We start from the raw sequence: 230,686 nt of genomic DNA, 5'->3' as shown, positions 1-230,686 counted from the left end.
AAATCCATTGATTCTAAAACCAAACTGACAATTCCCGACAAAAACCTGGAACAAGCCTTTCGGTGGACCAAGTACAACACCGACTGGCTCATCCGCGATGTGCCTGAAATTGGCCGCGGATTGTCTGCCGGCGCTCCGGATTATCCCTGGTGGTTTGGTGCGGACAGCGAGTATGCGCTCAAAGGGCTCATTGCCACAGGTCAGCCTGAGTTGGTGAAAAATGCAGTTGAAGTGGTTCACAAACTCTCGGAAAAAGTGAATGGAAATGGCCGCATTATGCATGAAACCTCCACGAACGGCGCTGTTTACAATCCTGGCAACATTAACGAAACGCCGCAATTCACCTCGCTGGTGGCGCAGGTTTATCGCTGGACCGGTGACAAGGAATTTCTTAAAAAATATTTCCCTACCCTTAAAAAAGGATTGAACTGGCTGCTCAAAGAGAATGACAAAGATGGCAACCTGCTGCCTGACGGATTTGGCATGATGGAAATCCACGGCATGAACAGCGAAATGACCGACGTCGCTGCGTACACCCAAAAAGCCTTCGCCGACGCCGCTGAACTTGCCACGGAAATGGGGGACAAAAAGTTGGCTCAACATTATTCCAGCATTGCGGACAAGCTTCGCATCAAGATCAATCGGGAGTTCTGGGTTCCTGAAAGCAACTCCTATGCGGATTTTATCGGCACACCAAGGCAGGCGATCAGCCTCATTGATGATGCCATCATCCGTGCCGACACATTGAAAAAGCCCTGGGCAGTGGAAGAGCTTAAAGCAGCGAAGGCCAAAATAACGAGCTCGAAATCAAACAATAAGCGCGGATTTGTGGTGCACCACAATTGGGTTGTGAACACGCCCATGGAAACCGGCATTGCTGATACTGCAAAAGCGCTGTCCGCGTTGCAGACAGCCTCCCAGTTTGTAAACCCCTTCGGCGCCTTTGTGACAGGCATCGACCGGGATGAGTCGGCCGGGAAAGATGAGCGTTCTGTTGCTGGCAACAACAAAGTTTTTACTTACACAGGTGCAGTAATGACACTTCCAACGGGCGTACTGGCCATTTCCGAAAATAATTATGGACGTCCGGATGCCGCATTGGGTTATTTGAAAAGAATGACAAAATCATTCAGCTTCGCGCTTCCTGGTTCTATCTATGAGGTTTCACCGGATTACGGCATGATGGCGCAGGCCTGGAATGTATACAGTTACGCTTACCCGATCGTTCAGCAATTCTTTGGCATACAACCATTTGCATCTAAAAAATTGATTCGCATTCAACCGCAGATGCCATCGTCCTGGAATGATGCAAGTCTGGAAAACGTGATCATAGGCGACAATGCGCTGGATTATACATTTAAAAGGAATGGAAAAAGCATCCGCCTGAACCTTTCACAGTCGCAGGAAAGCTGGAAGCTGGAAATCGCGCTGCCGACTGCGAAATTCAAAAATTATCAGGTCAATGGGAAAGCAGTGGCTACGAAGTCCAATGGCACATTTGACACAATAGAAGTAAATGGTAAAATCAATGTGGTCAGCGCTGAATTGAAATAGCAATCAGGCGCTGATCTGGCTTTTGTTGTATTTGTTTCTGTATTCAACCGGGGATAAGCCTGTGATTTTCCTGAATGTACTGCGGAAGGCTTTGGTGTCGGTATAACCCACTTCGTACATCAGTTCGGTCACATTTTTCCGGCTCACTTCAAAGCTTTTCTTGGCCGCCTCGATCTTCACACGCTGAATGTATTCCACAATCGAATTGGAAGTGGCTTTCTTAAATCTGCGTTCAAAACTGCGGCGGCCGATTGCGAACATTTCGGAAAGCTGATCCACTGTAATTTTATCCTGAAAACTCCTTTCTATAAATTCCTGCGCCTTCCTGACTTCGACATCTTCGTGCTCTTTCTGGCCCGTGAACATAATGAAAGGCGACTGCGTATTGCGGTCAATTTCGATCATGAAAAATTTGGTCGTGTAAATCGCCATCTGCCGGTCCACGTATTTTTCGACGAGATAAACGAGCAGATTCCAGAACGTATTTGCGCCGCCGCTGGTATACACGCCGTTTTCGTCGGTGATAATGCGGTTGTCCATCAGGTTCACCTCGGGAAACATATTTTTGAAATCCGAAGCTGACATCCAGTGCGTTGTGCAGCTTTTACCGTTCAACATGCCGGTGGCCGCGAGCAGAAACGCGCCTACACAAAGGCTGGCCACTTCCGCACCGTTCTCATGCTGCTCAATGATCCACGGAAAAAAAACCTTATTCATCTCAATCACACTTTCACGATCACCATTAACAGCAGGAATGATGACCAGATCAGTTTTTTTCAGATCATGAATCGTCACATCCGGAACCACTGTAAAAACGCCGCTATACTTCTGAGGATCAGCGGTCATGCCCACCAGCTGGACATTAAAGGCCGGCTCGCGGCCCATAGCAGCCAGGAAGTCGTTTACGAAATTAAAAAACTTGAAAGGCCCCTCAATGGTCCCGAGCGCAGCATCGCCCTGTGGAACAAGAACTGATATATGCTTCATATTTTCAAAAATAACAAAATACGCTGTCGCATTCAATAGGTATGCGGCTTCCAGTCAGTAGTCTAAGGATGAAAGCAACTTATGGTGATAACTTAACCATTCAATCCAATCTTCATGCCGACTATTATTTACGACGAAAAACAAAAAAAAGCGATCAACCTCGATAATGTTGACACCTTCAAGCTAGACCGCAGCGGCGCCGAGTTCCACATCGTATTCCAAAAACAAATCACCGTAAAAGACAGCTACATGTCCACCACCCTCGACAGATGGGTCTACACGAGCGAACACGAGCGGAATAGCGTATTCAGGACGATCGTGGATAGCTACGGGTTTCGGGTTTGAGGAAGCCATTCAATCGGATTCCTTCATTAGCAAAATGAAATCGTGGTTGTTGATGGAGGAAGCCCTTTTGAAATCAACTCGTCCTTAAAGTCCAAAAGTGCTTCTTTGAGCGTTTCCCGCTTCGAGTAAGTTTCCGGAACGAACATTGTAATGCACATGATGTCGCTGCCGTCCGGAGAAGGAATTGTCAGTCTGAATTTTCCGACAAAGTTGTGGTCCTCACAAAAGTCTTTATACCAGGTATCGAATATGATCTTTCTGTTTCTTTTCCTATTATCCGTATTTTGGTACATCACCAAAACAACTCTTTCCGGATAATTTTCAAGCGATTGCCTTAGAATGGAGAGTACTGTAAGTTTTGTCTTAGGGTCGTGCTTATGAAAATACCCTTTGGGTGTGTAAGGCTTGCAACCGAAGCCAAATGTTACTATGCTATCCCTGATCTGCGGGTAGTCTTTAAAATGCCCTGAGCCGTCAACGAACCAGCAATTATAGGTTAGCCCCGAATCTGTCTTAAATTCATACTGAAAGGAACCATTGATCTCAACCTCTTGATAATTATAAGGCCCTAACGAATTTGATTCCCCTGTCATGCAATTCTTTCTCAGAAACTTCGCCGTTAAAATACCTTCCAATTACTTCCTTTTCCTCCATCAAATCATTGATGAAGTCAAATATCGTCTTTTGTTTCACCTCGTCAACATCGTGAGGGGGCGTCTTGGCTGTTTTGATCATTTTAATGAAGATTAGCCAGTATCTGGCACTTAATACTTAACCTGCGTTCTTACCAAATCTCTCCTTACGACATATTTAAGGTTATTTACAAAGATATAAATTTCTACGTTAATCTTTGTCGCGTTCGGCCCCTGCATTTGACATATTCACCCCCCGGGGGATTGGGAAAAGACTTGTAGGTTTGTTACATCTTATTGCTGACCTGAACTTTAACCTATTACCCGATGAAAATTATCCTAACAATTCTTGCAGTGGTCGTTGGCCTCGTTGTCCTGCTGCTGGTGGTGGCGTTATTTGTTAAAAATGAATACGAGGTGCGGCGGGAGATATCGATTAACAGACCGAAGGGCCGGGTTTATGATTATATCAAATTCTTGAAAAACCAGGACAATTACAGCAAGTGGGTGATGGCGGATCCGGGTATGAAGAAGACTTACGCCGGCGTCGACGGGACGGTTGGCTTTAAATATGCCTGGGATAGTAAGGATAAGAATGTCGGTGCCGGTGAACAGGAAATTATGAAGCTTGCGGAAGGCGAGCTTGTGAATATTGAAGTCCGTTTTGTACGGCCATTTGAAGGAGTCGGGCTGGCGACGATGACGACCACGCCGGTTGCTGATGATCAAACCCGAGTAAGCTGGGGCATGACCGGGAAAAGTAAATATCCCATGAACATTACCAACCTTTTTATCGATGGAATCCTTGGCAAAGACCTGGAATCCAGTTTGAAAAACCTGAAAACTATCCTTGAAAAATAGTCTGTAAAGCAACATCATTCAACAAATAAACTCAGGAACCATGGAAACTATGCTCATTAAGAAGTCGATTGAAGTGAATGCGCCTAAGGAAAGCGTTTGGGAAACCATTATTTCAAATAATAAAAACAAAATCTGGTTCAACGCATTCAGCGATGGAACGCAGGCCCAAACGGATTGGCAGACTGGCAGTAAAGTCATTTTTGCGGATGCGTCTGAAAATGGAATTATAGGCGTGATTAAGGTTAATAAGCCTGCCGAAGAGCTGGTTATCGAATACAATGGCGTTCTCAACGACGGCGTGGAAAATTATGAGACCGAGGAGGCACAAGGCATGAACGGATTTCAGGAAATTTACCGGCTCAGAGAAGAAAATGGCCTCACGCGCATGGATATGCAATGTGATATGGGCGCCGATTATTTTGAAATGATGTCCGATGCCTGGGACCATGCGCTGGTCATTATCAAGGAATTGTCAGAAACAGGCACAAGCGCAACTGCACTGCTGGATGATTTAGATAGGACAACTAAAAAATTCAGGGACGCCATCGAATCATTCGACGAAGAAGAAATTAATGAAGTGCCTTTTGAAGGAAGCTGGACGGCCGGGCAGGTTGTAGAGCACATTCTAAAATCAGAAAGCGGCTTGCCTGGTGTATTATTGGGCGATATAACGGATACGAACAGGCCGGTCGATGCTAATATTCCAGAAATTGAAAACATCTTTCTGGACTTTTCAACGAAACTAAAAGCACCGGACTTTAATGTTCCCTCGGACGGGCCGCATAACAAGGCCGAGCTGATCGAAGCATTTGCAAAAGAGCGGGATGAAATCAGGAAAGTGGCTGCAGAACAGGATCTCCGGCTTACAGCCAGTGCATTTGAGTTCCCGGGAATTGGCACATTCACCCGCTGGGAATGGCTGAATTTTGTGGTTTGTCATTCGAAAAGACATATTCATCAGCTAACCAATATTCGCAAAAAACTTAGCGAAAAGGTAGCGGGATAAAACAGCAAACATTAATAACTTGCGGATTCTTCATTCAAAAAGAATTCAGTTTTATGTTCCGGAAAATAATTCCCGTCATTCTCTTCGTTTTTGCGAGCAGTTTCGCTTTTTCACAGTCTGTCCTGGCCGATAAGAAGATCGCGCCTTTCCAGATAAAATTAACCAACGGGCAGCAGTATACTGCATCGCAGCTTGCCGCGGGCCCGGTGGTTCTGATCTACTTTTCACCTGATTGCGAACATTGCCAGGATTTTACGAAAGACATGCTTAAAAATTACAGCGTGTTTGCCAACAAGCAGGTTGTGATGGTCACTTTCCAGTCGATGGAAATGCTGAAACCTTTTGTGGCGCAGCATAAGCTGGGCACCTATCCTAACATTAAGGTTGGCACGGAGGGATATTCGTACACGGTTCAGCGCTATTACCAGATCAAGTCGTTCCCTTACATTGCTATCTATAACAAAGCAGGTAAGCTTGTGCAGACGTTTGAGGGTGAGCAGCCGCATCAGAACATCTTTAATGCATTAAAAAAAATCTGATTTCATTGCACTGACCGGGTAATCTTGCAGAATCGCCGTCTTTATTCAGGATAGCAGCACAACGTTGCAGGCGAAACACTTTCAGCATGAAACAAGATTACCTAACATACTGGCCCGGTGGTTGTTACCGGGCCGCCATATTGCTTCTGCTCGCAGCTACGGGCGCATTTGCACAGCAGGCCAATGTGAACCTGGACTGGAATCCCCAAAAGAACACCCAGCAACTGAACCCGTACGGCGGAAATGTGATTTCTCCCGATGTTGCAGACGATCACACCATAACATTCCGGGTAAAAGCGCCTGATGCGCATAAGGTTGAACTGACAGGCGGCCCTATTCTCCTTGCACTGAAAGCAAAAGGCCCTGTGCCGTTCATAAAAGGCAGCGACAGCACCTGGACACTGAAAGTCGGGCCGGTTAAGCCTGATATTTATGTTTACAGGTTACTTATCGATGGCGTTCCGGTTGCTGATCCGAACAATAAATTCACAGGAACTTCCAACCAGCCCGGTTACAGCAATGTGATCGTTCACGACAACAAGCCCGCCTATTACGATGCGAAAAACGTCCCGCATGGCAACATTACGCGGCATATTTACCATTCCGATGTACTGAACGGCGAACGTGAAATGTATGTGTACACGCCGCCGGGATACGATTCCGGAAAGAAATATCCGGTGCTCTATCTCATGGGCGGCAGCGGCGAGCTGGCATCCGGCTGGATGTTTGACGGCCGTGCCAATTTCATCGCCGATAACCTGCTGGCGGAAGGCAAAATTGTGCCGATGATCATTGCCATGCCCAACAACCAGGTCCTTCACCGGAGCGACCCAAAGCACCTCGAAAAAACTTATGTGCTTTTTGAAGAAGAATTAAGGAAGCATATCGTTCCGTATGTGGACAAAGCATACAGCACCATAGCCGACCGGAAATCACGTGCAATCTCGGGCTTATCCATGGGTGGGCGTCACACGCAGGCAGTGGGTTTCAAGGCGTTGGACTTGTTCAGTTCATTTGGCATTATGAGCGCTGGTGACTTGGAGCCGGAGAAGTTGAACCCGGCATTTTTCAGTGATCCTAAAATAAAGGATAAGGTGGACTACTTGCTGGTAGGCCTGGGAAGCGGTGAGTTGGATTTTGTTGGAAAACGCTCGGAAGCAACGCATAAGGCTCTGGAAAAAGCAGGCATTCAGCACGATTATTACATTGGCGGCGACGGCGCGCACGACTGGGGAACCTGGCGAATGCTGTTGAATGACAAATTGCTGCCGAATCTATGGCGCAAATCTTCGCCTAAGACCAAATAAAAAGCATTCAGATATTTTACGAATATGTCAAATTTCAATATCGATTCGGTTAAGCAGCGGACCTTCGATGCCATTGTAGTGGGAACGGGGATTAGTGGCGGATGGGCGGCTAAGGAGCTTACGGAGAAAGGCTTAAAGACATTGATCCTCGATCGCGGGAAGGATGTAAAACACATTGTGGACTACCCTACTGCCAATATGCAGCCCTGGGAATTCGAGCACCGCGGCCAGCCTTCCCTCGCGATCAGGCAGGCAAACCCGATGGCCAGCAAGCATTATATTTTTAAGGAAGATGCCATGCATTTCGTAGTGAAAGACGCGGAACATCCTTACGTGCAGGACAAACCCTTCGACTGGATGCGCGGATATCAGGTGGGCGGCAGGTCACTTTTGTGGGCTAGGCAAACGCAGCGCTGGTCTGACTTCGATTTTGAAGGACCGGCAAGGGACGGTTTCGGTGTTGACTGGCCGATCCGCTATGCGGACATTGCACCCTGGTATAGTTACGTTGAGAAGTTTGCAGGGATTTCCGGCAACAAAGATAATTTACCCCAACTGCCTGACGGTGAATTTCTTAAACCCCATGAAATGTCTTGTGTGGAAAAACATTTCAGCGATCAGACAGCCAAAAATTACAACAATACGCGTCCCATCATTATCGGTCGCGTGGCGCATATCAGCGATCCGCAGCCCATTCACACCGAGCAGGGCCGTGCCAAATGTCAGCACAGGACCATGTGCCAGCGCGGATGTCCGTTCGGCGGGTATTTCAGTTCGAATTCGTCCACATTGCCATGGGCTGAAAAGACGGGGAACCTTACATTGCAACCGCATTCCGTTGTGCATTCCATTATCTATGATGAAAAGAAGAAGCGGGCGACAGGCGTGCGTGTGGTGGATGCATTGACCAAAGAAATGACGGAATATTATGCCAAAATCATTTTCGTAAATGCATCAGCGATCAACTCGAACCTGATCCTGCTTAATTCTATTTCCAATCGCTTCCCTAATGGATTTGGCAATGACAATGGTCTGCTGGGAAAATTCATCGGTTTCCACAATTACAGGGGCCGCGTGAGCGCAGAATTTGACGGTTACCACGACCGGACAGTGGAAGGACGTCGACCTAATGGCGCTTATATCCCGCGTTTCAGGAATGTTTTCAAACAGGAAACGGATTTCCTCCGCGGTTACGCAACCTCTTTTTCCGCTTCCAAAATGGGCGCTAAATCCAATGAACTGGGTGAATCTTTAAAAGAAAGCCTCTTCAAGCCGGACGACAGCGGATGGAGCCTGGGTGCGCAAATGATGGGAGAAACGCTGCCTAAGGAGACAAATTTTGTAAGTCTTCACAAAACTTTAAAGGACGATTGGGGCATTCCGCAGCTTAGAATGCATGTCGAATTCGATGATAATGACATGAAAATGGTCAAAGATTTTTACAACGAGCTCAGCGAAATGCTTGAAAAATCTGGTTTTTCAAATATTAAGACTTCTGATACAAATCGAAATCCAGGCAGTGAAAACCACGAAATGGGTGGCGTAAGGATGGGTAATGATCCAAAAACTTCCATGCTTAATAAATGGAACCAGATGCACGCATGCCCTAATGTGATCGTCACCGACGGCGCGTGTATGACGTCCACATCCACACAAAATCCGTCACTGACTTATATGGCATTAACAGCAAGGGCGGTAGACCACGCGGTGAGCGAAATGAAAAAAGGGAACATTTGATACATTATATTTGCCCCTTGAACATAAAGTAAACGATGGCGGTACAAAAATTTTTTGATGGCACACGTGTCAAAATCAAGGGCAGTAAGGACATTTGGGTGATCATCAACCACGAGTCGATACAGAAGGGTGCTACGGTGAAAATAACCGGTAAAGTGAAGTGCAGAAATGAAAAAACGGGAGAAGTGAAGTTTTGCAACGAGAAGAATTGCGAGGTCCCGTGACATTCTCAGACTAACTGTAAACGTAAACTATCAGTCGTTTATCTTTTCAAATTCATAATTGTTTTTGATATGATTGTTTAAAAATGTCCCTTTGGATCCTGAGTTCTTCATAGCCTGGTACACTTCCAAAGGAACATTTTTATAATCATACACCATCCCCGAAACATACACAATCCGCAACGTTTCGGTATCTCCGTCGTATATCATTTTTGCGACAACAGAAGATGGCATGGCAAATCAATGTTAGTTTAAATCATCAAGCTTGTCTTTCAGATCTGCAACCGGTTTTGAAGAGATCCTGGATGACGTGAAAATCGTGTTGGCGCTGTCCGTATTTCCGTAAAAAGCATTGTTTGCTTTGGCATCCACAGACAGTGCTGCGCCATTGATCGTCACACCTGCGAATAATCCCTTGCTTCTCGAATAAGAATAAACTTCCGCTTCCAGCTTGTAATCCGTACTAGCCGAAGAACTTCTTCCCATCGGACCGGCGGCAACAGAAAGGTCGCCGCCTAATGTAAAGCTTCCCTTGCCGATCTCAGTTAATGTTTTGCTGTTCTTGAAAATCAGAACAAGGTCAACAGCCTGAACGCCGATCTGCGCGCCTACACTGCCGCCTGTGATGGTGACAAATACCGGGTCACTCCATTCGCCTTTCGCATTTTTTACCATTGCAATGCCCTTACCATGCTTCCCGCCCACCATCAGGCCGGCATTGATCAGTTTCGGGACGATAATGATCCCTTTTGAAATGTCCAGCAATTGCGCCGGAATACTTTCCTCCATGCTGCTGAAATCATCCAGCACGGTAACTGCCGCCCTGATCTTGTCCTCCTCCTTTCCCTGTGCCTGAACGCTTGAAATACTTCCCGACAATGTGAAAACCAGGGCCAGAACGCTGAGCAATTTGAAATTTTTAGTAATCATATTTGTAATTAAATTGTGGACTATAAAACGGAGATGCCCGTCTGACGCGTATTGAACGAGCAACTTTCAACTATCGTGCCTGCAAGTGAAAAAAACACCGAAATTGGCCACCCTTCCCCATTTTTTAAACATAAACCGTCTTTTACGTATATATGTGAAACTAAATGATGGTGGTATGGTTTTGTTATAAATCAGAATCAACATTAATCCAAAAAAATCATGAATGCCGAAGCGATAAGCCTGAATGAGAAAGAAGTAAAACCTGTGGTAGACCTTCTGAACGATTACCTGGCCAATTACCACATTCACTATCAGAAATTGAGAGGGTGCCACTGGAATATCAAAGGCCAGAACTTCTTCACCCTTCACGTAAAATTCGAAGAACTTTATACCAACGCACAGCTGACCATCGACGAGATCGCCGAGCGCGTGCTCACATTAGGCAAGCCGCCACACAGCCGTTTTGCGGATTATATCAAAGAATCTACGATCCAGGAGATCGACACTATCGGCATGTCTGACCTGGATATGGTTGAAGCATTGCTGGACGATATGGCAAAGCTGATCGAATTGGAGCGCTACCTGCTGATTGCCAGCGATGAAGCGGGCGACGACGGGACCAATGATATGGTGAATCGTTTCATGCAGTTCAAAGAAAAAAATACCTGGATGCTGCGCTCTTTCGCGGGCAAAAAGTAAGCAGGACAAGCTGTTTCAAGCGAATGTTACGAAACCATCCTCAATAAGGATGGTTTTTTTATGCCTTAATGACTTATTTGCATAAATTCTCTTTTGATTCCAGCCATGCGTAACATTCCCGTTTACAAGCTTGGAAGGCTGGGCATTATGGCCCCTTTCAAGTTTGCCAAAAACCCTTTGCATTTCCTCCACCAGGGATTCGACGCCTGTGGCGATACATTTAAGATGAAGCTGTTCCGTGAATTTGTCGTGACCCGTGACCCGGGCTTTTTCAGGCACGTTTTGCAGCAGCATAACCGTAATTTCAAAAAGGGAAGTTCTTCAAAAATGTTACGTCCGGTGCTGGGAAACGGGCTGGTTACCAGTGATGGCGATTTTTGGTTAAGGCAAAGAAGGCTGGTGCAACCTGCATTCCATCGCGAAAGATTGCAGGAGTTATTCCTTGCTATGGGCGTTCTAACCGCTTCTTTTCTGGATGAAATGGAAGCTGCTCGCGGGAAAGATGCCGTAGACATTGATGCCAAAATGATGGGCATAACCTCCGATATCGCGCTCAAAACGCTTTTTGGAAATATGACCACCGAGGACAAAGCCCGGATTTACCAGCAGGTCAACCGGACACAAAAATACCTGGTAACCAGGGTCCGCAAGCCATACCGCGTGCCCATTATGGCTATTAATGGTGAAAACCGCCGCTTTGAAACCGATCTGTCTTATTTCAATAAACTGGTTTTTGAATTCATCCACCAACGGCGCATTTCGGGCGAAAGGCCAAATGACCTGCTCCAACTTTTACTAGACAGCATTGACGAAGAAACCGGCGAGCAGATGAATGATCAGCAGATCCGGGACGAGGCGATCACCATGTTTGCGGCCGGCCACGAAACGTCCGCAACGGGGTTAAGCTGGCTATTGCTCGAATTAGCAAAGCAACCTGAAATTGTGGCGAAGATCAGGCTCGAAAGTGTCATTTTTGATAATGTGCCCACTTTTAACCAGCTCATGCAAATGCCTTATACCAGGCAGGTTGTGGAGGAAGGCCTGCGACTTTACCCGCCCGCATGGACCATGACGCGTGAAGCAACGGTGGATCAGGAGATTGAAGGTTTTGATGTGAAATCCGGCACTTCCGTTTTCCTGTCAGTCTTCGAGCTCCACCGGAATCCGAACCTCTGGAAAGATCCCTTGACATTCGACCCAGACAACTTTAACGCCGACAATGTGAAGGACAGGCCGAAATTCAATTACCTGCCTTTCGGAGCCGGGCCGAGGATCTGTATCGGGCAGCAGTTTGCCATGATGGAAATGCAGCTGATCCTGGCTTCCTTGCTCAAACGATTTGATTTTGAAGCTGATCCATCCCACCCGGTCGGTATGCATCCGCAGATTGTTTTGAAGTCTACAAACGGAATCAAATTATTCGTAAGATAAAAAGCACCACCTTAATCCTTTATGTCTGAACAAATTATACTATACATTTCGCTGATTGTCATCATTTTGTTCCTTGTGATGCTGGCGCAGCGGATCAGAGTCTCCTACCCTATTGTCCTGGTGCTCGGCGGGCTGGCGATCAGCTTCATCCCCGGGTTACCGACCATTTCCATTGACCCGCAGCTGATCTTCCTTATATTTCTGCCGCCGCTGCTGTATGATGCCGCGTGGCAAACCTCCTGGAAAGATTTTTATAAATGGCGGCGTGTGATCGGTTCCTTCGCATTCATTGTCGTAATCCTAACTTCCTGCGTCATCGCTTATGTTTCCAATTCGATCATTCCGGGTTTTACATTGCCTCTGGGATTTTTGTTGGGCGGCATTATTTCGCCTCCGGATGCCGTCGCCGCGACGTCTATTTTAAAGGATGTGAAAGTTACCAAGCGTCTGGTGACGATTCTGGAAGGCGAAAGCTTGCTCAATGATGCATCCAGTTTGATCGTCTTCCGGTTTGCCGTTGCGGCGGTGGTTTCAGGAACATTCGTGTTACAGGAAGCGGTCAGCAGCTTTTTCGTTGTGATCATTATGGGTGTTGTCGTCGGACTCACCATCGCATTGATCTTCTACGCTATTCACCGCTGGCTTCCCACCACCCCTAGCATTGATACGATCCTTACCTTTGTGGCACCTTATGCCATGTACATTGCCGCGGAAGAATTCCATTTTTCCGGCGTCATCGCGGTGGTAAGCGGCGGCCTGTTTCTTTCTTACCACAGCCACACCATTATGGGACATTTGAGCCGGATACAGGGTGTAAATGTCTGGTCAACAGTCGGTTTTGTATTGAATGGCATTGTCTTTATGCTTATCGGCCTCGAATTGCCTGTAATTGTAAAAGAAATGGGACCGGACGCATTGCCGGACGCTATCAAATACGGACTGATTATTTCGCTGGTGGTGATCCTGACTCGACTGGCATCTGCCATCGGTGCTTCGCTATTTACCGTTGTGGTCAGCCGGTACATTCGTACGGCCGATAGCAGACCGGGACTACGTGCGCCATTCATGTTCGGGTGGGCGGGCATGCGCGGTGTGGTTTCGCTGGCATCCGCATTGTCGATCCCGCTGCTGCTAACCAACGGTCAGCCGTTCCCGCAGCGCAATATGATCTTGTTCATTACATTTGTGGTAATTCTGGTAACGCTTGTTTTCCAGGGACTTACATTGCCATTGGTTATCAAATGGATGGATGTGGGGGAGCTGGACTACGAAATCAGCGCACAGGATCAGGACATTAAAATCAGGAGAAAGCTGGCGGAAGAATCGCTGCTGCTCATTAATGAGCGGCACGCGGATGAACTGCCGAAAAATGAGTTGTTACAGAGTTTAAAAACGAAGATTGAAAGTGACCTCGGCTTCCTCGAACACGTAAGCCATCCCGAAACCACAAACGAAGGCTACGACTATATTAAAGAATTTCAGCACATTACGAAAGAACTATTGGACCATAAGCGCGCTGTTCTGAACAAATTCAATAAGAAAGAAACCTTTGAAGAGGAAGTGATCCGTCAGCACCTTGCCCAGCTGGACCTGGAAGAAGAGAAAATCAGGCAACAGTTTCTGCATATGGAATAATTGACCGGCTGCTTATACAAGCCCATGCCCATGCACCGGATAAACGGCCGAAACCATTTTCTTACTTTTCGATTCCCTGTCAAAATAATAATCCAGGCGACCGAGGTTAATGCCCGCAAAGCCGACCTGATTAATGGTCGTAACCTTGCCGTCCAGGTTCATTACATCTTCGGGAAGTTTCATGAATGTGTGCGTGTGTCCGCCAATGATGAGGTCAATGTTCCGGGTGGACTTGGCCAGGATCTGGTCGGAAACTTTGTTGTCCTTGTATTTATAACCCAGGTGCGAAAGGCATATGACCAGGTCGCAATCCTTGTCGTTTTTCAGCAATGACGCCGTTTCATTGGCTTTGCTGATTGGATCCAGATATTCGGTGTCGCCGTAGTTTTTTTTATTTACCAAACCATTTAATTCAATCCCTAACCCGAAAACCCCGATTTTCAAACCTTGTTTTCCAAATATTTTGTAAGGCTGCGTTTTACCTTGGAGCTCTGTGTTGTCAAAATTATAATTGCTGACCAGGATAGGGAATTTGGCATGCGGAAGTTGTTTTACAAAGCCAGCAACGCCGTTATCAAAATCATGGTTTCCCATAGTGGCGGCATCATAACCCATATCGCTCATGATCTGCAATTCCAGCTCGCCTCCGTACAAATTGAAATAAGGTGTGCCCTGAAAAATGTCGCCAGCATCGAGTAAGAGGACATTTCCCTGCTCCTGCCGGATTTTTTTCACCAAAGCAGCCCGGCGCGCAACGCCTCCTAACCCCTGGTTCCGCGAGCCGTCCATTGGAAATGGTTCTATGCGGCTATGCACATCATTGGTATGCAAGATGGTAAGCCGCACCGAAGCACCGCGGGCGAAAGATTCAAATGGATTTCCCAGCGCAAATAGAGCCGCTGTGCCTGCACTTTTTTTCAGGAAATCCCTGCGGCTATTCTTTGATAATGACAATTCTTCCATCGAGCTGAGCGGTTATTTTCTTCCCCTGACGGGTCAGGTCATTGATGTTATCCAAAAGCGCTTCACGCACTTTTTTGTTAATTTCCTTTCTTTCAATCGGGTGACGCAGACATTCCAGGTCATCGCCGCCGTCTGCCAGATAATCGTAGGTGAGCAGGTTATAGGTTTTGGTTTTATCAAAAGGCTCCCCGGCAATGGTCACGTCGTAAGCCACGCCATTCCTGATCTTCATCCGCATTCCTGAAATCGGCTCACCTTCCTTTTTTACAATAAAATCAATGACTTGCTGCACATTTTCACCGGATAATTTTAAAGTAACCATTTCATTTTCAAACGGCATCAGTTCAAATACATTTGAAACCGTAATGTCGCCTTCCGGAAAAGTGGTTCGTAATCCGCCCTTAGTTGATAATGTGAATTGAATGGTCGGATCTTTTTTTAATCCCTCGGTAAGCATGGCATCGGCAAAATAGTTGCCCATGAGGGTTTCGGGATCAGACGGTTTGGTAAGCGCCTGAGCGGTTTGCCCGATGACCTTGCTCATTTCTGCCTGCATTTTAGCCTTATAAGGAAGATAATATTTTACAATGGAAGAATCCTCACCTGTCTGATTATCAACCGCGTATTGCTTGTATTCATTTTTGGTAACAGCTAAATGTTGCTGGCAGGACGAGAAGAAGGCAAAGGCAATAGTCCAGGCCAGGGATGTAATGTGTCGCGGAGACAGGGTCATAATGCTATTTGTTGCGTTTACAAAAATAGCGAGGAAATTACGAAAAGAGACTTCCCGGCGAACCAGAAAGTCTCTTAAATTTAGTTGGCCTTATGAAATCTTACCAGCCGTCGTTCTGTCGCAAATTCGGATTCGCATCAATTTGCGACTGCGGAACCGGATACAATTCAAGTCTTGGCGAATACGGGATCAGCACATTATCCACGATCTGATCTTCTGACATTGCCGCAATTTCCTGCTGCAATGTGCCCCACCTGCGAATGTCGAAAACGGTTGTCATTTCGCCAGTAAGCTCTAACCGGCGTTCGGTCCGGATAGCAGTGCGAAGAGCCGCGGCCGCCGTTGCTTTTGAAGGCGTAGCCTTAGCGCGGTCGCGAACGCGGTTCAGGATCGGCAATGCCTGTGCCGTTTTGCCTGTTTCGACCAATGCTTCTGCATAGCACAGCAACACATCCGAAAAACGCAATTCGATCAGGTCAGCGCTGTATCCCTGTATTGCGGCGCCGGCAGGGCGGGCAACCCTTGCCAGCTTACCATAGGCTATACCATATTTGAAGTCGTCATGTGCCAGGGAAGCTTTGGTACGCTTGTTCACGTAGTTACCGATCTCAGGATTATAGATAATGCTATCCCCCTCTTCCGCCCCTGCCCTGGCGCCGCCTTTGAAAATATATCTGTCCACAAGCGTGAATGGCCTGCGCGTATCTGTTTTTTCAAATAATTTATAAAAATCATAAGTCAAACCGTAGTTCGTCTGCTCGTCACCATTAACCAGCCCTGAGGGGAAAAGATTGAAAGGAAGAATGTTCCCGTTTGGATTCGACGAATTAACAAAATAGCCGAAAGAAAGCACGATTTCCCGGTTGCGTTCATTGTCCAGCGAAAACACCTCAGCAAAATCGGGAATGAGTTCAAAATCAAACTTTTCCTCATTCGCCGGACCTACTATCTCGCTGAACTTGTCAACCGCCTTCTGGTAATTTTCCGTCTTGTTCAGCGGTTTACCCGCCATTGTCAGATACACTTTGCCTAACATGGCCTTAGCAGTTCCCGCAGACACGCGTCCCAGCTCGGCACCACCACGCGAATCGGGCAGGTTTGCCTCAGCAAAGGTTAAATCAGCTATAATAGCTTCATAGACAGCCACATCCGTTTCTCTTGGGGCAAAAATCAAATCTTCATCTGATAAAGAATTGATTTCTTTCAACAGTAAAGGCACACCGCCAAACAGCCTTACCAGGTTAAAATAAGCGTAAGCCCTCAGGAACCGCGCCTCGGCAATGTACGGATCGGCTTCTTCTTCTTCACCCGGCACGGCCCTGGCCGCATTGTCGATAACCGTATTTGCCCTGAAAATAATCTTATAAAACCGTGACCAAACCGCCTCGAAAGCACCGGAAGTGGAAACATGCCCGAACCGATAATAAGGGTCTGAACCAGAGCCCAAAATGCCAGCAGTCGCATAGCGATGCCCCGATTCTGTGAGGATAAACCGGCTCGATATATCCGAAAAATCGGGCGCCGTCCAGGCCTGGTAAACCCCAATGGTTGCCTGATTGAGGCCATCTTCGTCTTTAAATACAACCTCTTTGCTTAACGACGAATATGGAGATTCTTCCAGGTTGTCTTTGCAGGAAACAATGCCCAGCGCAAGGCCAAGCATTGCCGTAATTTTTATATGGTATTTCATATTGATAATGCTTTGATCTGAATTAAAAATTGCAGGAAATGCCAATGGTGTACGAACGTTGTGACGGATAAGCGCCATAGTCAATGCCCTGTTGCAGCAGCGACTGCGCGTAGGAACTCACCTCAGGATCAAAACCGGTATATTTTGTTGCCGTCCAGATATTGGTCCCAGTCACAAATAAGCGCGGATTTTGCACCGGCCCTAACCTTGGGAAAGTGTACGAAAGGCTGAGCATTTTTAATCTGATAAAACTGCCATCTTCCAGCATCGTGGAGTTAATGTCCCCCGAAGCAATCCCGCGCTGGATACCCGGATATTTTACATTGTTATGCGGGTTTGATTCGGTATAGCGGTTGTTGTACCAATCCTCAGACTGATTAAATCCTACGCCGCCGTAATCGACCACACCATTATTAATGTAAAAATTGGTAAGATTCAGAACATCATTCCCAACAGAACCCGTAAAGAGTGCATTCACTGAGAAGTTGCGCCACGTCAGATCATTGCTCCAACCGAACGTAAAGTCGGGTGTTGATTTGCCCAACACGATCCGGTCATCGGCAGTGATAATGTTATCGCCGTTTATATCTTCGTAAATCCAGGCACCGTAAAGCGGTGTGCCTTTTGAACCCGCAGGACGCGGTCCTTCAAATGTCGGGAAAGTAGGATTTCCGTTGCTGTCGAAGGAGGAAGTCTGCGTCAGACCCGACACGCGGAAGCCGAAAAAGCGCCCTACTTCCTCACCCGGCGTGAGTATACCCGAAACGCCTCCAAGCAAGTTTCCATTGATGCTCACATAATCAGGCTGTGTACGTTCTCCCAGGTCGACCAATGTGTTTATATTGCGCGAAAGATTCAAACGGGAAGAGAATGTTATATTTTTCTTCTGAATAATGTTTGCCTGAATGCTAAGCTCCACCCCGCGGTTACGCATTGTCCCGTAGTTATCGATAATTGTCCCCACACCCGATTGCGTAGGCACTTTCCTGGGTTGCAGCAGATCTGACGTTACTTTATTGTAATAATCAAAACTGAAAACCAGTCTGTCGCGCGCTGCATTAAAGTCAGCTCCGATGTTAAACTGGCGCGTGCGTTCCCAGGTTAGGTTTGGATTGGCGATGGAGTTCGGATAAATGCCCGTATTGATCACGCTGCCGTCGCCGCCAGGTCCCATTTCATAAAATCCGCTGGTGTATTGGGATAATGAAGAATAAGGGCCGATGGCCTGGCTTCCCGTTTCACCGAAAGAAGCCCGAAGCTTTGTGTTGGACACAAATGTTACACGCTTCATAAACTCTTCCTGTTCCAGGTTCCACGCAAGCGCTACGGATGGAAACACGCCATATTTATTGTTGGCGGCAAAAGCCGAAGCACCATCGATCCTTACGGAAGTGTTTAACACATACTTTCCTTTATAAGTATAATTGGCGCGGAGAAAGCCTGACTGTAATATCCGCTGCTCTTTAAAGGAACCGATGCCCTGCGATTGCGCACTTCCAATGTTGTCGACCCCGAAAAACGGAACATCAAAACCGGAATAGTTAGTGCTGACGAATTCAACAGTCTGGTCGTTATATTCCACACCCAATGTCGAATTCAGGTAGTGATCTTTCTTGAATGTCTTTTCGTACTGGAAATACGCATTGACATTATAACTATACGTATTGGATGTATTGTTGCTACCGCGACCTTTAACCTGGTTTCCATCGGCTGTGCTGGGCGGCAGAAATACATTTCTCCGGGTCAGATTCTGGTTACCACCGAGGCTGACCACAAGCTGCAAGCCATCCGCGAGCTTGAAATAATTCTCAATGTTAAGCACCGAATAATCGTTCTGCGTAACATCGTGCTTGGCCATTAGCTCATTTACAGGATTGGCAAAATAGTAACCCTGATAGTTCGGGATTCCCAGGCTGTTGTTTCCCAGATAGTCTACCGCAAGCGTCGGAGCGGCACGAAGGCCGTCCATTAAACCACCCGAGTTTGGCCATGCGCGCGAGGCTGTCACGGCGCGGTTCGACTTCTGCCTGGTGAAAGCAACCTGGCCTTTTACATTGTACCAATCGTTGATCTCATTATTGAGGTTAACCCTCAAACTGGCCCTGTTGTTATTGGAATTAATGATCGTTCCTTTTTCTCTCAGATAGTTTCCGGATATATAATAGGAAGATTTCGGGCTGCCGCCGGAAAGGCTTAACGTAATGTCTTCACGGAAGCTGGGCTGCGTTACTGCCTCTACCCAATCGGTGTTTGTAAGTGCGCTATCCAGATTTTCAAATGGTGCCTGGCGTCCGGAAATGATATAGCTTTCATTGATGGTTTCTGCATATTGCCGCGAATTCATCATTTTGATCGGATTAGCGATCGTCCCGAAAGAAGTTTTATTCACCAGTTCCACACGGCCTTCGCCACGCTTACCCGATTTTGTAGTGATCAAAACAACCCCGTTAGCACCTCTGGAACCGTAAATGGCCGTTGCCGATGCATCTTTCAGGATCTCCATGCTTTCAATGTCATTGGGGTTAATGCCGTACAATCCATTTTGAGAATAAGCGCCCGTAAAGTTTGCGCCCGCTTCCCGGTAGGGAGGCATAGGAAAACCATCGATCACATATAATGGCTCGTTATTGCCGCTCAATGAGTTATTTCCCCGTATCCTCACCACAGTGGACGCTCCCGGTTCACCAGAAGATTCGACCACAGAAACTCCCGTGGTGCGACCTTGCAATGCCTGATCCACTGTATTCACGACAGCCGATTTATATTCCTGGGACGAAACCCGGGAAGTTGAACTCGCCAGATCGCGCTTGCTTTGGGCTCCATAGCCTACCACAACCACTTCATTCAGGGCTTTGGCTTCGGGAACCAGCTGCACATTAAACTTCGCCTGGTTTCCTACCGGGACCTCTTTCGTTGCAAAACCGATAAAAGTGAAGACAAGAATGGCTCCCTTAGCAGGCACCTTCATCTCAAATGTCCCTTCCGGACTCGTTTCGGAAACGATTTCCGTTCCTTTTACGAGGACCCTGACACCGGGCAATCCAAGGCCTTTCTCATCAACAACCTTCCCTGAAACGGGCTTGGCATCTGCGCCTAACTGCGGCCCGGCCTGTGGATTAGCATTCAGGTTCAACGAATCCGGCTGAGTTGAGATTGGTTGTCCGGCGGCGGGTTGCGCGGTGGTTGGCTGCGCAGCTGCGGGTTGTGCCGGCTGCGTTGCCGATTGCTGTGCAGGAACATTGCCAACCGGCGTCTGCTGTTTCGTACTGTCGGGCTTTGCAGCTCCTGTGGCTGGCGTAGCTTGTGGTTGGGCCGCACCCGGTTGGGCTGCACTCGGCTGGGCCGCACCCGGCTGGGCGGTAGAATCCGGCTTCGCTGCTGGTTTTACCAGAGGATCAAAATTCTGGGTTGGCTTTACGAGCGGGGCTGCGGAACTTGTATCAGTAGATGTTTTTGTCTTTGGGAGGGTATCTGTTGCGGGTTTTGTCGGCGCTGCCGGTGTTGCTTGTGCTGGTGCCGCCGGAGTGGCGGCTGGCGCTTGCGCCGGAATGGGTTGTGCTGCGGGCTTGGGCAGGGAATCTTTTTTAGCGGAATCGGGTGTTACCTGCTGCGCGTAGGTGCTTGTAACTGCGAGCAGGCAAAACAAAAGCAAGACCCGACCCCTCTGAAAAATGAGATTGCCCGTGCCAGGCTCTACCTCACATAATCGTTGAGTTGTTTGCATATATTTATCGTTTGGCTAAGTGATAGGACTGAGTCCTGAAATGAATACGTATAGTGCACGACAAAAATCATACCGCTATGTTTCCAGTGGTGATAACAGCGATTCGCACGTGCTAACCTTCACAAGTATATGTCAGCAGCGGTTACAAAAAACGGGGCAGATTTGCGGCTAGAATAATTTTTTTATTTCCAAATTAATTCGCGATCGGAAGCGATTATTTTTGGAAACATGCACGTTAAGATTACATTTGTCAAAATGCCCATAACTCCTGGGATTGAGATTTGCTTTATAAAAAGGAGTGCAAGAAACTAAATACAACCATGAGCCAGGAACAACTGCTGACCGCCGATTATATTGATTCTCAGATAGGAAATGTAATCGAATATTATATCCGCTGGGATTTTGAAGAAGATCCTTTTTTCGGGAAAGCAAGGATAAAAGGCTTGGTAGATGATGACTTTGGCAAGTTGAAAATAATCTGTGACGTGATTGAAGGAAGCGATCTGGAACTGGCCTACGAGGAAGAAGAAGTGTTCATGTTTTCCGACAACCACCCGATCTATGCCGGAACATTGCCCGAAATATATTCTGCCAACTGGGTAAGTACCGATGGCAAGAAGAAAAAACAGATCTTCATTTCCCCGCCCAACGAGAATGCAAAAGAGTTTGCGATCGCGCAGACGAACAGCAAAGTTGTTGTAAAGAGGATTTATTAATTATTTAAAATAAAAATCGGCTTAACCTGTCTGTAACAAGCGGTTAAGCCGATTTTTTTATGCCTTTGAATGTAAATTTCAATGACCCGTTTTTAGTTTTTGACAATCTTCTTCGTGAGCACGCGATCTGTAAACTCTGCTTTAACAATGTACAACCCACTGGCATAGTTCGTCAGGTCGAAGTCGTACACATTGCTGCTCACTTCCCCGGCTATCCGCTGTTCAGCGATTTTTTGTCCCGAAACATTATAAATGGAAACAGACCTTAATCCTTCGGGGCGCGGATAGAACTGTACTGAGACTTTTCCACTCGTCGGGTTTGGCGTTACCAGGAACCCGGCTTCTTTCAGATTCGGATTAATGGTCACCGTCCGGATATTGATATCATCCAGAAATATATCATTCTCATTTCCATTGGAGTTTACAAATGCAATAAGCACTTCGCCCTGGTTGATGAAACTGGTAATGTTGATCTCCTCACTGCGCCATTCATTGGCAGCGGGCCTGAATGCAGTTCGCGTGGCGGCGGTCCTGGTCACCAGCGAAGGTCCCCATTTCTTATAAACGCTGGTGTAAGTCTGCCCGCAATCGGTGCTGACCATTACTTGCAATGTATCCCAGACATTGCCTTCCACCGTTGAATTGGTATAAGTCGCCGCCGCCAGCTGGAATGACACATAGGCCGAATCTGTGCCCGCAATGTTGACGGTTGGAGATCTCAGGTAATCGCGCTCGCCAATGGCCTCGTTGCCAAAGTTGGAGATCTTTACAGATGCAGCGCCGGTTTTGGCAGCGGTTGTGGTTTTCTCCCAGGTTGTGCCTGCGTCTTCATTCACAATATCCCAGCCTTGCGGCGGGAATAAGCTTTCGAAGCTTTCCACAACCGGTGCAGCGAACGGTTCATAATATATAAAGGTCAGAGTTTGCTCGTCATTTGCCGTATTCTCATCCGCAGCGCCGTTCGGGTTGGAAGTGGTGATTGTGAGGATATGGTTTCCTTCCACGGTGGAAAGTGCACCCAGATTTACAGTTGTTTCTTCAAATGTCGCTAATGAACCCGTCCACCTGAAAGTCTGCACAGTGCCGTTGTCAATTACTGCATTAAAATTCACAGAAGTAAGTGTTTCTTTTCCCCGGTTTTCCAGCACAACCTGAGGTGTTAATGAATTGGCACAAATCCGCTGGTCAGGCCTTGTGATGGCTTTAAGGGAAGCGTCTTTGTTTTTCAGGTTCAAGGGCGTGCACGCATCCGAGCTTGCCAGGGACAACCGGGACAGATTAAATGATTCATCCATCCGCACTACTTGCCCTTTGGTGAACATTATCAGGCAGTTGTCGGAAGTATAGTCCATGTAATTCTGATACATGATGCCCGGGGCGGTCTGGGTACAATTGTCTGTCTGGATTCCTGTTGGACATGCGCCTGTGCTGTTGCCCTGGTTTGGCGTGTCGTCCACCTGGTCTGTTCCGTTGCAGCTGCCATTGTCGTCGCCCCAGATGTGATATAGATTGAAAAAGTGTCCCAGTTCGTGTGTCAGGGTTTTTCCGGCATTATAACCGGCCACATTTCCACCTGGCAAGCTGCCAAAGTCAATCACCACGCCTTGCTCATCGGGCACGCCGTCATCCGGGAATGTCGCATATCCCAATGTCCCGCCCGACAGGTCGCAGATCCAGATATTCAGGTAACGATCTGTGTCCCAAGCCGTAGCGCCGCCCGTTTCAGCATGTTTTACCAAATTCGTGGTATAGTCAAAATTCGCGCGGGAAGTTGGGTAACGCTCGATCCCGGTTGTAGGTGTTTCATTAGGTGTACGCTGCGCCAGACAGAACTGGATTCCCGACTGCCCGAACAGTGCCCTGAAATGCGACGGAACGCGGCTCGCGCTTCCGTTAATACCCGCATAGTCTGCATTAATCGTGTCAAGCTGCGCCAGGATCTGTTCATCGGTGATGAGCGACTGCCTGTTTGATACAACATGAAAAACCACAGGAATAGTAACATTCGCTGTGGTTTTTAAAGACTTTCCTGTCACATTCCGCTGCCGGATCGCTTGTTTGAGGCGCAGCTCCCGCTGGTCAAACATGATTTTGAGTGCCGGCTGCCTCGTAAAGCGCATATTAAGTAAATCCATGGTGCTGCATCTATCCTGCGCGCGTACGTAAGCGCTTTGGGTCAGTAAAAATGCAATCAGCAGGCTGGTAACAATGTATTTTAATCGCAGTAAAAAGTATCGCATCGGGAAAATTCCGGGAATCAGATTGATATAAAAAAACTGGTTTGTAATTAAAGCAACACCGGTTCATGAATACTTACGTAAAAAAACCAGCAAGTGATGCGAATTCTTAGTTATTTAATTTGTTTTACCTAAAATCATACCCGCTAATCTGATCATGTCAGAACCTGCTGTTTTACCGGTACGCAAGATAATCCATATTGATATGGATGCCTTTTACGCGTCCGTTGAGCAGCGCGATTTTCCGGAATATCGGGGTAAGCCGCTTGCTGTCGGGGGCTCGCCTACGGGCCGCGGTGTGGTGGCCACTGCCAGTTATGAGGCCCGGAAATTCGGAGTAAGGTCGGCTATGTCCTCGCGCAAGGCCATCCAGCTGTGTCCCGGCATCATCTTCGTCCGGCCGCGTTTTGAGGTTTACAAGGCCGTTTCCACGCATATCAGAGAGATTTTCTCGCGCTATACCGATCTGATCGAACCACTTTCGCTGGATGAGGCATTTCTGGACGTTACAGAGGACAAGCTGGGCATCGGCTCAGCCCTGGATATTGCGGAACAGATCAAAACAGCGATTAAAACGGAGCTCAACTTAACTGCTTCTGCCGGGATCTCGGTCAATAAATTCGTGGCAAAAATCGCGTCGGACATTAATAAACCCGACGGTCTGACATTCATAGGGCCCTCCAAAGTGGAAGCATTTATCAATGCGCTGCCGGTCGAAAAATTTTTCGGAGTAGGCAAAGTCACAGCCGATAAAATGAAGCGGATGCAGCTTTTCACTGGTGGTGATCTCAAAAAATTACCTGAAAACGAGCTGGTCCGGCATTTCGGAAAAACAGGACATTTCTTTTACAAGATCGTGCGGGGAATTGATAACCGGGAAGTGCAAACGGAACGGGAAACCAAGTCGCTGGGTGCGGAAGATACATTCATGTACGACCTCTCCACCATTGACGAAATGCATAAGGAGCTGGATAAGATCGGTGTTACGGTTTTCAACCGGCTGCGCAAAAAACAGCTCAAAGGCCGCACCATTACATTAAAAATAAAGTATAGCGACTTCACCCAGATCACCCGGAACCATTCATTCGGCTCGCCCGTGGACGACCTGGACATTATCCTTGAAACGGCGAAAGATCTTCTGGCGAAAGTAGACCTGGAAGAAAAATCCGTGCGCCTGCTGGGCATTTCGCTGTCCAACTTCGGGGAGCTGGAAATCCGGTCGCGAAGAGCAAAAGACTCAGGCCAGCTCGAATTGTTCGGCTGACCTGCATTGTATTATAGCAGCAATGCGTCGACCCGGTGCGCCTGCACTTTTCCTTCACAGGGAGCCCAGGAAAAAATTGTAAAGCGTCCGTCCTGCGACGCAACGAGCGCAATAGCATCGCGCTGATCGTACACAAATTGTGCTGCCGACAAGTGCCTTGTGCCTCCATGCTGCACCGGGTGCATAACCTGGCCCACGTTCCCTATAACGGGCTCCGTTACCAGCATTTCCTCCACCGGCCGACCTTCCGCAGTCCGCCCGATCTTGGCCCCGAAAGCCAGCAATTCATATTTATCATTGATGATCGTCGCGCCGTCCACGGCGGTCAACCCGGCCAGGCCGTTAATAGCCGAGCTCAATTGTGACTGCCAGCCGATCGGGTTGGGATCTTCTATGTATTTTCTGTTCAGTTCTGCCAGCTCGGAAAATGAAGGTTGAACATGATAGGTAATCGGGTGAATGATGGATTTTCTCCAATCGTCCTTTCCGTTGGGCACAACCAGTAAGATGCCTCCCCGCTCGTGGGCGCGCATAGAAACCGCCAGCTGAACCAGCAGGTTAAGCGAATCGCTCCACAATGTCGAAGAAGTAAATCCGATCATGGAATTAATGACCGAAGGGCAATCACGCGCCCTGCCGCTGTTCTCGTCCACAATTTTCACCTGATCTCCCTTCAAAACAGCGACATTGACAAACTTACCGAAGCCATCCACCCGCCTGTGCTTGATCACGAGCATCCCCGGTTCCACCACTTCGAGCACAAAACACAGCCCGGGGATGACCCTTGTGGTTCCCCAGATGCACAGCTCATTGCCTTCCATCCAGACACCCAGATGTATCCCAGAACGTTCCACTGCAGGAGCAAGCTTGGTAAGCGTATTGGCTGATAATGTGAGCCTTTCACTGAAAATCAGGGGGCTTTCGGCATCCTCGGGCGGCAGGAATGCTATGGAAACTTTGGGGGAACGCCCCTCTTCCCTCCGCAGGCTCGCCCAGAAAGTTGTATCAATAATGGTTTCAATGGTCCGGGCGTCGGGCTTAGGCGCCAGTTCCTGATCGTAATGGCTCCTTACAGATACGTGGTGGCGCTCGAAATGGCTTTCGACCAGACTGGCCACGCCCCGTGCCGGCTTATACGTTGTGGCGGGAACAGGATCGCCTGCAATCATGTTAGTTCCAGGGTTATTCATCTTCATGCACGGTCACTTAAAATTTTTTGCTGCTGCCAGCGTTCTCATGGCAGTTGCTTCCTGGCAACAGAACGCAGAGTTAAGATAGCAACAAAGAGAAGTGATAAAAAGTTGGATGCTCAATAAGTGCGTATTTTTTTTCACATACTAATAAATTTTTTTCGCCAAAATGCGGCATAGTTAAAGGTGAGTATGAGGCTCTTTCGGCCGCTTGATAATTAGCGATTATGTTTTTTTGACAAATTCTTGCAATTCGATTCCAACCATTTTTAAACTTCTTACGTCGTATAAAACGAAGCTTGAAAGGTAAAAAACGATATTTCGGCTATGAAAATAAAAACAATGGAATCGATGAATGATCTTGGAAAAAACATATCTTGCCTGCATCAAATTAACCAAAATACGTGTATAGATACACGAAATGATAATAATCACATTAACTCTAAGCATAATGCCTGGAAAAGCTAAGTAAAAGACATTTATTTCCACCAGCATCTGCAGTTACTATTCCCTCTTCACCCTTATAAAATTCGGAAACAAAGAACATAGGACCCGGAGTCCTCTAATGACTCTGTGCGCTTGCCAAAAAAAGCCGGACCGTTTTCCGGTGGCCAACGCAGGTTCCTGAAAGTAAGTAAGTGGTTCAATAATTGATGATTGATGCCAGTAAATCTGAAACTAAGGATTTTAATTAAATAGACAACTATCGGGTAAACCATATACTCTACACTTAAATTGTAAGATTGATGAAAAGCATCTCGGTAGTAATTCCGAATTACAACGGAAAGCATTTATTCGAAAAATATTTCGAGAATAATTACAAAATTCTCAATACCCTAGGCACAAAGGTCCAGATCATAATCGTTGATGACGCTTCCAGTGACGATTCAGTAGCATATCTGGAAGAACATTACGGGAATAACATTACCATTATCCGGAAGGAAAAGAACTCGGGATTTTCCCACACCTGCAACCTGGGCATTCAGAAGGCCACCAACGATCTCATTTTCCTGCTTAATACAGACGTTACGCTCGAAGAAGGTTATTTTGAAAAACTTTATAAATACTTCGAACTGGAAGACACTTTCGGTGTAATGGGACGCATTATCGGCATGGAAGACGACAACATCCTGGATGCTGCACGTTCGCCGAAGATTCTGGGAAGGAAGATCAAACCAAGCAACTTCTTCTATCTGAAAGATTCCGATACGCTGACACCAACATTCTATCTCTCCGGCGCCATTGCTTTAATGGACACCAGGAAGCTGAAAGCGATCAATGGTTTCAATGAAATGTTCAACCCTTATTACGGCGAAGACCAGGAAATGTCGATCCGTGCGTGGAGACTGGGCTGGAAATGCTATTATGAGCACAATGCAGTTTGCCGCCACGAGGTTTCTGCGAGCACCAAGGGCCATAAGGACAATTATTCTGTCAAAAGGATCTATTTCAGGAACCGTTACTACATGCATCACCTGCATTTGCACGGCATTGACCTGAATCTGTATCATATGCAGGTCATTCTCAGCGACGTGCTCCCCAGCATCATTACACTTCAATTCTATAAAGCACAGGCCTATCTTGACTTCCTGCGTAATATGAACGAACTTTCGGTGAAGAAAACCGCGTTCAAAACCCAGATGAAACATCATAAATCCAACATCGGGATCAATGACGTCATTGAAAACATTAAAATGATGCTTAAATACAAGCAGGTCGTAAAATTATAGTTATTGTCAGCGATTTAAAGCGATAAGCATTAATTTGCACCCTCAACCGGAAATTCTAGGATTTTCGGCTGTTTTACTTTCAGGCGTATGCTAAATATGCCATTTCCACATAATGAAAACATACTTCCGATTACTATCATTTGCCCAGCCCATTGCCAAATTTGCAGTCCCCTATATCTTTTTCACAGTCCTCGGGGTCATTTTCAATACGCTTAACCTTGCACTGCTTGCTCCATTGATGAGCACCCTGTTCAATAACAATAAGGACGGGGCCGAAGTGATACCAAAACCCGATGCCTGGGATATTACGGGCATGCTTAACTATTACGCACAACAAGCCAACGACGCTTACGGTCCGCATGGCGCATTGCAGCTGGTCTGCGCGGTGATCGTTACATCAATCTTACTTTCCAATATTTTTAAATATTTCTCGCAGCGGGTCATGGAAAATCTCCGGATCCACACCTTGCTTAATTTGCGGAAAACTGTTTTTAATAATGTTATGAACCTGCACGCGGGCTATTTCAGCAATCAGCGTAAAGGGGACATTATTTCAAAGATCGCGTCCGATGTGCAGGTTGTCCAGTTTTCGGTGACGGGAACATTGCAGGTTGTTTTTAAGGAGCCCTTGCAGTTGCTGGCTTACATATTCATGCTTTTTGCAACATCCGCCAAGCTTACATTCTTCGCCATCCTCGTTATCCCGATCTCCGCTTTTATCATTTCAAAAATTGTAAAAAGGCTGAAAGAGCAGGCGAAGGAAGCACAGCACCTGTTCGGTTTAATGATCAGCTATCTGGACGAAGCGCTTTCGGGGATCAAGATCATTAAAGCATTCAATGCGACGGAGGACATTAAGGATAAGTTCCACAAAGAAAACATTCGCTATTCCGACCTGGGACGCAAAATGGCGCGCCGGCAGCAGTTGAGCGGGCCCGTTTCTGAATTTTTGGGCGTTACAATGGTGGCGATCATCGTGCTTTATGGCGGCTCGCTGATTCTGGATAACCAGTCTGACCTGAGCGTGTCCAAATTCGTCGCCTATATCGCATTGTTTTCGCAGGTAATGCGTCCTGCCAAGGCGTTAACGGATTCTTTCAGCACCATTCATGCGGGTATAGCAGCCGGCGAAAGGGTTCTGGATCTGATCGATGAAAAACCAGAGATCCAGGACGCACCTGACGCCGTCGACCTGAAAGAATTTAATCATGCACTTACATTAAAGAACGTTTCCTTTGCTTATCAGGCAAAACCGGTTCTCAAATCCGTTAACCTGACCATTCCGAAGGGAAAAACCATTGCACTGGTAGGGCCCTCCGGTGGCGGCAAATCCACACTCATGGACCTGCTCCCGCGCTTTATTGACGCGCAGGAAGGCAGCGTTTCCATCGACGACTGGAATGTAAAACAAGTAAAAATGGAATCCCTATGGGCACTTTTCGGGGTTGTAAACCAGGAATCGATGCTTTTTAATGATACGATCTATAATAACATTGCCTTTGGAAATCCCAATGCAACGCCTGAAAAAGTGGCGGCTGCGGCGAAGGTGGCCAATGCCCACGATTTCATCATGGAGACCGAAGATGGATATGATAGCAACATCGGCGACCGGGGGATGAAATTGTCGGGCGGACAGAAACAACGTATTTGCATTGCCAGGGCTGTTTTGAAGAACCCGCCGATCATGCTGCTGGATGAGGCAACTTCTGCATTGGATACGGAATCAGAAAAACTCGTGCAGCAAGCATTGAATAATCTGATGCAAAACAGGACTTCGCTGGTGATCGCGCACAGGCTGAGCACCATTCAGAAAGCAGATTCGATTGTGGTTTTGGAGGATGGTCAGATTGTAGAGCAAGGCAATCATTCGGAGCTCATCGCACGCGAGGGGCTTTATAAGCGACTGATTGATATGCAGCAATTCAGCGATATTTGATGGAAAACAAGCCGCTCATTTCGATAGCATTGTGCACCTACAATGGCAGTGATTTCCTGTCAGAACAGTTGGACTCCATCCTTTTCCAAAGCCTTCAGGACTGGGAGCTGGTAATCGTAGACGACTTTTCGCAAGACGAAACATTGACTATACTAAGCAGCTATGCAGCGCGCGACAACCGTTTTAAGATCCATCGCAATCACCAGAACCTGGGATACAACAAGAATTTCGAAAAGGCGCTGCAACTTTGTGAAGGCGACTTTATAGCCATCTGCGACCAGGACGATATCTGGCATCCGGATAAGCTGAAATTACAACTCGACGCGATCAGGAACAACCTGCTGGTTTATCACGATTCGGAGTTTATCGATGAATCCGGAAAGTCTATGGACGCCAAAATATCCGACAAATTTGCGTTTTACCGCGGCGACCGGCCCGAGGTTTTTTTGTATTTCAATTGCGTTTCCGGCCACAGTATCTTCATGAAAAGATCGCTGCTTGCCTATGCGCTCCCATTTCCTGAGGGCTTCCATTATGATCAATGGCTTGCATACATTGCCACCAGCAATGGGTCCATTGATTTTGTAGATAAATGTCTGGTCCGTTACAGGCAGCACAAGAAAAATAATACAGACATACTTGCCTTGCGCACGACTTCAAGGTCCACCGGGCAAAAGATTACTGAACTCAAAAGAGAAAGTGAGTGGCTTAAAATTTGCGCAGCCAAAGCTGCCGACAAGTCTGCTTACCTGATTACCAGATTATACAAGCTAAGTCTTGACCGGAATGCTTCCTTTATGAGCATTGCTTATGGCCAGGCTATATGGAAAGACAGGAATTATTTACTGAGGCTTTTGAAAAAAAACAGTTCGAGTAAATTTTTCTTTACCCTAAGAAAAATCTGGGGGCCATTAGCAAAAACGTTCCTTTAATGCATATGACACTCAATTCACCTCCTCATCGGGGCAGTACATCTCCACTTGTATCCATCGCGCTTTGCGTTTATAATGGAGAGAAGTTCCTGAAGGAGCAACTCGATACTCTGGTTAATCAGCGATATCCGAATCTTGAAATCATAGCCGTGGACGATTGCAGCAGCGATGCTTCGCGGGCGATTTTAAAGGATTACCAGCAGCGATATCCTTATTTAAAGGTTTATGAAAATGAGGTGAATCTGGGATATGTAAAGAATTTCGAGAAAGCCATCACGCTCTGCAACGGAGAATTTATTGCGTTATCGGATCAGGACGACACCTGGAATCTCGACAAGATCCAGATTATGCTGGACAATATAGGAACGCATAAGCTGGTTTACCACGATTCCCGGTTTATGGAAGACGGCGGAAAGCCGCTGGACCTGAAAATGTCGAGCATCATCAATTTGTATAGCGGCGATCAACCCGAAGTGTTTTATTTTTTCAATTGCGTTTCCGGTCACAGCTTATTTTTTAAGCGCGAGCTCGTCGCTGATATTCTGCCCTTCGACGCGGATCACTTTCATGACCATTGGATCGCATATGTCGCTGTTAATCTGGGTACAATCCAGTATGTCGACATTCCGCTTGTGAATTACCGGCAGCACCCGAAAACCTCGACCGATATCCTTAACAAGCGGAAAAAGATCAGGAAGAAATACCACGAGAACCGCGATATCAAGAAATTGAGACGCGATTTGAAATGGATCAAATACTGCGCAACATTTAAAAAGAACAGAAATCCGGAATTCCTCAACCGACTGGTCGAATTGTTTGAAAGGCGGCTTGATACCTGGATATCATTCGGTTACGCGCGACTCATCGGCAGGCATTTCGACATTTTATACTTTATTCAAAAATACCGCAAAGCCAGCAAGCGCGCATTTGTTTACCGCCAGATCTGGGGATTGAAAGCGAAATTGTTCTGGGCCAGATATTTCAGCTTTTTTGGGAAAGAGGACGAAGACCAAGCTTCAACCTGAGCAAATGCTGATAGGATTTAAAAAAAAGCTTTTTCCGGATACGAGACTTTCTCATACTCATCAGCATTTTATGGATCTGATAGAAAGAATAGTCCCAGTGGATCATCTTTTCAATCACCGTTTCAAAGCACCGTCTCTCCGTGAGATAAAGCTCCCTGTCGCTAATGTTAGCCGTGGTAAGCGGCAGGATTTTTGACCATTTCCGGTGTAATTTCAGGATTTGATCAAACCATTTTTTATCAAAATTCCCCTCAGAAGCATGTTTCATTAAGATTTCAAAGGTGACCAGCACTTTGTATTCGGGATACACGCTGAGACAAAAGTCCAGATCATATCCATGAAACCCCGGCAAAAGCTTAGCGTCGAAGGGAAAGCGCAATGCAATGTCTTTACGCGTGCAAAACCACAAGCCATCCACACAAACGACCTGGCTTAATTTCTCCTGCCCTGGATTGTGATATGCATGAATTTCTTCTTTGCTGTTGAATTTAAATCCCTGCAAAACGTTCTGAAATGCGCGCTCCTCATAGTGAAAATCCACCTGATACCAGCCCGAAGGAGCCAGTGACTTATAGCCGCCACCAGCTACACCAAGAACGCCCGCTTCGGGATCATTGGAGAAAATATCAATCACCGTTTGCCCCCACCCGTGCGTCCTGATCTCCACATCTTCATGCATATAGCAAATGATGTCATATCTGGCCTGCTGCGTGCCCCAATTGTAGACTTCGCAAATGCCTTTTTTCTCAAAACGATTATCAAAAGCAATGATCTCATGCGCAATGCCGACTGTTTGCGCGATGTTTTCTTTCACAATGGACAGATCCTCCGCGTTGGCTGAACAGATAACGATGGATAACATGTATTAGATTCTGAATAAGTTATGGCTAACATCCATGCAATGCAGAAACAATGCATCTGTAAAGTTAGGGCTTTAAGTAGAAAGTGCACCCCGGAGGTGTTTTAAAGGGGTTACAAACTTTTTCGAACATTGATGAAACACATTTTCCTTTTTCTTTTCCTGCTGCTGAACACGTCCGTTTTTGCGCAGGTGAAATTCGCCCGTCTGTTTTCTGATCACGTTGTTTTACAAAGACAAAAGCCCATTCCGGTCTGGGGCTGGGCGAAGCCGGGAGAAAAGGTAAAAGTGACGCTGGCGCAGCAGACATTGCAAGGCAAAGCGGACGCATCCGGCAAATGGATGGTTAAATTTAATCCTATGGAAGCAGGCGGCCCGCATACGCTCAATGTGTCAGCAAAATCGGGTCAAGCGGCTGTTAATGATATACTTATCGGTGAAGTGTGGCTTTTATCAGGGCAATCGAATATAGAATGGCCTGTGTCTGCTGCAAAGGATTTTGAAATAGAAAAACAGAATGCCGATTTCCCGCAAATCCGTCATTTCCGGGTCGAACACAACGTAACATTGCAACCTGAAACCGATCTGACTTCCGGTGAATGGAAAATCTCATCTTCTGAAACCGTCGGTGGATTTTCGGCGATCGGATTTTTCTTTGCCAGGGAAGTATTTCAAAAACTCAACATTCCGATTGGTCTGCTGCATTCTTCCTGGGGCGGCTCGCAAGTGGAGGGCTGGATCAGTAAGGAAGGCATGCTCGGCGACGATGAGCTGAAAACTTACGCGCAGAATCTGCCCAAAACATGGCAGGAAGCAGACCTGATGATGGATGCCAAGCTCAGAAAAACGCTTTTCAAAAGTGATTCATTTACGCCCAATGCGGCAGATGAGCAAAAATACACCAGCGGAAATGCGGACTTTTCAATCTGGATAAAAACGGCAGATCCGGTGGGACAATGGGACTGGAAAGGTGTGATGGGTTATCGTGGAAAGGCCTACATGGGCAAAGAAGTAACAATGCCCGCTGATATGATTGGGAAAGAAACCTCATTATCCCTGGCGGAGAACGACAGTCCGAACAAGATCTATATCAATGGAAAATTGGTGGGCGAAACCCAATCCATAGGTGTACGCAAAATCAATGTCCCTGCCAATACATGGAAAGAAGGCAAAAATCAGCTCGTTATTGCCCATGGAAGCATGGTGGGAACGCCCTGGTTTGGGCCGGGTATGATGGGCAAAGCGACGGATATTTTTGTCGAAGACGGGACGAACAAGATACCGCTAGCCAAAGATTGGTTTTTAATGCCTTCTTTCGCTGAAAAACACGAGTATGCGCATTTGATGAACAATGTCGGCACGAGCATCTACAATGCAATGATCGTCCCGCTGATCCCTTTTGCCATCCGCGGCTCGCTTTGGTATCAGGGCGAGGCAAACACAATGCGCGCTTACCAATATCGTAAATCGTTCCCTTTGCTGATCAACGACTGGCGTAAACTTTGGAATGATGATTTTTCATTTTACTGGGTGCAGCTTTCAAGCTTTGGAAAGGATGAAGACAGCAATAAAGGAAGTTACTGGGCCGAATTGCGCGAGGCACAAAATATGACATTGAGCCTGCCAAAAACAGGAATGGCCGTGAGTACCGACGTTGGAAATCCAAACGACATTCACCCTACTAATAAGCAGGATGTCGCACACCGGCTTGCAACACAAGCATTGAAAAACGATTACGGACAAAACATCCCCTACGCTTCCCCGCTTTACGACAAAGTACAATTCTCTGATGGTAAAGCAGTTGTAACATTCAAGCATGCGGAAAACGGGCTAATGGTTAAAAACCGGTATGGTTATCTCAAAGGATTCGAAATCGCCGGAGACGACAAGGTTTTCTATTATGCAAAAGCGGAGATCAAAGGAAATACAGTGGAAATTTCCCATCCAAAAGTCCCCCAGCCGGCTTCTGTGAGATATGCCTGGTCGGACGCCCCGGAAGAGGCAAACTTATTCAGCACCGATGGATTTCCTGCCAGTAGTTTCCGGACAGATGACTGGACGGGCCGCTCGGTAAATGGCAAATTTCAATAGTCAGCACCTCATTAAGCCCTTATATGTTAAAGCCACTTTCAATTTGCATTGCTGCGTCGGCACTGTTCCTGGTTGCCACGCAGCAGCAAAAATTTGAAACAAAACCCGCACAAAGCACCGAATGGCCCGAATACCTGGGCGGCCCGGATCGTAACCATTACTCGCCGCTCACGCAGATCAACCGCCAGAATGTTTCAAAATTGAAAGTAGCCTGGACTTACGCCATGCCCGATTCGGGACAAACGCAGGTGAATCCGATCATTGTCGACGGCGTTTTGTACGGGGTTACCAACATGGTCCAGGCATTTGCTCTGGACGCAGCTACCGGGAAGCAGATCTGGATTTTTGGGGATAAATCAAAAAATGGCTCCAACACAAGCCGCGGGCTTACTTATTGGAGCGACGGCGAGGACAAGCGCATAATGCACGCCATGGGCCCGTTCCTTTACGCGCTGGATGCGAAAACGGGAAAGCCGGTTGAAAGTTTTGGCGACAAAGGAAAAATAGACCTGCGCGCAGGGTTACCCGACATTGCAAAAGACAAATACATGGTTTCCAACACCCCTGGAACCATTTTTGAAGACCTGATCGTCATGCCGGTCCGTCTTTCCGAGGATTCGGATGCAGCACCTGGCGACTTGCGCGCATTCAATGTGCGTACTGGCAAGCTTGTGTGGACCTTTCACACCATCCCTTACCCGGGAGAATTCGGTTACGAAACATTCCCGCCGGATGCTTACAAAAATACATTCACAGGAGCCGCCAACAACTGGGCCGGAACGGCCATCGATCGGGAACGCGGGATCTTGTATGTGCCCACGGGTTCAGCGGGATACGATTTTTATGGTGGTAAAAGAAAAGGTGCAAACCTGTTCGCAAACTGCCTTATCGCACTCGACGCAAGGACCGGGAAGCGCTTGTGGCACTACCAGACCATGCACCACGATATTTGGGACCGCGACCTGCCTGCGCCTCCTAACCTGATCACCGTCACAAAGAAAGGCCCGGACGGACAACCCATGAAAATCGACGCCGTCGCACAAGTCAGCAAGCAGGGATATGTTTTCATTTTTGACCGTGTTACAGGAAAACCATTGTTTCCGATACGCGAAGTAACCGCACCCAAAGACGCATTACCGGGCGAATTCCCATGGCCGACACAGCCCGTTCCTACCAAACCAGCCTCCTATGCAAGGCAAGCTTACACATTGACAGAGAAGGACATAAGCCCTTACGCGCCGGATCGGGATTCTTTGGTTATCAAATTTAAAAGTTACAAAAAAGCATTGTTTGCCGCGCCCAGCAAGGAAGGGACCATCATTCTCCCAGGCTTTGACGGCGGCGCGGAATGGGGCGGTGCGGCAGCTGATCCCGAAGATGGCATCATGTATGTCAACAGCAACGAAATGGCCTGGATACTCACGATGAAAGACACGCCGAAAGCGAGCGAAATGACCAATCTGAGTCCCGGAGAGAAAGTTTACACCACCAATTGTGTAACCTGCCACGGGCCGCAGCGCAAAGGCAACGCCAAAAGCGGTTACCCCTCGCTGGTCAACATCGGCGCCCGCCGCGACCGTGCATTCGTAAGCCAGATCATTACTTCCGGGAAGGGAATGATGCCGGGTTTTACAACGCTTTCTGCTGATGAAAAACAGGCACTTGTTGCCTTTTTATTCGACGAAGAGAAAGTGGAAGCCACTTCTGTTACGACAGCTTCCAATAAAGTGTATTTGCCTTACCAAAGCACGGGTTATAACAAATTCCTCGATGCCAACGGCCTTCCTGCGATTTCGCCGCCCTGGGGAACATTGAATGCCATTAATCTCAACACCGGGGAATTCCTGTGGCGCATTCCTTTTGGCGAAGTGGAATCGCTGAAAAAGCAGGGATATCCCACAACCGGAACAGAAAATTACGGCGGACCGGTCGTGACAGCGAGCGGCTTATTGTTCATAGCAGCGACAAAAGACGGGAAATTTAGGGTGTTTGATAAGAAAAATGGCAAGCTGCTTTGGGAAACACTGCTTCCGGCAGCCGGCTTCGCAACGCCTTCCACTTACGCAGTCAATGGCAGGCAGTTCATAGTAATCGCCTGCGGCGGAACCAAGCTGGGAACGAGGAAGGGCAATCAATATGTAGCTTTTGCATTGGAATGATAAAAATTTCCACTTCCGGTTTCGGAAGCTTAATGTTTGAAATTATCCGGTTCACCGCATTGCATGTCTGCTTTTTGACCTAAAATTGAAACCTTAGTGCTTGTTAACAACACCTTTCTATTAAACTGAATGTATACCGCCCGAGAAATTAAACTGGGGATCGTTATGTCCTTCGCATGGAGGCCGATCCTGATCTTTTTTGCTTACGCCACATTACTCTGCACGTTGAGTTATATTTCCGGCATTACACTCGGCATCTCCTTCGTTCCGATCGGACTGATTGGTACGGCTGTGGCATTTTATGTGGGTTTTAAAAACAACTCTTCTTATGAAAGGCTTTGGGAAGCGAGGCGCATCTGGGGTGCCATTGTTAACGCCAGCCGGAGCTGGGGGACATTCTCAGCCACTTACATTCAGCCCTTGCCCGATGATCCTGAGCATAATGTGAAGGAAATAAGTACTACGCTCATTCACCGGCACATTGCTTACATCAATGCAGTACGGTTGCAGTTGCGCGCAAAAAGTGTTTGGGATGACAAACATTCCATCGCGCACCACGTGGTGGCCGACCAGCGTGATCCGGATGAATTTCCACTTTTGCATACATTAAACGGCCTTTTGCCCGGCGATGAAGTAGCGTATTATTTATCCAAAAAAAATCCCGCAACGCACATCCTCAAAGCACAGGCGAAGCAGCTGGATGCTGTTTTCCGTAAAGGCGCGATCAATGAGCTGTTTTACTTTCATATGATGAATGTGATTCAGGAATTTTACAACCAGCAGGGCGCTGCCGAAAGGATCAAAAACTTCCCGTTTCCACGCCAGTATGCCTTTTTCTCCAAAGTTTTTGTCTGGCTTTTTCTCGCCATTTTACCTTTCGGACTCATCGGCGAATTCGCTAAACTGGGCGAAAATCTGGTATGGCTTGCGATCCCGAGCTATATCATCATCGGCTGGGTGTTTTACACCATGGAAGTCGTGGGTGACACGAGCGAAAACCCATTCGAGAATGCGATCAACGATGTTCCAATGACAGCGATTTGCCGCACCATTGAAATTGATCTCCGCGAAATGCTGAATGAGGAAAACATTCCGGCGCCCATCAAGGCTGTTAATAACATATTAATGTAGGAGGAATGAGCTGGAAACGCGCCAGGCTATTGCCTAAGCGCTGTTTCGTTCATCTACCTGATGCTTCACGCCTTCAAGATCCATCACTGGCTTTTCATTCCCCATCAGGAAAGCCAGTGATTTGGTATGAGGCAAATATTGAAATGCGACCCGCAAAATCCCTGTGATCGGAATGGCGATTATAGCTCCCGCAACGCCCCATAGCACCCCGAAAGCAACAACCGAAGTAATGGTCATGAACGGGTTGAGATCCACTTCTTTCCCTACGACATAAGGCTGGGTGATGTAATTATCGATCATCTGGGCAGCAAACATGACTATGACCACAACTAAAACGCTCGACGGACCGCCTGAAACCAAGGCTAACAAAGCTGCCAATCCACCGCCTATCGCATTTCCTACGTAAGGAATAAATGAGAAAACCGCCGCAATCAGCGCCAGCAAAAATGCATATTTAACGCCTCCGATCATAAAACCGGTTCCGTAAAGGATGGCGAGGATGATCATTGCCTTTAACATTCCGTAGAAATAACCGCCGGATGTTTTGCGAATATCTTTCAATGCTTTACGCACGCGCACATGGTCCTGTTTAGGGAAATTAATCAAGATAAACTCCTTAAAACGCTCCCGCTGCGAAAGTAACAGCACTACATAGACAATAATGAGGATCACATTGGCAATGGCACCTCCTACCGAACCGATGGCCGCCGGACTGCCGCTTCCCAGCTTGGACACCATTGTTTTCGCCTGAGCAAGCTGCTCGTCGGGATCCAGCCCTGTCTTGTCTTCTATAAATTTTTGTCCGTCTTCCAGATACTGCACTGACTTTTTCTCAATTTCCGGCCAGTCCTTGGATATCATTTTAACCTGAATGGTAATCAGCGATCCCAGAAAAACCAGGAACAGCAGCAATGTTACCGTGCTTCCGGCAACTGCCCAGCCCTTGGCAAGGCCTTTCGACATCAGCCAGTCCATTATCGGAATGAGCATCATGGAGAGAACGGCGCCGATAGCAAGTGGCGCGAGAAAGGTTTTGCCGAAATACAAACCGGCTGGAATCGCAATCAGTAATAATACCCAAACGAGGATCTTGGAGACGTTTTCCTTCATAGAGAATAAGTTTTCAGGGAAACCTAAAAAATCATTCCAAGCCTCCGATCCACATTATACGTCTCAAAAATCGCTCAATTCAAGGTTATTCGAGACTGCTGGCAAATTCCAGCACTTTTTTCAGATTCGCTTCTTTCTCGAAACTGGTCTCGTTCTCACGGAGATATTCGTTAAGCTTTCTTTTGTTTTTGGGATAAATTTTGAGAAGATTGGGCCGCGTGGCAAACATAACACGTTCATTCTTATCGATTAAAAAGAAAATGGATCTTCGCTTTAAGATCACTTTGACATTACTCTCCAAATTTTGCAAGTTGCCATTTTGATTTACAAATGAGGAATAACTGGAAATCGCAGAAGTAGCCGAATACTGCTCATAGGAAGCATATTTCTCGTTGCCCATCCGGACCAGAAACTGCTTCTTACCCAATCTCACACCACTATAATCCCGGATTGCATGCACATGACCATGCCCTTTGGCGTAAAAATAAAGATTATCCCCCACGAAGATTTTGCTGATAAACGAATTATCGTTGAACATCAGCGTATCTTTTTTGGCGTCTACAAACAACACCTCGCCATGAACCAGACTGTAATTCATTTGCGCTTTGGAGGTTTTTCCATTGCGAAACAGCACGTGTCCGTCCTGAAACTTTTCAAACTGGTAACGTTCTGTGAAAGGGATAACCTTCGTGACGTCAGAGCCGTTCTTGACCCGATAAATATCGTTGATCTGCCCGCGTACTAGATTTCCAGAAAACAGCAGTACGAAAAGCAGAGACCAGGTTTTCATGAAGATCCGGGGAAAGGTTTATTTCAATATTTCATTATAAATTTAGACAATTCGGACAAATATTTCTTTGTTTGTTCAATTTAAACCTACTCTTCCCAGCCGGAGAGATATGAACCTTCCTCTGTTTTCACAGAACTCTCCACAGCAGCGTTAATCGTCTGCAATTCCTCAGCTGTCAGGTTTCGCCATTTCCCGGTGGGCAAATCATCCAGTGTAACATTCATGATCCTGACCCGTTTCAGTTTCGTCACGCGATAGCCCAGATATTCGCACATGCGCCGGATCTGTCGGTTCAGGCCCTGGGTCAGGATAATGGTGAAAACATGGCTGCCTTCCTTTTTGACGTAACACTTTTTGGTAATCGTGCCCAGGACGGGAACGCCGGCCGACATTTTAGCGACAAATTCTGGCGTTATCTGCTTATCGACGGTTACCACATATTCCTTTTCGTGGTTGTTTCCGGCCCTTAATATCTTGTTCACAATGTCGCCATCGCTGGTCAGGAAAATAAGCCCTTCGGAAGGTTTGTCCAGTCGGCCAATCGGGAAAATGCGTTCGGGATGCCGGATGTAATCAATGATGTTTCCCTTCACATCGCGCTCCGTTGTGCACGTTATGCCCACAGGTTTGTTAAATGCAATATAAACCGATGCTTTCCTGACTTTCAGCGGCTTACCATCAATTTTTACTTCATCCTCGGCCGAAGCCTTATCACCCAGAACAGCCGTTCTGCCGTTCAGCATAACGCGGCCTTGTTCCACCAGCTTATCCGCTTCCCGCCTTGAACAAAAACCTGTTTCGCTGATGTATTTATTAATCCTGATCAAAATCTGCTTTTTAAAATATTACTGATCCAGCCCCGAAGGCCGTAATTAAAGAGAAGCAAATTACTGCAATTCGCAAAAATTATCCTGTTTTTATTAAAGATTCCGGCAGCGTGTCACTTTTACGTTACAAGCTGAAATCATTTTAACTCAATTGACGAAATCTGTCCACTTATGAAAAATCGTTTTTTACCATTAGCCGCGCTTTTCTGGCTCTCATTATTAACTGCTATCGCACAGCCCGCAAGGCGCCCTGTGGAAGTGATCGTTACCATGGACCGGGATGACTGGACTTACAAAACCGGCGACAAAGTGCAATTCCTGGTGACTGTGATGAGAAATGGAAATATGGTAAAAAATGCTTCTGTACGCTACGAGATCGGTTTGGAAAAATTGGATCCAACCATTAAGGAAACCAAAACAGCCGCTGACGGCAAACTGACCATTGACGGCGGAACACTCAAGACGCCTGGCTTCCTGAGATGCATTGCATGGGTTACCGTGGACGGAAACGAATATCGCGGCCTGGCCACAGCTGGTTTTGACCCTCAAAAAATTGAACCGACCGTTGCTAACCCACAGGATTTCGACACATTCTGGGCGACGGCTAAACAAGAACTTGCCGCCGTTCCCATGGACGCAAAAATGACGCTCCTGCCCGAACGTTGTACTGAAAAGGTGAATGTGTATCACCTTAACCTGCAAAACAACCGGAAAGGCGTCCGCGTTTATGGTATTCTGAGCATTCCAAAAAAAGAAGGAAAATATCCTGCATTACTGAGGGTTCCCGGCGCAGGCGTGAGAGCTTACTATGGCGATGTAGCCACTGCCGAGAACAACATTATTACACTGGAAATCGGCATTCACGGCATTCCCGTGACAATGGATCCTTCGGTGTATTTGGATATGGGCCAGGGATTTTTGAATGGTTATCCTGCTTATAATATGGATGATCGCGATAAGTTTTATTATAAAAGGGTTTACCTCGGCTGCGTGCGTGCCAACGATTTCCTGACCAGCCTGCCGCAATATGACGGGACCAACCTCGCTGTAACCGGCGGAAGCCAAGGAGGCGCATTATCCATCATCACAGCCGGGCTCGATCCGCGCGTGAAATGGCTGGGCGCATTTTACCCTGCATTGAGCGACGTGACAGGTTACCTGCACGGACGCGCGGGCGGCTGGCCGCATTATTTTGATAAGAACGGTGTAAAATGGAATAATACGAAAGAAAAAGTGGCGACGGTGGCTTACTATGATGTGGTGAATTTCGCCAGAAGGGTTAAAGTGCCGGGATTTTATATCTGGGGATATAATGATGAAACCTGCCCTCCTACTTCCATGTACGCGGCCTATAATGTTACCACTGCGCCAAAAGAGCTGAAACTTTTCCTGGACACCGGGCACTGGACCTACCAGGAAGAAAAGGATATCATGAACAACTGGCTGATTGAAAAACTCACGAAAAAATAGTTTAAGAACATTAAAATGGATCGTAGAAACTTTATAGAGAAGTCGGCCCTTGCAGGTGCCGCACTTTCGAGTGCCGCACTATCCAGTGCTGCCTTTTCAACGCTGCCACTCCTAAGCGCCATTAGCCGCGCCGCGCCTTACCGCACGGCGCTGATCGGAACGGGATGGTGGGGAACCAATATCCTGCGCTGCGCGCTGCAATCGGGAGAAAACAAACTGGTTGCGCTTTGTGATGTGGATGATAACCAGCTCAAAGTCTGCGCTGCGGAAATGTCCAAGCTAACGCCGGACAAACCAAAAATATATAAGGATTACCGCGAACTGCTGGCGAAGGAAAAGCCGGAAGTGGTGATCGTTGCGACGCCGGATCACTGGCATGCGTTGTGCTGCATTGCAGCCATCGAGTCGGGTGCGCACGTGTATGTGGAGAAGCCCATTTCGCATACGATCAAGGAAGGACGGGCAATGGTGAATGCGACGCGTAAGCATGGGAAAATCGTCCAGGTAGGAACGCACAGGCGTGTTTCGCCTCACAATGTTTCCGGCATGGAGTTCCTGAAATCAGGTAAAGCAGGAAAAATAGGCATGGCGCGGGCATTTGTACATTATGGCGGCGGCCCGGGACAGAAAACGCCTGATTCGGAACCGCCGCAGGGACTCGACTGGGATTTTTACTGCGGTCCGGCGCAATTACAGCCTTATAACAAAACCATGCACCCGCGCGGTTTCCGGAACTATCTCAATTTTGCCAACGGAACATTAGGCGACTGGGGCATTCACTGGCTCGACCAGGTTTTGTGGTGGTCCGAACAAAAATATCCGAAGAAAATTTATTCAACTGGTGGGCGGGCCATCCGCCAGGACAGTACGGATGCACCCGACCATCAGGTGGCGGTTTATGATTTTGATGGTTTTACGCTGGAATGGGAACACCGGAATTTTGCCGCAAACAATGCAGAGAAAACACATCCGCAGCAGGCAGTAGGCGTTTATTTCTACGGAACGGAAGGCACCTTCCATATGGGCTGGCTGGACGGGTGGACATTTTACCCGACAGATCCAAAGAAACCTATCATTCACGAGGATGCCAGGCTTAACAAGCCGGACGACCAGAATATTAAGGAACTTTGGGCCAATTTCATTGAATCCATCAAGACGAATAAGCCGCCAATTTGTGAAATTGAGATCGGGCAGCGTTCAACCAATGTGGCGCTGCTGGGCATGCTCTCGCTAAAATTAGGCAGAAGCATCGTCTGGGACGGGGAAAAAGAGACGATTGAAGGTGATCCCGAAGCGAATAAGCTTTTGAGCAGGGAATACCGGGGAGAATGGAAATATCCGCAGGCATAAAAACGAAAAAGGGATTGTTGAAGCTAACAATCCCTTTTTTATTTTAATCGATCTTCACAACTTCCGCCGGAATGTTGTACTGATCTATGATTTCGCGTGTGAACCTGACATGCCCTCTTGGCGCCATCAGATATAATTTAGCACCTTTCATGCCTGCAAGCTCGCTGAGCAGTTTCCATTTCGAGATACTTCCCCGAAGCTGGTCTGTTTTCATTGAGACTTCCAGATAGTGCCTGTTGAACATATTTACGCCTGTAACATCCGGGGTAAATTTGGCATTATCGGCGGCCCGTTCGTAGGACTTCGGTGTTTCAAATCCTTCCATATTGGCCTGGATATCCTTGAACCCATGCGCCTGTGCCCACTTTACCACAAGTGGAATAAATAATTCCTTTTCCATAATATTAAATGAATAATTTTTTCTATCCCGTAAATCAAGGGAACTCCTTAAAAATCAAACTAAACTGAGCAGAGGAAGTAATTACCGAAAGCAGTCTGGATTGTAGTACTCTTACTAATCATGAAAGGTACGGCATTTTACGTCAATGAGCAAATTTTTGCTGCAATCAGTTAGTCGTCCATTTCGTCCAGAAAGTTGTTATAAGCCCTTACAAGCTCCTGGTGTGCCTTGGTATTTTTTTGTAAAAGCGCCAGGGCCACCCCTTTGCGATAAATTTCCTCAGCCTTTTCCACATCTTCATTATCAGCAAAAAATGAACCAGCGTGATAGTATGTGGCCAGGTAATCAGGATGCTCATTTAGAAGGATATCAAAGAAATGCGCAGCTTTCGCCGGATCAAACTTGGCATACTCGATGGCAAGGGCATAAACATTGAACGGATCGGCGGGATCCTCCTCATAAAAGCTGATCAGATTGTTGAGTAAAGTGGTGTTCATTATGGATTATTATGCTTGCATACTATTTAAGATTTCCCTTTATTTGCCCGGACAAAGTTATATTCATACCAGGCAATAATTCTAAATAAAAGCTCATGAAAATACTCGTTTGTATATCCAATGTGCCCGATACAACCGCTAAGATAACATTTACGGACAACGACACCAGACTTAATAAAAACGGGATCCAATACATTATCGGCCCGTACGACGATTACGCGCTGGCCAGGGGCGTTGAATTAAAAGAACAATCCGGAGGGACATTAACCGTGCTGCACGTAGGCGAAGCCGACGCCGACCCACAGATCCGCAAAGCACTCGCGATCGGCGCCGACGATGCGATCCGGGTGAATGCCGATCCCCTCGACTCCTACTTCGTGGCCGTTCAGATCGCCGATGTTGCTAAGCAAAACAACTATGACCTGATCCTGATGGGTCGCGAATCGATTGACTATAACAGTGGTGTAGTGCATGGCTTGGTGGGCGAAATGCTGGGAATCGCTTCCTACTCCCCTGTTATGAAACTGGACATTGCAGACGGTTCGGCTACGATAAGCCGCGAAATCGATGGAGGGAAAGAAGTCCTGAAAGCGCCTCTGCCCCTAGTTCTCGGCTGTCAGGAACCGATTGCAGAGTGGAAAATCCCGAATATGCGTGGCATTATGACGGCCCGTACCAAGCCGCTAACCGTGGTTGAACCTGTGTCCGTGGACGAGATGACCGTGCCGGAAAAATACTTCCTGCCTGCCCCGAAAGGTGCATGCAAAATGATCCCGGCCAGCGAAGCCGGAACATTGATCCGTCTTTTGCAGACAGAGGCAAAAGTGTTGTGATCTTTTGAAACAATCATTAATTAAAACAGAAAGAAAATGTCAGTCCTTATATATGTAGAACTGGACAATGGTTCTATCAAAAAAACGTCGCTGGAAGCAGTGGCTTACGGCGCAAAAGTGGCGGAGAAAACGGGTGATAAGGCGGTAGTGCTGGCCATTGGCAAAGCGGATGCGTCTGCACTGGAAATTGCTGGAAACTATGGCGCCGTCAAAGTCCTGCATGCCTCGGATGAAAAACTATCGCACGAAAACAGCCTTGCCTATGCGGATGCATTGGCGCAGGCGGCCGGGCAGGAAGGCAGCAAAATCATCATTCTTTCCAAATCCGGCTTAGGTGATGCCATGGCGGCCCGTGCTGCGGCCAAGTTGAAAGCGGGAGTCGTCTCCGGCGTTACAGCTTTGCCTGAGATTAATGGTTCATTTAAAGTAACACGCGGGATTTTTACCGGAAAAGCGTTTGCTACAACCGAATTGAAATCAGATGTAAAAATCCTTGTAATCAAGAAGAATGTCATCGAGATCAATGAGGATGATGTTGCTTTTGCCAATGCGGTTGTGGAAACATTCTCCCCGCAATTGCGTGATGCTGACTTCAAGGCGTCCGTTGTGAATGTTGAGAAAGCCAATTCTGAACTATCTCTTACCGAAGCGCAGATTATTGTTTCCGGCGGTCGCGGTATGAAGGGGCCTGAGCATTGGCAGCCGCTGGTTGATCTCGCTCATGCACTGGGTGCAGCAACGGGATGTTCAAAGCCCGTTTCGGACCTCGACTGGCGGCCGCATCATGAGCACATAGGCCAAACAGGGATTAAAGTTGCGCCGAACCTTTACATTGCCTGCGGGATTTCCGGTGCCATCCAGCATCTGGCCGGCGTGAACGGTTCCAAATGCATTGTGGTCATTAATAAGGATCCCGAAGCCCCGTTCTTCAAGGCAGCTGATTATGGAATCGTCGGCGATGTTTTCGAAATTCTGCCAAAACTGACAGAAGCTGCGAAAAATCTCTAAAAATGCGATTTCTGCGCATATTGAAATTAATTGTAATAAATACTGACTGGCCGCATTTGAAAAAATAGCTTAAAAATCAGATAATTAAGCCGCTTTATTTCCATCCGGCTGTCAATGAGCACATTCTTAACCCGTACTTCATTTTTTTATGCAGTACGGGTTAATTATTTTTGCAACTTCGAATACATTTTCAGGCATATTCACCACAACTGTTAACCAAACTTGCGCATTTAGTTTAAACGTGAAAAAAATCAAGTTAGAAATACTCGGGCTGTCTCCAAGCCAATCACAGGCAGGTTCCTTCGCACTGGTTCTGGGCGAAGAGCTGGGTAACCGTCGCCTGCCCATCATTATTGGTGTGTTCGAAGCACAGGCCATTGCCGTTCAGATAGAAAATATTGTCCCAAACCGTCCGATGACGCACGATCTCTTTAGATCGTTTGCGGATGGAATGAATTATACATTAAAAGAAATCGTCATCTCGGACCTGAAAGAAGGCATATTCTATGCCAAGATCGTCTGCACGGATAATCTTCGGGAAGTGGAAATCGATGCGCGTCCTTCCGACGCCATCGCCATCGGCTTACGGTTCGACATTCCTATTTTCACTTACGAGGCCATTCTTTCCGAAGCAGGCATCGTGTCGAGCTCATTAACAGAGGATGAAGAAGATGAGGAAGATGGTGTGAAAGAAACGTTGGGAACAACGGGATCATCCAAAGACCAGCTGCGTGACCTTACATTCGACGAGTTGCAGCGCATGCTCGACGATGCACTTTCCAAAGAGGATTACGAAAAAGCTGCCAGCATCCGCGACGAAATGGGCCGGAGAAACTAGCCTGCGCCGTTTTGTTAAAGTTAAAAATAGTTAACAAACCGGCTGTTTCTGTCCATATGCCATTATAATGCTTATTTTTGCCATCGTTCATTCCTGAGTCTGAACCAACTGCTAAGCGAAACCTTACGCTCTTATGCCTAAAAAAAAGAAGATTGGAAGTTACCCCAATGCAATGATTGTAATGAGCCTCACGGCTGCATTGTTCCTGATCGGTTTTTGCGGGCTGCTGGTGATCCAATCCAAAAAACTGGTTTCCATTATCCGTGAAAACATTGAGGTCCGCGTATTCCTGAATAAAGAAGAAACCCAGGCGGGCCAGGATTCCATATTAAAAGTAATTCAGGCGAAACCATTTGTCCTTGCGTCATCGGAAGTAAAGCCGATCACCTTTGTTTCCAAAGAAGAAGCTGCCAAAGAATTTATTGAAGGGACGAAGGAAGATTTTGTTACTTTCTTGGGCGAAAACCCTTTGCGTGACAGTTACCGTGTAAAAATCCAGGAAGATTATTTCGAAGAAGCCAAATTGCAGGCGATCAAGAAAGAGCTGGAAAAGATCAAAGGCGTTTACGAGGTCGTTTATCAGGAAGATCTGGCAGATAACATTAACCGTAACGTCACCAAAATTTACGTGGTCCTGGCCAGCTTTGCATTGATCATGCTGATTATCATCGTGTTGCTCGTCAACAACACCATCCGCCTTGCCATCTATTCCCAGCGTTTCCTGATCCGTAGTATGCAGCTTGTAGGAGCCACCAATGGCTTTATCCAGCGTCCTTACGTAATGCGTGGCGCCATTCAGGGACTGATCGGCGGCGTTCTGGCCGGTGCATTGCTGGTTGGTTTGCAACAGCTTGCAGTTCGGAATGTGGAAGGTTTGGGCATGTTGCAGGAGTATGACAAGATCATTATCCTGGTTGGAACAGTCCTTATTCTTGGCATTTTAATCGGCATAGCCAGCACTTACCAATCGCTTACGCGCTATCTGAGAATGGCCCTGGATGACCTTTACTGAGGCATTCTTTTCAAAAAACATTACCGTTCAGATCATAGTAAATCGCAAACTGATGAACAACACAAAAAACAAACTTCCATTTTCGACATCGAACTACACGACGATGTTAATCGGCATTGCATTGATCCTTGCCGGATTCCTGATCATGACATTCGACAGCACGGAATTCGGTTTCGGCTTTCTGGGATTGACATTGGGCCCGCTGGTGACCATTAGCGGCTTTATCATCGAGTTTTGGGCGATTCTACGTAAACCTCGTAATTCATGAGCATTTGGCAAGCCATTATTTTAGCAATTGTTGAAGGAATTACCGAATTTTTGCCCGTTTCCTCTACCGGCCATATGATCATCGCCTCTTCTTTCATGGGGATCAGTCATTTGGAATTCACTAAAATGTTCACGGTTAATATCCAGTTTGGTGCGATATTATCCGTTCTGGTGCTTTACTGGAAGCGATTTTTCCAGACCACAGATTTCTATTTCAAATTATTTGTAGCGTTTCTTCCGGCCGCTGTCATCGGGTTTTTGCTCAATGATTTTATTGATGCGATGCTGGAAAACGTTGTGGTGGTTGCCGTTTCACTGCTTGTAGGCGGTATCATTTTGATCTTCATCGACCGCATTGCCAACGATAACACCCGCGAAAGAGAGATTTCTTACTTTGATGCGCTTAAAATCGGTTTTTTTCAATGCATAGCTATGATTCCGGGCGTTTCGAGATCAGCTTCCACCATTATCGGCGGAATGTTGCAGGGGCTTTCGCGCAAGCAGGCAGCAGAATTCAGCTTCTTTCTGGCAGTGCCAACCATGGCAGCAGCAGGCGGCTATAAGTTGCTGAAAACCTACGACACCATTCAAGCGGAAGACATTAAAGTGCTTTTGATCGGGAATGCAGTTGCATTTGTGGTGGCTATGCTGGCCATCAAGTTCTTTATCAGCTTTTTGACCAAGTATGGTTTCAAAGTTTTCGGTTATTACCGCATCATTCTCGGGCTGATCCTTTTAGGGCTGCTTGCCTCAGGCTACAAGCTGGACGTTGTCTAAGCGCTTCATTTAATACGCATTCCAAAATTTGAATAACGAAAATAACATACCGGACGAAGGCGAAGTCATTCTCATTGACAAGCCTTTGACCTGGACTTCATTTGACGTGGCCAATAAGCTCAAAAGAGCTTGCAAATTCAAGAAAATCGGTCATGCCGGCACATTGGATCCGCTGGCTACGGGCTTGCTTATATTGTGCACCGGCAAGAAAACAAAGCAGATCGACACCTATCAGGCGCAGGAAAAGGAATACACAGGGACATTGGTTCTGGGCAAAACAACGCCTTCTATCGACCTGGAAACCGAATTCGATGCCGAATATCCAACAAATCACATCACCGCAGAAATTCTGGAAAGTGCCCGGCTGGCATTAACAGGCAGCATCGCACAGACACCCCCGATTTACTCGGCATTGCGTGTCGATGGCGAACGGCTTTACAAGAAGGCGCGGCGCGGCGAAGAAATCGAGATTAAGAAACGCAATGTTGAAATTTCGCTTTTTGAAATTGACGCCACGCATTTTCCCTCGGTTGATTTTAGGATCATTTGTTCAAAAGGTACTTATATTCGCAGTATGGTTCGCGATTTCGGTCAGCTGGCGGGCAGTGGCGCTTATATGAGCGCTTTATGCAGGACCCGGATCGGAGCGTTTGAATTGAAGGATGCGTGGAATCTTACCGATTTCATTCAGCAAAAAAGACTTGAATTGAAGTTAGAAGTGGACGAATGAATATTTATCACAGCCTGGATTCCTTTGAAAAACTGGAATATGGCGTCGTAACAAGTGGCACATTCGACGGTGTGCATCTTGGACATAAAAAAATACTTTCCCGGCTTCGGGAAATCAGTGAACAGTCTGGCGGAGAAACCGTTGTGCTTACTTTCTGGCCGCACCCGCGTATGGTTGTTTCAGATGACAGCCAGGGTTTGCAACTCCTTTCGACCATTGATGAAAAAATTGAGCTGTTCTCTGAATTGGGCATTCACCATTTGCTGATCGTCCCTTTTACCCGGGCTTTCTCAGAGCTGTCATGCCACGAGTATATTAAGGAAATCCTTGTTGAAAAGATCGGGACCAAAAAATTGGTAATTGGCTACGACCATCGTTTCGGACGCAACCGCGAGGGAAGCTTTGAGTTTTTGCAGGAAAATTGTGCTTCCTATGGTTTCGAGGTGGAAGAGATTCCGCGCGAAGACATTGAGGATCTTGCCATCAGTTCTTCCAGGATTCGTAAAGCCTTGGTTACCGGGCATATAGGCGAATCGAATGGCTTATTAGGCAGACCCTACACGCTTTCGGGCACTGTGGTCAAAGGCAAGCAACTGGGCCGCACCATCGGCTTCCCGACAGCGAATGTGCATTTGCACGAGTCGTATAAGCTGATCCCGATGAACGGCGTTTACGTCATTCAAGCAACTTACGACGGTGAAAAATTCAAGGGCATGCTGAACATTGGCGTACGGCCGACCGTGGACGGAACCATGCGGACGATCGAAGCCAACTTATTCGAATTTGATAAAGAAATTTACGGCGAAGATCTAAAACTGGAACTGCTGCATTACCTGCGTCCGGAGCAAAAATTCGAAAGCCTGGATATGCTGGTTCGACAGATCAATATTGATAAGGAAAATTCCCGGGCTTACTTTTCTTAAAATCTGACGGAATATATTGCAAAAGGCGTGTCCCGACGGCACGCTTTTGTTGTTATTTGGTGTAATTGCATTTTCAAATCTTACATCCCATTAACACACCGCCTCTATGCAACATTACGATGCCATAGCAATCGGTTCCGGACAAGCCGGAACGCCCCTTTCCAGAAAATTAGCCGAGTCTGGCTTAAAAACAGCATTAATAGAAAAAAGATGGGTCGGCGGGACTTGCGTGAACGATGGGTGCTCCCCTACCAAAGCAATGATCGCTTCTGCAAAAGCAGCTTGGTCTGTCTATCACAATAAAAGCTTAGGCGTTATTACCGATCATTTTTATGTTGATTTTTCAGCTATCATAAAGCGTAAGGACGACATTGTGCACCGCATGCGCAGCAGTTCCGAGAAAAGCATTCAGGAAACAAAAAACCTGGACCTGTTTTATGGAACCGCAACGTTTTCAGGCAATAAGGAAATTACTGTAACATTGAATGATGGCGGAACAGCTGTTTTTACTGCAGATAAATTCTTCATCAATACAGGGGAAAAACCTTCTGTTCCAAAGATAGATGGCATTGAAAGTGTTGATTACCTGACTTCCACCAGCATCATGGAACTCGACAGCATTCCCGAACATTTACTCGTGCTCGGCAGTGGCTATATCGGACTGGAATTCGGACAAATGTTCAAGCGATTCGGAAGCAAAGTGACCATCATAGAGCCATCAGGGCGGATCCTTAAAAAGGAAGATGCAGACATTGCGGAGGAAGTTACCAAGGTTTTGAAAGAGGAAGACATTCCGGTTCTTACAAACACCAAAGCGAAATCAGTTACCGAAAATGGAGATCATATTGCCGTGACGGTTGATGAAAACGGCAAGGAAACCGTGCTGGAATGCTCGCATATCCTTGTTGCAACGGGCAGAAGGCCGCAAACAAAAGAGCTTGGCCTCGACAAAACCGGTGTGGACGTCGATGAAAAGGGTTATATAAAAGTGAATGATAAGCTGGAAACGTCTGCGGCAGGCATTTATGCATTGGGGGACGTGAAAGGTGGCCCGGCATTCACGCACATTTCATACGACGACTACCGCATTATCAGCGAGAATGTTATCAGCAAAGGAAATGCATCCACAAAAGACAGGCTCGTCCCCTACTGCATGTTCATCGATCCGCAGTTAGGCCGCGTGGGTATCACGGAACAGGAAGCGCGCGAGCAAGGGCTCGACATACTTGTAGCGACGATAAAAAATGACAGCGTAGCACGCTCCATTGAAACCGGCGACGAACGCGGGATGATGAAAGCGGTAATCGACGCCAAAACGAAACAGATCCTGGGCGCCTCGGTCCTGGCCGAACAAGGCGGAGAGATCGTGACTATTCTGCAAATGGCCATGATGGGAAATGTTACGTACGACCGCCTGATGAACGGCGTCTTCGCGCACCCGACTTACGCGGAATCGCTGAACAATCTTTTCATGACGCTGGAACAGTAAACTCATGATCATTGCCGAACGCATTAGCAAAGTTTTTAATGATATCCGGGTAGTTGATGACATTTCTTTTGAAGTAAAAGAAGGTGAAACCATGGTTTTGCTGGGCACCAGCGGATGTGGAAAGACCACAACATTGAAGATGCTTAACCGCCTGATCGATGCGTCGGGCGGTTTTATTTCCATCAATGGCCAGAATATTTTTGATCAGCAACCGGAATTGCTCAGACGTACAATCGGTTACGTTTCCCAGAGCAATGGTCTTTTCCCGCATTATTCTGTTGAGGAAAATGTATCGGTTGTTCCTAAATTATTGAAATGGGATAAGGCCAAAACCCGCAAAAGAGCGCAGGAGTTACTGAACCAGTTGAAGCTTCCGCTGGAAACGTTCGGCCACAAATATCCGGATGAACTGAGCGGCGGCCAGCAGCAGCGTGTCGCCATTGCGCGTGCGCTCATTTCTGACCCGCCCGTTTTATTAATGGACGAACCTTTCGGCGCGCTGGACCCGATTACGCGCGCTGGGGTGCGGAAGGAGTTTCTGGAATTGCCTGAATTGAAACAAAAAACCATTGTGCTCGTAACGCACGATGTACAGGAAGCATTTGAGCTCGGAGACAGCATTTGTTTAATGGACAAAGGCAAAATCGTCCAGACCGGAACCGCAAAAGAGCTGATTCTGAAACCCGCGAATACATTTGCCCGAACATTCTTTGATCACCAGCGCTTGTTTCTCGAACTGAGCGCGATCACCTTTGAGGACATTTGGGATGTGGTTACTACTACCGATTTTGCTTCGCATAACAGCGTGCATAATACGCCTAATGCCGAGGTGAGTGCTGGCACGAGCTTATGGTCGGGGATGGAGCTCCTTTCAAAATCCGGAAATGAAGCATTGGCTGTTCGTAATCAGGCTGCCAATACATTAAAGTTATTCACGACTTCCAACATTCAGGAAGCTTACCAAAAGTTAAAACAGCAGATTTAATGGAGGTGCAGCAAAGTTTGTGGGAATTCATGGCGCAGCAATCCGATAAACTTTGGAGCCAGACGCTTGCGCACATCGGGTTGACATGTATTTCTTTGCTGATCGCCGTCGTGATAGGACTCCCGCTGGGAATCTGGATCGCGCAGCGAAATAAGGCAGCATGGCTCGTCCTGGGCATTGCGGGCGTGTTGCAGACCATTCCGAGCATCGCATTGCTTGGCTTTATGATCCCGCTGCTCGGCATCGGCGCGCTTCCGGCGATCACTGCGTTGTTTTTGTATGCGTTGCTCCCCATCATCAGGAACACTTATACGGGCATTCGCGGCGTGAATCCGGCGGTGACGGAAGCCGCCCGTGGGATGGGCATGAGTAGCTGGCAGGTTTTGTTTAATGTGGAACTTCCGCTTGCTATGCCGGTGATCCTGGCTGGGATTCGCACGGCGACGGTCATTAATGTGGGCGTTGCGACACTTGCAGCATACATTGCAGCGGGCGGTTTGGGCGAATTTATTTTCGGAGGCATTGCGTTGAACAATTCCAACATGATCCTGGCCGGCGCAATCCCGGCCGCATTGCTCGCCATATTTTTTGATATGCTGCTGTCTTTGGTTCAAAGAGCGAATGTCAGGAAGATGCGTAAAGTGTCCTCTATTCTGCCTGTTTTACTGCTTTTACTTTCCTCATTTTACATATTTCCTTATGCTGATGCGAAAATTCTGGGTGGCTTTACACCGGAGTTCATGGTGCGTGAAGATGGTTATCTGGGTTTAAAATCAAAATACAAACTGGATATGCCGACCGTTGTGATCAGCGATGCGGTGATGTATAAAGCGGCATATGAAAAGAAAATCGATGTCATCAGCGGTTATAGCACGGACGGAAGGCTTAAAGCATACAACCTTATTACACTCGAAGACGACAAACGCATTTTTCCGCCCTATTACGCCTCTCCATTGGTTAGAAAAGAGGTTTTGCTTCAATATCCGGAACTGGAAAACGCATTGAATCTCTTGTCCGGAAAGATCAACGATTCCACTATGACCGATCTGAATTACCGGGTTGATTATCTGAAACAAAGTCCCGAAAAAGTGGCTCACGACTTTATTTTGACCAATAACCTATACAAGAAGCCCCGAAACGGAAACAAAGGCACGATCCGGCTGGGCTCCAAAATCTTTGCCGAGCAATACATTCTGATCAACATATACAAAGCGCTCATCGAAGGGAATACGGATTTAAAAGTTGAAACAAAAACGGGACTTGGCGGAACGAAGATCTGTTTTGATGCATTAACCAATAACGAGATCGATATGTATCCTGAATACACAGGAACGGGGCTTTTGGTAATCCTGAAACCTTCGAAAAACGACCTGGCAGCACTTGCAGGCAGTCGTGAGAAGGTTTTTAGTTACGTTCAAAAAGGCTTTGACGAGCAGTATAACCTGCAATGGCTCAAACCGATCGGTTTCAATAATGCCTATGCTTTGATGATGCGCAAAGAACAGGCACAATCATTGAATATAAGAACTATTACAGATTTAAAAGAATATGTATCCGCTGACAACCACCGCCATAAGTGAAGCATACAATCGTGTTAGGCAACATTCGGAAACGATTTGTGAGCCTCTTGAAACCGAAGATTATGTCCCGCAGCCTGTTCCGTTTGTAAGTCCGCCGAAGTGGCACCTGGCGCATTCAACATGGTTTTTTGAAACATTCATCCTCAAACCTTTCCACCCCGGATACCAGGTTTTTGATAACGACTACAACTATCTTTTCAATAGTTATTATAACAATGTAGGCGAACGCACCCTGCGCACCGACAGGGGAAATGTTACACGCCCGACGACCAAAAATGTGTATGCTTACCGGCAACATGTGGATCGTCATATGTCCGACCTGCTCGAAACATTAACAGATCCCGAAGCATTAACGCTGGTAGAACTCGGCCTGCACCACGAGCAGCAACATCAGGAACTGCTCGTTACCGACATTAAATATATCCTGGGTCATAATCCCTTGTTTCCGGTTTACAAATCGGGCCACAATCTGGTGAATGACGCTAATGAAGAATCCGGATTTGCACAGATTTCGGAGGGCGTTTACGAGATAGGGTTCAATGGTTCCGGCTTTTGCTTTGATAATGAACTGGGCAGGCATAAAGTGTATCTGCACGATTTTGAAATTTCCAAAGCACTGGTTACCAACGCCGAATATATTGAATTTATGGAAGCGGGCGGTTATCAGGATTTTAACCTGTGGCTGGATGCAGGCTGGTCTTGGGTCAACGACCATGCGATCAATGCTCCCATGTATTGGCACAAAATAAAAGGAGCGTGGCATTACTATACGCTGGACGGGTTACAGCCAGTGAACCCGGAAGCGATCCTGAGCCACATTAACCTATACGAGGCTTCTGCCTACGCGCAATGGAGAGGCATGCGGTTGCCAACAGAAGCGGAGTGGGAAATTGCATCGGATCAGTTCCAATGGGGCAAGCGCTGGGAATGGACAAATAGCGCCTACTTGCCTTATCCTGGCTTTTCGAAGGCGCCGGGCGCTGTGGGCGAATACAACGGCAAATTTATGATTAACCAAATGGTGCTCCGTGGAGCATCTGTTGCTACCTCACCTGAGCATAGCCGCAAAACTTACCGAAACTTTTTTCAAGCACACGAACGCTGGCAATACACGGGCATCAGGCTGGTGAAGTAATTGAATCAACACAACATTATGTCGGACAATACATTCGCAAAAGATATACACAAAGGCCTTTCGGCGCCATTGAAGCACATTTCTTCCAAATATTTTTATGATGATATAGGCAGCGTCATCTTTCAGGATATCATGAAAATGCCTGAATACTACCCTACGGCCTGTGAATTCGAAATCCTGTCTTTGCAGGGAAATCAGATCCTTGATCGGCTAAACTTTGATCAGCCTTTTAACATTGTGGAGTTCGGGGCTGGTGATGGCATCAAGACGCGCCAATTGCTTAAAACGCTGGTTGAGAACGGGGTGCAATTTTCTTATGTGCCAATTGATATTTCCGCAAAAGCCATAGAAGAGCTCGAAGCTAATATGCTCAACCATCTGCCTGATTTACAGATCAAACCGATGATCGGGAATTACTTTTCAATGATTGAGGAGCTGGCTTCTTCCGAAACGCCCAGCTTGTTTCTTTTTCTGGGAGGCAACATTGGGAATTATGAAAAAGATGAGGTGAACGATCTGCTCACCAGCTTCAAGCAAAGCATGAAGCCAGGAGACAAATTGCTGACAGGCTTCGATTTACAGAAAAACCCGGCTACAATCCGCAACGCTTATGATGATCCGCAAGGAATTACCAAAGCATTCAATATGAATCTCCTTACGCGGATCAATCGCGAACTGGGCGGGAACATCAAAACCAATCAATTTGACTTCTATTCCCATTATAACCCTATCAACGGCGAAGTGAGGAGTTATCTGGTAAGTCTGGCGGCGCAGAAAATACATTTGCAACGCATCGACAAATGCTACGACTTCGCGCAGAACGAGCTGATCCGTACAGAATTGTCTAAAAAATATACATTAAAAGAAATCGAAGAAACGGCAGAAAATAATGGCTTCAAAGTGATCGAACACTTCCTGGATTGCAAACACTATTTCACGGATAGTCTTTGGGTGAAATAGACGCCTCGCATTGAATGCTGCTTGCGCTATACGTAATTATTCGGGTGCAGGCAGCTTTGCCAATATTCGAAAATGATCCTGATCCGTTTTTTCAGATCTTCAAAACTATTCTCTTTTTTGAAAAATCCCTGGATCGTGGCCTCGTAGGCAACGGATATGATGTGGGGATTGTCGGCCGTGCTCAAAAACACGAATGGGATCGACTTTTTCTTTAAATACTCATTCTGCTCAATACGCTGGCGGAGTTCCAGCCCGTTCATAACCGGCATGTTAATATCACAAAAAATGATGAACGGCTGCTCTGTGGTCGTTTCCAGGAAAAGCAATGCTTCCAGACCATTTGAAAAGAAAATAATCGGGTTTGGTATCTGCAATTCCTCCACGATGCTTTTAAGCAGAAACTGGTCATCGGAATCGTCTTCAATCAATATTATAGGCCCTTTTACTGACATTACAGGGGATTTAGTTCTGGTTCCTCCCTGTAAATATCACATTTATTCAAACGAATACCTATTCCAAGATCAATTACGGATAATTCGTCTTGCGTAGGTTTTACTCCGTTTTGCGTAGGCGCTTCCGTGCGTGCACGTCTTAGTTTTGCATCATAAATCAAAGCCATGATCAAGCAAGCAAAACAAAAACAACAATGAAAAAGCAACTTTGTAGTCTATTAGCCTCAATTTCAATTGCATTCGGTTGCGCAGATCACGATGTGCAATCAACAAATTTCAAGCTCGATGAATCCGTCTCCGTTGCAGAATGGAAGGGATATCTCAGAAATGAGTATTTCAATGAAGGTTCCATTGCCATCAAAAGTGAAAGCCTGGTCATTCGTGAAGGACAGGTCAAGAGCGGTTCTTTCACCATTCCGATAGCCTCTATCGTCAACTTTAACCTGCCGACAGAGGAATTGAAGCATGCGCTGGTGCACCATTTGCAAAGCCCGGACTTCTTTAACATGGCGCTTCACCCGGAAGTAAAGTTCAACATTACAGGCGTCGCCTCTTACAACGGAAGTGGTGAGAATGTAATTGCAGGCGCGAATCAACTGGTGACCGGAAATTTAACGATGCTGGGAATCACGCATTCCATCTCATTTCCTGCGAAAATTGACTTGAACGGAGATAATCTCAAAGTAGAAGCTAAATTAAAAATAGACAGGACCAAATGGGGTATCACTTACGCCACCGATCCTGCCTTGCCAGACGATGCAGTCATCAAGAACGATATTGACCTGCATTTGAAACTCGCCGGTAAGAAGATTTAACATCAAAGGTTCATCCCACCCGAGGCCTCGATCCGCTGGGCATTGATCCAGCGGGCGCCTTCGGTGCAAAGGAACGCAACCACCGCGCCAATGTCCTGCGGCTCTCCTACCCGGCCCAATGCAGTGATGGAATTAATCTGCGCTTCCAATCCCTCGTGCGCCTTGAATGCTCGTTCAGTGAAGTCGGTGTGAATGATCCCGGGTGCCACGATATTCACGGTAATGCCTCTGTGTCCCAGTTCTTTCGCCAAATATTTGGTTAACACTTCAATAGCGCCTTTCATAGATGCATATGCTGCATAACCCGGGGTTGCAAAACGGGTTAGCCCAGTGGAAAGGTTGATAATGCGGCCATTGTCTGCAATGTAAGGCAATGCTTTCTGGGTCAGAAAGTAAACGCCTTTGAAATGCACATTCATTAAAGCGTCGAAATCCTCCTCTGTTGTATCAGTAAATTTAGAATTGGCATCAATGCCGGCATTATTGATCAGAAAATCAAAAGTTTTCCGGTTCCAGGTAGTTTCCAGAACGGATTGAAGATCCGTAAAAAATGTATCAAAAAGCTTTGTGTTCGCCGTATCGAGCTGCATAGCGACGGCTTTTCTGCCCATGGCTTCGATCGTCTTCACAACTTCAATCGCTTCCTGTTCCTTGCTGCGATATATGACAATAATGTCGGTTCCTTGCTGAGCGAGATTGAGCGCCATATTTTTCCCCAATCCTCTGCTGGCGCCTGTTACCAGCGCTATTTTATTTCCTTGTTCCATCTTTTTGTTAGTTTGATTTTTTGATGGAACAAAGTTATGCCATGCAGCAAAGGGAAGCTTGCCGGTTTCAAATCAAAACTTACAAAAATCAAATCTCACATGCGAAACGCACGCGGACTTAATGTTGTGTGTTTTTTGAAGAGGTTGTTAAAGTGTGAAGGTTCCTCGAATCCGAGGCTGTACGCGATCTCGGAAATGTTCCAGTCTGTGTGTTTCAGCAAGATCTTGGATTCTTTGATAATGCGCTCAATGATGAGTTCCGTCGTGGTTTTGCCCGTTACCAGCTTTAAAACCTTATTGAGATAATTGACATGGATCGCCAGCTGATCCGCATAATCCTTTGCCGAACGGAACATGAGTTTCTGGTGCGGCGGTTCGATAGGAAACTGGCGTTCGAGCAGCTCAATAAAAAGGGAAGAAACGCGCTTATGCGCATTGGTTTCATTAAACAGACCTGTTGCCGGCTGTAACTTCTGCCCGCTATGGATCAGTTCAAGCACATAATTACGCAGCAGATCATATTTGAATGCATAATCGGAAGAAACCTCTTTGAACATTTTACTGAAAATGTGCTTTACGTCCGCAAGCTGCTCATCATTGAGAAAGAAAATGGGAACATTTCCCGGCTTGAAAACAGGCAGATCCTTTAACAAGATCCCGCTGTTGTTTTGGGTAAGAAAATCTTCCGAGAAAATACAGAACATTCCGGACTGCTTATCGTCCAAGGGCTGCCAGTTATAAGGAATTTGCGGCGTAGCAAAAAATAATGCATTATGCTCAATATCAATAACTTTATCCGCGTACTCAGCCCGGTTCCTGCCCAGGATGAGGCTGATCTTATAGTAAGCCCGCCGGTTGTAAGGAACTGCTTTCGGCTTGGAATCCCTGAAAAGATCCTCCGTCCGGAAAATGTTAAAATGGCCTATCTCCTTCTGGACTGGCTCCGGGATCAGCTGTGAAGTGTCTTTATAAAACTCCGGGATTGAAGTCGGTTTTTCCATAAACGAAGTTACAAAATTCAATCCCGAAATTTCAATGCTTAATTGTATTCGACAAATGATTCATCCTTGTAACACCAAAGCCATTGTTCGCCGGGCTCCGCCGAGCTGGCAACTGGGTGGCCGGTTTGGTGATAATGCTGCGTCATGTGTTTGGCCGGCGAGCTGTCACAGCATAATGTTGCGCCGCAGGTCTGGCAGGTCCGCAGGTGCAGCCATCTGCCGTCCACTTTCACGCATTCCTCGCATACGTGAGCAGCCTCTTTTTTGATTTCGGTGATTTCCTTAATGTGTTGACAAACCTGATCCATTATACTTCACTTAAATATTGGTGAACAAAACTAATCGACATAGAACCTTCTCCGACTGCCGAAGTGACACGGTTCATGGCACCGGCACGTACGTCGCCTGCGGCAAAAATGCCGGGCGAGCTGGTTTCGAGCAAATAAGGGTCACGCTGCATTTTCCAGACCTGCTTGAAATTCTCGTGACTCTTCATATCGCGGCCGGTCTCTATAAATCCTTTGTTGTTTTTAATGATCTGTAAACCAACCCAATCCGTATAAGGTCTGGCCCCGATGAAGATGAACAGCGCATCGGCCGGAACCTCACGCTCTTCCGAGGAATTGAGGTCAACCAATCTTAAAGCCTCCAAATGCTCGTCCCCTTTTGCTTCCACAATTTCCGTACAACCCAGGATCGAGACATTATCTGTGTTTTTGATCTGGTCGATAAGATAGGACGACATTGAAGAAGTGAGATCGTTCTTACGGACGATAATGTAAACGTTTTTGGCGAATTTGGATAAATACATGGCTGCCTGGCCCGCCGAGTTACCTCCGCCAAGGACGTAAACATCCTTATTACCGCAGGAACTGGCTTCTGTGCTGGCAGCGCCATAGTAAATGCCTTTGCCCGTAAACTCCGCTATTCCTTTGGTTTCCAGCTTGCGATAGTCAACGCCGGTTGTTATTACGACCGCTCTCGCATTGATTTCCGTATCGTCTTCCAGCACAATGGTTTTGTACTGATCCTTCAATTTGATCTCCTTCACCGACTGTGGCGAAAGGAATTCTGTTCCAAAACGTGTGGCTTGCGTAATGGCCCTCCTGGTCAATTCTGACCCGCTCAAACCTGCTGGAAAACCAAGGTAATTTTCAATCCTTGAACTTGTACCAGCCTGGCCACCAGGCGCTTTGCGCTCGATCAATAAAGTACTTAAACCTTCCGATGCGCCGTATACGGATGCCGCCAACCCTGCCGGGCCCGCACCGATAATGACCACATCATAAACTTGCAGCTTCACCTTTGCATTCAATCCGATATGCGAAGCAACATCCAGCAAAGACGGCGTTCTCAGAAGTGTCCCGTCTTCGAAAATTACTGTTGGAAAGTCCGTCGGGCAAAGTCCGTTGGTTTTGATGATCTGCTTGCCTATATCACTCGAACTGGCATCCATCCATTGATACGGAACAAGATTACCTGCAAGAAAGTCCTTGATTTCATGTGACTTAGGAGAAAACTGATAACCTATCACTTTAATGCCCGTAAAGTCAGGACGGTAATTAGCCTGCCAGTCGTGCAGTAATTCGTCGATGGCGGGATACAGCTTTTCTTCGGGCGGATCCCAGGGTTTCATCAGGTAATAATCCAGCTGTACATCATTGATCGCCTTAATGGCCGCATCTGTATCTGAGTAAGCGGTGAGTAAAACCCTTTTGGCGAACGGAAAAATAGCCATTGCTTTTTCCAGGAAATCAACGCCCTGCATCTCCGGCATGCGCTGATCGGAAACAAATATGGCCACTTCTTCGCCTTTATTTTGAAGTTCGACCAGGCTTTCCATGGCTTCGCTAACGGAAGAAGTGCTCAGTACGCGGTATTTGTCCCTATATTGGGCTTTCAGGTCGCGGCTGATGGCCCGCAAAACCTGTGGATCGTCGTCAATTGAAAATATAATGGGCAAACCCATAGTAGACTGCTGTTAAAGGGTAAAAAGAAATCTAAATTAATTATTGATAGGAAAACAAACTAAAAATTCCGTCTTACCCGGCGCACTGTGCAATGTTACCGAGCCGTGGTGCTGCTTTATAATGCGGATGACCACGTCCAGCCCCAATCCCGTCCCTTTTCCAACAGACTTTGTTGTAAAAAACGGATCGAAGATTTTGTTCTTGATCTCAGCCGGAACGCCGGGACCATTGTCACAAATGGAGACTTTTACAAACTCCTTATCGCGGTGTGTAATGATCCGCAATTCGGGATTAGGCTGGTTTTCCAGCGCATCTATTGCATTGTCAATCAGGTTCGTCCAGACCTGATTAAGCTCGCCTACCATCACCTTAACATGCGGCAGGCTGAGATCAAACTCTTCTGTAACTTTAATATTAGCTTTTTTCAATTTATAATTCAGCATCGTGAGCGTATTTTTGATGCCGACGTGAATGTCTATCACTTCTTTTTCCCCGCCCCTGTCCATGTGCGTGAATGTCTTCACCGATCCCACCAGATCAGCGATCCTTTTGGAGGCTTCCTGAATGTCGGCTACCATCCGCTCGGTGGTCAGGTTGTTGTTGATCCAAAGCAGGATCGGGGAAAAATCATCTTTGTTGATTTTGCTTTTGAGCTCTTCCAGATCATCCTCGGTGATGCCAAATTCTACAATATTTTCGGCAATATCGTCGCATTCCCCAATGCTGTTCATGTCAAGCCAATCGAGGATCTGGTCCTCACGCTCGGAACGCTGCATCATGCTCATCACCGGCCTGTCCTTCGTCGCCATGATTTGAAGCATTTTCTCATTGATGAGCTCTATTTCTTCGGGAGAAAGGTGGATAGAGATCAGCTTTTTGAATGCTCCCGGCTGCAACAAAAGGTGTTTTTTCAAAGAAACAGAACCTCTTACAATCGCTGCAGCGGGATTATTAAGCTCATGGGCGAGGCCAGCTGACAATTTCCCAAGCGCCATCATTTTCTCATTCTGCTGCTCCAACTCCGTGAATTCGCGCACGCGTGACGTCATTACGATCACCAGCGCCTGGGTAAGCTCATAATGCGAAATGATCAATTCGCGCATCAGCTCAACCGGGAATGTCATGATCTGCGTCAATTCTGTACATTGCCCATAAGCCACGCCTACTTTTCCTCTCGAAAACGGAAGGGACCCGGTTATAGTGCCGGGAAGCAGCTCTGCAATGAAGAGTTTTGCATTGTTTTGAATGCGGTATAACTCAATCCGGCCGGAAAAAATTACATGGGTGCCGGTCAGCGGTTCGCCTGGCGAGGTCATAAATTCGCCTTCCGGCAATTCGTAATGCTTGCTTCTGTCGATCATCCATTGCAGCTGATCGTCAGGCACATCCTGAAAAACCTTGATGGCTTTCAGATCTCCAACGGTGATATCCTTCATAAAATAACGGCTTGGCGTAACTCAATGTCCCAATTTCGAAATAATTGAGGATTTGACGGACATTTTTTTACGCAAACCTGCCGAATTCGGCTGTGAAGCTATGCGGCCCCTCCTGAAACAACGCGGTTATAAAGTTTGTATTCAGGAAACCCGCTTATATGCTCAGCAAGACTGATCTCAACCCAATCGCGGTTTGCCTGATGCACAAAAACACCATTGCAAGCGGGGAATAACGCTTTCAGAATCTCCATTGACGCTTCTTCCATATTTACTTCCTCATGGCCCAACTCACCGGAATGGTAATAACCCCTGCACAGTCCCATGGAAGTTTCAAATTCTATTTTAACCAAACTCCCTGAAAGCTCCTCTTGCAAACTTTCGACAATGATCTCTTCACGAAGGTCTTCCGCAGTTCCCAATGTTTCCTCCTGTTCGCCCAGAATATCAATAACGCTCATCATAAATTGATTTGGTAAGCAACCAACAACGAAAAAACCATTCCTGCCAGCGCTCAGGGTCAAGTCGGTATGATTATTTTATTCAATCGTTCCCACATCATCACGTTATGAAAGCAACGGATCGCATACATATTGGGACTTCCGGGTGGAGCTATAAGCATTGGAAAGGGATCTTTTATCCAAATGAAATGAAGCCGAGCGATTACATTTCTTTCTACGCAAACCACTTTTCAGTTTCCGAGCTGAATGGTAGCTTTTACAAACTGCCCACCCAGGAAACAGTCCTGAAATGGATCACGATGGTGCCTGAAGATTTTCTGTTTTGTCCTAAAATGAGCCGTTATCTGAGTCATATGAAGAAGCTCCATGACCCGGAAGAACCCTTACAGCGCTTTTTCAACATTTTTGAACCCGTCAAACAACACCTGGGCCCTGTGCTGATCCAAATGCCTGATAATGTAAAGTTTAACGACGTGGTTGTCAGGCCATTTTATGAATTACTTCAAAGCAATTACAGTGAATACCGCTTTGCCATGGAGGTAAGGGATGAATCCTGGTTCTCCGACGAAAGCCTCAAACTGATGAAAAAACATAAGGTAACCCTCGTTTTCGCGCAATCGGAGAAGTTTCCTTATTATGAAGAAATCACTGCCAAAGACATCTTTATCCGCTTTCACGGCCCGGAATCGCTATATAGCTCTGCTTATTCCGATGAGACCTTGCAAGAATATGCACTGAAATTCGGCGAGTGGATTAAGCAGGGCCACGAGGTTTGGGCCTTTTTTAATAACGACGTCGGCGGTCATGCACTCCGTAACGGTGCGAAACTAAAAGAGCTTGTCGCCGAGCTGACAGACTAACGTTCATTAAACCAATAAAATCATGAGCCTGACCAAATACAACGAGAAACGTTCATTTGAAAAAACACCTGAACCAAAAGGCGGTAAAGCTGATTCGGAAGAACTCATTTTTGTCATCCAGAAACATCATGCGTCCAGGCTCCATTATGATTTCAGGCTGGAAATGGATGGTGTGCTGAAAAGCTGGGCGGTCCCCAAAGGCCCGTCGCTGGACCCCGCAACGAAGCGGCTGGCCATGATGGTTGAGGACCATCCTTATGATTATAAAGATTTTGAAGGCATAATCCCGAAAGGCAACTACGGCGCAGGAACTGTAATGGTTTGGGATGAAGGCACTTATGAGCCATTGGAAGAAGCAAAGACAAAGAAAGAGAAAGAAAAAATACTACTCAAAGAACTTGCCTCCGGCTCCGTGAAGATCAGGATGAAAGGCAAGAAACTGAAAGGTGAATTTGCATTGGTCAAAACAAAAGGAATGTCAGAGAACTCCTGGCTGCTCATTAAGCACAGGGATAAATTTGCATCAGACGCGGACATTACGAAAAAAGACAAATCGGTTATCTCAAACAAAACACTGGAAGGAATAAAAGCGACCACAGACAACGTTTACGGAGAATCGAAAGCGGACAAAAAGAAGGCTGACAAAGCCGAAAAAAAGAAAGATAAGGAAGACGAAGCCGCTCCGATCGACGAATATTTAGCAAATGAAAAGGATGATAAATCCGACGAAAAAAGCGCCGCAGCGCTTCTAAAGAAAGGTAAAAAAGCGCCATTCCCTGAGGACATTGTGCCCATGCTCGCTACGCTCGTGGACGGGCCTTTCGATGATCCCGGTTGGGAATACGAGGTCAAATGGGATGGTTACCGCGCCATTGCCTACATGAATAAAGGCGTTACAGAGCTGAAGTCACGCAATAAAAAATCTTTCAATGACAAGTTCTATCCCATCCATGAAGGCCTTTGCGATTGGAAAATCAATGCTGTGCTGGATGGTGAGGTTGTTGTGATCAATGAAAAGGGCCATTCGGATTTTGGCGCTCTGCAAAACTGGCGGAGCGAGGCGGACGGAGAATTGATTTACTATGTGTTCGATATTCTTTGGTATGAAGGTAAAAGCCTGATGCATTTGCCTCTGACCGAGCGGAAAGCCATTCTGCAAAGCATTGTTACAGAGGACAGTCCGGTCCGGATTGGTTACAGCATTGCTTCGGAGGGAACTGCTTTTTTTGAGGCAGCACGGGAAATGGGCCTGGAAGGCATTATCGCTAAACGATCCGACAGCCCTTATCTTGCCGGGCTGCGTACGAATGACTGGCTTAAAATCAAGGTTAACAAACGGCAGGAAGTAATCATTGCGGGCTATACCCGCAACGCAGGCACGTCGAAGCATTTCAGTGCGCTACTACTTGCTGCGTATGACCAGGGCGTTCTTCAGTATGTGGGGAAGGTTGGGACTGGTTTTAAGGATAAGCAGCAAAAGGAAATGCTGGAACTCTTCAAACCGCTGGAAACAGAAAACAGTCCATTCAAGGAAACGCCGGATTATAACAAACCTTCCCGTTTCCGGCCCAATCCGCCGAAGGCAAATGCAACCTGGCTTAAACCGGAGCTTGTTTGTGAAGTAAGTTTTACAGAAGTGACTTCGGACGGCGTATTCAGGCATCCGTCATTTGAGGGAATCCGGGAAGATAAAAAGGCGAAAGACGTGGTCCGTGAGATCGAGCAGCCTACCGAGCAAGTGGTTGACGAGGAGAAGAAACCGGAAGCTAAGTCTGCCAAAAAGTCGGAGAAAAAAGATGAAATTATTCCAAAGCCTGCAAAATCGAAACGTAAAACGCTGCTTAATCCAACCGACGAGACGCAGGTTAGGAAAATCAATGGTAATGAGGTGAAGTTTTCAAACCTGAGCAAGATTTTCTGGCATCAGGAAAAAATCACCAAGCGGGATCTCATCAACTACTACTATCAGATAGCCCCTTTCATATTGCCCTACCTGGAAAAAAGACCGTTGTCTTTGAACCGCTATCCGAATGGGATCGACGGCAAAAGTTTTTATCAAAAGGATGTTACAGGTAAAGTGCCGGCCTGGGTAGAAACATTCCCTTACACTTCCAATGACGAAGAACAGGAAAAGAATTTCATGATATGCAATGATGAAGCTGCATTGCTCTATATGGCGAATCTGGGTTGCATTGATATGAACCCCTGGAACAGCCGCACCAATAAACCCGACAACCCCGACTGGTGCCTGCTCGACCTTGATCCGGACACAACCAACACATTCGAACAAGTGATAGAAACGGCACTCGTTATCAAGCAGTTGCTGGATTCGCTGGACATTAAAAGTTATTGCAAAACCTCAGGTTCCACAGGCCTGCACATTTATATTCCGCTGGGCGCAAAATATTCGTACGATCAATGCCAGCTCTTTGCGCAATGGGTCGCCAGCCAGGTGCAACAGGAATTGCCAAGCTTCACCAGCATCGAGCGGATGACTAAAAACCGGAAGGGGAAGTTGTACATCGATTATCTCCAGAACAGGCCCAAGGCAACACTTGCCGCTCCCTATTCAGTGCGGCCCAAGCCAGGCGCAACGGTATCGATGCCGCTGCATTGGGAAGAAGTAAAAATTGGTTTGCAACTGCGCCATTTTACGATTCTGAATGCCATGGACCGGTTGGAAAATGAAGGAGATCTGTTTAAACCCGTGCTCGGCGAAGGCATTGACCTGGAAGCGGCGATAGGAAAAATTGAGGCGGGAAAATAAAAATTGACACGGGTATTTTTTGCCCGTGTTAACGATCACACCTCCCGAACCGGAGATATCTGTTAAAAATCAGTTCACCGAAAGCATGATTTATTGATTTTTTGAATATATATTGTGATTATACTCTGCTTTTACCTCCACGATGTGCCCGAATAACAAAATTCAGAAATATGGATTTGAGCTTGGTTAATGGAAAGGTCCTTGACAAGACCTGGAATGCTACGAAACCTGCTGCACGTGTTGGTAATTGGGAGGACCGGTTCGAGTCCCTGGTGCAGACCGTCGATGGAATTGTTTGGGAAGCCGATGTGGCAACATTGGAGTTCTCCTTTGTAAGCGACCAGGCAGTCCGAATTCTTGGCTACGCACCGGAAGTTTGGATAAACACGAAAAATTTCTGGCAGGACCGCATTCATCCCGACGACCGTGAGCAGGCGATCGGCTATTGCCACCGCCAGCTCCGGGAGGGGAAAAATCATATTTTTGACTACCGGATGATTTCCGCAACCGGCGACATTGTGTGGCTGAAAGACATTGTCTCAGTCATTAAAACCAATGGTGTGCCTACCCTTTTGCGCGGTGTAATGGTGGACGTTACTGAAAACAAGCGCTTTGAAATCCTCGAACAATTAGAAAAAAAGATCCTCGATTTAAATTCCGATAGAGAAATTTCGCTTCAAAAAGTGCTTTCTGAGTATCTATTGGGCATTGAGCAGATTTATCCGCGGATGAAGTGCTCCATAACGGGCATCGTGGATGGTAAACTGGACAACTGGTCATCCCCAAGTTTGCCGGTCGCTTATATTCAAGCATTGAACGGGCTTGATATCGGGAATAATCACGGGTCATGCGGGACTGCGGCTTACCTGAAAGAAAAGGTGATTTCCAGTGATATCGCGAATGACGCGCGCTGGGAAAATTACAGGCAGCTGGCCCTTCCACATCAACTGCTTTCGTGCTGGTCGCACCCTATTCTGGATTCTGAGGGCAATGTTGCCGCAACTTTCGCCATTTATTACGACCACATTAAAACACCGGATGAAGATGAGCTGAATGTGATAGACCGGGCCGTTGCGATTTTAAAAATGATCCTTGAAAACAGGAAGAATTCCGAAATAATCACGTCAAGCAAGTCGCGGCTCAGGAATTATGTGGAAGAAATCGCCTTCCTGCAATCGCACGTAGTGCGCGCCCCGCTGGCTAGGCTCATGGGCATTGTGGACCTCATCAAAAACTATGAGCATACCGACATTGAAAAACAGGAACTTCTGGACCATCTGCTGATGTCGGCCAAAGAGCTGGATGATGTGATCCGCGACATTGCCCGAAAAGCAGATGAGAAAAGTGTTTAAAAACCAAATCTCACACCAAGTGCCAGGTTCACAATGTCCGACGGACGCAGGTAACCCGTGTTCTGGACATAACTGATCAGTAACAAATCATAGGTTCCCAACTCATAATACACTTCCACTGACCGCTGGCGATTCTTGATCGACACATCCTTTCCTATTTTTCCGCCGATATATGCGCCCGGCCGGAAAGATGTTGCCCACCAGTAATAACCAACGGGATAATGTTCGGGAAGTTTCGTATTAAACTGTGTCCCGAATGTGTAGCTCAGATAAAAACCAAGTGAAAACGGTTTGGTATAATAGTCGCTTTTCAGTGGAATACTCCATGGCGAGTAAGTGGTTTTGAGCGTAGTGCTTACCAGACCATCGCCGCCAAACTTCTGGGGCAGAAAACCAAACAGCAAGTCGGTTTCCAATGTTTTGTTCCGGGAAATGTAACCTGGGCCGCCGGATAAAAAACCAATGTTCCCGGCGAATTGCAATTTGATATGGTCCGGCATAAACCACTTCCGTTTCGCATCCACATCATCGCGGATCTGTGCAGAGGTTGTTAGTGGCGTAAGGAGGATAAGTAGTAAAATTATTTTTTTCATGGCATTCAGTATTCAATTCTTTCTGCCTTATAACCACCTTTCCAGGTTGTCAAAAGCCAATATCCACGTTCTCCCATGGCGGTTGTGAGGTAATAATGCACACCGTCGTTGTAAAACGTTCCGTCCTTGAAAGTGTGCTGGTGACCGTAGAGTGTAAACTTTACATTCTTGTCATTCGCAAGCAGGCCGGAGTAATCATCCGCCAATGCCGGGTCAAAATCTCCGTCGAAAGGTGGGATATGCGCCACGACGATTGCATTCTTATTGTCCGGATTATCGGCCAGTTGGGATTGCAGCCAGTTAATGTCGGGAACCGAGCCGTTGAAAATGTATTCCCTTGAATTTGTGTTGATAAAAATAAACTTGTTGTGCCCGTACTCGAACGAGTAATTCATAGGGCCGTAGATTTTCTTGTAGGCCGCGGGACCATTGGCAACAAGATCGTGATTCCCGATAACGGTCAGGTAAGGGCAATTAAGCTTGACCATAATCTTATTCACCCATTTGAATTCCTGCGAAAGCCCAAAGTCCGAAATGTCACCGGCATGCACGACAAAGGCAACGTCCTTTTGACTGTTGGCACTTTTCACAAAATCATCTGTCTCATCATACCAGCGCTGTGTGTCTCCCATCAGGATAAACCGCAGCGTGTCCTTTACAGGAATGGCATGGATGCGGTCGATGTTTTTTTGATTTAAATTGGTCTCGTTTTCCTTAAAAATGACCTGATTGGGATTGTACTGAAATACGCCTTCGCAAGCTGTTAAAGTCATTCCCCAAATGAGTAGCAGAGCTTTTGGAAAATTTTTCAAAGTATGGCTAGTAATAATTGAGTGGATAAAACAGGCCGTTAAGCCTGTTAGGTAACCGAGAACCACCGCTTATAATTCCACAAAAAGCCGCTATTCCAATCCTGTCAGGCATTTATTTGCGGCACGATTATTGCAATTCTGTTTTGACCTTACAATATATCAATATGAAAATCAAGACCATCCAGACACTAGCGCTGCTAGGACTCCTCTCTGTTGCCATGCCTCTGACCGCACAAGTTGTGTCACGGGATTCCCTCAATACATTAAAAGAACAAAAAGAGAGTATTGAGCTGAATAAAAAATTGAATGAGCGCAAAACCGAGCTCGCAAAACTGGAAAATGAACTGGACGGCGCCACCCGTGATGTTGAAAAAACAGCGGAACAAGCGCAGCGATCGGCCGATGATAATCAGAAAAATGCGGAACGACTGGGCGGTGACCCACAAGACAAGAAGCTGGCACGCCGTGCAGGAAATAGCGCAAGCGGCGCCAGAAAAGATGCTAAGCGCGCCAGAAAAGCGTCGGATCATCTGGATGATCTAAGAAAAGACATTGAATCATTGAAGAGAAAGATAGCTGATGATGAAGCTAAATTAGCCAACATGCCTGGCGGATCTTCTTCAAGGTAATCACATGATCCTCTTCTTTTTAGCGGGTGCATCCAAAATATTGGATGCACCCTTTTTTTATCATTCCGCGGCATGCTTTTTTAATAAAAGGCGTATATCAACAAACAATAATCATGGCTACTACAACAGCAAAATCTGATACTAAAAAGGCGGCAACAAAAACCGCAACAAAGGCAGCTCCAAAAGCTGCCGCCAAATCAGAACCGAAAAAATCGACGACTTCGGCTGCCAAGTCCACAGCAGATAATGCGACAACAAAAACGGCTGCTAAGAGCGATTCGAAAAAGTCGGCAACTTCGGCTTCTAAAAGTTCCGCAGACAAAGGTGAAACAAAGGCCGCATCCAAGACGGGCTCAAAAACAGCGTCTAAAACGGCTCCCAAGAGCAGCGCGAAGAAGGACAGTGACTCAGATTCCAAGTCCAACACCACAACCGACCATGAAGAGATTCGTGCCTGGGTGGAACAGCGGGGCGGAAAACCAGCAATGGTGAAAGGTACGAATAAGAAAAAATCAGAAGCAGGCATACTGAGAATTGACTTCCCTGGCTACACTGGAAAAGACACGCTTGAAGAAATTGGCTGGGACGAATTCTTTGAAAAGTTCGACGAGGGAGATCTCCAGTTCCTATATCAGAGCGAAACTGCCGATGGAAAAGAGAGCAGATTCAATAAGTTTATTTCAAAGTAAGGTTATATTACTTTGAAAGAGGGAATTAATATTTCAATTGTCCGCTATACGAAGCAATGAGGCTATGAGTGTTCATGGCCTCTTTTTTTATGCTTACTATTAATACTATTTGTAATTAGCATACATTATATAATATTAAAAGTAATTTACATTAGCTATAAGCGGCTGTAAAAAGATGGTTATCTGAATGCCATTAATTCTGTGGAAACATTATTTTTGATGCGACAACTCTGCCAACCGCTATTTTGAATGACTTCGGAATTTCTTCAAAAGCACAAACCAACCATTCTTTACGGGATATCGCTGGCTATGCTGCTGTTCCTTTTGAAGTGGCTGGAACTGCGGTTTATCATCATTAATCATATCTTCGAAATCTACGCGGGCGCCATCGCCTTGCTTTTCACAGGCCTGGGCATCTGGATCGCCATGAAACTGACTAAGCCCAAAGTTGAGACGGTTGTGATAGAGAAGAAGGTTTTTGTTGAAAGCAAAAGTTTTCAGTTCAATGAGCAGCAACAGGCATTACTGGGACTGAGCAAAAGAGAGCTCGAAGTGCTTAACCTGATCGCGGAAGGACTGAGTAATCAGGAAATTGCCGGGCAGCTTTTTGTTTCCCTTAACACGGTTAAAACCCACTCTTCCAAATTGTTCGAAAAAATGGAAGTCAAGAGCCGCACCCAGGCCGTAGAAAAAGCCAAACGCCTGAACCTCATCCCTTAGCAGCCAATCATACTTTGGTATGAAAAAGTCCCTTCAAAGGTAAAATCACCCAAAAGTATGAGTTAATTTAGCGATCGACTTGCCAATTTTGCTGCCTAACCAAACCAAACGATCGCGTTATGAGAAAAATAGTCCTTGTCTGCGGCATCATTGCCGGGATCATTGTGTCGGTGTTCATGGTGTCGTCCATCGCCGTCTGTTATTCCAGCAATAATTTTGAGGGGAACATGCTGCTGGGCTATGCGGCCATGCTCCTCTCCTTTTCATTAATTTTCGTAGGTGTCCGGAATTTCAGGGATAAATACAATGGCGGTTTTGTTTCATTCGGCAAGGCATTTCAGATAGGTCTTTATATTTCTTTAATTGCCTCGACCATTTACGTGACTGTCTGGCTGGTAGATTACTATTTATTTGTTCCGGAATTTATGGAACGTTACGCCACGCACGTTATGCGGGAATTACAGCAGGAAGGCGCAAGTGCGCAGGAGTTGCAGGCCGAATCTGTCAAAATGGATGGATACCGCGAAATGTATAGAAATCCATTGATGGTCATTTTATTCACCTACTTTGAAATATTACCCGTAGGCCTTATCGTATCATTGATTTGTGCACTGATCCTGAAAAGGAAACCCGCACAATCGCTTCCCACTGCCTGATTTCAAATTCTAAACCTTAAAAATTCACGCAAATGAAAATCATTGTAACCAGCGTAATGGTCAACGACCAGGAAAAAGCAAAACAATTTTATACCGAAAAACTGGGGTTTGTTGTAAAAAATGAGATTCCCATTGGAGAGCATAAATGGCTGACCGTTGTATCACCGGAAGACGGTCACCAGGTGGAACTGCTGCTGGAACCGATTGCTTTCGGGCCTGCGAAGGTGTATCAGAAAGAATTGTTTGATGCGCATATCCCTGCCACCATGTTTGGTGTCGATGATATCAGAGAAAGTTATGGAAAGCTGGTGAAACTGGGGGTAATGTTCACCGGAGAGCCCAAAACGATGGGTAATGTTACGATTGCATTGTTCGATGACACTTGCGGAAACCTGATCCAGATCGCCGAGCAACATTAGATCAATTGCTTCCGGCGTTGCGACAGATTGGGATAGCCTGTATGTTTTTGTATCCCAAAATAAAATATAGTGTGCGTATAGGTTAAAGCATAGTGTGTGTACCAGAACTTTATTAAGCCGTCACAAATAAACGTTAATAGCGTTTTGTTCTCAAAGCCGTTGATTGACTGGTGAGGTTGAGTTAGTAATCGGTAAATTGAGGGTCAAATGTCCAGCACTGGTGTTTGGAACAGATAGTAAAACTTCGGCAACAACGCCTTTACAGAAGAAGTTAGGAAACTCACTTAACGTTAAACTTTCCTCTTTTTTGTAAAACAATCATTACTATGAAAATTATTATTATCGGCGCTACCGGTACTATTGGTAAGCACGTCGTAAAAGCATTGGAAAACGGCCATGAGATTATTCAGGTCGGTTCAAAAAGCGGCGATTTCCAGGTGGACATCGCGGATGCAGCTTCTATCAAAGCCCTGTTCGAAAAAGTAGGCCCGTTCGACGCGGTGGTAAGCACTGCCGGATACGGCCATTTCGGCCCGCTCGCAGACATGACTGAAAACGAGTTCCGCGCCGGAGTAGACAGCAAGCTAATGGGTCAGGTGAACCTTGTGCTGATCGGCCAGAAGTACATTAATCCAAACGGCTCATTCACATTAACATCGGGAACCATGGGAGACGATCCGATTATTTTGGGTGCTGCTGTGAGTGCAATAAATGGTGCAATTGACGCTTTTGTGAGGGCCGCTGCTATCGAGCTCAAAAATGGTGTTCGGATCAATGCAGTCGGACCGGATGTGGTGGAAGAATCGCCTGGATATTTCCCATTTTTCCCTGGCCACGTGCCTGTTTCAATGCATCGCGTGGCGCAGGCTTATGTCAAAAGCGTAGCAGGCGGGCAAACCGGGCAGAATTATAAGGTTTTGTAAACAACTTGGTCAACGAAATGGCCGTAGGTTATGATTAAGAAAAGAGGTTGCGTGTTCGCAACCTCTTTTTGTTAGTACGCCTTTATCTGCTTAAAACCTAGTTGAAGGGCCGCCTTGATTTCTTCAAGCCGCAGCGGGCTTGTTTTCTTCCTTTGCCTTTGTAATCTTTCCAAAAAAGCGAAAGGAGATGGAGGGGATTTTTGGCGGTCAGTCATTAAGCATTTATCTGCAGGTGTGCGGGTTTTGTCGGATTGACAATGGCCCGCCTTTCGCTTGGTGAACCCGGGAACTAAGCCAGAATTACCGTTTAATAATTCGTAAAGAAACCCTAACAATATTGTTCTAATTTAGACGGACACTTCTAATACTAAACTGAGTTCTTAGCGTATTCAGTTTTTACTACTCAACGCGACATAATATCCCGAAAATTCCCAGGTGATATAGTCATTTTATTGCAATCAATTATTCGTTCATATAACTCAACACCATGATGAAAATAGTCAAGATCTGTAAATCAAAAATATGCTTTTCAATTCAATTCACTTTGCTCTGTTTTTACCCATTGTATTCTTCCTACATTGGTTTCTAGCGAAAAAAAATCTCAAACTCCAAAACATTGTATTGCTATTTTCCAGCTACTTTTTCTACTCATGCTGGGACTGGCGATTCATGCTGCTACTGGTATTCTCTACCCTGCTGGATTATATTACCGGAATTAAGATACATGAAAGCCCTAACCATAGAAGTAAAAAGTTCTGGCTATGGTTAAGCATTGGTATCAATCTCGGGTTTCTTGGTATTTTTAAATATTACAACTTCTTTGCCGATTCGTTTGCCAGTGGATTAGCGTTATTGGGATTTCAAGCCAATCTTCAAACATTGCAGGTTATATTACCAATAGGCATATCCTTCTACACCTTTCACGGACTGTCCTATGTTATTGACATTTACAAGGAAAGACTTCAACCGGAACGAGACTTCATTTCCTACTCGCTGTTTGTTAGCTTTTTCCCTTTGCTCGTAGCCGGGCCTATTGAGAGAGGAACGCATCTGCTACCTCAGTTGGTTAAGGTAAGGACATTCAATTCGTCAAAAGCCATTGACGGGCTTCGGCAAATTTTATGGGGTTTGTTCAAGAAAATAGTTATAGCCGACAATTCTGCTGAATATGCAAATACGATTTTCAATAATTCTGACGCACATTCAGGAAGCACGCTGGTAATAGGCGCCCTTTTCTTTACGTTTCAGATTTACTGCGACTTTTCAGGATATTCGGATATCGCACTAGGCACAGCCAGATTGTTTGGTATTGAGCTTTTGAGAAATTTCGCATACCCTTACTTCTCACGGGATATCGCCGAATTCTGGCGACGGTGGCACATTTCACTCTCATCCTGGTTTAAGGATTATCTATACATTCCTTTGGGAGGCAGCAAAGGAGGTGTATGGATGAAAATACGCAATACATTTATCATCTTTATCGTAAGTGGCTTTTGGCATGGGGCAAATTGGACATTTATAATTTGGGGAGTCTTAAATGCCGTATATATACTACCGTCAATTATTTCCAATACGAACAGAAACAATCTCGAAATTGTAGCAAAAGGAAGGTTGTTTCCAACAGTAAGCGATTTTTTTGCAATTATATCGACATTTGGATTAACGGTATTCGCCTGGATCTTCTTTCGAGCCAACAATGTATCGCATGCCTTTAATTATATAGCTGAGATATTTTCAGCTTCATTATTCACAATTCCCAGTTTCGAAGGAGATACAAAATCTTTGGTGACGGCTATTCTTATCGGGCTGTTTGTTTTAATCGAGTGGCTTGGGAGGGAAGATAAATATGCCATCGAGAAATTGGGAATGAGCTGGAACAAGCCTATTCGATGGGGTTTTTACTATTCGGTGGTTATATTAATATTCTTATTTACAGGCGAAAATCAAACATTTATTTATTTTCAGTTTTAATATAAATGAAAAAGTTTCTAAACAACATTACTGGTTTTACTACATTGTTAGTCATTCTATTCTCCGTTTTTATTGTTGGCAGCATCGTCAGTAACGAATCACTTAGAGCGAAAACCCAATATAAAGTAAGTGCCAATATTGATAAAATTCTTATTGGTCATTCGCACCCGGAATGCGCATATAATGATACAATAATAAAAAATTGCAAAAATATGGCGTCCTCAGGAACCTCCTATTTTTACAATTATTATACCTTGAAACCATTATTAAATAGGAATGAAAACATAAAATCTGTTTTTATTGAACTTACAAACAATCAGGTTGATTCGATCATGACAGGCTGGATTTGGGGTAACGAATATTTACCGTTTAAGTATCAACTCTACGGCCCATTTATAGATTCAGATGGGGTAAGTCTATTATTTGACAAAAACCCGATGGGCCTTGTCAACGGCATTAAAAAGAGTTTGCGTCAAAACATCAAACTGATAGTTACTTCCAATTATTCATTTGTAGAAAACAGAGGAGCATACCGGTACTTAGTTAAAAGCAACGTGGAAAATGAAATTAAAAAGTTAGAAACGAATAAAATCAAGGCTACTAACGATATGCATACATCTGAATACAATTTAGGTTATTTAGAAAAAATAATTAACTATTGTCAATCCAGGAATGTAAATGTGTATTTAATGCGAAGCCCGATTCACAAAAAGCATCCAATGGTATCTAATGAGAAACTATTTCAAAAAGTAGTTAAAACGAGATTTGCCCATGTCGACTTTTTAGATTTCAAAGACTTTCCGATAGAAAATTCAGAATTCGGCGACCTTGGACACCTAAATTTTTTAGGAGCAAAACGATTCTCTCACTGGTTTAACGGCCTTATAGACAACGGCTTGTTACTTCAATCAAACAAACAGAAATTCATTAATGATAATATGAACATTTAACTTCTCCCTAAAAAATTCTCAACAGCAACTATCACCACCACAATTGCTAAAGTCTGACAACTTCAACACGGCGGTTATTTGCCTTTCCTGACGTCGTATCATTCGAATCTGCTGGCTGCGATTCTCCTTTTCCATCTGTTTCAACGCGTGAAGCGTCCACTTTGAAAACTGTAATAAGCGATTCTTTAATTGCAGCGGCACGACGCTTCGACAAGTCGAGATTTGCGTCATCATTTCCATCGGAATCTGTATGCCCAACGATTTGAACGCGCATAGAAGCATTTTCCTGCAAAACTTTCGCAATGTCTTTGAGGCTTCCATAGGATTGCGGCAAAATACTTGCACTATTAACATCGAAAAGGATCCCTCGCGTGGTGAATTTGCCTTCACTAATTAACTTATTACGGGTATCAGCAGCGCCAACGGCGAGTTGAATGTTCCCCAGGAAAAAGGCGCCGCCTTTCTGGTTAAAATCGGGCGAGATAGCTGTGAAGGCCAATGTATTCAAAGCTGCCGCCGCATCCAGCGCTCTTGAAATCCTTTTCACTCGGATGTGTTAAAATGGTTTCAAAACTATGGCAACGAGCCGGTTGTGAATGCATTGAATGCCGCGCTTGCAAATGCAGACAATTAACCATTCACTGAAAATGGACGCTTATGCATTTGAATTTCACAATGAAAAGATAGTTCAAAGCCCTGTTTATGACCGCACTGGCTTTTCGAATGCCAATCATTTGAGAGAATACATCCCTGGGTTACAGCAATTTGCAGCGAAAACGAACTTCGCAGATTTCTACATGCAGCATAAACCATTTTATGATAGCCTTATCGTCAGCTACAGAGACTCGGTTGGCGTTCCAGAAATGCAGAAATGGCTGACTAAAAACTTTCCTTCTATCAAATATGATTCGTTTAAGATCATTTTTTCACCATTGGTTAGCAGCAATCAATCTGCAACCAGGTTCGGATTCGATGGCTTTAAGGAAGCACAAGCGCATGTTAACTTTCCTTTCAGAGACAAAGGCGATTTGAAATCAATGTCAAAAGAAGCCTTGCTGGTTCGCGACGGCTCCATTCTTTTCACCGAGCTCAACCACGCATTCGTCAATCCCGAGTCCGAAAAGCCACAATACGCAGCAAGAATCACGAACGCACTTTCAAACTTTTCGATGTAGCTCATAGGTTTCGCAAATAGGTCCATTGAGATAAAATAAATAGAATTTCCATTCCTCACACAGGACTATTCTCGATATACCATTGGAGACGACGCTGAGATTTGGATAGGGTCAATACAAGCGACCCAATTTGCTACGCGAAGCCGGTGGTTCTTTTTGCACTTTCTTTTAATTTATTCATTGTGTAAAAATTCGTTCGTTTTTATTACACTATGATGGGCATAGAATCAGATCTCCGGTGTATAAATAGTAGTAATTGTTAAACACACCCGATCTTTTGTTTTCTTCCCCATAAAGTGCCAATTAATCTTTCCCTTTGGATTATCGATACTATATATTTCTTATAGAAATCTACTATTGCCGAATACTTATTATCTTTTATTAATGCCTGTTTTATAATTAGTTGGAGGGAGATATCCATAGAACGGCTGTGACACACCTAGGCCAATATAGTTTTATTTTTCTCTCTATTACTTTCTTATTGATATCTGCATTTCCAACTGCATTTAGTTACTTATTCAGAGAACAAAAAATGGTATAGATGGAAACCTTGCTTGGCTGTCTTCAATGCGTAGCCTCAGTATTAGATAGAATGGAGATCAAAAAATAGGGTCGGGCCAAATCATTTGTTTTCAGCATATTCAGTAGCTTTTTTGCGAGTCGATGAAAATAAATGATACGATACGGACTGACTGTCGTTTAGTATTTCCCGATTTTTCCAGAGCATGGCAAAGACATCGATAACAATTTCATATGCTATGTCGCAATCCTTTGTAAGACACAAAGCCATCCGGAAAAGATGACGGTAATATTTTCGAAAAAGGCTCGTGAGTGCATTTCTGTCCCCCCTGCGGATCGAAGCGAATAAATAATCATCTTCGTTATGGCCGTTTCATGGAAGATTTGTGGATCTGCCGCTTTGGAATTGTATTCATCTGGTGGGACATTTTTGGCGCAACCAAAGACAAACAAAATACATAGCAGGGAGGGTAAACTAATTTTCATTGTGTATGCAATCGGTGATGATCTGATTAGATAGCAGCGCAAAGTTCAGATACTTGATAAACAAAACTAGAGTATTGCGAACCTCCAAGCAAGTACCTACCAAATGGTAAGCCACCTACTTTTTGGTAAGAAATGTATGAATCTGTGCCTTGGCAAAAAGCATCTTTCAACAAAAAGAGCCGTCCGGTGATACAGGGCGGCTCAGTTCTATTTTAACATTCCTAATCTGCCTGACTTAGATCTTGGCATTTATTGAATGTAGATGCTCATCGTTTTAGATGGACTACCTCTCCATCCTGTGGGATGATCAATTTTGTCATTTCAATATTCATTTCGTTTGCTTTTTGAATTAGCTTAGCGCGGCTCGTGCGGCAATGGTCCAGCGCATCCATATGAACAGCTATCACTTTGGCTTTCCCACTCTCGCGAATCAGTGCCATTGTTTGCACTTCATCCATCAGTATTGGGCTTGTTTCAAACCCAGGAATAAATGCCCCGCCAGAGTTAACAACAATGTAATCAGGATTGAACTTTTTGATATTCTTAACAATATCCTCTGTAAGGATACCATCCCCCACAATGTAAATGGTAGGTTCATTTTTGGCTGTTAATATGAAACCCGAAGTCTTGCCCATCATTTCGAGGACCTTACCGCTGCCATGTTGCGCATCCACTCTCTGAATGCGGATACCATCCCAATCCGTGCTACTATCCAAAACATTTGCTTTGGTAAATCCTTCCTTGGTAAAAAACGCCTTGTCAGCAGGTTGATTGAGCACCTGAACAGATTTAACAAGCGCATTGCTGGCAGCCGGATCAAAATGGTCTACATGGGTGTGTGTTACCAAAACCAGATCCACTCCTTCAACAATCTCTTTGACAGGCATTTTTAATTCAACTGTTGGATTTTTTTCAACCCCGGCAAAGGATTCAAATGCCCCCTTGGAAGACAGCATGGGATCAACTAAAATCTTCTTGCCTGCGTACTCAATTACTAATGTAGCGTTCCTGATCAACCGAAGGGACGGGGTCTTACTTGTTTTGGGCTGTGCAAACGATGCGATCGATACAAGCAATGCAGCGCCTAAAAATAGTGTTTTCATATACTATGAGTCATTTTGAAAAGGTTCACATTCCACACTGGAAGAAACTATAACTTGCTACAAAGATCGGTTTCTACCGCAGGGGATGCCCTATCAAAAAGCAACTAGTTACTACCATTTTGATAATCTGATCGAAGTTCACGTACTTAGCTTGCAATTAATCCCTTTGTGCTTTTTCGATGCTTTGGTAGCTAAATTTTAGATTGGAATTCAGAAATGAATGGAGGGTTTTAATATGAGGACAATTAATTTTAACAAGACTGAATGCGGGGTTGATTTTCTTCTGAATGTATTGCCCGGTGATCAGGTCAAAGATTCTTATACCCACACTGATATTTACAATACGGACTATTTTGAAATCCTTTTCTTCAAAAAGGCAGAAGGCAGTGTTATTTTGAACAGCCAAAAGATGGAGATCAGCAATAATTCTATTGTATTCATATCTGCATTTCAGAAAAGGCAATGGAATTTAAGTGCCGGACACATCGAATTTACTTCGCTTGTCTTTCAGGAGGACTTCCTAAACGAGTTTTTTGCAGACAAGCTTTTTACCTACCGCCTCCTGTATTTTTATCAGCTACAACATCCGTTAAAAATGGCAGTAACAAGCCAGCAGATGTCAAAGTCCTGTGAAATTTTAACTGAAATAAAGACCGAGCTGGTATCAGTCAGACCTGATAGTGCCCACATCATCCGGTCCCAATTGTACTACCTTTTGCAAACTCTAAACCGGCAGTATTCCAGCCAGAACAACCTGTCCACCGGACAGGCCGACACTAACTATGCATATCAATTCAAAAGGCTTCTGGAAACACATATCCGTCAAAAACAACGTATCAATGACTATACAGAAATGTTAGGCATAAGTAGAATATCGCTCAATAAGGGTGTAAAAGCAGCATTTAATGTGACTGCTACACAGCTTATCAAGCGCCGGCTGCTTTCCGAAATACAATCACAGCTTATTTATACCGACAAAACCACCAGCGAAATAGCCTACGAATATGGCTTTTCTGAGCCTAATCACTTGATGCGCTTTTTTAAGACGCTTACCAATGAAACCATTTCTGAATTTTTAAGCAATCATCCCCGAAACATGAAAGCGGTGATAGACGAATAATTTTATATTATAGCTCAAAGCGAGCTGTCCAGAAGCGCGCGAAAATCCTTCTCTTCCATCATCCCGTTCTTTCTGGTAACAAGTTTGCCATCTTTCCCGGAAGATGACCATTTTAGGTATCCACCCTTCAACTCGTAAACCGGACCAAACCCATTTTCTACAAGGGCTTTTGAAGCCAATGCGCTGCGGGCCCCTGACAAACAGTATACATAAACTGGTTTGGTTTTATCAAACCCCTTTATTTGCTCCTTGAAGTCTGGCGATTTGTAGTCTACGTTTTTTGAGCTCTTCAAGTGCCCATCCTGGTATTCAGCAGCAGTACGGACATCGATCAATTGCACTTGCTGGGAACCAGATACCTTACTTTCGAATTCATCAGCAGTCAGCTGGGTCTGCGCCGTTACACTTAGAGCGGACAGGGCCAGCAAGATGATTACAATACAAGATTTTTTAATGGACATAACTTAAAAATTGATAGTTAAACATATAAAACGTACTGGCCTAGGCAGCATCACACTAAATTTTGAAGACCAAACTCCACGAGTTTGTCGATAATAGGCAGTGTCTTTAAGCCTAAATCGGTCAACCGGTACTCCACCCTGGGCGGGATCTCCGGAAAAGCTTTTTTACTGACCAGTTTGTTTTCAACAAGCATATTCAGCTCCTGGATGAGCATTTTCTCACTTATGCTCGGGATAGCCCTTTTCAGCTCTCCGTAACGCATCACATCGTCATTGATCTGAAAGATGATCATCAGCGTCCATTTACCTCCCAGGATTTTCAGCGAAGCTTTTACAGGGCAACCTTCGTCGCAAGGCAGAATTTGTTTTTCTTTTTTTTCCATTGATAATCAATAATTCTAACCTGTAAGTAGGCACCCTACAACATCGTAAGTACTTGTACAAAAGTAGGTTATGAATCAATTTTGTGCAAGTCTTACTTAAAAATAGAAAGCAAAATGAGGATATTAGTATTCGGGGCCACCGGCTCTCAACAGTTCCACGTCATAGCAGAATCAAAGAAAAAAGGGGCAGATGTAATTGCTGCAACCAGTACTGATAAGAACTTCGAAAAATTACAGCAGGCAGGCGCTGAGCCGGTTTTAGGCGACATCAGTAATGCCGCCCAAATGGTAGAAATCACCAAAGGTATAGATGCCATTGCCTTTATGATCCCGGTCTCTTTGCCAAATCCTTTTGATGGCCTGCAATTTTCAAAAAATGTCATTGATGCTGCCAATCAAAACGGCGTTAAAAAAATTGTCTGGAATACCAGCGGCTGGCTCGAAGATCAGAAAACGGGTATGCCTACCGATGATGTTAAATTGGACGTCAAAGATTATTTGATAGCTAGTGGGCTCGAATATGTGATCATTGAGCCTACGATCTATATGGAGAACATGATGGGTGGATTTTGCGCCCCGTTCGTCACCAATGAAAAGAAGCTGGCATACCCTACCCCGCAGGCAATGCCCATAGGCTGGTTAGCATCGCGCGATGTGAGCGCCTTAATGGTCGAAGCTATTTACAACCCAAACTTAACAGCGGACTCTTTCAGGGTAAGTGGTTTAGAGAACCTGAAAGGCGATGAGCTAGCAGACCGTTTCTCAAAAGGCGTTGGTGAAAAAATTACTTACTATACCCAGCCCCCCGCAGAGTTCAGGGACATCCTTTCCCCATTTGTTGGCCAAGCCGCAGCAGCAGCTGTTGCCTCCTATTATCAGGGTCTTCAAAACGCTACGCATTATCCCTCCAAATTCAACCCCAACATGCAAGAGATTTTGGAAAAATTGCCCGTTGAAATGACTTCTTTGGAAGCGTGGGCAAGCGAGAACAAAGGGTTTTTTATCAATTAAAATAATAAGCATATGGAAGCGAAAGAAATCGTAGCATCATACTTTGACGCATTAGCAAAAGGCGATATGCAAAATGCACTTTCATCATTTACGCCGGAAACGAAGTGGAGCCAACCGGGAAACAACAAGTTTTCCGGCTTGAAAAAAAATCTTGATGAGATCATCAAAATGTTTGAAGGCATCATGGGCGATACAGCCGGAAACATGACTGTCAGGCCCAACGGAGAGATGAAAGAAAGTGGCAGCTTCGTAGCAGTTCCTGTCTGGTTTACAGCAAAAAAGGGGTCGATCAGTTTTGATCTGGGCGGAATGGATCTCTTTGAAGTGAAGTCAGGAAAGATCATGCACGTGTGGACATTTTCAGATGACCAGCAAGTGGATGATGAATTCTGGGGAAGGTAGATAAAGAGGGATAGTGGATCCAGATAGAATCAGAAGCCGGGCTACACAGGACTAAATACAGTCACTGGACGCCCGGCTTTTTATTTTTTGACCAGAAAACAAACAAGCTTGACTTAATTGCTTTCCGGATCCAGCAATAAAATGTGCATCCAACCAGATTAAGATTTGCATTAACTTTACATTTTGAAGTTTGATGTCTACATTTACTGCACCTTCGAGTGACAAATTCTTATCTACCTCACATTGAATAGCTTAACCAGACAGTGGATCGGCTTGGGCCTTTTGACGCTAATGCTTGTAAAAGCATGGTTGATCCCGCTTGTTTGTCTGGACTATGAGCTGCGAAAGGAATATATCGCAAAAACACTCTGCGTGAACAGGAATCAGCCCATCACAGTGTGTTATGGAAAATGTTATCTGGCCAATAAGCTCGCTGCTGCTAGTCAGCAGCAGGAACGCCAGGCCGAGCAGGATTATATCGCCAGTCTGATTTATCAGGTGATGGATATCAACAGCTTTAAGTCATTTGATTATTCCCCTACTTCCTTCCTTTTACTTGATAAGGCTGACTATTCCTACCAATCTTCATTTATCGACCGCCTTTTCATCGGCAGCATCTTCCGCCCACCACTCGTTTAGTAACCTGTCTTTATTTTCCTACAGAGTTTACTAAAACATTCATTGTTTCGACATTAAGTTGTTGAGATACAATCTCATATTGCATGAAAAGTATTAATCAATACTTTGCGACGGCGCTGGCTGTCTGCGCAGTCTTTCTATTATTCTCCTGTTCTACGCCTGTAAGTCCCAGCCCAGAACCCGACGCCCCTGCCGGTGGAAAGCTCCGCCTGGAATTTGACAATGTTGTTGGGGATAAAAATCTGGTGCTTGGCAGTGTCACTTACAAAAATGCTTCAAATGAGGATTTTGTAGTTACCAAGTTCAATTACTTTATTTCCAACGTCAAACTCACCAAAGCTGACGGAAGTATATTTGTCGTGCCCCAGGATTCAAGTTATTTCCTGGTGAAGGAGGACACAAAAACCTCCCAGTTTGTGACGCTTAACAATGTGCCGTTTGCGGATTACACAGCAGCCGAATTCATGGTGGGCGTAGACAGCACCCGCAACACAGCACCAATCGAAAAACGCCAGGGCGTTCTGGATCCATCAGGTTCAATGATGGACGATGGTATGTACTGGGCCTGGAACTCGGGGTATATTTTTGTCAAACTGGAAGGAACTTCTTCCAAAGGTAACCCGGTCAATGGCAAATTTTACTATCACATTGGCTTGTTTGGCGGATATAACGAAAGGACCGTTAACAATACGCGTGTAGTAAAAATGAGCTTCGGCCAGCTGAAAGCCAGTGTGACAGAAAGCGCTGTGCCGGAAGTGCATTTGCTGGTTGATGTGCTCAAAGTCTTTGACGGACCTTCGACCAATATCAGTATTGCTGCCTACAATAGCATTATGGGTGGCCAGCCTGACAAATCCCAGCAGATTGCCAGCAACTACGTCAATATGTTCAGCTTAGATCATATCCACTGAATCATCTGACAATCCGCTTTTGCTATGAACAGACTTATTTTTCTGTTAACGCTTTCGCTTATCTGTTGCAGTACAGCCGAGCAGAAAGCACCCCTGCCAGTCAAGACGGGGCCTACGCCCATGACATGGACCAAACCGGCTGGCTTTCCTGATCCGGTTTACGACCTGTCGCGCAACCCGCTTACCGAGGAAGGCGTGCAGCTGGGCAAGTTTCTGTTTTATGACGGCATCTTGTCCAGGACCAACCTGGTAGGCTGCGGCACCTGCCACCAGCAGGCGGCTGCCTTCACGCATCATGGTCACGAACTCAGTCACGGCGTAGACGACCGGCTGGGTGTACGCAATTCTCCCGCCATTCAGAATATGGCCTGGAACACGTCCTTTTTCTGGGACGGCGGCGTGCATGATATGGACCTGGTGCCATTCAATCCGATTGAAAATCCGGTGGAAATGGATCAGAAAGTAGTTAATGTGCTCGATAAGCTGCGCAATACGCCCTCGCCTACTGCCAAGATCCCGGTGAATTATCCCCAAATGTTCAAAGCTGCATTCGGGACGGATGAGATCAATTCGGAAAGGATGATGAAGGCGCTCTCGCAGTTTATGATGACGATGATCTCGGCCACTTCCAGGTACGATTATTACCGCGCAGGCGACGCAAATGCACTTACGGCGCAGGAGAAGCAGGGTTTGGTATTATTCCAAAAAAATTGCAGCTCCTGTCACCAGGGCGTGCTTTTCACGGATCATTCCTTCCGCAACAATGGACTGTTGCCGATGCGTAACAATGACCAGGGCAGGTTTGCGATCACCGGAAAGCCGGGCGACGTATACAAGTTCAAAGTCCCCAGCCTGCGCAATGTGGGCCTGACTGCGCCTTACATGCACGACGGGCGATACCATACCCTGGAAGAAGTGCTCGATCATTACACCGACAGCGTTCAGAAAACCCCGACGCTCGACACGCTTCTAATCCAGTCCAGCGGCACGCCGGGCATTGCATTATCCGGAACAGAAAAACAGTCGCTGATTGCTTTCCTGAAAACACTTTCCGATGAGCAGTTTATCCGCGACTCCAAATTTGCCGATCCGGGGATCGGAACTGCATTTTAAAACAGCATCATTATGAAAATCAAACATTTAGTATTTCTCATTTCCCTGCTGACAGCTCAGGTTTCGCAGGCCTGCGATATCTGCGGCTGTGCTAATAGCGGCTCCTACTTTGGGCTAATGCCACAATCGCACAAGTCGGTGATCGGTCTGCGTTACCAGCGGCTGCATTTTGTGACGCATGCTGATAGCAAGGTTTTGAAGACGGAAGAGCAATTCAATGTCGGCGAAGTGTATGCCCGCTTATTTCCCATCAAACGCGTGCAGGTCATGGCTTTTCTTCCCTACCGCATCGACAAGCAGGTAACTTCCGCCGATGTAAAAAAGCAGAACGGGTTGGGCGATATCACGGTTTTGGCCAACTACAATATCCTGAACACATTCATGGATAAGGAAACCTCCGGCGCATTTAACCATACGCTGATGGTCGGGGGCGGCGTGAAGCTCCCCACGGGTGATTTCAAATTCGACGAGAATAATACGCTCGAAGTCGCCAATGCCAATTTTCAGTTGGGCACCGGCAGCACGGATTTGATGGTCAATGCTTTTTACACCATTAACAAAGACCAGTGGGGCCTGGCTACCAATGTTTCCCGCAAGTTCAATACGACCAATTCACAGGGTTACCGCTTTGGTGATCAGGTTTTTGGAACTGTTGAGCTTTACCGCTCTTTCAACATTGGAAGCATTTCACTAACGCCCAGCATTGGCGTTTACGGCGAGCATGCAGATCACGGAAAGCAGCACGGAAAAGAGCTGGATATTACAGGAGGCAGATTACTTAATGGCACAGCCGGGGTAACCTTTTTTTCCAACAAATGGACCCTGGGTGTGAATGCCCAGAAACCCATCGCCCAGAAAAGCGCCTCGGGTCACGTGGTTGCCAGGGAAAGGCTTATGGTGCAGGTTGGGTTTCTATTTTAAACAACTATTTCATTCTATCTAAACAAAAAACAGATGATACGTATAATCATATTCGCGTTGCTTTCCGCACTTTTTTCTGCCTGTTCTGATGATGCACCCTCGCCGCTTGTCACGCCAGCTGCTGCCGGTGAGCTCACCCTTACGTTCGATGCCAGGGTAGGCAATGCCGACTTTGCCCTTAACAAGGACTTTACCTTTGGCAGCCAGGCACTCAATTTTACCAAGCTCCGTTACTGGGTCAGCAACATGGTTTTAGTTGATACCAAAGGCGCTGAATTTATCGTACCGGACTCTTATTTTCTAATGGAGGAAGTCGGCGAGCTGGACCTTTCGGGGACAATCAATGACAAACTGATCTATCCGGCCAATAAGCGTGAAACGATTACTTTGAAGGGTATTCCGGCGGGTGAGTACAAATCCGTCAAATTCTCCATCGGTGTGGATTCCCGCCATAACGACAACCTGAGCCTTCACGCCGGTGAGCTTTCAATTGCCAATGGAATGAGCAGCATTGTCTGGATGTGGCATTCGAGCTATATTTTCAGCTCACTTGCCGGATCCGTAAAACAGGGCAGCGAAACAAAGGCATTCAAAGTAGAAACGGGCCTGAATGCAAATTACAAAACGATGGCCATTGATTTTGCTGCGCCGGTTAACTCGGCCGCAGCCAAAGGGGTTGTCTTGCAAGTGGATGTGGCAAAAATGCTGGACGGCGTTGATCTAGTCAAAAATCCTACGATTAATGCGGCCACGGCTCCGTTAATGTCGACCGTTGCGACCAACCAGGCGACAAAGGCAATCATGTTTGGCTCAGCAGGTCAATGATGGTTTGTATCAGAAAAATAGCGGTCCTGCTGCTGGCACTCGCGCTCAATGCGTGTGATAAACCCGGCTTTGCGCCCAAAAATGAGCCTTACCGATTTGAGGTCCCGGCGCACTTTCCCGAGCCCGTTTTCGACACCGAAAATCCGGCGAGCCTGGCGGGCGTGCAGCTGGGCAGGATGCTGTTTTATGATACAAGGCTTTCGGCCAATAACCAGGTTTCGTGCGCGAGTTGCCATGATCCCAAACTGGCTTTCAGCGACGGGGTAAAGCTCAGCAATGCAGGTGTTTCGGCAACTTCATTGCTGCGGCACTCCCCTGCCCTTTTCAATCTGGCCTGGGCCAATAACGGTCTCTTTTGGGACGGCGGGGCAACAAACCTGGAATCTCAGGCATTCGCGCCCCTGACTGCTCATGACGAAATGGCGCAGGATTTGGATCAGCTGATTCGGGAGCTTAATGCGGTTCCCGCGTATGTTTCGGGTTTTCGGCAAGCATTCAATGAACCTGCAAGCTCGCAGAATTTATCAAAAGCACTGGCGCAATTCCAGCGTTCACTGGTGTCTGCTAATTCAAAATACGACCGTTACCGGCTAAATGTCAACGGAGCATCACTGACAGCAGACGAGCTGAAAGGCCAGGTGCTTGTCCGGCAAAAATGCCAGAGCTGTCACGCAGGAGAGCTTTTCACAGATCAAAGTTTCCATAACAATGGCATTGATGCAGATTTCTCAAATGTGGAGCATGAAGGCATTTTTCAGGGGCGCTACCGGATCACTTACGAGCCGGCAGATCTTGGAAACTTTAAAACGCCATCGCTCAGGAACCTGGCATTCACAGCGCCTTACATGCATGACGGGCGCTTGGCAACGCTGGCCGAAGTGATCCAGCATTACGCAAATGGCATAAAGGGCTCAGCTACGCTTTCAACCCAGATTCCCAAAGACGGTTTTGGATTTTCCGAGCAGGAAAAAAAGCAAATCATCGCATTCCTGAATACGCTCAACGACTATTCATTTATCGAAAATCCGGATCACCGAAAGCCACCCAATTTTTAACAATGAACCCATTACTGCATTCAGATGAAGTCCAGCTCCTGCTGGATGGAACAGGCGTAAGCCTGCCGGTCAATCGCCTTAAAATGCAACCATCTGCAATCATCCTTACCAGCATACAAATACTGGTTGCGATAGCTATTGCCGGGATGGTGCTCGAACTAATTGAAATAATGTCTTATGAAAAAATATTTGATTTTAATCCTTGTAACACTTGGCGTGTCTGCATGTGACAGCACTCAGAAAAGCGATAGTACCGATGCGCATCACAAAATGACAGATAGCCATCACGCCAACCCCAAAGCCAAAGCGCTGATGGACCTGCACGACAACGCCATGCCAAAGATGGAAGAAATAATGACTATCAAGAAGCGACTGACAAGCGTTGAAAATCAGCTCGATAGCTTGAATGGGGCCAAACCCAGCCCCCAGCTGCAAAAGCAAAAACAGCAGGCCAGAGACTTAATTCAACAGCTCGTCCAGGCAGATAAATCCATGATGGATTGGATGCACCAGTATAGGGCAGATACACTTGAAACCCTTGATGAGCATCAACAGGAAGCTTATATCGCAAGCCAGACCGCTAAGATGGACCTGGTTAACATCCAGATGCAGGATGCAATTTCAAAATCAAAAGAATTTATTAAAAACAACATCCAATGACAACTTTGATGGCGTGTCTGCTGCTGCTAACAATTGTTGCATGCAAACAAAAAAAATTGCCGATCCTGGGCGAGCCCGATACTGTTACAAAGGTGGTTGATGGCAAGAAGACCCAGGTGACAGAATATCCCAGGATTCCCGACTATGCTTTCGTGAACCATAAAAACCAGCCGTTCACCCAGAAGCAAATGGAAGGCAAGGTCTATGTCGCCGATTTCTTTTTCACAACCTGCCCGACGATCTGCCCGATCATGAAATCCAACATGCTCACAGTTCTGGAACGCTTCAAGGATAACCCGCAAGTCGGCATTCTTTCACATACAATTGATCCCGAACACGACACGCCTGCTGTCCTGGGAAAATATGCTGATGATCTGGGCTTGAAAGGCGATATGTGGCAATTCGTAACTGGCGACCGGGAGAAAATTTATGACATAGGCCAAAAGCACTACATGGTCAGTGCGATGGCCGATCCCGATGAGCCAGGAGGGTTTATTCACAGTGGCTCATTCGTGCTGGTCGATAAAAACAGGTATGTGCGGGGTATTTATGATGGGACTTCCAAGGAAAGTACGGCAAAGCTCATAGAGGATATGACTGTGCTTTTAAAGGAATAGCGCACGGTCAATAAAAGCTTCACAATTGGTAAACATCTAAAATCTTGATATCGAATGAAAATCATAATAAGTCTAATCTTGGCCTACCTATCGTTTATGGCAATGTCAGCCCGTGCCCAACAGCAAGTAAAAATACCCGAAGATATCTCCAAGCTACTTACGCAATATGCATGCCTGGCTTGTCATAAAGCTGACGCTAAGGTAATTGGGCCTGCATATGTGGATGTTGCAAAAAAGAAATACACAAACGCTCAGATCGTCGCTTTGATCTACAATCCCAAGCCTGCAAATTGGCCTGGGTACCCGCCTATGTCACCAATGAAAAACGTACCTGAGAAGGACGCTTTAAAAATTGCTGCCTGGATCAATTCATTGGCAAAAAAGCGCTCCTAATCCGACTGTACAGATCATAGTCACAGATAGTATCCAAACATGCGTGCTTTGGATACTATCCAATATCTGAAATCCATTCAGCGTGTCACATCCCAGGACCCTGTTTTACCTGCTGCAAATCTTGGCATGGTAAACAGCTTTGATGGTATGGTTGGGAAGCCAGGATTTGTCTATCAGGGCTATGCCCAAGTATTTCAAACCAGGAAAGTAGTCGTAGGCCAAGGACAAGCTGTTTCCCCGGATTTGAAAGTGAATTCCCTTTTACAGTTGAACCAGTTTATATATCTGACACCCCTCAAATTGCTTGGTGGAAATCTGGCGTTTACGTTGTATGTCCATGAAATGCTTTGAATGAACACAAGCGTATCGATTAGTCTATTTTGATAATGTTGTACCCTTGCTTTTTTAGTGTTTTTAAAATTTGAGCTGAACTCACCTGATTACTTTGAAAGGTTGCCTTTACAGAGTGTCCATTGATCTTTACAGATGTGGGTTTAACGCCTTTGATAGAAGTGATATCTTCTTTGAGCCGCTCGCTATTGTATTTACCTGAAACAGACAACTGAATTTGCCGGTGGGTCCGAAATAATTCAAACTGCTGTTGTGCCAGCACTTGCTGCTCTGTCCGGAAGGGCTCGAATACGCCAAGAATCATTCCAGCTATCGCGATCCCGAAAGCAATATGATAAGACCAATTCTCAAACTGGCTATGAAAGAGGCGTTTGCCTAAATAGAACCTTACTAGTGTTACACCAAGGTAAACCAAAAGCAATACCTGCAACCCGAAAAAGAATGGTTTATACCTTGTCAGCTCCTCAAAACGTGCCGCAGAGCCCACTGCAATACTTATCAAAGGAAAAATGCAGCAGCCTACGTGTAACAGGGAAACGAAAATGGAAATCGGTAGTGAAAGAGCAGACTTTTTAAGCATAACGGCAAAAATGACTGAAATCAATAAATTTTACTGATATTTGCAACGTTGTTGCAAATAATAAAGTTCGTTGTCATGAAAACAATTATTTATGCCATCCCGCTGGCATTCGCATTCAGTTGCGGGGGATCTGACCAAAAGAGCCAAATGCTAATCGAGGCCAATCAGCTCCACCTGGAATCTGTCAGCATAGCTGGCAAACTGGAAATGTCGCTGGATAGTCTTGCTCAGCATGCCAGTGCTGCTGAGAAAGTCAGGTTAGACAGCTTGGCCCATCTGGTAGAACTTTGGGAAGAATCCGTTATTGAAGTTCCCGGTTTTGAGCATGCACATGAACATGCCGAAGGCCACACGCATAAGCCTGCACCGCAAATGACAGATGAATCCATGCTGGAATACCAGCGTAATGCGAAAGATGCTATCGAGTCCATCAGCGCACAGCTGCGTAAAAACAGCCAGCATTAAAAATCGGAAAAATGAAGATCTACATATTCACAGCTATGCTATTATGCTCAGTGTTAAGCTTTGCTGATGAGCGCTCAAAGTCCATAAACTGGAAACACCTTTCTGATGTACGGTTCAGCCGCAAATTCAATAAGGCGCTCGACATGTATTTTTTATACCCTGATTTTGGTAGGTTAGTCAAAGATCTTGAAGGAAAGAAAGTTGCAATTAAAGGTCACATGATACCTGTTGATCCGGATGGCAACATTTACGTCATTTCTGCACAGCCAATGTCGATGTGCTTTTTCTGTGGTGGTGCAGGTCCTGAGTCTATCGTAGAATTGCAGTTTCGTGACAAAAAGCAGCGATTTAAAACCGATGCTGTTAAAACAGTAACCGGTACATTAAAGCTCAATAGCCAGGACGTCGAGCATCTGAACTACATTCTAGAAGATGCTTCTGTATCAGGGCAGTAAGTATGGTCTGTACTTAACGTGCGCTACTATAACCTGATGATATCTGCGCATTCACGACAAACACCTTCCAACAGCAGCCGCGATTGTTGAAGCTGGCCAATCAAGGCTATTTGCTGGATGTAATTGTCCGGAAGGGTCGGAAGCACTGCGCCCGCAATTCAGGTCGGGCATTGTCTTTCTTACATCCTGCAATGATAAACACATGCATTTGGCGGTTCACTAGGATAAATTTATCCCTATGTGAATCGTAAGTCCGTACTTGTCGGCGCGTAGCATTGTGTTGAAATTTGTCCTACACAAATCGATAAGGACATGGATTTCAATTTTGAAAACGAACTAAAAGATTAATTGCCCTGGTAACCGGCGGCAGCAAAGGTGCGGGAAAAGCAATCGGCGACCGGTTTTCACAAGCAGGTGCAACGGTGATCAACACAGCCAGAAACAAGCCGGAAGAAGAAAATAAAAACATCCATTTCATTCCCGCAGATTTAAGCAAACCGGAAGGAACGTATAAAGTGGTGGACGAGGTCACCGCAAAATTCGGCCAACTAGATATTCTGATCAACAATATGGGAGGCTCGGAAACACCTGCGGGTGGATTTGCAGTGCTTTCGGACAAAGATTGGGAATCCTCATTTCCAACCAATCTGCTGGCACCGGTGCGGCTGAACCGTGGATTTTTACGCGGCATGATCAACCGTCACGGTGGCGTCATCATTCACATTGCATCCATTCAGGCGAAACTTCCTTTGAACGACTCCACCTTGCCTTATACGGCGGCAAAAGCAGCTTTGGCCAATTATAGCAAAAGTTTGTCCAATGCAGTGGCTCACAAAGGCGTGCGCCTGTTGACCGTTTCGCCTGGCTGGATCATGACTACGTCATCCGTCCGGATGATGGAGCGCATTGCCAAAAGCACTGGCGGCACAGATGGAAAAAGCTGAGAAAAGCGCCATGGACACCTTAGGCGGCATTCCATTTGGCAGACCGGCGTGGCCACATGAAGTTGCCGAACTGGTCGGCTTCCTGGTTTCTACGAGAGCCACTTACCTTACAGGCACCGAATATGTGATCGATGGCGGGACCATTCCCACATTATAACTCAGGTTTATTCAAGATTTCATTCAATAAGAAAACCATTTTAAATCAACATAAACATTCAAAATCATGAAACTTCCAGAAAATATCGCAGGCTTTAGTAAAGCACAAAACGATCAAGACAGCACAGCACTTGCCAATTACTTTACAGAACACGCAACCGTTTCCGACGAAGGTTCGTCCTACTCGGGTAGGCAAGAAATTGAAGGGTGGATACAAGAAGCGACGGAAAAGTATAATATGCAGCTAACTCCCATTGATTATATTCAAACCGGCTCAAAAGCAAAACTGACTCTGGAAGTAAGCGGCAGATTTCTCGGCAGTCCACTTGTTATGAAGTATCATCTTGAATTGGATGCTTCTTTGATCTGTTCGTTACAGATTACTGATTAAATATCACCTCAGCATCAATTCGAAGAAAACAACGGGGTCGATTGATGGATTGCCGGTTCTGCCAGACAGCTCGCGAGTGTCCCTGTATAAAAAATGCAAATCGAGCGTTTCGCTGAGCCTGTGATAGAAATTTTCCTTGGGAACCCTATCTGAAAGTTGGAAGCATATGAAAAGTTTTTCTGAATAATTTTTCTTTCCTTGCATTGCTGAAGTTACGAAATTGCAGTGATAAAAAAAGTATTAAATCGTTATTGATAGTGCATAACATCCAGATTTTTATCACTGACTGATGTTTTATTTTGTCAAGTAAAGTATAGCTCTACATGATTTCAAGCAAGCGAACATTTATCTGGACATCGCCTTATGTCTTATGCTGGTTAAGCATACCCATTTTTATACTACTAGCATTGTTATTTGGGCAGGATATAATGGATTTTCAGCTGTATGATACTTATTATGTAATCACTGTAGGCCAATATGCTGTCGCATTAGCCATACTTTCTTTGTCTTTTGGAATGATATATTGGTTACTTGAAAAGGCAGGCAAAAAGCCTAATTACATATTCTGCCTTTTACATCTTTCAACAACAATATTGATTCTCACTATTGTCGCAGTGCCGTCATTCTGGATTATTAATCCTTTTACGCTCCTTGTCATATTCGCAGTAGCTCAACTCGCTTTTATAGCCAACATTTTCTTCTCAATACCAAGGAAGTAATAGACATTTGGATTCTCGGCAGGCAGTTCGATCATCGAGGACTGCAACAACAGAGAAAAGAGTTGCAACACTCCCGGACGTTTCGTGAGAATGGTATGCGATTAGAAAATGGATCGCTACTATCTGAGCTTCGCGGAAGTGACTACAAAAGGCAAAGGTGTTAAATTCATTTTTTCCAATGTCTCAGATGTCAACAATAACCTGTCACGTAGACTTATAAGTAAACTCATAATGAGGAACTTATATCTTAATTTTTATTTGCAAGGCGCCCGAGGTAGAATCATTCAAAGGTACATACCTGACATACAGCTTTTTACCGTAGTAATCTCCTCGAACATCGGCAATGTTTACCTTTCCTTTTGGCAATGAAATTTCATTGGGATTTATAAAAACCGAATCGGCTCCGGGTGCTCTATCTGACCAGACCAGCTTAGCATCATGACTTAGCTGTCCTTCAATAGTAAAGTAAACAAATGCTGGCTGCTTCTTATTTTCAATAACAAAGTCCTCGTCTTTTTTAACATTTGATACCTGATGGGTAGATTCTTCATCTTTCAAACCCAATTTTTCACAGCCCATCAGGCTGGCAGCGATCAAAAATAGAAATAATGTGTGTTTCATAGCTTGTATGGAGATATGGTAATTTGCGAAGGTAAGATCCACTCTTGTACAAAAAAATACCTGAGGTTATTTACGACAATTTGAAAGAGAATAAGTAAGTAAATCTCGGTGCTGCAACTATTTGATTAAAAACTGTTTCTTCACAAAAAACCATAAAACCAGACGTTATGAAAACCATTGTATTTCTGACAATTTGTTGCCTAATGCTGGCCTGCAATAAGGAAGAACCAAGAAGCGAATGGAAAACATTTGATTTCGGCACATTCACACTTGAAGCACCTTCAAAATGGAAAGAATTCAGCGCCCAAGGCTACGATTCTAAGGTGGGAGGTGTTACCGATGGCAAGGATACTCTGACATACGATTATGGTATGTACTCTTATCGATTTACTGCTGAAACATCAAAAACGCATATCGTTACAGAAAGTAATCGGGATGGTTACCCAACAAAGATGGTGAAGCCAAGAAAACCTGGCGAAGGTTTGATCGGTATCTATTATAATTTAGGGGTAATCCAATTGACACTTTTGGGCAGAAGCCGTAATGAAAATACGTTCATGCAGATAATAGAATCGGTTAAAATTAAGTAGAGCTCCATTAACTTACATTACGAGACGCTTCACTTGTATCATCTGCTCCGGAACGCAATGGGTAAAGCCCCGTGTCTAGCACTAATAAGTAGGTTTAGGAAATTGTATTTCCATATTTCCTTTTGACTTCATCGTCAGAAAAGTTATCAAAATGCAAAATTTTTTCTGTACTTATGAAAATTAATCCGTTTGTTCGAAATACAATTAATTTAGGTAATCCAGCGCATGCGTAAGCAATTAGTATTAATTTTTTGCATTGTTTCTATAAATTCCTCCTTCGCCCAATTCGGCGTAAGCATTCACCAATCTAATTTGCCTTTCATTGGCTTTAATTATGAAGTGGCAGACCGGTTTGTTCCGGAACTCCGCTTGGGAGTAGACACAAATCTGGAAAATATGTCGGTAGAAGCAGTGGCAACATACCAGTTTATTAATAAAAAAGACGTGGAAGTATATGTTGGATTAGGAGGTCGAGCTAACAATATTGCAGGACTCGTTGTGCCTATCGGGGCTCATTTCTTCCCTTTTTCTTCAAAAAATTTCGGATTTCATATAGAATTGGCACCTATCGTCTATGAAGGTTCAACGATCGTTAGGGGAAGTTGGGGGATACGCTACAGGTTCAAGGAGAATGGAAATAGGTAGTTTAGGTCACCTAAATATGAGAAGGTTTGTTTATTGCTCACGTTCATAGCCAAACGTTTGGTCAAAAGCTTTTACGCACCGATCTTTGAAATCAAGCCGGTCCCACATATTATGTTGTCAATGCGATTTGTCATTTTTTGTTCATAATTCTCTTAGCTGATTGCTGAACAATCCGGAAAACTCCTCTGAGGCGCAGGGGCAACTCTGAGGGATTCGTTAATGGCAGAGAACATTGTAAATGAATTGAAACCTGGCGATAAGATTAGATTCTAGCTCATATTGGTCATGTACAAAGAACCTCAAATGTATAGCACTTAATACATCCACTGGATTTTATACAGCTTTTTCGCCAATAATATGCTTTGTAAAAGATTTGGCAGTTCCGACTTGATCCTAGACTAATAAAAATATGACAGAAGAAAACGACCTTACAACACCAAGCTTTAACCAGGAAAATACAGTTAAAATTTACTCAAAAAGAGCAAGTTGGCGTTTCTCAGTGTTTTTCTCCCCGGTGTTCGGAGGATTTTTATTACGGCAAAACCTAATAAACAGCGGTAGGAAGAAAGAAGCCAATCTTATTTTGCTGATTTCAATTGTCTTTACTGTGGCAACAATACTGATTGTAAACAACTTCCACACAAAAGGTGGCTCTTTTTCGTATCTTTTCAATATGGTATGGGGGGCGATCTTATCTGAGTATTTTTTTAAAAAATATTTCCCTTCCGACAATTACGAATATAAGAAAATTTGGAAGGCGCTTATAATATCAATCGCTATAACCGCTCCATTTTTGTTGGCCATGATTTTTGCACCCGCAGGATAATGTTGGGTACGGACTATAAGCACTGCGTCAAAAATCCACAGTCTTACAAAGTGCGCTCTCCTTGCAATATTCAAAGAACTTTAATATAACCCTGTCTGCCCTTGTTCTATGTTTCCTTATTTAGCCTGAAATATGTTATACAAACTCTGGAAGGAAATTCTCGGATTTGCCATTTTCCATAATAAACAACGAGATATTTTGATTGTGCTATTTAAATTTTACTCTTAACTGTCCGATTTTCCCCTTTGGTTGTCTCATATGCCTAGCAAGCTTGGATATCAATTGTCAATTTTGTATTTCTATTAACAAGTCATGAAAAATGGAAAAAATGAGCACATCAATTACATTAAATCACCCATTGCGGATATTTACAAAGCAATAACAACCCAAGAAGGCCTGAGCGCTGTCTGGACAGTAGAATTGATTGTTAAGCCGGAACTAGGTTTTGTAAATGAGTTTGACTTTGGGGATAATTATGCCACAAAAATGAAGACGTTGGAATTGTCTGAAAACAAAAAAATACTTTGGGAATGCGTCTCATCAGACCCGGAGTGGATTGTAATCGGCATTTCATTTGACTTAACAGAGAAGGATGCGGCACGCTCCATTGCTGTTCCATTCGGCATCACCTTCCAATATTTGAAGGTTTCGCTAATCTCAGTTTCATAACCAAACGTTTACTCAAAAGCTTTCTGGCAGCACTCTGTGAAATTCTGCCGGTCAAAATGCCCGAATTTCTGGCTTTGCCTGCGTTGCTTCCTCGGTGACAATACAGTGCTAATCTATAATAAAATAAACCTTCATATAAATGGTAAGGATGATTTAGTGAAAAGGGTTTGGTATTACATTGCTATTATTATAAAATAAGTACTTGAATCAGGTTTTCATCTAAGCGCTCAGAAATAAACCGAAATTGCTCATAATTACTTGAGCTTACAATAGACCAAGATCTTGAAAAGAACCAAGCCGACATACTGCACCTGGACAATGAGAATAATTTAGAAAAGTCCAGTTTGTTAAGTAGAGGTTCTCCGGAAGAGTTTCCTGGCGCGACCATAAGATTGATTTAATCTCGACGAGCTCGCAAACGGAGATGTCATTCTATTGAGTGAATTTTCTAGGGTCTTAGAAATAGACAGCCGCAATATCAATTTTCAACAGCATGCGTACAACTGTCCCGCCGAGACAGCTTCTCCTTGAAAGAAACTATTGCAACTTTTATTGCAAGTAAAGCAAAAAGCACTTAGCAAATTAATGCTAAGTGCTTGATTTTCAAGAGCCCCCAGTCGGGATCGAACCAACGACCTACTGATTACAAGTCAGTTGCTCTACCAGCTGAGCTATGGAGGCCTCTTTTTACTTTCTGATACCGTTTGTTATTCCGTTATCATGGTGCAAAAGTAGTAGGAAAGGCTATACAGCGCAACATTTAGCGCTAAAATTTTTCAACTTTTTTTCGAAAATTATATAGCTTCCTGAATGATAGATAGTTGGTGTTTCAAGTCATTCAGCTGACTCAGCGCACTATTTATCTTCCTTTCGAATTCTGCTTTCAACCGGTCCGACGTTTTTGACTTCGCAAAGAACTCAATATTGTTTTGCCAAAGCGCAATGTCGTTTTCAAGCTGCGTAATCTTGCGTCGGATATCGCTTTCTTTTCTGTAAAGGTTACGGCTGCTATCGCCATCCCTTACCAGTTCCACTTCACTCTCCAAAACCGCCTGCTCCTTTTCCTTGCTCGACAGCTGGCCGATAGCGCTTACATAGGTGTTGATCGCCGCAATGTATCGTTTCTGAATCGCCTGCATGTCCTTTTTAGGAACAAAACCAATAGACGACCACTCGCCCTTGAACGCACTTAGCAAGTTCAATGTTGACTCGTCCTTGTTATTGGCAGCCGCCTCGATTCTTTCGATCAGATCGACTTTCTTTTTCAGGTTGCTTTCAAATTCTTCTTCAACCTCCTTATTCTTGGCGCGTTTCTGATCAAAATAGGCGTCACAGGCCTTTTTGAAACGCTCGTAAATAGTGTCTTTGAATTTTTCAGGCACTTGTCCGATCCCTTTCCAGCGCTTTTGCAGCTCAATGATCTTCTGAGTCGTTGAAGGGTTATCCTCACCCGTCTCCAGAATAGCTTCTGCTTCCGCGCAAAGCTGGTTTTTCAATTCCAGGTTTTGCTCACGCTTAGATTCCAGCTGGCGGAAAAACTCTCCTTTGTTATTGAAGAAAGTTTTCAATGCTGCCCAGAATTTCTTGCTCAGATCCTTGCCCTCTTCACGCGGCATAATGCCTTTCAACGCAACCCACTGATCCTGGAACGCCATTATCTCCTTTGTCTTGGCATTCCATTCCTTAATGCTGCCCGAATTATAAGTCGTGAAGGGTGTTATTGCTTCGTAGATTTTAAGCTTCTGCTCGTAATTTTCCTGCATCGACTTCTTCTGCTCTGCAAACTGACCGCGTTGCGCATTATAAAGCACGTCCAGTGCTTCTTTAAACCGCTGCCACAACTTTTCCTGGTCCTCTTTTGGTGCCGGGCCAAGGTGTTTATAGTCTTCAAAAATGTGATTGGCCTCGTTCAGGATTTCACGCGTCATAGGACGGGTTTCCAGCGACTTGCCCAATTCCTCCACCTTTTCGCAAAGCTCTGCTTTCAATTCAGCATTGCGGCGACGATCCAGTTCTTTCAGCTCGAAGTAAATGTTCCGGTTACTGAAATAACGATCGATCAGCGCGTTATAGGTTGCCCAGAGCGTTCCGTTGTGCGGAGAAGCAATGTTACCGGCCAGTTTCCATTCTTCCTGGATCTTCTTAAATTCCTCCCAGCTCGATTTCAACCCGGAAGCATCGGTTTCTTTGCTGCCTTCGTCTTCTAATAATGTACGCAGACGTTGCAGCAGAGCCGTTTTTACATTAAAATTCTTCTCTTTTTCTTTTTCCTGCCCTTGATAGTAGCTGTTTTTTAAACCCCGGATCTCGCGGCTCAAAGCATCTATTTTCTGGGTTTCCGCGTCATATTTGTATTCAAACCCCTCTTCACCGCCATTTTCTGCAACAAATGCTGCCAGGGCCGTTTCTTTCTCCTTTTGTTTGATCGAATCAAGGACCGGACGGATTTCTCTCGCAACGGATTCCGCTTTTTTCAATGCAGCTGGTTTTGAACCTTCCGCATTGATAGACGCCAACTCATTTTCCAAAATATTTACAAGCTGTTCCTTAGACAACTGGCTGTAATCCACGTCTGGCACTTCCTCCTCATGTTCTTCCGTCAACTCATTGTTAAGATCAATTTCAAGGGTGTCGATAGTCTTTTGTGTCAGGTCTTCCTGCTCATCGCTTTTGACCCTTTCTTGTTGTTCTTGTGCCATCGTGATTCTGGTTTCGTACGTACGTCTCTTATGGATTACAAATCTAATAATCTTTCCTCTGAAATGGCTACTTTTGGGTTCTTAACATTGAACATATTAGCATCCAATGGACCATAATATTGCCAAATTACGACAGGATTATAATTTGAAGGGTTTAGATGAACAGGATTTGGACCCTAATCCCTTCACACAGTTTAAATTATGGTTTGACGAAGCACTTTCAGCAGGCGTTGTGGAGCCCAATGCAATGGTCCTCAGCACGGTTTCAGACGGTCGTCCCTCGGCAAGAGTTGTGCTTCTGAAAGACCTGGATCAGGCCGGTTTTACATTCTTCACGAACTACGAAAGCAAAAAAGCAAAGGAAATGGAATCGGACCCGTTTGTGGCGGTTACGTTTTTCTGGAAAGAGCTGGAAAGGCAGGTCCGGATCGAAGGAAAGGTTGAGAAAACGACGCATCAGGAATCAGCCGAATACTTTGCCGTGCGGCCGCGCGGCAGCCAGATCGGCGCGTGGGCATCCACACAAAGCGAGCATCTGGCAAGCCGCGCTGAGCTGGAAGAACGGACACTACTTTTGGAACAAAAATTCGAAGGTGCCGAGGTGCCGCGCCCGCCACATTGGGGCGGTTACCGGGTGATCCCGCATTACTTCGAATTCTGGCAGGGACGGAGCAGCCGCCTTCACGACCGGCTTGTTTATAAAAAAACGGATGAAGGCAGCTGGGAAATCGAGAGATTATATCCCTGATCCTTTCTGAGGCTTTTCAGGAAGTGATTTCAAAACATATTCGCCGAGCGGCGACAGCGTATAACCTGGTTCGTGACTAATCGTCAGACCCAGGTTTTTTAGTTTTCTGACATTGGTCTTTAACCATTCCTTTTCCTTGTTCACCTTTGCTGCCAGCGCAACTGCCGGTAGTTTTGGATTATCCTGAATCGCTTTTAACACTTTGGTCGTCCATTTTCCCTGGTTGCTGAACTTGTCCAGGTTAAGGAGCTTTTCTTTCAGTGCTTCCAGCTCTTCGTTCGTAATTTCCTTTTGTTCTCTCTGACCAATGCGCGGATCAGGGCTTTCGTAGCCAAGTTCGATCCGGTAAATGGCGCCGTTCGTGACTTTTTCGAGTTCGCTCGTTACCGCTTGTGCGTTTTCATAACCGGCAAGCCTGGCATCCTCATCCGTTATTTTGGATAGTTCAGTTTCTGCAAGGTCCGTAATCTTCACTACCCCAATGCTCGTCTGGAGCAGGCTGCCTTTCCTGATCGAAAGCTTTTTCCATTTGCGGAAAGCAAGGGAAACGTTTCCGGACATGATGCCTTCGAGGTGTTTTTGTTTTATCAGCATTGTATTTTATTTAACAAAAAAGAGACTGCTATTTACAAGCAATCTCTTGATATTGAAAGTGTTATTTCTAAATTGATCAGCGTTCGTTCATCGGAACAAAATCCCTTTTCGGAGCGCCTGTGTAGATCTGACGCGGACGGCCGATCGGCTCTTTGTTCGCACGCATTTCTTTCCACTGCGCTATCCATCCCGGAAGACGGCCGATAGCGAACATTACTGTGAACATATTCGTAGGAATGCCCAATGCACGATAAATGATACCCGAATAGAAATCGACGTTTGGATAAAGTTTTCTTGATACGAAATACTCATCCTCCAAAGCCGCTTTTTCCAGTTTCTGAGCAATTTCCAGAACCGGATCATTGATGCCCAATTTATTCAAAACATCATCCGCTGCTTTCTTGATAATGCGTGCGCGCGGGTCGAAGTTTTTGTAAACCCGGTGTCCAAAACCAAACAAACGGAAGCCGCTCGATTTGTCTTTGGCCATATTGATGTATTTCTGCACGTCACCGCCATCGTTTTTAATGGCTTCCAGCATTTCAATTACTTCCTGATTTGCACCACCGTGAAGCGGGCCCCAAAGTGCGCTGATACCGGAAGATATAGAAGAATAAATGTTCGCATGCGAAGAACCAACCAGCCTAACCGTCGACGTAGAGCAGTTTTGCTCATGGTCTGCGTGCAGGATCAGCAATTTGTTCAACGCTGCCGAAACAACGGGATCCACATTGTATTTCGCTACGGGCAGCGAAAACATCATATTCAGGAAATTGGAACAATAATCCAGGTCATTCTGCGGATAATTCACCGGATGACCCTGCGATTTTTTGTAAGACCAGGTTGCTATCGTCGGCAATTTAGACAGCAAACGAATAATATGCAGCTGGGTGATCTCTTCTGAATTGGTATCAAAAGTTTCAGGATAAAAAGCACTCATCGCGCTCACCAGCGACGAAAGTACGCCCATAGGATGCGCATTTACCGGAAATCCTTCAAATATCTTGCGCATATCCTCATTCACGAGGGTGTGCGTCCTGATCGCGTGCTCGAATTCCTCAAACTCCTTCGCCGTAGGAAGCTCTCCGTAAATAAGCAGGTAAGCCACCTCCAGAAATGACGACTTTTCAGCCAGATCCTCTATCGAATAACCCCTGTAATTTAGTATCCCTTCTTCTCCATCCAGAAACGTTATAGCGCTTTTTGTTGCACCTGTATTTTTATAACCTGCATCAATTGTAATATACCCTGTCTGGTCACGTAATTTGGCAATATCTATCGCTTTCTCCTGTTCACTTCCTTCTATAATGGGGAACTCGTACTTCTTACCTTCAAGGGTTAATTCAGCTATTTGGGACATATTAATGGGAATAAAATTAAAAAGGTTAATGACAAGATATAGGTAAATCGGGTCAATTCAATCCAAAGATTTTCCGTGCTCCTGATTTACTTATCCAACAAATTAATTTTGTGTTAATTGAACGCAAGAGTAACCATTTCCTGATCCGACACAAGCCGCAATATCCTAAAAAACTGTGTACTTTCTATTATTATCCATGTTTTATTTGTGCAAAATCGGGACTGGGGCAATAATATTTCACAATTTAAAGTAAATATGATATTATTCTATTGAAGACATATATAGGCGAAAATAATGCAATTCGCAGCCGTCAAGCTTCCTTATCCTTTGTCCATTTCAGAGTCGGATCCGTCTCTACATACCTGGGCTTGCTCAGTATCTGCTTGATCAGGTAACGCCCGAACAACCCGGCCAGAATAACCGGCAGCAGGTGAGCGCCATAGATAAATGCTTTGCCTGTAATGCGATAGGAAAAGGTTGAGAACGTGAGATAAACGTAACCAAACCAAAACACCGCAATGCCCAATAACCAGCTGTAATAAATGGTAGCCGGCTTCCGGTCTGCAAACCTTCTTATCAATTCACAAAGAGCCAGCGAAATGCCCACAACGAGCAGAACCGTCAGCAAAGCCCTCGGAAAATTCCGGATGTAAACGTGCTTATAAACCATCACACCGAGCTTTCCGATCAGGTTGGGATGTGCAAGCAAGTAGGCATCGGTTACGCTCAGGACCAACAGCAGCAAAAGGCTGCTCACTTTCTTATTCATTTTATATGACGTCTTTTAGGGTAAACTACTCTTATTTCAATGCTGAATATTGCTGATAAAGCGAAGCTACGGTTGCTGCCTGCTCGTCCGCACTGCGTTCACTATCAAGCCAGTGGATATTAATGCCGTCTTTTTCCATCTTCCTGAAAAAAGTCATCTGTCGCTTTGCAAAACGGTGGATCTCCGTTTCCAGGCGCACCACCATTTCCTCGTATTGCAGTTCGCCGGTCAGATATAATGTGATCCATTTGTATTCCAATCCATAATAGATCAGCTGCTCTGCTGTTAAGCCTCGTTCCAGCAATGCCTTAACCTCTTCAATCAAACCATGCTCCAACCTCGTCCGCAATCTTTTAGAGATTCGATCCCGCCTGATTTCCACCGGAGGATTTAAACCAAAAACAATGTAACCATAAGCAGGCTTCTCTGTAAATGCTTTCTCAGCATGGTTATGCGTCAGAAACTCGGATATTTCAATGGCCCGGATCAATCGCTTTCTGGTCGAAGTGTCCGCAAGTTGCTGATAAGCAGTTTTATAATGCTCAAATCGTGCTAGTAGCAGTTCTTTCGGCAATGCTTCCAATTCTGTCCGGAGTGCCTCATTCACCGGAATGGAGGCATATGCATGACCTTTGAGCAACGACAGTATGTAAAAACCAGTTCCGCCGCATAGGATTGGCACATGGCCGTTGGAAAGAACCGTTTCATATGCCGTTTCAAAATCCTTTTGAAACGCATTGACATTATACTGCTCGCCAGCATCCATAATGTCGATCAAATGATAGGGGATTTCTTCACCATTCAGCTGATATTCAGCAAGATCCTTTCCGGTTCCTATGTCCATATCCTTGTAAACCTGCCTGGAATCCGCGCTGATTACTTCACCACGCAACATAGCGGCAACTTTCACGGACAAATGTGTTTTGCCGGAAGCAGTTGGCCCCAATATCACGAGCAGCGGAACGGCGGTTTGGTTTTCAGACATTTAATCGGGCAATTTATAAGTCTTAACAAACTTAATGCTGCCAGCATTACAGATCGCAATGGCGCCCAGACTTGACTTTGCAGTCCTCGTCATATCTTCGGATGATAAATAAAATTGCATTGGCTGCGTTTCAGAAATTCTTTCAAATCCAATCTTCTCATAACCAGCCCCTTCCGACCATTCCCGGTCGGCATAGGTCATGATGTCATCCGGATTTTTTTCCCTGACAAAAGCCATAAGCAGCTTGTCCAATCCACCCGAAATATTTGTCCCCAGCAAGCTTGCAAACCGCAACAGCTCAAAAGACCTGAACGGACCATCTTCTCGGGCAAAAACACGCGGCGCACTGAATGTTGCAACCGCTACAAGCAATTCCTCTGATTCTCGATCACATTCAAAATCGCTTTTTAAAATCCGGAAGTAACGTTTGGGCAGGAATAAGCCAAATCTGGTCTTAGCGCTAACCGAAGCATTCAGGTGATTTTTTTCTAAAAAATGAGAAGCCGTTTCCTGGTCAATTCTTCGGACCTGCGTGAGCCGGGCGGCAATTTTCTGAGAAATTCCCAACATTGCGCTTATCCGGGATTTCACAACCTGCGGCTCTGTAAGCCAGTAATCCTCCCAGATCAGAACACTCTTTTCACCGGTTTTCCGCCTATTTATCAAGTCACAAAATTCAAGCTGCCAATTGTCGGGGGAGCCGCTTTTTTGCCAATCTTCGAGATTAACGAGCACAAGGCTTAGCAACCGCCCGTTGTCATTCCTGATCTCAATATGTGTCGCAAATGCTGTTTCCAGATTTATCTCATACCGCAAATGCATTTTATTCAGCCATTTGCAGACTTGTTCGCTGAAAGATTGCGTGATGATCGGTGATGACGGGACTGGCATAGGCCGGCAAGTTAGCCGCAGATTTAATCAGTAACAAAAAAACGCGCTCAGTGAGCGCGTTTTGCAACTTATTCGATTGATTAGGAAATTACTGTCCACCCAATCCGAAGATCACACCCACATTAACCCCACCGAAATTGGAAGTCGATTCGAAATCAATGTTATTAGCCGATCCCGTTGTTGATCCGTGGTTTTTATTACCAAAAACGAAATGGTAAATTCCTTCAACCTGAATACCGACGTTGCCGAAAGCAAAAATCAAACCTGCGCGCGGCGCGGCACCGAAGTTGCTGTGTTTTGAAGATTCAACGATTGTATTTCCGTTGAACTTGGCGTCGTATTTTGAGAAGTAAATACCGGCATCACCGCCAACATATGGCCTGATCACGCCTTCTGTAAAAAAGTAGTCAATCGTTCCGGTTACCGGCATCAACCGGCCCGTTGAGCTGAGCGTTTGCCCTGCCACCGTATAATCGCTTCCATCTGCGTAAATTTTACCTGCAACACCAAACGCAAAGTTGGGCGAAGTAAAAACACGAAGGTTCACCCCACCACCAGCAACGGTTTTGGAGTCTTCCACATTGGATTTGGCAAGTCCGCCTTGCAGTCCAAGTGAGAACTGGGCATAACTAACAGAGCTGATGGTCAGGAAAAATGCCGCCACAGCCAACGAACGAAATAATTGCTTTTTCATAACTGATATAGATTACTGATTGTTAATGCGAAGGACATTACGAATATCAGTCCATATCAGAAAAATCTCATTGCGAATAAGCGTGAATGCTTAGCAGACAATGCCTTACAACATTGGCAAATCACAATTATGCTATTCCACTTACAATAATTGCTGTGCAAATTATTCCTCAGCAGGCCATTTTCCTGGGAAATTTGGCGTCAACGATGATCCGTTATGCTGAGCGCGCCGCCTCCCACCCGATCAATGCCTTCTTGCGAAGGCTGCCCCAACGGTATTCTCCCAGCATTCCCTCCTTGCGGATCACGCGATGGCAGGGAATCAGGTAAGCGATCGGGTTGTCGCCGACTGCGGTTCCTACCGCCCTCACTGCTGCCGGATGGCCGATACTTTGGGCGATCTGTTGGTACGTGGTCACCGCGCCTTTGGGAATGCTCAATAAAGCTTCCCAGACTTTAAGCTGAAAGTTGGTCCCCTGAATCAGCACGGGCAGCTTTTCCAGCGACCCCGTTGCCGGTTGGAAGATACGGTCAATAAAACTTTTTGTAGAATCCTGGTCATGCTGAATGTTGGCATAGTGCCACTTTTTGGCCAATGCGATCAGTTCCGCTTCGCGGCTAGCCTCATCTACGAACGCCATTGCGCAGATTCCGCGGTCCGTTACTGCGATAAAACAATCGCCAAACGGTGTAGGGTGAATGCCGTAACGAATGGCCAGCCCCTTGCCCGAAGTTTTGAATTCCTGTGGAGTCACCGCTTCAATGCTGATGAAATGGTCGTAAACCCGGCTCTGGCTGGAAAGACCGGCTTGTTCCGCGAGCTCAACGAGGTTGGATGTTTCCCGGATCTTTTCTTTAAGATATGATGCAGTGATGAATTGAAGGAATTTTTTAGGGCTCACACCTGCCCATTCTGTGAAAACACGCTGAAAATGAAATTGACTAATGCTCACTTCCTCAGCCACTTCGAATAATGAAGGCTGTTCTTTTGCGTTGGCGACGATGAACTCGATGGCTTTGGCAATTTTGTCGTAATTATAATTTTCCTGGTTCATGGGATTAATAATTTGTTATACAAAATTGGCCTCGAATCTACGGTTACCCAACCTGAAACTTGCTCAAAAAGCCACCATTCACACATTTCAATTTTTAAATTAAGTCCCTTAACCCTTATATTCACGATGTTATTTAAACGCAACATTCCTACTAACGACCACTAATCATGAGGTTTTTCGCAATAGCAATCTTCGCTTTTTTCGTCGGCATGCACCAGGCACAAGCCCAGAATTTCAAAGCCGAACTGAAAAAACTCGATTCGGAAATTAAGGCAGCCTATAAAAATAAGAAATTAACCGAGCTTGAATATTCCAAATTACAGCGCGAACAGGATGTAATCCTGGCAGCAATAGAAAAGGCTCAGGCTGATGACATTGTGACACCGGACGAGAAAAATAAGATTCATTCAAAAATCGTCCGGTCCAAAAAAAGGCTCGCCAAATACAAGACGAACCGGGAAGTTTATTAAGCCAAAGCCAATGTCAGACTGAGCGTACTTCGGCTCCGCTCAGTCTGACATTGGCTTTGGCTTTGCTTAGTGCGACATTGTCGCTAAGTGGTTTTTTAGTAGTCTTTTTTGCCGTCTTTTTTCGCTTTTTTCTCTGCGCGCTTTTCTTTCAGGTTCTTCTCAGGCTCTTTTTTCGTGCTTCCCTTGTCGAGATTTTTACCCTTTGCCATGACTATTGAATTTTTGAGGTTATGATGATTGAATAACTGTAAAACTATAAAAAAATTACTTTTTCGTAATCCAATCCATGATATGGTTCGCCCTTGCTCCTGTTTCTCCTGTGCTGGGGCAAGTCCCTTCGCCTCGTAAGGTTTTCACAATCGAATCAATCAAAGGCTGTTGGACGTGCGGCGGATACGGAATGTTAATGACCTCCGTTCCGGATTCTGTTTCGACTATAATGTCAAATTTTTCAAAAAACGAAAAGGTGATCCTGCCTGCGGAACCAATGATTTGTGCCTGATCCTCGCGCTGTTCCTTGTTGATGGTATAGCACCAGCTTCCATGGCCCAGCACACCGGATTCAAACTCATAATTGGCGACGACGATGTCATCCGCTTCATATAAACCCGCCTGGTTGCGCGCAATCCCGGAAGCATACTTAACCGGTCCAAACACAAATCCCAGGAAATCAAACTGGTGCGAAGCAAGGTCATGAAAATGCCCGCCACCCGATATTTTTGGGTCAACACGCCAGCGCGGTTTCCGGTCGGCACCGACTTCTTCCTCATAAGGCTGCCATTGCAGGCAAATGCTGACAAATCTTACATCACCGATTATCTTGCTGTCAATCAACTCTTTAACCTTTAAAAAATAATCAAGCGAACGCCTGTAAAATGCCACAAAAACAGGCACGCCGCTTTCTTTACTGAATGCATTGATCCGGTCGCATTCAGCGCCATTTAACGCCATCGGCTTTTCAATGTAGACAGGCTTACCTACCTTCATAGCCTTTATCGCCAGTTCTTCGTGCGCATCCGGTGGCGTGGCAATGTATATCGCGTTGATTTCGGGGTCGTTAATGAGCTCGTCGGCATCCGCATACCATTTGGGAACATTGTGCCGGGACGCATAGTCGGCTGCTTTTTCGGCATCGCGCCGCATAACAGCGACAAGGCTGGAATTGGCAACTTTGTTAAAAGCCGGGCCGCTTTTGACTTCGGTAACATTACCACACCCGATAATGCCCCATTTTATCTGATCCATAAGCAGGATTTTTGTTTGAAATTATCGCGATTCAGCTTTGAACTAATCGTTAAGCATAATAATTATTTAATTGGATAAATCTACTTTAAAACGAAGGCAACATTCTATTACAAAACATGGAAATACAACCCAATAACCCGCTTCACGGAAAGACCCTGGAAGCAATTTTGAACGAACTGGTTGAATATTATGGCTGGGAACAAATGGGTTATCACATTAATATTAATAGCTTTCAGTTTGAGCCGAGTGTTAAATCCAGTTTGAAGTTTTTAAGGAAAACGCCGTGGGCAAGGAAAAAAGTAGAAGACCTGTATTTGAAAATGCTCGAACGCAAATGACGTGAGCGCAATTTTTTTGATATGAATAACAAACCTGAATCGATCTAAACTTTTTTAATTATGCCATTCGTAGATTATTACCAGATCCTTGGCGTAGATAAAAACGCGCAGGACAAGGACATAAAGAACGCTTACCGCAAACTGGCCCGGAAATATCATCCCGATGTAAATCCGGACGATAAAGAAGCTGAAAAGAAGTTCCAGGAGCTAAATGAAGCCAACGAAGTGCTCAGCGATCCTGAAAAAAGAAAAAAATACGACCAGTATGGTAAAGACTGGCAGCATAGTGATGAGTTTGAAAGGGCGCGCCAGTCCCGGGCCCATTCGTCACGCCAGCAAGGCCAGTGGCAGACAGGCGGCAATGATTTTTCGGATTTTTTTGAATCCATGTTCGGTTCTTCAAGCGGCTTTGGCGGCGGCAGGCAGCGCACTTTGCGCGGCCAGGATTACCAGGCCGAGCTGCACCTGACATTACAGGAAGCATATCATACGCAAAAGAAGACGATCACGGTTAACGGCAAAAACATCCGCATTACCGTTCCCGCAGGCATTCAAAACGGCCAGACGATCAAGATCGCAGGCCACGGCGGTCCGGGTGCCAGCGGCGGCCAGAATGGAGATCTTTTCATCACATTCAACATTGCTGCCGACGATAAGCTCCGAAGGACCGGCGACGACATTCATCAGAAAGTGGAGCTCGACCTTAAAACTGCATTGCTGGGCGGTGAACTGATCATCGAAACCCTAAGCGGAAAAGTAAAGCTTCCCGTTAAGCCCGAAACGCAGAATGGAAGTGTCGTCAGATTAAAAGGAAAAGGTTTTCCTGTTTACAAAAAAGCGGACAGTTTCGGGGACCTTTATGTAACATTTGATATAAAAATTCCCGAAAACCTGAACGAGCGCCAAAAAGAACTGATTGCCGAAGCCTTCAACAATTAATCGTGCGGTCTTGGATAACAGCGTATCTTTGGGCAGTTTTTAGAAGGCGGCGAACCAGAAAAGCCGCCTTACAATCCTTATTTTATGAAATTCGAAGATTACCACATTGCCTCCGAGATCAAGCGCAGCCTCGATACAGCCGGGTTTAAAAAGCCCACAGACATTCAGTTCAAGGCTATTCCGGCGATTATGAAGGGCGAGGATGTATTGGCCATTGCGCAAACGGGAACGGGTAAAACCGCCGCCTTTGCGATTCCGGTCATTGATAAATTACACAAACAAAAAGTTTCCAGCCGCTCAGAAGGGATCAAATGCGTAGTGATGGTCCCCACTCGGGAACTTGCGATCCAGATCACCGAAGTTTTTGCGAAACTGGCGCAGCATACGAGGGTTAAGGCATTCAGCGTTTTTGGCGGCGTAGAACAAGGTCCGCAAATCGCACAATTGGAAAAAGGCATTGATGTGCTCGTTTCCACACCCGGGAGAATGTTCGATCTGGTAAGTCAGGGCCACATTAAGCTCGACCGCATCGAGATCCTGATCCTCGACGAAGCCGATCATATGCTCGACCTGGGTTTTATTAAAGACATTCAGGATCTGATCAAATTTCTTCCTAAGAGCAGGCAAACGCTCTTTTTCTCGGCCACGATCAATGAGAAGATCAAGAAACTCGCCTATTCGCTTGTAAAGAATGCCATACGCATCCAGATTTCCCCTAATGACCGGGTTGCTAAGAACATTACCCATTCGGTTGCTTTTGTCGAAATGGATGACAAGCGATTTTTCCTGGAACGCGTCATCAAAGAAAATCCGGATAGCAAAATCCTCGTTTTTGTTCGCACAAAAGTGCGTGCCGAAAGGGTTTTCAATGCGCTGGAAAGAATGGAGATCAAGAGCTTAACCATTCACGGCGATAAGGAACAAGCCGACCGGCTTACAGCATTGAACGAATTCAAGAAAGGCAATACCAAAGTGCTGATCGCCACCGACGTCAGCGCCAGGGGAATAGACATTGCCAATGTTGATTATGTGGTGAATTACGATCTTCCTGAACAGGCCGAAAACTATGTGCACCGGGTAGGCCGCACAGGACGCGGAACGCAAAAGGGCCGCGCCGTGTCATTTTGCAGCCCTGAGGAAAAACCGATGCTTGAAGAAATTCAAACCTATCTCGACAAACCCATCGATGTCCTGAACATCAGCGCCACGGATTATTCCCAAACCATCGACTTCACCGCCGACACAACCGACGATCTGAAATCGCTTATGAAAGAAGTTGAAGCGTACGAAACGGCCAAGAAGAAGAAAAAGAAGAACTAATGTTCGGATTACGGCACGAAAAAAGGCTTGCAGGTTCGCTGCAAGCCTTTTTTATAAGGTTAAAAACTCCTAAAAGATCTTATTCTTCGATTTTATCAGCAAGGATCTGTCCGCGAATTTCACCGTAAATGTTGTTTACGCTCGGGATGTTAACATACATCATTCCCAGGATCAATTGTGTTTGTTGCTCAGTATTCAGCTTCTGTGTTCCCTGAACCTGGCTGCCTGTAGGCTTATCAGCCAATGTGAACACCAACGGACCTGCCTCCCATGATGGGCTTGCTGTGTGGATGTTTACAGAGGTCGGTGTAACGTTCTGATAATTAATGTTGTATTTCAACTCCATGGTGGCTTTGTTGTATTCAAAAACACCTGTGCCTTGTCCAGCGGAAGTAGCTTTTGGAACAGTAGCACTACTATTTATAACTGCGGAGAACTTCACAATGTCATCTTTGTGAGGACCTTCCTCTTTGCAAGACGACACAAACCCTAACATTACAACTCCTGCGATCAATAGTAAAAAACGTTTCATTGGCTTTTTCATACATCGTTAATTTAAAAAAAAATTTGTCCTAAATATATATAAACTTATCTCGTTACAAAAATGATACCCGCACTGCACTCAAATATTCCAAAGGTCACTTTTACGTATATACACGATCCGGTTGTTCCATATAACCCGGTTCCAGTGGTCCACAGAGCCCACAATTGTCAGCTTATGCCCCTTTCCTACCCGATCGATAACCGGGGCCGCCGATGACGGCTCATCTCTCAGGAACGTATTTTCGTTAATGATAATGCAAGTCCGGTAAAGCGACGGCACGTTGAGAATACCCAGTAACACAAGCAGATACACGACAATTGACACCTTGTGTATTTGCATTATCGGCTCGCCTCTCCGAACTTTTGTAACCATTATTACCACTATGTACGTCCCCAAAGTTAGAAGCAATATTGGAATGTAATCACCATATCTTCTATAAAAAATTATAAAATAGTTGTAATCGTCGAATTCATAGCCGGTTAGATTCTGTTCAGCCGCCAGCTTATCCATTTTTTCAAAAAGGCGCCGCGACGGGTTTGTGAGGGCGAGTTTGCTTAGATAAAAAAGGCAATCGGTGTAGTTATTTGTCTTTTCGGCCAGAAAAGCCAGTTTGAGAAGCAGGCTTTGGTTGTTTTTTTCGTCTTCGCTAAAATTTTTTTTATAGAGTACAAGTGACTCGGGGTATCTTGCCATAGCAAACAGAGAATCAGCCGTTTTTAGCTCTTTTTTATTGGCTGAAAAGGCTGTTTCAGGGGCTATGACAGTTCCCAAAAAAATCCAAATTAACAGGTATTTCTTACTCAGGGCTTGCATTATACTTTTTTGAATTCTACTTTTGCATCGCAATTACGGAAACGCCCCGTGCAAATCCAATTAATAAAGAAAGTTGCAAGCTCAGCCGATCAGAGCAAAAGAAATAGGATTCCGTAGCTCAGCTGGTAGAGCAATACACTGGGCAACATTTGCCGCGCGGCGTCCGCTTTTAATGTATGGGTCCTGGGCCCTTCTACAAGGAAAGCAAAAAGCTGAAAGTGAACAGTTAAAATCACTAATAGGATTCCGTAGCTCAGCTGGTAGAGCAATACACTTTTAATGTATGGGTCCTGGGTTCGAATCCCAGCGGGATCACTTGAAGAAATAACAAAAAGCATCAAAAGCCTGCAAATCAATAGATTAGCGGGCTTTTTTCTTTTCCGGATATACCAAAATATTCAATTTCTTACAAATTTTTGGTGAGTAATTCGGTGAGTTCAACAATCTGCAAGTTTTACTCACCAGAATCACTGTAACTTATTGTTTGTGAAGATGTTTACCTCGTAAACATCTTGTGCTGATTAGGCTTGCAAGACTACTTTTGTTCAACTTTTAACCTGAAAAGGGTATGAAAACAAAGATCAGTCTGCTTTTCTATTTGAAGAAGCCGAAGAATTATCAAAAAGGGCCTGTACCAATTTACTTGCGGATTACGGTTGAAAGTAAAAGGGTGGAATTTACCACCGGACGAGAATGTGAGCCCAGCCGCTGGAATGCGGTTGCTGGCAGAGTGACTGGCGCAAAAGAGGCCGTGAAGTCTGTTAATGCCTATCTCGGTAATCTCGAACAGCAATTGTTAGATGCCCACGCCGCCCTGGTTCGTGACGATGCTTTGATAACCGCGGAGACAATCAAAAACAAATTTCTTGGCGTGGGTCCTAAGCAGCGGTTACTGATGACAGTGATCGCTGACCATAACGAGCGAATGAAGGCGTTGGTCGGTCAAGAATATGCGATAGGCACATTCAACCGCTATAAAGTGCTCGAACGCCATACAATGGCATTCTTAAAAAGTCACTTCAACATAAGCGACTTTGACATTAGCCGCATCGATTTGGCCTTCATCGCCGACTATGAATTCTACCTACGCTCGGTTCGCAAGATGGGAAACAATGCCGTGGTTAAGCACATGAAAATGTTCCGCAAGATTGTCAATATCTGCCTGGGCAACCGCTGGATGAATCTTGATCCGTATTTGAACTTCAAAGGCAAGTACAAGAAAGTCGATAAGGCGATCCTGACCAGAGCCGAGCTAGATTTAATGGCCACTAAGGAATTCGCGAGCGATCGGCTCACTCAGGTTCGAGACACTTTTCTCTTTTGTTGTTTCACCGGCCTGGCTTATTCGGATGTTCAGAAACTCGAAAAAGGTCAGATAGTAAGAGGAATTGATGGTGAGCAATGGATTTTCTGCCAGCGAACAAAAACGAATGTTAAATCGCATATTCCGTTGCTGCCGGAGGCGCTTCAAATTCTTGACAGGTACAAAGATCATCCGTATTGTGAATCGCGCGGGCTAGTGCTGCCTGTGCCGAGTAATCAGAAGATGAATGACTATCTGAAAGAGATCGCTGTGATCTGCGGCATCAATAAGATTCTTACTTCACACGTAGCCAGGCATACGTTCGCGACTACCGTTACGCTGCAAAACGGGGTTCCAATTGAAAGCGTTTCTAAAATGCTAGGACATAAGAACATTCGTACGACCCAGATTTATGCAAAGATCCTGGACACGAAGGTTAGCGAAGATATGCAGGCTTTGAAAGGGCGGCTTTCCAAGAGATCTGGTACGGAAGGTTAGCGCTGCACCTTCTCTCTCACGACCCCTCCTGTTTGTGAGAGGGGATCGCGAGAGAGAAGGTGAAAACGAGCATTTGTTTCTGACTATTTGTATTTAAAAATAAAGCGGTTGCAAATTTCGGCAAAAAGATTTGGATCGCTCATCCAGGGATCGTGGCAGGCTCCTTTGATAGTATGTAATCTGGCATTTGGGAAAACATTCATGTACTCGTCCGCGCAATCAATCTGACACGTCCTGCTACCATTGAAAATAAGAACAGGAAGAAGAATCTTACTAAGACTGTCTATCACCGGTGCCGAGATAAAGCTTCGTCTGGTTTCCAAGGCAGGTGCCTCCATGTACATTTCAGTTTCTTTATAAATAGAAATAGTCTCCTCGCTAAGTGACTTGTCAACATTTTGGCGAATTAAGATCCCAGTTTCTTTCAAAATTTGCTTGTGAGATAGAACACGTCTTGAATAGGTTCTTTTTCTATACGGTTTGTTATATCCTTCCCATTTAACTGTACCAGTAAGAATAATGCCTTTCACATCTTCTGGATGCTTGTAGGCATAAATCATAGCTAACATACTTCCCCATGAAGAACCGACAAGGAAAACCTTGTTTTTTTTCGAGAAGGTTTTTATTACTCTTCTTAAATCCTTCACGTGTTCCTCCCATATGTATGTGCTGTCTTGCTCGCTAAGTCCACAACCACGCTGGTCATAGTACACAATCGAAGTATATTTAGTAAGAAGATCAAATTCGGGACGTAGATAATCGTGCCGGACAGCTGGGCCACCATGCAGAGCAATAATTATCTGAGGTTTATCGCTCAGTTTCCAATATGCTAATTTTGGAGAGCCCTTCACAAAGCCATCCTGGCCATAACCTGGGAAGACAAAACCAAAAAAAATTGTGAAAATTGACATTGTCTTCATGTCTAACAACCTATGTTACTGGTGTACAATTTATTAAAAAAACAATAGGAATATTAATTGAACCTTGGCGATTTCATCTGGCCACCCGAGCAACAACCGCCTTGTTTCCAAAAACATCACAAATCATTTTTCTTCTATTTCGTTCACTAGCCAATCATTTTCATTTTCGTTTACGATTGCCTCTTAACCGCAATCGGCCAGATGTACAATTGTCATACAATTGAATCTGGCCCGCCCAAACGCTCCGAAGTCGCTGGCGGGAGATTTTTATTAATTTTCCTATATTTGAGCTAATCGTAAGCCAGTCGCCGCAATCTGGTGAGTGACAAGGTGAGTACAAGACTTAGCAGGATATAAGTATTTGATTAACAATTTGTTACTTGAAAAAATGTGATCCCAGCGGGATCACAAAGGCGCCTCGAAAGGGCGCTATTTTTGTTTAATTGCAATTCCATACCTCAGTTGGAAGAGCAATACACCGGAACGCCGGCCGCTTTTAATGTATGGGTCCTGGCGGTGCCGCGATCGGCTTCGAATCCCAGCGGGATCACTTGAAAAAATAATAAAGCCTGCTAATCAATAGATTTGCAGGCTTTTTCTTTTCGAGATTACCCCAAATATTCAATTTCCCAGACATTTTTGGTGAGTAATTCGGTGAGTTCACAAATCTGCAAATTTTACTCACCAGGATCGAGTTCTAAATCTGGAAATAACCTGGAAGCCTACTATTCTCACTTTAACGCTGTTAAACGAATGCTATCACGTAAACGAAGCCCTGAAATCCATTGGAGATTGATTGGTTTTGTTTTTGAATAGCTTGCTGAAACTTTGCGAATGCTCAAAACCGAGCTCATAGGCAATTTCGGACATGCTTAACTGCGTCGTGGTCAGCCGCTCTTTTGCTTTCTCGATTAATTTTTCATGGATGTACTGCTGCGCGTTCTGTCCGATCAGCGAACGGAGCATATCGCTCAGGTAACCTGGCGAGAGGTTCAGTTTTTCGGAAAGAAACTGAACGGTAGGAACTCCGTCATGCAAGGATTGCTGGGTGTTCAAATAATTATCCAGTATGGCTTCTGTTTTCGACAGTATATCATGGTTGACCACTTTGCGTGTAATGAACTGCCGCTTGTAGTAGCGGTTAACATAGCTCAGCAGCAGTTCGATATGTGCGATCATGACCTCCTGACTGAATTCATCTACACGGCTATTGAGCTCCTGTTCCATATTCCTGTAAATTGAAAGGATATTTTCCTTTTCGGTGTCGGACAAATGAAGTGCTTCATTAGCTGAATATGCGAAATAGCCATATTGCCTGATCTTACTTGCCAACGGGTGGCCCAATAAAAAATCAGGGTGTATGAGCAGAATGTAACAGTAGGTCCTGCTATTATAATCCGTGCTGCCCACTAATTGGTTAGGCGCCAGGAACAGCATGCTTCCTTCATCGTAATCATAATAGTCCCTTCCATACTTTAGCCTTCCGTTGTTATCGGTGATGAAAGTGATCTTATAGAAGCTAAGCAAGTCGTAGATCGGCGCCATGCTTGTATTAAAGGGGTTGCGCTCGTTGAAATGGACAAGGCTGATCAACGGATGCTGGGGTTTGGGCAAGCCGAAGGCCTCATGCGTTTCCGATATGGTTATGAACCGAATCAATTTGTCTTCCTTATTTTTCATTATATAAATATATCAAAATCCCGTAACTATTTCCAGCCACGGGATTTTGACCTTTTTACTGTCACCACGGAACAATGTTGTCTGCTCCCGCATAGGCAGCCGGTCCTGTAAAGCTTCCTGTGGGAAGGTCCTCTGCCAGGGCTACCCTTATTGGCTCCCTGGACCCTTCCTCTACCGTATCGGTTCCCTGGAAATTATTAAGAGCCGTTGCCGTAAAACCCGGACTTACCAGGTGTACTTTGATATTTGCACTCTCTAAATCGATCGCCAGTGAAAGGAATATACCATTGAGTGCAGTTTTGGATGCGCCATAAGCGGCGTCGAACGCAGAGCGGAAGGGGTTGGCCGGATTGGCATTCAAAGTAAGGGAACCCAGTGCGCTCGACACTGTGACAATCCGTGCTGAGTCTGCTTTCCTTAATAGAGGTAAAAAGGCTTGTGTCACGGCAAGTGTACCAAACACATTCGTTTCCCAGACCTTTTTCATTTCATCGATAGGCGCAATACTGGCGCGCTGAGCTCCGAGGACCTCTTCCATGGTGCGTCCCGGCTTTCCTGCATTTGAGATTGCTGCGTTATTGACCAGCAGCGTCAGGTATCCCGCTTCGCTTTGAATTTGCCTTACTGCTGCGTCGATGGACTGGGAATCGGTAATGTCCAATTGAATCGCTTTTGACTGTTTGCCTATCCCGGTAACGGCAGCGTCCCCTTTGTCCTTGTTTCTGGCACCGACGTAAACGGTGTAGCCTTCATCAGCAAGTGATTTAGCGATCTGGTATCCCACGCCTGTATTTGCTCCTGTAACCAGTGCTACTTTCTTTTTTTCTGTCTGCATATCATTTGAATTTTTATAAAACAAAATTCGGTGATCGTAACACAGCGCTTGTAGCCGAAACAGGAAATGTTGTATCCAAATTGAGGGTGCATTCCGTATATGAATCCATCTATTGGCAAGACCATTTCGGCTACAACAATCTCCACATCCACTACGAGCGCCAGCCGCAAGCCACGGAAATTTGTCTCTCGAAAAAAACAAGCAAGACAAATGACAAAGACGATTTTTATTACCGGTGCTTCAACGGGTATCGGAAGGGCTACGGCCAAATTGTTTGCGGCCAAAGGCTGGAAGGTGATCGCGACCATGCGCAAGCCTGAAAATGAAACAGAACTCCATGCGCTGAATAATGTAACCGTGTTGCCCCTCGATGTGACCAACACGCGACAAATCCATGAAATCACGCAGCAGGCGCTGGCTTTGGGTGATATTGATGTGGTATTTAATAATGCAGGTTATGGATTGTTTGGCGCATTGGAAGCGATGACCGACGAGCAGCTGGTTCAACAGATGGAAACCAATTTTTTTGGTGTAGTGCGGGTGACGCAGGCATTTCTCCCCTATTTCCGCGAGCGGAAAGCGGGACTTTTTATCACTACCGGCTTATGAAAAGGGAACATCTCAAACCGCGCGTGTACCACTCCATTTCTGAAATGCAGCGCGCATTCGGCCTGCCACAACCATTGCACCCGCTGATCAGCTTGCTCGATTTCAATAAGGTGCGGATCACAGCCGAAATGCTGGCCGAAACTTTTTCAATGGATTTCTATAATATCACCTACAACGAATCGGCGGGCTGCCGGATGCGCTATGGGCAAACAACCTACGACTTTCAGGAAGGCGGCATGTTTTTCTCCTCGCCGGGCCAGCCGCTGACGGGCATTCAGGTGGCCGAAGAAACCCTGGGATTTACATTGCTGGTACATCCTGATTTTCTTCGAAACTATCCGTTGGACGCCAAAATGAAACATTATGGCTTTTTCTCCTACTCGGTGACCGAGTCGCTGCATTTATCGGACAAAGAAAAGTTGATCATCGAAGGCATTGCCAGCAACATCGGCGATGAGCTCGAAACGGCGATCGACGACCTGAGCCAGGATGTGCTGATTTCGCAGTTGGAGCTGATGCTGAATTACAGTCAGCGGTTTTACAAACGCCAGTTCATTACCCGCAAACCGATCAACAATGCATTGCTGGAAAAGCTGGATCAATTGCTGAATAATTATTTCGACGACGAAACCGCCCTCCTAAAAGGGCTTCCGAGCGTCCAGTATCTTTCCGACGAACTACACGTTTCGCCCCGCTACCTGGGCGACATGCTCCGCGCGCTGACCGGCCAGAATACGCAGCAGCACATTCACAACAAGCTGATTGAAAAAGCAAAGGAGGTGTTGACATTCAGTGATCTGACAGTTGGTGAAATCGCCTACCAGCTCGGTTTTGAGCATCCGCAGTCTTTCAATAAGTTATTTAAATCAAAGACAAACTTTTCCCCTCTGGAATTCAGGGCGAGCTTTAACTGAGGTGCCAAGCATTGTCAAAGTTTGGCGTTATTTACCCCCTATATTGTCGCATTTGCACAGTGTCGGGGCCAGGACTTAGTTTCACCTTTGTGATGCCTATATCTGCTTTATTGCAGTAATATAGCAAACAGCTTCTCTGCCAACCGTACGAGAACAAATGCTGGTAAGCACAAGAATCAACTAAAAATTCAACCAAATTATGAGAACAATCAATCCCTGGATCAACTTCAATGGAAATGCGGAAGAAGCATTTAATTTCTACAAATCCGTTTTTGGCGGTGATTTCACGAAGATCGTCCGTTTCAAAGACCTGGCAAGCGATGAATTTCCTATACCAGAAAACGAGGCAAATAAAATAATGACCATTGTTCTACCCATAGGAAAACACAATGTATTGATCGCCAATGACGTGCCGGAGTTTATGGGACGGGTAAGCGAAAGTGAAAACAGGTCCAAAATATCCATCAGCGCAGAAAGCCGCGAAGAAGCAGAGCAAATTTTCAACGGACTGTCAGCAGGCGGAACTATCGAAGGACCAATCGACGAAAGTCCCTGGGGAACCTACGCTGGCATGTTCAGAGACAAATATGGAATAGAATGGATCGTGGAATTTGATCCAAGCTATCACGCGTAATACCAGCGCAAGAAAAACGCCGTTCCGGGTCACCGGAGCGGCGTTTTTTTATTCATTTCAGCGTGCCTATTAATCTCACCCCTACCGCAACTCCAAACTAGCCATAGTAGTCAACTCAACCCTGGCTTGTTTCGGCAAACCTGCTACGGCTATGCAAGTGCGGGTTGGGAAACGGTCGGTGAAGTAAGTTTGATATACGGCGTTGAGTTCGTCGAAATAGCGCATATCGGTCAGGTATACGGTCACGCTGACGATGTGGCTGAATGTTAGATTGTGCTCGTTGAGTATGGTTTCTATATTCGTAAACACCTGCCTGACCTCGTCCTGGAAAGATGTTGTCACCAGCTGCCCGCCTGCCGAGCCGATCTGACCGGAAATGAACAGGAATCCGTTGGAAACCAAAGCTTTTGAAATCGGAACTGCCGGTGCTGCGGCATTTTCATTTGTACTCATGTGATTATATTTTATTGATATGTTTGTATCTCAGCACCAAGTTATGCCCTTTGCATGAAAGTATCGATCCCCTTGGGCGTAAAAGTCAAATGTGATTGACGCAGTCTGAAAACCCTGGAAGTACATTATCAGTATATTCTGCCGGGTGCTTCCTCTCTACAACATTACGAAAGACGCGATGCTCATTTTGCATCGGAAAGCGATACATTATCAATCAGAAATCTTTGTTATGCCAAAATTATGTCTGTTGCTCCTTACATGCCTATGCGCTCTTATTTCATTTGCTCAAACAAAAAAATCCACTACGTTCCCCGATGGCACCAAAATACCGGATTGGTTTTCAGACAGTTCCAAAATTGAGCTTTCGGATTTGGGTAAACAGTTTGTCATTACAAAACACGGGGTGTCAGCGGATAGCAATGCAGTACAAACGGCGGCTATCCAGAAAGTAATTGATTTGGCGCATCAGCAAGGCGGCGGCGTGATCATCGTTCCAAAAGGTACGTTTCTGAGCGGTGCATTATTTTTTAAGCCAAAAACACATTTGTATGTTTCCGAAGGCGCGGTGTTGAAAGGTTCAGATAAGATTGCGGATTACCCGATGATGCCATCCCGGATGGAAGGTCAAACGCTGGATTATTTCCCGGCATTGGTGAATGCGTATGGCGTGAATGGCTTTACAATCTCAGGAAAGGGCACTATCGACGGAAACGGGCTGAATTATTGGAAGGCATTCTGGCAAAGACGAAAGGAAAATCCGAATTGTACAAACCTGGAAGTGTCGCGCCCGAGGCTGGTTTTTATCTGGAAAAGCAATGATGTGCAGGTTCAGGATGTGCGGCTGCAAAATTCCGGTTTCTGGACGAGCCACTATTATCAATGCAATAACATCAAGATCTTGAATGTTCGGATTACGGCTCCTCACGAGCCCATTAAGGCGCCCAGCACGGATGCAATCGATCTCGACGTTTGTAATAATGTGTTGATCAAGGGGTGCTATCTGGCTGTAAATGATGATGCTATCGCATTGAAAGGTGGAAAAGGCCCTTATGCCGACAAGGATGCGGGGAATGGTGCGAACACAAATGTGATTATAGAAGACTCAGAATTTGGGTTCTGCCACGCGGCGCTCACGTGTGGCAGCGAAGCCATTCATAATAAGAACATTGTGATGCGCAACTGCCACATTACCAACGCTATGCGTGTGTTATGGCTTAAAATGAGGCCAGATACACCGCAAAAATACGAGTTTGTGAGCGTTGAGAACATTACAGGTTACGCTTACAGTCTGATCTATGTTAAGCCCTGGAAGCAGTTTTTTGACTTGAAAGGACGGAAAGACGTACCCCTATCCTACTGCGACAATATCAGCCTGAAGAACATTGATCTGAAATGCGAAGTCTTTTTTGATGTCAGCCCCGGCGACTATGATAAGTTGTCCAGATTCAAATTCGAGAACCTGAATATTTCCGCAAAAAATGGAGCTTATGACAAAACCGTCGTTCAGGATTTCAGGCTGACCAATGTAAAAGTGAATGGTAAAATGATTGACTAAACGGATATAAGAAGCGAGACTGCCGGTGGGACAGTCTCGCTTTCATTTTTATTTGTAATCCAACCACGTTGTAGCCACACAGTCTTTGTCGGTTTTGAACCTGACCCATCTGGCTCCGAAGTCTTTTGGAAAATCAAATGTGAATGTTTCTCCTGCCTTCACCGTGAACTGCCTGGCTTCCATCCAGGGTCCGTTTCCAACCGGATCCACTTCCATCGTGAACGTGACATCATTGTTGGCTTTGTGAGAAAGCTTCAATGATTTTTTGTCATAAAAACCAATCAGATAAGGATCCGATGCAGCATTTGCTTTCACAGCAGCATCTTTCCACGGACCGCCATGCCCGGTGGGTTTGCCGAGTTTCCAGAGATCATCGATCGCCCCTGCCCAAACCGCCGCCTTGTTATCACTTGAAGCAACAATGTGCTTGTTTCCTTTCAGATTTTTAGCGTCCACGCCGGTCATTACCAGCAAACCGCGATAAGATGCATAATCGTTAATACGCAGATTATGAGATGAAACCGGGCGGATTTTGGCATAACCATCCGCATTCTCAGCCGGCAGTTCATAAAAAGTACCATGGCAGTTGAAAAGATCCCGCTCCGTTGACACTTCGCGGCATACGCGTAGCGCGCCATCATTGGTAAGGCCCGTAAAAGCATTATCGCCAAGCGGCAACCTCCATCTTCGTCCTTTATCGTCCACAACCAGGACGGATGATTCGTCAACAGTCACCACTTTTTGCGGGATAGCAAATTTATTTTGAATAAAAGAAAGCGTTTTGGCATCTTCCTTTCGTACCAGATTCATGTCCGCATCAAGCTCATAATAACCTGATAATGTTGGTTTTCCTGCCGAATAATCCATTGCTGCAACACCCAGCGCACGGCGGTTATCGCCCAGGCCGTATAGCAACCCGCCTGAGCTGGCCGGTGCCGTGACATCGCTCAAACCTGCAAAAATCGCATCGGGAGCCGTCTTACGCGGGTCATTGGCAATGTACGAAAAGTGCGCCGATGCATTCGTCGGTTTGTCCGCCTTGATCCTGATCCATTCTCCTCCGTCATTCGCGGCAAATTGAATGTTAGCAGCCTTTTTTGCCCCTACTTTTAATGTTTTAAGATTTGTCCAAAGTCCATTTCCATTTTTGTCCACTTCGAATGTAAAAGTCACCTCAGCGTCGCCATTGTTCTGGATCCAGGCGGAACGGTTGGCCCATCCGCTGAACAGAAACGGCTCGGAAGTAGCATTTGCCGCGATTTTCTCATTCAACCAAACGGCTCCCTCGGCTGTATTCGGGCCTAGCTGATCCGGCTGGTTCAGAGAAGTGAACCACAAGTTGGAATTGGATTGACCCGGGCCCTCAATGTTGCCTTTGGCTTTTCTTTTGTTCAAAAATTCCCTCTGCGCCGAATCGTCACAACCAAAAACCAGCTGATCTTTCCAGCGCGTAAAGTCACCAATCACTTTCAGGTATGAAGTCCGCGGCCGGATCCCCGCCGTATTTTTAGATGAAAAATGGCCTGGAAATTCCCAGAACATGCCGTGCATCGTCATCAGATAATCCGGTTTTGTTTCTGTTCCTACATCTCGGATTCGCGGCCATTCTGTGTTCCAGCCGTGGGCGCCGTCGTAGCTATGGCTTGCTTTGGGCAGCCGGAAAAACGTCCACTTACCATTATCCCGCACGCCCAGCAGCACCGATTTGTGGTCCCAGCCTGTTGCCCAGATCGGATCCGTTGCCGGATTTTTGTTGCCCAGAATGCCGCCCGGCCCTGTCACTTCCACAAATTGGTTGCGGCGAACCACTTTCCAATCCTTACCGTCCCATTCCGACAATGAACCCGACTCGATATCAAATTGCTTCTCTGCAAGCTTTCCGGGCTCACCATTGTTGGAATAAACTGTCACACCCTGACCAGAATAGTAACCTTTGCCGTGTGTTCCCGGAAGCAATCCATTGTACTGATAAGTCTGCTTATCCGTGGTTCTTTTATTGTTTTTGACATTACCATCTTCATACAAAGTCTTCACGGCCAATGTTTTGACGTCTACTTCATAAAAACCTTCTTCCATGGTGCCAAAGTAAATTTTGTTGGCAGGATCGGTCAGATGGCGCGCATTGCCGGTGTGCCGGCCCGGCATTGTTGTGTACGAAATCGTCTTCACATTTCCCTTGCCGTCTATGGCGTAAGGACCGATAAAAAGCTGGTTACTTTCCTGGTGGATCATGCGGTTGGCTGGCGTTCCGCCGATGCTTTCCGGGCGGACCGTTTGCGTCAGGTCCGTACCGATTTCATACAGCTTATCCGAAGAGCCAAAGGGCAAATGCGGCGCATACGTGATCGCCCAGAGCTTTCCGGCCCAGCCCACAACGGCACCCGTTCCACACTCGCCCTCGTTGTTATACATGGCAAGATGCGGATAGATGCCGCTGAATGAGGGTTTAGGTTTGGTCTTAGGCTGAGCAATAACGGAAAGGCTAAGCAATGCCAGCAATGCTGCAAAGCAATGGTTAAATTTTTTCATTAAAATAAAATGGTTTAAAACGAGTGTGATTACACCAAGTTTCTGATTATTAGATATAAAATGGTATGATTAGTAACCTGTATTTTGGGTAATTCCCGGATTTACGCGGCGCTCAACGGCAGGAATCGGCCAGAAATATTGTCTTGTTTTATCAAAATTGCGTTGGGCAATGACTTTTACATCTGTTCCAAAGCCGCTATAATCCGCAATGCCATCCGCATCAATCGGCGTCACTCCTGGAAACGGCCATTTTGCACGGTTCTGTGCAGCCGGATCAGGCAGGCCTATCACAGGTTTGACAAGCACTTTTTCTGCCAACTTCCACCGGATCAGATCCATGTAGCGTAAGCCTTCCCGGGGAAACTCCACGCGGCGCTCGCGGCGGAGTATCTGCCGTAAAGCGGCGGCATTGGAGAGCTTAATAGCCGGGTAAGCGGTTGTTTTGTCCACCGTAACGCCATAGGCCCGCGCCCGCACCTGGTTGATCGCATTCACGACCGTTTCGTCAATTTCGCCCAGTTCAATTTTCGCTTCCGCGTAGCTCAGCAGCATTTCTGCATAGCGGATTATGATGGCATCATTGTCTTCAACGAGCCGCTCCGGCCAGGTTTGATCAATGCCTTTTTTCCAAAGAAAACCCGTAAAACTTGCAAATGCAGCCACTGCGCGTGTGTCCTTGTTTGGGACTTTTTTGTTTTCTTTCACACTAAAAATCGTCAGTGAGTCGGGATGCGGCGTGTAGTTATAACCCAGCCATTGCGTGTTAAACTCTACGATGGTCGCATTCAATCTCGGGTCCCGGTTTTTGAAGGGCATTTTAGGGTCGTAGAGCGGCGATTCGTCAATCAGCTTTCCGTCCACACATTCATAGGCGTCCATCAAATCACGCGTCGGTAATTGTGCGCCATAGCCGCCCGCGTTGCGCGAAATGTTGTCCTGAACATAAGCTGTATTGCCAAAAACCTGCTGTTTTTCATCTCTGGGAATGCTGATGATCAGCTCCTTACTGCTTTCGCCTGCTTTTACAAAAAGCTGAGAATAGGAATCGTGCAATGAATAAGTGGCCAATTTCATCACCGCTTCGGAAGCTTCTTTCGCGATCTGCCATTTACCCAAATGCAAAGCTGTGCGCGCCTTAACAGCCAATGCTGGGCCTTTTGTCAGCCGTTTCACTTCGGCAGCTCCATACGTTACCGGCAAATTCGCGACGGCAAAATCGAGCTCTGCGAAAACAAATGCCAGCACTTCCTCCTGGCTTGTGCGAGCAATGCCGTAAGATTCATCCAATGTTACAGGCTCGGTCATCAGCGGAACGTCCCCGAAATGCGTGATCAGGCGTGCATACTGATAGGCCCGGATCAGCCGCATTTCTGCTTCCAGTCTTAAAAGGATAGCTGCAGGCGTGCTGGCAGCTGCTTTGTCTTTGTTGGCGAGAAACGAATTGGCGCGGGCAATGGCTTTGTAGCTGTTGAGCCAGTAAGTTTGCACGGGCACGTCATCAGCGTTCATCGTTCCGCCGATCACGGCGTTGGTCAGCTGGGCGCGGTGCCATTCGTTATCGCTGAAAAGTTCATTATCATTGCCCCAGAATGTGATTCTGTACAAGTCATTCACAGCCAGTTCCAGCTCGGTCTGATTGGAATAGAATGTAGCAGTGGACGCCTCCGACAGCGGGTTGAGGTCGAGAGTATGACAGGCCGAAACCGATGTCATGAGCAGGATATATATTAATTTTTTCATGATCAATGATTTTGATTTTTTATAAAACCGGAAGCCTTAAAACCGGATCGTTGCACCTGCCATCAGCGTTGTCACGATCGGGTAAGCATAGCTTGCCGATTCCGGATCCAGGTATTTCGGAAATTTGCTAAGCGAAAAAACATCATTGGCCGACACATAAAACCGCAGCGACTGTATGCCGACCTTCTTCACGCCCGGTTGCTGCAAGGTGTATCCCAATGTGACGTTTTTCAGCCTGAAATAGCCGCCATTAATCAGCCAGTAATCCGAGAGCGCGTAATTGGCTGCGTTGGAAGTCCGCGAAAGGCGTGGATATGTGGCTTGCTGGTTTTGTTCAGCAGTATTGTTCACGCTCCAGAACTTTCCGATCATATCCGCAGGCATATTCCCGAAAGCCTCTGCAAATGGCTGCACAGCCTCGCTGTTCAGCCTCGAAAGCTTTTTGGCCACGCCCTGAAAACTAACACCAAAATCAAATCCGGCATAGTCGGCGCGCAGGTTTCCGCCGTACAAATAGCGCGGTAATGCGCCTCCGAGGAGCACTTTATCATCCGTTGTAATCTTGCCATCCTTGTTAATGTCAACGTAACGGACGTCGCCGGGCTTGGTAGTAACATTCAGCACAGGCGCGCCATTGATTTCGTCCTGCGTCTGGAACAAACCATTAGAGATATACCCAAACCACTCGTTATACTCGCTCCCGTTCCGAATGATCTGGTCTTCCCGGAACTCCGTGCCTTTGAGATCGCCGACTGTTGATTTGGCGTCCGAAAGATTGGCGGAAACCGAGTAAGTCAGTTTGTCTATCCGGTCGCGCCACGCCATTTCAAGTTCCCATCCTTTTACTTTCAGGACACCTGCATTCTGGTTCGGTTTGTCGTATCCGAGATAAAGCGGAATGTCGAGCGGCAGCAGAATGTCCGTTGTTTTCTTCATATAATAGTCTGCTCCCAAGGTGAGCCTGTCGTTCAAAAACGCAGCATCCAGACCGATATCCGTGGTGCGGCTGGTCTCCCAGCTGATATTTTCAACTGCGTAAACCTGCTGCCCGCCGCCTGTTAAGGGAACCACGCCGCCATTCTGGTAAAACAATGCAGTTGAAAAATCAATGGTTGCCAGATAAGGATAATAGGCCGGATTGCCGTCCTTGTTAAGCAAGCGCTCGTTGCCCGCCTTTCCCCACGAACCTCTCAGTTTCAGAAAAGACAACCAGCGTATATCCTTCATGAATTGCTCCTCCGAAATAGTCCATCCAGCTGAAAGCGAGGGATATACTGCTCTGCGGTAAGCATTCGCAAAACGCGACGACAGGTCTGAACGCAGGTTTCCTTGTAAAGAATATTTGCTTTTATAGCTGTATTGCAATCTCCCAAAAAAGGAATGCAGGCCCGACTCATTTGCGCTTCCTGAGTTATCCCGCAGCTCGGTTGAGCCGGAATTGAGATAAGGGTAATCTGTTAATGCAAAGCCACTTCTGATCGCGCCCAGATTTTCCAGCGAGCGGTAATTTTCCTCAAAACCGCCCAGCACATCAATGCTATGCCCGCTTTTGAATTCTTTGACATAATTGGCCAGCACCTGCCCGTTGATCGCAATGCCTTCCGACCTTCCTTCGGTTAAAACAGTCCTGGCCTGGTTCACAACTGTGCTGTTGGAGCCGTCCGGATTGGTGAATCGGACCTGTTTTGAGAAAAATTTATTTTTATCCAAATCAAAAACCGGCGCAACCAGCGCCGTTAACGTCAGTCCGTCGATGGGTTTGTAATTTAAAGACATTCTCCCGCCGATCTGGTTATTCAAAGTTTTGGTAAAACCACCTTCACGCAACTGGGCCAGCGGATTACGGCCGTCTTTTCCAAGGGCAAGTTTACCATTGGCATACACATCATCATAAATCGGCGGCATTACGCGTGCTTCGTATATCGGATTGTACGCGCCGGTGGTAAGCAGCTCGTTACCATTGCCCTGATTGGCTGTTCTTTTATAAAACACATCCAGATTAATGCCCAGCTTCTTGCTCACTTGCAGGTCGTTGTTAATGCGGAACAAATAGCGGTTATAATTGCGGTTATCATAAAATGCACCCGCACTGGCATATCCCAGCGAAGCTTTTGTGCTGATTTTCCCCATGCCCATCGTGAACACAATGTCGTGGCGTTGCCGGGGTGCAGAGGACCTGTTAATGATCGATTTCTGCCAGTCGGTGTTTGGAAAAAGGTCCGGATTAACACGGTTACTATCTAAATATGAATCAATTAGCGCCTGTGCAAACGGGCCCTGGCTTGCTCCATCATTCGTTGCCTGCTCATTGAAGTAGCGCATATAATCCTGAACGCCCGCATACGAAGGCTTGGCCGTAGCGCGCTGGACGCCGTATTCGTAGGTATATTCCAAACTGCTCTGTCCTGATTTTGCCCGTTTAGTTGTCACGAGGATAACCCCGGCTGCACCCCTGGAACCATAAATGGCAGCCGAAGAAGCGTCTTTTAAAACCGTAACGCTCTCCACGTCGCCTGGATTAACATTATCAATGCTGGCCACGGGCACACCGTCAACGACAACGAGCGGGTTGTTCGTGCCAATGGTGGTTATGCCTCGGATCAGAATGTTGGAGCCGGAGCCGGGCGCGCCGCCTGTACGCGTCACCGAAACGCCGGCCACACTTCCCTGCAATGCGTCCGAAACCTGCAATGTCTGCCGCCCCGCCACGTCTTTGGAACTGATCGTGGAAATGGCACCCGTCAGGTCTTTTTTCTTCTGCGTTCCGTAACCTACCACCACAACTTCCGCCAGCGACTGATCGTTGGGTGCGAGGGTAACGTCAAGGGTTGTACGTCCGTTCAGGGGAACGTCCTGCGCATGGTAACCCACGAAGGAGAATGTCAATGTCGCCGAGCCGGATTCCGGAACGGCTAGTTGATACAGCCCGTTCACATCCGTAACCGTCCCCTGCTGCGTGCCTTTGATCACAATGCTGACGCCGGGAAGTTCTTTGGCCTGCTCGTCAACGACCTTGCCGGACAGTTGCCGGGTTTGCGCGAGCAAAGGCGCAAGCCAGCCAAATAAGAGAAAGCAACTCAGTAGAATTTTTTGTCTCATAAGTTTTAATAGGTTAGCGTTTAGGGTTGATTTTCAATGGTAAGACGGAGGGATATGTTATTTGATTATGCAAATATAATTTTGGATAATTTGGTTAAGCCAAGCCGATCCTGACCATTTGCTTGATCAAAAGAATGGACAACCTAAACAATTGATTTTTAGTAGATTATTGCTTTCAAAATATGGAGAATGGACAAGCCAGGGCAAGCTCTTTGGATCATCTGGATCACTGCTGCCGGCTGGTGAGTGAAATGTATGGCAAGTCTGATATTGGCTCCTGGACCAACAGCGACTATGTGCGGCTGGGGTATATTCTTTACAAAAAAACAAATGTCCAGATCAGCCCGAATACACTGAAAAGGATCTTTGGGAAAATCAAAACCGACGTCCGTTACTATCCGCAGAAAGCCACCCGCGACGCACTGGCCGGTTACGTCGGCTACGGCGATTGGGAAAAGTTTGTATCCGCAGCTCCCCGCCACGCCGTTGTTACCAAGGATCCTGTACGAACAGCGCAGCCTTATTTTGAAGCCATTTTACCCGACGAGCCCAAACTGGCGCCAGTCAGAAAGCGGCGGAAAATGAGTCCAGCTTACATAGGCATGATGCTGGCCGCGCTCATTGCTGCTGTTGCATTTGCAGGTTACAAGCTGTTTTTCTCGCCGTCCGCACCGGTTGATGCTGCGCTTGTTTGCCAGAATCCAGTTGGCGAAAATCCACACTCAGCAGCGTTTGTTGTGCGTGCGATTCCCGAAAGTTATGATGTAAACAAAGAACATTACACCATTGATTTTGGCGATGGCAGACGCATTTCGCTGATCGAGGGCGACAGTCTCTATTCGCATTACTATGAAGTTCCGGGTCGCTATTCAGCCATTTTAAAGCGGAATGGCGTGACCTTGGACACAGCATCGGTTTATCTCAAAACGAACGGCTGGACGGCGACGGCCAAAATGATGTACGACACAACAAGGGTTTACCCGATCGACATTCAAAATCTGCTGACCAGAGACAAAAAAAGCGTAAGTGCGCTGGAAGTTTCGCGCGCGGGCATTGACACAAACCGCACCTTTTTTGTAGACTTCATCAATACGCAACGCACAGACATTGACGCAGATAATTTCGAGCTCTTCATCAAACTCAACACTTCCGCTCCCCGCGCCGGCGTACGCTGCTCTCAGGTGCGGGTGACCGTTTTTGGAGAATCATCCAAGCATGTGTTCGATGTAATGAAGCCCGGTTGCACGCATTGGACGAACCTGCAATTTTCCGAAGTGACCAAGCCCGGCGAGCTCAACCAGCTCAATTTCCTTGGTGTGGACCTCCACACAGGCGGCACCGTAACATTAAAAGTTGTAGACAAGCATGTCCGCCTTTTTATCAATGCAAAAGAAGTTTTTGAAACAAATTATAAAAAGCCGCTGAAACAGGTCTATGGACTCGGCATTTCATTTTCAGGCATCGGGGCCATTGATTCTGTTATGCTGAAAGATTTGAAAACGGGGAAAAGCTTTGCCGGCAATTTTTGATGGACACACTTTTTTATATATAAATTTCTTGTATATTAAATAAAAATTAGCATACTTACATTCCGTGCCTAAACCACTAATTGTAAGCTATAAACCATATGCTAAACCTCGACGTCCTTCGCAATCATTTAAGAAATTCCTGGCGCTATCTGTTGAAGGATAAGCAATTTACTTTGCTCAATCTGCTTGGGCTGTCCACGGGTCTGGCCTGCGCATTACTCATTTCTCTATGGGTCAGAAGCGAGCTGAATTTTGACAAGTTTCATGAGAACGACGATCAACTTTATGAGGTGATGATCCATGAAAAAGCAGGAAACCGCATTGCTACTTCCAACGCAACCGGTGATCAGATGGGCGAAACACTTTTGAGGGACCTACCGGAAGTGGAAACGGCCGTGACGACAACGCCCGCTTCGTGGTTTCAAACATTCAGTTTAACGGCGGACAGCAACACCATCAGCGCGGGAGGAAACTTTGTAAGCAGTGACTATTTCCATGCATTTTCCGTCCCGCTCATACAGGGACGGGCGAGTGAGGTGGTTAATAATAAAAACTCCATTGCAATCTCTCAAACACTGGCTGTTAAGCTGTTTCGGAAACCCGTACTGGCCATGGGGAAAATTATGGAATGGAAATGGCAGGCATTTTCAGGTAAATGCATGGTGACCGGCGTCTTCGCCGATTTCCCCGCAAACTCATCCCAGCAGCACGATTTCCTGCTATCCATGGATGCCTGGAACCAGATTGTGCCCAAAGGCGACAAACGCACAAGCAGCGGTCCGTTTGATAATTTTGTTGTGCTAAAAAAGGGCACGGACATAGATCATATCAATCAAAAGCTGGCTGGCCTGACAAAAACCACCTTCAACGATTCAACTTCCACATTATTCCTCCGCAAATATTCCGACGCATATCTCTTTGGTAACTATAAGAATGGCGTACAAACGGGCGGAAAGATCACCTATGTCAGACTTTTTTCATGCATAGCCATCATTATCCTGCTCGTTGCGTGCATTAATTTTATGAATCTTTCGACGGCCAAAGCTTCTATGCGCATGAAGGAAGTGGGTGTTAAGAAAGCGCTGGGCGCAAGGCGTGGCACATTGGTCTTGCAGTTCCTCAGCGAGTCAATGGTTATGAGCTTCCTTGCATTATCTATTGCGATTTTCATCACCTGGGCGCTTCTGCCGCAATTCAGTCACATGACCGGCAAGGCACTTTCCCTGCATTTTGATGCAGGGACCATCCTGATCATGTGCGGCGCAGCAGTCGGAACCGGATTATTGGCAGGCAGTTATCCAGCGTTTCATTTGTCCCGTTTTAATCCTTCTCTTACGTTGAAAGGTGGGTTAGCAAGCTCATGGGGAGAGGTTTTGGTGCGGAAAGGATTGGTTGTTTTTCAGTTCAGCATATCCATTGTTTTCATCGTTTCTGTAATGGTCGTTTACCGGCAAATCAATTATGTTCAGGAGAAAAGTCCCGGTTACGATAAGGATAATGTTGTTTATTTTGAAATGAATGGTCGTGTTGCGGAACAAGCGGAATCGTTCCTTGCGCAATTGAAATCAGTTCCTGGGGTGATTAATGCTTCCAGCATCCAGCAAAAGATGATACTGCCTGCCATGCTGCCGGGCAATGGCGCAGGCGTTCGTTGGGAAGGGAAAAATGCTGACGACAAGATCCGGTTCTTCCGCATGCCTGTCAACTACGACCTGATCGAAACAATGAACATTCAAATAGCGGAAGGACGCAGTTTCTCAAAACGCTATGGTAATGAAGCATCCAACATCATTCTGAATGAGGCAGCTGTAAAGGCCATGGAACTTCGCGACCCGATCGGTAAAATGGTGATGATAAGCGGGCAGAAAATGCAGGTTGTGGGAGTAGCCAAGAACTTCCATTTCAACTCCTTACACGAAGCGGTCCGGCCATTTATCCTCTACATTTCCCCGGCGGAAACAATGCTGGTAATGGCCAGGATCACCGCTGGGAATCAAAAACAAACATTACAAAATATCCAGGCATTTCATAAAAGTTTCAATCCCGGCTACGCCTTTAACTACCAGTTCCTGGACTACGATTTTCAGCACCAGTACGCGTCGGAGCAACTTGTAGCACAACTGGCCAAATATTTCGCTGCCTTGGCAATCATCATTTCTTGCCTCGGCTTATACGGCCTCGCAGCATTCACGGCCAATCGCCGACGACGGGAAATCGGCGTCCGGAAAGTGCTCGGCGCAACCGCTGGCAATGTTGTGACGATGTTAACTAAGGACTTTATGATCCTGATGATCATAGCCATAACCATTGCATTCCCGCTGGGCTGGTGGCTGACTAACCAATGGCTGCAAAACTTCGCATATCACATCCATATCAACGCAGGCATCTTCATTATCACAACCCTTTTAATGCTTATAATCACCCTAACCACCATCGGCTTCCAATCCCTAAAAGCCGCACGGATGAATCCGACGGATGCGTTGAAAGTGCAGTAATGTTAGCACCTAAAATACAGTATGAGCTTAGCTGTTATTCTACACCAAATCCCACTCCTTCCTCGGCTTGCGGGAGAGTAGCTTGTTTGCTTCTTTGTCTCCTACGAACTTTTCTTTGTCGGCATTCCAGGTTAGTTCTCTTTTAAGGCGGTAGGAAATGAGGCCCAGGTGCATGGGGATGGTGAGATCGCGGGCGTAAGCGAGGTTGGATTCGGGTTGTGTTCTGGCTTTAACTGCGTCGACGAAGTTTTGCTGGTGACCCGGTGACCTTGGGTTTGTGATGGGAACGGTGGCTATATCGGTCATTGTTTCGCCGTTAATGTTGATCTTCCGGGTGTTGTAATCGCACATGAGCGTTCCTTTATCCCCATCAAAAAATGCCCCTATCCCCTGCTCTGCCGCACCGGGAATGTTGGGAGGCAATGTGGTCCAGAAAATTTTCAATCCGTCAAATTCATAATCGACATCTAATGTCTTTGGCGCATCGGCAATGCCGGTGTAGGCTTGCCCTCTTGCATTAATTTTTTTCAAACCTTTTGGCTGAATGGCGGAATACACGACATCCGCAATGTGGCACCAGAAATCGGCAAATTCCCCTCCCGAGTAATCCAGAAAATAGCGATATGTAAAATGACATTTTTCCGGTATGTATTCCGTAAATGGCGCCGGCCCGAGCCACATATCCCAATTCAGCGTTTTTGGCACGGGCTGAACAGTGGGCGAGCCCAGCTCTTTGGTGGTCGACTGCTTCCATAAGCGCACCGTGTGCACATTCCCGATGGCTCCCGATTTGATGATTTCAACCACCCTGTGAAAGTTATCGCCTGCATGGATCTGGTTGCCCATCTGGAAAATGCGATTGTTCTTTTCCATGTGTTTCAGCATCATTTTGCCTTCGCGCTGACAGTAAGAGAGCGGTTTCTCGCCATACACATCCTTCCCGGCCTGAAATGCCAGCGTAGCAATCTGCGCATGCCAGTGATCCGGTGTGGCGACGGTGATGGCGTCAATGTCTTTGCGATCAAGTATCCTCCGGAAATCGCCATAAGTATCCACTTTAATGCCAGGCTTCATGGCTTCCAGCTTTGTTTTTGTTTCACCCAGATGCAGCTCATCCACATCGCAAAGCGCCACAATTTCGACTTCCGGCAGATCGGCAAACCATTTCATGTGATTATTTCCCATTCCACCCACGCCAATGTGTGCAATACGCAGCCGGTCGCTGGCGGCAGCTTTGCCATAAAGAGATGGCAAAATCGTGAAGCCAAGCGCGCCGAGCCCGGCCATTTTAACAAAATCTCTCCTGTTGGTATGCACACTCATGGTTTTGGGATTAAGGTTTTCGGTGATTTGTATTTGATTTAAAGGCCATTGAAAGGTAAAAATTACTCTAAGAAGCACATGGGGTTAAGCTTAAATTCTCCGGTTTTTTACCTATTTTTCAAACCAAAGCAATCCTAACCCCACTTTGGTAACGTATCGCATATGAAACATTCTCCTTTTCTGATTTTTTGTTTTTGTCTTATCCTCACCCAAATCAATGCGCAGAGCAATGCCGACAAAAAGCTTCCCCGCGTGGCCATTGCGGGACTGGGCATAGAGTCGAGCACGTTCTCCCCTGCCCTGACCACCGAGGAAGCTTTTAAAGCAAAATATGGCGCCGATATTTTTACTTCATACCCATTTCTCGCCAAAGACTCGGCCAACCGCGGCCGTGCCGACTGGGTTCCTGCTTTGATGGGAAAATCGCTTCCTGGCGGTGCGGTGACGCGTGAGGCCTATGAATCGCTTGTAAAGCAAACCTTGGCATTGCTAAAAAAAGGCGCTCCCTATGACGGACTTTTCTTCGACATTCACGGCGCTATGAGCGTGGTGGGACTGGATGATCCGGAAGGTGATTTCATTGTGCGGATCCGCGAAGTGATCGGCATGAAAACCGTTATCTCAACTTCCATGGACTTGCATGGCAATGTATCCTGGCGGCTGGCGCAAAATACAGACCTTATCACTTGCTACCGGATGGCCCCGCACGAAGATGCCATGCAATCCAAAAAACGCGCGGTTGACAATCTGCTCTCACGGCTTGAAAGCGGCAAAGGAAAACCTGCATTTAAGGCCTGGATCCCGGTTCCGATCCTTTTGCCGGGTGAAAAAACGAGTACCCGGATTGAGCCTGGTAAAACATTATATTCCAAAGTGGCTCCCGCTGCGGCCCAGCCTGGCGTGATCGATGCGGCGATATGGATTGGTTATGCCTGGGCAGACGAGCCTCGTAACCACGCTGTTGTGATGGTAACCGGCGATGATAAAGCTGTTGTATCCAAAACGGCGGAGGAACTGGCCGCCAGCTTCTGGAAAGTAAGGTCAGAATTCGAATTCGTTGCACCGACGGGCACATTAAAAGAAGCCCTGGACAAAGCTGTAAAAAGCCAGAAACACCCATTCTTTATCAGCGATTCGGGAGATAACCCGACGGCTGGCGGCGCAGGAGATGTAACCTGGACATTGCAGGAAATTTTGGCCCGTCCTGAGTTTAAAAAGGACAATGGCCCGGCACTCATTTACGCCTCCATTCCTGGTCCGGATCTCGTCAAAGCAGCCATAGCAGCCGGTGTGGGCAATAAAGTCGATGGCTATGCGGGTGCAAAAGTGGATTCCCGCCTGGCACCGCCGCTCCATCTTGTAGGCACTGTGGAGGCCATAGAGCACGGTGACCACAATGCAGAAACCGAGGTCGTTGTAAAGGTAGGAAGCGTGCGAATCATTGTAACCGCTAAACGCAAACCCTACCATAAGGAAGCGGATTTTACAAGATTAGGTCTGAACCCAAGGAAAGCGGACATTGTGGTGGTTAAAATCGGTTACCTCGAACCCGAGCTTTACAACATGCGCGCCGACTGGATATTGGCATTAACGCCCGGCGGAGTGGATCAAAATTTGGAAACGCTGGGCTACAAACGCATTAAAAGACCTATGTTTCCACTGGACAAGGATATGAAAGATCCTGATTTGAAAGCGCAGTTCGTGCCAGCTTCCGGCGCCAAATAATTTGTGCAAATGGCATTCAACAGAAAAGCGATCTCACATAAAGTGAGATCGCTGCCTATTTGTGTGTGTTTGCCTTAAATGTGTGTGATTAGTTATTATTTCTTCTTTTCTTCTTTTGTGAATTATCTACCAATGCACCGGTTCCGGCTCCTACACCAGCACCGATCAATGTCCCTACCAATGCACCTTCACCACGTTTTTTGTTAACAAGTGCTCCTGTAATTGCGCCCGTTCCCGCCCCTACTACGGCTCCTTTTGCCGTGTGGTTCCATCCTTTTTTACGTCGTTCTGCTGGCGCTGCTGTGCTTGTCGCAACAGCCTCGGTATTTTTTGCTTCCGCAACACGTGCTTCCTCAGCCTTTTTCTCTGCTTCGCGATTGGCCATCACTGTATTCATTGAATCCACAATCGCTTTTTTCTCCATCACATGCTTCATAGAATCGATCGCGAACTGTTTTTCTTTCAGTAAAGCAGCCTCTTTATTAGTGCCGCTGTTGCACGATGCCATGAAAATTGCCGCACTGATGATCGAAATGGGTAACTTGTTCATTTTGATGTTAGGTTGGTTAACATCACGGATTAGTCCTAAAACCGTGCCAAAGTAATTAAACCCATTCCCCGCATCCGGCTTCCAGAGCCCGATACGGGGAAACGCCATCCTTCGATTGTACAAAGTGGTGAGGTTGTCTACAATTTCTGAGGTGTTTTGAGGTGATGGCGAGGTCAAGCACTACTTTTCTTATTTTATTTACGCTTATGAGAATTAAAATCATCAGTGACGTCACGCCGGGTTAAAACCCGGCGTTCGGATATCGGTCGAGCCTACGGCTCTGAATCTGATAAGCTAGTTCACAGCCGCCTGTGCCTAAAACCTACACGTTGTGGTGGCTTACGCGGATGATTCAATGGTGCAGAAACCTGAATCTGTTCTTTTGCCGCATAAACGCCGCAACAAAACCGCAACAAAACGCTAAATTCAAGCTCTAAATTTGCTTCAAAACAACTTCACTATGAGCAAACTAACCATATCTGAACAAATCCGTGTTTTGCGGAAGAGCAAGGGGCTTTCACAGGAGGCTTTGGCGGAAAATGCAGGCATTAACCTGCGAACTCTGCAACGCATTGAAACAGGAAACGCTATTCCGCGTGGCGAAACATTGCGGTTGCTGGCACGGGCACTGGATGTGTCTGTACAGGAACTTTCAGTTTTCGTTGACGAGTCGCCGTTTGTCATGGACGAAGATCCCGGCTTTTTGAAATTGATGAACCTTTCGGCACTGACAATGTGGTTTATTCCTTTTGGGAATATCCTGGTGCCACTTGTGTTTTGGATTTTAAAGAGAAATAAAATCAATGGTGTCGCTGAACTTGGCAAACGCATTATAAACACGCAGATCATCTGGTCCGTCTTCACTTTTGGTAGTGCAGCACTAATTATCCTCTCGCTATTTTTCGGCGATATTTTTATCGATCCCTTTTTCATGATGCCGGTAATGCTGCTGTTTTATGTGGCCAACACCATTTACATCATTGTTACCACCAAGAAAATTACAGGAGTCGGGCGGCAGGAGTTTGCGCGGGTTTAGAAGTGCCGAATCTTGCGTGGTGGGTTGTTTTTGCATAGGCTCGCTGCTGGCAGGCTTTTTGTCGAAAGGCCGGAAACTTCTTTGCTATGCTTCATCAGAAAACCATTGACGACCTGCTTACAATCCATGAAATTTATATGGAACCGGACGTGCCTGCCTATGAACGCGGACAGGAGATTTTAGCCAAATATCCTGATGCAAGGCGCATTGAAGTGGATTCGCATTGGAAAATCCCGGAGCTTTTTGGCTTCGAAGGCTCAGTCGATGATTGGCTTTGGAACAAAAAGAATGTTCTGATCCTGGGGACGAAGAAAGGCCTGACCTGTCGGGCCAATACGCGCAGCTCGCATTGGGTGGCGCCTTCGCAGTCCAACGGCTGCACCATGTCGTGCTCCTATTGCTACGTGCCGCGGCGCAAGGGTTATGCCAATCCGATTTCAATTTTTGTTAACATTGAGCAGATCATGAAATATCTCCGCGGTCACGCAGGGCGACAAGGAATCAAAACCGAGCCGGACGCCATTGACCCGGAATATTGGGTGTATGAAATCGGGGAAAACGGCGATTGCTCTGCCGATGCGGCCATTTGTGACAATGTCAAAAACCTGATAGATCTGTACAAAGATCTTCCTAATGCCAAGCTTACATTCGCTACGAAACTTGTAAACCGGGAAATGCTCAGTTATGATCCGCAGCGCAAAACCCGCATCCGTTTCAGCCTGATGCCGCACCAGATGTCCAAGCTAGTCGACGTCCGCACGACGCCCATCAGCGAGCGTATTGCAGTCATGAATGAGTTTCGCGAGGCTGGTTATGAGGTAAATGTGAGTTTTGCACCCGTCATTTACTACGAAGGCTGGTTCGACGACTGGTATGCGCTCTTTGACGAAATGAACGACGTCCTGGACGAAGCCACCAAAGCGCAGCTCTCGACCGAGATCATTTTCCTGACCCACAACGACCGGCTCCACGAAGTGAACATGGGCTGGCATCCCAAAGCCGAAGAAGTGCTTTGGAAGCCAGACATTCAGCAAGTCAAATACAGCCAGACCGGCCAGAAGAATGTTCGTTACAAAAACAACATTAAGCGCGAGATCGTAAGTGAGCTGGTGAATGCAGTGAAAGAACAGTTACCGTATTGCCAGATCCGTTACGCATTCTAGTTCGATCGTTCAATCGTCCGCAGCATTACCGACCGGCACTTCACCATTGAAGTCAAACGAGGCGCAGACCACACCCGTGGAAGACACCGCGTGCTTGGTCATTTTGAGGCCGCTCGGTAATGTTCCTCCGGCAAAAAGCCTCTTCCCTTTACCCAGCACCACCGGATAAATCCAGACATTCATCTGGTCGACAAGGCCATTTTGAAACAGTGTCTGAATAAAATCAGCGCTACCCCACATGTGCAAATCAGGCCCGTCACTGGCTTTCAGCTCCTTGATCTGCTCAACCGTGTCACCATCAAGCAAAACAGTGCCCTCCCAACTCGTTTCCGAAAGCGTTTTGGTAGCAACATATTTTTTAATCCCATTAAATTTCTCCGCAATCGGCCCTTCCTGCTTCGGCCAATACGGTTCCCAGATATCGAATGTAACCCGCCCCAAAAGCAGATCGTAGTCCGCATTCAGCACAGCAAAAAGCGACTCCCTGGTAACCTCATCCGCATAATTCGCAGACCAGCCACCCAGCTCAAAACCACCCGACGTATCTTCATGCGGCCCACCAGGCCCCTGAATAACCCCGTCCAAACTCAAATGTTCATTGATGATGATCCTTCTCATGATGTTTGCAGTTAATGTTGAAGATTTGTTTGATGGGTGCAAGTTCAGCAAACGTATGGGAACAAACGCGGTGTGAATGCGGCGATTCGGAGGGGCGAATGCGACAGCGGGTGCGGGGAATAACCTGCCAGAGCCTGGCTCAGAAAGAAGCAAAAATAAAAAGCCCTATGAAAGCACCACCCGGCGCGAAGCCCGCCGTTTCTTATTCAGCTCAGGTTCCGGCTCCGGCACCGGACTAAGCGTAATCTCCAATTTATTTCCAAAACACCGCACCGTCACCTCATCCCTACATTCAAACCCCGCATCCAGCAACCACCTGCCGCGGAGCCTGATTTCAGGCATTATCACGTACTGATGCCAAGCTCTCGGAACGTGTTTGATGTAAACTTTTAGGTGCCGCTCGGTGGGTGATGGGGATTTTTTTTCGTGTGTCATAGTTTGTGATTTTTACTAGGCAATATTAAGACAGAAAAGATTAGCAATTACAATTTTGTTATTTGTAAGCAGCTGTTTTTCAGGTGTTTGAAAATGAGAAGTGTGATGTAATATGCTAATTGTTTTACATGAGATGCTAAACAATTATAGTTTTGTGTATATTTTAAGGAGGTAAAAAAATTTTAAAACTTTGCAAAAACGGCATATCGCTATTCCATATTTGAATAACATATTGCGCAAACTCACAGTTTAGCATTACCGTTAGATAATCGGCTTAAATCAAACTAGTAACTCTAAGTCTAATTCAACTTTCAGTAGCAAAACCTTCAACCAGCTACTGAATGCCAAAAATCACAGACGAAAACTATCAGGTTAAAACTGTCCACGCCACTGAGTGGCACAACGTTTTTGCAAGTGGGACGACGGAACCAATGCTGATTTGGGCAATGGACGCCGAAAGCGGAAACCGCAACAGCTACGTAATCAAACCATTCGGTCATCCCAGAATTTACCCGCAGGCTGTCATGAAAGAGTGCCTTGGCGCGTGGATTGTCCTAGAACTCCAACTGAATGCATTCGAACCGGTGTACGTTGAAGTGAGTACGGATTTTGTGGAAACGCTTCGCGGAAATAAATACCATCAACGATTTATTGAGAGCGTCGGCGTCAACTTCGGCACACGATATGTTCCTGGTACAACCCAAATCATTGGTAAAAACTGCCTTACAAACATTCAATCATCACAAGCAGAAAACGTTACATCTTTCGATTTGTTTATTTCAAATGGCGACCGAAGATTGGAAAAGCCAAACCTCGTATTGGCCGATAACAATCTATTTGTCTTCGATCATGAGCTTGCATTTGACTTTCTGATGATGTTATCCTTTACCCGAAATCCTAGACCTTGGGAGTTGGGAGATTGGGAACTGAAAATGCTGCGAAACCACTTTCTTTATGCGAAACTGAAAGGAACACAAATTGATATCACAGATTTCGTAGAACGCTTCACGCAGCTGGACGATCATTTTTGGACAAAAGCCGATGAGCTGCTGCCTGCAAACTGGCGTTCGGACGACCTGACAACAATCAAAAACCATCTTGCATTGATAGTTGAGAATAGAACTATCTTTGCGCAACAACTGGCACAGGCAATTTTAGCATGAAAAAGTATCAATATCAAATCATCAGATATCTTCACGACCGTGTCACAGGCGAGTTCATCAACGTCGGTGTGATCGTCTATGCGGCTGAAGATCAATATCTAAATTGCAAGGTGATCACCAAATATGGTAGAATCACATCATTCTTCCCCGGCGCGAATGGGAAAGCAATTCTAAAATCCCTCCGCCACTTCGAAAAGGAAATAGCCCGAGCAAAACTGCAATTCTCAGGACTCTTTCCCACGCCAGAAGACTTAGCAGAAATTACAAGAGCAATCCTCCCAAACGACGACAGTTCGCTCACATTAACTGAGGTTAAAAAAGGCATCGACCTGGACTTCAACAAATCACTGGCAGACCTTTACAGATTGTTAGTGACCAAATGGCAAAGTGAAACTGACGAGTCAGCAACCAGCGACGCAGATGTTTGGAAAAAGAAATACAAAAAGTATTTCGACGAATATGGCATCACGGCTAAGCTAACTGAATACGAAGTCGAAACTAAGTACGACAGTTTTCAGTTTGACAAAGCCTGGAAGAATGAGATCTGGCATTGTTATCTGCCAGTTTCATTTGATTTGCAGAATGTTGAGAATATAAGGAGTAAAGTTTATAAATGGTCTGGGAAGCTAGCGGAATTGGCTACTGCTGAGGAGAAGATTGATGTTACTTTGCTTACCTCGATTCCAAGAAAACATAGAGAGTTGAATGAATTTATTCAGGATAAGTTATCCATTGACTCAGATGATATTAAAGTAAAGCTGATCTCAGAACGAGATGCTGAGAATTTTGCAAAGAATTTGGTAAGCTATATGAAAACCAGCAACATTTGAAAATTACTCAAAAAGTCCAAGTTGGGATTTTGCAGCTTTTCGGTGCTTTCCCTTTTTTGTTTCGATAATTAGCCCGCCTTGAATAAGCTCAATTATATTTGATACATTCACACTTGTGACTTTAACTTCACCATGCTGATCCATTTGGCGCTCAAATTCAATATCGCACCTAATAACGGAGCCATTTGCAAAGCTCACTTCGCGGTTAATGACCGATTGCCTGAATTCAGCATCGTGAAGATTAAAATTAATAGTTTCTGAGTCATAGATACCCTTCCATTTGATTTTGCCGGTTTTCAATACCGGTGACACAATCTCGACATAAACATCTTTGTAAATCAGCGGCGCCAATACTATCTGATCCACCAGGTATTTGTTAAAATCACTTCTCGTCACTAGAAGCTCAGGAAAAATTTCCCGATAATTGCTATCGAGTACGACAGCTCCAATCTTTGTCACCTTATTCTCAATAAGAAGTGACGAGTAAAAATTAGACTTGTATCTCCTTATCTTATCGGTTTGGGATATCAAAACTACTATATCATCAATTCTACTATTAATTTCTTCTGGCGAATCCTCCATCAGTTCGATCTCCTTTTGCAACTTTCTGATTTCAAGCTCAGTTTTTTTCACCGTAAGCTCTTCTATGTGCGAATTGCTCCGCAATCCACTTACAGCTAAGTCCACAATTATGCCACTTATTATAGCTGCTAAAAAGCCTTGAATCGCGCTGCTAATCTTTGCATTTTTCTTTTTCCTTACAAATCTAAATATCTCCTTTATACCGCCCGGCTCCAGTGCAGCAACCTCTAAATCTATGTCTAATTCAAGTATTTTCGCGGTCTCCTTGAATATCCTTATTATTTCAGCCTCAGCTCTGTTCTTGACAGCGGCATCCATTGAGTGAGACTCATTTTCCAAATAGTAGTGAAGTTGAAGAAAATCCAAGTAGCCAAGTAATTTTAAGTGTTTTAAAACTAGAACCGAGTTCATTTCAGCATTTGCATACAGCAACTAATAGTCTAAGTCAATATCTAATTCATCACCCTCTGTCATATCTTCTAAACCACCAAACAAGTCCTGTAAAGTCGAGTAATCCCATTCTGACACTGAGTGACTCGAATTAGGGAGTTTGAGAGCTTGTGCATGCGCATCATCTGCATTCTTTTAGCTACCATATTCAACCCCCTGATCAGGTTCGACTATCTGCTTTTTGAGAAAATCAATAACTTCTATTTGACTGTCTTCATTATAAAACGAAACCTTAGCTTTACGCAATTGTTTAAAATACGGATTCTTATCTATATATGAAAATTCATTTCCGATCCATTTTTTCAAAGAAATCTCATAAGTGAAGATCCAGTTTTCATCCGTCAAATACTCTACATTTAGCTTTTCAAGAAATCGAGTCAAATCTAAATCCGCATGATTTATAAGTTTAAGATTTAAAAGATGTAGTATCAGTAAACCATTTATAGGATCATCGATTTTCGATAACACTGCTACGATTTCAGCTGGAATTACGATTTCAAAACTTCTAGCAATCCAAAGAGCCCAAGATAGCTCATACTCATTTCTTCTCTGGCAATGATACTCTATAAAGCTCGAAAGTACCGTCTCTAATTTAGACACACGAACTTTCGATTTGTGGGAATAGAAAATCCTAAAAACTTCTTTGATTGTTGATGGCTCCGCGATGATAGTTTTTAATAGCATTGTCTCTAAGAGAGCAAAGTTTGCATCTGACAACAAAACCAGCCTTTTGACCCTTTCAACTGCATACGTAAGCACAAAGTCTTTCGGAAGCTTAATTGCCAGATCAAATGCAAGACTAAAAAAACTAATGATATCATTGTTTTGCTTGAATTCTGTATCCCGAAACTCAAAAGAACGTAATTGTATAACCCAGTCAGCTTCAATGCCTCTTGGAATTTGTCTTATGATAGTTTTATCTGCATTTATTTGCAGTTCATATACTTTGAGCGTTTGCTGCAATTTAAGTAGAGCGTCCTCTGCCTCTGCTTCACTATGAAAAAAGAAGTACATATCGTCGACATACCGGCACCCTCTCAAACTAGGAAATTTGTTAGCTATTTCTTCATCAATTTTACACCCGATAATTTCGGAGATAATGTGCGATGTATCTGGCCCCATCGGAATTCCAACAGTTTGGCCATACATTGTATTTCTCACGCTCGTATCAAGCTTGTCACCAAGAAGATCTGACTTGCCCTTCGTTGTCTTTGAGAGGTTTTTTCCATGGATAGCCCAAGGAATGCTATGAGTGTAGATAGATGGGTAATATTTCGAAATATCAGTTTTCAATTCATATGAGTAGGGATAAGATTCTAAAAACACCCTTCTCATAAAATTTTTGAATTTTCCTATGTTTGATGCGCGATCACCTTTCAGTTTTGGTCGGCTAAAAGAAAATTTTGACAGCTTATATATTGATTCAATTTGCTCCCAATTCTCTACAATAATCTCACATAATCTAGTTTGGTGAACTGGGTTTGGTATTTTAATTGTCTTCCTTACAAGACCAACTTTCGCCACTGAAAAGTCGATACATCTTGTCGGTTCTTTTGTGATACATCCTGCTAGACTAGGCTTCAATTGACCATATTTTGATGCAAAATCAACAGTATTGAACGGAGGTGGCAATTCTTTGGGAAAATACCCTTTTGCAAGCAAATCTTCAATTTTCATCATCAATATTTATTCAAATTAGATAGTGGAAGGGTGGCATAAGTTTGTCTTTTCTAAGAAGCAGGTTTGTCTTTTCTTTTACTTTCATTACAGATTTCGGCTATGCTTATTACCCGAACATCGTATTGTGTTTTCTAATATTGTTACTGCCTCTTTCTATTTCTGGTTTCCATCTTCAAGCCATACAACCCTTGCAACAAAGAATTGCATTATTCCACCAAACACCTTCAACATCAGAAGAACTTCCACCTCCACACCAATTCTTCTAAACTATTGACACACAACCTGCGTTTATAACTTTGAGCGACCAATACAGCCGTCTCGAAACTTTAAACATCTCCGTTCATTTATAACTTTTACAACAAACAAATGAACAGCATACGGAACGGAGATACAAACACAGAAATCATGATAAGATTAAAAAACTCCCACAGAGACAATAAGAAGCAAGCGCAAGGAAACGTATTGACAAGAAACCGTTACTCGGTGCTTTACACACTAAAAGGCCAGTATCAGCATGTTGGATGTTCGTCGGAGGAAGAGGCGCAGCAGGTGCTGGGGATGTTGATGACGGATGGCAACCGAATTCCGGTTGGGATTTATGATGCTCACGAGGATTCTTTTGAGTGGGAGATCATTGGCCAGTATTTGCATAGCCAGGATTTGATGAGCGATCCGGAAAAACGCTTGCAAGAAGTCCTGACGGTTTCGCGTTCACTCCGCAGAAGAGATTCTAGCTGGGAGCCTGGTTACCTGCAAAAACCTAGCTTTTTTGCTTGAACGAAATATCATAACGTGCGGCGTAATTGTTTACGCCCACGTTAAAACCATTATAGCACACAAGGATTAGTTATTTTAGCTGTCTGCTAGGCATTCCGCGGAAACCAATTTTCTATTTTTAAACCATCCAAGCGCACAAAATCTTTTCCGTTATCGGTGATCAAAACCAATTTGTATTGAATAGCGGTGACGCCAATTAATAGATCAAACTCGTCATTGATAGGCTTACCTATTTTTCTGAGCCGGACTTTCTCTTTTGCGTAAAGGCGAATTGAACCAAAGATTGGAATAATGGAAAGGCCAGCGACAAAGGCATCTACGGCCTTGTGGGATTTTGTAGGATTCGCACTATTTTCCGCGCCAAAACGGAGTTCAAGGATTGTGATTTCTGAGATAAAACAGTTTTCTCTGCCTTTCGACCGTATAATTTCGTCAAGGTTAAGCTTACCTCGGAGGAAGAAAATGCAGATATTTGTGTCCAGCAGATATTGCATCAGAAACCCAGATCCTTCTTTCTAAATTTTCGGCTGGCTTTGATTTCAGCTGCAATTTCTTCCGGAGATTTTTCTGCCGAAAAGGCTCCAAAGGATTTGAAAAACTTTTCATCCTTTTCATTACTTTCCGTACCGAGCGACTTTGTAAGTGACTCAATCAGTTCCCTTTTGCCAGAAGAACTAAGTCCTTCGAACAAGCCTGAATAGGTTTTCACAATATGTCTGTCTGTATAGCTCATCATAACGCAAGTTATGAAATTTGACTATCAAGAGGGAACATTCGAAGCAAAAAGTGTCTGCCTAATGTAATTCGTATAAAATTAAAAGTGCAACACCACCAAAGCCACAATCGCTGGTAAAGCCTGCACGAAAAAGATTTTCTTGCTAGCAGTTACAGCTCCATAAATTCCCGCCGCGATTACACAAGTCAAAAAGAAAACGGCAATGTAAAAGGCCCATTGGCGGTCTTCTATGAAGAATGTCCAGATCAGGCCTGCTGCCAGGAAACCGTTGTAAAGTCCCTGGTTGGCGGCTAGCGTTTTGGTGGGTTTGAACATTTCGGGAGCGAGCGATCCTTTGAATGTTTCCTTCCCTTTGGTTTCCCAGGCAAACATTTCAATATAGAGAATGTACAGATGTTCGAGCGCCACGAGGCCGACGAGGATTTTGCCTAGGATTTCCATGAAGGATTGGGTTAGATTTATGACTTTTTATTCTCAATATTAACAAAAAAAGAGCTGACCATTCTAATGTAGGAATTGGCCAGCTCTTTTCTTATTTCAATGTTTGATTGCTATTTCAACCCCTTCCCGGTCGCGGCCCAGTAAATACCGCCGTATAGGTGGTCCAGAAACGATTGATCTGAGTAAACCAAACCAATGTGGCCCAGGCCGGTGTAGAATGCGCGGCCGCCGTCGTAGTTGTGATACCAGGACATAGGGTGTTCGGCGCCCATGCCGGTGCCTTGGTTGGTTTTTGGATCGTAAGATTTTTCGTCCAGGGTGATCAGGATTTTAAGGTCGTCGGCGTTGTATGGTTTTTTGTATTCATACCATTCGTCGGTCCAAAGCAGGCGTTTTGGGAAGCGTTCCAGGCCTGGGAAATTGCTGTCTTTTACGTCCAGAAATGCCGTTTGCTGTGCAGGGTGGGTTTTGAAATACATCCCTACCAACTTGCCGTACCAGGCCCAATCATACTCTGTATCAGCTGCGGAGTGGATCCCTACATAGCCTTTTCCGCTTTTAATGTATTTTTCAAATGCCGCTTGCTGCGCGTCATTAAGCACGTCGCCGGTGGTGTTCAGGAAGATAACGGCTGCGTAGTTGGCCAGGCTTTTGTCGTTGAAAACATCTGCGTTTTCCTGCCAGTCGACAGAAAAATTGTGGCGGGAAGCCAGATTGCGGATTCCGGATACGCCTTCGTGGATGGAAACGTGGTGAAAACCAGCGGTTTTGGTAAATAATAAAACTTTAAACTGCTGCGCCTGGGCGTATGCCGCGCTCACGATGACAAGAAGCAGTGGCAGTAATTTTTTGAACATAATGTTTTGAGATTCGTTGTTTAAACGGGGAATTTGTAATTACTATTAAAACAAAAAGCGCACAGAATATACTTTCAGCGAGCGGTCAAATCTTTCCAGACAATGCGCGTGTCGTAATCCGTATAGTGCACATATTTCCGGTTTTGCATCCATAAAAGCACATTTTTGTCGCCTTTCTTTTTATAGCGCGGGATAACAGGACGAACATTGTCCAGCTCCGAATTTCGGGTAACGGGCGTTATTTTCCAGGTTTTACCAAGATCGCGTGTTTCGCCTTTTGAGATCTCAAACACATTACCGACCTCGTGCGAAAAATAAACAATTGAAGGATCCAGCGGATCAATTGTCAGGCCGCCGGAGTAGTTTTCTTCGCGCTCCTTTTTGCCTTCGGGCGTTTGTGGAAACCACTTTCCGGAGGCGATCAGATGATGGTCGTTCCATTTTTTACCATCAAAAACGGTGTAGTAATATTGATGATTTTCATTGGTAGGATAGCGCGTGTAAGCGACTACGGGCCTTCCTTTTGGATCAATCACGATGTCGAATATCCAGGCTTTACCCGTTTCGGGTGTGGCTTTGTAAACAACTGTGGCATCAGACGGATGAAAGGGCAGCTGATCAATGTTCGCAATCTTCGTGCCGTCTGCGCGCCAGAATGCGTCTTTTTCGTAATAACAATAGTAAACCGAATTCAGCGGCTCAGCATTAGGATGACCGTCTGTGAAAAGCAGATGGATTTTTGATTTGCCATCGGAATAATATTTGACGTAAGGCCGGTTGTTGGTGTCCAAAGCCTTGGAAGTGATCACAACCTTGGGGTCAGACCAGGTTTTACCATTGTCAGTTGATGTGATAAAATTGGGCTTAAAGCCTATCCAACGGCCAAAACTATAAATCTTATTGTTTTCTGCACTTAAGAGGAACGGATTGGCATATGTGTAAGTCTCGCGCTTGAATTTGGCGAGTAATTCGGGCGTTTGCGGTTTGAAAATAACTGAATCAGAGAATGTTCTGATATCCAGCGGCTCCAATGTCGTGTTCTGAATCACACCCATGCCGTCTTTGCTTCCGCCGTGCCAGGTGTACTGGGTCAAAATGCGGTTGTCGGGGAGTTGCAGGAATGCTGGATTGTCGTGATCGTCTACTTCCAGTTTGGTGTAAAGCGTTTTTTGAGCGGTTTTTCCGGATTTCAGATCCAGTGACGCCGCAACAATATCTCCCGACTTCGTGACCCAGCCTGTGACAATCTGGCCGTTTTTATCATTTGTATAAATGGCCCGCGGATCGCTGAACCAGCACCAGGCACCGTCTTCGGTCAATATGGACACGTTCTGCGCATTGAGCTTGACCGACAAGCACACAAATGCCAGTAATAGGAGGCGGATTTTCATCTTTTATTTTTAATAAACAACTTAAACAAACGCTTGTCTCTTCATATCCTTAAAAGCCCATTCTGCCATGGCCTGGATCACGGGTTGGAGGTCCCGGCCAGAATCCGTGAGCGTGTAAGTTACAAAAGGAGGCACAACCGGCCGTGCTTCGCGGATAAGTAATTTGTCATTTTCGAGCTGTTTGAGATGCTGGATGAGCATTTTCTCTGTAATGTGCGGCATCTCCTTCTTGATCTCCGAATAGCGCTTGCTGCCCGCCAGTAAGTGATACAATATAATGGGTTTCCAATGTCCACCAATCTTGTTCATCACATAAGTGACCGGGCATTCCTGCATCACGATTTCCCGGTTGGCATTGTACGTCGAGCTTTCTTTAACCTTTGTCATGGATACATACTTTGGGGTAAGTACTTGTAGAAAAGTAAGTACAAATATAGCTTTGCAACATCATTAAACAAAAAACAACATGAAATATATCATCACAGGATCACTCGGAAATATCAGCAGACCCGTTACAAAAAACCTGGTTGCAGCCGGACACGACGTAACGGTTATCAGCAGCAGCGCAGACAAAAAATCAGAAATCGAATCCCTCGGCGCAACAGCCGCCATTGGTTCTTTAACCGACTCAGCATTTTTGAAAGACACATTTCAAAATGCAGAAGTGGCTTACCTGATGATCCCAAGCGATTTCGCCCTTACTGATTATGCCAAATTCCAGCTAGAAGTAGCTGACAAATATGTAGAAGTACTAAAAGGCAGCAACATTAAGCGCATCGTGCTCCTCAGCAGCCTGGGTGCACAATTGCGGAAAGGTGCAGGTCCGATCGATGCATTGGGTTATCTTGAAGAGAAATTGCTGGCACTGCCCGGCCTGCATGTAAATTTCCTCCGCCCCTCCTACTTCTTCTCCAACCTGTTCAGCCTCGCAGGCATGATCAAGCACGCGGGCATTGCAGGAAATAATTTCGGAGACACGGATGAAAAGCTGGTTCTGACCCATACCGACCACATTGCTGAGGTTGCAACGGCAGCATTACTAAACCCTACCGAAGGGAAAACCGTCACCAACATTGCCAATGACGAGCGCCATCCAAGCGAAATTGCTGCAATCCTGGGCAACGCAGTCGGTAAAGAAAACACACCCTGGATCACATTCTCAGACGAAGACGCCTACAACGGAATGCTCGGTGCGGGCCTAAACGAAAGCTTCGCAAAACTATATAAGGAGATGGGCCAGGCTCTAAGAAGCGGGCAAATGCAGGAAGAATACTGGAAAAACCGCCCCGAGCAGCTGGGCAGCTACAAACTGGAAGACTTTGCTAAGGAGTTTGCCGGGGCGTATGCAGGAGCTTAGTAAATGTTAAAAAAGCGCCTGAAATTCTGGAAGCAGTAACATAAAAAGCGACCCTGAATATCCAGGGTCGCTTTTGACTTTTACACTAAATATCACTTTCCTATCATTTCCCCATCCGCAACCGCGTCTGTGCTCCGGCATCTGCGTCCTTTAATGCTATTTTCAAACCTACATCTTTTACCGCGCTCCGGTCGATGACCAGCGTAACTTGCTGGATGCCCGGGGTTAGGTTGGTGGTAATGTTGTCGCCCGACATTTTTACGGGTTTGCCGGCGATATAGGCGGTGATTCCGTTTGAAATGTTTGAGGTTAATGTTACGCTGCCTTTTGTTAAGACCTCAATTTCAAAACGGACAACGCTGAATGATTTGCCGGCCGTGGTTTCCACAACGGGCACTTCGTCGAGGGGCAGCTCACCTGAGACTTTGCTGTAAACGGGAGCGTAAATGACTTTTGAGCTCTTTGTTACGGTAAATGCGCCTTCGCTCATTCTGTTTGCCGTTTGTTTATCAGCGGTAACAGTTTCCCAGCGTCTTACAAACCTGGTGTTGGGCACGCGGAAGTCTCCGGATTCTCCCATTTTTGTTAAGAAGCCGACTAAATTGATAAACTCAGTCTGGTCGAGGCTGGCAGTGAGGCCGGGAGGCATGAGGGACCCCGGGACTTTTTCCATCACTTGCAGCTGGCTCTTTGCAATGGAAACCTCCTTGCCCGTCACGTCACGTATAATCACCTCCGATGCGCCGTCACTGGCCAGGTAACCCAACATTTCGGAGCCATCTTTCTTCACAACACGTTTCAGGTCATAACCTTCTTTAATCGATAAATTTGGATAAAGAATGGAGCGGATAATGGTTTCAGGAGGTGAGCTGGTTCCCAAGCTGCTCAAATCCGGCCCGATCAGACCACCTGCGCCGCCAATGGCGTGGCAAGTTGTGCAGCTTGCCTCAGCCCTGCGGAAAATTTGTTCCCCTTTTGCAGGATCTGCCTTTTCCCTTACAAGTTTGGCGAGGCCGGCGATTTGGTCATCATTCAGGTCCTGCGGCATTTTCTGTGTCGGCATTGAGCCGCCTGAGGCTTCCAGTGCTTTTTTGAGTGCAAGCATCTCATCAATGTTCTGACGCGTCCATCCGGCGCGCGTTTGTACAAGGCGGCGACCGGCTTTGGCCGTGGCTTCCGGGATTTTTTTGGCAGCGATGGCGTCAGCTAATGCGGCAGCGCCGGGGTTGGTTGAGATAAATGCCATGAAAAGATCGCTCATATCGGTGTCGGCTGGCAATGTCCGCATCAGTTCTGATCCGATGCGTGCTGCCTCTTTGGGATCCAGTTTGGCCAATTGCGCCGCGGCGATCATACGCACTTCCGGCGCATTCTTTGCACCAGTCATATCCACCGTTAGTTTGGTCGCCTTTTCCTTATCAATGGCTGTTAATGAGGCCAATGCTGCTTTTTTCGTACTTGGCGTGCCTGACTGTATCAAGCCCGTCAGGCGCTCGTTCAGTTGCGTCAATTTCCAAAGACCGATCAACCGGATCGCGCTCAGGCTTACGGCTTCGTCGTCATTACCAATAAAATCCGCGATTCGCTCGGGTGATTTGTCAGGTTTCACATTCCGCTGGCCAGCAGCATCTTCCAATGCGGCCAGCTGGGCAGCAGCGTTTTTATCCTTGCTGGTCAGTGCCAGATCCAGCAGCATATTAAGGTCAGATGGCTGCCCCAGCCTTGCAATGCTGGTGAGCACATCTTTCTGATATTCCTCCGGAACCTGGCCTTTTTGATAAAGCTGCACAAGCAGCGACGCTGCCTCAGGACTTGTTGCCGACTTCAGTGCATAAGCCGTTTTCCTGGCATCGCCCAACAAATTCGGTTCCGTCTTCATTTTAGCAAGCCACATCGGCTCCAATTCTCTCACCGTTTGCCATAATGCAAAATCCAGGAATTCATCCATTTGCCCGTCCAGAACAGATAAAGCATTTTTTGCGGCATCAGCCGTTTTGGTCTTACGCAACGCAATCACCGCTTCCATTCTCACCTGTGCATGTTCATCTTTTACTGCCTTAGCAAGCAATGCAGGCACATTCTGCACTTTTGGAAACCATAATTCCAACGCACGCAATGCTGCTGCACGCGCGTTATGACTTTTTGCATTCAGCAATTCAAGTAAAATCGGCTGGTTAAAGGTTTCGAGCGTCTGATAAACCCAAAGCGCTTCAAGCAGATTGTGCTCGTAATTCGCATCATTTTTATCCAAACCTTGCACCCATTTTTCCAAAGCGGGCACCACTTCTTTGGCGCCTTTTGCCTTCAAAACCTGCTTAGCCTGCAAGCGTGTCCATTCTTCGGGTAATTTTAATGATTCCAGCAGCTCCGTGGTGCTTGCTTTTGTTAATTGCGGCTTGGTAACCAGCGGACGGTTTTTTGCGACGATCCGCCAGATGCGGCCATGCTGCTGATCGCGGCGCGGGTCGTGGAAATCTACTTCTCCATGCTGAATGATCGGGTTATACCAGTCGGCCACGTATATCGCGCCATCGGGACCCACATTGATATCCACCGGACGGAACGCCACATTGTCGGTCCACATGAGGTCGTCTGCCTGTTTTGAAGCGTAACCTGCTCCTTGTTCTTCGAGTTTGAAGCTATTGATCCGGTTGGCGCGGAAGTCGTTGGTGATCATTCTGCCTTGCCATGCGTCGGGCAAATGTTTTCCTGAAACCACATCCAGACCACTGTGTTTGGGCTGACCGGGATTAAGGCCCCGCATGATGCGTGCTGCGCCCGGTGCTGTCACAAATGTTGCTCCCGGAAATCCGTAGTTAATGCCCTCGCCGCCTGCTCCATCCGTAAGAAACGATTGTCCCCAACGGTCAAATTGCAGTCCCCAGGGGTTAACCAGCCCTCTCGCATACACTTCCATGTCCAGGTTACGTGTATTAAGTGCCCATACACCGCCGCCTTCAAGACGTTTTATACCAAAGGGCGTTTCTACGTGGCTATAAATGTAGATCGACTGGTTGAAATACATTCTTCCTTCCGGTCCCCAGCGGAATGTATGGATCAAATGGTGCGTATCACCCGTTCCGAAACCGTTCAGCACGCGGCGCTTCTTGTCTGCTTTGCCATCGCCGTCCGTATCCGAGAAATGCAGGATCTCGGTTGAATTGGCCACATATGCACCGCCGTCACCCGGCAAAATTCCGGTGGGCTGGATAAGTCCTTCGGCAAAAACGGTTGACTTGTCAGCCTTGCCATCGCCGTCCGTATCTTCCAGAACAAAAATCTTGTCATTAGCAGACTCGCCCGTTTTCAAATGCGGGTAAACCGTGCTGCTCACCACCCATAGGCGCCCTTCCGCGTCCCAGTTCATCTGAATAGGCTTGGCCACCATCGGGTCGGAGGCAAATAATGTGACCTCAAAGCCATCCGCAACCTTGAAGGAAGCGAGTTCTTTCTGAACATCCGGATCGGGATCTTCTTTAATGTTCTGAACCTTGTTGGAAGAGGTCGTCAGCAGGATCGTCGCCATAAGCGTCGCTCCATATAGTAACTTGGTTGCTTTCATATTTTTGTAGGCAGCTAGCACCACCCTATATCTTTGTAAGTATATCTAATAGTTTGTCAGCCCGAGCGGAGCCGGGGGCTAATCCATTTTTCTCAACTCATACACCACTTCCTTCGGCTCGCTGTTGAGTATGATCTGGCCTTCGAGCCATTTGATCAGGATGTTCTGCTCTTCGAGACCTTTCACATGACGGCCCTGCTCATAACGGCGGAAACCAATGATGTAAGTCTGGTTCAAAGGACGATATTGAAAGAAGTGTAATTCGTTCTTTTTCAATATCATATTACGGATTTCAGCAACCTTGGCAAATTGAGGGCCTTGCTTTATTTCAACACCTTTTTCCCAATCCTTCGCTGACGCCGATGCTACCTGATCGTTTTCTGAAAACAATGCGTAATAGCCCTTTTTCAAACCTGATATCCTGACTGTCCGGGCGTTATCTGTGATCCAGTCAGCGGATCTGGGTGAAGGCAATGGCAGGTATTTGTTGTCAACCGCAAATCTGGCTAAGACGCCCTCCTTATCCGGTGTTAATGATCGACCATTCGAAACGTCCGCTTTATTGTTAGCGATACTGACGGCTGTTGAGGCTTTTGCAGCATGCAGGCCCAGCGCTTTTTCAAGCGTTGTGGCCAGATGGTAGTAACCCAGCTCATTCAGATGCACTGTATTTTCAATGATAGAATCCTTTTTACTAACGTTCAGGATCGGGTTGTAAATGTCGATAAACTGCTTTTTGCGCTGCGCTGCTACTTCCGAAATGGCTTTGGAATACAATTCCAGATCTGCATTGCGCTGGCCGATGCGTTGCGCCGTGTCGCTGGAAACGACCGGGATCGTGGATAGCAAAATAGCCTCTGCACCAAGCGCTTCGATCTTGTCCAGAAGCTTGTTCAAACCTTCCTTGAAATGCGGCAAGCCTGCCTGTCCGTCCTGCGCTTCCACGCCGCCGTAACCCAGGAAAACAACCGTTGGCTGGGCCTTGGTAATGTCCTCCATCAAATGTTCGTAAGGCGTGGGCGGGTTGGTATAAGTGCTTCTTCCCTCTCCCCAAACATTGTCCCCCGTCCAGCCCAGGTTCCTGAAAGTCACGCCCTTATCTGCAAAACGGGTGGTCAGGGCGAGTTCCAGATAACCATACTGAAAATCGTTTTCAAAAATGGAACTGCCCAGGAATACGACCCTGTCGCCGTCTTTCAATGTAAAGGCTGTTGCAGGTTTTGTCTGGGCGTAAAGGGAAGGGATTGGTAATGTACTGAACAGGAATAAAATATAGCCAAATACAGCGGCTATCCGGGTCTTTCTCATGCATTCTGGGTTTAGGATTATTATTTTATAATCTATAAAGTAGAATGCGGAGATAAGTTAACCGTTGAGGGGCATAAATATATGCCCGCACAGCTTTACAACGACCGTCGAAAGTCTGGCTATGCGGGCATTGCATTGAGGATCAGTTGAATGACTGCCTGAATTCCAGCGGAGAAAGCGCCGTTTTGCGTTTGAAGATTTTGTTAAAAGACTGCGGATGCTCGAAACCCAGCTGATAGGCGATCTCGGCAATAGAAAGATTGGTGGTGCTCAAAATGCCTTTTGCCTTCTCAATAAGCTTGTTATGAATGTGTTGCTGCGTATTAAGTCCTGTGTAAGTGCGCAGCATATCGCTCAGGTAATCGGGCGAGACATTCAGTTTTAAGGCTACATCTTTCACGGTCGGCAATGCCAGGTTTGCGTTGTTGCTGAAATGTTCGTCCAGCAATTCTTCGAGCTTAACAAGCATGTCGTTATGCGCGGCTTTACGCGTGATGAACTGCCTGTGATAGAAACGATCCGCATAGTTAAGCAGCACTTCTATTTGCGAAATGATAACGCGCTGGCTAAAATTATCAATGTTGGCTTTATATTCCTGTTCAATATTTTCCAGAATGTTATAAATCACATTCTCCTCTTTTTTGGATAAATAAAGCGCCTCATTGACGGCATAGGAGAAGTATTTGTAATTTTTGATCTCCTTAGCAAGCGGGTAACCCAGGAGGAAATCCGCATGGAACATCAGCATAAACCCCGAGCAAGGCCTGTCGTTCCGTTCCTCCCAGCAAAGCTGGCCGGGCGAAATAAAGGACAAAACGCCCTCATCAAAATCATAATAACTCTGCCCGTAACGGACCTTGCCCTGAAAATCTCTCTTCACCGCGATCATGTAAAAATCGAGCACACAGCCGTCGCTAAGATCGATGGGAGAATTGTAGATCTCGTCAAACCGCACAACGCTCACCATCGGATGCTCTATTTCCTTGATGCCATACATGCGATGGAGTTCACCAATCGAGCTGATTACCAGCGGAGTATTCCTTTGCTTTTTCATATGTTATTCGTCAATCCAGCCCATTCCGGCTTCGTCGTAACGTGCGCCGGTAACACCCAGCGGCACAATGCTTTCCAGGTTTGTCACTTCCGCTTCTGTTAATACAATGTTTGAGGCCGCAATGTTCTCTTCAATGTATTTCACGCGCTTCGTTCCAGGAATCGGAAGATGCCCTTTTGCAATGACCCATGCAATGGCAAGCTGCGACGCCGTAACGCCTTTTTCCAAAGCCATTTTTTCGATCGCATCGGCGAGTTCGAGGTTTTTGTAAAATTGCTCTCCCTGAAAACGCGGGATCGAACGTCTGAAATCATTGGCAGGGAAATCGTCCGGGCTTTTGATCCTTTCACCAGAAATAAATCCACGTCCCAGCGGCGAATAAGCGACGAAACCAATGCCTAACTCCTGCAAAGTATCCAAAATTCCGGCTTCTTCCACCGTTCTTTCAAACAAAGAATATTCTGTTTGCAGTGCTGTGATCGGATGCGTAGCATTTGCTTTCCGAAGCGTTTGAGAAGAGACCTCAGAAAGGCCCAGATAACCCACTTTTCCTTCCTTAACCAGCTCTGCCATAGCGCCAACTGTGTCTTCGATAGGCACTTCGGGATCCAGGCGGTGCAGGTAATACAGGTCAATGTAATCCGTTCCCAGATTTTTCAACGAACGCTCAACGGCTTTCCTTACATAATCCGGCTTTCCATTGAATTTCCAGGTAAGCTGCTCATTATCATCAATTTCAAAACCAAATTTCGTGGCGATAATGTAACTGTCCCGGCTGCCATGAATCGCTTTTGCAATGAGCCTTTCGTTCAATAGCGGGCCATAAAGATCGGCTGTGTCCAGGAAATTCCCGCCCAGTTCCAGCGAGCGGTGAATGCTTCTGATCGCCTCACCTTCGTCTGCTTTTCCGTAAATATCAGCGCCCGCAATCTGCGTCATGCCCATGCAACCCAGTCCTATATTGGGCACTACCAGGCCCTGGCTTCCTAAATTTACTGTTTTAATGTTCATCTTTTTTTGCTTTTAGTACAATACAAAACTACCGTAAACTAAAAATCGGGCTGTATCCAAATCAGGGAAGGTTGTATCCAAAAGCCGGGACGCCATTTTTAAATGAATTTTCCGACATTCGTCCCTTGTCAACCGATACACTGCATACATTATACAGCATGAGATACTGCTATGTTTTCCTGATCATTCTCGTTATGAAATCCACTGCCGCACACGCCCAAACGGAAGCGCCCATCCAATCGCTGAACCATTATGTGACCTTCCTGGACAAATCGTCCGAATCGCTCATCGCACGTTTCAAAATGCTGGCCGGTTACCAGGACGCGGTAAACCGGTATAGCAAAAGGCCCGTTTCGGAGCTGAGATTATCCTCTTCGGGACCATTGGAAGATTATTATTTCAAAAAAGCAATGACCGTAAATGGCTTGCCGGCCGCGGAAATGGATCATTTGAACAAAAAAGCAAAGGAGATCTGGGATTTGCTTAATGAGGTAGACGTTGCTTTCAAGGAGCTGGAAACGCATGTGCGCCTGAAAGCCTATCAAAAAGATAATCTCAAACAATCCGCTGAATATGTAGCTAAAATCCAACCTTTGTTTGAACGCTTCGCCCAGGAGAAAGATGCCCTTTACCAGCAAGTGCAGCACATTTATCAAAATCACCAATCCTCCTCCGCGACGGACCCGTATTTGGTTACCGAAAAAGCAATGGAGCAAGTGATCCTCAGTCAACGTGCACTACTCGATTCATTACCCTACCATTTAAAAGAAGAAACACCTGCCGACTGGCCGGTAGAAACGATCCGGCAAAGCATGCTTGCCGACGAAAAATATCTCGAAACCATTTATAGCACCTTGCACATGCTCGAGTATCCGGCTGATGATATGTTAATCGCATTCAAAGCGGCCATCCTTTCAATGCAATCATTAAAAGGCAGGGCAGTTGATGACTACACGTTTGCGGCAAAGCAATCGGCCGAGCATGGAAATCGCTATTATGTGCTGCTGATGAACCAGTTTAATCAGGACCTGCTGGCATTTCACAAATCTTTCGTCACTTACAGCCAAACCAAACGCAGGCTGCTTTACTATCCGGCGTTCAGCCCGGCATTTGCAAAACATCGCCCGGATGATCGATTTGTTACAATCGGATAGGGATACAGACGGCAATGAGGCAAGCGGCTTGCTACTGAGTGACCCGCCGCTGAACCGCAATTTGAGTTTGTGAACATTTACTCATTACCGAGCGCCTCCACCGGATTGCCAGTTGCCGCCTTGTAAGTTCTGGTGCTGATAATCAGCCCGCCTAGCAACAAAAGGACGCCAAAGCAAAGGCCTAATGTTTCGAAGCCAATGCTGACATGGTAGGCAAAGTTGAATAAAAATGCATACCCAGCCAGATATCCGAGTGGCAATGCAATGGCGCCTGCAATGGTGAGCAATTTTACGAAATCGCGGGACAAAAGCCAGATGATCTGTGCGACTTCTGCGCCCATCACTTTTCGGACGCCCACCTCCTTAATGCGGGTTTGGGTGTTATAGGTAACCATTCCGAGAAGTCCGAGGCAGGCGATCGAGAAAGAAATGCCAAGCAGTAAAGCCATGAAGCTGATGTCGTCCATGTGCGCGTGGCGCTCGTACAGGAAGTCGTCAAACCATTTTCCCTCGAAAGTTTCGTAGGGTTTCAGTTGCTTAAAGATGCGCTTTGTTTCTTCCAAAACCCTATCCTTCGAACCGGGCGTCACAGCCACGTGCATGTAACGCAAGCTGGACATTTGCGGGCGAATGATCAGCGGCCGGATCTGCCAATTGAAGCTGGTAAACCGGAAATCTTTAACCACACCGGCAATCTGAACTTCTGTGCTGTCATTGAGCCAGATCGATTTGCCAATGGCCGATCTGTTATCTAAAAGATTAAACTTTTTGACCGCTTCTTCATTGATCAGTATGTGCCTGCCGGATGCTGATTTTTTCGATAAATCCTGTCCTGATACCAATGTTAATTGCAGTGTTTTGGTAAAATCGGGTGCCACGTCGCAGATAAACGACGGGATCGTCTGCTCATCTCCACGTTTCATTTTAATTCGCTCCGTGGCGCCGTGATGGCCGAATGGTTCTGATATGCCCGAAACGTGTTCCACGCCGGCCAGCTTGCTTACTTCGTTGGATAATCTTTCATATGAAATGCTGTTCAACGGAATGTTCAGCACGTTTTTTGTCCGGAATCCGTAGTCGCCGGTTGCCATGTAATATTGCTGTCGCATCATGGTCACGAGCGCGATCATTGCGAGTAACGAAATACTGAACTGCAAGACAATCAAAGTCTTACGGAGTGAAATTCCACGAATCACTTTCAGGCCGTTGCGGCTGCGGAGCACTTCGGCAGGCTGGAAATTGGAAAGGACTTTGGCGGGGATCATGCCTGCCAATAACCCGGCTGCAATGCTGAAAGTGATAAAGGCAGCCCAAAGTTTCCAGTCCCAGACCACGCCTCCGATCAGCCATTGCTGTACAAATGCCATCGGCTTCACGAGTTCGAGCATCATATAAGCAAGCATGAGCGCGAGCAAGGAAAGGATCACCGACTCCGCCATGAACTGGCCCAAAAGCTGCCAGCGAAGCGCGCCCGAAGTTTTCCGGATCCCAACCTCACGCGCGCGACTCATGGACCGGGCTAATGTAAGGTTAATGTAATTGAATGCAGCCATCAGCAATGTTACCAGGCCGACGGCCATTTCGAGCATCAGTCCGCTGATCTGAGGCTCATAAGTGCTGTTCATTAACTCCTCCATAGCCGGAGAAATATCGGTGAGTGGTTGTGCACGAAAATCAAGAGACTTTACACTACCGGGGGCCAGGTTAGCACTTTCCCGCTTGCCGACGGACGGCAGCGTTTCTTCCAGCTGGCCTTCTGCAATGCCCTCTTTTAACAAGATATAGGTGTAACTTTTGCCGAAATCATTCCAGCCTTTTCCCTCATCGAAAAGGCCCATTTTGTCTGCCGGCAGCGCAAAGAGGATATCAAATTTGAGATGGCTGCGAAAAGCGGTGTCGGGAACTACGGCCGTAATCACGGATGGTGCGATCCCCTCCTGCTCCAAAACCTGCCCAACCGGATCCTGTGTGCCAAAAATCTTTTCCGCCGTCGCCTGACTAATCACAGCCGTACCCGGCGCAGCTGGGAATTGTCCTTTCAAAACGGGATAGCCAAACATTTGAAAAAACGATACATCAACAGCGAAAGTGAGAAAATCCAGCCGCTTATCGTTGCCTTGCACTTCGGCATAAGTCCTGACAACGCGTGCGGCGTTCTCTACGGAACCGTAATCCTTTTTTAGCGTTTCTGCCAGCGGCAATGGTGTTGTTGCGAAGGCCGTCTTGTCGTTTTCATTGCTGATCACATCTGTGATAATCCGGTAAATGCGTTCCCCTTTCGGATGAAAATGATCGTAGTCCAGCGCTCCTTTGATATGGGCAATGGCAAGAAAACAGACCATCAGTCCCGAAGCCAGGCCGAATATATTGATGAAGGAAAAAAGCCGGTGTTTCCAGATGTTTCTTACCGCAATTTTGAAGTAGTTCTGTAACATATGATCGGTTTAGGTCAAGGATGTTATTTGTTTGCAAAACATTTGTTCCATTGCCAGAAGGTGCCTTTTTCAGCTTCTAATGCTATATTTTGCTATGCTAAACTGTACGCTTTCGGACGGAAGATGTTCGTTTTATGGTAACACGGTAAATAATTGAAACCAGCCGGTGACACATTCGTTTTGCTTTTTGATAGCCTAAATTCCTTGTTGTGGCATTATTAATGCTAAGGTCAATGAGGCGCGCTTCCTTTTACATTGTTTACTTTCTGATCCTGTTCATTTTCACAGAGCTTATATTGAGATCCGCTCTGGCGTTTTTGGGCTATCCTTTTTTAAGGCCCTCTGATTTTCTCTACAAAAAGTTCTATACGAATATGGACGTTTTGAATTCCATGAAGATCAGAAATGATGATGCAATCAAAGATGTGCTGATTCTCGGGGGCTCCGTGATCAGCACGGGATATCTTAATCTGGAACCCAGGCTTGACTCACTTTTGAAACAAAAATATGGAAGCCATGCAAAATTCGCATTTTACAACATAGCAGCTCCTGCCCACACCGCGCTGGATAATCGGATCAAGTACGATCTGCTGGACAAGCAAAAGTTTGATCTCGTCATTTATTACGAAGCCATTAACGACACCCACGCGAACAACATTCCGCCTGTAAATTTCAAAGACGATTACGCGCACATTAAATGGTATGACGACATTTACCTGCTTTTAGCACACCCCGAGATCAATGTAACCGTTATTCCCTACTTGTGTGATAAGGTGATACATTATATAAATGATAAGGTCAGCCATAAGATATATCTGAGTCAATATGGTGTGGATCCGGCGTTTGCAAAGTTTGGAGCCCGGGTCCGGAGCGGGCGGGTGTATGAGCATAACCTCAACAGGATTATCGGGAAAGCGCGCAGCAAGGGAGAGAAACTGGTTCTGCTGAGTTATGCCTCTCATTTTCCTGCCAAATATCCGCTTAAAGGCGATACAAGCGATGTGAAGCACTTTGCCAAATGCAACTTCGCAACCCCTGTTACCATGTGGGGAAGTCCTGAAAATGTTAGAAAGGGAGTGGACAGGCACAATCAGATACTCAGGAAATTAGCCCAAACTTACTCTGTAACACTCATGGACATGGAAAAGCGCCCGCCCGCCGACTCTTCGTTATTTTGCGATGTCTGTCATTTGAGCGAAGCCGGTGCGACGCGCTTCGCGCAGGAACTTGCCGCATTTATGATTAAGGAGAAATTACTTGAATAGCCGGGGATAATATTCTAAACCCTGAGCGAACCGCGGAAACCCCTTGCTGCATAATAAGAATCGGCGCCATTATGGTAAATAAAAACGCGGTCGAAACGTCGGTCACCGAAGATTGCGCCTCCCAATTTTCTGACGTTAGCAGGCGTTTTCAACCAGCTGGATGTTTTCAGATCGAACTTGCCTAATGCCTGCAATTGCTGATATTCTTCTTCGGTCAGCAGTTCCACACCCATTTCGGAAGCCATGTCCATCGCGGTGTTTTCGGGTTTGTTGGCTTTTCTTGACTCCCAGGCTGCCCGGTCGTAACACAGGCTTCTCCGGTCTTTGGGGGTTTCAGGCGAACAATCAAAGAAAATGAATTCGTCTGACTTTTTATCGTAACCTACTACATCCGGCTCACCGCCAGTCACTTCCATTTCGTCCAGCACCCAGAGCTTCTCAGGATCGGCTTCCAGTTTTGCCTTGATTTTATTCCAGTCCAGACCTTCGTGGCGGCTTTTATTCTTTTCAAAACGGGCTTTCAATGTTTCCAGTAATTCGCTGGTCTGTTGCTCGGATAACTGTTTTTTATCTTTCATAGTAGTTTTAAATGCCACGGATGCACGGATGCACACGAATTTTTGAATATTAAAGTGATAATAATTTGTATTCTAATTTCGGTTGGGAGAAATAACTTAGCTGATGATACGTCTTAATTTATTGCCGGCAGCTTCCGCGACGCTGGCCTGAAATACCAGGAAACAACTGTCAGGACAATTAATAATATGGGTCCGAAAAATTCCTTGGCACCGTCGCCAGCCGCCATGTGAGAAAAGACAGCACCGGACATGGTGAAGAAGAAGCCTGCATATGCCCATTCTTTGACCAATGGCAGCCTGGGAAGCAGCACTACAACCACACCAAGCATTTTCCAGACACCAATGATCGTCAGAAAATAAAGCGGATAACCCAGATGCGTCATCATGTCCACTTCCTCTTTGAGTTTGATGATTTGCACAGCACCGCTGGATACCATGCCTAATGAGAGCCATACAGTTGCAATCCAGTAAATGATCTTGTTTCTCTTTGTCATGATAGGCTTATTTTAACTGATATACAACTTCCTGCAATCTGTTGTGCGCCATGTTAATGCCTTGTGCGAATGGCATTTTCAAGGTTTGGTCGCGCAGCGCTACTGTTTTATAGACCAGATGCATGGTCAGCTTGCTGGTTTCATCTGTCATCTTTTCGAATTCCAGGAATTCGAGCTGAACGGCAAACTGGAACGGAGAGCCCGGCGTATTTTCCATTTCAAATGTCCGGGTAATTCTTTGGTTGGGAATATATTCCGGAAACACACCATTGGCCCTGAATACAACATTGCCCTGCGCATCGGATGTCTCGAACTCGTAGGCGCCATGTTTCCTGTTCTCCATTTTCACCACTTTTGTTCCCATCCATTGCGCTACGATCTCCGGCTCCGTGTAAGCTTTGAAAAGTAAATCCAGCGGCAGATCAAACTCCCTGGTGATGAAAATTTCTTGCTTGCCATCTTCGGCGTGAACCTTGGTTTTGCGTTCCATATCATTTATTTGATTGATAATTTTTCATAATCGCTTCCAGCTTGTTAAACCGGTCGTCCCACATATTGCGGAACGGTTCGATGAAATCGGCCACTTCTTTCATCTTCTTTGCATTAATGTGATAGTAAATCTCCCGCCCGTTCTGGTGCTGTTCGAGCAACTCACATTCGGTAAGAATTGCCAAATGTTTGGAAACCGTAGGTCTGGCCGTATCGAAATTGGCAGCAATGGCGCCAGCTGTCATGGTCTGCGTCGCAACCAAAAGAAGGATGGCCCTTCTCGTCGGATCTGCTATGGCCTGGAAAACATCTCGTCTTAAATTCATTGTGTAGCTATTTGGCTACGAATTTAAGCGTAGTCATTTAACTACGCAAATTTTTCATTAAATTTTTTTTAGCTAGCCTGCTTTGTTGTTAGCTTCCGTCGCTCAAACTATCACTCTATTAATGATGGATTACTTCTATCAGCTTACTTTTTTGAACAAATACAACATTATTCTTGCCGGGCTTCTGCTAATTCTTGGTTTTTCAGGGTGCAAAACATCAACAAAAGGGGATCATGAACAAGTTATGGACGCATGGATTGATAGCCTGGACCGCGATTCTCGCAAGATTGGGATTAAAAAATGCATCGTGACATTTGACTCGCTAATGGCCACAATTGACGATCAGACGTTAAGTGACCGCATGCGCTACTACAAATTCATGAAGGTCCTCAGCCACAGGGATTCAACATTGACGGAAAATGCGCTGAGTTACACGGATAGCTTACTACAACTGTTTCCTACTGCGCAGATCCGCCAGCAATTTCCCGCTGAATACTCCAAAGCATTGCTTTTGAAAGGGGATGATTTGTTAAAACAGAAAAGATTTTACCAGGCCTACCGCAACTATTATCACGGCAAATCCTTTTTGACCAGTCTCGGCGAAACGTGTGAATGTGCCCGATATAGCAGCCGGATCGCCAGCATTTCCTTTAAAGAAGAAAACTATTACCAGGCCATAGAATATTGGAAACATGAACTGAAAGAGTTGGCTGAATGTAAGCAGTCTGGCAATTTCCAGCTCGAATTTATTGAGATGCAAGGCAGCCTGAGGAACATTGGGATAGCACATCTTTACCTTAATGAGCCGGATATTGCCTTGCAATATTTTCAGCAAGCCAGTGATTTTATTAATAAACACTCGTCAGAGTTTCCAAAAGAACAGAACTACATCCGGTTCGCGCGGATTGTGATGGTAAGGAACGAGGCGGAGGCCTATTTCTTGAAGGGCGATATGGAAACTGCTGAAAAGCTCATCAAAAAATGCCTGATGCATGACCCGGAAATTGACTGGTCATTAGAAGTAGAACAGGAATCGCGGCAGTTGCTTACCAGAATTTTTATTAAGACAAAAAAATTTGACAAAGCCGCAGAGGAGCTTACAATACTGAAAAAGTTGCCGGGCGCATTGAATCATCCTGCTAATGTGATTCTTTATCAAAAAATGGAAGCCTCTATCTTGTTCGGACAAGGAAAATTTGAAGATGCAGGAAAGATGCTCATCGCCGGTATGGAAGCCGACCGGGTGATGAAATTGAAAAAGAATGTGGAAAACAGAAGCGATGTAGGGCAGCTGCTGCAACAAATCCAGAATCAACACGAAGAAGAGCTCGTCGAGGAACAGGATACGCGTAAGGCTTTGCTGCTCGTATTCAGCATTTTGCTATCTGTCACCCTGGCGGTGATCGCCTACCTGATATGGCGCATTGCCCGGAAAAGTTTAAATAATTTGCGCGCTGTTACTGATTTGAACAAAGTAATCACGCAAAGCAACATTGTATTGCAAGACACCGTAAATGCGCTGGAACAAGCTGAGATTGAGAATGAACACGTTTTGAAGATCGTCGCACACGATTTGCGCAACCCGATCGCGGCCATTACTTCCGCTTCTCAACTTGTGTTTTGGGATGAAAAGCCAACAGAAGAACAAACAGAACTCATCACTAGCATTCAACAATCGGCCGGGAAGGCCAATACGCTGATCAGTCAGATTCTCCAATCCAGCTCTGATCGCAAACGTGTTGCCAAAAGTGAGGTCGCATTACAGGAGATCGTCCAGTCATGTATTGATATGCTCAGCCACAAAGCCATTGAAAAACAGCAAAGGCTGGACTATCATTATGAGCAAGTTATGGTGCCGGTTGACAGGGAAAAGATCTGGCGCGTATTCTGCAATCTTCTTAGTAATGCCATCAAATTTTCACAAAAAGGTGGGACGATCCGTATTAATCTTAAAAAACAGGATGAAAAGGTCCTGTTAACCATCGAAGACAATGGGATAGGCATACCGGAAAGCCTGAAAGACGAAGTATTTTTGCCTTTGGGCAGTGCTAACAGATCCGGGACGGCTGGTGAGCAATCGTATGGAATCGGACTTTCCATATGCAAGCAAATTGTGGAAGCGCACGATGGCCGGATCTGGTTTGAATCCGGGAAAGAGCGGGGAACTACGTTTTTTGTGGAATTGCCAATTTGATTTACAAAACATAAAATAAATAAAAAGGGTCGTCCCGGCTAACCGGCACGACCCTACCTTTATAAAAAGCTAGCTGGATAATAACCAGACTGGCTTACTTGGCCAGATCAAATCTGTCAAGATTCATCACTTTTGCCCATGCCGCCACAAAATCCTTTGCGAATTTGGCACCTGCGTCGGCACTTGCATATACTTCTGCAACAGCCCTTAACTCAGAATTGGAACCGAAAACAAGATCCGCGCGGGTTGCCGTCCATTTAGGCTGCCCTGTGGAGCGATCGCTTCCGAGATACACTTCCTTATCCTCTCCCATGGCTTTCCAGGAAGTGTTCATATCCAAGAGGTTTACAAAAAAGTCGTTGGTTAACTTACCCGGACGTTCTGTAAACACACCATTTTTGGAACCGTCGAAGTTGATGCTCAATGCGCGCAATCCACCCACCAGAACGGTCAGCTCCGGTGCTGTCAATGTCAGCAGTTGTGCTTTGTCGATCAGCAATTCTTCTGTTGAAACCGCATAAGTTGTGCCCCGGTAATTACGGAAACCATCCGCAGCAGGTTCAAGATAACTTACTGATTCAATGTCTGTTTGCTCCTGAGAAGCATCCATGCGGCCGGGTGTGAAAGGAACCGTTACGGCATGACCCGCTTCCTGAGCCGCCTTTTCCACGGCTGCGGATCCGGCCAAAACGATCAGGTCCGCCAGGGACACTTTCTTGCCGCCCGTCTGCGTGCTGTTAAACTCGCCTTGAATGCTTTCCAAAACGCTAAGCACTTTCTGCAATTGTACGGGATTGTTCACTCTCCAGTCTTTTTGCGGAGCCAAACGAACGCGTGCACCATTGGCACCGCCGCGCTTGTCGGAACCGCGGAATGTAGAAGCCGAGGCCCAGGCTGTGGAAACAAGTTCAGAAACCGTCAGACCAGATGCAAGGATATTCGATTTCAGAGCGGAAATGTCGCCGGCATCAACCAATGTATGGTCCACCGCCGGAATAGGATCTTGCCAGATCAGCACTTCCTCAGGCACTTCCGGTCCCAGGTAACGCGCACGCGGACCCATATCACGGTGCGTAAGCTTGAACCACGCACGGGCAAATGCATCTGCAAATGCGTCCGGATTTTCCAGGAAATGTCTTGATATTTTTTCGTACTCGGGATCCAGCTTTAATGCCAGGTCGGTGGTCAGCATCGTCGGAGCGTGCTTTTTGCTGCTGTCATAAGCATCCGGGATAATGTCGCCCGCGTTTTTGGCAACCCACTGGTGCGCGCCTCCGGGGCTTTTTGTTAATTCCCATTCGAATGCAAACAGGTTTTCAAAGAAATTGTTGCTCCACTGCGTCGGTGTGGTTGTCCAGGTTACTTCCAATCCGCTGGTAATCGTATCCGCGCCACGGCCCGAACGGAAGCTGTTGCTCCATCCTAATCCCTGTGCATCTACATCCGCCGCCTCAGGCTCATTGCCCACGTGATCCGAGGACGCGGCGCCGTGGGTTTTACCAAAACTGTGTCCACCAGCGATCAGTGCAACCGTTTCCTCGTCGTTCATTGCCATGCGGCCGAATGTGTCGCGAATATCTTTTGCTGCTGCAATAGGGTCTGGATTTCCATCCGGCCCTTCCGGGTTTACATAAATAAGGCCCATATGCGCGGCGCCAAGCGGTTTTTCGAGCGTACGCGAGTGGATTCCTTCTCCTGGATTTTCGTCGGATGACACAACACCATGTCCTGCAACGCCTGCTACACCTTTTGCATAACGGTGATCATTGCCCAGCCAGGTAGTTTCCGCTCCCCAGTAAACGTCTTCATCAGGCTCCCAAACGTCTGCACGACCGCCTGCAAAGCCAAATGTTTTAAAGCCCATGGATTCCAGGGCAACATTACCCGTAAGAATGAGCAAATCCGCCCAGGAAAGCTTCTGTCCGTATTTTTGTTTGATAGGCCAAAGCAAACGACGCGCTTTATCCAGACTGACATTGTCCGGCCAGCTGTTCAGCGGCGCAAAACGTTGCTGTCCAGAACCACCGCCTCCGCGGCCATCAAACACGCGGTAAGTTCCTGCACTGTGCCAGGCCATCCGGATAAAAAGCGGCCCGTAATGTCCGAAATCCGCTGGCCACCAGTCCTGTGAATCCGTCATAAGCGCTGTCAGGTCCGCCTTTACAGCTTGCAGATCAAGACTTTTGAATGCTTCTGCATAGTCAAAGTCCGACTCTAGCGGGTTAGTCTTGGATGAATGCTGGCGCAGTATACTCAGCTTCAACTGGTTAGGCCACCAGTCGCGGTTTCTGGTGCCACCGCCGGCAGCATGACTGTCCATAGAGCCGTTCAGAAACGGGCATTTGTCAATGTTATTAAGGTCCTTATCCATTTTATGAGGTTATAGTTGAAAAAATCTCACGCATCTTAACTTGTGATTGGCAAGTTATGCTTTTGGAAAGGATAATCACAATCGATTAATTCTATAAATTAATAGGAAAAATCTATTCTTCGATTTAGTCTTCAAGCAGGAAAACAATTTCTGTCTGCCATTTTTCAGGATTCGGTTCCAACTCCGGATCGACCAAATAGAATTCCGTACGTCCACCCCACTCCGTTCTGCCGCCCTCTGTTGCCGACTTCTCAACAAGTCCCTGCTCCTTAATGTAATTTTCCAGCGCGATATGCGCCTGCATCATATCCTTAAAGTCTCCCGTATAAATGATGCTTGCATAATTTCCCTCCGGAAAAGCACCAGCGCGAATGTAACCATCGCCCTCAACAGCCTCGTTTACAGGAAAACCAGCCTCACAATCCATCTCGCCGGATCGGGCCATTGATTTATAAAGAAAAAAATCCGGCCCGCCTGCTTTAATGCCGCGATCCTCCATGTATTGCTTGACCACAGGAATCAACGGCGGCAGCACATCCGGGATCTGCTGCATTTGAATGGTTTCTGCAATGGCCAGGTAATGCAGTTCACCGCGGCGCTGAATGGTAGGTTCTGAAAGCATAATGGTTTTTATCGTTTGTTTATCTTACAAATTTACCTATCCATGTATGACCACGAAGGGCTAATCACGACAAATAAAAGGGCAAATCGCGACAAAAACCCTGTTCGCCAGCGGCTTACTTTACGCATTCTAGATTTAGGACACTCGTCGCCGACATTCAACTCCTGATAACGTCTCAGTTAAAAGACTGCCGGAATTCCATTGGAGAAAAATTGGTTTTTGTTTTGAAGAGTTTACTGAAAGATTGAAGATGTTCAAACCCCAACTCGTAAGCGATCTCACTGACAGACAGGTTAGTAGTGGAAAGCTTCTGCTTTGCCAGTTCGATCAGTTTGTTGTGAAGATGCTGTTGCGTATTCTGGCCGGTCAGCGATTTAAGCAAACTGCTCAGGTAACCTGGCGAAATGTTGAGGTTTTCAGCAATATAAGTAACGCTCGGCAGGCCTTTCTCAACTAGCGCACCACTGGTGAAATAATGGGTAAGCAAGTCTTCGAGCTTGGACAAGATCTCGTGGCTGGTAACCTTTCGCGTGATGAACTGGCGCTGGTAGAACCTTTCCGAATAGGTCAGCAATAATTCCAGCTGCGCAATGATCACACTTTGACTGAACCGGTCAATATTGCCCTGATACTCCTGTTCAATGCTCTGCGCGATGGTGTTAAGCATTGTTTCTTCCTTGTCTGATAAAAACAATGCTTCGTAAACCGAGTAGTTAAAAAACTCGTATTGCTTGATGGTTTTGGCCAGGGGGGTGTTCCATAAAAAGTCCGGGTGGATCAGGATCATCCATCCTTCGCGCTTATGGCTCCCGTTTCCTTTCTCAATTTCCACCCCAAAAACCTGGCCTGGCGACATAAAGAAAAGCACACCCTCATCAAAATCCTGAACCTGCTGGCCGTATTTGAACTTAGTATTTGTCACCCTTTTCATGGCTATGGAATAAAAGTCATAGATCATACTAAATGCATCTTCGGCCATCGGCTTGCTCAAATCCTCCATGTGCACCAGGCTGATCAGCGGGTGAGTCGGCTTGGGCAGGCCCGCGGCACGGTGGTATTCAGTAATCGTATGAAAATGAAAAAGCTGTTTACTATTCATAGTACTGATAAAGTTCGCGATTATTTGAGTTGCAAACCGCCTGTAACTTAGTTTTTCGTATAAATTCCGCTTTCAATATCAGCAAGCAAGGTCGAATGCGTCGGATGCCAGTTCAATTGTTCCTGCGTGCGCTTGCTTGATGTCGGGCAATCGATAGCCGCCATATGAGCGAACCAGCCAAAATGTTCGGCCGCTGTCTCATGGGCAACCGACACGACGGGTATATTCAGCTGTTTGCCAATTGCTTCCGCTATGCTTTTAACCGGAATCGCCTCTTCCGCAACGCCATGAAACCGAGCAGCAGCAGATGTGCCATGCTCCAAAGCAAGTCTGTACAGCGTAGCCGCATCAAACCTGTGGACCGCATTCCATCGGTTCAGCCCGTCGCCAACATAAGCAGAGACTCCTTTTTCACGCGCTATATTTACCAAAAAGGATACAAAACCATGATTATCATCTTCGCCATGTACCGAAGGCGATAAGCGGATAACCGCAGCATTAACGCCCGATGCCGCTACGGCATCTGCCGCTTGTTCGGACGCCCGCGGCCAGGCCGGATCGACCGGCGCGATGATATCTTCGGTGGCTACCCTTCCCGGACTTACCAGTGCAGAACCGGACGTTATGATAAAAGGCCTGTCGGAACCCGCCAATACATTACCAATCGTTTCAATCGCCACACTATCCGCCCGACAAACTTCCGCAAGCCGCGTAAAGTCGTGGATAAAACCCGCATGTATTACGCCGTCGGCCAGCGCCGCACCGCTGCGAAGGCTATCTAGATCTTCCAAATCGCCCCGGTGAACTTCTGCACCTGCATTAATAAGCTTTTGAGACGAAGCCTCCGAACGGGCCAGTCCCAAAACCTGATGCCCCGCTCCTATTAATTCCCGCACAATGGCTGTGCCAATGAAGCCCGTGGCTCCCGTAACAAATACACGCATAACTGATCTTTTTTTGTTTATGCAAAGATCGCTGCCGCCAGTCGCCCACATTTAGCCAAATCTGCTTTTGATTTAGCCAAAAAGCGGGCATTTAATTCAAGAAACCCGTGCGCGCTCAATTGCTTCCGCCGTTAAAGGCGTAAAGAAGTTCACCAAATTACTGTCAGCGTCGCGGAATAGCAGGGATCGATTCCCCCAGGGCATGGTCGTCGGGGATTGAACAAGTCTGTCTCCAAGGTAACTGGCTAGCCGCTGATAATGGGAATCGACATCTTCGACCTGAAACTCGATGATCACAGAGCGGTTCGAACCGGGTGTGGCAGCATGGTCACCACCGAAAAGCTGCAACGTCCGAACACTTCTGATCGCCAATGCAACCGTTTCTGTTCTCAGTTCAGCAAAATCGTCCCTGTACTGTTTTAAGGCCATCTCTGCAACTGTCTGGTAAAACGCTACTAATGGTTGAATGTCTGCAGTAATAATCCGCGCTGATGCAAGTCACAACTGTATGTCAACATGAAGCTGCAGGAAGTCCATTTATAAATACAGCCCATTTCTTACGCATTCCTAAGTTCCCAAAACTTATACGGAAGCTAAGCTAACGCTAGTTTATACTAACAAATCTCACGAACGGCGCATTTTATGAGATTTTGAGGAAAGCATGTATCTTAGGAAAAATTCATAAATCAAAACCACGGCGTCAACAATGAGACCAGAATCAATATTTGTTCAGATAAGAAATTTCTTGATCGATGCATTCAATGGTAGGATCAAAATTGATGTTTCTTGAATAGAGGTGAAATTACGTATAGATCGTGCTTATTCGGCTGAGACTTATCTTTTTGGTAGGCAAAATATCTTTTCAATTTGGGATTTGATGCATGGTCGGCAACGGAGCGTTTTTAAGAACGGCAATCATTCAAATCAATTCGGAGCTGGCCTATGAGAATTTCAATAACCATCATTGTGTACATCTTTCTCCTGACAGCAATCGGTTGCAAAGAGGATGAAGAGCCTAAAAAAAATGAATGTGGTTGTGAGAGTGAAAAAGAAGCTGATATAAACAACGTCAAAGGTAAGATTGAGTTTAATACCTCGGAACAGCCCGTTTCCTACACGCTTTATGGATATGGAACAGCATTAGTCGTATGTAAGGACTCAATATTTGAAAGACTTTTGGAACAGAATAATTTGATTGATGGGGATAGCATTGTGTTCAGTGGAGATGCGAAACACTATTGTACGGATTGTGAATTCTGCGGTTTAATTAAAATTACCAGCTTGTCAAAATAGTGATCTTCGCTGAAAGGAAAGCCAGGTTGCAGATTGATGAAGCCACCGAATAACTCACCAAAAATTTGTGGCAAAATGAACATTTGGCCCAGCCCGCAAAAGAAAAAAGCCTGCTAATCTGTTGATTAGCAGGCTTTTGATGCTTTTTGTTATTTCTTCAAGTGATCCCGCTGGGATTCGAAGCCGATCGCGGCACCGCCAGGACCCATACATTAAAAGCGGCCGGCGTTCCGGTGTATTGCTCTTCCAACTGAGCTACAGAATTGCAATTAAACAAAAATAGCGCCCTTTCGAGGCGCTTTTGTGATCCCGCTGGGATTCGAAGCCGATCGCGGCACCGCCAGGACTCATACATTAAAAGCGGCCGGCGTTCCGGTGTATTGCTCTTCCAACTGAGCTATGGAATTGCAATTAAACAAAAATAGCGCCCTTTCGAGGCGCCTTTGTGATCCCGCTGGGATCATACTTTTTGAGATAACAAATTATTTATCAATTACTTACGTCCTGTCAAATCTGGTACTCACCTTGTCACTCACCAAATTCTGGTGTCTGGCTTGCAATAAGGTCAAATATATGAAAATTTACAAAAAATCTCCTGCCAGCGACTTCGGAGCATTTGGGCGGGCCAGATTCAATTGTATTACAATTGTACATCTGGCCGATTGCGGTTTAGAGGCAATCCCGTAAGGACTATCAAAAAGCTTAGTCCGAGAGCATGCAAGAAAAAGTCAGATGGACATAAAGACATTGGTTGCAAACTGCCCATGAGCGCTTAGGCAGTTGTTTTGTCCATGATTTTGCTTTGTGATAGCAAGTATAAAAAGAAGATGTTTGCAGCACACAGACTGAATTCCTAAATTGTCACCAGTAATGTGTTCCAACCATGGCATCCCCAGGCTTTGAAAATAATTTATAAGATTACTTATCCGAATGGGAAAATCTACATTGGCAAGGACTTGACAAACTCCATAAACTATTTTGGGAGTGCGGACAATATTTACGTCGCTGCCGACTTTACGATTGAGCAACGGAAAAACTTCACAATTATACGAGAGATCCTATGGGAATCGGAAACGGCATCCTTGCAGGAGGTCAACAAAATCGAGATTCAGTATATTCGAGAATATCAATCGAACAATCCCAAAATTGGATACAACAAATTTCCAAAGTTTAAGCCATCGACACTGACTGAGGATTTTTTAACCGAATAAGCGATTTAAAATTATTTTTCACCTTCTCTCTCGCGATCCCCTTTCACAAATAGGAGGGGTCGTGAGAGAGAAGGTGCAGCGCTAACCTTCCGTACCAGATCTTCGTGAGAGCCTGCCTTTCAAAGCCTGCATATCTTCACTAACCTTCGTATCAAGAATCTTCGCATAAATCTGAGTAGTGCGAATATTTGTATGCCCTAGCATTTTAGATACGCTCTCAATCGGCACACCATTTTGCAGAGTAATGGTCGTCGCAAAAGTATGCCTGGCAACGTGTGAAGTAAGAACCTTGTTAATCCCGCAGATCACGGCGATCTCTTTCAGATAGTCATTCATCTTCTGATTGCTCGGCACAGGCAACACGAGGCCGCGCGATTCGCAAAGCGGATGATCTTTATATCTGTCAATAATTTGAAGCGCTTCTGGTAGCAGCGGAATATGAGATTTAACATTCGTCTTTGTTCGCTGGCTGAATATCCATTGCTCACCGTCAATTCCCCTTGCTATCTGGCTTTTTTCAAGCTTCTGGACGTCGGAGTAAGCTAGGCCAGTGAAACAACAAAAAAGAAAGGTGTCGCGCACCTGTGCGAGACGATCACTGGCAAATTCTTTGCTCGCCATCAAGTCCAGCTCAGCTTTGGTAAGAATCGCTTTTTCAACCTTTTTAAACTTGCCTTTAAAATTCAAATATGGATCAAGATTCATCCAGCCATTACCCAGGCAAATGTTTACGATCTTACGAAACATTTTCATGTGCTTCACCACCGCATTATTGCCCATCTTACGAACAGAGCGCAGATAGAACTCATAGTCGGCGATGAAAGCGAAATCGATCCGGCTAATGTCAAAGTCAGTTGTGTTGAAGGTCACTTTCAGGAATGCCAATGTATGGCGTTCGAGCACTTTATAGCGGTTGAATGTGCCTATCGCATATTCTTGGCCGACCAACGCCTTCATTCGCTCGTTATGGTCAGCGATCACTGTCATCAGTAACCGCTGCTTAGGACCCACACCAAGAAATTTGTTTTTGATTGTCTCCGCCGTTATCAAAGCATCGTCACGAACCAGGGCGGCGTGAGCATCTAACAATTGCTGCTCCAAGTTGCCGAGATAAGAATTAATAGACTTGACTGCCTCCCTCGCACCAGTAGCTCTACCAGCCACCGCATTCCACCGGCTAGGCTCACATTCTCGTCCGGTGGTAAATTCCACCCTCTTACTTTCAACCGTAATGCGCAAGTAAATCGGCACCGGGCCTTTTCGATAGTTTTTCGGCTTCTTCAAATAGAAAAGCAGACTGATCTTTGTTTTCATACCTTTTTCAGGTTAAAAAGTTGAACAAAAGTAGTCTTGCAAGCCTATTCAGTACAAGATGTTTACGTGATAAACAGGTTGTTATACAATGAGTTGTAGCGATTCTGGTGAGTAAAATTTGCAGATTCTTGAACTCACCGAATTAATCACCAAAAATTTGTAGAAAATTGAATGTTTTGGCATAATCGGAAAAGAAAAAAGCCTGCTAATCGTTTGATTTGCAGGCTTTTTGATGCTTTTTGTTATTTCTTCAAGTGATCCCGCTGGGATTCGAACCCAGGACCCATACATTAAAAGTGTATTGCTCTACCAGCTGAGCTACGGAATCGGTTGGTTATGTTTTGCTGCTAAACCTCAGCTTCTTTCCTCGTGTCCTGTTCCTCAATCGTGGTGCAAAGGTACACTTTAAAAATATCCTTCCAAATCACAGACAAAAGTTTTTGTTCCACACAAATTTTAAGAGGAACTAACGGTCTGTTTACAAGACAAATGACAGCTTAAAAATTTTTTTCTGAGCCGTTCTAAATTTGTAATAACAGGAAAAATAGGCTCCCGGGCTGCCAGTGCAGATTACTGGCAAAAATAATACGTAGCTGAGCTGGAACTTTTTATTTAAAGGTTGTTATAACTTCTTAATATTTTAGTTTTCCCTCTTGCTACTAACAAAATAATTACTACATTTCGACAGATTATACTTCTACAAACGTATTCTATTCGTCATATTAATTATTTCCAAAAGTCATTAACTACTCTTTTTCAACTAGTTGCACCCTCCAACCACAAGATTTTCAATATTGGGTTCGCCCCTTCAACTGAAAACGCCAAAACTCCATTTCCCGGAGTCCTCTCTTGTGCTTTTTTTAACTAACCCATTCATTTAATTCTTCAAACATTTACTTTTTAAACATTGATGAAACTTTTACAGAAGTTAATTTTCGCGAGTGGGTTGCTCGGCCTCATGGCGGCGACCTCGGATGATGCGTTACGGAAAAATCAATTGGCTGTAGCATCACAGGTTTATTGCGGTATCAAACCCGGGACAAATGAGCCTTTAAAGTGGACGCACGACGAATTCCTGGGTAATGTGGGTGGAAAGCCGGTTTACACGATTATCCATCAAAACAGGATTTACATCAGATGGGACGGTAACCCGGACCAAAGCCGTAAGAATGAGGCTTTTGAAAATACGGCCATTCTGCTGCACATGGACAACAACAAGTTCCCTAATAACACGGAGGGAAACCGGGTTGTTAACGCTTGTATCAACTCCATTGACCCTAGTACGATGGGTAACAACTATCTGGGCACGCAGCAGGGAAATATGATTCCTTGTAACAATAAGCCTATCACAGATGGCTTAATGCTGGGAACGTATAAGGGTGGTGATGGTGTAAGAACATTTCAATATGCGATCATCAAGGATGGTTTGCTGCGTGTGAACTTTCACCGTGAAACAAACGGATACAGCAGGGATGCAATTTCAATGGGCTTGATCCGTCAGACGCTCGAAGGTGAGAACGGAAGTTTTATGAACCCTAATATGGGATTTTCATTGAACTATAACGAGGTCCTCAGCTGCTTCTGGAACGAACTTCCTAAAAACCCTGACTCGGTAGTAAACCCTGAGCCTAACTGTCCCGGCGGTCCTACTTTGGGAACGATCACCAACATTTCGCAAACTGCTTTACGCTTTTCGTACTCAGGCAACGGCATTCCAAATATCGACTGGAGAATAAAATCTGGTAATAATGTTCTGAGATCTGGTAAAACAGGAAATCTGTCTTCTACAAATGTTGATATTTCATTCGGCTCAATGGCAGCCGGAAATTATACTTTGGAAATTGAAGGTGGTGATTGCGCATCATCAGTTAGCTCGCAGGCATTTACGATAAACCAGGCTAATTGCCCAAGCGGACCATCGATCTCAAATGTCAGAAACGTCTCTCCTACCGGCATTACAGTTGATTTCAATGGTTCAGGCGTTCCTAACCTGACATGGCGCGTGAAACAAAGCGGTAATGTTGTTAGAAACGGAAAAACAGGTAATCTAAGCTCAAATTCAGCATCGATCTCTTTTAACAGTCTGGGTGCAGGCACTTACTCGATTGAAATCGAGGGTGGTGATTGCCTTTCTTCTGTTAGTACTTCTAATTTCACTGTCGTTCCCGGAAGCTGCCCTGGCGGTCCTTCATTGGGCACGATCAGCAACATTTCGGCATCTGGTCTTCGTTTCCAATTTGACGGTAACGGCGTTCCTAACATTACCTGGAGAATCAAATCCGGTGCGGATGTAGTTCGTAATGGTAAGACTCCTGGTTTGACTTCTTCCTTGGTTGACATTTCTTTCGCAACACTTGGCGGCGGAACTTATACTTTGGAAATTGAAGGTGGTGACTGTATCTCGACTGTTAGCTCGAAAACATTCTCTATCGGCTCGACAAATTGCGCAAGCGGCCCATCGATCTCTGGCATTACAAATGTCTCAGCTACCGGCTTAACATTCAACTTCAACGGCGTAGGCGTTTCAACCGTAACATGGCGCGTGAAACAAAATGGCAACACGGTGGCAAGCGGAAAAACGGGCACTTTGAGCTCCAATTCAGCAGCTATCACATTCGGAAGCCTTGGAGCTGGTGGTTACACACTGGAGATTGAAGGCGGCAACTGTACTTCTGCTGTTAGTTCATCTAACTTCACGGTGTCAACACCAAACTGCGCAAGCGGCCCGGCAATTTCAGGTCTCAGGAACGTTTCGGCATCTGGCCTGACTGTTGATTTTAATGCCGTGGGCGTTTCAAATATCACATGGCGTGTTAAGCAAAGCGGTAATGTGATCAGAAACGGAAAGACGGGTAATTTGGGATCAAACTCTGCTGCTTTGTCGTTTGCTACATTAGGTGCAGGCACTTATTCTCTTGAAATTGAAGGTGGTGACTGCGTATCTTCGGTAAGCTCTTCAAACTTTACGATTAACCCAGGCACTTGCCCTGGCGGTCCTACATTGGGCACGATCAGCAACATTTCGGCATCTGGTCTGCGCTTCCAATTTGATGGTAACGGCGTTCCTAACATTACCTGGAGAATCAAATCCGGTGCGGATGTGGTTCGCAATGGCAAAACGCCTGGCTTGACTTCTTCACTGGTTGACATTTCATTTGCAACGCTTGCAGGCGGAAATTATACTCTGGAAATTGAAGGCGGTGACTGTATCTCAACAGTAAGTTCTAGAACGTTCTCAGTAGGCTCGACAAACTGCGCAAGCGGACCATCGATCTCTGGCATCACTGGTGTTTCTGCTACTGGTTTGACATTCAATTTCAACGGTGTGGGCGTTTCTACGGTAACATGGCGCGTGAAGCTAAACGGCAACACAGTGGCTAACGGAAAAACGGGAACTTTGAGCTCCAATTCAGCAGCTATCACATTCGCAAGCCTTGCAGCGGGTAACTACTCTCTGGAAATCGAAGGTGGTAACTGTACTTCTGCGGTAAGTGCTTCAAACTTTACGATTGCTATACCAAACTGCGCGAGCGGCCCGGCAATTTCAGGTCTCAGGAATGTTTCGGCATCTGGCCTGACTGTTGATTTTAATGCCGTGGGCGTTTCAAATATCACATGGCGCGTGAAGCAAAGCGGAAACATTATCAGAAATGGTAAAACAGGTAATTTAACCTCAAATTCTGCTGCATTATCATTTGCCACATTGGGTGCAGGCACTTACTCTCTTGAAATTGAAGGTGGTAACTGCATATCTTCGGTAAGCTCTTCGAACTTTACTATCAATGCAGGAACTTGCCCTGGCGGTCCTACATTGGGCACGATCAGCAACATTTCGGCATCTGGTCTGCGTTTCCAATTTGACGGCAACGGCGTTCCTAACATTACATGGAGAATCAAATCCGGTGCAGATGTAGTTCGTAATGGTAAGACTCCTGGCCTGACTTCCTCACTCGTTGACATCTCATTCGCGACACTAGGCGGCGGAACTTATACTTTGGAAATTGAAGGTGGTGACTGCGTATCGACTGTCAGCTCTAAAACATTCTCCATCGGCTCGACCAACTGCGCAAGCGGACCATCGATCTCCGGCATCACGAACGTTTCTGCTACTAGTTTGACATTCAATTTCAACGGCGTGGGCGTTTCTACAGTAACATGGCGCGTGAAGCTTAGCGGCAATGTAGTAGCAAGCGGAAAAACGGGCACTTTGAGCTCCAATTCAGCAGCTATCACGTTTGCCAGCCTTGCAGCGGGTAACTATTCTCTGGAAATTGAAGGCGGCAACTGTACTTCTACGGTTAGCACTTCAAACTTCACGGTTGCAACACCTAACTGCGCTAGCGGGCCTTCAATTTCGGGTCTTAGAAATGTTTCGGCATCTGGCTTGACTGTTGATTTCAATGGTGTAGGTGTTCCAAATATCACATGGCGCGTGAAGCAAAGCGGTAATGTGATCAGAAATGGTAAAACAGGTAATTTAACCTCAAACTCTGCGGCGTTAACATTTGCTACACTAGGCGCAGGCACTTATTCGCTCGAAATCCAAGGTGGTGACTGCGTATCTACGGTGAGCACTTCAAACTTTACTATCAATGCAGGAACTTGCCCAGGCGGTCCTACATTGGGCACGATCAGCAACATTTCGGCATCCGGCCTGCGTTTCCAATTTGACGGTAACGGCGTTCCTAACATTACCTGGAGAATCAAATCCGGTGCAGATGTAGTTCGCAATGGTAAGACTCCTGGTTTGACTTCCTCGCTGGTTGACATCTCTTTTGCAGCACTGGGCGGCGGAACTTATACTTTGGAAATTGAAGGTGGTGACTGTATTTCGACTGTTAGCTCGAAAACATTCTCTATCGGCTCGACAAATTGCGCAAGCGGCCCGACGATCTCAGGCATTGCTAATGTCTCAGCTACCGGTTTGACGGTTAACTTTAATGGTGTAGGCGTTTCATCTGTTACATGGCGGATCAAGCAAGGCGGAGCGATAGTAGCAAACGGAACAACTGGAAATCTTTCCAGCAACTCTGCTGCGATCACCTTTGCAGCGCTTAATGCAGGCTCTTACTCACTTGAAATTCAAGGTGGCAATTGCGTATCAACGGTTAGTTCAAGCACATTCAATGTAACCACGGTTGATAACCGCCTACCATGCGAGTACGGACCGATTTTGAAATCTGTCTACAACCAAACTGAGACTGGCCTTATATTTAACTTCCATGGTAACAATGTTTCCAGCATCGACTGGAAGATCATGCAAGGAAATACGGTAATGCGTTCTGCACGGGTTAATCTGACCAGTGACCGTCCGCAGATCAGCTTCGCTGCGCTTGAAAGAGGTGACTACACGCTTCAAATTGAAGGCGGTTCCTGCAAATCAACTGTTCAGACGATGGCATTCAAAATCGATGCAGTGCTTCCGATCTACATTGCCAGGTTTGCTGCTGCACCAGCGGAAGAAGGCGTTGAGCTTTCATGGAATGTGACTGACGAGCAAAATGGTAAAGGTTTTGAAGTGATCCGTTACGACAACCAAGTGAAGGTTCCGAATGTGATCGGCGAGTTGCCTTTGTCTGACAAGCGTGTTGGAGAATACAAATTCGTTGATAAATCACCGGTTTACGGCAATAACTATTACCAGCTGAAAATGGTCGACCGGGATGGTAAATTCCTATCCAGTCGCATTGTTACAGTTCGTTATGAAGCTATTACGGGAGCATTTGTATCGCCTAACCCGGTTAGAGACGTTGTTAATGTTGAGTTTATTTCAAAATCTGCCGGAAAAGGAAGAGTTGAAACTTACAACATCAGCGGTATCAAACTGAATTCGGCTGAGCAGGATGTGGTTGAAGGAAAAAATACTTTGCCGCTGAATGTAACAGGCTTGAATGAAGGTCATTACTTCCTGAAAGTCTACTATGGCAATCAGGAAATGAACATGCGGTTCTTCAAGGTTCGCTAGTAATTTAATATTTTGAGAAAAAGGGATGTGGCTCGCTGCCACATCCCTTTTTTGTTTGGTAAATAATTAAAAAAATACTTGCAGCAATGTCCTGTTCGTCCATACTCATTTGTAATGGGGATGTAAATTATTTATCATTAACCATAAATTGAGAACAACATGGAAGAGTACATTGTAATTATGCGGTTGGATTTGTTGACCAAGGAAGCGCAGCCCTCGCCCGAACAAATGGAAGGCTACATGAAGCAATATCATGACTGGGTTGGCGGCATTGCAGCCCAGAACAAATTCAGCGGCGGAAAGGGCTTAGCTGTCGAAGGGAAGGTGCTTAAACCAAACAATGTAATGACGGACGGGCCGTTTGTCGAAATAAAAGAATCGGTTGCGGGCTTCATCATCATTAAAGCAGCCAGCCTCGACGAGGCCGTTGAAATGGCACAAGCCTGCCCGATCCTGCATGGTGAAGGCAATAGTGTTGAAGTCCGGAAAATCATTTCTGTGCACGAAAGCTAAAACAATGCCCGACCACGGACCCGTCATCCCACATTTGTTCAGGACCGAATACCGGAAAATCGTATCCGTGCTTTGCCGGCATTTCGGGTTTCGGGAGATTGAGGTGGCCGAAGACATTGCGAGTGAAACGTTCCAGGCAGCCATGCAAGCCTGGGGCATAGAAGGCCTCCCGCCTAATCCGGCGGGATGGCTTTATAACACCGCTAAGAACAAAGCCAAAAACCACCTCCATCGGGAGTCCATTTTCCGGGACAAGATCGCGCCGGAACTGCAAAAGACCGCGCAACAATCGGACAGCGCCGACATAGACCTTTCATTTCAAAACATTACAGACAGCCAGCTGCAAATGATGTTTGCGGTTTGTCATCCTTCCATCTCCCACGAATCGCAGATCTGCCTCTCGCTCCGCATTCTTTGCGGGTTTGGAATCGACGAAATAGCGAGCGCTTTCATGACAAATAAAGAAGTCATCAGCAAACGCATTTTCAGGGCAAAGGAAAAGTTGCGCGAAGCTAAAGTGGCTATCGAAATGCCGCCTTTACCGGAAATTGAAGCCAGGCTGGAACCGGTTTTGAAAACCGTTTACCTGTTATTTAATGAAGGTTACTATTCAGTTAATCAAAACAATACATTAAGAAAGGACTTGTGTCTTGAAGCAATCCGCCTGTGCACCATGCTGATCGAGCATCCCGAAACCAACAAACCGAAAGTAAATGCACTGCTGGCGCTGATGTGTTTTCATGCTTCGCGCTTCGATGCGAGAATGAATGACAACGGTTCCCTGATTCTTTATGACGATCAGGATTCAAACCTTTGGAACACAGACCTGATCAGTAAGGGTGCTTATTTCCTTAAAATGGCCGGAAAAGGAAATGATTTGTCCAAATATCACCTGGAAGCCGGCATCGCTGCATGGCATACGCAACAGGCAGACAGCCGTGAAAAGTGGGACGGGATTTTGCATCTATACAATCAGTTATTACAGCGCGAGTACTCCCCTGTCACGGCGCTCAACCGCACCTACGCTGTTGCAAAAGTCAGGGGAAAAGCGGCCGCAATCGCAGAAGCAGAAAAATTGCAGATGCCTGAAAACCACTTCTATTTTGCCCTGCTGGGAACGCTTTATACGGGTCTGGATGATCACAAAGCAATGATGCACTGGCAAACCGCATTGTCCCTTGCAAAAACAGAAAGCGACAAAGAAGCAATCCGCAAAAAGCTGGTTGATTAAGCGAAGAGTCCTTGATTGCCCAGTGGAATTGCGCAATCGAATTGCCTCAATGGAATTGCAGCAATCGAATTGCGCAATCGAATTGTCGCATTGTACCCTCTAATTCGTCGTATTTACACTGCGTCCGTCGGCTGGATGTGCGGTAGATTTGTATCAACAAAAACAAACTCAATCATCAAACATTTACTGTCATGAAAACGACCCGCATTATTTTTTGGATTTCAACAACATTGATCTTTTTGTTTGAAGGCGTCATGCCCGCGCTCACTTCCCATACTGAAATGGCCCGCGAAGGAATCCGGCATCTGGGTTACCCGGATTATTTTGGCCCGATGATCACAGCCTTCAAAATTGCCGGCACAATAGCATTAATGCTGCCGCAAGTTCCGCCGCGCCTAAAAGAATGGGCTTACGCCGGCTTCGTCTTCGACTTCCTCTGTGCAAGCATTAGCATCACCGTCGTAGACGGATTCGGCTTCAACTCCATATTCCCGCTGATCGTACTAGCCGTTCTCATGGTGTCATATTACACTTATCACAAACTTCAAGCCCAGCAACACGGCACGCATGCCTTTTGATGCGCTGCATTTGTCTATAAACTAGAAAGGAACATTCCTTTCTAGTTTGCCTTATAAAAAGAAATCAATGTAAATACAAAGGCTGCAAATGCGCAGAAAGTGCGGACGGTATGACGATTATTCCATGGCTGTTCGAACAATATGCGGTGTCTGGCAATCTCGCCACTAGTTGCTGTACTAATATCAAAGTTAGCCAGTGCGTCGTTCAGTGGCACATTTCCGAAAATAGTAATTCCTAAAACGCCTACGATGTAAATGCCAGTTGCGGTTAACAGCATTTTGACTTGAAAAGCATGTTGCAAGGAGTAGCTAAGCCAGCTCGCCAGGATAAGCACCAGAACTGAACCCATGAACGAAGCGAAAAATGCAGGATTCAGGATCGCTTTGTTAATCTGCTGCATTGCACGCAAATATTCCGCATCAGGCAATTTATCCAAGCCTAAATTGACCGAGCAGGAATAGGAATAGAATAAACCAGCAGATAACCCCGTCAATAACGCAGAAATAACCAGGCTAGGGAAGTAAATGAAGTTCATGTGTTAATGAAATAGCAAGATGTGGTCATCATTTTTTAAAGATGGGCAAAGTTAGCATCCTCATTCTCATTACAATAGAACAACCTCCACATTGATCGACGAATGTCTCCATAAAAAACACTCAAAAAACATTCCCGGAGCCTTGCGGCATATTATTTAAATAGTACTTTTGCAAAATCCTCGGCCAGGTGGTGAAATTGGTAGACACGCTACTTTGAGGGGGTAGTGCCTTCGGGTATGGGAGTTCGACTCTCCTCCTGGTCACAACCTGCGCTGCATTCCGGCGCAGGTTTTTTTATGCCATTCCTTTTTAAAAAATTAGCATATATTTACTATCAATTGGACGACCCCTGATTTTTCTTAATAGTTTGAAGGACTACTACCACATGAAGGTGATTGCGCTGCTTGGCGTTATTGGGCTGGTTTTTGCTTCCCAGTCTGTCTGCTACGCTCAGTGCCTGACCAAAGTGAGCCGATCCACGAACAAAACGGAATATTATCAAGTTGTTCAGCTGGTGGATAAAAAGGAATATCTGAGCTTGTCGCGCACTGGAGAAGAGAAGATTTTTACCTATCACAATGAAGAAGTAGAGCTCATTTTTCACGTGCAAATGTTCACGGAAATAAGGTTTACAACCAAGAGTGGCACTTTTTCACTTTTTACAACCACTTCCGACCGTAATTTCTGGAACAAGTCATTTATGCTTTCCTCGCCGGTTACGCCGCAAGAACTGGAGAAAATGAAAGGCACATCCAAGATTGAAATCATCCTTCCCGAGGAGCGCAAGATTTATACATTCAGCCCCAAAAGCAATCAGATCCTCAACAAGGCATTAGCGTGCGTGCTTTAATCAGCATTAATTAATGACATGATTTTCAGATGTAGAACAACTCTTTGTTTAACCTGGAAACGATGTAGTTGAAATCGTCCGGATTCGAAGCAAAGTCCATTTGGTTCACATCAATTTCGATGATTTTGCCATGATCGTAATTTTTGACAAAATCATCATAATAATGGTTAAGTGCTGTCAGGTAATCGGTTGAAATGTCGGCTTCGAAGTCCCTGCCCCGCTTTTTGATCTGCGAAACCAGCTTGGGAATGTCTGCTTTGAGGTAAATCAACAGATCCGGTTGCGAAACAGTCCGGATAATGGATTCAAAAAGCAAAAGATAAGTCTGGTAATCCCGCTCGGTCATCACGCCGGACTCATGCAGATTTCTTGCAAAAATAAATGCATCCTCGTAAATGGTCCTGTCCTGGATAATGGTCGAGTAAGTGGTTTCCCGTATTTTCTGGACCTGTGCGAAGCGGTTATTGAGGAAAAAAATTTGCAGGTTAAATGCCCAGCGATCCATATCCTGGTAAAAATCAGCGAGATAGGGATTGCCTTCTACGGCTTCGTACATCACGTCCCATTTGAAATATTCGCCCAGCATCTGGGTTAATGTCGTCTTGCCTGCGCCGATGTTGCCGATGATTGCAATGTGCATAATGTGAACGGAATAATGCCTGGGAATGCGTTGGTTTCGGTAAAAATATAGAAATCATTTCAATAGTTTGCTTCGTGCAAAAGTCCAATTCGCGCATTTTCGTTAAAGTGCGTTTCTTCGTATATTTGCAGCTGATTTGGGGGAAAGCGCTGCGTGGACATAACCCTTTCCTCTTTGGAATACATCAACTAATGCAACAATGAAGCCTTTCAAGGTAATTTTATATTATTTCTATGCGCCCATCGAAGACACGGAAACCTATCGCGATGAGCATCATTTGTTCTGCGTGCAGCACAATCTTCTGGGCAGGATCATCATTGCGCCGGAAGGTTTGAACGGAACCGTTTCAGGCACACCGGAAGACTGTGAGGCATATATGAATTACGTGCGTTCCGACAGCCGGTTTAAGGATGTGCAGTTTAAGGTGGAAGAGCATGATAGAGTGGCTTTTCAAAAATTGCATGTTCGCGTGAAAGACGAAATTGTCAATTCCGATCTGGGTGTTGATCCGCTGGTCCGCACGGGTAAGCATTTGGAGCCGTCTGAATTTAAGGAAATCCTTAATGATCCGAATGTGGTGCTTGTGGATATGCGCTCGGATTATGAGCATGAATTGGGCAAATTCAAGGGTGCGATCACCTTTGATATGCATAACCTCCGCGAGCTGCCCGATCACATTCACGAGATCGAACATTTGAAAGATAAGAAGATCGTAACCTATTGCACGGGCGGCATTAAATGCGAGAAAGCAAGTGCTTACCTGCTCGAACAGGGTTTTCAGGACGTATATCAGTTACATGGCGGCATTATCCGTTACGGGCTGGAAGAAGGCGGGGAAAATTTTGATGGTAAATGCTATGTTTTTGACAACCGCATTGCCGTTGAGGTTAACAAAGTCAACCCAACTGTTATCTCCCGCTGCTACATCTGCGACGAACCTTGCGACCGCATGATCAACTGCGCCAATGCAGAATGTAACACGCACGTGCCGGTTTGTCACAAATGCGGTGAAGAAATGGAGGGTGCATGCTCACCTGAATGTAAGGCGCACCCAGACAAACGCACGTATGACGGAACGGGATATTATGTGAGCAACAGCAACCATTACCACCCGCTGCAAGGCCTTAAAAGTCAGAAGAAGAACATAAAAAAAATGAAACTGGCCCACAGAACTGAACCGGCTCAATAAGTCAGTTCAGTTCTTTTTCCAAAACATAATCGTTCATCCAGTAAGGACCAATGGGAATATCCTCCTGGCCTGTCACCGCAAAGCCCATTTTTTCATAAAATCCCTTTGCCTTATTGTACCGGTTGACATTTAAACCTAATTTTTTCCCACCAGCCGACTTTACATAATTTTCAACCGCAGCCAGGAGATATTTTCCGGCACCCGTTCCCTGCGTGGAAGGAAGTACATATATTTTATGTAACTTAAACTTTTCCCGTCCTTCTTCGGAAGCGGATGCAAAACCTTCCGGCTTGCCGTCGTTTAACAAGATCAGGAAGGAATGCTGCTCAACGGTAAACTGACGCTCGAGAGACTCGGGGGAATATATTTTTTCGAACATAAAGTCAATCTGTTCTCTCGTAAGTATTTCACTATAAGTTGCTTCCCAGGTCTGTTCCTGGATTGCGATAATGGTCGGGATGTCGGCTGTGGTTGCAGGCTTTATTGAGAATGATGGCATAATGCTTAATTTTGGCTCATAGCAGTTACAAATAAATCTTTTTTCAACCTAAAAACCGCATTACTTCATTCGCCAGTCAGGACTTTTCAACCCCTTAATGTGACCGGCGATAAGTAGAATTATATGAGACCCCTTATTTTAGTTACAAATGACGACGGCATAACGTCCAAAGGAATCCGGACATTGGTGGAGGTGATGCAAACCATTGGAGAAGTGATCGTTGTTGCGCCAAACAGCCCGCAATCCGGGATGGGCCATGCTATCACGATTGGCGAACCGCTAAGACTTTATTCCACCCATATTTTTGAAGGCGTTGTTGAATATGAATGTTCCGGAACACCTGCCGACTGCGTAAAACTGGCTAAAAATTACGTTCTGCAGGATCGCAAACCCGACCTGGTCGTTAGTGGGATCAACCACGGAAGCAACAGTTCGATCAGCGTGCTTTATTCCGGGACCATGTCCGCAGCCATCGAAGCTGCAATAGAAGGCATTCCGGCGATTGGATTTTCATTAACGGATTACCGGGAGGATGCGGATTTTGATCATGCTATTCCATTTATCAAATCCATTACTGAGGAGGCGCTCAAAAACGGCATACCGAACGGCATTGCACTGAACGTTAACATTCCTGAGAAAACAGACCTGCCTTTAAAAGGTGTAAAAGTTTGCAGACAGGCGCACGCAAAATGGCAGGAAAAATTTGATTATCGCGTAGACCCGAACGGAAGAGGTTACCTGTGGATGGCAGGAGAATTCGTGAATTTTGACACCGAAAAGGAGGATACCGATGTCTGGGCGCTGGATAACAACTACATTTCTGTTGTGCCGTGCCAATATGATCTGACAGCGTATGAGGCAGTAAAACAGCTTTCGACCTGGGATTTATAATTTTAAAATTCAGCTATGGCATTAGTAGGGAGTTTATTAAAAAAAGGAATTCATATCAGCAACATTGTTGCTAACCGCAGAAAAGCAAGTCTTCACATTCAGCAAAAAAAGACGCTGGCGAAATTGCTGGCCAAGGCGCGCTACACAGAGTTTGGAGAAAAATACAATTTTGACGAGCTGCTTTCATCTATATTGTTCAGTGAAAAAGGCGCTTATTACGACTTATACAAGAAAACAGTTCCGGTTTACGATTACAACAAGATCTTCAACGAATGGTGGCACCGTTCGCTTGAAGGAGAAAAAGACATTTGCTGGCCTGGGCAGATCAAATATTATGCATTAAGTTCAGGAACTTCCGAGGCCGCTACGAAGCACATTCCGGTCACAAAGGCCATGTCGCGCGCGATCCAGAAGACCAGCATCCGCCAGATCCTTTCGCTCGGACATTACAAGGATCTTCCCAATGATCTGTATGAAAAAGGCTTCCTGATGCTCGGCGGCAGTACAAATCTGAATAATCAGGACAAACATTTTGAAGGCGATTTGAGCGGCATCACGGCCAAGCAGATTCCCTATTGGTTCAGACCTTACTATAAACCCGGGGAAAAAATCGCGGCGCAAAAAGATTGGGGTTTGAAATTGGAAGAAATTACAAAGCAGGCGCACGAATGGGACATTGGGTTCATTGTAGGCGTTCCCGCGTGGATCCAGCTTTTGATGGAAAAGATCATTGCGCATTATAATGTCAAGACCATTCACGATATATGGCCCAATTTGCAGGTTTTCGCGCATGGTGGTGTCTCGTTTGAGCCTTACAGAAAGGGTTTCGAAAAGCTGCTGGCAAGGCCATTGATCTACATTAACACGTATCTTGCCTCCGAAGGATTTATCGCCTACCAAACCCGCCCGGGCGCACAAGGCATGGAGCTGGTTTGTGACAATGGGATTTTCTTCGAGTTTATTCCTTTCAACGAAAAAAACTTTGACTCAGAAGGCACCTTAATGTCTGATCCTGAGACATTAATGATCGATCAGGTTGAAGAAGGCAAAGAATATGCATTGCTGCTCTCGACATGCGCAGGATCATGGCGTTACCTGATCGGTGACACAGTGAAATTTGTGGACAAAGCGAAAGGTGAAATTGTTATTACAGGACGCACGAAGCATTATCTAAGTCTTTGCGGGGAACACCTTTCGGTCGACAATATGAACAAGGCCGTCGATCTGGTTTCGGATGAGATGGGGTTAACGGTTAAAGAATTCACAGTTTGCGGCATTGAATACGGTTCTATGTTTGCGCACCATTGGTATATCGGCGTAGAAGAAACGGATGTGAATGCAGAAGAGCTCAAAACCAGACTGGACGCCAAATTAGCAGATCTTAATGATGACTATGCCGTGGAAAGGCGTCATGCATTGAAGGAAGTGTTTGTTACTGTGCTGCCGAACAAAGCTTTTTACGACTGGATGAATTCCAAAGGCAAAATGGGCGGCCAGCATAAGTTTCCGCGTGTTTTCAAGAATTTCCTGATGGACGATTGGAAGGGATTTTTGCAAAAGAACGGCTACATAACGGAACCTCCCTCGCATTAACTCAGGAAATTGACATAAGCAATCTGGCAGGCGATCAGGATAAAAACGACGCCTGTCACTTTGTTAAATATCGTGACCACTTTTGGCGTAAAAACGCGTTTCAACTTGTGTGCAAAGATCGCAATGCCACATTCCACGAGGAATACAGCAACTACACTCGCCGCAAAAAAAACAAGCACCTGGTGATAATTATAATGCAGATTGGTGCGGATATAGGAAGCAATGGTGACCCAGCTGATGAAATTCACCGGATTCAGCCCGTTCAAGAAAAAACCAGTCGTAAAATAGTAAAGCAAATTGCCGAACCGGGTTGTCGGATAGGCAATTTTTGGCTGACCTTTAATCAAATTTGTCAGCCCGAGCGTGATCAGGAAAAATACGCCCGCGCCAGCCATCCACTTCTTGAAATCGGGAATATCGGGCAGTAACGCAGTTCCGTAAATAGCGAAGAAAACAAAAATAATGTCGCAAACGAAAACGCCCAGTGCGATCTTCACGCCGGTTTTATAACCATTATCAACACTGTTTTGGACCAATGAGAAAAACACGGTCCCAAACGTGAGGCATAATCCTATTCCAGTAAGCGTTCCATAGAAAAGCGATTCGAGCATATCAGATTCCCCTCAGTCTGGCGGTCATTAAAATGGCGCATACAGACAGCGAATCAGTAATTTCGGAACGCATGCACATATCGATCGCTTCCTGCAAAGACACTTTCCGCACTTGCAGATCTTCGGTGTCCTCAGGTTCTGCTTCCTGTTGCGTCAGTTCTTCGGCGATGAACAGGAAACCTTCTTCATTGGTGGCGGAATTGGAAGTATGAATGCGGGCAAGCTTGGTCCATTTTTCAGCCAGCAAACCGGTTTCTTCTTTCAGCTCCCGCTTGGCCGCGTCCAGCGGATCTGCATTTAAAGCGCCGCCGCCTTCCGGAATTTCCCAGGAATATTCATCGATTGCATAGCGATATTGGCCTACCAGATAAATGTTGCCCTCGGCATCCAGTGGAATAACGCCAATGGCTTGATTCTTAAATTTTACCAGCCCATAAATGCCCTTATTTCCCGACGGGTTGATCACATCGCGATGGCTCAGTTCGAGCCACGCATTTTCGTAGACAGTTTCGGTTGAAAGTGTTTTCCAATTATTTTCTGTGGTTATAACCCGCATTTTCTTAGTATTTTTGGCCTCTGAATTTCAAATCGCAAATGCAAATAAACCAAAATAAGCTTAAACAACGTCTCATACTGCTGTCTTTTATAGCCAGCATCATCCTGACGGGTTTGAAATTCTTCGCTTATTATCTTACCTCCTCCAACGCCATCCTGAGCGACGCGCTGGAATCGATCATTAATGTTATAGCAAGCGGATTTGCGTTTTACAGCATTTATCTTTCGGCGCAGCCGAAAGACAGGAACCATCCATACGGGCACGGCAAAATAGAGTTTTTCTCCGCCGGTTTTGAAGGTGCATTGATCATGATCGCTTCGCTTTTTATCATCATCGAAGCGGTGAACAGGATCCTGGATCCCGCTCCTATTCAAAACCTGCTTCAGGGTTCCGGGTTTATACTTTTTACCATCATTGTCAACACTGCTATCGGTTATAAGCTGTTAACCGAAGGCAGGAAAATGAATTCGCTGGCACTTACCGCCGATGGACGCCATTTGATGACGGACAGCATCAGCAGTCTGGTCCTGATCGTGAGCGTCGGACTCATTATGCTCACGGGCTACGTCTGGATTGATAGCGCTGCTTCCCTCCTGTTTGGTTTATTTCTTGCTTATAACGGCTTCCTGCTTGTTAGTAAATCCGTAGCCGGGCTTATGGACGCTGTGGATGACGCGTTGCTGGAAAAAGTAGTGCAGACATTAAAGGATAACAAAAAAACAGAATGGATCGACGTGCACAACCTGCGCGTGCAGCAATACGGCTCTGACCTGCACATTGATTGCCATTTGACATTACCATATTATTGGGAACTGCAGAAAGTGCATGAAACAATTCATAATTTTGAAAACATACTGAAAGACAGCCATACGGGTGAAACCGAGATTTTCGTTCATGCAGACCCGTGCTTATATCAATGCTGTTACTTTTGCCGCGTCGAAAACTGTCCCGTTCGCGCGCATGCATTTATCAAGGACATTGACTGGGACGCAGCGAGTCTGGTGAAAAATGAGAAGCTGTATAATGAAGCAAGAATTCACATTCCATAATAAATATAAATCTAAATTCTAACCAAAATGTACGTTTCTCGTCGCGATTTCCTTAAAAAAGCCGGTGCTACGGCCTTCGCAGCAACCGCTTTTTCCGACTTACTAATGGCAGATCCTGCCAAAAAACTATGGTTTGATATTTCACTCGCAGAATGGTCTTTGCACAAAGCACTTTTCAAAAAAGAACTGACTAACCTCGATTTCCCGGCATTGGCGAAGAAAGAGTTTGGCATTTCCATCGTGGAATATGTAAACCAGTTCTTCAAAGACAAAGCGGAAGACAAAACATATCTGAATGATTTGATCCAAAGACAAAAAGACAACGGCGTAACAGCTCACCTCATCATGATCGACGGCGAAGGCGGCCTGGGAGAATTGGACGCTGCGGTTCGTAACAAGGCCGTTGAAAACCATTATCGCTGGGTGGAAGCCGCGAAATATCTAGGTTGCAAAACCATCCGCGTTAATGCATTCGGAAAAGGAAGCTTTGAAGAAATAGCAAAATCCGCCGTAGACGGGCTTGGTAAGCTAGGTGAGTTCGCTGCGAAAACAGGCATTAACGTAATCGTCGAAAACCACGGAGGGTCATCATCCAACGGACAATGGTTGTCAGGCGTAATGAAGCAGGTTAACCTAAAAAATGTAGGAACATTGCCGGACTTCGGTAACTTCTGCATCACCAGAAAAGACGGCGGCTGCGCAGAATCATACGACAGATATCAGGGAACGAAAGAGTTGATGCCCTACGCAAAAGGCGTAAGCGCAAAAACATATGACTTCGACGAAAAAGGAAACTGCATTGAAACGGATTACACAAAAATCCTGAAAATCGTTAAAGACGCAGGCTTCAAAGGAATCGCTGGGATCGAATATGAAGGAAGCAAGCTTTCTGAGTATGATGGGATTAAAGCGACTAAGGCGTTGCTTGAGAGAGTTGGACCAACGGTTTAGTAGGAGGTTTTGAGTCGACTGACTTTGTCATCGTGAATGGACCAACCCTGTCACCCTGAGCGGAGCCGAAGGGACGTGTAGGATGCTTGCTGGCATGCTGCATGTCCCTTCGGCTCCGCTCAGGGTGACAGTTGGCTTAGGTTGACCATATTGATCAGGTCACCGGGTGAACTTCAAGCCCCTCCCAGAACCTATGCAGATCACATCCCCAAATAACTCAAAAACTCCTTCTTAGTACTCTCCTCCTGAAACTTCCCGCCATAAAACGCGGTGACAGTGGAGCTTCCTGAATCTCTTATTCCCCGGGATTGAACGCACATGTGCTGCGCATCGATTACAACTGCCACATCTTCCGTTTCCAACGCTAATTTCAGCTCAGTAGCAATCTGCACGGTGAGGCGTTCCTGAACTTGCGGACGTTTTGCAAAGTATTCTACAATGCGGTTCAGTTTGGAAAGTCCGATCACTTTACCGCTTGAAATGTACGCAACGTGCGCTTTTCCGTAAATGGGGACGAAATGGTGTTCGCAGTTGGAGAACACCGATATATCTTTTTCGACCAGCATCTGGTCATACTTATATTTGTTTTCGAACAAAGTGACCGCCGGCTTATTCTTCGGATCAAGGCCGCTGAAAACCTCTGTGATAAACATTTTAGCAACCCGTTTCGGTGTGCCTTTCAGGCTGTCATCGGTCAGGTCCAGGCCCATGATTTCCATAATGTGACGGAAATGCTTTTCAATCAGCTCCATCTTCATGTCGTCCTCCATTGCAAAGGCATCTTTACGCAAAGGTGTGTCGATCGAAGAAAATACATGATCGTTTCCAACTTCCTCAACCTCAACCATTTCAGTCGACGGGATATTCGACAAAGTTCCGTTCTGTTTCATATAATCTAACTTTCAGGTCAAGGCCTGAGTCAATTTTTGATCTTAATATGGTATAAATAACGATCGCGATATTTTCCGCGGAAGGGTTGAGTGATTTGAATTCTTCGACGTCAAGATTAAGGTTTTTATGGTCAAAACGATCAAGCACAAATTCCTTTAAAACAGAACTGAGTACTTTCATATCCAGCACATAACCGGTTTCAGGATCAACTTCCCCCGTCACCTGAACGATCAGCTCATAATTGTGCCCGTGAAAATTGGGATTATTGCATTTACCAAACACGCTCTCATTCTTTTCAGCCGACCATTCCGGATTATGAAGACGATGAGCCGCATTGAAATGTTCCTTCCGGAACACCGCCACCTTTTGAGCCATATGATGATTTACATAAAATAAAATTCGCTTTAAATGTCGTTACAAAGTATGTGTCCAACACACTTAAAGCCTTCGAGCCTGGACGTAATGCTCTTTCTGAGGTCACTTGTGTTGGGTTAACGCTTTGCAATTCCAATTTGTTCATTTTTTAAAATAATCATCACCACTTGCAGGAATTTCCATTTCATCTGAATTAATAAAAAAAATTAAAAAATACGGTTATTGAATGTAAATTGCGATCTTGGAAACCATTGTGCCGATGGCAGGCCAACCCCATCCTGAACCTTTAAATGGACAACGTCATGAATAGACGCGACTTTATTCAACAAGCCTCAATGGCCGGACCCGCCATCGGGATAATGCCGTCATTGTATTCCAACGAAGCGAAAGCGGCTGACAAAGTGCGGCTGGGGTTTATCGGTGTAGGTCTTCGCGGCCGCAGTCACCTTGAACAGGCACTTTTTCGTCAGGATGTGGAAGTGAATGCAATCTGCGACATTGATCCGGCTGCCATCAACGCTTCCCTGGCACAAATCAAGAAATCGGGAAGAAAAGCGCCGGCGGTTTATGGTAAAGGTGACGAGGACTTTCTGAATATGGTTAAGCGCGATGACCTGGATGGGATCCTGATCGCAACGCCGTGGCAATGGCACGTTCCTATGACGCTGTCTGCCATGAAAGCTGGAAAATATGCAGCGGTTGAAGTTTCTGCTACGGTCACTTTACAGGAGTCGTGGAACCTGGTGGACACATTTGAAAAAACCGGCTCGCACTGCATGATCCTCGAAAACGTGTGTTACCGCCGGGATGTCATGGCGATATTGAACATGGTCCGCAAGGGAATGTTTGGCGAAATGACCTATGCGCATTGCGGTTACCAGCACGATCTGCGGTCTGTTAAGCTGAATGATGGCAAAAGCAATGGCGGTGTAGGCGTTGAATTTGGTGAAAAAGGATTTTCAGAAGCCAAATGGCGCACCCAACATTCCGTTGACCGCAACGGCGACATTTATCCAACGCACGGCCTGGGCCCGGTGGCGCACTGGATGGACATTAACCGCGGCAACAAATTCTCTTACCTGACTTCCACGGCCACCAAATCGAGAGGTTTACACAAATATATCGTTGATCATGGCGGTAAAGATCATCCTAATGCCAAAGTCAATTTCAAGCTCGGCGACATTGTTACGACCGTAATCCAATGCCACAACGGCGAAAACATCGTGCTCGTTCATGACACCAACTCGCCACGCCCCTACTCGCTCGCTTTCCGTGCGCAGGGGACCAACGGCATCTGGATGAACGACGGACACAGCATATATATAGAAGGTGTTTCGCCAAAGGAACACACCGCCGAACCTGACAAGGCCTATCTCGACAAGAACGACCATCCGTTATGGGCAAAATATGCGAAAGATGCAGAAAGCGCAGGCCACGGCGGCATCGATTATTTCGTATTAAGAGGCTTTATTGAATCTATTAAAAGAAAAACCGCACCGCCCATTGACGTGTACGATGCGGCCACATGGAGCGCCATCAGCCCATTATCAGAAATGTCCATTGCAAAAGGAAGCGCGCCCATTGAAATTCCGGATTTCACCCGGGGCAAATGGAAAACCAACAAGCGCATTTTCGGACTGAATGACGAGTATTAACAGCTATTTTTCATTTTTAAACTGCATAACCCTTACCAATTAATTTAAACCTAAATGGACAACAAAAAAAGCTACCTTGGCCCTCTCTTTATGATTGGCGTTATATTCTTTGTGATGGGTTTCATCACCTGGGTAAACGGCACATTAATTACCTTTTTCAAAAAAGCATTTTCCCTTGATAACACCAGTTCCTACCTGGTAACATTCGCCTTTTTCATTTCCTACACGATCATGGCGATCCCCTGTTCTTATGTTGTAAAAAAGACGGGTTTCAAAAACGGAATGTCGCTGGCCCTGCTTGTGATGGCGGCGGGAACGCTGATCTTCATTCCAGCCGCTGAAATGGCTTCCTATCCGGTATTCTTGGTGGGACTTTTCACGATCGGGATCGGTCTGACGGTTTTGCAAACATCTTCCAATCCTTATGCAACGATCCTGGGACCACGCGAAAGTGCTGCTCAGCGGATCAGTATCATGGGAATTGCAAACAAATCGGCAGGGATCCTGAGCCAGGTGATCATCGGTAAATTGCTCTTATCCGGTGCAAGTTCAACAGACCCACAGGAAGAGCTTGACAAAGTGGTTGTTCCTTATCTCGTTTTGACCGCGATTCTGGTCGGTTTGGCGATTTTGATCCGCATGTCCAAAGGCTTGGTGGAAGTAAGTGAGGAAGAGGAAGCGCCGGTTGGATCAGCACCGGTTGTAGAAAAAACGAGCGTTTTCCAGTTTCCTAACCTTGTGTTGGGCGTGATCGCATTGTTTTGTTATGTAGGTGTTGAAGTAATTGCGGGGGATACGATCATTAATTACGGTGTTTCGCTCGGTTTCGCAGAAGAGGAAGCGAGGCTTTTTGGAACATATACATTGGGTGGGATGATGTTTGGCTATGTTTTGGGCATTGTTTTGATTCCTAAATATGTATCTCAGCAGGCATATCTGATGTTTTCGGCCGTTCTCGGAATGGTAGTAACCATTGCTGCAATCTTTACAACCGGCTTTGCATCAGTGCTTTGCATTGCAATTTTAGGTTTTGCCAATGCGGTGATATGGCCTGCACTATGGCCTTTGGCATTGAGCGGACTGGGTAAGTTTACCAAAATAGCGTCTGCATTACTGGTAATGGGGATTTCCGGAGGTGCGGTGATGCCATTGGTTTACGGCGGCATTGCCGATTCAATCAAAAGCACACAGCAGGCTTACTGGATCATGGTTCCGTTGTATATTTTTATCCTTTATTTCGGTCTCGTAGGCCATAAAAAGAAAAGCTGGTAGTTCATGAAGATTTCGACTCCGGGCCGTATATGTTTATTTGGTGAACATCAGGATTATCTTGGATTGCCTGTCATTGCAGCGGCCATTTCCCGCCGGATCAGCATCGACGGGCGCTATCGGGATGATGACAAAATCATCCTGCATTTGCCCGATCTTGGGCTGAAAGAGGAGTTTTCTCTAAACGATACATTTCCATACGTGGTGCAGCGGGACTATTTCCGCAGCACCATTAATGTTTTAAAACGAAAGGGTTTAACTTTTTCAAAAGGTTTTGAATGTGTCATACACGGCAACATTCCGATCAATTCCGGAACGTCGAGCTCATCGGCATTGATCGTTTCCTGGGCGCATTTTCTGGATAAAATGAGCGATAAGCCGGTTGGTTTTTCTCAAAAAGAATTGGGAGAAATTGCCAATGCAGCCGAAGTGCTAGAATTTGGCGAACCCGGCGGCATGATGGACCATTATTCTACGGCCATCGGCAATGTGATTTACCTGGAATCAACGCCAATCATTCATGTTGAAGCGCTAACACCGACTTTGGGAACATTCGTTTTGGGTGATTCTATGGAGGCAAAAGACACATTAGGCATCCTCGCGCGCTGCCGTTATGGAATGGAAGATGTGATCAAAAAAGTCACGAACTACGACCCTGAATTTTCCATTTTTAGCACGCCTTTTGAAAAAGCTGCTGAATACCAATCAAAGCTGACCGACGATGAGCTGAGCCTTTTAAAAGCCAATCTCGAAGACCGCGACATACTTCTGGAAGGTAAAGTGCTGTTAACACAAAGCATTAATAGTCCTGTTAATGAGGAGTTTGACAAACATTTTGGCGGACTTTTATATAAACATTACAAAAACCTGCGCGACCATAAAAGGACATCAACGCCCAAGATAGAACGCATGATGAATGCAGCTTTATCGGCGGGTGCATTAGGCGGCAAGATCAATGGCTCGGGCGGTGGTGGCTGCATGTTTGTATATGCGCCCACGCAAGCCGAGGAGGTGGCCGAAGCCATCGAAAAACAAGGCGGAAAAAGTTACATCATCACAGTTGATTCAGGAACGCGGATCGAAAACTGAGGCATTAAAATGCACGATTGTAATTCCAATTGTGTTTTTGTTTTAAGACCTTTGCCAATATCATAACAACTCCATGGCAGTAGTTACAGCTTCTGAAAAAACGACAAATCTTTACTGTCCTTCTCTGACAGCATATAAAAGACGCGAAACGATCACCATTAATATCGGCGACCTGCCTATGGGTTCCGACTATCCCATTCGCGTTCAGTCAATGACGACGGTGGATACAATGGATACGCAAGGATCTATTGATGAGGTGATCAGAATGGTGGATTCGGGCTGCGAATATGTGCGTATTACGGCGCCCAGTGTGAAGGAAGCGCAAAATCTTGAAAACATCCGGAACGGCCTGCGCAAGCTTGGTATCAATGTTCCGCTCATTGCCGACATACATTTCACACCCAATGCAGCCGAACTGGCAGCAAGGATTGTAGAAAAAGTAAGGATCAATCCTGGAAATTACGCCGATCGCAAGCGTTTTGAAGTCATTGACTACACCGATGCTTCCTATGCCGCTGAATTGGAACGGATCCGTGAAAAATTCATCCCGCTGGTGCGCATATGCAAGGAATATGGCACAGCGATGCGCATTGGCACAAATCACGGCTCACTTTCAGACCGGATACTGAGCCGTTATGGCGACACACCACTGGGTATGGTGGAATCGGCGTTGGAATTTCTACGGATCTGTGAAGAATTCAATTATTTCAACATTGCGCTTTCCATGAAATCCAGCAACACGCAAGTGATGGTGGAAGCATATCGGTTGCTTGTGCAGCGTTTGGACGAAGAAGGCTTAAAGCCTTATCCGTTGCACCTTGGCGTAACAGAAGCAGGCGAAGCAGAAGATGGCCGGATTAAGTCGGCTGTTGGAATTGGCACATTACTGGAAGATGGCTTGGGAGATACGGTCCGTGTTTCATTAACCGAAGCGCCTGAAAAAGAAGCGCCTGTGGCTCGTGCATTAATCCAGCGCTATGCTAACAGAACACCTCACGATTTCATAGAGCCGGTTGAATCTTGCCCTATCAATCCATTTCAATACACAAGAAGGGATACAAGAGAGGTTTATAATTTCGGTCATTTGAATGTGCCGCGTGTGATTGCGGATTATTCCAATATCGAAGTTACCCAGCTCGAAAACCTGAAAAGCATCGGACATTTCTTTTTGCCAGTGCCGGATAAATGGGCAATGAACGATCAGGGAGCTGATTTTATATATTCCGGAAAAAACCCTATTCCGTTCATGCTACCAAACGGCTTGCGTGAGATCCTGGATTTTGAGCAATGGCAACAACATGAAAATGCTGCAAACAAATTTCCGCTTTTCGACGCAGAACATTGGCTTGAAACCGATAAGACACTCGTTTCAACGCAGTTGAATTTTATCAAAGGCACCATACATTCACTGAATGATGCGCTGCTGGAAAATATCAGAGAGGCGACCAACATTGTCCTGCTGATACACACCGGCAACGCACATGCAATGCCGGAACTGCGCCGGTTCTTTTATAAGCTGGTTGAAAAGGGAATTAAAATCCCGGTAGTCGTCCAGCGCGAGTACGCAACCGATTCGGGCGATGAGCTTACATTATATTCAGCTACGGACGTTGGTGGTTTCCTCGTTGATGGTTTTGGCGATGGCGTGTTGTTACAGCCGTCTTTCCCAATGCACATCAATCACACAGATAAGCTGAAAGTAGCCGCCTCATTCAACAGCATAGCATTCGGCATTTTGCAAGCCGCCAGAACCCGGATGTCGAAAACAGAATACATTTCCTGCCCATCCTGCGGACGAACGCTGTTTGACTTACAGGAAACAACAGCCATGATCCGCAAGCACACCGAACATTTGAAAGGCGTGAAAATCGGCATTATGGGCTGCATTGTAAACGGACCAGGTGAAATGGCCGATGCGGATTACGGATACGTGGGTATGGGAAAAGATAAAATTGCTTTGTATCGTGGTCAGGAAGTTATCAAAAGATCAGTAACTGCGGCGAAAGCAGTAGAAGAATTGATCGGGTTAATTCGGGAAGACGGTCGCTGGATCGAGCCGGACGAGCGTGAAATATTGGTTTAGCAGGGTTGATAAAGATAGAAACAGCAAAATTTATGAAAAGATACTTTCAATTAGGCGACGTGTTTGGTTACTTCTTTCGCGTCTTCAAAAAAAGGGATCCCAATGCCCCCGATTCCTTTAACCTCCGCATGATGCATGGCATTAACCGCATCTCCATCGTCATGTTTTTAATTTGCGTTATCATTATGATCGTTAGAGCATTAACAAGATGAACCTGGAATCGCTGAGAGACTTTTGCCTGCAACTCCCAGGCGTAACAGAGGAACTGCCCTTCGGCCCGGATACACTCGTATTCAAGGTAAAAGGCAAAGTATTCCTCCTTACCCCCATAGACTCAGCGTCCCACCAGTTCAACGCCAAATGCGATCCCGAAAAAGCAGAAGAGCTAAGAGAAAAATATCCGGACGTAAAGCCCGGATATCATATGAATAAGAAGCACTGGAACACGGTCTACGTCACCGGTAACATTCCTAGTGAGACGTTGTTTGGCTGGGTGAAGGACTCTTATGATTTGATAGTTAAGAGTTTGCCGAAGAAGGATCAGGCCACGTTAAATGGTGAGTGAGCGCCCTTCGGCCGCCGGGCGGCCCGGTCCGCTCAGGGTGACAGGGGTGGTTGCCTTTGGGCTCCGCTCGCAGGTGCCGTTGTGCTTGCCCTTCGGCTCCGCTCAGGGTGACAGGGCAATTGCGAACTGCGAAGCCACTTTGTAAGTCTAGCGAATCGGACGACCGAAGACACATGCACAACGCCCTGTCAGTCTGAGCGGAGCCGAAGACACAACCACCAAGCCTGAGCGAACCACAACGCCCTGTCAGTCTGAGCGGACCGGGCCGCCGGGCGGCCGAAGACACGACCACCAAACCCGAGCGAACCGGGCGGTCGAAGACACGACCGCAAACGCCCTACTTAGCAGCCTTCATCTCCTCATCGAGTTTCTTGCTCAATGTCTCACAAACCCCTTCAATCGCATCTGCCATTACATTGTCATTTGTCGCAGTCAGCAACGTATCCGCGATGCCGCTCATGAGTTCGATGTAGAAGCGTTTCATTTCGAAAACTTCCATATCCTTGGTCCAAAGGTCGATTTTTAATGTGCCTCTGTGGTAATGATCCCAAACGGCGATGGCGATGGCGCGGGTGTCATTGATGCCTTCGTTGGGGTTGTCTGTCGCATTCCAAAAAATCTTTTCCGGTATGTTCTTGTCGTCGAGTTCAACACTAAAATGTATTTCCGATTTTTTCATATGAGGTGTTAATATTTAGACAAAAGTAACCAATTGAGGAAATTTATAGTTCTGAAAGATTACTTTGCTGCCTGCTTGAACACCTTTTTCAAAAGATCAGTAACACGTGCCTTCGGGTCTTCGCGGATTTTCTTCTCTTCCTGTGCGATCAAAATGTATAACCCGTCGATAGTCTTTTGCGTAGCATAACCTTTCAAATCCGGATTCACTTTCTTCACCAAGGGAATTTTGTTATAAGTGTCAACGATTTCCTTGTAATAGTCCGTCGCCTTGTTCAGATTGAGCGTAGAGTCTACAACAGGAAAGAAGGTTTTATACAAATCTTCATTCGTCGTCTTCTTCAAATATTGCGTTGCCGCATCGTCCTGGCCTTTTAATATGCCCAGTGCATCAGGAACGGTCATGGACGTAATGGCCTTTACAAAAATAGGTTTTGATTTCTTTGCGGCATCTTCTGCTGCGCGATTGAGTGATAATGTGAATTTATCCACCTGATCTCCCAGTCCCATCTTCCTTAATGTCTCTGCCACTTTCTGCGCTTCCGGAGGAACGGCAATTTTGATCAGCTCATTTTTGAAAAAACCATCCACTTTGGAAGCTTCCGCAGAACCATTACTAATCCCGACATTCAAGGCCTCTTTCAAACCCGATACGATTTCATTTTCACCAAGTCCATCCGATTTCCCGCTCACCTTATCCAGCACTTTTCCTAAGTTGAACTGGGCCTGCGAATTAGTCGCTGCCAGGAGTGAAAATATTAATATTGCTAAGATTTTGTGATTCATTACGATTGTGTTTGTTAAATTCTGACTACGCTCTAAACGTACTCAATAACGATTAATTTTACTTATTTTTGGGAAAATAACGGTCTTAATCAACCAATTTCAAACTATGGCTCCCATAATCCGGGCTGAAATTTTAACGATCGGTGATGAAATCCTTTTTGGACAAATTACGGATACGAATACGCAATGGATTGGCTCTCAACTGACTGATATAGGCATTCGGCCGGTTAGAAAGACTTCGGTTGGAGATAACAAAGCCGACATACTGGATGCCTTTTCGGCAGCCAGCCAGCGGGTGAACGTTATTATTGTGACGGGAGGCCTCGGCCCTACCCGCGATGACATTACCAAGCATACATTTTGCGAATATTTTGGGACTGAACTTGAAATCAACCAGGAGGCACTGGAACTGATCACGGCGTTTTTCGCAAAACGCGGACGCGCCATGACTGAGCTGAACATCCAGCAGGCTGCACTTCCCAAAAATTGTACCTACGTTCCAAATCTCTGGGGAACCGCGCCGGGAATGTGGTTTGAAAAAGACGATGTAATTTACGTTTCGCTGCCCGGCGTGCCATACGAGATGAAGAGCCTGATGGAGTTTGAGATCCTCCCCAGACTGAAATCAAGATTTGTTTCAAACATTATTCAACATAAATCGGTGCGGACGATCGGCATAGGAGAATCTTTTCTGGCCGAAACGATCGCACCTTGGGAGGACGCCCTTCCTGAACATATAAAACTGGCATATCTGCCTCACTTCGGGCAGGTTAAGCTGCGCCTGACGGGCACCGGAACAGACCAGGCCCAGCTGGATGCCGACCTGGCGGAGCAGGTTGCGTTACTGATGCCGTATATTGAAGAATGGGTTTTCGGATTTGATACGGATGAACTGGAAACAGTGATCGGATCGTTACTTGTTCAGCACAACGCGACAGTAGGAACGGCGGAAAGCTGCACGGGCGGTTTTGTTGCCAACCAAATCACGAGTGTGCCGGGCGCTTCGCAATATTTTCTGGGTTCGGTGGTGAGTTACAGCAATGAGGTCAAAATGAATGTGCTCGGCGTTTCACCTCAGACATTGGAAGCATTCGGGGCGGTAAGTGAGCAGACAGCGCGAGAAATGGCCGAGGGCGCCCGCAAAGTGCTAAACACCACATTCGCGATTTCCACAACGGGCATTGCCGGACCGGATGGAGGCACGGCCGAGAAGCCGGTTGGAACCGTCTGGATTGCCTGCGCGACACCGGAGGAAACATTCACCCAATTACTTACCTTGCGCAACAACCGGAAGATCAACATTGAGCTTACCGCTTCTTATGCACTGAATTTGTTGCGCAAAACCATTTTGAAAACCAATCTTGCCGTCAAAGGCTGAGAAGAACATTAATATACATTCGGCAACAAAATAAGCTGCCGCGAATGAAAGATACCAGTTATGAAAATAGTTGAAATGGTAATGCCTCCAATGGGCGAAAGTATTATGGAATGCACTGTCCTTCATTTACTTGCAAAAGCAGGTGATAAGGTTTCGGTGGATGATTCGATATTGGAGGTTGCCACGGACAAAGTGGATACGGAAGTCCCCTGCCCTTTTTCCGGCGTGCTTACGGAATGGCTTGTTGCTGAAAACGACGTTGTGCCCATAGGAAGCCCGGTTGCAAAGATTGAAGTGGAGAATGATGTGGATGAAAGCGATCAGCAGCCAGTGGATCAACCTGTCCATGAGCCCTTTAGCGCCGCATCAGAGGTGGAAGCAACGGCGGCTGTATTGGAAAAGGAATATGAGGAAGTGCTTACCAGAAAGGCACAGCCTACGCTGGAATATGCCAAAAATAGCCCGGAAAACAATGCATTCTATTCCCCCCTGGTTCTGAGCATTGCGCGTGAAGAGCACATCACGGAAACGGAGCTGGCCACCATTCCGGGAACGGGCATGGAAAACCGGGTCACCAAAAACGATATTATTTCCTTTCTGGATAACCGCAAAAAGCCTGCTGCAACGGCAATGCCAATTGCAACTTCACTGAACGGCAGCAACGAGATCATTGAAATGGACCGGATGCGGAAGATGATCTCGCAGCGGATGGTTGAGTCGAAGCGAATTTCGGCGCATGTTACTTCCTTTATTGAGACCGATATGACGCCGGTGGTTCAATGGCGGGAGCATACAAAGGCTGAGTATAGAAAGAAAACGGGCGACAGCATCACCTTTACCCCTATTTTGATTGAAGCTGTCGTAAAGGCGATCAAAGATTATCCGATGATCAATATTTCAGTGGATGGCGACCGGATCATTAAAAAGAAGGAAATTAACATTGGCATGGCCGTAGCTCTGCCGGATGGAAACCTCATTGTCCCGGTTATCCATCGCGCAGACCAGTATGATCTGCCTGGATTGGCAAGAAAAGTAAATGATCTCGCCAAGAGAGCGCGGGAGAACAAGTTGAAGGCCGACGATCTCGCTGGCGGGACTTACACGATTTCCAATATTGGCGCATTCGCCAATCTGATGGGCACGCCGATTATCGTTCAGCCGCAGGTTGCGATCATGGCTTTTGGTGCAATAAAAAAGAAACCGGCCGTGATTGAAACGCCGCAAGGCGATTTGCTCGGCATTCGCAGCCTGATGTTCATCTCACATTCGTATGACCACCGCGTTGTGGACGGCTCGCTGGGCGGACTTTTCCTGAAACGCGTGCACGATTATCTTGAAAATTTCGATACGCACAGAACTATAATGTAATGCTCAGACTCACCTTGGACATGGATGATGTGATGGCGAACACCCACAAGAAACTCGCCAACATTGTTCACAATGATTTTTCAACGGTATATAATGAAGAACAGCTGAGAAAAAGCGCTTTCAGAGATATTTTACACCCCAAGCAACTTGCAAAGCTGCATAAGATCATTGATACGCCTGGCTTTTTTGCCGATATTGAAGTGATGAACGGGGCAGTTGAAACAGTCTACAAGCTGTCCAAGTTTTACGAAATATTTGTGGCCACCGCATGCATGGAATTTCCGACGTCGTTCAATGATAAATTTGCCTGGCTAAAAAAGCATTTCCCGTTCATTCCGTGGACGAATGTTGTGTTTTGCGGTTATAAAAGCATTATCCAGTCCGATTACCTGATTGACGATCACGTGCGAAACCTGAATGCGTTCAAAGGCACGGGCATCCTGTTTACAGCGCCGCATAATGTTAAAGAAACCTCATATAAGCGTGTTTCCAATTGGAAGGATGTTTCTGAATTATTCCTACCCATCGCATGAAGCTACTACTTATTGAAGACGAACCGAAAACGCTGCAATCCATTAAGCAAGGGCTGGAAGAAAACGGATATGAAGTGGACATTGCCTATGACGGACTGATCGGCAGGCAGCTGGCAAAAAACAACACCTATCAACTGATTATCAGTGACATTATCATTCCCGGGATCAACGGTATCGAGCTTTGCCGGGAGATCAGGACGTGGGGTGATGAAACGCCTATTTTAATGTTAACTGCGTTGGGCACGACAGATGATAAAGTCACGGGTCTGGATGCCGGCGCGGACGATTACCTGGTCAAACCGTTCGAATTTAAAGAACTTCTTGCCCGTGTGAGGGCATTAACGAAGCGTGGTACAACCGTTTCTCATACCGCGCAGCTTCTGAAATTTGCCGATTTGGAAATATCGTTGGACGCGAAAACGGTTCATAGGTCAGGAAATAAGATCAATCTCACGGCAAGGGAATTTAACCTCCTCGTTTACCTGATCCGTAACCAGGGCCGGGTTATTTCCAAAGTGGAGATTGCGGAGCAGGTTTGGGATATTGGCTTTGATACTGGCACCAATGTCATTGAAGTTTATGTAAATTATCTTCGTAAAAAAATCGATAAGGATTATCCCGTCAAGCTGATCCACACCCAGTTTGGTATGGGCTATGTGCTTAAAGTAGAGTAAATTATGCAGATCCGCACCAGACTTACAGTTCAGTTTTCCCTGCTGGTGAGCGGAATCCTTCTGATCACTTTTCTGGCTATCTATTTTTTTTCCTATTACAATGTTAATGAGGACTTTTACGATCGGTTAAGGTCCAAAGCCAAGTCGCAAGCTGAACTTTTGCTGAAAGTCCCGCAAGTAAATACCGAGGTTCTGAAAGCGCTGGATGAAACCAACCGCGATTTGATCTACGACGAAAATACATTCATTTTCGACGAAAAGAACCGCCTCATTTACAGCAACCCAACCAGCCCTCAGTCCAAATCCATTCACGTATCCAACTTCTGGCTGGACGAGATCCGGAAGGCCGGACAGATCCGCTATACGGATGGCGATTATAAAGTTGTAGGGTTGTATTATAAATATCCGTTCAATCGGGCCGTGGTTTTGTTAGGGGCAAAAGATTTGTACGGACAGGCCAATTTATCCAATTTAAGCACCCTGCTCACGGTTTTGTTCTTTATCGTGACCATTATCGTGGCACTCGTTGGCTGGATTTTCTCGAAACGTGCATTAAGGCCAATTTCCAAGGTGATGAATGCGGTCGAAAGGATTTTACCTCAAAAACTCGACACCAGACTGGACGTTCCAAACCAGAAAGACGAAATTGGCCGCTTAACGACAACATTCAACAATCTGCTCGACCGGATTGAAACTGCATTTCAAATGCAAAAGATATTTGTGGCCAATGTTTCGCACGAGCTAAAAAATCCTTTGACCAAGATTCGTTCGCAGCTGGAAGTCAGCATGCTAAAAGAACGAAATACAGCTGATTACCAGCTTACTATTCAATCCGTTTTGGAAGACATTCAGGAGCTGGCGCAGCTATCGAATACATTGTTAGAACTTGCGAAAGTGAGCGAGGATCAAAAAGATCTGCTCACAGAAATCATTCGCGTTGACGATCTTTTACTGGATTGCCGACTGGGCCTCGCACAAGCAAACCCCTCCTACAACATTCAGCTCAATTTCGACGAGTTGCCTGAAGACGACACCTGGCTTGAACTGACCGGAAACTCGACATTATTGAAAACCGCATTCCTGAACCTGATGGACAATGCGTGCAAGTTTTCGGAGAACAATACAGTAAATGTGAATCTTAAAACGTCTGCCAGGAGGTTGACGTTAAGCTTTTCAGATAATGGGAAGGGAATTCCGAAAGAAGATCAGAGTCTGGTTTTCCAACCGTTTTACCGAAGTGACAACACGGCAAACATTAAAGGATATGGAATCGGGTTGTCACTGGTGGAGCGGATTGTGAAGCTGCATTCGGGCAATGTCAACATTTACTCTAATCAACCGAAGGGCACGACATTCGTTGTAACATTTTCGAAGCTCTAAGCAAATTCTAACTTTTTATTAACGCCCTTTTAAGTATTATATGATTTATTTGTATTGTCTCAATAAGACATGCCGATAAAACGGCAGTTCAAAAGGATTTCATTTTTTGTGGTGTTAATAAGCAAACTTGGCAGGTGTATCTCACACCTGCCAAAGTTTTTTTGTGGCCCTCCGGCCGCCCGGTCTGTTCGGTCTACCTGCGGAGCAAGCGTTAGGAATTTCACTTCGACTCCGCTCAGTGTGACAGGAAAAAAAATCCGCTCAGTGTGACAGGAAAAAAACTCCGCTCAATGTGACAGAAAAAAAACTCCGCTCACTGTGACAAACATCTGTCACAGTGAGCGGAGCCGAAGTGAAAGTAGCAAGATACTTACCTAGTTCTTCTTTCGTATCTCAATAATCTTCAACTTATTCAGCATCTTGATCACCGGATACGTCGGATCAACTTCATACCATCTTGATCCGAAGTTAATCGAATTAGGTCTTTTATGATGATTATTCTGGAACAGCTCGCCCATCATCAAGAAATCGAAGATTAGAGAATTCTTTGATTTGTCCTCGTTATCGAAGTTCTGGTAACCGTATTTATGACCACTCCAGTTTACGATTGCGCCGTGGATAGGGCCCATCAGGAAGTGGATCGGCAATAGGAAGAAAAACGCCCAGTGCATATCCAGGTAAATGTAAGCCAAAATGTAAAATGCGGTATACAACAACGCCCAGCCAGAACGTGACAGCCACGAATCTCCTAACTTCTCAATAAAGCGCCATTCCGGATAATTCCTTTCGAATTGGGATTCAATTGCACGCTTGCGGCTTAATACTGCATTATAAATATTCTTCGTTTCCCACATCATCGTAAACACGTTTTTCGTATGGTGCGGCGAGTGCGGATCTTTTTCTGTGTCACTGAAAGCATGGTGCATGCGGTGAAGAATCGCGTAAGCTCTCGGACTTAAATAGGAAGACCCCTGGGAAAGATAAGTCAGTAAATAGAAGAACCGCTCCCATGGCTTGCTCATAATGAACATTTTATGCGCAGAGTAACGGTGTAGGAAAAAGGTTTGACAAAAAAGGGATAAATACCAATGTACAACAAAAACGATAAGGACTATATACATGGAACGAGATGAAATGATATTATTTTAAACTTTGTACAAAAGTAAGGCTAAGCGCTTACAAAACCGAAATTCAGAAAACTAATTTAGAATTATTTTATATTACCTGCGCCCGTATTTAGAGAATCATGAAAGCATAACTAAGCAGGTTAGCGCCCATTTGCAGCGCCTTTCTTCGCATTTCCTCAGGATCATTGTAAACACTCTGGTCTTCCCAGCCATTGCCCAGATCTGTTTCGTAACTGTAATAGCAAACCAAGCGTCCTTGCCAGATAAGGCCGTAACCTTGCGGCTGCTTGCCATCGTGCTCATGAACTTTCGGCAGCCCTTCCGGAAACAGATATTTGATCCGGTAAACCTGGTGGTCAAAAGGCAGTTCGACAAATGAAAGCTCAGGAAAAACCTTTTTCATTTCCCGTCTCACAAACCGATCGAGGCCATAGTTGTCATCGATGTGCAGAAATCCGCCCGAGAGCAGATAATTGCGAAGGTTTTGAGCCTCAGCATCGTTGAAAACAACATTGCCGTGGCCCGTCATATGCACAAACGGATAAGTGAAAATGTCCGCGCTACCCACTTCCACCACGTCTTCTGTGGGATTAATGTTCATTTTTAGCTCCGTATTGCAGAATTTGATCAGATTCGGAAGAGACGTTTTATTGGCATACCAGTCGCCACCGCCGCCGTATTTAAGTTTTGCAATCTTTAATGATGATTGCGCCAATGTTACCGTGCTTATCAGAACGAATGTGACCAGCCCTAAAAACTTTCCAAAACGCACTACTGATCGGTTCATATGCATTAATGCTTTTATAATATGTTCTGTGCCAGGTTAATGGCATGGCAGCCCGCTACGGCCGCTGTTTCTGTTCTTAAACGGGTCGGGCCTAGAGAAACCGTTGAAAATCCGTGATCAAGTGCCAGTGAAACTTCCTTTTCACTGAAATCTCCTTCCGGACCTATTAATAAAGTGGTTCCCTGGCCTTTTTTTACTTTACTAAAAACGTGCTCAACCCTATTATGATCTGGCACATAGGCAATTAATTTTACAGAATCTTTCACATCCTTCACAAACGCTTCATATTTATTGCCCACCGTGATGATCGGCAGATAATGTTGCTGTGACTGTTTCATCGCAGCGGCAGCAATCCGGTTTAGCCTTGTGAGGTTTACGACGCGGTTGATCGTGTCTGTATTGGTATGTTCGGTGATTACAAAATCAATGCGCTCAACGCCTATCTCGGTCATCTTCTCCACCATCCACTCATTGCGCTCGGCCTTGCGCGTGGGCGCGATCACCATATTTACGGCAAAGGGTCGTCTTTCGATCTGCTGTGATTCCAAAACTTCGTAACCCGCCTTTCTGCCCTGAACATTCAACACGCATTTCTGCAATGTGCCTTTGCCATTGGTAACATATATAATGTCGCCGGAGCCGAGCCTCAGCACTTTGGAACTGTGCCTGGCCTCTTCTTCATCCAATTCAAAAATTTTCGAGTCGGGCTGGTAAAATAGATGCATTTGAAAAGTAAATAGGAATTAAGATAAGAGAACCGTCGAACATTATCAAAGCGACGCTCAAATTTACGTGTATGATGCACAAAACCATCAAGGCAGCCTTATATTATTCCGCGAATGCAGAAAAACATGATTTTTGCATTTTGGCAACATTTTGACATGAACTATGTCCGATTGACACGTGAATTTAGTGTTTTTGCGAAAATATTCTCCGGATGCATCCATTTATAATTTCACCCATTTTATGAGAATAGTACATCTTTTACTGACAATACTACCACAAACCCAATAATATTCTGTGTATGGTTAATTTTTCTTAGTTTTTATTTTTTGGAAATACATTTTTGCATTAATATTGTGCCGTTATAATAATTCGTCACCACTTTATCTAGTACTATTATGTCAAAATCCAAGCTGGAATATATTTGGTTGGATGGCTACAAGCCGACCCAAAGTTTACGTAGCAAAACCAAAATTGAAAGCGATTTCAGTGGAAAATTGGAAGATTGCAGCAACTGGTCATTTGATGGTTCATCTACTGAACAGGCGCTTGGCGGTTCTTCTGACTGTTTGTTAAAACCAGTTTACATTTGCCCGGATCCATTGCGCAGAGATGCTTATCTGGTTATGTGCGAAGTGCTTAACGCAGATGGAACTGCTCACGTATCCAATGGCCGTGCGACAATTGAGGATGATGACAACGATTTCTGGTTCGGTTTCGAGCAAGAATATTTCCTTTGGGATGTTGATACAAACAAACCATTGGGCTTCCCGGCAAATGGTTATCCTGCACCACAAGGACCATACTATTGCTCAGTAGGCGCGCAGAATGCATTTGGCCGTGAGATCATTGAGGAGCACCTTGACGCCTGTCTTGATGCAGGCCTTAATGTTGAAGGTATCAATGCAGAGGTTGCAGCAGGACAGTGGGAATTCCAGATTTTCGCAAAGGGCGCGAAAGAAGCTGGTGACCAGATCTGGCTTGGCCGTTATTTGCTTGAAAGAATTGGTGAAAAATATGGTGTTGCTATCAACTGGCATTGCAAGCCCCTGGGCGAGCTTGACTGGAACGGAAGCGGAATGCACGCTAACTTCTCAAACTCTGCTTTGAGAACGGCCGGCAGCAAAGAAGTTTTCGATAAGGTTTGCGAATCTTTCCGTCCTGTTGTGAAAGAACACATTGACGTTTACGGTGCTGACAACCACCTTCGTTTGACTGGAAAGCACGAAACTGCTTCTATCCACGATTTCAGCTACGGTGTCTCTGACCGCGGTGCATCCATTCGTATCCCTGTTCTTGTTCCTCAAAAAGGATGGAGCGGATATTTGGAAGATCGTCGTCCAAACTCAGCTGCTGATCCTTACAAAGTAGCAGCACGTATTATCAAGACTGTTAAATCTGCGCTATAATATTTGCAGAACCCATATAATGTTAAATGTAGCCGCAACGCGGCGTCAACGGCGATTGCATGGTTAATGCAAAAATCCCGGAGGGATGTAATATTGGTAGCCAAAAACGCGGCACCAATGGCGATTGCATGGTTAACGCAAAATCCCGGAGGGATGTAATATCGGTAGCCGCAACGCGGCGTCAATGGCGATTGCATGGTTAACGCAAAATCCCGGAGGGATGTAACGTCTTGCATGATGTTACATCCCTCCGGGATTTTTTGTATTCGGTTGAACTTTGTTTGCTACCGATATTATATCCCTCTGGGATTTTTTATTCGGTTGAACTTTGTTTGCTACCGATATTACATCCCTCTGGGATTTTGTATTCGGTTGAACTTTGTTTGCTACCGATGTTATATCCCTCTGGGATTTTTTCATTCGGTCACCTATTTGCTACCGATGTTACATCCCTCTGGGATTTTTTTATCCGGTAACATTATTGCTGCCAATATTGCGTTGCCTGCGGCTAATCAATCCTGCTCTTCGCTTCCGGAGAAGGAATAAAGTGTTGGATCTAGCTGGATGCGGCCGGCGTTGAAGCGGAGGATGAAATCGTTGATGGTTTTATCATTGATCTCTGTTTTGTTCAATCCCACTTCCAGACCGATTCCATAGTCAAACGTTTCGTCCGTTTCGATGTGCTCGCGGACGGTTATTTCCTCATTTTCTTCGATCTCCTCGATGAATTCGGTCAGCATTAATTCTGCCTCCTCGTCTTGCTCATCGTCACAAACGTAATCGTCCGGGCGCTCGTCAAGGGAAACGTAATTGGGCATCACTTTTTTCAGCCTTTCCAAAGCAGCATCGTAAACCAATGTCGAATGGTGCAATCTCAATGTATAGATCAGCGCGTCGTAGATGACTTCTTTTTCATTATACATTCCAACGAACTGAACGTGCGCGTGTTCGTTGTTGTCTTCTTCATCATCTTCCAGCTCGTCCTCAACATGTATAAAGCTTGATCGCTCTGCCTTACATTCTTGTTTCAGCACTTCAATTTCTTCTGGATCAAATCCCGGATTCATAGTCTCGATAGTTTATTGAATAAAGCGTTTGCTTTAAAATTATTCCAAAAATAACATTTCACGGTATTTTGCCAAAGGCCAGTCTTCATCGTCGATTAATAATTCCAGTTTATCCACGTGATATCTGATCTCTTCAAAGAAACCTTTTACTTCCGAGCCATACATTTTAGCCCTTTCAAAAAGGTCGTCAATGTTGTTGGCTGTCTTGCGCTGATCCGTCATTTCCTGCACCAGCTTTTTGATAACGACAATGTGCGTTGAAATGTCCTTGATGATCTCCTTGATAGGCGCAGCCTCTTCCAGCATTTCCAGATCCGTCAGCGACCGTGCCGTTTGCGCAAGTTTGAATTGATATTTTACAACCGTGGAAACAATGTGATTCAATGCAAGGTCGCCGATCACACGCGATTCGATCTGCAATTTTTTGACATAATTTTCCAATTCGATTTCATAGCGTGCATGCAATTCACGCGAGGTCAGCACGCCCATTCTTTCAAATGCGGCTATAGTGCGTTCGGTTTTATACGCATGCAATGCCTCGTAAGTCTCACGGATATTGGTAAGCCCTCTGTTTTTGGCCTCTTCCACCCATTCCTCAGAATAACCGTTTCCTTCGAAAAGAATGTTCTTGGATTCTGTAAAATAGCGTTTCAGGATCTCTACCGTTGCTACTTTCTTTTCCTCTCCTGCCGCAAGGCGTTCATCCATTTCTTTTTTGAATTCCAGCAACTGGTTTGCTACGATGGTGTTCAAAACGATCATTGGCGACGCGCTGTTTTGCGAGCTTCCTACTGCCCGGTATTCAAATTTATTTCCTGTAAAACAGAATGGCGAAGTGCGGTTACGGTCCGTGTTATCGCGCTGCAAATTTGGAATGCGGGTGATTCCCAGTTTGTAATAAAAATTTTCCCCTTTTTCCAGCGTAATCTCGCCTTTATTCACCAGTTCTTCAAGCATATTCGTCAGCTCGTTTCCTAAGAAAACAGACACAATCGATGGCGGCGCTTCGTTGGCACCCAGCCTGTGTTCATTACCGGCAGAAGAAATAGAAGCACGGAGCAAATCGGCGTGATCGTGAACAGCTTTAACCACATTCATCAGGAATGTCAGGAAGCGCAGGTTTTCCTTTGGCTTGGAAGTCGGTGCGAGCAAATTAATGCCTGTGTCCGTAGACAGCGACCAGTTGTTATGCTTCCCGCTTCCGTTGATACCGGCAAAAGGTTTTTCATGAAAAAGAACCTGGAAATTATGCTTGTCGCCAACTTTCTGCATTAAATCCATCAATAATGCATTGTGGTCGATGGCAAGGTTTACTTCTTCAAATGTTGGGGCACATTCAAACTGGCCGGGTGCGACCTCATTGTGACGCGTCCGAACGGGAATGCCCAGTTTCAATGCTTCAAATTCGAAATCCACCATAAATGCATTTACCCGAGGCGATATGGAACCAAAATAATGGTCGTCCAGCTGCTGGCCACGTGCGGGGCTGTGTCCAAAAACGGTCCTGCCGGCCATTAACAGGTCGGGACGGGCATAGTATAGTGCTTTATCAACCAAAAAATATTCCTGCTCGATGCCCAAAGTTGGCGTTACCTTATCCACGTCGCGGTTGAAAAACTGGCAAACCGAAGTGGCAGCTTTGTCCAACATTACGAGCGATTTCAGCAATGGCGCCTTGTAATCCAGCGCTTCCCCCGTGTATGAGATAAAAACTGACGGGATACATAACGTCTTCCCTCCCGCCCCATTATCCATCAAAAACGCTGGCGAGCTTGGGTCCCAGCCTGTGTAACCGCGTGCTTCGAATGTTGCACGTAAGCCGCCGCTCGGGAAAGACGATGCGTCCGGTTCCTGCTGCACCAATGCGCTGCCTTTGAACTTTTCGACGGCTTTTCCGTCTATCGTCAGGTCAAAAAATGAATCGTGCTTTTCTGCCGTCGTTCCGGTAAGTGGCTGGAACCAGTGCGTATAGTGCGTTGCTCCTTTGGAAACTGCCCATGATTTCATTGCCGCCGAAACCTCATCTGCAACCTCCCGGTCAATCGTCGAGCCGGAGCGTATTGCATTGGAAATCTTGGTGTAAGCCTCAGCGGAGAGCAGTGTTTTCATTACATCATCGCTGAATGTGTTACTACCATACAAGTCGGTAATTTTTTCTGATGGAGGGGAAAGTGAGGGGGCAACCCGGCCTTGAGCAATTTCAAACGCTTTGGAACGAAAAGTCATTTTATTTCTTGATTTATATTAATTCTGCCCAAAATTATTTATTTAAAAGTACGAACAACAATTCCGGGCGACATTTTCACATTTAACCTCATTCCATACGGCAGGTTGGCGCATTTTTCAGAACTTTGCAGATTCTCTCGAACACAATGCGCAAAAGATTAGAATTTATTGCCCTTTACGGGATCACCTGGATCATACTCTTCCAGTTTTTCCGGATCATATTTCTCGCTTATCATTTTAAGAAAACCCTTGAACTGCCTCCTTCTCTTTGGGTCAGCAGTGCCGCGCACGGTCTACAAATGGACATTTCCTTTGCCGGCTATATATTGCTTATTCCCACATTACTGGTCATGTTTACGGCCAGGAAATGGCGCTGGTTTGCCAAAACCCTCTCTATATACAGCTTCATTGTCTCATTTGCAATCGTTTTGCTCGTTGTTACCGATCTGGAATTGTTCAGGGCATGGGGATTCCGCATTGACGGCACATCCTTACATTACCTGAAAACGCCTACGGAAGCCATGGCATCCATGGGTGCCGCGCCGGTTGTACCGCTGCTGATGCTGTTTGTATTACTCTTGATATTGGTCTGGAAGCTGTTGCAAACAATCGTTAAGCGAAGCACTTCGGCCTTTCAGCAAACTGGTTTCGTTTATACCATTCCGGTTTTTCTGGTTTTAACTGCCAGCCTGATCATTCCTATTCGCGGCGGTCTTCAGCTGGCGCCTATGAACGAAAGCGCTGTATTTTTCAGTGATAAAAGTTTTGCAAATTATGCCGCCGTGAATGTTCCCTGGAACTACATGAGCTCGCTGATCAATGCGACTTATGAAAAGAAAAACCCTTTCAAATACTACGAAGAAAAGCAAGCCGACGACATGGTGAAAACGCTGTATCACACCGACAGCACTTCGGAAAAGGTTGTTAAGGAGGGAAAAATCAATGTCGTGGTGATCATTTGGGAAAGTCAGACAGCCAAGATCGTTGGCAGCTTGAATGGTATTAAAAATGTGACGCCGCAGTTTGATCAGCTTGCGAAGGAAGGACTGCTCTTTACAAAAATGTACGCAAGCGGAAACCGCAGCGACAAAGGAATGGTCGCGATTTTGAGCGGCTATCCGGCCCAGCCAACCACGTCCATCATTAAGATTCCGAAAAAAACGGCAACACTGCCGTCATTGCCTAAAATGTTTCATAAAAACGGCTGGTCCACTTCCTTTTATTATGGAGGAGAAACCGAATTTGCCAATATGAAATCCTATTTTCTGCAACAGGAATTCGACCGGATCATTGATAAAAATGATTTTGACAAAAAGGACATGAATTCCAAATGGGGCGCACACGACCACATTGTTTTGAACCGCTTACTGGACGACCTGGACAAGCAGAAAGAGCCTTTTTTCTCCACGCTTTTCACATTAAGCAGCCACGAGCCGTTTGAAGTTCCGGTCAAAACCGCCATCCCTGGCAATGATCCCGAGCATTTGTTTTTAAATGCGCATCATTATACGGATGCCTCCATCGGGGATTTTATAAAAAAAGCAAAAACGAAATCCTGGTGGGATCACACGCTGGTGATCATTATCGCCGACCATGGTCACCCGCTTCCGGAATCAGACAAATCAAAACCCGCCGAATTTCACATTCCCATGCTCTGGCTGGGCGGGGCGCTGGAAAAACAAAGTGCAAAAGTGGATTCGCTCTGCTCGCAAACGGACCTCGCCGCGACGTTATTGAACCAGTTGCATATGCCTTCGGGTTCTTTCAACTGGAGCAACGATATTTTTGCTAAAAACCGCACGCCTTTTGCCTACTTCGCATTTAATAATGGTTTAGGGTGGATGAAACCGGGCGGGTTTTTGGTGCGGGACAATATTGGTGGCAACATTACCGAGAAGTCAGGCGCGCTGACGCCGGAAGAAGAAAAATTTGGAAAAGCATATTTACAGTCTTCTTTCAACGATTATTTAAAGCGTTGAAACTAAAAGGTGTAATTTTGCAGAATATTTGAAAACAATGAAAAAAGTCGCTTTCTATACATTAGGCTGTAAACTGAATTATTCCGAAACGTCGTCCATAGGAAGGATGTTCGAGCAAAAGGGATATCAAAAGGTTGAGTTTAATGAAACACCTGATATTTTCATCATCAACACATGCTCCGTTACAGAGAACGCGGATAAAAAATGCCGCAAGATTGTCAGGGAAGCCCAGAAGATCAATGCGGATGGTTATGTGGCTATCATCGGTTGCTATGCGCAATTGAAACCAAGGGAAATATCTGAAATTCCGGGTGTAGACGCTGTCTTGGGTGCAGCAGAAAAATTTCGCCTGGTCGAACTTATTGACACATTTGAAAAGACGCCATTAGGCCAGCCTGCTCAGGTGATTGCGTCTACCATCGACCATGCCATTGAATATCACACGTCCTATTCCCTGAATGACAGAACGCGGACATTCCTCAAAGTGCAGGATGGCTGCGATTACCCTTGCTCCTACTGCACCATTCCATTGGCCAGAGGCAAAAGCCGTTCCGACGGTATAGCGAACATTGTGAATGCTGCGCGGGAGATTGCTGCCAGGGACGTGAAGGAAATTGTTTTGACGGGGGTCAATATTGGTGATTTTGGTATACAAAATGGCGAACGGAAAGAGACATTTCTGGATCTGGTGAAAGCATTGGACGAAGTGGAAGGCATTTTGCGTTTCCGCATTTCCTCTATCGAACCAAACCTGCTTACGGATGAGGTCATTGAATTTGTGGCTCGCTCTAAGCGTTTTGCGCATCACTTTCATATTCCGTTGCAATCGGGTTCCAACACCATTTTGGGGTTAATGAAGCGTCGCTACAAACGCGAGCTTTATGCAGAGCGCGTTGCGAAAATCAAATCGCTTATGCCTGAATGCTGCATTGGCGTGGACGTTATAGTAGGCCATCCTGGCGAAACGCAACAGCTATTTGAAGAAAGTTATCAGTTTTTGAATGAGCTGGATGTTTCCTATTTACATGTATTCACCTATTCGGAAAGAGAAAATACGGCGGCTTTAAGCATCAGGCCGGTTGTTGCCAAGAATGTAAGAGCGGATCGCTCGAAAATGCTGCATATCCTGTCAGAAAAGAAAAAGCGCTTCTTTTACGAGCAGCAAGTCGATAAACAGGGATTGGTTTTATTTGAAGACGAGATTCAGAACGGTCAGATGCTTGGTTTTACAGACAACTATGTGCGGGTCGCAGTGAAATATGATCCGTTACTCATTAATGAAACAAAAGCCGTGCGATACGACCACATTAATGATGCAGGCTTAATGGAAGTGACGGAATCGGAAGAAGAAGTTTTGATCCATTCCTGAATATTAGGTCATAACAAAATCATATATAACAACAAAAGCCCGGAACATTCCGGGCTTTTGTTGTTATATAACGTTGAGAAAAATTATGCTTCTACAAGAAACTCGTCATGCTGACTTACATCCAATCCAGCTTTTTCGTCTGATTCAGATACACGTAGCGGCAAGATAAGGTCTGTGATTTTAAGCAACAGCAGGGAACCTCCGAATGCGAATACAGATACACCTACCAAAGCAATCACGTGGTTGATGAACAATGTTGTTTCACCGAAAGCAAGACCCTGATCCGTAACCAGTGAGTTAACACCGCTTGTTGCGAACACGCCTGTCATCAGCATACCAACCATACCGCCTACACCGTGGCAAGGAAACACGTCCAATGTATCATCCAAAGTAGAACGGGTGCGCAGGTGAGCAACGTAGTTACTGATTACCGCAGCAATTGTTCCGATGAAAAGAGAAGCAGGAACCGTTACGAAACCAGCAGCAGGCGTGATAGCCACAAGACCTACAACCGCACCGATACAGAAACCAAGCGCTGACACTTTTTTACCTCTTGCAACATCAAACAAAACCCATGAAAGACCAGCGGCACCAGCAGCAGTGTTAGTAGTAGCGAAAGCAGAAACGGCCAATGGAGAAGCTGAAAGCGCAGAACCTGCATTGAAACCGAACCAGCCGAACCAAAGCAAACCTGTTCCCAAAAGAACGAAAGGAATGTTAGCAGGAGGCAAAACATGATCTTCCAATAATGACTTACGTCTTTTCAGATAAAGTGCGCCAGCCAAAGCAGCCCAGCCAGCAGACATGTGAACAACAGTTCCACCCGCGAAGTCAAGCACGCCCATTTTGAAAAGGATGCCATCTGCATGCCAGGTCATGTGTGCCAATGGAGAATAAATAAAGATGCAGAACAAGATGATAAACAACACATAAGAACGGAAGTTTACGCGCTCAGCCATAGAACCAGTTACCAGTGCAGGCGTGATAACCGCGAACTTCATCTGGAACATTGCGAACAAAGCGAAAGGAATTGTGCCCCAAACCGGACCATCCAATACGCCTTTGAACATGAAGTGCGTCATTGGGTTACCAATAAACCCGCCGATGTCGTCACCGAATGCAAGACTGAAACCAATAACAACCCAAAGGACACTGATAACGCCCATTGCGATGAAGCTTTGAAGCATTGTCGAGATAACGTTCTTGTTATTCACCATTCCGCCGTAGAAGTAAGCCAGACCAGGGGTCATGAGCAATACAAGCGCAGCAGACACAAGTAACCAGGCGGTGTCACCGGAGTTGATCCCCTCAGTAACGATCTGAGTCGGAACGTTGGGAATGAAGGCACCGAGAATGCTGATGGCCAGCAGGATAATCAGCGGAATGAAATTACGTTTTTCCATTTTAGTAAATTGTTATTATGGGTAGATTAAGAAGGTATGTGATTGAATTAGAATTTGTAAATGAATGCTAGCCCGAAGGTAGTCTGACTGTTTTTTGTAAATGAGCCGTTTTCGTCTTCAAACTGCTGTAATTCGTTTGCACCGCTAACTTTTGGATAAGCATCCAGACGGAACTCAGGTTTTACAAGGATATGTCCGTCAGCCAGGCTGATGTTTCCTGTTAAAGTAATGGAGTTGACACTTGTTCCCATGCCGGCAGGTGTAAGCAAGCCGCGCACGCCGCTGTCATTGTTGAAGTATTCGTAACGCGCACCGATTCCGAAGTTGTCAGTTAATGCAGTGTTGGCATAAACAGCTACACCACCCCAGGTTTCTGTGTCGGCAGGTCCGCCTGCACCCTGGTAATCTCCTTTTTGGCTTCCGTATGCAGCATTTAGTCCAAGCAAGAATTTCTCAGTGATCTGGAAACTTGTAGTAAGGTCAAAAACCTGGTAGAAAGCAGATGGCTCTTTGAATGTAACCGAATCAGGATTAGCCTCGTTGCTTCCGATGTAGTTCACATATACGTTCCAGTTTGCGACAGGCTGGAAGTAAAACTGACTGATGATCCCTTTTTTACGGTTGTTATCTCCTAGTCCGTCCACATTGTTCACAACCCCTACCATTAAAGATGCCTTGTCTGAAAAAGCATAAGTTGCTTTCAAACCGGCGTGGTAGAATGGTCCGTTGTTGAAAAGGTTAGACAGTGAGTAGTTGAAGTTGGCCGGTGCGTCGATCACTTCATATCCGATGTTGGTCCCGAATTGTCCGGCCGTCATCGAAAATTTGTCTGTGAATTTGTAAGTAAAATAAGCCTGCTTGATAGCTAGTGCGGTGCTGAACAAAGCATTTCCATAATTACCCATGTTTGCATTAGGGCCGAATGTCAGGTCAACAACGGCTTCTGATTTTGCATTGGTGTAAGCAACTCTTGTTTGTACAAGTCCCAAAGAAAACTGACCTGAACGCTGATCAAAAACCCGTGCATTGCTTCCTCCCATGTTAGAACGTGAAGCGGGTTTATTGAAATTGGCCATGTAATAGGAATCAAGATATCCCGAAAACGCAAACGCGCCCTTCGCATCCTCCTCATCCTTCGCCTCTGTAACCATTAATGTATCAGCCTTGGCAGCTTTCTTGTCTTCATTTGACTTTGCAAAACCCAAAAATGATACCATCAAAGATAATACTGTACAATAGACTTTTCTCATAATTATATTCTGTTTAAGTTAATATTACTATCCGGCTCGATTGATGAATCAAATATTATATATAAATTGTATTAATCAAATAACAGAACTAAAATTTATCTAAAAAAACACAATTATCACATTTTTCTACCCAAAATTCTTGTTTTATGAACATAAAACAGGGCGTTTCACAAAATTTGTTTAAATATTTTAATTCTGTAAAAATATAGATATACAGAATTTTATAAATTACACTACACCGGATGAACATTGATTTTTTATGATAAAAGTGCCATTTTCATTTGGTCAGGGCACAAAAAAGCCCCGCTGTGGGCGGGGCTTCAAAATCTTATTTGGTTAGCAGTTGCTACTCACCATGCATCCATGCCTTTTTGGCAAGTAATGTGTCTTCTTCCTCTTCGTTGTCAGGATCCGGAACGCAGCAATCGACAGGGCAAACCGCTGCACATTGTGGCTCTTCATGGAAACCTACGCATTCCGTACATTTATCTGAAACTATATAATAGAATTCGTCAGAAACCGGCGACTGCTTTTCCTTACCGCTTACAATGGTTCCATCGCCGAAATCCACCTCGTCCAGACTTGTCCCATCACCCCAGGTCCACTCCACACCTCCTTCATAAATTGCTGTGTTAGGGCACTCTGGCTCGCACGCCCCACAATTTATGCATTCATCGGTTATCATTATAGCCATATCGCCGGATTGTTTATATTTGTTGCTATTTCTTCTGTTTAGAGTAACAAATATAACTATTTATAGTTTCCCAACAATCAGAAAAATAAAAACGAATACCTAATTTAACTTTTCAGCGTTCAGTCAGAATGATATCGAGAGCCCAGCGGATCAATGCATTTATAAATCTTGGAAAATTCATCACAAACCCTCAAAACGAATCGGTAATTGAAGAGTGGATCGCCCGCGCCAACAGCAGGAACAACTGGTTCACCCCCGAAAACGTAGCACGCTCCCTTAATGCGATCGCCCACCAATTTCTGAATCCGGATAAGCTGAATGTCTGGACCGCACAATATCCGGAGCCCGTATCTTTTCAAAAAATAGGCGTTGTAATGGCCGGTAACATTCCGGCAGTAGGATTTCATGACGCATTATCCGTCATCATCAGCGGACATATATTAATGGCGAAACCGAGCTCAGACGATCAGATGCTTATTCATGCCCTGCTGGATAAGCTTATGGAGATTGAACCGGGACTTAAAGAGCACATTCAATTTGTAGAGCGGCTCAATGATGCAGATGCTTACATTGCCACCGGAAGCGACAACACAGCGCGTTATTTCCATTATTATTTTGCCAAAAAACCCAACATTATCCGCCGAAACCGGACATCCGTAGCCATCCTGACCGGTAAGGAAAGTACAGAGGAACTGGCGGCGCTCGGCCGTGATGTGCTGCAATATTTTGGCCTGGGATGCCGCAATGTTTCCAAGCTTTTTGTTCCCGTCGGATATGATTTTACCAAGTTTTACGAATCCATTCAAGACCTGGATAAAACCTATTTGCATCACCACAAATACTTCAACAACTACGAGTACAACAAGTCGATCTTCCTGGTGAACCGGGTGCCGCATTACGATAACGGTTTCCTGCTGCTGACGGAAAGCAAAGCGCTCGTTTCCGCTATCAGCGTGTTGCATTACGAAACATATGAATCAGTTACGGATATTGAGGCGCCATTGAATGACCAGGCGGAAAAGATCCAGTGCGTGGTGACCAATGCCGATATCGCACTGCCAGGACTGATCCCATTTGGCAAAACGCAGGAGCCGGGTTTGTACGATTATGCGGATGCCGTCGACACCATGGCGTTTTTAGCAGAATTCTAATTTTCTGTTTTCTTATTAAAGCAAGCGATTCTTCTCCGAAGCCCACCTCAGAAAACCGGGGAGCGCTTCGGACCAGGTTTTGAGGTTATGCTCGCCAAAAGCGATCTCCGTGTAAAATACATCGCGGTTCCAGGCGTAACCTTTCTTTTCCAGCTCGGCAATACATTCCAGCGTATCCTGAATCGAATCAATGACGCCGTCACCATCCCGATCGTCGTATTCATCCAGCGAACCACATTGAAACCAGAATTTCAGATCCGGTTTAACGCTGGCATTACGAAGCTGCGCGTGCATGATGCGGTCGGAATCGCTGTAATCGTCATTCAACGCTCTTCTTCGCCACCACAATGCACCTGAAAATATGCCCGCTTTGGCAAAAATCTGCGGACTGTTCCAGACAATGTCCAAAGCCATCAACCCGCCCAGCGAAAACCCGCCATAAACAATGCGTTCTTGCGAAATGTTGTACTCCGCATGTAAATGCGGGATTAATTCTCTGACTACAAAGTCCGAAGTCGCATTTGCCCTGCCTCCCCGCCCTGCATAGTCCGCCTCAGCTGCAACACCATATTCAAAAATGCGATTTTCATTGACATGGACACCCACAACCAGAACTGGATTGAATTCCCCGCTCGACTGCAAATCTGTCAGGATCGATGCCATCCCAAGTCCTTCAAAATCCTGGCCATCATTGAATAAGACCAGCGGATAATGCTTCGAGCGATCATAATCTGCGGGCAGAATGATAGTAATCACCACCTCTCTTTCCAGAAAGACAGAAAATACATTTTTGACAATGGTATGAACAGGATTGGTGTCGAAACTCAAATCAGCGCGATTAAAATAGTTGTAATAAGAGCGCGCAAGTTAATAAATGCCCATAATTTGCTTCCGTTAATTTGTTTTGTATATTTCAATATCAATGGTTTTACCTAAATAACCTCCTTTTGGAAGAGAAGCATATCACCTATTATTCGCATCATCTGGACAGGAATGTGGACATGCTCGTCTATGGTAACTGGGGCTATCCGCTGCTGCTCTTCCCTACTACGCTCGGGCGCTATTACCAGGCCAAAGACATGGGCCTGATCGAAGCTGTAAGCGGATTGGTGGAATCTGGAAAGTACAAAATCTACTGTGTGGACTCCATTGATGCAGATTCCTGGTATGCCAAACATTTAAATCCGCAATACCGGGTGCTGAACCACATTCAGTATGACAAATTCCTGCATAACGAACTAGTTCCCTATATAATGAGTGAGTGCCATGTCGGCAAAATCGGTGTGGCCGGATGCAGCTTTGGCGGGTTTCATGCTGCAAATTTTGCATTCAAACATCCCGACCAGGTTGCCTATATGATCAGCATGAGCGGCGCATTCGACATCCGAAGCTTTACCGATGGCTTTTACGACGACACGGTTTACTTCAACAACCCCGTTGATTTCATGCCTAACGAACAGGGATGGCGTTACGGCCATATGAAAATCGTTTTGGGGACTTCGGACTGGGATATTTGTCTGGATAGTAATTTAAAGATGTCCAAAATCCTCAATGACCAGGGCATTGAACATTGGCTCGATATTAGAGGGTGGGAAAAACACGATTGGCCACTGTGGAACAAAATGTTCCCTGACTACCTTTCGCGGATTATGTAAATACAAAACAAAAACCGGATATGAAAAAAATTGGCATTTTGTTTGGAATGGAAAACACTTTCCCGAACGCATTTATTGAAAGAGTGAATAGCAAAGACAGCGGCTTCATCGCAGAAGCCGTGACGATTGATAAAGTGGTACAAGCCGATCCGACCGAGTACGCGGTGATCATTGACCGGATCTCACAGGATGTGCCTTTTTATCGTGCATATCTGAAAAATGCCGCGTTATCCGGCACGGCAGTCATTAATAACCCTTTTTGGTGGAGCGCCGACGAGAAATTCTTCAATAACGCACTGGCCGAGAAGATCGGAGTTCCCGTGCCGAAGACGGTGCTGATCCCTTCCAAACAGCGCCCTGAGAACACAACCGAAACATCCTTCCGCAACCTGGCTTTTCCGATGGCTTGGGAAGAAATATTTGAATATATCGGGTTTCCAGCCTATATGAAACCGCACGACGGTGGAGGATGGAAGAGTGTTTATAAAGTGGTTAATCCGCATGATATGTGGCATAAGCACGAGGAAACCGGCCAGTTGGTGATGATGTTGCAGGAAGAAATCGAGTTTACCGACTATTTCCGTTGCTACTGCATTGGCCAGAAAGACGTGCTGATCATGCCTTACGAACCGAGAAACCCACATCATTTGCGCTACGCAGCCGAAATGAAGGCATCCGGGGAAGAAGGGGAAAAATTATTGGAAACAATTAAAGACTATACATTAAGATTAAACATTGCGCTGGGCTACGATTTCAACACCGTAGAATTTGCCGTGCGGGATGGCATCCCCATCGCCATCGACTTCTGCAACCCGGCCCCGGATGCCGACATTTATTCCGTAGGCCGCGATAATTTTGAATGGGTGGTAGAAGCTGCTGCCAACCTGGCCATTGAAAAGGCCAAAGCGCATGTGCCCGGCCAAACCAACCTGACCTGGGGAACATTTATTAAGGATGCAATAGGTGCTCCCGCAAGCACAGGTGCTGCTGAGAACAGAGGCGCTTCTGCAATCAATGACGCTCCTGCGGACAGCATTCCGGTAAGAGATACTGCATCCGCAGAGACTCCGCTGGCAGCCCCGGCTTCTGCCAAAGAAGTGAAGGTGAAAGCCATTACGCCGAAGAAATCACCAAAGCTTGTGGAGGACAAAGGCAACCAGCCCGTTCCGAGCGAGCCGACCCCGAAAATCCCAACCAAAAAAGCGGCTGCTACCAAAGCACCCGCCGCCAATTCTAAATTGAAAAAACCTTAAACTAACCGCATACGCACGCTTTATGGCCACTTTCACGCTGGGAATTGAAGAAGAATTTCAGACCATAGATCCTGTCACGAGGAATCTCAGGTCACATATGTCAAAGCTTGTTGAGGACGGAAAAATTACGCTGAAAGAGCGTGTGAAAGCCGAAATGCACCAGGCTGTTGTGGAAGTAGGCACCAACATTTGTCATAACATTCAGGAGGCGCGTGAGGAAGTTACCTATCTGAGGAAGATGATCCTGGACCTGGCCGACAAGCAGAATCTGCAGGTGGCCGCCGCCGGAACACATCCGTTTGCAGACTGGGTTGAACAGCTCATCACGCCCGACCCCCGTTATGACGAAATCATCGATGAAATGCGCGACGTAGCACGCGGCAACCTGATTTTCGGGTTGCACGTGCACGTTGGGATTGAAAATCGGGACGAAGCCATTCAGATTATGAATGCGGTGCGATATTTCTTGCCGCATATTTATGCATTGTCAACCAACTCGCCGTTCTGGTGCGGTCGTAATACAGGTTTCAAGTCTTACCGGTCCAAGGTTTTTGATAAATTCCCCCGAACCGGCATTCCGGATTCGTTTTCAAGCGCTGCCGAATACGATGAATATGTCAATCTGCTGATCAAGACCAAATGCATTGATAATGGTAAAAAGATCTGGTGGGATATTCGCGTCCATCCGTTTTTCGACACCATTGAATTCCGCATGTGCGATGTGCCTATGCGTACGGATGAGACCATTTGCCTGGCTGCCATTATGCAGGCTCTCGTTGCTAAAATTCATAAATTGCATCGAATGAACCTGACATTCAGACCCTATCACCGCATGTTGATCAATGAAAACAAGTGGCGGGCCGCCCGCTACGGCATCCACGGCAAGCTCATCGACTTTGGTAAGCAAGAGGAGGTGGAATACAAGATGCTGGTCGTTGAGCTGCTGGAATTTATAGACGATGTTGTGGATGAGCTGGGAAGCCGGAAAGAGATCAACTATATCCATCAAATAATGGCCATGGGAACGGGTGCTGACCGCCAATTGGCTGTGTTCGAGCAAACTGGAAGCATGAATGCCGTGGTGGATTACATCGTTTCTGAAACCAGAATCGGGTTAGATTGACGTATCTTTTTTCTGCTCGCGGCGAACTATTAGCGGGTCAGGTTGTTTACCATATTTACCCTATTTATCAAAAATAATGCTAACGGCTGACGTTAAATAAGCAGCTTTTGTAAGATGAACGATAACAAAAAACATTTCCGGATTGCCATTCTGGATATGTACGATGGCTTCGAAAATGAAGGAATGCGTTGTATTAAAAAAATTATAACTGCATTCGGTGAGCAGGAATCTTTGGACGTTGCCTACACTGTTTTCGACGTCCGACAAAGATTGGAGATTCCCGGAATGGATTTCGACGCATACATTTCAACTGGCGGCCCCGGTAACCCTTCGCCGGTCGGCGCGGCTTGGGAGAAGAAATTTTTTGGATTTTTGGATCAAATGCTGCGGTTCAATGCCAGCCGGCATAACAAGGTCAAAAAACACCTCTTCCTGATTTGTCACTCATTCCAGATGGCCTGCATTCACTGGCAATTGGCGAGCGTGAGCAAGAGACGGAAAACTTCCTTCGGCACATTTCCTGTATACAAATCTGCTGCTGGGCGCAAGGATCCTCTTTTATCAGCGTTGGCAGATCCGTTCTGGATCGTTGATTCACGCGATTATCAGGTTACACAACCTAACCAATTCGCTTTTGATGATGTGGGCGCTAAGCTGCTTTGTTTAGAAAAAATCAGGCCGCATGTGCCGCTGGAACGTGCTATAATGGCCATCCGTTTCTCGAAAGAGATCGTAGGAACACAGTTTCATCCGGAGGCCGACGCCGAAGGCATGCTCCGATACTTTTTACGTGAAGACAAAAAAGCCGCCATCATTGCTAATCATGGTGAAGCTAAATACAATGATATGATCATGCACTTGAATGATCCCGATAAGATTATGATGACTGAATCTGTGATCATACCCGCGTTTCTTAAGAATGCTTTGAACAAAACTTTTCAGCCTGCCTATGCATAAGCAAGCGCGCAAAGCATTCAATGACTCTTTCACGGAGGATAAATATGAAAAATTCGTAAAGTCGTTCGAGCTCGATTTTCCCGGCCAACTTGATTTTCGCGTTGCCGAAACCCCGATTTTTGTTCCGAAAGATTTGCTCGAAAAGATCAACATTGCTTCGGAGCAAATTATCAAAACTTTGCGTTCGCCCGAATTTATAAGTCAAACAGAAAGGGCCGTTCCGGCCGATCAAGCCGTGCCTAATGAGAATGAGCACACATCTTTTCTGGCGATCGACTTTGCGATTTGTAAAGATGAGAAAGGAAACCTCGTTCCGCAATTAATTGAATTACAAGGCTTTCCTTCCCTATTCGGCTATCAGGCTTACTTGTCCGAGAACTTCAAAAAGCATTTTGACATTCCTGAAAATTTCGGCTACTGCTTCGGCGCCGATTCGTATGCAGCTTATGTGGAGAAATTGAAAGAGCTGATCCTGGCTGGTGAAAAACCTGAAAATGTCATTCTCTTAGAGATCTTTCCGGAAAAGCAAAAGACGCGCGTCGATTTTGCGGTAACAGAAGCAATGCTGGGCATCAAGGCTGTTTGTTATACCAAATTGGTTAAAGAAGGAAAAGATCTATTTTACGAAGACAATGGCAGAAAAATCCAGGCCAAAAGGATCTATAACCGCCTCATATTCGATGATTTGCTCAACTATCCCGACCTGCAAACGAGTTACCGTCTTTCGGACGATGTAAATGTAAGCTGGGTGGGTCATCCCAACTGGTTTTTCAGGATCAGCAAATTTTCAATTCCCTTTCTCCAAAGTCCATACATTCCCGAAACACGTTTTGTAAGTGATTATAACGGTAATTTTCCTGCTGATCTGGAAAATTACGTTTTAAAGCCGCTTTTTTCATTTGCTGGATCAGGCGTACAATTGCACATTACAGAAGCAGACTTAGCATCATTGCCAGATCCGGAAAACTATATCTTGCAAAGAAAAGTGACCTACGAACCAGTCATTCAAGCGCCGGATGGATTGGTGAAATGTGAAGTCCGCATGATGTACGGCTGGAATGACAGTGCGGAAAAACCGGAATTGTTCATCGCGTTAAGCCGGCTGAGCCGGGGCGAAATGATCGGGGTCCGCTATAATAAGGATTTTACGTGGGTTGGCGGAAGCGCAGCCTTTTTCGAAAAGTAAATTAAGTTTTATAAAATAATTAATAAAATACTTTTCAAAAGTATTGAACATTTAGAATGCATATATCCCACCGTCAACACTTCTTCGATCATCTCGCCCAGACGTCCGATTACCCGCTTGCCCTGGAAATTGTGAAAGCCGAGGGCGTCTATATGTACGGCCCGG

At 45.8% G+C, this 230,686-nt stretch carries 221 protein-coding genes and 4 tRNA genes (2 of these 225 running past the window's edge); 127 read left to right on the top strand and 98 right to left on the bottom strand.

Translation table 11 applies throughout. The features are described 5' to 3' along the window. Positions 1 to 1,554 carry the 3' portion of an alpha-L-rhamnosidase-related protein gene (locus NFI80_RS06365; protein ID WP_235163758.1) on the top strand. The gene continues 885 nt to the left of window position 1, outside the view, so 1,554 of the gene's 2,439 nt are visible here — the last part of the coding sequence; the start codon falls outside the window, past its left edge; its stop codon occupies positions 1,552 to 1,554. Positions 1,555 to 1,557: 3 nt separating this feature from the next. Here NFI80_RS06365 and NFI80_RS06360 read toward each other — a convergent pair whose 3' ends face one another. Beyond that, the gene (locus NFI80_RS06360) at positions 1,558 to 2,541 is read right to left on the bottom strand and encodes a GlxA family transcriptional regulator (RefSeq protein ID WP_235158647.1); all 984 of its coding nucleotides are present in this window, start codon (positions 2,539 to 2,541) and stop codon (positions 1,558 to 1,560) included. A gap of 114 nt (positions 2,542 to 2,655) precedes the next feature. Between NFI80_RS06360 and NFI80_RS06355 the strand changes: the two genes are divergently transcribed. Then, positions 2,656 to 2,886, top strand: coding sequence for a hypothetical protein (locus NFI80_RS06355; RefSeq protein WP_235163759.1), 231 nt, complete (start codon positions 2,656 to 2,658; stop codon positions 2,884 to 2,886). A 26-nt stretch (positions 2,887 to 2,912) separates the two neighbouring features. Here the strand turns inward: NFI80_RS06355 and NFI80_RS06350 are convergent, their stop codons facing one another. Together NFI80_RS06350 and NFI80_RS06345 are read right to left on the bottom strand one after the other, a co-directional pair. Then, the gene (locus tag NFI80_RS06350) at positions 2,913 to 3,479 is read right to left on the bottom strand and encodes a hypothetical protein (protein WP_235163760.1); all 567 of its coding nucleotides are present in this window, start codon (positions 3,477 to 3,479) and stop codon (positions 2,913 to 2,915) included. Beyond that, entirely contained in the window at positions 3,445 to 3,621 is a 177-nt protein-coding gene (locus NFI80_RS06345) for a hypothetical protein (RefSeq protein WP_235163761.1), read from the bottom strand. Before NFI80_RS06345 ends, NFI80_RS06350 begins: the two co-directional genes overlap by 35 nt. A gap of 224 nt (positions 3,622 to 3,845) precedes the next feature. Between NFI80_RS06345 and NFI80_RS06340 the strand changes: the two genes are divergently transcribed. The 6 genes from NFI80_RS06340 to NFI80_RS06315 all read left to right on the top strand — a co-directional run bounded on the left by NFI80_RS06340 (position 3,846) and on the right by NFI80_RS06315 (position 9,192). Beyond that, on the top strand, positions 3,846 to 4,379 hold the full coding sequence (locus NFI80_RS06340) for an SRPBCC family protein (RefSeq protein ID WP_235163762.1): 534 nt from the start codon (positions 3,846 to 3,848) through the stop codon (positions 4,377 to 4,379). Positions 4,380 to 4,419: 40 nt separating this feature from the next. Next, complete coding sequence (locus NFI80_RS06335; protein WP_235163763.1) at positions 4,420 to 5,385, top strand: DinB family protein; 966 nt, start codon at positions 4,420 to 4,422, stop codon at positions 5,383 to 5,385. Positions 5,386 to 5,438: 53 nt separating this feature from the next. After that, positions 5,439 to 5,924: a TlpA family protein disulfide reductase gene (locus NFI80_RS06330; RefSeq protein ID WP_233798347.1), complete on the top strand. Its 486-nt coding sequence runs from the start codon at positions 5,439 to 5,441 to the stop codon at positions 5,922 to 5,924. An 86-nt stretch (positions 5,925 to 6,010) separates the two neighbouring features. Next, positions 6,011 to 7,231: an esterase gene (locus NFI80_RS06325; protein WP_235163764.1), complete on the top strand. Its 1,221-nt coding sequence runs from the start codon at positions 6,011 to 6,013 to the stop codon at positions 7,229 to 7,231. Between the two features lie 24 nt (positions 7,232 to 7,255). Continuing rightward, on the top strand, positions 7,256 to 8,968 hold the full coding sequence (locus NFI80_RS06320) for a GMC oxidoreductase (protein ID WP_235163765.1): 1,713 nt from the start codon (positions 7,256 to 7,258) through the stop codon (positions 8,966 to 8,968). Positions 8,969 to 9,003: 35 nt separating this feature from the next. Continuing rightward, positions 9,004 to 9,192, top strand: coding sequence for a hypothetical protein (locus tag NFI80_RS06315; protein ID WP_235163766.1), 189 nt, complete (start codon positions 9,004 to 9,006; stop codon positions 9,190 to 9,192). Between the two features lie 30 nt (positions 9,193 to 9,222). Here the strand turns inward: NFI80_RS06315 and NFI80_RS06310 are convergent, their stop codons facing one another. Both NFI80_RS06310 and NFI80_RS06305 read right to left on the bottom strand, forming a co-directional pair. Beyond that, positions 9,223 to 9,423: a KTSC domain-containing protein gene (locus NFI80_RS06310; protein ID WP_235163767.1), complete on the bottom strand. Its 201-nt coding sequence runs from the start codon at positions 9,421 to 9,423 to the stop codon at positions 9,223 to 9,225. Between the two features lie 12 nt (positions 9,424 to 9,435). Continuing rightward, positions 9,436 to 10,119, bottom strand: coding sequence for a lipid-binding SYLF domain-containing protein (locus NFI80_RS06305; RefSeq protein ID WP_235158639.1), 684 nt, complete (start codon positions 10,117 to 10,119; stop codon positions 9,436 to 9,438). Positions 10,120 to 10,338: 219 nt separating this feature from the next. Here NFI80_RS06305 and NFI80_RS06300 point away from each other — a divergent pair, with 219 nt between their 5' ends. The 3 genes from NFI80_RS06300 to NFI80_RS06290 all read left to right on the top strand — a co-directional run bounded on the left by NFI80_RS06300 (position 10,339) and on the right by NFI80_RS06290 (position 13,884). Continuing rightward, complete coding sequence (locus NFI80_RS06300; RefSeq protein WP_235163768.1) at positions 10,339 to 10,818, top strand: Dps family protein; 480 nt, start codon at positions 10,339 to 10,341, stop codon at positions 10,816 to 10,818. A gap of 105 nt (positions 10,819 to 10,923) precedes the next feature. Continuing rightward, positions 10,924 to 12,249 (top strand): cytochrome P450, encoded by a 1,326-nt coding sequence (locus NFI80_RS06295; RefSeq protein WP_235163769.1) that lies wholly within the window; start codon positions 10,924 to 10,926, stop codon positions 12,247 to 12,249. A 21-nt stretch (positions 12,250 to 12,270) separates the two neighbouring features. Next, entirely contained in the window at positions 12,271 to 13,884 is a 1,614-nt protein-coding gene (locus NFI80_RS06290) for a Na+/H+ antiporter (protein WP_235163770.1), read from the top strand. A gap of 12 nt (positions 13,885 to 13,896) precedes the next feature. On the opposite strand, the gene NFI80_RS06285 is transcribed toward NFI80_RS06290, so the two are convergent. From NFI80_RS06285 to NFI80_RS06270, 4 genes are all read right to left on the bottom strand, one after another. After that, the gene (locus NFI80_RS06285) at positions 13,897 to 14,847 is read right to left on the bottom strand and encodes a metallophosphoesterase (RefSeq protein ID WP_235163771.1); all 951 of its coding nucleotides are present in this window, start codon (positions 14,845 to 14,847) and stop codon (positions 13,897 to 13,899) included. Next, the gene (locus tag NFI80_RS06280) at positions 14,819 to 15,580 is read right to left on the bottom strand and encodes a 5'-nucleotidase C-terminal domain-containing protein (RefSeq protein WP_235163772.1); all 762 of its coding nucleotides are present in this window, start codon (positions 15,578 to 15,580) and stop codon (positions 14,819 to 14,821) included. The genes NFI80_RS06285 and NFI80_RS06280 overlap by 29 nt, the downstream gene beginning before the upstream one ends. Before the next feature lie 100 nt (positions 15,581 to 15,680). Beyond that, complete coding sequence (locus NFI80_RS06275) at positions 15,681 to 17,270, bottom strand: RagB/SusD family nutrient uptake outer membrane protein (protein ID WP_235163773.1); 1,590 nt, start codon at positions 17,268 to 17,270, stop codon at positions 15,681 to 15,683. A gap of 22 nt (positions 17,271 to 17,292) precedes the next feature. Then, positions 17,293 to 20,994 carry a SusC/RagA family TonB-linked outer membrane protein gene (locus NFI80_RS06270; RefSeq protein WP_235163774.1) on the bottom strand — a complete coding sequence of 1,234 codons (3,702 nt, stop codon included), beginning with the start codon at positions 20,992 to 20,994 and terminating at the stop codon, positions 17,293 to 17,295. 320 nt (positions 20,995 to 21,314) lie between these two features. Here NFI80_RS06270 and NFI80_RS06265 point away from each other — a divergent pair, with 320 nt between their 5' ends. Continuing rightward, the gene (locus NFI80_RS06265; RefSeq protein WP_026632093.1) at positions 21,315 to 21,710 is read left to right on the top strand and encodes a hypothetical protein; all 396 of its coding nucleotides are present in this window, start codon (positions 21,315 to 21,317) and stop codon (positions 21,708 to 21,710) included. 92 nt (positions 21,711 to 21,802) lie between these two features. Here the strand turns inward: NFI80_RS06265 and NFI80_RS06260 are convergent, their stop codons facing one another. Continuing rightward, positions 21,803 to 23,950 (bottom strand): M43 family zinc metalloprotease, encoded by a 2,148-nt coding sequence (locus NFI80_RS06260; RefSeq protein WP_235163776.1) that lies wholly within the window; start codon positions 23,948 to 23,950, stop codon positions 21,803 to 21,805. 154 nt (positions 23,951 to 24,104) lie between these two features. On the opposite strand from NFI80_RS06260, the gene dinB reads away from it, so the two are divergent. Then, complete coding sequence (gene dinB / locus NFI80_RS06255; protein WP_255703421.1) at positions 24,105 to 25,211, top strand: DNA polymerase IV; 1,107 nt, start codon at positions 24,105 to 24,107, stop codon at positions 25,209 to 25,211. A gap of 11 nt (positions 25,212 to 25,222) precedes the next feature. Here the strand turns inward: dinB and NFI80_RS06250 are convergent, their stop codons facing one another. Further along, positions 25,223 to 26,407, bottom strand: coding sequence for a putative sensor domain DACNV-containing protein (locus NFI80_RS06250; RefSeq protein ID WP_233798335.1), 1,185 nt, complete (start codon positions 26,405 to 26,407; stop codon positions 25,223 to 25,225). Positions 26,408 to 27,147: 740 nt separating this feature from the next. Here NFI80_RS06250 and NFI80_RS06245 point away from each other — a divergent pair. From NFI80_RS06245 to NFI80_RS06230, 4 genes are all read left to right on the top strand, one after another. Beyond that, positions 27,148 to 28,131 carry a glycosyltransferase family 2 protein gene (locus NFI80_RS06245; protein WP_233798334.1) on the top strand — a complete coding sequence of 328 codons (984 nt, stop codon included), beginning with the start codon at positions 27,148 to 27,150 and terminating at the stop codon, positions 28,129 to 28,131. A gap of 112 nt (positions 28,132 to 28,243) precedes the next feature. Continuing rightward, complete coding sequence (locus tag NFI80_RS06240; RefSeq protein ID WP_235163779.1) at positions 28,244 to 30,067, top strand: ABC transporter ATP-binding protein; 1,824 nt, start codon at positions 28,244 to 28,246, stop codon at positions 30,065 to 30,067. After that, positions 30,067 to 30,999 (top strand): glycosyltransferase family 2 protein, encoded by a 933-nt coding sequence (locus tag NFI80_RS06235; protein WP_235163781.1) that lies wholly within the window; start codon positions 30,067 to 30,069, stop codon positions 30,997 to 30,999. The genes NFI80_RS06240 and NFI80_RS06235 overlap by 1 nt, the downstream gene beginning before the upstream one ends. Next, a complete protein-coding gene (locus NFI80_RS06230) occupies positions 30,999 to 32,024 on the top strand; it encodes a glycosyltransferase (protein ID WP_235163783.1) in 1,026 nt (341 codons plus the stop codon). The genes NFI80_RS06235 and NFI80_RS06230 overlap by 1 nt, the downstream gene beginning before the upstream one ends. Here the strand turns inward: NFI80_RS06230 and NFI80_RS06225 are convergent. After that, the gene (locus NFI80_RS06225) at positions 31,981 to 32,886 is read right to left on the bottom strand and encodes a glycosyltransferase (protein WP_233798330.1); all 906 of its coding nucleotides are present in this window, start codon (positions 32,884 to 32,886) and stop codon (positions 31,981 to 31,983) included. The genes NFI80_RS06230 and NFI80_RS06225 overlap by 44 nt on opposite strands. Positions 32,887 to 33,018: 132 nt before the next feature. On the opposite strand from NFI80_RS06225, the gene NFI80_RS06220 reads away from it, so the two are divergent. The 3 genes from NFI80_RS06220 to NFI80_RS06210 all read left to right on the top strand — a co-directional run bounded on the left by NFI80_RS06220 (position 33,019) and on the right by NFI80_RS06210 (position 38,264). Beyond that, positions 33,019 to 34,974, top strand: coding sequence for a sialate O-acetylesterase (locus NFI80_RS06220; protein WP_235163785.1), 1,956 nt, complete (start codon positions 33,019 to 33,021; stop codon positions 34,972 to 34,974). Positions 34,975 to 34,997: 23 nt separating this feature from the next. After that, a complete protein-coding gene (locus NFI80_RS06215) occupies positions 34,998 to 37,133 on the top strand; it encodes an outer membrane protein assembly factor BamB family protein (protein WP_235163787.1) in 2,136 nt (711 codons plus the stop codon). A 165-nt stretch (positions 37,134 to 37,298) separates the two neighbouring features. Next, positions 37,299 to 38,264: a bestrophin family protein gene (locus NFI80_RS06210; RefSeq protein WP_235163789.1), complete on the top strand. Its 966-nt coding sequence runs from the start codon at positions 37,299 to 37,301 to the stop codon at positions 38,262 to 38,264. 33 nt (positions 38,265 to 38,297) lie between these two features. On the opposite strand, the gene NFI80_RS06205 is transcribed toward NFI80_RS06210, so the two are convergent. The 3 genes from NFI80_RS06205 to rluF form a co-directional block, all read right to left on the bottom strand. Further along, positions 38,298 to 39,374: an AI-2E family transporter gene (locus NFI80_RS06205; protein ID WP_233798326.1), complete on the bottom strand. Its 1,077-nt coding sequence runs from the start codon at positions 39,372 to 39,374 to the stop codon at positions 38,298 to 38,300. 85 nt (positions 39,375 to 39,459) lie between these two features. Beyond that, on the bottom strand, positions 39,460 to 40,164 hold the full coding sequence (locus NFI80_RS06200) for a hypothetical protein (RefSeq protein ID WP_235163791.1): 705 nt from the start codon (positions 40,162 to 40,164) through the stop codon (positions 39,460 to 39,462). Positions 40,165 to 40,250: 86 nt separating this feature from the next. Then, positions 40,251 to 40,991 (bottom strand): 23S rRNA pseudouridine(2604) synthase RluF, encoded by a 741-nt coding sequence (gene rluF / locus NFI80_RS06195; protein ID WP_235163792.1) that lies wholly within the window; start codon positions 40,989 to 40,991, stop codon positions 40,251 to 40,253. Between the two features lie 171 nt (positions 40,992 to 41,162). Here rluF and NFI80_RS06190 point away from each other — a divergent pair, with 171 nt between their 5' ends. Then, positions 41,163 to 42,461: an acetylxylan esterase gene (locus tag NFI80_RS06190; protein ID WP_235163793.1), complete on the top strand. Its 1,299-nt coding sequence runs from the start codon at positions 41,163 to 41,165 to the stop codon at positions 42,459 to 42,461. Between the two features lie 15 nt (positions 42,462 to 42,476). Then, on the top strand, positions 42,477 to 43,811 hold the full coding sequence (locus NFI80_RS06185) for a Gfo/Idh/MocA family protein (RefSeq protein WP_235163795.1): 1,335 nt from the start codon (positions 42,477 to 42,479) through the stop codon (positions 43,809 to 43,811). Between the two features lie 43 nt (positions 43,812 to 43,854). Here the strand turns inward: NFI80_RS06185 and NFI80_RS06180 are convergent, their stop codons facing one another. Both NFI80_RS06180 and NFI80_RS06175 read right to left on the bottom strand, forming a co-directional pair. Then, entirely contained in the window at positions 43,855 to 44,211 is a 357-nt protein-coding gene (locus NFI80_RS06180; protein WP_026632110.1) for a hypothetical protein, read from the bottom strand. A gap of 170 nt (positions 44,212 to 44,381) precedes the next feature. Further along, the gene (locus NFI80_RS06175) at positions 44,382 to 44,708 is read right to left on the bottom strand and encodes a tetratricopeptide repeat protein (RefSeq protein ID WP_235158611.1); all 327 of its coding nucleotides are present in this window, start codon (positions 44,706 to 44,708) and stop codon (positions 44,382 to 44,384) included. 95 nt (positions 44,709 to 44,803) lie between these two features. On the opposite strand from NFI80_RS06175, the gene NFI80_RS06170 reads away from it, so the two are divergent. The 13 genes from NFI80_RS06170 (at position 44,804) to NFI80_RS06110 (ending at position 57,245) form a co-directional block, all read left to right on the top strand. After that, positions 44,804 to 45,541 carry an electron transfer flavoprotein subunit beta/FixA family protein gene (locus NFI80_RS06170; RefSeq protein WP_235163797.1) on the top strand — a complete coding sequence of 246 codons (738 nt, stop codon included), beginning with the start codon at positions 44,804 to 44,806 and terminating at the stop codon, positions 45,539 to 45,541. A 36-nt stretch (positions 45,542 to 45,577) separates the two neighbouring features. Further along, on the top strand, positions 45,578 to 46,549 hold the full coding sequence (locus NFI80_RS06165; RefSeq protein WP_235163799.1) for an electron transfer flavoprotein subunit alpha/FixB family protein: 972 nt from the start codon (positions 45,578 to 45,580) through the stop codon (positions 46,547 to 46,549). A 241-nt stretch (positions 46,550 to 46,790) separates the two neighbouring features. Next, entirely contained in the window at positions 46,791 to 47,387 is a 597-nt protein-coding gene (locus NFI80_RS06160; RefSeq protein ID WP_235163800.1) for a bifunctional nuclease family protein, read from the top strand. 133 nt (positions 47,388 to 47,520) lie between these two features. Continuing rightward, the gene (locus NFI80_RS06155) at positions 47,521 to 48,399 is read left to right on the top strand and encodes a cell division protein FtsX (RefSeq protein WP_233798318.1); all 879 of its coding nucleotides are present in this window, start codon (positions 47,521 to 47,523) and stop codon (positions 48,397 to 48,399) included. Positions 48,400 to 48,451: 52 nt separating this feature from the next. Next, the gene (locus NFI80_RS06150) at positions 48,452 to 48,667 is read left to right on the top strand and encodes a DUF3098 domain-containing protein (RefSeq protein WP_235163801.1); all 216 of its coding nucleotides are present in this window, start codon (positions 48,452 to 48,454) and stop codon (positions 48,665 to 48,667) included. After that, entirely contained in the window at positions 48,664 to 49,443 is a 780-nt protein-coding gene (locus NFI80_RS06145; RefSeq protein WP_233798317.1) for an undecaprenyl-diphosphate phosphatase, read from the top strand. The genes NFI80_RS06150 and NFI80_RS06145 overlap by 4 nt, the downstream gene beginning before the upstream one ends. 28 nt (positions 49,444 to 49,471) lie before the next feature. Further along, positions 49,472 to 50,173: a tRNA pseudouridine(55) synthase TruB gene (truB, locus tag NFI80_RS06140; protein WP_235163803.1), complete on the top strand. Its 702-nt coding sequence runs from the start codon at positions 49,472 to 49,474 to the stop codon at positions 50,171 to 50,173. Continuing rightward, positions 50,170 to 51,096, top strand: a complete 927-nt coding sequence (locus NFI80_RS06135) for a bifunctional riboflavin kinase/FAD synthetase (protein WP_235163804.1) — start codon at positions 50,170 to 50,172, stop codon at positions 51,094 to 51,096. The genes truB and NFI80_RS06135 overlap by 4 nt, the downstream gene beginning before the upstream one ends. A 106-nt stretch (positions 51,097 to 51,202) precedes the next feature. After that, positions 51,203 to 52,585, top strand: coding sequence for a mercuric reductase (locus NFI80_RS06130; protein WP_235163806.1), 1,383 nt, complete (start codon positions 51,203 to 51,205; stop codon positions 52,583 to 52,585). Positions 52,586 to 52,589: 4 nt separating this feature from the next. Continuing rightward, positions 52,590 to 53,570, top strand: coding sequence for an ABC transporter ATP-binding protein (locus NFI80_RS06125; protein WP_235163808.1), 981 nt, complete (start codon positions 52,590 to 52,592; stop codon positions 53,568 to 53,570). Continuing rightward, a complete protein-coding gene (locus tag NFI80_RS06120) occupies positions 53,570 to 55,150 on the top strand; it encodes an ABC transporter permease/substrate-binding protein (RefSeq protein WP_235163809.1) in 1,581 nt (526 codons plus the stop codon). Before NFI80_RS06125 ends, NFI80_RS06120 begins: the two co-directional genes overlap by 1 nt. Next, the gene (egtB, locus tag NFI80_RS06115; RefSeq protein WP_235163811.1) at positions 55,119 to 56,285 is read left to right on the top strand and encodes an ergothioneine biosynthesis protein EgtB; all 1,167 of its coding nucleotides are present in this window, start codon (positions 55,119 to 55,121) and stop codon (positions 56,283 to 56,285) included. The genes NFI80_RS06120 and egtB overlap by 32 nt, the downstream gene beginning before the upstream one ends. Positions 56,286 to 56,303: 18 nt before the next feature. Continuing rightward, complete coding sequence (locus tag NFI80_RS06110; RefSeq protein WP_235163812.1) at positions 56,304 to 57,245, top strand: L-histidine N(alpha)-methyltransferase; 942 nt, start codon at positions 56,304 to 56,306, stop codon at positions 57,243 to 57,245. Positions 57,246 to 57,271: 26 nt separating this feature from the next. Here NFI80_RS06110 and NFI80_RS06105 read toward each other — a convergent pair whose 3' ends face one another. Beyond that, positions 57,272 to 57,697 (bottom strand): response regulator, encoded by a 426-nt coding sequence (locus NFI80_RS06105; RefSeq protein ID WP_233798309.1) that lies wholly within the window; start codon positions 57,695 to 57,697, stop codon positions 57,272 to 57,274. A gap of 194 nt (positions 57,698 to 57,891) precedes the next feature. Between NFI80_RS06105 and NFI80_RS06100 the strand changes: the two genes are divergently transcribed. Then, complete coding sequence (locus NFI80_RS06100; protein ID WP_235163814.1) at positions 57,892 to 58,512, top strand: YceI family protein; 621 nt, start codon at positions 57,892 to 57,894, stop codon at positions 58,510 to 58,512. A 2-nt stretch (positions 58,513 to 58,514) separates the two neighbouring features. Here the strand turns inward: NFI80_RS06100 and NFI80_RS06095 are convergent, their stop codons facing one another. The 6 genes from NFI80_RS06095 to NFI80_RS06070 form a co-directional block, all read right to left on the bottom strand. Then, positions 58,515 to 59,279: an SDR family oxidoreductase gene (locus NFI80_RS06095; RefSeq protein WP_235163816.1), complete on the bottom strand. Its 765-nt coding sequence runs from the start codon at positions 59,277 to 59,279 to the stop codon at positions 58,515 to 58,517. 95 nt (positions 59,280 to 59,374) lie between these two features. Further along, on the bottom strand, positions 59,375 to 60,280 hold the full coding sequence (locus NFI80_RS06090; protein ID WP_235163818.1) for a helix-turn-helix domain-containing protein: 906 nt from the start codon (positions 60,278 to 60,280) through the stop codon (positions 59,375 to 59,377). A 38-nt stretch (positions 60,281 to 60,318) separates the two neighbouring features. Beyond that, positions 60,319 to 60,588: a UBP-type zinc finger domain-containing protein gene (locus NFI80_RS06085; RefSeq protein ID WP_233798305.1), complete on the bottom strand. Its 270-nt coding sequence runs from the start codon at positions 60,586 to 60,588 to the stop codon at positions 60,319 to 60,321. Further along, positions 60,588 to 62,249: a response regulator gene (locus tag NFI80_RS06080; RefSeq protein ID WP_235163819.1), complete on the bottom strand. Its 1,662-nt coding sequence runs from the start codon at positions 62,247 to 62,249 to the stop codon at positions 60,588 to 60,590. The genes NFI80_RS06085 and NFI80_RS06080 overlap by 1 nt, the downstream gene beginning before the upstream one ends. Before the next feature lie 36 nt (positions 62,250 to 62,285). Next, positions 62,286 to 63,686 carry an ATP-binding protein gene (locus NFI80_RS06075; protein ID WP_233798303.1) on the bottom strand — a complete coding sequence of 467 codons (1,401 nt, stop codon included), beginning with the start codon at positions 63,684 to 63,686 and terminating at the stop codon, positions 62,286 to 62,288. A gap of 98 nt (positions 63,687 to 63,784) precedes the next feature. Next, positions 63,785 to 64,147, bottom strand: a complete 363-nt coding sequence (locus NFI80_RS06070; protein ID WP_233798302.1) for a hypothetical protein — start codon at positions 64,145 to 64,147, stop codon at positions 63,785 to 63,787. Between the two features lie 104 nt (positions 64,148 to 64,251). On the opposite strand from NFI80_RS06070, the gene NFI80_RS06065 reads away from it, so the two are divergent. The 3 genes from NFI80_RS06065 (at position 64,252) to NFI80_RS06055 (ending at position 69,123) form a co-directional block, all read left to right on the top strand. Beyond that, the gene (locus NFI80_RS06065; protein WP_235163821.1) at positions 64,252 to 65,004 is read left to right on the top strand and encodes a DUF72 domain-containing protein; all 753 of its coding nucleotides are present in this window, start codon (positions 64,252 to 64,254) and stop codon (positions 65,002 to 65,004) included. Positions 65,005 to 65,026: 22 nt separating this feature from the next. After that, positions 65,027 to 67,771, top strand: a complete 2,745-nt coding sequence (gene ligD / locus NFI80_RS06060) for a DNA ligase D (RefSeq protein ID WP_235163823.1) — start codon at positions 65,027 to 65,029, stop codon at positions 67,769 to 67,771. A 170-nt stretch (positions 67,772 to 67,941) separates the two neighbouring features. Beyond that, positions 67,942 to 69,123, top strand: a complete 1,182-nt coding sequence (locus tag NFI80_RS06055) for a PAS domain-containing protein (protein WP_233798299.1) — start codon at positions 67,942 to 67,944, stop codon at positions 69,121 to 69,123. Here the strand turns inward: NFI80_RS06055 and NFI80_RS06050 are convergent. Together NFI80_RS06050 and NFI80_RS06045 are read right to left on the bottom strand one after the other, a co-directional pair. After that, positions 69,120 to 69,716 (bottom strand): hypothetical protein, encoded by a 597-nt coding sequence (locus NFI80_RS06050; protein ID WP_235163825.1) that lies wholly within the window; start codon positions 69,714 to 69,716, stop codon positions 69,120 to 69,122. The genes NFI80_RS06055 and NFI80_RS06050 overlap by 4 nt on opposite strands. 5 nt (positions 69,717 to 69,721) lie before the next feature. Then, on the bottom strand, positions 69,722 to 70,489 hold the full coding sequence (locus NFI80_RS06045; protein ID WP_235163827.1) for a metallophosphoesterase family protein: 768 nt from the start codon (positions 70,487 to 70,489) through the stop codon (positions 69,722 to 69,724). 203 nt (positions 70,490 to 70,692) lie between these two features. Here NFI80_RS06045 and NFI80_RS06040 point away from each other — a divergent pair, with 203 nt between their 5' ends. The 8 genes from NFI80_RS06040 (at position 70,693) to NFI80_RS06005 (ending at position 77,485) form a co-directional block, all read left to right on the top strand. Next, on the top strand, positions 70,693 to 71,157 hold the full coding sequence (locus NFI80_RS06040) for a hypothetical protein (RefSeq protein WP_233798296.1): 465 nt from the start codon (positions 70,693 to 70,695) through the stop codon (positions 71,155 to 71,157). Positions 71,158 to 71,270: 113 nt separating this feature from the next. Further along, positions 71,271 to 71,846, top strand: a complete 576-nt coding sequence (locus NFI80_RS06035; protein ID WP_235163828.1) for a hypothetical protein — start codon at positions 71,271 to 71,273, stop codon at positions 71,844 to 71,846. 249 nt (positions 71,847 to 72,095) lie between these two features. Further along, positions 72,096 to 72,566 carry a helix-turn-helix transcriptional regulator gene (locus NFI80_RS06030; protein WP_235163830.1) on the top strand — a complete coding sequence of 157 codons (471 nt, stop codon included), beginning with the start codon at positions 72,096 to 72,098 and terminating at the stop codon, positions 72,564 to 72,566. 119 nt (positions 72,567 to 72,685) lie between these two features. Next, positions 72,686 to 73,222 carry a DUF4199 domain-containing protein gene (locus NFI80_RS06025; RefSeq protein WP_235163831.1) on the top strand — a complete coding sequence of 179 codons (537 nt, stop codon included), beginning with the start codon at positions 72,686 to 72,688 and terminating at the stop codon, positions 73,220 to 73,222. Between the two features lie 32 nt (positions 73,223 to 73,254). Then, the gene (locus tag NFI80_RS06020; RefSeq protein WP_235163833.1) at positions 73,255 to 73,641 is read left to right on the top strand and encodes a VOC family protein; all 387 of its coding nucleotides are present in this window, start codon (positions 73,255 to 73,257) and stop codon (positions 73,639 to 73,641) included. A 326-nt stretch (positions 73,642 to 73,967) separates the two neighbouring features. After that, entirely contained in the window at positions 73,968 to 74,564 is a 597-nt protein-coding gene (locus tag NFI80_RS06015; protein ID WP_235158591.1) for a short chain dehydrogenase, read from the top strand. Between the two features lie 669 nt (positions 74,565 to 75,233). Then, positions 75,234 to 76,535, top strand: coding sequence for an MBOAT family O-acyltransferase (locus tag NFI80_RS06010; RefSeq protein WP_310587970.1), 1,302 nt, complete (start codon positions 75,234 to 75,236; stop codon positions 76,533 to 76,535). 5 nt (positions 76,536 to 76,540) lie between these two features. After that, positions 76,541 to 77,485 carry an LB_356 family protein gene (locus NFI80_RS06005; RefSeq protein ID WP_235163836.1) on the top strand — a complete coding sequence of 315 codons (945 nt, stop codon included), beginning with the start codon at positions 76,541 to 76,543 and terminating at the stop codon, positions 77,483 to 77,485. A 46-nt stretch (positions 77,486 to 77,531) separates the two neighbouring features. On the opposite strand, the gene NFI80_RS06000 is transcribed toward NFI80_RS06005, so the two are convergent. Then, complete coding sequence (locus NFI80_RS06000; RefSeq protein WP_235158588.1) at positions 77,532 to 78,032, bottom strand: OmpA family protein; 501 nt, start codon at positions 78,030 to 78,032, stop codon at positions 77,532 to 77,534. 73 nt (positions 78,033 to 78,105) lie between these two features. Between NFI80_RS06000 and NFI80_RS05995 the strand changes: the two genes are divergently transcribed. Continuing rightward, on the top strand, positions 78,106 to 78,660 hold the full coding sequence (locus NFI80_RS05995; protein WP_235163838.1) for a DUF4932 domain-containing protein: 555 nt from the start codon (positions 78,106 to 78,108) through the stop codon (positions 78,658 to 78,660). A 1,271-nt stretch (positions 78,661 to 79,931) separates the two neighbouring features. On the opposite strand, the gene NFI80_RS05990 is transcribed toward NFI80_RS05995, so the two are convergent. Beyond that, entirely contained in the window at positions 79,932 to 80,768 is an 837-nt protein-coding gene (locus NFI80_RS05990) for an MBL fold metallo-hydrolase (protein ID WP_235158586.1), read from the bottom strand. 235 nt (positions 80,769 to 81,003) lie between these two features. Between NFI80_RS05990 and NFI80_RS05985 the strand changes: the two genes are divergently transcribed. Next, on the top strand, positions 81,004 to 81,888 hold the full coding sequence (locus NFI80_RS05985) for a helix-turn-helix domain-containing protein (protein ID WP_235158585.1): 885 nt from the start codon (positions 81,004 to 81,006) through the stop codon (positions 81,886 to 81,888). A 14-nt stretch (positions 81,889 to 81,902) separates the two neighbouring features. On the opposite strand, the gene NFI80_RS05980 is transcribed toward NFI80_RS05985, so the two are convergent. Together NFI80_RS05980 and NFI80_RS05975 are read right to left on the bottom strand one after the other, a co-directional pair. After that, complete coding sequence (locus tag NFI80_RS05980; RefSeq protein ID WP_235158584.1) at positions 81,903 to 82,349, bottom strand: rhodanese-like domain-containing protein; 447 nt, start codon at positions 82,347 to 82,349, stop codon at positions 81,903 to 81,905. A 50-nt stretch (positions 82,350 to 82,399) separates the two neighbouring features. Further along, a complete protein-coding gene (locus NFI80_RS05975; RefSeq protein ID WP_235158583.1) occupies positions 82,400 to 82,732 on the bottom strand; it encodes a winged helix-turn-helix transcriptional regulator in 333 nt (110 codons plus the stop codon). Positions 82,733 to 82,846: 114 nt separating this feature from the next. On the opposite strand from NFI80_RS05975, the gene NFI80_RS05970 reads away from it, so the two are divergent. From NFI80_RS05970 to NFI80_RS05910, 13 genes are all read left to right on the top strand, one after another. Beyond that, positions 82,847 to 83,743: an SDR family oxidoreductase gene (locus tag NFI80_RS05970; RefSeq protein WP_235158582.1), complete on the top strand. Its 897-nt coding sequence runs from the start codon at positions 82,847 to 82,849 to the stop codon at positions 83,741 to 83,743. 12 nt (positions 83,744 to 83,755) lie between these two features. Next, a complete protein-coding gene (locus NFI80_RS05965) occupies positions 83,756 to 84,145 on the top strand; it encodes a nuclear transport factor 2 family protein (RefSeq protein ID WP_235163840.1) in 390 nt (129 codons plus the stop codon). Positions 84,146 to 84,388: 243 nt separating this feature from the next. Beyond that, positions 84,389 to 84,784: a hypothetical protein gene (locus NFI80_RS05960; RefSeq protein WP_235158580.1), complete on the top strand. Its 396-nt coding sequence runs from the start codon at positions 84,389 to 84,391 to the stop codon at positions 84,782 to 84,784. A gap of 83 nt (positions 84,785 to 84,867) precedes the next feature. Then, the gene (locus tag NFI80_RS05955) at positions 84,868 to 85,695 is read left to right on the top strand and encodes an MbnP family protein (RefSeq protein ID WP_235163841.1); all 828 of its coding nucleotides are present in this window, start codon (positions 84,868 to 84,870) and stop codon (positions 85,693 to 85,695) included. Positions 85,696 to 85,719: 24 nt separating this feature from the next. Continuing rightward, positions 85,720 to 86,808 (top strand): cytochrome-c peroxidase, encoded by a 1,089-nt coding sequence (locus NFI80_RS05950; protein ID WP_235163842.1) that lies wholly within the window; start codon positions 85,720 to 85,722, stop codon positions 86,806 to 86,808. Positions 86,809 to 86,820: 12 nt separating this feature from the next. Next, the gene (locus tag NFI80_RS05945; RefSeq protein ID WP_235163844.1) at positions 86,821 to 87,729 is read left to right on the top strand and encodes a transporter family protein; all 909 of its coding nucleotides are present in this window, start codon (positions 86,821 to 86,823) and stop codon (positions 87,727 to 87,729) included. A 33-nt stretch (positions 87,730 to 87,762) separates the two neighbouring features. Then, positions 87,763 to 88,554, top strand: coding sequence for an MbnP family protein (locus NFI80_RS05940; protein ID WP_235163845.1), 792 nt, complete (start codon positions 87,763 to 87,765; stop codon positions 88,552 to 88,554). Further along, on the top strand, positions 88,551 to 89,609 hold the full coding sequence (locus NFI80_RS05935) for a cytochrome-c peroxidase (protein WP_235163846.1): 1,059 nt from the start codon (positions 88,551 to 88,553) through the stop codon (positions 89,607 to 89,609). The genes NFI80_RS05940 and NFI80_RS05935 overlap by 4 nt, the downstream gene beginning before the upstream one ends. A 2-nt stretch (positions 89,610 to 89,611) precedes the next feature. Further along, positions 89,612 to 89,839 (top strand): hypothetical protein, encoded by a 228-nt coding sequence (locus NFI80_RS05930; protein ID WP_235163847.1) that lies wholly within the window; start codon positions 89,612 to 89,614, stop codon positions 89,837 to 89,839. Next, positions 89,787 to 90,269, top strand: coding sequence for a hypothetical protein (locus NFI80_RS05925; RefSeq protein WP_235163849.1), 483 nt, complete (start codon positions 89,787 to 89,789; stop codon positions 90,267 to 90,269). Before NFI80_RS05930 ends, NFI80_RS05925 begins: the two co-directional genes overlap by 53 nt. Next, positions 90,266 to 90,886: an SCO family protein gene (locus NFI80_RS05920; RefSeq protein ID WP_235163851.1), complete on the top strand. Its 621-nt coding sequence runs from the start codon at positions 90,266 to 90,268 to the stop codon at positions 90,884 to 90,886. Before NFI80_RS05925 ends, NFI80_RS05920 begins: the two co-directional genes overlap by 4 nt. Before the next feature lie 54 nt (positions 90,887 to 90,940). Continuing rightward, on the top strand, positions 90,941 to 91,279 hold the full coding sequence (locus tag NFI80_RS05915) for a c-type cytochrome (protein ID WP_235163853.1): 339 nt from the start codon (positions 90,941 to 90,943) through the stop codon (positions 91,277 to 91,279). Positions 91,280 to 91,318: 39 nt separating this feature from the next. Further along, a complete protein-coding gene (locus NFI80_RS05910) occupies positions 91,319 to 91,630 on the top strand; it encodes a transporter family protein (protein WP_235163854.1) in 312 nt (103 codons plus the stop codon). Positions 91,631 to 91,649: 19 nt separating this feature from the next. Here NFI80_RS05910 and NFI80_RS05905 read toward each other — a convergent pair whose 3' ends face one another. Beyond that, positions 91,650 to 92,210 carry a hypothetical protein gene (locus NFI80_RS05905; protein WP_252172103.1) on the bottom strand — a complete coding sequence of 187 codons (561 nt, stop codon included), beginning with the start codon at positions 92,208 to 92,210 and terminating at the stop codon, positions 91,650 to 91,652. 75 nt (positions 92,211 to 92,285) lie between these two features. Here NFI80_RS05905 and NFI80_RS05900 point away from each other — a divergent pair, with 75 nt between their 5' ends. The 5 genes from NFI80_RS05900 to NFI80_RS05880 all read left to right on the top strand — a co-directional run bounded on the left by NFI80_RS05900 (position 92,286) and on the right by NFI80_RS05880 (position 94,621). Continuing rightward, the gene (locus NFI80_RS05900) at positions 92,286 to 92,675 is read left to right on the top strand and encodes a hypothetical protein (RefSeq protein WP_235166488.1); all 390 of its coding nucleotides are present in this window, start codon (positions 92,286 to 92,288) and stop codon (positions 92,673 to 92,675) included. Positions 92,676 to 92,686: 11 nt separating this feature from the next. After that, positions 92,687 to 93,130, top strand: coding sequence for a DUF3299 domain-containing protein (locus NFI80_RS05895; RefSeq protein WP_252172102.1), 444 nt, complete (start codon positions 92,687 to 92,689; stop codon positions 93,128 to 93,130). A 347-nt stretch (positions 93,131 to 93,477) separates the two neighbouring features. Next, positions 93,478 to 94,074 (top strand): oxidoreductase, encoded by a 597-nt coding sequence (locus tag NFI80_RS05890; protein WP_310587985.1) that lies wholly within the window; start codon positions 93,478 to 93,480, stop codon positions 94,072 to 94,074. Further along, positions 94,061 to 94,231 carry an SDR family oxidoreductase gene (locus NFI80_RS05885; protein WP_252172101.1) on the top strand — a complete coding sequence of 57 codons (171 nt, stop codon included), beginning with the start codon at positions 94,061 to 94,063 and terminating at the stop codon, positions 94,229 to 94,231. Before NFI80_RS05890 ends, NFI80_RS05885 begins: the two co-directional genes overlap by 14 nt. Positions 94,232 to 94,297: 66 nt before the next feature. Further along, the gene (locus NFI80_RS05880) at positions 94,298 to 94,621 is read left to right on the top strand and encodes a nuclear transport factor 2 family protein (RefSeq protein ID WP_235164561.1); all 324 of its coding nucleotides are present in this window, start codon (positions 94,298 to 94,300) and stop codon (positions 94,619 to 94,621) included. Between the two features lie 3 nt (positions 94,622 to 94,624). Here the strand turns inward: NFI80_RS05880 and NFI80_RS25740 are convergent, their stop codons facing one another. Together NFI80_RS25740 and NFI80_RS05875 are read right to left on the bottom strand one after the other, a co-directional pair. Continuing rightward, a complete protein-coding gene (locus NFI80_RS25740) occupies positions 94,625 to 94,825 on the bottom strand; it encodes a transposase (RefSeq protein WP_510185814.1) in 201 nt (66 codons plus the stop codon). A 755-nt stretch (positions 94,826 to 95,580) separates the two neighbouring features. Further along, positions 95,581 to 95,961, bottom strand: a complete 381-nt coding sequence (locus tag NFI80_RS05875; RefSeq protein WP_235164562.1) for a hypothetical protein — start codon at positions 95,959 to 95,961, stop codon at positions 95,581 to 95,583. Positions 95,962 to 96,128: 167 nt separating this feature from the next. Between NFI80_RS05875 and NFI80_RS05870 the strand changes: the two genes are divergently transcribed. From NFI80_RS05870 to NFI80_RS05855, 4 genes are all read left to right on the top strand, one after another. Next, a complete protein-coding gene (locus NFI80_RS05870) occupies positions 96,129 to 96,551 on the top strand; it encodes a hypothetical protein (protein WP_235164563.1) in 423 nt (140 codons plus the stop codon). A 225-nt stretch (positions 96,552 to 96,776) separates the two neighbouring features. Further along, positions 96,777 to 97,196, top strand: coding sequence for a hypothetical protein (locus NFI80_RS05865; RefSeq protein WP_235164564.1), 420 nt, complete (start codon positions 96,777 to 96,779; stop codon positions 97,194 to 97,196). Between the two features lie 409 nt (positions 97,197 to 97,605). After that, entirely contained in the window at positions 97,606 to 98,022 is a 417-nt protein-coding gene (locus NFI80_RS05860; RefSeq protein ID WP_235164565.1) for a hypothetical protein, read from the top strand. 312 nt (positions 98,023 to 98,334) lie between these two features. Then, entirely contained in the window at positions 98,335 to 98,691 is a 357-nt protein-coding gene (locus NFI80_RS05855; protein ID WP_235164566.1) for an SRPBCC family protein, read from the top strand. A 608-nt stretch (positions 98,692 to 99,299) separates the two neighbouring features. Here the strand turns inward: NFI80_RS05855 and NFI80_RS05850 are convergent. Next, a tRNA-Thr gene (locus NFI80_RS05850) sits at positions 99,300 to 99,372 on the bottom strand. 113 nt (positions 99,373 to 99,485) lie between these two features. Further along, the gene (locus tag NFI80_RS05845) at positions 99,486 to 101,390 is read right to left on the bottom strand and encodes a DUF349 domain-containing protein (protein WP_235164567.1); all 1,905 of its coding nucleotides are present in this window, start codon (positions 101,388 to 101,390) and stop codon (positions 99,486 to 99,488) included. A 106-nt stretch (positions 101,391 to 101,496) separates the two neighbouring features. On the opposite strand from NFI80_RS05845, the gene pdxH reads away from it, so the two are divergent. Beyond that, positions 101,497 to 102,138, top strand: a complete 642-nt coding sequence (gene pdxH, locus NFI80_RS05840) for a pyridoxamine 5'-phosphate oxidase (RefSeq protein ID WP_235164568.1) — start codon at positions 101,497 to 101,499, stop codon at positions 102,136 to 102,138. Here pdxH and NFI80_RS05835 read toward each other — a convergent pair. The 7 genes from NFI80_RS05835 to NFI80_RS05805 all read right to left on the bottom strand — a co-directional run bounded on the left by NFI80_RS05835 (position 102,127) and on the right by NFI80_RS05805 (position 108,485). After that, entirely contained in the window at positions 102,127 to 102,732 is a 606-nt protein-coding gene (locus tag NFI80_RS05835) for a hypothetical protein (RefSeq protein WP_235158520.1), read from the bottom strand. The two genes, pdxH and NFI80_RS05835, sit on opposite strands and share 12 nt — an antisense overlap. A gap of 76 nt (positions 102,733 to 102,808) precedes the next feature. Continuing rightward, positions 102,809 to 104,092 carry a citrate synthase gene (locus tag NFI80_RS05830; RefSeq protein WP_235164569.1) on the bottom strand — a complete coding sequence of 428 codons (1,284 nt, stop codon included), beginning with the start codon at positions 104,090 to 104,092 and terminating at the stop codon, positions 102,809 to 102,811. A 310-nt stretch (positions 104,093 to 104,402) separates the two neighbouring features. Then, the gene (locus NFI80_RS05825) at positions 104,403 to 104,861 is read right to left on the bottom strand and encodes a hypothetical protein (RefSeq protein WP_235164570.1); all 459 of its coding nucleotides are present in this window, start codon (positions 104,859 to 104,861) and stop codon (positions 104,403 to 104,405) included. A 31-nt stretch (positions 104,862 to 104,892) separates the two neighbouring features. Continuing rightward, positions 104,893 to 105,846, bottom strand: a complete 954-nt coding sequence (miaA, locus tag NFI80_RS05820) for a tRNA (adenosine(37)-N6)-dimethylallyltransferase MiaA (protein ID WP_235164571.1) — start codon at positions 105,844 to 105,846, stop codon at positions 104,893 to 104,895. After that, positions 105,847 to 106,737 carry a hypothetical protein gene (locus NFI80_RS05815; RefSeq protein WP_235164572.1) on the bottom strand — a complete coding sequence of 297 codons (891 nt, stop codon included), beginning with the start codon at positions 106,735 to 106,737 and terminating at the stop codon, positions 105,847 to 105,849. Between the two features lie 88 nt (positions 106,738 to 106,825). Further along, entirely contained in the window at positions 106,826 to 107,431 is a 606-nt protein-coding gene (locus tag NFI80_RS05810) for a hypothetical protein (protein WP_233798202.1), read from the bottom strand. A gap of 214 nt (positions 107,432 to 107,645) precedes the next feature. Further along, complete coding sequence (locus NFI80_RS05805) at positions 107,646 to 108,485, bottom strand: methylated-DNA--[protein]-cysteine S-methyltransferase (RefSeq protein WP_235164573.1); 840 nt, start codon at positions 108,483 to 108,485, stop codon at positions 107,646 to 107,648. Positions 108,486 to 108,652: 167 nt separating this feature from the next. Here NFI80_RS05805 and NFI80_RS05800 point away from each other — a divergent pair, with 167 nt between their 5' ends. Further along, complete coding sequence (locus NFI80_RS05800; RefSeq protein WP_235158514.1) at positions 108,653 to 108,955, top strand: hypothetical protein; 303 nt, start codon at positions 108,653 to 108,655, stop codon at positions 108,953 to 108,955. A gap of 264 nt (positions 108,956 to 109,219) precedes the next feature. Here NFI80_RS05800 and NFI80_RS05795 read toward each other — a convergent pair whose 3' ends face one another. Next, positions 109,220 to 110,200, bottom strand: coding sequence for a Gfo/Idh/MocA family protein (locus tag NFI80_RS05795; RefSeq protein ID WP_235164574.1), 981 nt, complete (start codon positions 110,198 to 110,200; stop codon positions 109,220 to 109,222). Positions 110,201 to 110,316: 116 nt separating this feature from the next. On the opposite strand from NFI80_RS05795, the gene NFI80_RS05790 reads away from it, so the two are divergent. The 3 genes from NFI80_RS05790 (at position 110,317) to NFI80_RS05780 (ending at position 112,797) form a co-directional block, all read left to right on the top strand. Next, positions 110,317 to 110,538 carry a VF530 family protein gene (locus NFI80_RS05790; protein ID WP_026633021.1) on the top strand — a complete coding sequence of 74 codons (222 nt, stop codon included), beginning with the start codon at positions 110,317 to 110,319 and terminating at the stop codon, positions 110,536 to 110,538. A gap of 60 nt (positions 110,539 to 110,598) precedes the next feature. Beyond that, positions 110,599 to 111,477, top strand: a complete 879-nt coding sequence (locus NFI80_RS05785; protein ID WP_235158512.1) for a DnaJ C-terminal domain-containing protein — start codon at positions 110,599 to 110,601, stop codon at positions 111,475 to 111,477. An 84-nt stretch (positions 111,478 to 111,561) separates the two neighbouring features. Continuing rightward, the gene (locus tag NFI80_RS05780) at positions 111,562 to 112,797 is read left to right on the top strand and encodes a DEAD/DEAH box helicase (protein ID WP_233798197.1); all 1,236 of its coding nucleotides are present in this window, start codon (positions 111,562 to 111,564) and stop codon (positions 112,795 to 112,797) included. A 79-nt stretch (positions 112,798 to 112,876) separates the two neighbouring features. Here NFI80_RS05780 and NFI80_RS05775 read toward each other — a convergent pair whose 3' ends face one another. Together NFI80_RS05775 and NFI80_RS05770 are read right to left on the bottom strand one after the other, a co-directional pair. Then, the gene (locus NFI80_RS05775) at positions 112,877 to 113,341 is read right to left on the bottom strand and encodes a CHRD domain-containing protein (protein ID WP_233798196.1); all 465 of its coding nucleotides are present in this window, start codon (positions 113,339 to 113,341) and stop codon (positions 112,877 to 112,879) included. Between the two features lie 78 nt (positions 113,342 to 113,419). Further along, on the bottom strand, positions 113,420 to 114,034 hold the full coding sequence (locus NFI80_RS05770) for an SH3 domain-containing protein (protein WP_235158511.1): 615 nt from the start codon (positions 114,032 to 114,034) through the stop codon (positions 113,420 to 113,422). A 362-nt stretch (positions 114,035 to 114,396) separates the two neighbouring features. Between NFI80_RS05770 and NFI80_RS05765 the strand changes: the two genes are divergently transcribed. Next, positions 114,397 to 114,469, top strand: a tRNA-Lys gene (locus tag NFI80_RS05765). A gap of 253 nt (positions 114,470 to 114,722) precedes the next feature. Then, positions 114,723 to 115,955, top strand: coding sequence for a site-specific integrase (locus NFI80_RS05760; protein ID WP_235164575.1), 1,233 nt, complete (start codon positions 114,723 to 114,725; stop codon positions 115,953 to 115,955). Between the two features lie 83 nt (positions 115,956 to 116,038). Here the strand turns inward: NFI80_RS05760 and NFI80_RS05755 are convergent, their stop codons facing one another. The 3 genes from NFI80_RS05755 to NFI80_RS05745 all read right to left on the bottom strand — a co-directional run bounded on the left by NFI80_RS05755 (position 116,039) and on the right by NFI80_RS05745 (position 119,390). Next, positions 116,039 to 116,866, bottom strand: a complete 828-nt coding sequence (locus NFI80_RS05755; protein WP_235164576.1) for an alpha/beta fold hydrolase — start codon at positions 116,864 to 116,866, stop codon at positions 116,039 to 116,041. A gap of 768 nt (positions 116,867 to 117,634) precedes the next feature. Continuing rightward, the gene (locus tag NFI80_RS05750; protein WP_235164577.1) at positions 117,635 to 118,555 is read right to left on the bottom strand and encodes a helix-turn-helix domain-containing protein; all 921 of its coding nucleotides are present in this window, start codon (positions 118,553 to 118,555) and stop codon (positions 117,635 to 117,637) included. Positions 118,556 to 118,616: 61 nt separating this feature from the next. Then, the gene (locus NFI80_RS05745; RefSeq protein WP_235164578.1) at positions 118,617 to 119,390 is read right to left on the bottom strand and encodes an SDR family NAD(P)-dependent oxidoreductase; all 774 of its coding nucleotides are present in this window, start codon (positions 119,388 to 119,390) and stop codon (positions 118,617 to 118,619) included. A gap of 210 nt (positions 119,391 to 119,600) precedes the next feature. Here NFI80_RS05745 and NFI80_RS05740 point away from each other — a divergent pair, with 210 nt between their 5' ends. The 3 genes from NFI80_RS05740 to NFI80_RS05730 all read left to right on the top strand — a co-directional run bounded on the left by NFI80_RS05740 (position 119,601) and on the right by NFI80_RS05730 (position 121,547). Then, positions 119,601 to 119,999 (top strand): SDR family NAD(P)-dependent oxidoreductase, encoded by a 399-nt coding sequence (locus NFI80_RS05740; RefSeq protein ID WP_235164579.1) that lies wholly within the window; start codon positions 119,601 to 119,603, stop codon positions 119,997 to 119,999. Then, a complete protein-coding gene (locus NFI80_RS05735) occupies positions 119,996 to 120,913 on the top strand; it encodes a helix-turn-helix domain-containing protein (RefSeq protein ID WP_235164580.1) in 918 nt (305 codons plus the stop codon). Before NFI80_RS05740 ends, NFI80_RS05735 begins: the two co-directional genes overlap by 4 nt. Before the next feature lie 199 nt (positions 120,914 to 121,112). After that, complete coding sequence (locus NFI80_RS05730; RefSeq protein WP_235161947.1) at positions 121,113 to 121,547, top strand: VOC family protein; 435 nt, start codon at positions 121,113 to 121,115, stop codon at positions 121,545 to 121,547. 81 nt (positions 121,548 to 121,628) lie between these two features. Here the strand turns inward: NFI80_RS05730 and NFI80_RS05725 are convergent, their stop codons facing one another. Beyond that, positions 121,629 to 122,000, bottom strand: coding sequence for a RidA family protein (locus NFI80_RS05725; RefSeq protein WP_235164581.1), 372 nt, complete (start codon positions 121,998 to 122,000; stop codon positions 121,629 to 121,631). Positions 122,001 to 122,229: 229 nt separating this feature from the next. Between NFI80_RS05725 and NFI80_RS05720 the strand changes: the two genes are divergently transcribed. Beyond that, positions 122,230 to 123,555, top strand: coding sequence for a rhamnogalacturonidase (locus NFI80_RS05720; protein ID WP_235164582.1), 1,326 nt, complete (start codon positions 122,230 to 122,232; stop codon positions 123,553 to 123,555). A gap of 48 nt (positions 123,556 to 123,603) precedes the next feature. Here the strand turns inward: NFI80_RS05720 and NFI80_RS05715 are convergent, their stop codons facing one another. From NFI80_RS05715 to NFI80_RS05705, 3 genes are all read right to left on the bottom strand, one after another. Further along, positions 123,604 to 126,084, bottom strand: coding sequence for a hypothetical protein (locus NFI80_RS05715; RefSeq protein ID WP_235164583.1), 2,481 nt, complete (start codon positions 126,082 to 126,084; stop codon positions 123,604 to 123,606). Positions 126,085 to 126,153: 69 nt separating this feature from the next. Beyond that, positions 126,154 to 127,824, bottom strand: coding sequence for a RagB/SusD family nutrient uptake outer membrane protein (locus tag NFI80_RS05710; RefSeq protein ID WP_235164584.1), 1,671 nt, complete (start codon positions 127,822 to 127,824; stop codon positions 126,154 to 126,156). A 36-nt stretch (positions 127,825 to 127,860) separates the two neighbouring features. Continuing rightward, positions 127,861 to 130,923, bottom strand: a complete 3,063-nt coding sequence (locus tag NFI80_RS05705; RefSeq protein WP_235164585.1) for a SusC/RagA family TonB-linked outer membrane protein — start codon at positions 130,921 to 130,923, stop codon at positions 127,861 to 127,863. A 182-nt stretch (positions 130,924 to 131,105) separates the two neighbouring features. Here NFI80_RS05705 and NFI80_RS05700 point away from each other — a divergent pair, with 182 nt between their 5' ends. Further along, entirely contained in the window at positions 131,106 to 132,452 is a 1,347-nt protein-coding gene (locus NFI80_RS05700) for a hypothetical protein (protein WP_235164586.1), read from the top strand. Between the two features lie 98 nt (positions 132,453 to 132,550). Next, positions 132,551 to 134,947: an ABC transporter permease gene (locus NFI80_RS05695; protein WP_235164587.1), complete on the top strand. Its 2,397-nt coding sequence runs from the start codon at positions 132,551 to 132,553 to the stop codon at positions 134,945 to 134,947. A gap of 39 nt (positions 134,948 to 134,986) precedes the next feature. On the opposite strand, the gene NFI80_RS05690 is transcribed toward NFI80_RS05695, so the two are convergent. Continuing rightward, complete coding sequence (locus NFI80_RS05690; RefSeq protein ID WP_235161955.1) at positions 134,987 to 136,270, bottom strand: Gfo/Idh/MocA family protein; 1,284 nt, start codon at positions 136,268 to 136,270, stop codon at positions 134,987 to 134,989. 162 nt (positions 136,271 to 136,432) lie between these two features. Between NFI80_RS05690 and NFI80_RS05685 the strand changes: the two genes are divergently transcribed. Beyond that, positions 136,433 to 137,995 (top strand): M81 family metallopeptidase, encoded by a 1,563-nt coding sequence (locus NFI80_RS05685; RefSeq protein ID WP_235161956.1) that lies wholly within the window; start codon positions 136,433 to 136,435, stop codon positions 137,993 to 137,995. Between the two features lie 88 nt (positions 137,996 to 138,083). Here NFI80_RS05685 and NFI80_RS05680 read toward each other — a convergent pair whose 3' ends face one another. Further along, entirely contained in the window at positions 138,084 to 138,653 is a 570-nt protein-coding gene (locus NFI80_RS05680) for a glycine zipper family protein (protein ID WP_252172100.1), read from the bottom strand. A 352-nt stretch (positions 138,654 to 139,005) separates the two neighbouring features. Here NFI80_RS05680 and NFI80_RS05675 point away from each other — a divergent pair, with 352 nt between their 5' ends. Together NFI80_RS05675 and NFI80_RS05670 are read left to right on the top strand one after the other, a co-directional pair. Beyond that, positions 139,006 to 139,581: a helix-turn-helix domain-containing protein gene (locus NFI80_RS05675; RefSeq protein ID WP_235164588.1), complete on the top strand. Its 576-nt coding sequence runs from the start codon at positions 139,006 to 139,008 to the stop codon at positions 139,579 to 139,581. Between the two features lie 86 nt (positions 139,582 to 139,667). Further along, positions 139,668 to 140,744 carry a spore photoproduct lyase family protein gene (locus NFI80_RS05670; RefSeq protein ID WP_235164589.1) on the top strand — a complete coding sequence of 359 codons (1,077 nt, stop codon included), beginning with the start codon at positions 139,668 to 139,670 and terminating at the stop codon, positions 140,742 to 140,744. A gap of 9 nt (positions 140,745 to 140,753) precedes the next feature. Here the strand turns inward: NFI80_RS05670 and NFI80_RS05665 are convergent, their stop codons facing one another. Further along, entirely contained in the window at positions 140,754 to 141,362 is a 609-nt protein-coding gene (locus NFI80_RS05665; protein WP_235164590.1) for a dihydrofolate reductase family protein, read from the bottom strand. 165 nt (positions 141,363 to 141,527) lie between these two features. Next, entirely contained in the window at positions 141,528 to 141,704 is a 177-nt protein-coding gene (locus tag NFI80_RS25680) for a SymE family type I addiction module toxin (RefSeq protein ID WP_374760345.1), read from the bottom strand. Between the two features lie 434 nt (positions 141,705 to 142,138). On the opposite strand from NFI80_RS25680, the gene NFI80_RS05655 reads away from it, so the two are divergent. Next, positions 142,139 to 142,960 carry a HipA family kinase gene (locus NFI80_RS05655; protein WP_235164592.1) on the top strand — a complete coding sequence of 274 codons (822 nt, stop codon included), beginning with the start codon at positions 142,139 to 142,141 and terminating at the stop codon, positions 142,958 to 142,960. After that, positions 142,957 to 143,790 (top strand): DUF3037 domain-containing protein, encoded by an 834-nt coding sequence (locus NFI80_RS05650; protein WP_235164593.1) that lies wholly within the window; start codon positions 142,957 to 142,959, stop codon positions 143,788 to 143,790. The genes NFI80_RS05655 and NFI80_RS05650 overlap by 4 nt, the downstream gene beginning before the upstream one ends. Before the next feature lie 3 nt (positions 143,791 to 143,793). Here NFI80_RS05650 and NFI80_RS05645 read toward each other — a convergent pair whose 3' ends face one another. Further along, positions 143,794 to 144,711, bottom strand: a complete 918-nt coding sequence (locus NFI80_RS05645; RefSeq protein WP_235164594.1) for a hypothetical protein — start codon at positions 144,709 to 144,711, stop codon at positions 143,794 to 143,796. Between the two features lie 246 nt (positions 144,712 to 144,957). Continuing rightward, the gene (locus tag NFI80_RS05640) at positions 144,958 to 146,499 is read right to left on the bottom strand and encodes an RNA-directed DNA polymerase (RefSeq protein ID WP_235164595.1); all 1,542 of its coding nucleotides are present in this window, start codon (positions 146,497 to 146,499) and stop codon (positions 144,958 to 144,960) included. 408 nt (positions 146,500 to 146,907) lie between these two features. On the opposite strand from NFI80_RS05640, the gene NFI80_RS05635 reads away from it, so the two are divergent. Beyond that, a complete protein-coding gene (locus tag NFI80_RS05635; RefSeq protein ID WP_235164596.1) occupies positions 146,908 to 147,279 on the top strand; it encodes a hypothetical protein in 372 nt (123 codons plus the stop codon). 86 nt (positions 147,280 to 147,365) lie between these two features. Here NFI80_RS05635 and NFI80_RS05630 read toward each other — a convergent pair whose 3' ends face one another. From NFI80_RS05630 to NFI80_RS05605, 6 genes are all read right to left on the bottom strand, one after another. After that, positions 147,366 to 147,773: a type II toxin-antitoxin system VapC family toxin gene (locus NFI80_RS05630; RefSeq protein ID WP_235164597.1), complete on the bottom strand. Its 408-nt coding sequence runs from the start codon at positions 147,771 to 147,773 to the stop codon at positions 147,366 to 147,368. Next, positions 147,773 to 148,015, bottom strand: a complete 243-nt coding sequence (locus NFI80_RS05625; RefSeq protein ID WP_235164598.1) for a hypothetical protein — start codon at positions 148,013 to 148,015, stop codon at positions 147,773 to 147,775. Before NFI80_RS05625 ends, NFI80_RS05630 begins: the two co-directional genes overlap by 1 nt. A gap of 78 nt (positions 148,016 to 148,093) precedes the next feature. Further along, entirely contained in the window at positions 148,094 to 148,456 is a 363-nt protein-coding gene (locus NFI80_RS05620; protein ID WP_235164599.1) for a DUF1304 domain-containing protein, read from the bottom strand. 110 nt (positions 148,457 to 148,566) lie between these two features. Then, positions 148,567 to 149,313, bottom strand: coding sequence for a ThuA domain-containing protein (locus NFI80_RS05615; protein WP_233798161.1), 747 nt, complete (start codon positions 149,311 to 149,313; stop codon positions 148,567 to 148,569). Between the two features lie 74 nt (positions 149,314 to 149,387). Beyond that, complete coding sequence (locus NFI80_RS05610; protein WP_235164600.1) at positions 149,388 to 150,704, bottom strand: BNR-4 repeat-containing protein; 1,317 nt, start codon at positions 150,702 to 150,704, stop codon at positions 149,388 to 149,390. 21 nt (positions 150,705 to 150,725) lie between these two features. Then, positions 150,726 to 151,091: a winged helix-turn-helix transcriptional regulator gene (locus NFI80_RS05605; RefSeq protein ID WP_275978147.1), complete on the bottom strand. Its 366-nt coding sequence runs from the start codon at positions 151,089 to 151,091 to the stop codon at positions 150,726 to 150,728. 79 nt (positions 151,092 to 151,170) lie between these two features. On the opposite strand from NFI80_RS05605, the gene NFI80_RS05600 reads away from it, so the two are divergent. Next, a complete protein-coding gene (locus tag NFI80_RS05600) occupies positions 151,171 to 152,061 on the top strand; it encodes an NAD(P)H-binding protein (protein WP_235164601.1) in 891 nt (296 codons plus the stop codon). Positions 152,062 to 152,164: 103 nt separating this feature from the next. Here the strand turns inward: NFI80_RS05600 and NFI80_RS05595 are convergent, their stop codons facing one another. From NFI80_RS05595 to NFI80_RS05580, 4 genes are all read right to left on the bottom strand, one after another. Continuing rightward, complete coding sequence (locus tag NFI80_RS05595; RefSeq protein WP_235164602.1) at positions 152,165 to 155,623, bottom strand: PVC-type heme-binding CxxCH protein; 3,459 nt, start codon at positions 155,621 to 155,623, stop codon at positions 152,165 to 152,167. Positions 155,624 to 155,701: 78 nt separating this feature from the next. Next, the gene (locus NFI80_RS05590; RefSeq protein WP_235164603.1) at positions 155,702 to 156,931 is read right to left on the bottom strand and encodes a GDSL-type esterase/lipase family protein; all 1,230 of its coding nucleotides are present in this window, start codon (positions 156,929 to 156,931) and stop codon (positions 155,702 to 155,704) included. A gap of 142 nt (positions 156,932 to 157,073) precedes the next feature. Then, positions 157,074 to 157,985, bottom strand: a complete 912-nt coding sequence (locus NFI80_RS05585; RefSeq protein WP_235164604.1) for a helix-turn-helix domain-containing protein — start codon at positions 157,983 to 157,985, stop codon at positions 157,074 to 157,076. Positions 157,986 to 157,988: 3 nt separating this feature from the next. After that, entirely contained in the window at positions 157,989 to 158,996 is a 1,008-nt protein-coding gene (locus tag NFI80_RS05580; RefSeq protein WP_235164605.1) for an aldo/keto reductase, read from the bottom strand. 158 nt (positions 158,997 to 159,154) lie between these two features. Here NFI80_RS05580 and NFI80_RS05575 point away from each other — a divergent pair, with 158 nt between their 5' ends. Beyond that, positions 159,155 to 160,150: a hypothetical protein gene (locus NFI80_RS05575; protein WP_235164606.1), complete on the top strand. Its 996-nt coding sequence runs from the start codon at positions 159,155 to 159,157 to the stop codon at positions 160,148 to 160,150. Positions 160,151 to 160,227: 77 nt separating this feature from the next. Here the strand turns inward: NFI80_RS05575 and NFI80_RS05570 are convergent, their stop codons facing one another. Further along, positions 160,228 to 162,585 (bottom strand): ABC transporter permease, encoded by a 2,358-nt coding sequence (locus tag NFI80_RS05570; RefSeq protein WP_235164607.1) that lies wholly within the window; start codon positions 162,583 to 162,585, stop codon positions 160,228 to 160,230. Positions 162,586 to 162,818: 233 nt separating this feature from the next. Here NFI80_RS05570 and NFI80_RS05565 point away from each other — a divergent pair, with 233 nt between their 5' ends. Continuing rightward, the gene (locus tag NFI80_RS05565) at positions 162,819 to 163,850 is read left to right on the top strand and encodes an SGNH/GDSL hydrolase family protein (protein WP_235164608.1); all 1,032 of its coding nucleotides are present in this window, start codon (positions 162,819 to 162,821) and stop codon (positions 163,848 to 163,850) included. A 14-nt stretch (positions 163,851 to 163,864) separates the two neighbouring features. On the opposite strand, the gene NFI80_RS05560 is transcribed toward NFI80_RS05565, so the two are convergent. The 4 genes from NFI80_RS05560 to NFI80_RS05545 form a co-directional block, all read right to left on the bottom strand. Next, positions 163,865 to 164,428: a DUF4256 domain-containing protein gene (locus NFI80_RS05560; protein WP_235164609.1), complete on the bottom strand. Its 564-nt coding sequence runs from the start codon at positions 164,426 to 164,428 to the stop codon at positions 163,865 to 163,867. 113 nt (positions 164,429 to 164,541) lie between these two features. Next, on the bottom strand, positions 164,542 to 164,922 hold the full coding sequence (locus NFI80_RS05555) for a DoxX family protein (RefSeq protein WP_235164610.1): 381 nt from the start codon (positions 164,920 to 164,922) through the stop codon (positions 164,542 to 164,544). A 7-nt stretch (positions 164,923 to 164,929) separates the two neighbouring features. Beyond that, entirely contained in the window at positions 164,930 to 165,412 is a 483-nt protein-coding gene (locus tag NFI80_RS05550; protein ID WP_235164611.1) for an SRPBCC family protein, read from the bottom strand. A gap of 1 nt (position 165,413) precedes the next feature. Continuing rightward, positions 165,414 to 165,737: an ArsR/SmtB family transcription factor gene (locus NFI80_RS05545; RefSeq protein WP_233798148.1), complete on the bottom strand. Its 324-nt coding sequence runs from the start codon at positions 165,735 to 165,737 to the stop codon at positions 165,414 to 165,416. A gap of 121 nt (positions 165,738 to 165,858) precedes the next feature. Here NFI80_RS05545 and NFI80_RS05540 point away from each other — a divergent pair, with 121 nt between their 5' ends. After that, complete coding sequence (locus NFI80_RS05540; protein ID WP_235164612.1) at positions 165,859 to 167,931, top strand: sensor histidine kinase; 2,073 nt, start codon at positions 165,859 to 165,861, stop codon at positions 167,929 to 167,931. A 94-nt stretch (positions 167,932 to 168,025) separates the two neighbouring features. Here the strand turns inward: NFI80_RS05540 and katG are convergent, their stop codons facing one another. The 5 genes from katG to NFI80_RS05515 all read right to left on the bottom strand — a co-directional run bounded on the left by katG (position 168,026) and on the right by NFI80_RS05515 (position 173,447). Next, positions 168,026 to 170,302, bottom strand: coding sequence for a catalase/peroxidase HPI (gene katG, locus NFI80_RS05535; RefSeq protein ID WP_255703558.1), 2,277 nt, complete (start codon positions 170,300 to 170,302; stop codon positions 168,026 to 168,028). Positions 170,303 to 170,426: 124 nt separating this feature from the next. Beyond that, the gene (locus NFI80_RS05530; protein WP_235164613.1) at positions 170,427 to 170,924 is read right to left on the bottom strand and encodes a GyrI-like domain-containing protein; all 498 of its coding nucleotides are present in this window, start codon (positions 170,922 to 170,924) and stop codon (positions 170,427 to 170,429) included. A gap of 175 nt (positions 170,925 to 171,099) precedes the next feature. Continuing rightward, positions 171,100 to 172,023, bottom strand: coding sequence for a helix-turn-helix domain-containing protein (locus tag NFI80_RS05525; protein ID WP_235164614.1), 924 nt, complete (start codon positions 172,021 to 172,023; stop codon positions 171,100 to 171,102). Positions 172,024 to 172,070: 47 nt separating this feature from the next. Then, a complete protein-coding gene (locus NFI80_RS05520) occupies positions 172,071 to 172,967 on the bottom strand; it encodes an SDR family oxidoreductase (protein WP_235164615.1) in 897 nt (298 codons plus the stop codon). Between the two features lie 96 nt (positions 172,968 to 173,063). Further along, positions 173,064 to 173,447, bottom strand: a complete 384-nt coding sequence (locus tag NFI80_RS05515; protein WP_374760344.1) for a VOC family protein — start codon at positions 173,445 to 173,447, stop codon at positions 173,064 to 173,066. Positions 173,448 to 173,909: 462 nt separating this feature from the next. Here NFI80_RS05515 and NFI80_RS05510 point away from each other — a divergent pair, with 462 nt between their 5' ends. Continuing rightward, positions 173,910 to 174,260, top strand: coding sequence for a hypothetical protein (locus NFI80_RS05510; protein WP_235161988.1), 351 nt, complete (start codon positions 173,910 to 173,912; stop codon positions 174,258 to 174,260). A gap of 1,292 nt (positions 174,261 to 175,552) precedes the next feature. Here the strand turns inward: NFI80_RS05510 and NFI80_RS05505 are convergent. Then, positions 175,553 to 176,785 (bottom strand): site-specific integrase, encoded by a 1,233-nt coding sequence (locus NFI80_RS05505; protein ID WP_235164617.1) that lies wholly within the window; start codon positions 176,783 to 176,785, stop codon positions 175,553 to 175,555. A gap of 255 nt (positions 176,786 to 177,040) precedes the next feature. After that, positions 177,041 to 177,113 (bottom strand) — tRNA-Lys (locus NFI80_RS05500). A gap of 582 nt (positions 177,114 to 177,695) precedes the next feature. On the opposite strand from NFI80_RS05500, the gene NFI80_RS05495 reads away from it, so the two are divergent. From NFI80_RS05495 to NFI80_RS05480, 4 genes are all read left to right on the top strand, one after another. Next, positions 177,696 to 182,750, top strand: a complete 5,055-nt coding sequence (locus tag NFI80_RS05495; protein ID WP_235164618.1) for a T9SS type A sorting domain-containing protein — start codon at positions 177,696 to 177,698, stop codon at positions 182,748 to 182,750. A 159-nt stretch (positions 182,751 to 182,909) separates the two neighbouring features. Beyond that, a complete protein-coding gene (locus tag NFI80_RS05490; RefSeq protein WP_235160862.1) occupies positions 182,910 to 183,263 on the top strand; it encodes a YciI family protein in 354 nt (117 codons plus the stop codon). 4 nt (positions 183,264 to 183,267) lie between these two features. After that, entirely contained in the window at positions 183,268 to 184,494 is a 1,227-nt protein-coding gene (locus NFI80_RS05485; RefSeq protein WP_235164619.1) for an RNA polymerase sigma factor, read from the top strand. Between the two features lie 191 nt (positions 184,495 to 184,685). Then, positions 184,686 to 185,072, top strand: a complete 387-nt coding sequence (locus NFI80_RS05480) for a DoxX family protein (protein ID WP_235164620.1) — start codon at positions 184,686 to 184,688, stop codon at positions 185,070 to 185,072. Between the two features lie 41 nt (positions 185,073 to 185,113). On the opposite strand, the gene NFI80_RS05475 is transcribed toward NFI80_RS05480, so the two are convergent. After that, a complete protein-coding gene (locus NFI80_RS05475; protein WP_235164621.1) occupies positions 185,114 to 185,608 on the bottom strand; it encodes an anthrone oxygenase family protein in 495 nt (164 codons plus the stop codon). A gap of 182 nt (positions 185,609 to 185,790) precedes the next feature. On the opposite strand from NFI80_RS05475, the gene NFI80_RS05470 reads away from it, so the two are divergent. Beyond that, positions 185,791 to 185,872, top strand: a tRNA-Leu gene (locus tag NFI80_RS05470). 104 nt (positions 185,873 to 185,976) lie between these two features. Then, positions 185,977 to 186,459 carry a hypothetical protein gene (locus NFI80_RS05465; RefSeq protein WP_235160853.1) on the top strand — a complete coding sequence of 161 codons (483 nt, stop codon included), beginning with the start codon at positions 185,977 to 185,979 and terminating at the stop codon, positions 186,457 to 186,459. Positions 186,460 to 186,484: 25 nt separating this feature from the next. Here NFI80_RS05465 and NFI80_RS05460 read toward each other — a convergent pair whose 3' ends face one another. Then, positions 186,485 to 187,099 (bottom strand): deoxynucleoside kinase, encoded by a 615-nt coding sequence (locus NFI80_RS05460; protein ID WP_235164622.1) that lies wholly within the window; start codon positions 187,097 to 187,099, stop codon positions 186,485 to 186,487. Between the two features lie 199 nt (positions 187,100 to 187,298). Here NFI80_RS05460 and trhO point away from each other — a divergent pair, with 199 nt between their 5' ends. Then, a complete protein-coding gene (gene trhO / locus NFI80_RS05455; RefSeq protein ID WP_235164623.1) occupies positions 187,299 to 188,288 on the top strand; it encodes an oxygen-dependent tRNA uridine(34) hydroxylase TrhO in 990 nt (329 codons plus the stop codon). A 1-nt stretch (position 188,289) separates the two neighbouring features. On the opposite strand, the gene NFI80_RS05450 is transcribed toward trhO, so the two are convergent. Next, positions 188,290 to 188,787: a GNAT family N-acetyltransferase gene (locus NFI80_RS05450; RefSeq protein ID WP_235164624.1), complete on the bottom strand. Its 498-nt coding sequence runs from the start codon at positions 188,785 to 188,787 to the stop codon at positions 188,290 to 188,292. A 123-nt stretch (positions 188,788 to 188,910) separates the two neighbouring features. Between NFI80_RS05450 and surE the strand changes: the two genes are divergently transcribed. Further along, positions 188,911 to 189,678, top strand: coding sequence for a 5'/3'-nucleotidase SurE (gene surE, locus NFI80_RS05445; protein ID WP_233798134.1), 768 nt, complete (start codon positions 188,911 to 188,913; stop codon positions 189,676 to 189,678). A 15-nt stretch (positions 189,679 to 189,693) separates the two neighbouring features. Continuing rightward, a complete protein-coding gene (locus NFI80_RS05440) occupies positions 189,694 to 191,271 on the top strand; it encodes a GH3 family acyl-acid amido synthetase (RefSeq protein WP_235164625.1) in 1,578 nt (525 codons plus the stop codon). On the opposite strand, the gene NFI80_RS05435 is transcribed toward NFI80_RS05440, so the two are convergent. Continuing rightward, positions 191,268 to 191,882: a LysE family translocator gene (locus NFI80_RS05435; protein ID WP_235164626.1), complete on the bottom strand. Its 615-nt coding sequence runs from the start codon at positions 191,880 to 191,882 to the stop codon at positions 191,268 to 191,270. The genes NFI80_RS05440 and NFI80_RS05435 overlap by 4 nt on opposite strands. Position 191,883: 1 nt before the next feature. Continuing rightward, the gene (locus NFI80_RS05430) at positions 191,884 to 192,438 is read right to left on the bottom strand and encodes an NUDIX domain-containing protein (RefSeq protein WP_235164627.1); all 555 of its coding nucleotides are present in this window, start codon (positions 192,436 to 192,438) and stop codon (positions 191,884 to 191,886) included. Positions 192,439 to 192,476: 38 nt separating this feature from the next. On the opposite strand from NFI80_RS05430, the gene NFI80_RS05425 reads away from it, so the two are divergent. Both NFI80_RS05425 and NFI80_RS05420 read left to right on the top strand, forming a co-directional pair. Further along, positions 192,477 to 193,487: a cation diffusion facilitator family transporter gene (locus NFI80_RS05425; RefSeq protein ID WP_235164628.1), complete on the top strand. Its 1,011-nt coding sequence runs from the start codon at positions 192,477 to 192,479 to the stop codon at positions 193,485 to 193,487. Positions 193,488 to 193,514: 27 nt separating this feature from the next. Continuing rightward, positions 193,515 to 194,438, top strand: coding sequence for a sugar phosphate isomerase/epimerase family protein (locus NFI80_RS05420; RefSeq protein WP_026632951.1), 924 nt, complete (start codon positions 193,515 to 193,517; stop codon positions 194,436 to 194,438). A gap of 200 nt (positions 194,439 to 194,638) precedes the next feature. Here the strand turns inward: NFI80_RS05420 and folE are convergent, their stop codons facing one another. Further along, complete coding sequence (folE, locus tag NFI80_RS05415; RefSeq protein WP_026632950.1) at positions 194,639 to 195,328, bottom strand: GTP cyclohydrolase I FolE; 690 nt, start codon at positions 195,326 to 195,328, stop codon at positions 194,639 to 194,641. Continuing rightward, the gene (locus NFI80_RS05410; protein WP_233798129.1) at positions 195,288 to 195,704 is read right to left on the bottom strand and encodes a 6-pyruvoyl trahydropterin synthase family protein; all 417 of its coding nucleotides are present in this window, start codon (positions 195,702 to 195,704) and stop codon (positions 195,288 to 195,290) included. Before NFI80_RS05410 ends, folE begins: the two co-directional genes overlap by 41 nt. 359 nt (positions 195,705 to 196,063) lie before the next feature. On the opposite strand from NFI80_RS05410, the gene NFI80_RS05405 reads away from it, so the two are divergent. The 6 genes from NFI80_RS05405 (at position 196,064) to NFI80_RS05380 (ending at position 202,365) form a co-directional block, all read left to right on the top strand. Next, positions 196,064 to 197,359 carry a Gfo/Idh/MocA family protein gene (locus NFI80_RS05405; protein WP_374759677.1) on the top strand — a complete coding sequence of 432 codons (1,296 nt, stop codon included), beginning with the start codon at positions 196,064 to 196,066 and terminating at the stop codon, positions 197,357 to 197,359. Between the two features lie 54 nt (positions 197,360 to 197,413). Further along, positions 197,414 to 198,631 carry a sugar MFS transporter gene (locus tag NFI80_RS05400; RefSeq protein ID WP_233798127.1) on the top strand — a complete coding sequence of 406 codons (1,218 nt, stop codon included), beginning with the start codon at positions 197,414 to 197,416 and terminating at the stop codon, positions 198,629 to 198,631. Between the two features lie 3 nt (positions 198,632 to 198,634). Beyond that, positions 198,635 to 199,717, top strand: coding sequence for a GHMP family kinase ATP-binding protein (locus NFI80_RS05395; RefSeq protein ID WP_235164630.1), 1,083 nt, complete (start codon positions 198,635 to 198,637; stop codon positions 199,715 to 199,717). A 73-nt stretch (positions 199,718 to 199,790) separates the two neighbouring features. Next, positions 199,791 to 201,800 (top strand): (E)-4-hydroxy-3-methylbut-2-enyl-diphosphate synthase, encoded by a 2,010-nt coding sequence (ispG, locus tag NFI80_RS05390; protein WP_235164631.1) that lies wholly within the window; start codon positions 199,791 to 199,793, stop codon positions 201,798 to 201,800. A gap of 32 nt (positions 201,801 to 201,832) precedes the next feature. Continuing rightward, positions 201,833 to 202,012: a DUF6728 family protein gene (locus NFI80_RS05385; RefSeq protein ID WP_084439924.1), complete on the top strand. Its 180-nt coding sequence runs from the start codon at positions 201,833 to 201,835 to the stop codon at positions 202,010 to 202,012. Further along, positions 202,009 to 202,365, top strand: a complete 357-nt coding sequence (locus NFI80_RS05380; RefSeq protein WP_235164632.1) for an MmcQ/YjbR family DNA-binding protein — start codon at positions 202,009 to 202,011, stop codon at positions 202,363 to 202,365. The genes NFI80_RS05385 and NFI80_RS05380 overlap by 4 nt, the downstream gene beginning before the upstream one ends. Positions 202,366 to 202,702: 337 nt before the next feature. On the opposite strand, the gene gldC is transcribed toward NFI80_RS05380, so the two are convergent. After that, complete coding sequence (gene gldC, locus NFI80_RS05375; RefSeq protein ID WP_026632943.1) at positions 202,703 to 203,044, bottom strand: gliding motility protein GldC; 342 nt, start codon at positions 203,042 to 203,044, stop codon at positions 202,703 to 202,705. A gap of 59 nt (positions 203,045 to 203,103) precedes the next feature. Further along, positions 203,104 to 203,829: a DUF4197 domain-containing protein gene (locus NFI80_RS05370; protein ID WP_233798123.1), complete on the bottom strand. Its 726-nt coding sequence runs from the start codon at positions 203,827 to 203,829 to the stop codon at positions 203,104 to 203,106. 106 nt (positions 203,830 to 203,935) lie between these two features. Here NFI80_RS05370 and NFI80_RS05365 point away from each other — a divergent pair, with 106 nt between their 5' ends. The 5 genes from NFI80_RS05365 to NFI80_RS05345 are packed head-to-tail and all read left to right on the top strand — an operon-like array spanning position 203,936 to position 209,162. Then, positions 203,936 to 205,207: a competence/damage-inducible protein A gene (locus NFI80_RS05365; RefSeq protein ID WP_235164633.1), complete on the top strand. Its 1,272-nt coding sequence runs from the start codon at positions 203,936 to 203,938 to the stop codon at positions 205,205 to 205,207. 60 nt (positions 205,208 to 205,267) lie between these two features. Then, the gene (locus NFI80_RS05360) at positions 205,268 to 206,575 is read left to right on the top strand and encodes a dihydrolipoamide acetyltransferase family protein (protein WP_235164634.1); all 1,308 of its coding nucleotides are present in this window, start codon (positions 205,268 to 205,270) and stop codon (positions 206,573 to 206,575) included. Next, positions 206,575 to 207,108 carry a 5' nucleotidase, NT5C type gene (locus NFI80_RS05355; RefSeq protein WP_026632939.1) on the top strand — a complete coding sequence of 178 codons (534 nt, stop codon included), beginning with the start codon at positions 206,575 to 206,577 and terminating at the stop codon, positions 207,106 to 207,108. Before NFI80_RS05360 ends, NFI80_RS05355 begins: the two co-directional genes overlap by 1 nt. After that, positions 207,105 to 207,782, top strand: coding sequence for a response regulator transcription factor (locus NFI80_RS05350; protein WP_026632938.1), 678 nt, complete (start codon positions 207,105 to 207,107; stop codon positions 207,780 to 207,782). The genes NFI80_RS05355 and NFI80_RS05350 overlap by 4 nt, the downstream gene beginning before the upstream one ends. A gap of 3 nt (positions 207,783 to 207,785) precedes the next feature. Then, positions 207,786 to 209,162, top strand: a complete 1,377-nt coding sequence (locus NFI80_RS05345) for a sensor histidine kinase (protein ID WP_235164635.1) — start codon at positions 207,786 to 207,788, stop codon at positions 209,160 to 209,162. Between the two features lie 374 nt (positions 209,163 to 209,536). Here NFI80_RS05345 and NFI80_RS05340 read toward each other — a convergent pair whose 3' ends face one another. The 3 genes from NFI80_RS05340 to NFI80_RS05330 all read right to left on the bottom strand — a co-directional run bounded on the left by NFI80_RS05340 (position 209,537) and on the right by NFI80_RS05330 (position 211,801). After that, positions 209,537 to 210,283, bottom strand: a complete 747-nt coding sequence (locus NFI80_RS05340; RefSeq protein WP_233798118.1) for an acyl-CoA desaturase — start codon at positions 210,281 to 210,283, stop codon at positions 209,537 to 209,539. Positions 210,284 to 210,398: 115 nt separating this feature from the next. After that, entirely contained in the window at positions 210,399 to 211,076 is a 678-nt protein-coding gene (locus NFI80_RS05335) for a DUF4159 domain-containing protein (protein ID WP_235164636.1), read from the bottom strand. 14 nt (positions 211,077 to 211,090) lie between these two features. Further along, a complete protein-coding gene (locus NFI80_RS05330) occupies positions 211,091 to 211,801 on the bottom strand; it encodes an RsmE family RNA methyltransferase (RefSeq protein ID WP_235164637.1) in 711 nt (236 codons plus the stop codon). A gap of 396 nt (positions 211,802 to 212,197) precedes the next feature. Between NFI80_RS05330 and NFI80_RS05325 the strand changes: the two genes are divergently transcribed. Beyond that, the gene (locus NFI80_RS05325) at positions 212,198 to 213,208 is read left to right on the top strand and encodes a glutamine synthetase beta-grasp domain-containing protein (protein WP_233798115.1); all 1,011 of its coding nucleotides are present in this window, start codon (positions 212,198 to 212,200) and stop codon (positions 213,206 to 213,208) included. Positions 213,209 to 213,720: 512 nt separating this feature from the next. On the opposite strand, the gene NFI80_RS05320 is transcribed toward NFI80_RS05325, so the two are convergent. Both NFI80_RS05320 and NFI80_RS05315 read right to left on the bottom strand, forming a co-directional pair. Further along, on the bottom strand, positions 213,721 to 214,275 hold the full coding sequence (locus NFI80_RS05320; protein WP_233798114.1) for a hypothetical protein: 555 nt from the start codon (positions 214,273 to 214,275) through the stop codon (positions 213,721 to 213,723). A 39-nt stretch (positions 214,276 to 214,314) separates the two neighbouring features. After that, a complete protein-coding gene (locus tag NFI80_RS05315) occupies positions 214,315 to 216,501 on the bottom strand; it encodes a glutamine synthetase III family protein (protein WP_026632931.1) in 2,187 nt (728 codons plus the stop codon). A 146-nt stretch (positions 216,502 to 216,647) separates the two neighbouring features. Between NFI80_RS05315 and NFI80_RS05310 the strand changes: the two genes are divergently transcribed. After that, positions 216,648 to 218,480, top strand: coding sequence for an LTA synthase family protein (locus NFI80_RS05310; protein ID WP_235164638.1), 1,833 nt, complete (start codon positions 216,648 to 216,650; stop codon positions 218,478 to 218,480). A gap of 37 nt (positions 218,481 to 218,517) precedes the next feature. After that, positions 218,518 to 219,849 (top strand): tRNA (N(6)-L-threonylcarbamoyladenosine(37)-C(2))-methylthiotransferase MtaB, encoded by a 1,332-nt coding sequence (gene mtaB, locus NFI80_RS05305; protein ID WP_235164639.1) that lies wholly within the window; start codon positions 218,518 to 218,520, stop codon positions 219,847 to 219,849. Positions 219,850 to 219,932: 83 nt separating this feature from the next. Here mtaB and NFI80_RS05300 read toward each other — a convergent pair whose 3' ends face one another. The 3 genes from NFI80_RS05300 to NFI80_RS05290 all read right to left on the bottom strand — a co-directional run bounded on the left by NFI80_RS05300 (position 219,933) and on the right by NFI80_RS05290 (position 223,196). Next, the gene (locus NFI80_RS05300; protein WP_233798111.1) at positions 219,933 to 221,252 is read right to left on the bottom strand and encodes an ammonium transporter; all 1,320 of its coding nucleotides are present in this window, start codon (positions 221,250 to 221,252) and stop codon (positions 219,933 to 219,935) included. Positions 221,253 to 221,299: 47 nt separating this feature from the next. Further along, positions 221,300 to 222,502 carry a porin gene (locus tag NFI80_RS05295; RefSeq protein WP_233798110.1) on the bottom strand — a complete coding sequence of 401 codons (1,203 nt, stop codon included), beginning with the start codon at positions 222,500 to 222,502 and terminating at the stop codon, positions 221,300 to 221,302. Between the two features lie 346 nt (positions 222,503 to 222,848). After that, positions 222,849 to 223,196, bottom strand: a complete 348-nt coding sequence (locus NFI80_RS05290; protein WP_082216484.1) for a 4Fe-4S binding protein — start codon at positions 223,194 to 223,196, stop codon at positions 222,849 to 222,851. A 128-nt stretch (positions 223,197 to 223,324) separates the two neighbouring features. Between NFI80_RS05290 and NFI80_RS05285 the strand changes: the two genes are divergently transcribed. After that, complete coding sequence (locus NFI80_RS05285; protein WP_235164640.1) at positions 223,325 to 224,347, top strand: acyl-CoA reductase; 1,023 nt, start codon at positions 223,325 to 223,327, stop codon at positions 224,345 to 224,347. 15 nt (positions 224,348 to 224,362) lie between these two features. Here the strand turns inward: NFI80_RS05285 and NFI80_RS05280 are convergent, their stop codons facing one another. Further along, positions 224,363 to 225,175, bottom strand: a complete 813-nt coding sequence (locus NFI80_RS05280) for an alpha/beta hydrolase (protein ID WP_235164641.1) — start codon at positions 225,173 to 225,175, stop codon at positions 224,363 to 224,365. A 119-nt stretch (positions 225,176 to 225,294) separates the two neighbouring features. Between NFI80_RS05280 and NFI80_RS05275 the strand changes: the two genes are divergently transcribed. The 6 genes from NFI80_RS05275 to NFI80_RS05250 all read left to right on the top strand — a co-directional run. Then, a complete protein-coding gene (locus NFI80_RS05275; RefSeq protein ID WP_233798107.1) occupies positions 225,295 to 226,002 on the top strand; it encodes an esterase family protein in 708 nt (235 codons plus the stop codon). Positions 226,003 to 226,022: 20 nt separating this feature from the next. After that, on the top strand, positions 226,023 to 227,255 hold the full coding sequence (locus NFI80_RS05270) for an ATP-grasp domain-containing protein (RefSeq protein WP_235164642.1): 1,233 nt from the start codon (positions 226,023 to 226,025) through the stop codon (positions 227,253 to 227,255). Positions 227,256 to 227,277: 22 nt separating this feature from the next. Beyond that, complete coding sequence (locus NFI80_RS05265; RefSeq protein ID WP_235164643.1) at positions 227,278 to 228,378, top strand: carboxylate-amine ligase; 1,101 nt, start codon at positions 227,278 to 227,280, stop codon at positions 228,376 to 228,378. A gap of 114 nt (positions 228,379 to 228,492) precedes the next feature. Continuing rightward, a complete protein-coding gene (locus tag NFI80_RS05260; RefSeq protein ID WP_235164644.1) occupies positions 228,493 to 229,335 on the top strand; it encodes a type 1 glutamine amidotransferase in 843 nt (280 codons plus the stop codon). Further along, positions 229,328 to 230,521 carry a hypothetical protein gene (locus NFI80_RS05255; RefSeq protein ID WP_235164645.1) on the top strand — a complete coding sequence of 398 codons (1,194 nt, stop codon included), beginning with the start codon at positions 229,328 to 229,330 and terminating at the stop codon, positions 230,519 to 230,521. The genes NFI80_RS05260 and NFI80_RS05255 overlap by 8 nt, the downstream gene beginning before the upstream one ends. 56 nt (positions 230,522 to 230,577) lie before the next feature. Beyond that, positions 230,578 to 230,686, top strand: the start of a protein-coding gene (locus NFI80_RS05250; RefSeq protein ID WP_235164646.1) for an aspartate aminotransferase family protein. The gene runs 1,112 nt beyond the window's last position; the window shows 109 of its 1,221 coding nt (coding positions 1–109); its start codon is at positions 230,578 to 230,580; the stop codon falls past the right edge of the window.

It is taken from the genome of Dyadobacter chenhuakuii, assembly GCF_023821985.2.
In the GTDB taxonomy this organism is placed as follows: Bacteria; Bacteroidota; Bacteroidia; order Cytophagales; family Spirosomataceae; genus Dyadobacter; species Dyadobacter chenhuakuii.
This window is presented reverse-complemented; position numbering and strand designations above follow the sequence as displayed.

Excerpts from the sequence above, each read along its gene's own strand:
- NFI80_RS05490 (WP_235160862.1), top strand. The coding sequence starts at position 182,910 with ATGGAAGAGTACATTGTAATTATGCGGTTGGATTTGTTGACCAAGGAA.
- NFI80_RS06300 (WP_235163768.1), top strand. The coding sequence starts at position 10,339 with ATGAATGCCGAAGCGATAAGCCTGAATGAGAAAGAAGTAAAACCTGTG.
- NFI80_RS06015 (WP_235158591.1), top strand. The coding sequence starts at position 73,968 with ATGAAAATTATTATTATCGGCGCTACCGGTACTATTGGTAAGCACGTC.
- NFI80_RS05900 (WP_235166488.1), top strand. The coding sequence starts at position 92,286 with ATGAAAACAATTATTTATGCCATCCCGCTGGCATTCGCATTCAGTTGC.
- NFI80_RS05435 (WP_235164626.1), bottom strand. The coding sequence starts at position 191,882 with ATGCTCGAATCGCTTTTCTATGGAACGCTTACTGGAATAGGATTATGC.
- NFI80_RS05855 (WP_235164566.1), top strand. The coding sequence starts at position 98,335 with ATGAAAAATGGAAAAAATGAGCACATCAATTACATTAAATCACCCATT.
- NFI80_RS06125 (WP_235163808.1), top strand. The coding sequence starts at position 52,590 with ATGATCATTGCCGAACGCATTAGCAAAGTTTTTAATGATATCCGGGTA.
- NFI80_RS05980 (WP_235158584.1), bottom strand. The coding sequence starts at position 82,349 with ATGTCCATTAAAAAATCTTGTATTGTAATCATCTTGCTGGCCCTGTCC.
- NFI80_RS05520 (WP_235164615.1), bottom strand. The coding sequence starts at position 172,967 with ATGCGTGTATTTGTTACGGGAGCCACGGGCTTCATTGGCACAGCCATT.
- NFI80_RS05750 (WP_235164577.1), bottom strand. The coding sequence starts at position 118,555 with ATGAAAAATAAGGAAGACAAATTGATTCGGTTCATAACCATATCGGAA.
- NFI80_RS06285 (WP_235163771.1), bottom strand. The coding sequence starts at position 14,847 with ATGGAAGAATTGTCATTATCAAAGAATAGCCGCAGGGATTTCCTGAAA.
- NFI80_RS06355 (WP_235163759.1), top strand. The coding sequence starts at position 2,656 with ATGCCGACTATTATTTACGACGAAAAACAAAAAAAAGCGATCAACCTC.
- NFI80_RS05730 (WP_235161947.1), top strand. The coding sequence starts at position 121,113 with ATGAGAACAATCAATCCCTGGATCAACTTCAATGGAAATGCGGAAGAA.
- NFI80_RS06185 (WP_235163795.1), top strand. The coding sequence starts at position 42,477 with ATGGATCGTAGAAACTTTATAGAGAAGTCGGCCCTTGCAGGTGCCGCA.
- NFI80_RS05860 (WP_235164565.1), top strand. The coding sequence starts at position 97,606 with ATGACAGAAGAAAACGACCTTACAACACCAAGCTTTAACCAGGAAAAT.
- NFI80_RS06080 (WP_235163819.1), bottom strand. The coding sequence starts at position 62,249 with ATGGGTTTGCCCATTATATTTTCAATTGACGACGATCCACAGGTTTTG.
- NFI80_RS05595 (WP_235164602.1), bottom strand. The coding sequence starts at position 155,623 with ATGAAAGCAACCAAGTTACTATATGGAGCGACGCTTATGGCGACGATC.
- NFI80_RS05740 (WP_235164579.1), top strand. The coding sequence starts at position 119,601 with ATGACAAAGACGATTTTTATTACCGGTGCTTCAACGGGTATCGGAAGG.
- NFI80_RS05720 (WP_235164582.1), top strand. The coding sequence starts at position 122,230 with ATGCCAAAATTATGTCTGTTGCTCCTTACATGCCTATGCGCTCTTATT.
- NFI80_RS25680 (WP_374760345.1), bottom strand. The coding sequence starts at position 141,704 with ATGCCTGAAATCAGGCTCCGCGGCAGGTGGTTGCTGGATGCGGGGTTT.
- NFI80_RS06025 (WP_235163831.1), top strand. The coding sequence starts at position 72,686 with ATGAGAAAAATAGTCCTTGTCTGCGGCATCATTGCCGGGATCATTGTG.
- NFI80_RS06105 (WP_233798309.1), bottom strand. The coding sequence starts at position 57,697 with ATGTCAGTAAAAGGGCCTATAATATTGATTGAAGACGATTCCGATGAC.
- NFI80_RS05780 (WP_233798197.1), top strand. The coding sequence starts at position 111,562 with ATGAAATTCGAAGATTACCACATTGCCTCCGAGATCAAGCGCAGCCTC.
- NFI80_RS06190 (WP_235163793.1), top strand. The coding sequence starts at position 41,163 with ATGAAAAATCGTTTTTTACCATTAGCCGCGCTTTTCTGGCTCTCATTA.
- NFI80_RS06170 (WP_235163797.1), top strand. The coding sequence starts at position 44,804 with ATGAAAATACTCGTTTGTATATCCAATGTGCCCGATACAACCGCTAAG.
- NFI80_RS05605 (WP_275978147.1), bottom strand. The coding sequence starts at position 151,091 with ATGACAAAGGTTAAAGAAAGCTCGACGTACAATGCCAACCGGGAAATC.
- NFI80_RS06295 (WP_235163769.1), top strand. The coding sequence starts at position 10,924 with ATGCGTAACATTCCCGTTTACAAGCTTGGAAGGCTGGGCATTATGGCC.
- NFI80_RS06040 (WP_233798296.1), top strand. The coding sequence starts at position 70,693 with ATGAAAATCAAGACCATCCAGACACTAGCGCTGCTAGGACTCCTCTCT.
- NFI80_RS05915 (WP_235163853.1), top strand. The coding sequence starts at position 90,941 with ATGAAAATCATAATAAGTCTAATCTTGGCCTACCTATCGTTTATGGCA.
- NFI80_RS05885 (WP_252172101.1), top strand. The coding sequence starts at position 94,061 with ATGGAAAAAGCTGAGAAAAGCGCCATGGACACCTTAGGCGGCATTCCA.
- NFI80_RS06265 (WP_026632093.1), top strand. The coding sequence starts at position 21,315 with ATGAGCCAGGAACAACTGCTGACCGCCGATTATATTGATTCTCAGATA.
- NFI80_RS05345 (WP_235164635.1), top strand. The coding sequence starts at position 207,786 with ATGCAGATCCGCACCAGACTTACAGTTCAGTTTTCCCTGCTGGTGAGC.
- NFI80_RS06085 (WP_233798305.1), bottom strand. The coding sequence starts at position 60,588 with ATGGATCAGGTTTGTCAACACATTAAGGAAATCACCGAAATCAAAAAA.
- NFI80_RS05510 (WP_235161988.1), top strand. The coding sequence starts at position 173,910 with ATGAGAATTTCAATAACCATCATTGTGTACATCTTTCTCCTGACAGCA.
- NFI80_RS05560 (WP_235164609.1), bottom strand. The coding sequence starts at position 164,428 with ATGAAAGATAAAAAACAGTTATCCGAGCAACAGACCAGCGAATTACTG.
- dinB (WP_255703421.1), top strand. The coding sequence starts at position 24,105 with ATGTCAGAACCTGCTGTTTTACCGGTACGCAAGATAATCCATATTGAT.
- NFI80_RS06280 (WP_235163772.1), bottom strand. The coding sequence starts at position 15,580 with ATGACCCTGTCTCCGCGACACATTACATCCCTGGCCTGGACTATTGCC.
- NFI80_RS05880 (WP_235164561.1), top strand. The coding sequence starts at position 94,298 with ATGAAACTTCCAGAAAATATCGCAGGCTTTAGTAAAGCACAAAACGAT.
- NFI80_RS05930 (WP_235163847.1), top strand. The coding sequence starts at position 89,612 with ATGAACCCATTACTGCATTCAGATGAAGTCCAGCTCCTGCTGGATGGA.
- NFI80_RS05400 (WP_233798127.1), top strand. The coding sequence starts at position 197,414 with ATGGACAACAAAAAAAGCTACCTTGGCCCTCTCTTTATGATTGGCGTT.
- NFI80_RS06350 (WP_235163760.1), bottom strand. The coding sequence starts at position 3,479 with ATGACAGGGGAATCAAATTCGTTAGGGCCTTATAATTATCAAGAGGTT.
- NFI80_RS05920 (WP_235163851.1), top strand. The coding sequence starts at position 90,266 with ATGACAACTTTGATGGCGTGTCTGCTGCTGCTAACAATTGTTGCATGC.
- NFI80_RS05935 (WP_235163846.1), top strand. The coding sequence starts at position 88,551 with ATGATGGTTTGTATCAGAAAAATAGCGGTCCTGCTGCTGGCACTCGCG.
- NFI80_RS05775 (WP_233798196.1), bottom strand. The coding sequence starts at position 113,341 with ATGAAAAAGCCAATGAAACGTTTTTTACTATTGATCGCAGGAGTTGTA.
- NFI80_RS05680 (WP_252172100.1), bottom strand. The coding sequence starts at position 138,653 with ATGGCGTTTCCCCGTATCGGGCTCTGGAAGCCGGATGCGGGGAATGGG.
- NFI80_RS05575 (WP_235164606.1), top strand. The coding sequence starts at position 159,155 with ATGAGATACTGCTATGTTTTCCTGATCATTCTCGTTATGAAATCCACT.
- NFI80_RS06135 (WP_235163804.1), top strand. The coding sequence starts at position 50,170 with ATGAATATTTATCACAGCCTGGATTCCTTTGAAAAACTGGAATATGGC.
- NFI80_RS05420 (WP_026632951.1), top strand. The coding sequence starts at position 193,515 with ATGTACGTTTCTCGTCGCGATTTCCTTAAAAAAGCCGGTGCTACGGCC.
- NFI80_RS06230 (WP_235163783.1), top strand. The coding sequence starts at position 30,999 with ATGCATATGACACTCAATTCACCTCCTCATCGGGGCAGTACATCTCCA.
- NFI80_RS05770 (WP_235158511.1), bottom strand. The coding sequence starts at position 114,034 with ATGGCAAGATACCCCGAGTCACTTGTACTCTATAAAAAAAATTTTAGC.
- NFI80_RS06155 (WP_233798318.1), top strand. The coding sequence starts at position 47,521 with ATGCCTAAAAAAAAGAAGATTGGAAGTTACCCCAATGCAATGATTGTA.
- NFI80_RS05845 (WP_235164567.1), bottom strand. The coding sequence starts at position 101,390 with ATGGCACAAGAACAACAAGAAAGGGTCAAAAGCGATGAGCAGGAAGAC.
- NFI80_RS06290 (WP_235163770.1), top strand. The coding sequence starts at position 12,271 with ATGTCTGAACAAATTATACTATACATTTCGCTGATTGTCATCATTTTG.
- NFI80_RS06030 (WP_235163830.1), top strand. The coding sequence starts at position 72,096 with ATGACTTCGGAATTTCTTCAAAAGCACAAACCAACCATTCTTTACGGG.
- NFI80_RS05320 (WP_233798114.1), bottom strand. The coding sequence starts at position 214,275 with ATGAATCCGGGATTTGATCCAGAAGAAATTGAAGTGCTGAAACAAGAA.
- NFI80_RS05425 (WP_235164628.1), top strand. The coding sequence starts at position 192,477 with ATGCAAATAAACCAAAATAAGCTTAAACAACGTCTCATACTGCTGTCT.
- NFI80_RS06035 (WP_235163828.1), top strand. The coding sequence starts at position 71,271 with ATGGCTACTACAACAGCAAAATCTGATACTAAAAAGGCGGCAACAAAA.
- NFI80_RS06245 (WP_233798334.1), top strand. The coding sequence starts at position 27,148 with ATGAAAAGCATCTCGGTAGTAATTCCGAATTACAACGGAAAGCATTTA.
- NFI80_RS05895 (WP_252172102.1), top strand. The coding sequence starts at position 92,687 with ATGAAGATCTACATATTCACAGCTATGCTATTATGCTCAGTGTTAAGC.
- NFI80_RS05710 (WP_235164584.1), bottom strand. The coding sequence starts at position 127,824 with ATGAAAAAATTAATATATATCCTGCTCATGACATCGGTTTCGGCCTGT.
- NFI80_RS05910 (WP_235163854.1), top strand. The coding sequence starts at position 91,319 with ATGCGTGCTTTGGATACTATCCAATATCTGAAATCCATTCAGCGTGTC.
- NFI80_RS05290 (WP_082216484.1), bottom strand. The coding sequence starts at position 223,196 with ATGGCTATAATGATAACCGATGAATGCATAAATTGTGGGGCGTGCGAG.
- pdxH (WP_235164568.1), top strand. The coding sequence starts at position 101,497 with ATGGACCATAATATTGCCAAATTACGACAGGATTATAATTTGAAGGGT.
- NFI80_RS05365 (WP_235164633.1), top strand. The coding sequence starts at position 203,936 with ATGGCTCCCATAATCCGGGCTGAAATTTTAACGATCGGTGATGAAATC.
- NFI80_RS06225 (WP_233798330.1), bottom strand. The coding sequence starts at position 32,886 with ATGTTATCCATCGTTATCTGTTCAGCCAACGCGGAGGATCTGTCCATT.
- NFI80_RS06150 (WP_235163801.1), top strand. The coding sequence starts at position 48,452 with ATGAACAACACAAAAAACAAACTTCCATTTTCGACATCGAACTACACG.
- NFI80_RS05615 (WP_233798161.1), bottom strand. The coding sequence starts at position 149,313 with ATGTTCAAAAAATTACTGCCACTGCTTCTTGTCATCGTGAGCGCGGCA.
- NFI80_RS05640 (WP_235164595.1), bottom strand. The coding sequence starts at position 146,499 with ATGAAAATTGAAGATTTGCTTGCAAAAGGGTATTTTCCCAAAGAATTG.
- NFI80_RS06325 (WP_235163764.1), top strand. The coding sequence starts at position 6,011 with ATGAAACAAGATTACCTAACATACTGGCCCGGTGGTTGTTACCGGGCC.
- NFI80_RS05790 (WP_026633021.1), top strand. The coding sequence starts at position 110,317 with ATGGAAATACAACCCAATAACCCGCTTCACGGAAAGACCCTGGAAGCA.
- NFI80_RS05585 (WP_235164604.1), bottom strand. The coding sequence starts at position 157,985 with ATGAAAAAGCAAAGGAATACTCCGCTGGTAATCAGCTCGATTGGTGAA.
- ligD (WP_235163823.1), top strand. The coding sequence starts at position 65,027 with ATGAGCCTGACCAAATACAACGAGAAACGTTCATTTGAAAAAACACCT.
- NFI80_RS05905 (WP_252172103.1), bottom strand. The coding sequence starts at position 92,210 with ATGCTTAAAAAGTCTGCTCTTTCACTACCGATTTCCATTTTCGTTTCC.
- NFI80_RS05600 (WP_235164601.1), top strand. The coding sequence starts at position 151,171 with ATGAAATATATCATCACAGGATCACTCGGAAATATCAGCAGACCCGTT.
- NFI80_RS05830 (WP_235164569.1), bottom strand. The coding sequence starts at position 104,092 with ATGTCCCAAATAGCTGAATTAACCCTTGAAGGTAAGAAGTACGAGTTC.
- NFI80_RS06120 (WP_235163809.1), top strand. The coding sequence starts at position 53,570 with ATGGAGGTGCAGCAAAGTTTGTGGGAATTCATGGCGCAGCAATCCGAT.
- NFI80_RS05525 (WP_235164614.1), bottom strand. The coding sequence starts at position 172,023 with ATGAATAGTAAACAGCTTTTTCATTTTCATACGATTACTGAATACCAC.
- NFI80_RS05330 (WP_235164637.1), bottom strand. The coding sequence starts at position 211,801 with ATGCATCTATTTTACCAGCCCGACTCGAAAATTTTTGAATTGGATGAA.
- NFI80_RS06260 (WP_235163776.1), bottom strand. The coding sequence starts at position 23,950 with ATGCGATACTTTTTACTGCGATTAAAATACATTGTTACCAGCCTGCTG.
- NFI80_RS05260 (WP_235164644.1), top strand. The coding sequence starts at position 228,493 with ATGAACGATAACAAAAAACATTTCCGGATTGCCATTCTGGATATGTAC.
- NFI80_RS05870 (WP_235164563.1), top strand. The coding sequence starts at position 96,129 with ATGAAAACCATTGTATTTCTGACAATTTGTTGCCTAATGCTGGCCTGC.
- NFI80_RS05950 (WP_235163842.1), top strand. The coding sequence starts at position 85,720 with ATGAACAGACTTATTTTTCTGTTAACGCTTTCGCTTATCTGTTGCAGT.
- NFI80_RS05625 (WP_235164598.1), bottom strand. The coding sequence starts at position 148,015 with ATGATGAGCTATACAGACAGACATATTGTGAAAACCTATTCAGGCTTG.
- NFI80_RS05990 (WP_235158586.1), bottom strand. The coding sequence starts at position 80,768 with ATGAAAACACTATTTTTAGGCGCTGCATTGCTTGTATCGATCGCATCG.
- NFI80_RS05760 (WP_235164575.1), top strand. The coding sequence starts at position 114,723 with ATGAAAACAAAGATCAGTCTGCTTTTCTATTTGAAGAAGCCGAAGAAT.
- NFI80_RS05735 (WP_235164580.1), top strand. The coding sequence starts at position 119,996 with ATGAAAAGGGAACATCTCAAACCGCGCGTGTACCACTCCATTTCTGAA.
- NFI80_RS06240 (WP_235163779.1), top strand. The coding sequence starts at position 28,244 with ATGAAAACATACTTCCGATTACTATCATTTGCCCAGCCCATTGCCAAA.
- NFI80_RS05545 (WP_233798148.1), bottom strand. The coding sequence starts at position 165,737 with ATGAATTTAAGACGAGATGTTTTCCAGGCCATAGCAGATCCGACGAGA.
- NFI80_RS05865 (WP_235164564.1), top strand. The coding sequence starts at position 96,777 with ATGCGTAAGCAATTAGTATTAATTTTTTGCATTGTTTCTATAAATTCC.
- NFI80_RS06215 (WP_235163787.1), top strand. The coding sequence starts at position 34,998 with ATGTTAAAGCCACTTTCAATTTGCATTGCTGCGTCGGCACTGTTCCTG.
- NFI80_RS06270 (WP_235163774.1), bottom strand. The coding sequence starts at position 20,994 with ATGCAAACAACTCAACGATTATGTGAGGTAGAGCCTGGCACGGGCAAT.
- NFI80_RS05460 (WP_235164622.1), bottom strand. The coding sequence starts at position 187,099 with ATGCACATTGCAATCATCGGCAACATCGGCGCAGGCAAGACGACATTA.
- NFI80_RS05695 (WP_235164587.1), top strand. The coding sequence starts at position 132,551 with ATGCTAAACCTCGACGTCCTTCGCAATCATTTAAGAAATTCCTGGCGC.
- NFI80_RS05300 (WP_233798111.1), bottom strand. The coding sequence starts at position 221,252 with ATGGAAAAACGTAATTTCATTCCGCTGATTATCCTGCTGGCCATCAGC.
- NFI80_RS05480 (WP_235164620.1), top strand. The coding sequence starts at position 184,686 with ATGAAAACGACCCGCATTATTTTTTGGATTTCAACAACATTGATCTTT.
- NFI80_RS06275 (WP_235163773.1), bottom strand. The coding sequence starts at position 17,270 with ATGAAATACCATATAAAAATTACGGCAATGCTTGGCCTTGCGCTGGGC.
- NFI80_RS05350 (WP_026632938.1), top strand. The coding sequence starts at position 207,105 with ATGAAGCTACTACTTATTGAAGACGAACCGAAAACGCTGCAATCCATT.
- NFI80_RS06210 (WP_235163789.1), top strand. The coding sequence starts at position 37,299 with ATGTCCTTCGCATGGAGGCCGATCCTGATCTTTTTTGCTTACGCCACA.
- NFI80_RS05530 (WP_235164613.1), bottom strand. The coding sequence starts at position 170,924 with ATGCTTTCAGAACCTACCATTCAGCGCCGCGGTGAACTGCATTACCTG.
- NFI80_RS06100 (WP_235163814.1), top strand. The coding sequence starts at position 57,892 with ATGAAAAAGCAACTTTGTAGTCTATTAGCCTCAATTTCAATTGCATTC.
- NFI80_RS05395 (WP_235164630.1), top strand. The coding sequence starts at position 198,635 with ATGAAGATTTCGACTCCGGGCCGTATATGTTTATTTGGTGAACATCAG.
- NFI80_RS05815 (WP_235164572.1), bottom strand. The coding sequence starts at position 106,737 with ATGCCAGTCCCGTCATCACCGATCATCACGCAATCTTTCAGCGAACAA.
- NFI80_RS06020 (WP_235163833.1), top strand. The coding sequence starts at position 73,255 with ATGAAAATCATTGTAACCAGCGTAATGGTCAACGACCAGGAAAAAGCA.
- NFI80_RS25740 (WP_510185814.1), bottom strand. The coding sequence starts at position 94,825 with ATGCAAGGAAAGAAAAATTATTCAGAAAAACTTTTCATATGCTTCCAA.
- NFI80_RS06335 (WP_235163763.1), top strand. The coding sequence starts at position 4,420 with ATGGAAACTATGCTCATTAAGAAGTCGATTGAAGTGAATGCGCCTAAG.
- NFI80_RS05810 (WP_233798202.1), bottom strand. The coding sequence starts at position 107,431 with ATGAAAAAGCAATTATTTCGTTCGTTGGCTGTGGCGGCATTTTTCCTG.
- NFI80_RS05255 (WP_235164645.1), top strand. The coding sequence starts at position 229,328 with ATGCATAAGCAAGCGCGCAAAGCATTCAATGACTCTTTCACGGAGGAT.
- NFI80_RS05285 (WP_235164640.1), top strand. The coding sequence starts at position 223,325 with ATGATATCGAGAGCCCAGCGGATCAATGCATTTATAAATCTTGGAAAA.
- NFI80_RS05315 (WP_026632931.1), bottom strand. The coding sequence starts at position 216,501 with ATGACTTTTCGTTCCAAAGCGTTTGAAATTGCTCAAGGCCGGGTTGCC.
- ispG (WP_235164631.1), top strand. The coding sequence starts at position 199,791 with ATGGCAGTAGTTACAGCTTCTGAAAAAACGACAAATCTTTACTGTCCT.
- NFI80_RS05970 (WP_235158582.1), top strand. The coding sequence starts at position 82,847 with ATGAGGATATTAGTATTCGGGGCCACCGGCTCTCAACAGTTCCACGTC.
- NFI80_RS05785 (WP_235158512.1), top strand. The coding sequence starts at position 110,599 with ATGCCATTCGTAGATTATTACCAGATCCTTGGCGTAGATAAAAACGCG.
- NFI80_RS05475 (WP_235164621.1), bottom strand. The coding sequence starts at position 185,608 with ATGAACTTCATTTACTTCCCTAGCCTGGTTATTTCTGCGTTATTGACG.
- NFI80_RS05995 (WP_235163838.1), top strand. The coding sequence starts at position 78,106 with ATGCAGACAATTAACCATTCACTGAAAATGGACGCTTATGCATTTGAA.
- NFI80_RS06235 (WP_235163781.1), top strand. The coding sequence starts at position 30,067 with ATGGAAAACAAGCCGCTCATTTCGATAGCATTGTGCACCTACAATGGC.
- NFI80_RS05450 (WP_235164624.1), bottom strand. The coding sequence starts at position 188,787 with ATGCCATCATTCTCAATAAAGCCTGCAACCACAGCCGACATCCCGACC.
- NFI80_RS06360 (WP_235158647.1), bottom strand. The coding sequence starts at position 2,541 with ATGAAGCATATATCAGTTCTTGTTCCACAGGGCGATGCTGCGCTCGGG.
- NFI80_RS05670 (WP_235164589.1), top strand. The coding sequence starts at position 139,668 with ATGCTTCATCAGAAAACCATTGACGACCTGCTTACAATCCATGAAATT.
- NFI80_RS06200 (WP_235163791.1), bottom strand. The coding sequence starts at position 40,164 with ATGAAAACCTGGTCTCTGCTTTTCGTACTGCTGTTTTCTGGAAATCTA.
- NFI80_RS05945 (WP_235163844.1), top strand. The coding sequence starts at position 86,821 with ATGAAAATCAAACATTTAGTATTTCTCATTTCCCTGCTGACAGCTCAG.
- NFI80_RS05410 (WP_233798129.1), bottom strand. The coding sequence starts at position 195,704 with ATGGCTCAAAAGGTGGCGGTGTTCCGGAAGGAACATTTCAATGCGGCT.
- NFI80_RS05340 (WP_233798118.1), bottom strand. The coding sequence starts at position 210,283 with ATGTATATAGTCCTTATCGTTTTTGTTGTACATTGGTATTTATCCCTT.
- NFI80_RS06165 (WP_235163799.1), top strand. The coding sequence starts at position 45,578 with ATGTCAGTCCTTATATATGTAGAACTGGACAATGGTTCTATCAAAAAA.
- NFI80_RS05805 (WP_235164573.1), bottom strand. The coding sequence starts at position 108,485 with ATGAACCAGGAAAATTATAATTACGACAAAATTGCCAAAGCCATCGAG.
- NFI80_RS05270 (WP_235164642.1), top strand. The coding sequence starts at position 226,023 with ATGAAAAAAATTGGCATTTTGTTTGGAATGGAAAACACTTTCCCGAAC.
- NFI80_RS06065 (WP_235163821.1), top strand. The coding sequence starts at position 64,252 with ATGAAAGCAACGGATCGCATACATATTGGGACTTCCGGGTGGAGCTAT.
- NFI80_RS06110 (WP_235163812.1), top strand. The coding sequence starts at position 56,304 with ATGTCGGACAATACATTCGCAAAAGATATACACAAAGGCCTTTCGGCG.
- NFI80_RS05620 (WP_235164599.1), bottom strand. The coding sequence starts at position 148,456 with ATGGAAATCCTAGGCAAAATCCTCGTCGGCCTCGTGGCGCTCGAACAT.
- NFI80_RS06310 (WP_235163767.1), bottom strand. The coding sequence starts at position 9,423 with ATGCCATCTTCTGTTGTCGCAAAAATGATATACGACGGAGATACCGAA.
- NFI80_RS06180 (WP_026632110.1), bottom strand. The coding sequence starts at position 44,211 with ATGGAAAAGGAATTATTTATTCCACTTGTGGTAAAGTGGGCACAGGCG.
- NFI80_RS05655 (WP_235164592.1), top strand. The coding sequence starts at position 142,139 with ATGCCAAAAATCACAGACGAAAACTATCAGGTTAAAACTGTCCACGCC.
- trhO (WP_235164623.1), top strand. The coding sequence starts at position 187,299 with ATGAAGCCTTTCAAGGTAATTTTATATTATTTCTATGCGCCCATCGAA.
- mtaB (WP_235164639.1), top strand. The coding sequence starts at position 218,518 with ATGAAAAAAGTCGCTTTCTATACATTAGGCTGTAAACTGAATTATTCC.
- NFI80_RS05835 (WP_235158520.1), bottom strand. The coding sequence starts at position 102,732 with ATGCTGATAAAACAAAAACACCTCGAAGGCATCATGTCCGGAAACGTT.
- NFI80_RS05825 (WP_235164570.1), bottom strand. The coding sequence starts at position 104,861 with ATGAATAAGAAAGTGAGCAGCCTTTTGCTGCTGTTGGTCCTGAGCGTA.
- NFI80_RS05685 (WP_235161956.1), top strand. The coding sequence starts at position 136,433 with ATGAAACATTCTCCTTTTCTGATTTTTTGTTTTTGTCTTATCCTCACC.
- egtB (WP_235163811.1), top strand. The coding sequence starts at position 55,119 with ATGTATCCGCTGACAACCACCGCCATAAGTGAAGCATACAATCGTGTT.
- NFI80_RS05795 (WP_235164574.1), bottom strand. The coding sequence starts at position 110,200 with ATGGATCAGATAAAATGGGGCATTATCGGGTGTGGTAATGTTACCGAA.
- NFI80_RS05555 (WP_235164610.1), bottom strand. The coding sequence starts at position 164,922 with ATGACAAAGAGAAACAAGATCATTTACTGGATTGCAACTGTATGGCTC.
- NFI80_RS06095 (WP_235163816.1), bottom strand. The coding sequence starts at position 59,279 with ATGGAACAAGGAAATAAAATAGCGCTGGTAACAGGCGCCAGCAGAGGA.
- NFI80_RS06340 (WP_235163762.1), top strand. The coding sequence starts at position 3,846 with ATGAAAATTATCCTAACAATTCTTGCAGTGGTCGTTGGCCTCGTTGTC.
- NFI80_RS06320 (WP_235163765.1), top strand. The coding sequence starts at position 7,256 with ATGTCAAATTTCAATATCGATTCGGTTAAGCAGCGGACCTTCGATGCC.
- NFI80_RS06090 (WP_235163818.1), bottom strand. The coding sequence starts at position 60,280 with ATGGAAAAACCGACTTCAATCCCGGAGTTTTATAAAGACACTTCACAG.
- NFI80_RS05295 (WP_233798110.1), bottom strand. The coding sequence starts at position 222,502 with ATGAGAAAAGTCTATTGTACAGTATTATCTTTGATGGTATCATTTTTG.
- NFI80_RS06145 (WP_233798317.1), top strand. The coding sequence starts at position 48,664 with ATGAGCATTTGGCAAGCCATTATTTTAGCAATTGTTGAAGGAATTACC.
- NFI80_RS06315 (WP_235163766.1), top strand. The coding sequence starts at position 9,004 with ATGGCGGTACAAAAATTTTTTGATGGCACACGTGTCAAAATCAAGGGC.
- NFI80_RS06045 (WP_235163827.1), bottom strand. The coding sequence starts at position 70,489 with ATGACTTTAACAGCTTGCGAAGGCGTATTTCAGTACAATCCCAATCAG.
- NFI80_RS06130 (WP_235163806.1), top strand. The coding sequence starts at position 51,203 with ATGCAACATTACGATGCCATAGCAATCGGTTCCGGACAAGCCGGAACG.
- NFI80_RS05650 (WP_235164593.1), top strand. The coding sequence starts at position 142,957 with ATGAAAAAGTATCAATATCAAATCATCAGATATCTTCACGACCGTGTC.
- NFI80_RS05550 (WP_235164611.1), bottom strand. The coding sequence starts at position 165,412 with ATGGAACGCAAAACCAAGGTTCACGCCGAAGATGGCAAGCAAGAAATT.
- NFI80_RS05360 (WP_235164634.1), top strand. The coding sequence starts at position 205,268 with ATGAAAATAGTTGAAATGGTAATGCCTCCAATGGGCGAAAGTATTATG.
- NFI80_RS05380 (WP_235164632.1), top strand. The coding sequence starts at position 202,009 with ATGAACCTGGAATCGCTGAGAGACTTTTGCCTGCAACTCCCAGGCGTA.
- NFI80_RS06055 (WP_233798299.1), top strand. The coding sequence starts at position 67,942 with ATGGATTTGAGCTTGGTTAATGGAAAGGTCCTTGACAAGACCTGGAAT.
- NFI80_RS05985 (WP_235158585.1), top strand. The coding sequence starts at position 81,004 with ATGAGGACAATTAATTTTAACAAGACTGAATGCGGGGTTGATTTTCTT.
- NFI80_RS05715 (WP_235164583.1), bottom strand. The coding sequence starts at position 126,084 with ATGAAAAAATTTAACCATTGCTTTGCAGCATTGCTGGCATTGCTTAGC.
- NFI80_RS05925 (WP_235163849.1), top strand. The coding sequence starts at position 89,787 with ATGAAAAAATATTTGATTTTAATCCTTGTAACACTTGGCGTGTCTGCA.
- NFI80_RS06330 (WP_233798347.1), top strand. The coding sequence starts at position 5,439 with ATGTTCCGGAAAATAATTCCCGTCATTCTCTTCGTTTTTGCGAGCAGT.
- NFI80_RS05580 (WP_235164605.1), bottom strand. The coding sequence starts at position 158,996 with ATGAACATTAAAACAGTAAATTTAGGAAGCCAGGGCCTGGTAGTGCCC.
- NFI80_RS05590 (WP_235164603.1), bottom strand. The coding sequence starts at position 156,931 with ATGAGAAAGACCCGGATAGCCGCTGTATTTGGCTATATTTTATTCCTG.
- NFI80_RS06175 (WP_235158611.1), bottom strand. The coding sequence starts at position 44,708 with ATGAACACCACTTTACTCAACAATCTGATCAGCTTTTATGAGGAGGAT.
- NFI80_RS05265 (WP_235164643.1), top strand. The coding sequence starts at position 227,278 with ATGGCCACTTTCACGCTGGGAATTGAAGAAGAATTTCAGACCATAGAT.
- NFI80_RS06010 (WP_310587970.1), top strand. The coding sequence starts at position 75,234 with ATGCTGCTACTGGTATTCTCTACCCTGCTGGATTATATTACCGGAATT.
- NFI80_RS05565 (WP_235164608.1), top strand. The coding sequence starts at position 162,819 with ATGAGGCGCGCTTCCTTTTACATTGTTTACTTTCTGATCCTGTTCATT.
- NFI80_RS05495 (WP_235164618.1), top strand. The coding sequence starts at position 177,696 with ATGAAACTTTTACAGAAGTTAATTTTCGCGAGTGGGTTGCTCGGCCTC.
- NFI80_RS06070 (WP_233798302.1), bottom strand. The coding sequence starts at position 64,147 with ATGATGAGCGTTATTGATATTCTGGGCGAACAGGAGGAAACATTGGGA.
- NFI80_RS06250 (WP_233798335.1), bottom strand. The coding sequence starts at position 26,407 with ATGAAGATGAATAACCCTGGAACTAACATGATTGCAGGCGATCCTGTT.
- NFI80_RS05335 (WP_235164636.1), bottom strand. The coding sequence starts at position 211,076 with ATGAACCGATCAGTAGTGCGTTTTGGAAAGTTTTTAGGGCTGGTCACA.
- NFI80_RS05485 (WP_235164619.1), top strand. The coding sequence starts at position 183,268 with ATGCCCGACCACGGACCCGTCATCCCACATTTGTTCAGGACCGAATAC.
- NFI80_RS06220 (WP_235163785.1), top strand. The coding sequence starts at position 33,019 with ATGAAACACATTTTCCTTTTTCTTTTCCTGCTGCTGAACACGTCCGTT.
- NFI80_RS05665 (WP_235164590.1), bottom strand. The coding sequence starts at position 141,362 with ATGAGAAGGATCATCATCAATGAACATTTGAGTTTGGACGGGGTTATT.
- NFI80_RS05405 (WP_374759677.1), top strand. The coding sequence starts at position 196,064 with ATGCCGTCATTGTATTCCAACGAAGCGAAAGCGGCTGACAAAGTGCGG.
- NFI80_RS05440 (WP_235164625.1), top strand. The coding sequence starts at position 189,694 with ATGGCATTAGTAGGGAGTTTATTAAAAAAAGGAATTCATATCAGCAAC.
- NFI80_RS05310 (WP_235164638.1), top strand. The coding sequence starts at position 216,648 with ATGCGCAAAAGATTAGAATTTATTGCCCTTTACGGGATCACCTGGATC.
- NFI80_RS05630 (WP_235164597.1), bottom strand. The coding sequence starts at position 147,773 with ATGCAATATCTGCTGGACACAAATATCTGCATTTTCTTCCTCCGAGGT.
- NFI80_RS05800 (WP_235158514.1), top strand. The coding sequence starts at position 108,653 with ATGAGGTTTTTCGCAATAGCAATCTTCGCTTTTTTCGTCGGCATGCAC.
- NFI80_RS05385 (WP_084439924.1), top strand. The coding sequence starts at position 201,833 with ATGAAAAGATACTTTCAATTAGGCGACGTGTTTGGTTACTTCTTTCGC.
- NFI80_RS05325 (WP_233798115.1), top strand. The coding sequence starts at position 212,198 with ATGTCAAAATCCAAGCTGGAATATATTTGGTTGGATGGCTACAAGCCG.
- NFI80_RS05745 (WP_235164578.1), bottom strand. The coding sequence starts at position 119,390 with ATGCAGACAGAAAAAAAGAAAGTAGCACTGGTTACAGGAGCAAATACA.
- folE (WP_026632950.1), bottom strand. The coding sequence starts at position 195,328 with ATGAAACAGAACGGAACTTTGTCGAATATCCCGTCGACTGAAATGGTT.
- NFI80_RS06205 (WP_233798326.1), bottom strand. The coding sequence starts at position 39,374 with ATGAAGGAAAACGTCTCCAAGATCCTCGTTTGGGTATTATTACTGATT.
- NFI80_RS05690 (WP_235161955.1), bottom strand. The coding sequence starts at position 136,270 with ATGAGTGTGCATACCAACAGGAGAGATTTTGTTAAAATGGCCGGGCTC.
- NFI80_RS06050 (WP_235163825.1), bottom strand. The coding sequence starts at position 69,716 with ATGAAAAAAATAATTTTACTACTTATCCTCCTTACGCCACTAACAACC.
- surE (WP_233798134.1), top strand. The coding sequence starts at position 188,911 with ATGAGACCCCTTATTTTAGTTACAAATGACGACGGCATAACGTCCAAA.
- NFI80_RS05705 (WP_235164585.1), bottom strand. The coding sequence starts at position 130,923 with ATGAGACAAAAAATTCTACTGAGTTGCTTTCTCTTATTTGGCTGGCTT.
- NFI80_RS06075 (WP_233798303.1), bottom strand. The coding sequence starts at position 63,686 with ATGAAGGATATCACCGTTGGAGATCTGAAAGCCATCAAGGTTTTTCAG.
- NFI80_RS05370 (WP_233798123.1), bottom strand. The coding sequence starts at position 203,829 with ATGAATCACAAAATCTTAGCAATATTAATATTTTCACTCCTGGCAGCG.
- NFI80_RS05875 (WP_235164562.1), bottom strand. The coding sequence starts at position 95,961 with ATGAAACACACATTATTTCTATTTTTGATCGCTGCCAGCCTGATGGGC.
- NFI80_RS05700 (WP_235164586.1), top strand. The coding sequence starts at position 131,106 with ATGGAGAATGGACAAGCCAGGGCAAGCTCTTTGGATCATCTGGATCAC.
- gldC (WP_026632943.1), bottom strand. The coding sequence starts at position 203,044 with ATGAAAAAATCGGAAATACATTTTAGTGTTGAACTCGACGACAAGAAC.
- NFI80_RS05725 (WP_235164581.1), bottom strand. The coding sequence starts at position 122,000 with ATGAGTACAAATGAAAATGCCGCAGCACCGGCAGTTCCGATTTCAAAA.
- NFI80_RS05635 (WP_235164596.1), top strand. The coding sequence starts at position 146,908 with ATGATAAGATTAAAAAACTCCCACAGAGACAATAAGAAGCAAGCGCAA.
- NFI80_RS05755 (WP_235164576.1), bottom strand. The coding sequence starts at position 116,866 with ATGTCAATTTTCACAATTTTTTTTGGTTTTGTCTTCCCAGGTTATGGC.
- NFI80_RS05965 (WP_235163840.1), top strand. The coding sequence starts at position 83,756 with ATGGAAGCGAAAGAAATCGTAGCATCATACTTTGACGCATTAGCAAAA.
- NFI80_RS06305 (WP_235158639.1), bottom strand. The coding sequence starts at position 10,119 with ATGATTACTAAAAATTTCAAATTGCTCAGCGTTCTGGCCCTGGTTTTC.
- miaA (WP_235164571.1), bottom strand. The coding sequence starts at position 105,846 with ATGTCTGAAAACCAAACCGCCGTTCCGCTGCTCGTGATATTGGGGCCA.
- NFI80_RS05955 (WP_235163841.1), top strand. The coding sequence starts at position 84,868 with ATGAAAAGTATTAATCAATACTTTGCGACGGCGCTGGCTGTCTGCGCA.
- NFI80_RS05570 (WP_235164607.1), bottom strand. The coding sequence starts at position 162,585 with ATGTTACAGAACTACTTCAAAATTGCGGTAAGAAACATCTGGAAACAC.
- NFI80_RS05610 (WP_235164600.1), bottom strand. The coding sequence starts at position 150,704 with ATGAAAATCCGCCTCCTATTACTGGCATTTGTGTGCTTGTCGGTCAAG.
- NFI80_RS05675 (WP_235164588.1), top strand. The coding sequence starts at position 139,006 with ATGAGCAAACTAACCATATCTGAACAAATCCGTGTTTTGCGGAAGAGC.
- NFI80_RS05505 (WP_235164617.1), bottom strand. The coding sequence starts at position 176,785 with ATGAAAACAAAGATCAGTCTGCTTTTCTATTTGAAGAAGCCGAAAAAC.
- NFI80_RS06345 (WP_235163761.1), bottom strand. The coding sequence starts at position 3,621 with ATGATCAAAACAGCCAAGACGCCCCCTCACGATGTTGACGAGGTGAAA.
- NFI80_RS05975 (WP_235158583.1), bottom strand. The coding sequence starts at position 82,732 with ATGGAAAAAAAAGAAAAACAAATTCTGCCTTGCGACGAAGGTTGCCCT.
- NFI80_RS05540 (WP_235164612.1), top strand. The coding sequence starts at position 165,859 with ATGATGGATTACTTCTATCAGCTTACTTTTTTGAACAAATACAACATT.
- NFI80_RS05430 (WP_235164627.1), bottom strand. The coding sequence starts at position 192,438 with ATGCGGGTTATAACCACAGAAAATAATTGGAAAACACTTTCAACCGAA.
- NFI80_RS06005 (WP_235163836.1), top strand. The coding sequence starts at position 76,541 with ATGAAAAAGTTTCTAAACAACATTACTGGTTTTACTACATTGTTAGTC.
- NFI80_RS05940 (WP_235163845.1), top strand. The coding sequence starts at position 87,763 with ATGATACGTATAATCATATTCGCGTTGCTTTCCGCACTTTTTTCTGCC.
- NFI80_RS05355 (WP_026632939.1), top strand. The coding sequence starts at position 206,575 with ATGCTCAGACTCACCTTGGACATGGATGATGTGATGGCGAACACCCAC.
- katG (WP_255703558.1), bottom strand. The coding sequence starts at position 170,302 with ATGGATAAGGACCTTAATAACATTGACAAATGCCCGTTTCTGAACGGC.